We start from the raw sequence: 226,057 nt of genomic DNA, 5'->3' as shown, positions 1-226,057 counted from the left end.
TCCCGCCGCATATCCTGGCCATCCCACCAGCCGCTTTCGATGCGCTCGGGACCGGCAAGCAATTGAGCCGGATGGGGATGCATGGGGCAGGGCTGCTTCAACAGCCACAGAGGGCGGCGCTTGTGGTCGGGCAGGAACGGTGCTCCCGGGGTGCCGTAGCCCGATGCATATTCAGGACGGTGGTCGGCTACCTGCATGATCTGCTTCAGCGCGGCGTCGCCCAGGCGCGCACGCAGTCGCTCATCCAGCGTGGGCCAGTCGAGCCCCTCGCCGCGGATGGGTTCAAACAGGTCGCGTGCGGTTGGCCGGAACATGGGCAGGTGGGCCGCATGCAAACGGAGAGCACGGGCAGGCGCAGGCAGCGTGCTGTTTTCAAGCCGCGTGCGCGCCAGTTCAAACAGCCGGTCGGCATCGCGTTGCGGAGCGGCCATGGCGACAGGAATAGGGGTGACCTCGCCGCGTGCGTGCTCAAGCGTCAGCACGAAACGTTGCACACCGCCATCCCGCGCGGCCAGCAGATTGGCCAGCGAACGGGTGAGGCGGCGTAACGGAAAAAGCAGGGGCTCGCTGCCGTCCAGCTCGCTGTCGAACTCCATGCGCTGTTCAAAGTCAGCCGGCGGCTGCCAGGCGGGAAGGATGTGCGAGGTGTGACCGCGAAGACGGTCGAGCCATTCCACACCTTCGCGGCCGATGCGACGGGTGAGTTCGGGGCGCGGCAGATGGAAGATGTCGTTCAGATGGCGAAAGCCCATGGACTCCAGTGCCTGAATGCTGGAGCGTGGCAGGCCGCTGAGTGCCAGCGGAAGCGCGCCGAGCATGCGGATCACGCCCTCCGGCTGCGCAATGACCATGCCGTCTGCCGTGGCGGCGAATACCCAGGACGCGGCGGCAAAGGGTGTGGCTGCGATGGTGTAGGCATGCCCCTGCGCAGACAGGCCTTCCTTGAGGCGTTGAGCCAGCACGGGCCAGCCATCAAAAAGTCGCAGGCTGGCGCCGGCTTCCATCAGCAATGCGTAAGGGGGCACCAGACTGACGTGAGCGCTGAACTGATAGCACCACGCGGCCAGTTCGGCGAGCAGCCGCGTTTCGGCGGCGGCATCACGCGGGCGAACGCGCAGTGCCGGACACAGTGCGCGGGCAGCAGCAAGGCTCTGGCCTCGCCTGACCCCGGCCTCAGCGGCTTCGGGGTTGGCCATGGCAATGACGCGCTTACGCGCCTTGTTGTCCAGCAAGGCAGAGGGGCCTGCCTCCGGTGACGCGGCGAAGGCGGCGGAGAACGCCAGGCCGGGAAATCGGAGACAGGCCCAAAGCATGACTGCGGCAACCAGGTGTCGAGGAGACCTCCGTCATGACGGCTACAGCAGTAATCGTCATGACCGGACTCATCAGGCACGCATACGCAGAAGGGGGGCGGTGGTGGTCAGCAGGCCGCGCGACTTGAGCACATCCACATAGGTGGCCTCATCGCTGTTGCTGACTTTCAGGCGCAGTGCGGCCGGACTGTTGTGTGCAGCGTGCTCTGCGGAACGGAAGATCATGGCGCAGGCATCGCCGCTTTCTGCGGCCAGTTGCAGGCGGCGCAGGCTGCGGTAGTCGATGTCCCACAGCCAGCCAACCACAGCACCGCAGCAGCCCGAGCGCAGGCATTGCTCCATGCTCCAGGCGGCTTCGGTCGTGCCGGCATGAATTTCATGCAGGAAACGCAGATCGACACCGGCGGCCACGAGCGCGGGGGCATAGGGCAGGTGCGGCGGCGCCACGAAGATGACGCGGCGATGCTCCTGGGTGAGTGCCGCCAGGGCGGGCATCACCAGATCCAGTTCGCCCAGACCGTCGTTTTCGTAGAGGATTTCGCTTAAAGCCCCCTGCGGCCAGCCGCCGCCGGGCAACTTCGCATCCAGCGATTCCCAGCCGGTGGCCAGTGCGCGCACGCGCGGCTGGCGTTCGGCGGAACGGCGCCAGATGCCCGGATGGTCAAGAACCTGGGCGAGAGTCGGTGTGGCGATGGCGTTCATGGGTCAGGTCCTGCGAATGATGCCGACGTAACGCCCTTCAATGGCGAACGCATGGCGGCGGGGGTCGATTTCGATGGGATCGAAATCCGGATTGGCGGGCATCAGGAAGAGCTTGTCCCGCTCGTGCTTCAGGCGTTTCACGGTGACTTCGTCGTCGACGCGGGCCACCACGATCTGTCCATCGGTGGCGACCGGCGTGCGGTGCACGGCCAGCAGGTCGCCATCCAGAATGCCGACATCGCGCATGCTCAGGCCCACCACGCGCAGCAGGTAATCCGCACGCGGGCGGAACAGGGCCGGATCGACTTCCAGCTGCGATTCGATGTTTTCTTCCGCCAGGATCGGCGAGCCTGCAGCCACGCGACCAATCAGCGGCAATTCGTTCTGAGTGTGACTGGCCTGGGTAAGGCTGGCCGGCAGGCGCAGGCCCCGGTGCTGCGGCGAGCGTTCGATCACGCCCTTGCGTACCAGCGACTCCACGCAGGCCTGCGCGGAGCTGTGGCTGGGAAAGCCCAGGGCCTCGGCGATCTCGCGCAGGGTGGGAGGAAGGCCCTGTGCCTGCAGGTATTGCTGCAGGAACGCGAGGGTCTTTTGCTGACGGTCGGTGAGGGTGGGAGTGGCCATGTGTACAAATGTACGTACATGGCCGGGTGTGCGCAAGTGCATTTCTGTATTGCACGTTTGTGCACGATTGGGTACATTTCTGCCCATTCGTCCTCCACGGCTTTTCTCAATGATCGCTCCCGCCGCACGCGCCACGCGCCTCATATTTCTCTTGTCCGGCATCGGCATGGCCAGTTGGGCTCCCATGGTTCCTTTCGCCAAGGCCAATCTGGGCCTGGACGAAGCCAGCCTGGGCATGGTCCTGTTGTGCATGGGCTGCGGTGCCACGGCAGCCATGCCGCTCGCCGGATTTCTCACGCATCGCTATGGCAATCGCAACGTCATCGGCGTGAGTGCACTGCTGCTTTGCCTCGCGCTGCCGCTGCTGACCGTGGCGCCGAGTGCGTGGTGGCTGGGTGCCGCACTGCTGTTCTTTGGTGCCACGCTGGGCGTGGTGGATGTGGCGATGAACGCGCATGCGGTGGATGTGGAGAAGCATGCAGCGCGTCCGATGATGTCCGGCTTCCATGGCGTTTTCAGTATCGGCGGCCTGGTGGGCTCGGTGGTGATGAGTGCCCTGTTGCGCGCCGGTGCGCCATTGCTGAGCTGTGCCATCGCGGTATCGGTACTTTTGTTTGTGGTGGTGGCCACGCAGTGGAAGCATCTGCTTGCGCACGTGGACGATGAGTCGACCTCCACACACACCGGCTTCCGCATGCCGTCGCCCATGGCCTTCCTGCTGGGCTTCCTGTGCATGATCGTCTTCCTCGCCGAAGGCGCGATGCTGGACTGGAGTGCGGTGTTCCTGCGCTTCTCGCGCGGCTTCGACATCTCGATGGCGGGCCTCGGCTATGCCGTGTTCTCCGTGGCGATGGCCACGGGCCGTCTCCTCGGCGACCGGATCACCGCGAAGCTGGGTCCGGTCATGATCGTGCGTCTGGGCAGCTTCATTGCCGCCATCGGCTTCGTGGTGGCCACGACGCTGCCGTGGGGTTATGCCGGCTTGCTTGGCTTCCTGCTGGTGGGCATGGGCGCCTCCAATATCGTGCCGGTGCTGTTCAGTGCCGCCGGTCGTCTGCCGGGAACATCGGCCGGTATCGCCATCGCCACGGTGACCGCGCTCGGTTATGCGGGAATGCTCGCCGGTCCTGCGGTCATCGGTTTTGCGGCGCATGCTTTCAGCTTGCCGGTCGCGCTGTTCGGTATCGGCGTGCTGCTGATTCTGGTCACCCTGAGCGCGAACATCGCGCGTCGTTGAGGAGGTTGTCATGCATTCCAATCACAAGCGCGATGTGGTGATTTTCGATTTCGGCGGCGTGTTGATCGACTGGAATCCGCGTTATCTGTATCGCAAGCTTTTCGGTGATGACGAGGCGGGCATGGAGCGTTTTCTTGCTGAAGTGACTACCCCGGAGTGGAATCTTCAGCAGGATGCCGGGCGTCCCTGGAGCGAGGCGGTGACATTGCTTACGGCGCATCATCCGTCACAGGCGGAACTGATTGCGGCGTATCAGCATCGCTGGGAAGAAACGCTCAACGGTGCCATCGACGACAGCCTGCACATTCTTCGCGAGTTGAAGGATGCCGGGCATCCGCTTTACGGCCTGACCAACTGGTCGCAGGAAACGTTTCCCATCGCGCGCGAACGCTTCGATTTTCTGGAGTGGTTCGACGGTATTGTGGTGTCGGGCGAAGAAGGCACGATCAAGCCGGATGAGAAAATCTATCGCATTCTGCTGGAGCGCTACGACATTGATCCGGCCCGCGCCGTGTTCATCGACGACAGTCAGCGCAACGTGGAAGCCGCCGAAGCCTTCGGCATTCATGGCATTCATTTCCATGCCCCGGCGCAGTTGCGGGCGGAGCTGGTGAAGCTGGGGTTTCTGCCAGCATGAACGACGGCATGGATGTGGCGCTGCCGGGCGAACGCCAGCGCGTGATCGCCGAACGGTTGCATCGCGACGGCCGTGTGATCGCGGCGGATCTGGCGGTAGAGTTCCGTGTTTCGGAAGACTCGATTCGCCGCGACCTTCGTGACATGGCTGCGCAGGGCCTGTGCAAGCGGGTCTATGGCGGCGCATTGCTGATGCATGACGTGGCGCCGTTGAGCGTGCGCCATAAGGAGAATGCAGGCCTGAAGCGGTCGTTGGCGCAGGTGGCTGCGGGGCTGGTGGGCAAGGGACAGATCATCTTCCTGGACGCGGGGTCGACCAACTCGGCTATTGCGGCCGCGCTGCCTGAGCATCATGGGCTGACCGTGGTAACGAATGCGCCGGATGTGGCGCTGGCCGTGCTCGGGCGTCCCGGGTTCGATGTGCTGCTGCTGGGCGGCCGGGTGCATCCGAAGATCGGTGGCGCCATTGGCTCACTGACGTTGCGTCAGGCCCAGGGCATTCGCGCGGACCTTTGTTTCCCGGGCATTTGCGCGATTGATCCGGTGCATGGGCTGTGGACGTACGACAGTGAGGAAGTGGTACTGAAGCAGGCGATCATCGAAGCCAGCGGCGAAACGGTGGCGGTTGCCACGCCGGACAAGCTGATTGCAGCGGCCACGCATCACACGGCACCGATTGCCGCCATTGCGCATCTGGTGGTTGCGGCGGATACGGATGAGGCGGTGGTGGCGGCGTATCGCGCGGCGGGGGTGGCGGTTTATCGTGCTTAGGCTGGCTGGCGCCATCGCGAGCAGCACAAAAAAAGCCGGGGTGCCTGAACTGCACCCCGGCCTTTTGATTCAACAGGTCTGGATCAGCCTGCTTTTTTCTTTGCCAGGCGCAGCCACGTATCCACGACGGTGTCGGGGTTGAGGGACACCGATTCGATGCCCTGTTCCATCAGCCACTCGGCCAGGTCGGGGTGATCGGACGGGCCCTGGCCGCAGATGCCGATGTACTTGCCCTTGGCCTTCGCGGTCTTGATGGCCATGGACAGCAGCTTCTTGACGGCCGGGTCGCGTTCGTCGAACAGGCCAGCCACGATGCTGGAGTCGCGGTCCAGGCCCAGGGTGAGCTGGGTCAGGTCGTTGGAGCCGATGGAGAAGCCGTCGAAGATGTCGAGGAACTCGTCGGCCAGCAGGGCGTTGGACGGCACTTCGCACATCATGATGACCTTCAGGTCGTTCTCGCCCTGCGTGAGGCCGTTCTTCTTCAGCACCTCGATGACCTTGCGGCCTTCGTCAAGCGTGCGCACGAAGGGAATCATGATCCACACATTGGTGAGGCCCATTTCCTCGCGCACGTACTTGGCCGCGCGGCACTCCAGGGCGAACGCATCCGCAAAGCCCGGATCGACGTAACGGCTGGCGCCGCGATAGCCGATCATCGGGTTTTCTTCGTGCGGCTCGTAGCGCGAACCGCCCAGCAGGCCGGCGTATTCGTTGGACTTGAAGTCGGACAGGCGCACGATCACCGGCTTGGGATACACCGAGGCGGCGATGGTGGCGATGCCCTCGGCCAGGCGATCCACATAGAAGCTGACCGGGTCGGCATAGCCGGCGATGCGCGCGTCGATGCGTGCCTTGGTCTCGGCATCCTGTTTGGCGTATTCCAGCAGGGCCTTCGGATGCACGCCGATGTGGCTGGCGATGATCATTTCCAGACGAGCCAGGCCGATGCCCGCATTCGGCAGCATGCCGAAGTCGAAGGCGCGCTCGGGGTTGGCCACGTTCATCATGATCTTCAGCGGCGCCTCGGGCATGTGGCCCAGGTCGGCGGTGATGCGATCAAACTTCAGGATGCCGTCATAGATGGTGCCGGTGTCGCCTTCGGCGCAGGACACGGTGACTTCGGCGCCATCGGGGATGGAGTCCAGCGCGTTGCCGCAACCGACCACGGCGGGCACGCCCAGCTCACGGGCGATGATGGCCGCGTGGCAGGTGCGGCCGCCACGGTTGGTGACGATGGCGGCGGCGCGCTTCATCACCGGCTCCCAGTCCGGATCGGTCATGTCGGCCACAAGGACGTCGCCGGGCTGCACCTTGTTCATGTCGGCCAGCGAGCGGATCACGCGCGCCTTGCCGGCGCCGATCTTCTGGCCGATGGCGCGACCGGTGGTCAGCACGGTGCCGCGCTCGTTGAGCTGGAAGCGCTCAAGCGTGGTGGTCGTGGAGCGTGACTTCACGGTTTCCGGGCGGGCCTGCACGATGTACAGCTTGCCGGTGTTGCCGTCCTTCGCCCACTCGATGTCCATCGGGCGGCCGTAGTGCTTTTCGATGATGAGGGACTGGCGGGCCAGTTCTTCCACGTCCGCATCGTTGATGCAGAAACGGTGGCGGTCGTCGGCCGGGGTTTCCTCGATGCGCACGCGTTCGCCGGGGGCGTCCGAATAGACCATGCGCTGCTGCTTGGCACCCAGGCTGCGGCGCAGAACGGCCGGCTTGCCCTGATTGAGGGTGGGCTTGAAGACGTAGAACTCATCCGGATTGACGGCACCCTGCACGACCATTTCGCCCAGACCATAGGAGCCGGTGACGAACACGACGTCGCGGAAGCCCGATTCGGTGTCCAGCGTGAAAAGCACGCCGGAGGCGCCGACGTCCGAGCGCACCATCAGCTGCACGCCGGCGGACAGAAAGACGTCCTCGTGCTTGAAGCCCTGGTGCACGCGATAGGCGATGGCGCGGTCGTTATAGAGCGAGGCGAAAACTTCTTTCACCTTGTGCAGCACGTCGTCGATGCCGACCACGTTGAGGAAGGTTTCCTGCTGGCCCGCGAACGAGGCATCGGGAAGGTCTTCCGCCGTGGCGGACGAGCGCACGGCAACGGCGATGTCGTCGCTGCCGGCGTCCTTGCACAGCTTGATGTAAGCGTCGCGGATGGCCTGTTCCAGATCGGCGGGCAGGGCGGTGTCCACGATCCAGCCGCGGATTTCCTTGCCGCCCTTGACCAGTTCATCCACGTTGTCCACGTCCAGCGTGGCCAGCCGGTCCTGAATGCGTTTCGCCAGGCCGCTCTTTTCAAGGTAGGACTGGAAGGCATCCGCCGTGGTGGCAAAGCCACCCGGGACGGAAACACCGAGTTTCGCCAGATTGCCGATCATTTCGCCAAGGGAGGCATTCTTGCCACCTACCTTGCCCAGATCGGTCATGCGCAGCGCGTCGAGCCAAAGCACCAGGTCGCTCAAAGGAAGTTCCTCAAAATCGGTTCGTCAAAGGTGTCTGTCGGAATGCGGACGTGCAGGCCGCGCGAAGAAAGTCCTCTATTGTCGGGGCCCCAGAGGGCGTGAAACAAGGCGCGATGCACAAACGTTCAGCCGCTGTGCGGGCAAACGTTTACGCGCTAAGGTGCAAACCATACAGGCCAAACCGGATCGTTCCCGATGCGCAGAACCGTCTTCTTCATTTCCGACTCGACCGGCATCACGGCCGAAACCATCGGAAACAGCATGCTGGCCCAGTTCGAGGGCGTGCAGTTCGATACCCATCGGCTGCCCTTCATCGACAATGCCCAGAAGGCAGAGGCTGCCGCACTGCGGATCAAGACGAAGTATGCGCAGGACGGCCAGCGGCCCATCGTGGTCAACACCATGACCTCCCGGGCGCTGTGCGACATCGTCGGTGGAAGCGGGGCGCTGATGCTGGACGTGTTTGCCCCCTTCATTGATCCGCTGGAGGAAGAGCTTGGCGCCAAACGCTCCGGAGCCGTGAACCGCTCCCACGGCCTGGTGGATTTCGAGCGCTACGAGGCGCGCATCAACGCGACCAACTATGCCCTGGCGCACGATGATGGCCTGGACGTGGATTACAACGAATCGGATCTGGTGCTGGTGGGCGTGTCCCGTTCCGGCAAGACACCCACCTGTCTTTACATGGCATTGCATTACGGGGTCTGTGCCGCCAACTACCCGCTGACGGACGATGACCTGGACAAGCTTGAACTCCCCACGCGCCTGCGTCCGTATCGCAGCCGGCTTTTCGGCCTGACCATCGACCCCAACCGCCTCGCCCAGATTCGCGAGCAGCGCCGTCCCGGCAGCCGCTATGCAACGCTGAAGCAGTGCAAGTGGGAGCTGGAGCAGGCCGACAAGCTGATGCGCCGGGAAAACATCCCTGTTCTGAATACCACGCATACGTCCATCGAGGAGATCTCCAGCAAGATCTTTGAATACCTCGGTATCGAACGCCATATGTACTGACAGGACCCCACAGGAAATCCGAGTGACCTCAGTCATCGAACGCCCTTCGCCGTTTCTCCCCGGACGCTTCGGCTTCCTCATGGGGCTTTACGGCGAAAACTATCACCGGCTGGCGAGGCTGTTTGCACCGCAGCGTCTGGCGACGGGGATCTATGTGTCCGACGTGGACGATGGACTGAAAGTCAGGTTGCAGGTGCAGGAGAAGCACCCCTATACGCTTGAGCTTGAACTCACCTACGACTTCGTGGACGAGCAGACCGGCCAGCCGTCGCCTTCTGCGCAGTTGCGCATGTACACCGATGCGCACGTGGCCGAAGCATTGCATTGCCATCCGGGTCGCCGGTTGTGGCAGGTGCTTGGCCCGTTCCCTGCGGCACACACGGTGTTTCAGCACCGCCTGCGCATGAACGGATTCCTCAGTCGCTGGCTGGAATACCTGGCGGAGCAGGGGCATTCGATCGGCACGCTGGAGCGCGTGGGCGATGGGTCTGATTCGACCTGACTGATGCCTGGTGATGGACCGCCCGGATGCGGGCAGTCTGCTTTTGGCATAAACTCGGGACGAAAAAAAACCCGCTAGAGGGCGGGCGTTTTTTCCAGAAGTAAGTGGCGGAGCGGACGGGACTCGAACCCGCGACCTCCGGCGTGACAGGCCAGCATTCTAACCGACTGAACTACCGCTCCGCATTTACTTCCATCTCTCCAGATAACTAACCAACTCTCTACATCACACATCTTCGATGTTCCGAAGAAGTGGCGTCCCCACGGGGATTCGAACCCCGGTCGCCACCGTGAAAGGGTGATGTCCTAGGCCTCTAGACGATGGGGACGTATAGAGTTGGTGGAGCCAGCCGGGATCGAACCGGCGACCTCCTGCATGCCATGCAGGCGCTCTCCCAGCTGAGCTATGGCCCCGCTCTGGAGCCGCAAAGAATAGGGCGGAGGAGGGGGTCCGTCAAGCATTCGATGCAATTTTTTTTGAAATATTTTCACGGAAATTGAAATCATCAATCGTGACGGACATTTAGCTTCACACGCCCAATTCGTCATGGCGCGAAAGTTGCTCAAAGAATAAACAGCATCGCGTTAACGACACCTCGCACGCGCTAATCTCAATGCAGGAACGCATCAGGGATACGCATGCACGAACTCGTTTTCATCCAGGATCTGGCCACGGTGATGCTTGTGGCCGGGCTTACGACAGTTATTTTCCAGCGCCTCCGGCAACCGGTCGTGCTGGGCTACATCATTGCGGGACTTCTGATCGGGCCGCATACGCTGCCGGTCATCTTCATCCACGACGAACAAACCATCCGCACGCTCTCCGAACTGGGCATGATCCTGCTGCTGTTTGCACTGGGTCTGGAGTTCAGCCTCAAGAAGCTTCGTGCTGTCGGTGGCGCAGCGCTGGTGGCGGCCTTCGCAGAAATCGTCCTGATGGTGTGGATCGGCTACGAGATCGGCCGCTTCTTCTCGTGGTCGGCGATGGACTCGCTGTTCCTTGGGGCCATGCTCTCCATCTCCTCCACCACGATCATCATGAAGGCGCTGGAGGATCTGGGCCTCAAACGCGAGCGCTTCGCGCAGCTGATGTTCGGCATCCTCATCGTGGAGGACCTGCTGGCCATCGTGCTGATGGCACTGCTTACCGGTATTGCCAGCACGGGCGGGGTGGAGGCGGGCGATGCATTCGCTGCCATCGGTCGCCTCGGCCTGTTCATGGCGGTGTCGCTGGTGGTCGGTCTGCTGCTGGTGCCGCGCGTGGTGGACTACATCGCCCGGGTCAGCCGCAACGACGTACTGCTGGTGGCCGTGCTCGGCATCCTGTTCGGCTTCTGCCTGCTGGTGACCGAACTCGGCTACAGCGTGGCGCTGGGCGCCTTCATGATCGGTGCGATTGTGGCGGAGTCCGAAGCGGTGGCGCGCGTCGAGCGCATCATCATGCCGGTGCGCGACATGTTCAGTGCCATCTTCTTCGTGGCCATCGGCATGTTGATCGACCCCGCGCTGCTGGTGGAATACGCATGGCCCATCTTCATCGTCACGGTCGCCGTGGTGGTGGGCAAAGTAATGACGTGCAGTTTCGGCAGTTTTGTGGCGGGCAACGATGGCCGCACGTCGCTGCGCGTCGGCATGGGGCTGGCGCAGATCGGCGAGTTCTCGTTCGTCATCGCGTCGCTGGGCCTCACTCTCAACGTCACCAGCAAGTTCCTTTACCCCGTGGCAGTCGCCGTGTCGGCCATCACCACCTTCCTGACGCCCTATCTGATCCGCGGATCAGATCCGCTGGCCGGGTTTCTCGCCCGGCGCCTGCCGGCAAGGCTCACCGGTGTGGGGCGCGCCTATACAGACTGGATGGGTAACCTGGGTCTGTCGGGGCAGGGCGCCATCGTGATGAAGATGATCCGGCGACTGGTCTGGCACGTGGTCATCAACATGATGCTGGTGATTGCCGTCTTCATTGTGGTGGCATATGCCTATCGCCGCGGCTTCCTGCATCTGGAACTGCTGGCCGGACAGGTAACGATCCAGCGCAGCCTCGCCTGGTCGCTGGCCGCCCTGCTGTCGCTGCCCATGATTGTTGCTGCCTATCGCAAGGCAGGGGCCCTGGGCATGCTTCTGGCAGAACTCAGCATTCCCGAGCACGTGGGGGGCAGCCGCAATTACACCATTCGCAGCCTGCTCGCGCGGGTCATCCCGATGGCGGTGCTGCTGGTGCTGGGGCTGCTGGTGGCGGCACTGGCGTCCACCATTCTGCCGCCGCGCGAAGTGGCGTTCCTCATTATCCTTTTGGGAGCGGGACTTACGTGGCTTCTCTGGCGGGTCCTGGTCCAGGTGCACGCGCGTTTGCAGGCGGCGCTTAAGGACACGCTGGACAAGCCCGGGCACTCGCCAGAGGAATAAGCGGCCCGCCTTGAACTATTTCCCATGAACCTTGTCCCATCCACCGTCATTGCAAGCTGGGCGCGAACCACCGCACAATGGCGTTCTGCCTCCACACGGAGGTGTACCGGCGTCGCCGAATCTTTCAAGAATGAGGGAGTATCGAATGAAGCACTTTTTGCGTCCCACGATGACGGCCGCCGCGCTGGCTGTTGCGCTGGCCACGACCGCGGGCGCATCTGCCCAGGCTGCCAAGACCCCCAAGGCCGCTGCGACGTCCGCAGCTCCGGCTGGTGCGGTTGACAAGCAGAAGGCCAGCTACGTGGTGGGTTGGGATATCGCCAGCCAGCTGCCGCCGCTCGTCCGCGCCGAGCTTGATCCGGCAACCGTCGGCAAGGCGGTGCAGGCTGCCCTCTCGGGCCAGCAGCCGACCATGTCGAACGAAGAAGCCAAGGCTGTCCGTGACGCGTTCACGACCCAGCTGAAGGCCAAGGCAGAGCGTGAATACAACGCAGAGTCGACCAAGAATGCCGCGGAAGGCGCTGCCTTCCTTGCCAAGAACAAGTCCGCTCCTGGCGTAAAGACCACCGCTTCGGGTTTGCAGTACGAAGTCATCCAGGCCGGTACCGGTCAGCGTCCGGGCCCGTCCGACACGGTTTCGATCAACTACACCGGCACGTTTGTGAACGGCGAAGTGTTTGACGCCTCGGCTGCCCACAAGGATGCCGAGCACCCGAACGGCGCACCGGCCACGATCCCGCTTGCCTCGGTTATCCCGGGCTTCCGCGAAGGTCTGCAGCTGATGCAGGTCGGTGGCAAGTACAAGCTGTTCATCCCGGCAGCCATCGCTTACGGCGCCAAGCCGGAGAACGGCTTCCCGCCGAATGCGACGATCATCTTCGAGGTTGAACTCCTGAAGACGGCCGCCACGCCGGCAGGTGCAGGTCCGCAGGGCGGCGCCGGCAAGTAAGCTGGTTGCGTTAAAGCTCTGAAAGTAAAAGAAGGGGTGCGGAGCAATCCGCACCCCTTTTCGTTGTCTGGCGGACGGAACGCCGCGCCACCTCGCATGGCGCGTCACGGTCTTCTACAATGCCCCGTTCCATCGCGGCGCCTTGCTGGCGCCAGGGAATGTCATGAAAGTCACGATCTTCGGAACCGGTTACGTGGGCCTCGTCACGGGCGCATGTCTGGCGGAAATGGGCAACCACGTTGTGTGCGTGGACGTCGATGCAGACAAGGTGGAGTGCCTGAAAAACGGCGAAGTGCCGATTTACGAGCCGGGGCTTGAGCCCATGGTCCGGCGCAACCACGAGGAAGGCCGGCTGGATTTCACCACCGAAGCCGCTCCTGCTGTAGCTCATGGCGACATCATTTTCATCGCGGTGGGCACCCCGCCCGATGAAGATGGCAGCGCCGACCTGAAATACGTGCTGGCCGTCGCGCGCTCGGTGGGCGATCACCTGGGGCGTTATGCCGTGATCGTGAACAAGTCCACCGTGCCGGTGGGTACGGCCGATCGCGTGCGCGACATGGTGGCGTCGCGTCTTGCGGCGCGTGAGGCAAGCGTCGAATTCGACGTGGTCTCCAATCCCGAATTCCTGAAAGAGGGCGATGCGGTCGAGGACTGCCTGCGCCCGGATCGCATCATCGTGGGCGCTTCCAGCCCGCGCGCCGTGACCCAGCTGCGCAAGCTCTACGCGCCGTTCAATCGCAATCACGACCGCATGGTGGTGATGGATGAGCGTTCGGCTGAGCTGACCAAATACGCCGCCAACGCGATGCTGGCGACCAAGATCAGCTTCATGAACGAAATTGCCAATATCGCAGAGCGCGTGGGCGCCGACGTCGAGCTGGTTCGCCAGGGCATCGGCTCGGACCCGCGCATTGGCTACAGCTTCATCTATCCGGGCGCCGGTTACGGTGGTTCGTGCTTCCCGAAGGATGTGCAGGCCCTTGGTCGTACGGCGCATGCCTATGGTTACGAGGCCGTGCTGCTCAATGCCGTGGAGGCGGTCAACGACGCGCAGAAGTCGAAGCTGTTCGAACTCATTTCGCGTCACTTCAACGGCGAGCTGGCCGGCAAGACGGTGGCCATCTGGGGTCTCGCATTCAAGCCCAACACCGACGACATGCGTGAAGCCTCAAGCCGTCGCCTGATGGAGCAGCTGTGGGATGCAGGCGCCACGGTTCGCGCGTGCGATCCGGAAGCGGCAGACGAAACCCGCCGCATTTACGGCGAGCGTGATGACCTGGTGCTGTGCGACCGGCCTTATCAGGCGCTGGAAGGCGCCGATGTGCTTGCCATCGTTACCGAGTGGAAGGCATTCCGCAGCCCCGACTTCAGCCGCGTCCAGGGTCTTCTGAAAACGCCAGCCATCTTCGATGGCCGTAACCTGTATGACCCGGTGGCGGTGGAAGATGCGGGCCTGGCGTACTACGGCATTGGCCGTGGCCGCAGCCTGAGGCAATCCCCGTGAGCAACAACATGGACAACCGGGTTACCGAGCTTGAGGTCAAGCTGGCCTTCGTCGAGGATACGGTCAACGGGCTGTCGTCCGCTGATGCCGATATCTCCCAGCGTCTGGCGGCGCTTGAGCGCGCCATGCGCGCCCTGCACTCGGACCTGACTTCCCTGCGCGCGGGCATCGGTGGTGATCCGCATGCCGAACCACCGCCGCCGCACTACTGAGCCGCATCAAGAGCATTCCATGGCAGATTCACTTCGCGATCTCCTGCTGAAAGCAGGCTTCACTCCTCCCGCCCGGGAGGAAAAGCGCGCGCCTGCGCCGCGTCCTCAGGGCTCCGGTTCCCAGCAGGGCAAGCGCCCGCAGGGTGCGGCACCGGCCGGACGCAACAACCGGCCTGCTTCCGGTGGCGGCAACAACAACCAGCGCGGCGGCAAACCGCAGCGTCCGCAGGGCGCTCCTGCTCCGCGCAAGGACGGCGAGATCGACCTGGCCAAGGCGTATGCCATCCGCTCGCAGGCCGAGGCGGCTGAGCGCAAGCGCCTGGAACAGGAGGCGGCCGAAGTGGCGCGCCTGCGCAAGGAGCGCAAGCGCAAGCTGGAGCAGTTGCTGGCTGGCAATGCGCTGAACAAGCCGGATGCCGACAAAGTCCGGCATTTTCCTTATGGCGACAAGATCCGTCGCGTGTACGTGGACGACGCGCAGCTGGTCGCGCTCAATGCGGGCGAGTTGGGTGTCGTGCAGCACGGCGGGCGTTATCTGCTGCTGGATCGCAAGGTGATCGAGCAGATCCGCGACGTCGCGCCGGAGCATATTGCCCTGGTGGTCGATCCCAATGCGGTCGATGAAGGCGACGATGGCGTGCCTGATGATCTGATGTGGTGATCGTCAGTCGCTGCTGAGGCACAAAAAAGGGAGCACATGCTCCCTTTTTCTTTTCGTCCCAACCGGTGGCGATCAGGCCAGCGGCTGGGTGAGTACCGGGTTGTCCCAGCCTTCCTTCGGCTTGAAGCGCGCGCCGTGACGTTCCGCCAGCTTGTCGAGGCGGGCGCGCACGGCAGCGACGCCTTCCGCGCGCACGTACTGGATGGGGCCGCCCCGGAACGGCGCGAAGCCGGTGCCGAAGATGACGCCGGCATCCAGCAGGTCGGCATCGTCCACCACGCCTTCGGCGAGGCAGGCGACGGCTTCGTTGACCATCGGCAGAATCATGCGGTCCTGCACATCGGCGGGCGGCACGTAGTTCGGATCCACTTCCGGCTTTTCCGGCTTGCCTTCCTTCCACACGTAGAGGCCTTCGCCATCCTTCTTGCCGCGCTTGTTGGCAGCCAGTTTGGCTTCCAGGCCCTGCGGAATTTCCAGGCCGAGGAAGGGGGCCAGTTCCTTGCCTACCGAGGCGCAGACGTCCAGGCCCACCGTGTCGGCCAGCTCGATCGGGCCCATCGGCATGCCGAACTTCTTTGCTTCGCGATCCAGCACCGGACCCGGCACGCCTTCGTTGTAAAGGCGCATGGATTCCATGAGGTACGGCATGAGGATGCGGTTGACCAGGAATCCCGGCGTGCCCTTGACCGGCACCGGCAGTTTGCCGATGGCCTTGCAGAAGGCGAGGGCGCGTTTTTCGATGGCAGGGTCCAGGCCGTCGTGGCGGACCACTTCCACCAGCGGCATCTGCGCCACCGGATTGAAGAAGTGCAGGCCGAGGAAGCGCTGCGGCGCTTTCAGGCCCTGACGCAGTTCGTCCAGCGGAATGCTTGAGGTGTTGGTCGCGAGAATTTCATCGGCCTGGAACTGCGGCTCGATGGCGGCGTAGAGGTCGTGCTTGGCCTGCGCGTTTTCGAAAATGGCCTCGATGGCGAGATCGGCTTCGGCGACGCCTTTGCCTTCCACATCCGCACGCAGACGCTTGACCGCTTCCTCGACTTTTGCGGGCGCCTTGAGTTTTTTCTCGTACATCGCGCGGGCGCGTTTCAGCGCCGGCTCGATGAACTTGAGTTCGCGATCCTGCAGCGTGACGTTGAAGCCCTTCAGTGCTGCCCACGCCGCGATGTCGCCGCCCATGACGCCGGCGCCGACTACATGCACGTGTTCGATGCCATGCTCTGCGCCGCCGCCGAGACCCTTGAGGCGTTCCTGCAGGAAGAAGATGCGGATGAGGTTGCGGGCGGTCGCCGTTTCGGCAAGCTTCGCCACCGATTTCGCTTCCAGCTTCAGACGCTGCTGGATGTTGCTGCCACCGCGACGCCACACCTCGATCAGTGCAAACGGCGCCGGATAGTGTTCCTTGCGCACCTTCGCTGCCGTCTGCTTGAGCACCATCGGCGCGATGATCTGCCGGGCCGGCCAGGTGTTGGTGGCCCACGCTTTGGCGCGCAACGCAAATGCCTGCTTCGTCGGGCGCTTGAGCAGATGACGTGCCTCTGCCAGCAGCTCGTCCGGTCGGGCGATGCGGTCAACAAGGCCCACTGCTTTCGCGCGACGCGCGTTGAACGGCTTGCCGGTGAGCATGGCCGGCAGCGCATCGGGCGCACCGATCAGGCGCGGCAGGCGGGCGGTGCCGCCCCAGCCGGGGTGGATGCCGAGCATGACTTCGGGCAGGCCGATCTTCGTGCGCTCGTCGTCCGCTGCAATGCGCATGCGGCAGGCGAGGGCCAGTTCGGTGCCGCCGCCCATGCACGCGCCGTGGATGGCGGCGACTGTGGGGCAGGGAAGGCGGGCAAGATTCTCGAAGATGCGCTGGCCGTTCTGGATGCTTTCCAGAACACCGCCTTCTTTGGCAAATTCGATAAATTCCTTGATATCGGCACCGGCCGCAAAGCCCGAGGGCTTGGCCGAGTGGATGATCACCCCGGGCGGATTCTCAATGGCCAGGCGCTCGACGATGTCGTTGAGTTCGCCCAGAACCTCGCGCGACAGAGCGTTGACGCTGCTGCCTTCGCGGTCCAGGGTGAGGACGACGATGCCGCTTTCGTCTTCGCTGGTTTTCCAGTGTTTAAAACGCAGTCCTTCAAACATGGCTCATCTGGCGATAGCGAGTGATCGCGCCACCTTACCGTTGTGCCGCTCCGATTGCGAGATGGCGGCAGAAATGCGAACGGGCTATCTGGCGCGCCGGGCGGATTGGCACAATACTTGTGGCATCACAGCCGCCGTACGAACAATGCATACCGACGCGCATTCAGGGACCGAGGTCTTCGAGAGCATCCTGTCAGCCGCCGGTCCTCTGGTTGCGCTGGACACTGACGACTCCGCCCCCCTGCTGGACCAGTTCCGGCTGGTGGCCCGGCGCACCGGGCAGGCGGTGTATCTGTGGCGTCAGGGCGAGGGGCTGTGCAGTCTGAGGGATGCGCAGATGCGCGTTCCTGGCTGCGTCCGCCTGGGTGATGCGTTGCGTTACATCCTGCAAAGCCTGCATTTCGGCGTTTACCTGGTGGAGATGCCCGAGGGCGTGCCAAGCGCCACCGACAGTGCGCTTCTGCGGCAACTTGCGCGCGCGCAGACCGAACACGTGCGCCGGGTCGTTCTTCTGGGAGCCAGTTCGTCCTTGCTGGGGGCGCTGGACAACGTCGTGGCGCGGGTGGATGCCGACTGGCGCACCCGCACCGTCAAACCCCGTCTTCGTGACGGGCGCTGGGTCGTATGAGTACGTATCAATGAGCGAGGCCTGGGGGGTCATCCTTTTCACGGAACGTCGCGAACTGCGCCGCTCCATGTTCGATGCACTGGATGGGGGAGACGACATTGCGCTGTACAGCGCACGAGATCTTGCCCATCTGCGCAGTTTGCTGGATGAGCATCCGCCGCTGGCGCTGATGGTCGTGGAAATCGACGGTCATGCCGGTCATGGTCTGGCGGCGGTTGAAGCACTTCGTGCGTTGCCGCTGTATGCCCGCGTTCCGCTGATCTGCGTGCTGCCTGATGCGGCGGCGCTCCAGTTCATGCCTGCGGACACGGTCGACTGGGTTCGCGCGGAGATGCTGGAGGACGAGTTGCTGGCGCGTGCGCGTCGCGCCATGGCCAGCGTGGTGGCTCATCCGCCCGCGCCGTATCCGCCGCCACCTGATGTCCGGGTTGTTGCCGCTCCCGTGCCCGCACCCGTGCTGCCGGTGACGTCCGGCACCGCGGGCGACTATCGTTTTGCGTTCGACGCTGGCTGCGCCTGGATCGTGGCGGCTGCCGGCACCGGGCGGATTATCGAAGTGGGCGATGCGTTTGCCCGCCTTTTTACCGATGCCGCGTTTCTGCGCGACGGAGCCACGGTTGGCAGCGTGTTCCGGTTGAGCAACGGCACGCCCTGGCCTGCCGCGAACGCCGATGCATTGTTGTGCAGCCTGTGCCGTCCGGAGGGCGTGGACATCCCCGGCGAGATCGACATCCGTCGCATCGAGCAGGCCGGTGAGCATCGCATTGCGATTGCCTTCCGCGACTTCCGTTCCAGCGAAATGGCCGAGCGCGCACTGTCGCTTCTGTCGTTGCTTGATGCGTCCGCCAGTGACGATGAAGGCATGGGCGAGGCGGCAGCGATGCTTGCAGACGCACTGGAGCTTGATGTCGTCGCCATCTGGTCAACGATGATCGAGGGCGATTCGCCCGCGCCACCCCTGATTCGCCTGTGGAACGGCCCGGGAACGGTGGTGTGGCCGGAAGAGGGCAGTTTGCCGCTGCTGATGTCCTGCCTGGCGGGCAATGCGGTGGTCCGGCTTCAGCCGTCCGATGTGGGCACGGTTGCTGACCCGCTGGTGGATGCGCTGAGTCTGAATTCGTTTGCATTCCTGCCATTGATCGACGAGCGGCGTGCTGTGCTGGGCGCGATGTTTGTGGGTCGCAGGCGGGCGCTGGATGATGCGCGTGTGCTGGAGCCTGCGCTGCGCGCGGCGTCGTCGCGCTTTGCATCGGCACTGGAACTGCGCCGCACGCGCGAGCAGGGTCGGGCCAAGGGTTTGCTCGATGGCCTGACCGGGCTGCCGAACCGGCTGCTGTTCAATGACCGTCTGGACACCACCATCCGCGAGGCGCAGCGCACGGGCGAATGCTTTGCCGCGCTGTTCGTGGACCTTGACCGCTTCAAGAGCATCAACGACACACTGGGTCACAGCGTGGGCGACCAGGTGCTGTCTGCCGTAGCGCGGCGCCTGCGCGCCAGCGTGCGCGCATCCGACACCGTGGCCCGTTATGCGGGTGACGAGTTCACCTTGATCCTGCGGCACATCATCAAGCGTGATGACGTGCTGCGTATCGCGGAGAAGATCGTCCAGGTGATGGAAACGCCGTTGCCGCTGGACGATGGTTCCGAGCTGCAGATGACGGTATCCATCGGCGTGGCGTTCTTCCCCGACGATGCCTCCGACGGCGAGCATCTGCTGCGGCATGCGGATGAGGCGATGTATGGCGCGAAGAGTCTGGGGCGCAACAATTTCCAGATCTATGCCCCCAGCTCCGACCTCTCCCAGCAACAGCACGTCGCACTGAAAGCCAAGCTGCGCCATGCCGAACGCAACGGTGAGTTGCGCGTGTTCTACCAGCCGCAGGTCGACACCATGACCGAGGATATCGTTGGCATGGAAGCGCTGGTGCGCTGGGAGCATCCGGAGCTTGGCACCATCTCGCCCGCATTCTTCATTCCGCTGGCCGAAGCCAGTGGTCTCATCGTGTCCATTGGCGAATGGGTGATGCGTACGGCCTGCGCGCAGGCGCATGCCTGGGAGAAAATGTTTGGCCTGCGTCTGCGCCTGGGCGTAAACCTGTCGGCCGTGCAGCTGATGCAGCCCAACCTCGTGGCCACGGTGGCCGGCGCATTGATCGACACCGGGCTGGACCCATCCTGCCTCGAGCTGGAAGTGACCGAAAGCATCAGCGTGAAGACCGTGCCGCACCTGGTCGAAAGTCTTGATGCGCTGCATGCGATGGGTTGTCGCATTGCCATCGACGATTTCGGCACCGGTGCGGCATCACTGGACTACCTGCGGCGCCTTCCTGCCGACCGCATCAAGATCGACCAGAGCTTCGTACGCAACATTGGTGTGGACCCCGACGACGAGGCCATCGTGCGCGCCACCATCGACATGGCCCACCGGCTGAAGCGGGGCGTCGTGGCCGAAGGTGTGGAAATCGAGCAGCACCTGAATTTCCTGCGGGCCAACGGATGCGACGAATTGCAGGGCTATCTGTTCTGCCGGCCGCTGCCGGCCATCAGTTTTGAAAAACTGCTTGGCGAGCGGCAAAGGCTTCTGACCGAAGGTCTGGCGCCCGCTGGCAGTGCTTGATTCAGGCAGCGGACAGCTCCATTGAACAGGGGTAGTAGGATGGGCATCGGGTTCCCGACAGGGGCGGCCAGCCTTCGCCGATGAACTTGGCGAGTCAGCGCTTGTCTCAGCACCGCCCGTATCCATGGCCCATGGCACAGCGCAAGGAGAAATGCCCGGATGGGCGAAAACGAACTGGACCAGGCACTCGTCGAGCGCGTGCAAAACGGAGACAGGCGTGCGTTCGACCTGCTGGTGCGCAAGTACCAGCACAAGGTGGTGGCACTCATTTCCCGTTATGTGCACGACTGGACTGAATGCGAGGACATCGCCCAGGAAGCCTTCGTGCGCGCGTGGCGCGCCATCGGCTCTTTCCGGGGTGAAAGCGCTTTCTATACCTGGCTTTACAAGATCGCGGTAAATACTGCCAAGAATCATCTGGTTGCGATGGGGCGTCGCCCGCCCACGGGCGATATCGACGTGGAAGATGCCGTTTACGTGCCTGGCGCCACCCGCCTGCACGAGAGCGCCACCCCCGAGCGCGAAATGATGCGGGAACAAGTGGAACAAACCGTGTATTCCACGGTCCAAGCTCTGCCCGAGGAACTTCGGGCCGCGATCACGCTGCGTGAGGTGGACGGCAAGAGTTATGAAGAAATCGCCGTCCTCATGGACTGTCCCATCGGAACCGTCCGTTCACGCATTTTCCGGGCTCGCGAAGCCATCGACGAAAAACTGCGGCCGTTGTTGTCAGACCGCGAGGATCACAAGCCATGACTGAAGCCAATCGGGACATCCTCTCTGCCGGTATGGATGCCGAACTGTCGCGCGAGGAACTGCGTTTCCTGCTGCGGCGGATTGACAGCGACAGCGCCCTGGTCGAGGCGTGGTCCCGTTATCACGTGGCCCGCGACGGCTTGCGTGGCGAGCTGTGCCCGCAGGTGTCGGCAGGTTTTGCCAGCCGCGTCATGGCCGCCATTGATGCTGAGGCAGCCACCGCCAGCGTGGTTACGCCGGTTGTTGCTGCGCAGGCGCCCCGTCGCCGCTGGCTTCACTGGTCGGCCGGTGGCGCCATCGCCGCCAGCGTGGCTGTGGCCGCGCTGATGCTTACCCAGCCGGCAGGTCCGGGTTCCAGCGTTCCCATGGCGCAGACACCGTCTGCGGGCAACTCGCTGGACCTGGCTGACGCCAGCCCGGCCGAGCCTGCCGCGGCACCGGCTGTGCCCCAGTGGCTGAGTGGCGGCACCATGGCCTCCCAGTTCACCCAGAAGGCGGCATTTGGTGGCGATTCCGGTGGCGATGCCCCGTATCTGTCGCGCAGCATGCCTTATCAGATTCACGCTACCCGCGCCGACGCGGCCGGTGTAGACCCGAACAGCGGCAATGTGATGTTCATGGTTCGCCCCGACGGCAGCCGTTATGTGCAGCCGGTTGCGCATCCGCAGGTCCAGGCCCGCTGAGGGCCGGCCCTGGGGCCCGATGAGAGGCGCAGCTAGTTTGCTGTGCCGTTTTACCCCGATGTCTTCGGTCGTGTGGCTCGCCCCCGCACGAACTTCTATGGAAAAAGGAGGAAAGATGAGTCAGTGGAGTGCGCGTACGGTACTGGCCGCCGCGTTAGTGATCACTTCAGCGGGCGCCAGCGCCCAGTCTCTGCCTGATTTCACGGGCATCGTCGAGAAGAACGCGCCTGCCGTGGTCCACGTGGAGGCCAAATCCAACAGCAACCGCGTCCGTCAGGGCGCCGATCCGGGCAATGCGCCCGACGATCAGGCCGAGATGTTCCGGCGCTTTTTCGGCATGCCGATGATGCCTTCGCCGCAGGAGCGAACAGCGCTCGGTTCCGGCTTCATCATCTCCTCCGATGGCTACGTCCTTACCAACAATCATGTGGTGGACAACGCGGAAGAGGTGCAGGTGCGCCTGCAGGACCGCCGCACCCTCACAGCCAAGGTCGTCGGCACCGATCCCCAATACGACATCGCGCTGCTGAAAGTGGACGGCGGGGCGCTGCCGGCCGTGTCCATCGGCGATTCGCGTCAGCTCAAGGCCGGACAGTGGGTGCTGGCCATTGGCTCGCCCTTTGGCTTTGACTACACCGTGACCCAGGGCATCGTCAGCGCCGTGGGCCGCAATCTGGGCAGTGGCGACCAGCCCTATACCTCGTTCATCCAGACCGACGTGCCCATCAACCGGGGAAATTCCGGTGGCCCGCTGTTCAACCTGCAGGGCCAGGTCGTCGGCGTGAATTCGCAGATTTATTCCAGCACGGGTGGCTATCAGGGTGTGGCGTTCTCCATTCCCATTGATGTGGCCATGAACGTGGTGCAACAGATCAAGGAAAAGGGCTACGTCTCGCGCGGCATGCTTGGCGTGCGCGTGCAGCCGGTCGATCAGTTTGTGAAAAACCTCAATCTGCCCAACGCCAACGGCGCGCTGGTGGCGGAAGTCACGCCGGACAGCGCCGCGTCGCACGCGGGCGTGCGTCAGGGTGACGTCATCCTGGCGTTCAATGGCCAGTCCATTGGCCAGGCGGCCGATCTGCCGCCCATGGTCGGCATGGCGCGACCGGGGTCCACCGCACGACTGGACATCCTGCGTGACGGCAAAAAGCAGACGGTCGAGGTCAAGGTGGGCGAATTGCCCCGGGACAAGTCGTCGGTCGCCCGTGCCAGCGGTGTCGGCGACAGTGCCGGAGCCAAGGCGAATGCGCTGGGTCTGGCCGTTCAGGATATCGACGCGGCCACCCGCAGCCAGCTTGGCTTGCCGGCCGGGCAGGGCGTGGTCATCAGCCGGGCCGACAGCTGGGTGGCGTCAGCCTCGGGTCTCCAGGCGGGTGACATCGTATTGATGGTCAACCAGAAACGGATTGCCAGTGCAGCCGATTTCCACGAAGCCGCCAGGGCCGTCAAGCCCGGCGATACGGCGATGCTGCTCGTTCGTCGCGATGACGCAACCCGCTTCCTCGCGCTGACCGTTCCCTCGTCCCGCTGATCGTCCCACGCTGCCATCCGCGGGCGAATTGGCCCGCGGATGGCAAGGGCGGCGGGAAGGTGGCGTTCCATGCGATAATTGACGGATTCGCGCCTGTCACACGGCGGCGCGACGTCGTTCGCGCCGCGAACGATGGTGAACGTGATAACGGCGCTCCATGGAACTTATTCGCAACTTCTCCATCATTGCCCACATCGACCATGGCAAGTCGACGCTGGCCGATCGAATCATCCAGATTTGCGGCGGTCTGACCGAGCGCGAAATGGAAGCGCAGGTCCTGGATAACAATCCGATCGAGCGCGAGCGCGGCATTACGATCAAGGCCCAGTCGGTGTCGCTGCCCTATACGGCGCGCGACGGCAAAACCTATCAGCTCAATTTCATCGACACCCCCGGGCATGTCGACTTCTCCTATGAAGTCAGCCGCTCGCTGGCCGCGTGCGAAGGCGCGCTGCTGGTCGTGGACGCAGCCCAGGGCGTGGAAGCCCAGTCGGTCGCCAACTGCTACACGGCCATCGAGCAGGGCCTGGAAGTGGTGCCGGTCCTTAACAAGATCGACCTGCCCACGGCTGACCCGGAGAAGGCCAAGGCTGAAATCGAGGCTGTGATCGGCATCGACGCCAGCGAGGCCATTGCGGTCAGCGCGAAGACCGGCCAGAACGTGATCGAGGTGCTTGAGGCCATCATTCACCGCATCCCGCCGCCGAAACCGCGCGACACGGATCGCCTCCAGGCGCTGATTATCGACTCCTGGTTCGACAATTACCTGGGTGTCGTGTCGCTGGTGCGCGTGATGCAGGGTGAGATCAAGCCCGGCGACAAGATCCTGGTGATGTCCACCGGCCGCACGCATCTGGTCGACGACGTGGGTGTGTTCACCCCGAAGCGCAAGAAGCTTGACCGCCTGGGTGCTGGCGAGGTGGGTTGGATCAACGCGTCCATCAAGGACGTGCATGGCGCCCCCGTCGGCGACACGCTCACCCTGGCCAGCAAGCCGGCTGATCACCCGTTGCCCGGTTTTCAGACCATGCAGCCGCGCGTTTTCGCCGGCCTGTTTCCGGTATCCGCAGACGATTACCCGGCACTGCGCGAGGCGCTTGAGAAGCTGCGCCTGAACGATGCGGCCATGTTCTTCGAGCCGGAAAGCTCCGAAGCCATGGGCTTCGGCTTCCGTTGCGGCTTCCTTGGCATGCTGCATATGGAAATCGTGCAGGAGCGCCTGGAGCGCGAGTACGACCTCAACCTCATCACGACGGCACCCACGGTGGTGTACGAAGTGCTGAAGACCGACGGCAGCATCCTTGAGCTGGACAATCCGGCCAAGCTGCCGGCCATCCCGCAGATTCAGGAAATCCGCGAGCCGATCATCGTCGCCAACATCCTCACGCCCAGCGCGTATGTCGGCAATGTGATCACGCTGTGCGAAGAGAAGCGCGGCGTGCAGCGCTCCATCCAGTATCTGGCCACCCAGGTGCAGGTCAGCTACGAGCTGCCGCTTGCCGAAGTGGTGCTCGACTTCTTTGATCGCCTGAAGTCGGTGTCCCGTGGCTATGCCTCCATGGACTACGCGCTGGAGCGTTTCGACGCCGGCCCGTTTGTCCGCGTGGACATCCTCATCAATGGCGACCGCGTCGATGCCCTGAGCCTCATCGTCCACCGGTCCCACGCTGATCGTCGGGGCCGGGAACTTGTGGAGCGGATGAAGGATCTGATTCCCAGACAGCAGTTCGACGTGGCCATCCAGGCCGCCATCGGCGCCGCCGTCATTGCCCGCTCCACGGTCAAGGCCCTGCGCAAGAACGTCCTTGCCAAGTGCTATGGCGGTGACGTGTCGCGCAAAAAGAAGTTGCTCGAGAAGCAGAAAGAAGGCAAGAAGCGCATGAAGCAGGTGGGCAGTGTGGAAATTCCACAGGAAGCGTTCCTGGCAGTGCTGAAGGTCGACAAATAACAACGCGCCCCTAAAGGCGCGTGATGGCCAGGGATCGGCCGCAGTACACCGCGCCGGAGCAGGCGGGATCTACCCGTCAACGAAACTGATGGAGCAGGCATGAATTTTGATTTTTCGGCGTTTCTTCTTGGCGCGACGGCGCTGCTTGGTGTCGTCTGGCTGCTGGACCGCCTGTTCTTCTACAAAGCTCGCAAAGCGCGCAGCGATGCTTCGGGCACGGAACAACCTGAGCCGTGGCCGGTAGACTGGTCGCGCTCGCTGTTTCCGGTGCTTCTGGTGGTCCTGCTGCTGCGCTCGTTTGTGGCCGAACCGTTCCGCATCCCGTCCGGCTCGATGATGCCCACGCTGGACGTGGGTGACTTCATCCTGGTCAACAAGTTCTCCTATGGCCTCAGGATGCCCGCGTTCAACAACAAGCTGCTGGATATCGGTGAGCCGAAGCGTGGCGATGTCGTGGTGTTCCGTTTCCCGGGTTTCATGTGCCCTGACGAAAACGGCAAGGCCGTCCGCTCGGGCGACGCGTCCTGCCAGGACCCGCACGCTCCGGTAGCCAGCGAGAACTGGATCAAGCGCGTGATCGGCCTGCCCGGTGACCGCATCGAAACCCGCGGCAGCGAGCTGTACGTCAACGGCGAGCGTGTGGGTGCCGACGACGTGGGTCCGTACAAGGGCAACATGAATCGCCTGGAAGACCGTCAGATGATCGAACACGATGCCCGCGTGCTGACCGAGCACCTGGGTAGCGTCAATCACCTGATTGCGCAGATGCCCTCGTTTAACTCGCCGATGGATATCCCCAACGCCGCCGTCCCCTCCGAAGTGCCCAAGGGCTGCTACATCGTGATGGGCGACAACCGCAACAACAGCATCGACAGCCGCTGGTGGGGCTGCATGCCCGAGCAGAACCTGGTGGGCAAGGCGTTCTTCGTGTGGATGTCCTGGCGCGGCACATCAAACGGCTGGTTCGAGTGGTCCAAGATGGGCAAGGTCATCCATTAATGCGACGAGCCGCACGCGTCTGGCGTTTGCCAGCGCGTGCAGACAAGGTAATCTCCGCTCGGGGCCGCGCACGGCGCGGCCTCATTCTTTGATGTTTTCACAGGGGTGCCGCTCTTGATGCGGCAGGACGGGGATGATGAAGTCGAAGCAGTCGGGCATTACGCTCATCGGTTTTCTGGTCGTGGCCGCGGTGCTGGGCTTTTTTGCCTTCATGGCGATGAAGCTGGTGCCGGCTTATATCGAGTTCGCCGGTGTGGTGAAAGCCATGAACCAGGAAGCGGAGAGCGGTGGCGACATGTCGCTGGACACGCTGCGTCGCGACCTGGCCTACAAACTCAGTTTCCAGTACACGGACGATTCGACGATCAAGCCCTCCGACATCACTGTGCAGCGCGGCAACAATGGCGCCCAGATGACGGTGGCGTACGATAAGCACATTCCGTTCATGTACAACATCGCTTTTCTGGTGCACTTCGAGAAATCCGTGCAGCTGAAGAGCAACGTGCTCCAATGAGGTACCGTGCGATTCTCCTACCGATTTCGTGATCCGAACCTGGCCACCCTGGCGCTCACTCATCGCAGCGCCGGGCGGCCAAACAACGAGCGGCTGGAGTTCCTGGGTGACGCGCTCCTTGGCGTGCTCGTTGCCGAGCTTTTGTTCGACGCCCATCCCAACGCCAGCGAAGGCGAGCTGTCGCGCCTGCGCGCGCAGCTGGTCAACGGCCAGGCTCTTGCAGTGGTTGCCCGCGAGCTGGAACTGGGCGATGACCTCAAGCTGGGCTCCGGCGAACTGAAGAGTGGCGGCTATCGCCGCGATTCGATTCTGGCCGACGCCTTCGAGGCGCTTGTGGCTGCCGTCTACCTCGATGCGGGCTATGATGCCTGCCGCGAAGTGATTACCGAGCTCTTCTCGCCCCGCGTGGCTGCGTTGAAGCGCTCCAGCAAGGATGCAAAAACCAGGCTACAGGAGTGGCTGCAGGGCAAGGGGCTTCCCTTGCCTGTGTACGACCTGAAAGACAGTTACGGCGAAGACCACGCAAAGACTTTCGACGTCAGCTGCACCATCGGCGAACCCATTGCCCTATGCGTTGAAGGACGCGCAGGCAGTCGGCGCGCCGCCGAGCAGGACGCCGCCGAAGCGGTCCTCCGTCGACTACTGGAAACCAAAGCATGACCGATTCAACCGATCTCCCCGAAACCACCGGAAACGATGATTTCCGTTGTGGCTACGTCGCTCTTTCCGGACGTCCCAACGTCGGCAAGTCCACGCTGCTGAACTCGCTGATTGGCGTACGCCTGTCGATCGTGAGCCATCGCCCGCAGACCACCCGTCACCGCATTCTCGGCATTTCCACCAAGCCGGAAGGGCAGATTCTTTACGTGGACACGCCGGGCATGCACCGCGGCGCGAAGCGTGCGATGAATCGCAGCATCAACCGTGCCGCGCGCGCTGCGATGAGCGAAGTGGATCTGGCCGTGCAGGTGATCGAAGCCGGTCGCTGGACCGACGAAGACGCCGCCGTGTATGCCGCCCTGTGCGAGCAGGACGTACCGCGCCTGCTGGCAATCAACAAGGTCGACCTGCAGAAAGACAAGACGGTGATGCTGCCGTTCGTTGCCGACCTGATGACCAGGCACCCGTTCGACGAGGTGTATTACGTGTCCGCGCTGAAGTCCAAGGGTCTTCCGGGGCTTGAGAAGGGCATCATGCAGCGCCTGCCGCAGCAGCCGGCCATCTATGGCGAAGACGAAATCACCGACCGCAGCGAGCGCTTCATCGCGGCCGAAATGGTGCGTGAGCAGCTGATGCTGCGTCTGGACCAGGAACTGCCGTACGCCACCACTGTGGAAATCGAGCATTTCAGCGACCGTCCGGATGGCATTGCCGAAGTGCATGCCGTGATCTGGGTGGAGCGCGATGGTCAGAAGGCCATCGTCATTGGCGACGGCGGCGCACAGCTCAAGGCCATCGGTACCTCGGCACGCAAGAGCATGGAAAACCTCTTCGAGCGCAAGGTGTTCCTGAAGCTGTGGGTCAAGGTCCGCGAAGGCTGGGCCGACGACGAAAACCTGCTGAAGCGTTTCGGTTACGAGTGATGCCTTCGTGGCTGCCGCGCCCGTGAAGGGCGCCGTGGTCACGACAGTCAAAGAGAGGTCCCGTGCGCGTCGAACAACAGCCTGCCTATGTGCTGCACGCGCGTCCGTATCGCGAGACCTCGATGCTGGTCGAATGCCTGACCCGCGACCACGGCCGCATTGGCGTCGTCGCGCGTGGGGTTCGCCGTGAGCGGGCGCGCAACCAGCGCTCGCAACTGGAGCCCTTCCAGCAGCTTTCGCTGGACCTCCTGATGAAGGGGGAACTGGCCACCCTGCGTGCCGCCGAGTTCGCCGGCATGGCCACGCGCCTGACCGGCGATGCGGGACTGGCCGGTCTGTACCTCAACGAGCTGATCGTGCGCCTGACCGGGCGTCAGGACGCCAACCCCGAGCTATTTGACCTGTATGGCATCACGCTTCGGCGGATGGCGGCGGGCGAAGCGCTGGCCTGGTCGTTGCGCCGTTTCGAACGCGACATGCTCGACACCCTGGGTTACGGCCTGCAACTGGATATGGACGTCGAGCGCGACGAGCCGGTGGACCCGGATGCCTCCTATCGCTACACGCCAGGCACGGGCTCGCTGCTGGCGCGTCCGGGGGATCGTGAAGCCATCCGTGGCAGCGACCTGCTGGCGTTTGCCGCCGACACCTGCCCGGATACGGCGGGCCTCGTAGCCCTGCGCCGGCTGATGCGCCAGGTAATCGGTTTCCATCTGGGTGGCGGCGAGCTGCGTGCATGGCGGGTGCTGGGTGGCGCCATGACCCGCCGTTGAGTCAGGCGGGCACGGCAAGCGCGTCGATAGTCGTTCGCAGGTCGTCGCGGAAGGCGGCGAGGTCATCCTCGGCGGGCGCCGCAGCGCTGGCCAGCACCTTCAGATGAAGCGTGCGCGCCTGCGCACCGAGACGACTGGCTCCGCAAAAACCGCAGGCTGAGCGCAGCCGGTGCAGGCGTTCGACCAGTTCGCGCGGGCGGTGCGCCAGGTCGGGCAGGTCGTCGTCCAGCTGTGCCAGTTCGGCATGAAGCAGGGTGCGCAGCGCCTGCATGGTCTGGGCGTCGCCGGTAGCGGCCAGCGCCTCACGGTCATCCAGCGTGGCAAGCGCCGCCCGGGTGCCCAGTACGTTACCCAGCAGCTTGTGCAGGTCCGCCTGTTGGCAGGGCTTCTCCAGTACCGCCGCAAATCCGGCAGCATGAAGCTCGGCACGAAGCTCGGGCGGCACATCGGCGCTGGTGGCGATGGCCGGGCTGCGCACCGAGCGGGCCGCTGCATCGGCACGCAGTACGGTCAGCACGCTGATGGCCCCGGCGTGGGGCATGCGGCAATCCAGGATCAGGGCATCATAGAACTCGGTGGCTGCCAGCGCGGCGGCTGCACGGCCGTCTGCACAACAGGTAACCTCATACCCCATGCTGTTGAGAACTTCGCCGAGGAACTGGCGGGTGGTCTCGTCATCGTCTGCCACGAGGATCCGGGCGGCGGTCTGGGGCGCCTGTGCAGGCGAATGGGAGCACTTCGTGTGATCAGGTGTCATCAACGTTCCGTGTTGTTCATCTGGTTTTGGCAGAATGACCGCACATGCCTCCGGTATCAAGACGACAACTCGGCTTTCTGCTCGTATTCCTTGCCGCCCTGGCATGTTCGTTCGGGGTAAACGCGGGAGTGGCGGTGTCGGCTGACGTGCTGAATATGCCCGGCATCCAGATGAAGAACGTTGATGCCGGTCTCGATCCATCGTCCTCTGGCAATAGTCTCAACGTTCGCCTGAGCGCTGTGCGCGCCGATATCCCGGCCATGGGCTGGAAACGGGTGGGTCTGTCGCTGAACGGCTCGCTGACCCGCGACGAGCAGGGACGCTGGCTTTTCGACGGCGACGTGAAGCTCACCGGCGCGCCTGGCGCCGCGCTTTCCAAAGCCCATGTCACGCTGGTGGCCGACGATGCCGCCAATACGCTGCAGGTCGACATCGTCCAGGACAAGGCCTCTGCATCCGTGGCTATGCCCATCGACGAGCCCACCCACGCCCAGATCAGCCTCAAGAACCTCCCGGCTGGCTGGTTGCAAGGGCTGCTGTCCACCGTCTGGTCGGGCAGGGCGACCACCGGCAAGGTTGACGCCGAGCTGGCGCTGGACGTGCTGGACAAAGGCATTCAGACCACCGGCCAGTTTTCGCTGACCGGCGTGGGCTTCGATTCCCCGGGCGGCACACTGGCCGGTGCCCGGCTGACGGGTAGTGGCCGCCTCGGCCTCGACACCTCCGGTGGTGGGGCGGCGATTACCCTGGAAAGCACCCTGCGCGGCGGCGAACTACTGCTGGGGCCGATGTACGCGCGACTGCCGGCGCACCCGGTGCAACTCTCGTTCGATGCGCGTTCGCAGAAGGGCGCGCTTTCCATCCAGCGCCTGCGCGTGAATGATCCGGATGCATTGACGCTGGAGGGTGACCTGGGCTTCTCGCCGTCCGGCGACCTCGACCGCCTGGCATTGAATCGGGTGGACGCCCGCATGCCCGCCGCCTATGACCGCTACGGCAAGAGCTGGCTGGCCACCCTGGGCCTGCCCGGGCTTCAGTCCTCCGGGGCCTTCACCGCCAAGGTGGCCATGGGTTCGGGCGGATTGACCTCGTTTGCGTTTCACACCGATGGCCTGGATCTTCAGGACGCAGCAGGTCGCCTGGGTGTTCGCGGGCTGCGCGGCGGCCTGGACTGGGCGGTGGGCGCCACGCGTCCGGCCACCCAGCTTGGCTGGCGTTCGCTGCAGGTATTCAACATTCCCAATGGCGCGACCGAAGCGCACTGGCAGGGCGTCAACGGCAAGCTGACGTTGCAGAAGCCCGCGGCCATTCCTGTGCTGGATGGACAACTGCGCGTACAGGGCCTGACCTTCGACCCGGCCGCATCGCGCGGCGAACGATTGCAGACCTCGCTGGTGCTCACCCAGGTCAACATGTCCCAGCTTTCCAGGGCGTTTGGCTGGCCACAGTTCGGCGGCACCGTCGGCGGCGCCGTGCCCTCGTTGCGCTATGTGGACGACCGGATGGAACTGGGCGGAGGCCTCACGCTCAACGTTTTCGATGGCTTCGTGGACGTTACGGCGCTAACACTCGAAAAGCCCTTCAGTGATGTGCCGGTGCTTACGGCCAACGTGTCGATCAGCAAGCTGGATCTCGGGCTGCTGACCGGCGTGTTCGACTTCGGCAACATCACCGGACGCCTGAATGGCTCGGTGTCGAATCTGCGTCTGGTCGGCTGGACGCCCGTGGCGTTCAAGGCGCAACTGCTCGCACCCGAGGGCGGCCGGATCAGCCAGCAGGCCGTCAACAACCTCACGGCCGTGGGAGGGGGTGGTGTTGCTGCCGGTTTGCAGGGCGCCGTGCTGAAGCTGTTCAAGACGTTCGGCTATAAACGCATTGGCCTCACCTGCACGCTTCGTTCGGAAGTGTGCAGCATGGGCGGTCTGGGCGAGACCAACGGCGGCTACACTATCGTCGAAGGAAGCGGGCTGCCCCGACTGTCGGTGATCGGGCATCAGCATGAAGTGGACTGGCCCACGCTGGTCCGTCGTCTGAAATCGGCTACCGAAGGCAACGCACCCGTCATACAGTAGCGACACCTCAAGGAGAGCCGCATGCGTCAATTCACTCTGGGCCTGCTGGCCACCGCGTTCGTCGCGCTGGTCGGTTGCGTCACCATCAACGTGTACTTCCCGGAAGCGGCGGCACAGAAAGCGGCCGACCAGTTCATTGGCAACGTGCTGGACGACAGCGGTGTGGCACCGGCCGCCAAAGACCCCAAGCCGGTACTTCGGCCTGCGGCCAGGCCGGCTTCCGGCCAGCAACCTTCTGCCTCCCTGCTTGATCTGATCATTCCCACCGCAACGGCTGCCGACGTTCCCGACGTGCGCGTGCAGACCCCCGCCACCGAAGCCATTCGCGAGCGTATGAAAAACCGCTTCCGTGGCAACTTGAAGGGTTACTTCGATCAGGGCGCCGTGGGCTTCACGGCCGATGGCATGGTCGCGGTGCGTGATGCCTCTCAGCTGCCGCTGGCCGACCGGGCCCAGGTTGCTGCCGTGGTGGCCGACGAAAACCGCGATCGCGCCGCCCTGTACCGTGAAGTGGCCAGCGCCAACGGCCATCCGGAGTGGGAAAGCCGCATCCGTACCACCTTTGCGTCTGGATGGATCGAGCGTTCCCCGCCGGGCTGGTATTATCAGGACGCCTCGGGTGCCTGGAAGCGCAGGTAGGCACACGCCGTGCCGCCCTGGCGGCCCTCTCGACCGATTGACTGCCCGGACCCGCTCCGGGCTTCTTTTTTCAGAAGATGACTGAATTTCAAACCACTATTACCGGCCTCACTCATGACGGTCGGGGCGTTGCCCGCATCGACAACAAGGCTGTTTTTGTCAGTGGTGCGCTGATGGGCGAAAGCGTGCGCGTTGCGCTGCGCAAGCGTCACCGCAATTACGACGAAGCCGATATCGTCGAAATCATCACGCCCTCGGTGCATCGCGTCGAGCCGCGCTGCCGGCATTTCACGATGTGCAGCGGATGCTCGCTGCAACACATGGACCCGGCAGCGCAGATCGAAGCCAAGCAGAACGTGCTGGCCGAGAACTTCGAGCGCATTGGCAAGGTGCGCCCGGAAACGTGGCTGCCACCGCTGACCGATCAGCCATGGGGCTATCGTCGCAAGGGCCGCTTCTCGGTGCGTTACGTGGCCAAGAAGGAGAGGGTGCTGGTCGGCTTCCGCGAGGAATCCAATCCGGGCTTCGTCGCCGACATCACCCACTGCGAAGTGATTCATCCCGCGCTGGGCCCCAAGGTGGGCTTGCTGGCCGACATGATCGGCACGCTGGAAGCCCGCAGTGACATCCCGCAGGTGGAATTTGCCGCGGGTGATGACACGGTGGCACTGGTGTTCCGTCACATGACGCCATTGTCGGCAGGCGATCAGGCCAAGCTCGTTGCTTTCGGGCAGCAGCACGGTCTGGCCATCTATCTGCAACCGGGCGGCATCTCTACGGTACATCCGCTATGGCCGGAACAGCCGCGCCTGGCCTTCGCCATCACCGCCGACAACGTCGAGCTGGAATTCCGTCCTCTGGACTTCGTGCAGGTCAACGCCGGCATGAACCAGCGCATGATGGCGCGCACCATGGAACTGCTGGATCCGCAGCCGACCGATCGCGTGCTGGATCTCTTCTGCGGCCTCGGCAACTTCACCCTGCCCATTGCCCGTCACGTGGCTCATGTGATCGGCGTGGAAGGTGAACATGGGCTGGTCGAGCGCGCAGCAGAAAACGCCGCACGCAACGGCCTGCACAACGTGTCGTTCGCCGTGGCCAACCTGTTCGAGAATCAGAAGCACGCCCCCTGGGCCACCCAGGTGTGGGACAAGCTCGTACTTGACCCGCCGCGCGCAGGTGCAGACAAAGTGCTGGAATACCTGCCCGGGAAGGCGACGCGCCGCGTCGTGTACGTGTCGTGCCACCCGGGTTCGCTGGCGCGTGACGCTGGCATCCTTGTGCAGAAACATGGCTTCCGCCTCGTCAGTGCCGGTGTGATGGACATGTTCCCGCACACGGCTCATGTCGAATCCATCGCGCTTTTCGAGCGCTGACTCTTCCGGAATCCGAACACGATGGGCATTGAAATCGAACGCAAGTTTCTTCTCGCCGATGACAGCTGGCGACCGCACGTGTCGCGCAGCGAGGTCATTGCGCAGGGCTACCTGGTGGGCGCAACGGCCATCCGCGATGGCAGCGCGCGCTCGTCGGTACGCTTGCGTCGTTCGGGTGATGAGGCGTGGCTCAACATCAAGTCGGCCACATTGGGTATCGAGCGCCAGGAATACGATTATCCCATTCCGCTGGACGATGCCCTGCGCATGCTGGCCGATCTGTGCGATGGCGCCGTGGAGAAAACCCGTCACCACGTCGTCGTGGACGGCGTGCTGTTCGAGGTGGATGAATTCGCGGGCGCCAACGCGGGCCTCATCGTGGCGGAAGTCGAACTCCCGCATGTGGACGCAGACTTTCCGCGTCCATCATGGCTGGGACGCGAAGTGAGCGACGATCCGCGCTACTACAACGTGAACCTGATTGATCATCCCTTCAGTCAGTGGGAGAGCACGGCATGCTGATCATCGGGCTGGAAGGGCCGGAACTGCTGGCACACGAACACGCGCGAATTACCGCGCCGGGCGTCATTGGCGTGATCCTTTTTTCGCGCAATGTGGTGTCGCGCGAGCAGGTGCAGGCACTCGTGGACGCGGTGCGTGATGTGGCTGGCGACGACTTCCTGGTGTGCGTGGATCAGGAAGGCGGTCGCGTGCAGCGCCTGCGCGAAGGTTTCACGTTGCTTCCGCCGCTGGCCGCCATCGGTAAAGCATTTGACCGTGATCCGACCGAAGGCATCCGCCTCGCCGAAGAACATGCATGGGTCATGGCCAGCGAATTGCGCGCCACGGGCATCGACTTCAGCTTTGCGCCGGTCGCCGATCTGGATCGCGGCAGCGCCGCCATCGGCAACCGTGCGCTGCACGCCGATCCGCTGATCGCCGCCGAACTCATCCAGGCTTACGTGCGTGGCATGCATCTGGGCGGCATGGCGGCCGTGCTGAAGCATTTTCCCGGCCATGGCTCCGTTGCTGCCGACACCCACGTGGATGTGGCCGTGGATGCGCGCAGCCTCGCTGACATCATGGCCACCGACCTCATCCCGTTTGCGGCTGGCATCGAAGCACCCGTTGAAGCGGTGATGATGGCGCACGTACTTTATCCGTCTGTTGATGACCAGCCCGCGGGGTTCTCCACGGTGTGGATCGGGGATCATCTGCGAGGCGAGCTCGGCTTCCGCGGCGCCGTCATCAGCGACGACATCAGCATGGCGGCTGCGGCCAGTGCCGGCGGCATTGCAGCGCGTGTGCAGGCGCATCTGGAAGCCGGTTGCGACATCGTGCTGGCATGTTTTCCCGATATCGTCGACGAGGCCATTGCCGCCGTGCGCGGCCGTCGCCTGGCCGCACCGGAGCGTGTGGTGCCTCTGCGTGGCGCCATCGGCAGCACGTGGGCAGGCCTTCTGGACAACCCGCAGCGTGATCGCTTCATCGCGCGCGTTACCGCATTGAATTCTTGAGGATAGACCCGTGATCGTTCCCGATACGCTGAAAGAAGCGCTGACCCAGTCAGACCTCCTGTTCGACCGCGCCACGCTGGACGCACAGATCACCCGCATGGCCGCCGAAATTGACGCCGCCCTGGATGGCGAAGTGCCGGTATTCCTCACAGTGATGCATGGCGCACTGATCTTCGCCGGTCAGCTCGCCCTGTCCGTGCGCACGGATCTTGAGTTCGACTACGTGCATGCCACGCGCTACCGCGGCGATACCCAGGGCAGCGAGCTGCACTGGCTGCGCCGTCCGCAGGTGTCGCTGGCAGGTCGCACCGTGTTGCTGGTGGACGACATCCTCGATGAAGGCCACACCCTCAAGGCGGTGCGCGATGCGTGCCTCGCGCTGGGCGCGCGTCGTGTGCTCGTGACCACGCTGTGCACCAAGATCCATGATCGCCGTGCGGAAGGCATCGTGGCCGACTTCAACGGCGTGGATCTGCCCGACCGTTACGTATTCGGCTACGGCATGGATTTCCGCGAGCAGGCGCGCAACCTGCCTGGCATCTACGCACTCAAAGACTGAAAGCTCCGGAGTTACACCCATGTCCATTGATCTGGCCGTCATCGGCGGCAGCGGTCTGTACCAGTTTCCCGGCCTTGAAAACGCCGAACGCCACCGTGTCGACACGCCGTTTGGCCCTGCCTCGGGCGACGTCGTGGTGGGTGATTTCCACGGTCGCCGCATCGCATTCCTGGCCCGTCACGGTGAAAGCCACACGGTGCCCCCGCATCGGGTGAACTACCGCGCCAACCTCTGGGCGCTGCATCACCTGGGCGCTCGCCGCGTGGTCGGCGTAAACGCCGTAGGCGGCATTCGCGACGATATGGGCCCGCGGGTGCTGGTCGTTCCCGACCAGATCATCGACTACACGCACGGCCGCTACACCAGCTTCTGTGACGTGGAAGGTGCCGAAGTCCGCCACATCGACTTCAGCGAGCCTTACACCGCCAGCCTGCGTCACGCGCTGGTAGCCGCGGCGGCTGCGGCCGGTCACCCAGTGATCGACGGTGGTTGCTACGGCGCCACCCAGGGCCCGCGACTGGAGACCCGCGCCGAAATCGCCCGCATGCGTCGCGACGGGTGTGATCTGGTGGGCATGACGGGCATGCCCGAAGCCGTGCTCGCGCGTGAACTGGATATTCAATACGCGTGTCTCGCACTGGTCGCCAATTTCGCGGCGGGCTGTGGCGACGAAGAAGAAATCAGTATTGAAGAGATATTCGCGCACCTGGCTGCGGCCACTGCCTCCGTGCCTCCCATTCTTGCCCATCTGGTAACCGCGAACCCCGAATGAATCCTGTTGCGCTTTCCTATCAAACATGTTGATACTTCGCCTGCGCCGGGGGGCGGGCAGGGGGAAAGATTGGAGGCCTGCCCTGCGGACGCTTCCAGTCCATGTCCAGAGGTTTACGCAATGCGTTTCGGTACGGTCAAGTGGTTCAACGATGCCAAGGGTTTCGGTTTCATCGCACCCGAGGACGGTGGGGAGGACGTGTTCGTCCACTTTTCTGCAATCAATTCCAAGGGTTTCCGTAGCCTGCAGGAAGGCCAGCGCGTGAAGTTCGAGGTAACCACGGGGCCGAAGGGTGCCCAGGCCTCGGGCGTCGAAATCGCTACCTGATAGCTAAAGGCTTAGCTGTGACACAGAGCCCCGCACTACGGTGCGGGGCTTTTTTGTGCTCGCATTTCTCCAGGACATTTATTTTTCACATGTGTGAAAACGTTTACGGGCCGGATTATCTCCTGGATTACCCGGCGCTTCATTCGTTCGCATGTTTTCGCGAATGGAATTATCGCATTTGCCGTAATTGCGTACCGATAAATGTGTGCCCGATTCGGGTTAATGACCAAAGGCATAAAGCGGGCGCGCCCTGACATGCGTCCCGCCGGGCGCCTACCCCGATTTGCGGCGTGCGGATATCGCGCGCAAGGTGAGTTGCAGGACACCCTGTGACCCCCACGGTGTCTGGCCGCTTGGCATGTTCATCTCCCAGTCCGGCGTTTCCCTGATCGAGGTGATGGTTGCGTCCCTGACCCTCGGGCTGGGCACCGTGGGAACCCTCACTGCGTTGAATGCCGCCTCCCGTGTGGAGCGCGAAGCGCGGGCACTCACCTATGTGGAATTCGTGGCGGCTGACGTCGTCGCGCATCTGCGCATGGATCACGAGGCCGCCGCCCTGGGGCGGTACAACGGTCACTACGCGAGCGGCCATGACGCCCTCTGCGATCCGGATGCCACCTGTGTGGCGCCGCTTCCCGCGACCTCTCTGGCCTCGCGGTGGCTCGATGTGCTGGCGGAATCCGCAGGCCCGGATGGCTGGGTCGACATCGGCTGTGGGGCATCGTACGAATGTGCGCTGGTGATCGGCTGGCGTGATCCGGCCGGTGTGCGCCGTCAGCAATCCTGGCGGGTCATGCTTTGAGGCGGCCGAGAGGGTTTTCCCTGATGGAATTGCTGGTGGCCGTTGCGTTGGGCCTGCTCGTGTCCGCGGCCGCCGTGGCGTGGCTCACGTCCACGATGCGCGCCGCCTGGTTGCGCACGCGGCAGGCGCAGACGCACGAAGAAGGCCGTTTCGCCATGACAGCGCTGCTTCGCGGCATCACGCAGGTGGGCAGCGGGGATGCCGGAGGCGAAGTGGCCGTGCTCGGACACCGCTGTGAGGCCGGCTCCTGCGTGCCGCCGCTGTCGGGATTTCCGGCGCTGAACGCGCGCGTGGCACGGTCGGATGTTCTGACGCTTACCCGGCGAAACAAGGATGCCGCCGACCTCACGTGGCGCTGGTATCTGCATCGCGGGCTCGGCGAGGGCCAGCGGGAACTGCGCCGCTGCAATCCGGACGGCGAGTGCGCCACGATGGCAACCGGCGTCGCATCGCTGGCGTGGCGCTACGCGTTGCCAGACGTGGAACGTGGGGTCCGCTACGCCATGGCTCATGAAGTGCAGGCGCTGAGTGCATGGCATCGCGTTCGCGGCGTGGAAGTGCAACTGCGCGTGCGTGCGGCCCCCTCGCTCCGGCCTGCCGAGGAACAGGTCTTGTCGTTCAGGAGTGTTGCGGCACTTCCGGAGCCATTGCCATGACGCCGCGCGCCCGGGGCGTCGCGCTGCCCCTTGTGCTGCTGGTCGTGCTCCTGCTGGCGGGGTTTTCTGTCGGCATCATGCGGGCAGCAATGTTGCAACTGGCACTTTCCGTGCAGTTGCACGAGTCCATGCAGGCGTTGTGGGCGGTGCGGCACGCACCGTCGGAGCCATGAAGCGGGCGGCGCGCGGCGCGCGCGGATTCAGCGCGGTGGAACTCCTGTCCGTGCTGCTGGTGATGGCCACTCTGGCTATGGTGGCTGTCACTTCATACCGGCACTACGGCACGCGGGTCCGGCGCATGGAAGGGCGCCAGCTTCTGCTGGATGCGGTGCTGTCCCAGCAGCGCTACCAGGCACGTCACGGCAAACCTGCCAGCGACGTCGAGGCACTTCAGACCCCCCTGTTGAGTACCGGGGGCCACTACGAGTTGGCGATGTCTGCGCAGCTCGACGACGAAGGCTTCCTGCTAGTGGCTCGTCCGCGTGGCCCACAGGTGCGTGATGCCTGCGGGGAACTGGCGATTGACCATCTTGGCCGTACCTTTCCCGCGCCCGAGGACAAAGAGCGGCACCGACATGGCGCCTGTTGGTAGTCCCTGAAACGCCCGTGCACGGGCAACCCTGACCCTCAGCCTATGGAGACCCGGCTACGCGCCGTGACACCATGGCCTGTGGCGCGATGGGCGCCGGGCTCATCGACGTGGGGATCATCAATGGATCGCAGGCGTTTCTTGCAGGGTGCGAGTGTGGCTTCGGGTGTCTTGCTGGCGCAGCCGGTGCGGGTGAATGCCGGATCTGCCGTGAGCGGCGCGTCGACCGCCCCGGCGGACGGCGTGCTTCCCCGGGTCTGTTCCACCTGGGACTTCGGTGTGGCCGCCAACCAGGCCGCGTGGAAGGTACTTTCCACGGGTGGCAGGGCGCTGGACGCGGTGGAAGCCGGCGCGCGCATTCCCGAGGCCGACCTGCGCAATCACAGCGTGGGGCGCGCGGGGTACCCGGATCGCGATGGCAAGGTGACGCTGGATGCAAGCATCATGGATGAGAACGGCGACTGCGGTGCCGTGGCAGCGCTGGAACACATCGCACATCCCATCTCGGTGGCGCGTCGCGTCATGGAGCGCACACCGCATGTGTTGCTGGTGGGTGATGGCGCACTTCAGTTCGCCATGGAGCAGGGGTTCCCGAAAGAAGAACTGCTGACGCCCGAATCACGCGAGGCCTGGCAAGCATGGCTGAAGACGGCGAAATACAAGCCGTCAGCCAACAGCGAAATTCGCGACTACGGGGTTGGCCCCGCAGGCAGCAAGCCTGGGGATGCCCGCAACCACGACACCATCGGGATGCTGGCCATCGACGCCAGAGGCAACCTCTCCGGCGCCTGTACTACCAGCGGCATGGCATGGAAGCTTCACGGTCGTGTGGGCGACAGCCCCATCATCGGTGCGGGGCTGTATGTGGACAACGAGGTGGGTGCAGCGACGTCCACTGGCGTGGGCGAAGAAGTGATCCGCAACGTGGGCAGTTTTCTCGTGGTGGAACTCATGCGTCAGGGGCGCTCGCCCGAGGATGCCTGTCGGGAGGCGGTGGAACGCATCCTGAAGCGCAAAAGCGTACGTGGCGCCGATATCCAGGTGGGCTTTCTCGCCATGGACAAGCGCGGCCGCGTTGGCGCGTGGGCCATCCAGAAAGGCTTTTCCTACGCAGTGTGCGACGCGGGCAAACAGGACGCGCTCATTCCGGGTAAGAGCACGTACTGATGCGCATCCTGGAAATCGCGGCAGGCTCGGTGGCGTCCGCGCGCGCTGCGCAGTTCGCGGGAGCGGGGCGCGTCGAACTTTGCAGTGGGCTGGAACTCGGTGGCCTGACACCCTCCCATGCCGTCATCGCGCGGGCACGTGACGCGCTGCGCATTCCCCTCTATGTGCTTATTCGTGCACGCGCTGGCCACTTTCTGTTTGACGCCAGCGAGCAGGAAAGCATGCTCGCCGACGTGGAGCACTGCGTTCGGCTGGGATGTGATGGCGTGGTTGTGGGCGCACTGGATGCGGATGGAGACGTTGATGTCGTGTTCTGCGGCGAACTGATGCGCGCCGCACGCGGGCTGGGCGTCACCTTTCACCGCGCGTTCGACGTCGCCCGTGACCGCACGCGTGCACTGGAGGCGATCATCGCACTGGGCTGCGAACGCGTGCTCACGTCGGGTGGTCAGCGCAGTGCTTGGGAAGGACGCAGCGCTATTGCCTCGCTGGTGGAGCAGGGAGGACCGCGCATTCGCATCATGGCGGGTGCGGGTGTCAGTCCGGAAAACGCGGGGCCGCTGATTGCTGCCACGGGTGTCGCAGAGCTGCATGCCTCAGCACGTGCGCCGCGACCGTCCTCCGTGCGCTACCAGCCGGAGGACGATCTGGGCATGGGGGCGATGCCGCAAGACAGCGATGACGCCACGATCCGGCAACTCGTGTCCGCGATACAGGCGGCCCCGGCTCAGAACGTATAAGCGAGCCCCAGCGACGTATCGACGCCAGTCGGCTGCCCCGACCTCTGGTGGACTTCGGCTCCGATTCGCGCATGCCATGCGCCGTGCAACTCCATGTGCAGGGCAACGCCAGCCGATGCCTCCCTGCGCGCCAGACCCGGGCCATTGACGCGCCAGCCAGCGTCCGGAAACGCAGCGAATGAGGCGCGGAAGTCACGGCGACGGCCGCCGATGTTGTGCTGCACCTGTGCATGCGCCAGCGCGTGCACGCGTTGATGCCGCGCGGCATAGCGCAAACCCGCGCATGCCACGGGTCGGCTGGTCCATTGAGCCGATGCGGCGATGCCAAAACCAGAGGCTCCATGCTCGGTGAAGGCGCCGTGTCGCGAGCGCTCGATGCCTGCGCACAGATATGGCGATAGCCGCGATGACCCCATCTGTACGTGCCGGCCGGCTTCCAGTCGCCACGTCATGGACGTCACGCGATAGCGTGACCTCGCCGTCGCTGGATGTTCGCCGGGAAACAGCGTTCGCTGCACTTGATGCGTGGTGTTGCCGAGGGAGAACATCGAACCGATGTAGCCGTGCTTCGCCGTGGTGATGGCGTGCAGCGTGGCAGTCTGCGTGGCTGCGGTGAACGTGCCGTTGCCACCCGCGAAGGCTGCCGTCGCGCGCGCGACTTCAAAGGCGACGCCTGCGGCAAACGCATCGTCCTTGCGCATGTCGTATCCACCACGAATGCCCTGGCTGCCATGCACGCTGGAAGCCAGGCCGCGCTCGCGCCATTGCACATGATCCAGCCACGCGCCGTCGGCAACGTCGCCTCCTGCGACGCTGAACGAACGAAGCGCGACAGCGCGAAGATATGCGTCGTGGCGTTGCGCGGCGAGCACGCGGTTGGCGACATGAGCACTTGCCGACAGGCTGTCTACGGACGAACGCACGCTCGCCACATCCGGCGAACGGAGCAGCGCGGCAACTTCCGCCGGAACCTCTCCATGCGGCGCACGTGCGCTGGCCTGCGTCAGCGCCGCGTCCAGTGCCGCCATCTGCCCGTTCGTATCGGATGCTCCCAGTATCTGCGCCACGGATCGACGCTGGATATGTGCCTGGACCGCATCCGGAAGGTATTCCAGTTGTGCGTCGTAGAACACGCCACCTTCGTAACGGACCTGCGCGAATCGTCCCTGCACTCCGTGCGCGGCCATCAGCAGGGGTTCGCTGGACGAAAGCAGGTAGCCCGGCGCAGGCGGTCGCAGCGACAGCGAACTGCCTTCAATGAGGGCTTGCCCATCCACGCGCAGGGGCTGTCCCGGTGCGACGGACAGCACGGCGGTGTCGTTGGCCTGATAGTTGCCCTGGATACGCAGACGGGCCGACGTCACCAGCCAGCCGGCATTGATGACGTCGCTGAGGATGTGACCTTGTCCGGTCAGCGTGGCTGCCGGCCAGATGTGGATGGGCGTGCGTACCGTGCCATCCACGTGCAGTGATCCTTCGACCACGCGGGTGACGCCGCGATAGTGGTTGTCGCCCGTCAGCCGGAGTGTGCCCGGGCCGCGCTTGGCCACGCCGCCTTCTCCGCTGATGTCGTGGCTCCATGTGCTGTCACCCGGGATGCGCACGTCGAATTCGCCCCAATGAAACGCGGCCGGCCCCCGCACTGCGCGCACGATGTCCAGCAGGCCATGACCGTAGCGCGCCGTGTCACCGAGCGGCGCGGCCGTGCTCAACAGCGTCTGCCGAACCTGTTCACCGGTGAAATAAGGAAACGCTTCCTGCACCAGGGCGGCGGCGCCGGTCACGATGGCTGCCGCCGCCGATGTGCCATTCGTGACGCCCGACGCGTAGCGGACGCCCACCGCGGCAACGCGATGCGTGCCGGGCGCTGCGATACACCACGGTGCCGCGCTGCCGCATGCGTTGGATGCGGGATGCAGACCGGTCACGCGACCGGCCGCGTCGAGGTCTACGTTGACCACCGCGAGCCAGCCACGCTCCAGTTCGGGAAAGGAATGGGGGAGTCTCGCTTCCTCCGATGGCTGAGCAAGGCCATCGTTGCCGGCGGCGAAGACCAGCAGTGCGCGGTGCTGCGTCACCGCAGGGCCAAACGCGCGCCGGTACCATGCGTGGCGAACCGCCGGGCCTTGTGCCGATGTGGTGGCGTAGCTGTTGTTGAAGATGCGGACACCCTCGCCGAGCAGGTCTTGATAGGCGCTTACGATGGCAGACACATCCAGTTGCCCTTGAGCGTCGTCTGCCACCCGCGCGCTGTGAATGCGTGCCGCCTGAGCCACGCCACCGCGCACACCAGGTGAACCGCGTCCGGCGATCAGCTGTGCCATCAGCGTGCCGTGGCCGTAAGGGTCGTCTTTGTCGGGCGTGGCGAGATGGTCGGGGAGATAGCGGCGCTGTGAGGCGATACGTCCTGCCAGCGCGGGGTGGCTGCTGTCCGCTCCCGTGTCGATCAACCCCACGTTGACACCCGTGCCCGTAAACCCGGCCGGGATCATGGGATAACGCGATGCGGGCGCTTGCCCGCCGTTGTTTGCACCCGGTCGCGCGGAACTCCCGCCGCCACATGCGCCGAGGCTCAGGCATACCAGAAGCGCTGCGCCGGGGTACAGGGATGCCCGCATGGGAAGAGAGAAATCCATGATGTCGCTCCGTGACCGGGGGAGGCGACGATTGTTCCGCAGCGAGCCCCGTGGCCGCAGTCAGTCGGCGCGCGTGGCCGGCACGGGCACCAGTCCTGCTGGTGTGACAGCGATCAGCTCGCGACCCTGTGCGGGCGCCATCTCGTGCAGGCCGGTCCACGTACCGAACGCAGGCAGAAGACCTGTGGTGGCATCGAAGCAGAAAGCGGGCAGACGATGACGCCGCCATCCATCGCGCAGCACAACGCCCGGATGTACGTGGCCTGCCAGTACATAACCCTGCCCGTCAGTGTGCGGATGGTGCGCCAGCAGCAAGGGTCCGACGCGCAGGTTGTCGTCGTGCACCGTGATGCCCAGCGTGCGGCAATCGAAATGGCGGTCGTGGTTACCGGCTACGAGCTCTACCGATACAGCGGCATGCGCGTCGCGCCATCCACGCACGTGCGCCACCCACTCGCTGCGCGACGTGGCATGGCCATGAATCAGGTCGCCCAGCACGAGCAGGCGTTCCGGGGAGAAGTGGTCGATCAGCGTGTCCAGCCGGCGGAGATCTTCCAGCGTGTCGCCCGACGGCACGGGAATGCCCGCACGCCGGAAGACGGCACCCTTTCCGAAATGGACATCGGCCACCATCAGCATGCGTTGCGCGGGCCAATACAGGGCGCGCTCCGGATGCAGCAGCAGTTGTTCACCGGCGCGTTCGATGATGTGCGCTGTCATGACGCGTTGGCTTCCAGCGAGGCTGCCATGCGTTCGACGCGTTGCTTCCAGTCGTCGTTCGCGATGCCGCCGCGCACGCGCTCCACCCACAGTGGAAATGAAAGAGGTGTCAGCCGCTTTGGCTCGCGCCACACCAGCGTGGACCGTGCTGCGCGAACGAGGCAAGAGCGCAGGCGTGCATAGTCCAGTTGCTGATCCAGCACCTCACGCTCGGCCTGCCACAGCAACGGGTGATGAGGATCGTGCCGGCGCAGCACGTCGAACAGAAGGCCGCTGGATGCCTGAAGCTGGCGCAACGTTTTCCCCTGCGATGGGTAACCGGTAAAGACCAGTCCGGCCACGCGCGCCACATCCCGAAACTGACGGCGCGCCAGTTCCGAAAGATTCACGCTGGCGCGAATGTCGGTTGCCAGTGAGGCGGGGTGTAGCAGCTGGCGCATGAGCGCACCATCCAGCGGCGGCAGATGCGCGGCCGTGATGGCCAGCCCGTAATCGTTGACCGCGTAACCGTAGTCACCGGCTTTCAGCCGCGCCAGTCGCCATGCGAGCACGGCGGCAAGGCCCTCGTGTGCGAGTCGGCCGGCGAACAGGTACACGAACAGATAGTCGCCTTCGCGCGTACGCACTCGTTCGCAAAGCAACTCATCCATGCCCGGAAGGTGCGAATGCTTTCGCTGGATGGCGAGCAGAGGTCGAAGGGTTTTCATTTCCGATTCGGGCGCGTTTGCATCTGCAAGCGTGCGGCGCAGTTCATCGGATAATTCGCCTGACAACGGCAGTCGCCCACCCATCCAGCGCGGCACGCCACCGCGGCGGTTGGGTGCCGCGCGTACATAGGCCGTCATGTCGCGCACGCGAACCAGCTGGAGATTTCGACCGGCGAAGAGAAAGCGATCACCGGGACGCAGGCGCGACAGAAAGCTTTCCTCGACCGTGCCCAGCCGGGCACCCTTCAGATAGCGCACCTGCATGCTTCCATCGGAGGTGATGGTTCCGATGGACAGGCGATGCATCCTTGCGATGCGACTGCTTTCCACGCTGAACCGACCGTCGGTTTCCACCAGCTTGTGATACTCCGGATACGCGGCCAGCGCTGAGCCACCGGTTTGCAGATAGGTCAGCACGGCATCGAAGCGGTGGCGGGGCAGGCGCGCATAGGCCAGACATGTGGTGATTTCTGCATAGGCATCGTCAGCGCAAAAACCACCGCCGAGCGCCAGCGTCACCAGATGCTGGGCGAGTACGTCCAGACAACCGCGCAGGGGATGGCGCGGCTCCAGATGTCCTTCGTTCAGCGCGCGACGCGCGGCCGCTACTTCGGCCAGTTCCAGCAGATGGGTGGGCACACACAGGATGCGTGACGGCTGGCCTGGCTGGTGGCCGCTACGCCCGGCGCGTTGCAACAGTCGGGCGACGCTTTTCGGACTGCCAATCTGCACGACGCGTTCCACGCTGGAGAAGTCCACGCCCAGGTCGAGGCTGGATGTGGCCACCACGCAACGCAACGTGCCGGTGCGCAATCGCTCCTCCGTCGCGAAGCGAAGCTTTGGGTCGATGGAGCCATGATGCAGCGCCAGCGTGTCGGGTGACTCAGGCCACACGGACGCCAATGCTTCGTGCCACAACTCTGCCTGCGAACGGGTGTTGGCGAACACCAGGCTGGTTCGGGCCGACGTCACGGCGTCCAGCACGCGGGGGAGTTGGGAAAGGCCCAGATGCCCGGCCCAGGGAAAGCGCTCGCCGCCTTCGGGGAGCGCCGTGTCTATGTGCGTGCGCTTGCGCGACGCGCTTCCGATCAGCACCCCATCGTCGGCGAGTGCGTGCAGCGCTTCTTCAAGGTTGCCCAGGGTAGCGGACAACCCCCATGTCCTGAGATCGGGCAGATCGCGGCGCAGGCGCGTCAGCCCCAGTTGCAGCAGGGTGCCGCGTTTGCTGCCGATCAGTTCGTGCCATTCGTCAACGACCACGCCGCGAAGTCGCGCAAAGCGTTCGGAGGCATCCGGATAACTGAGCAACAGTGCGAGGCTTTCCGGTGTGGTGATCAGCAATTCGCAGGCACCGCGACGCAGCTTCGCGCGCTCGCTGCTGCCGCTGTCGCCGGTTCGCCGAAGCACGCGCCACGGCAGATCCATCGCTTCCACAGCAGCGGCGAGGTGTTGTGCGGTGTCGGTCGCCAGCGAGCGCAAGGGAGTGATCCAGAGCAATTGCAGGCCGGTCTGAGGTCGCAAGACGGCATCAATCAACGGACCACCGACGGCGGCGAGCGTCTTGCCGGTGCCCGTGGGGGCATGGATCAACCCGTTCTGGCCTTGCGCCCACGCACGCCACGCAGCGCGCTGGAACGGTGCCGGCCGGCGATCCGCCTGCGCGAACCAGTCGCGCAGACGCGCCTCAGCCCGACGCCAGGCGGCGGAGGTCGTCGAGTCGGTCGGCATCGTGAATCGCCAGATCGTGACGCCAGCGCAGGATGCGCGGAAAGCGCACCGCTATGCCGGACTTGTGACGGCCCGACGCCTGAATGGCCTCGAACGCGAGTTCAAACACGTGGTGTGCAGGGACCGACCGCACGGGTCCGAAACGTTCCAGAGTATTCGCGCGTATCCAGCGGTCAAGCTGGCCGATCTCCGCGTCATCCAGGCCGGAATACGCTTTGGCTACCGGCACCAGCGTGTCGCCATCCCACACGCCGAACGTATAGTCGGTAAACAGGCCGGAGCGGCGCCCGTGGCCGGGCTGCGCATACAGCAACACGGCATCCAGCGTGTACGGATCAATTTTCCATTTCCACCAGTCACCGCGTTTGCGGCCTGTTCGGTAGGGCGAGGTGCGCCGCTTGATCATCAGGCCTTCGGTAAGGCGTACACGCGATTCATCGCGGAGGATGGCCAGCGCCTGCCAGTCGGTGGCTTTCACCTCCGGCGAGAGCATGAGCGTGGGCCCGTGTGATTCCAGCAATCGCACCAGCCTTGCTCGGCGTTCTTCCAGAGGAAGTTCGCGCAGATCATCGCCGGCTTGCTCCACGAGGTCATAAGCCATGAAGCGCACCGGCACATCGGCCAGTAATTTCGGCCCGGGCTTCTGCTTGCCGATGCGCTTTTGCAGCGCGGTAAACAGGAGGGGGTGTTCCTCATTGGCGGCCCATCCCAGAATTTCGCCATCCAGCACCACGCCATCGGGAAGTTGCAGCGAGGCGAGTTCGATTTCGGGGAAGCGTCCGTCCAGGCGCTCTTCGCCGCGTGACCACAGCCGTGCGGTGCCTGCGCGACGCATCAGTTGTGCGCGGATGCCATCCCATTTCCACTCGGCGATCCATTCGCCGATGTCGCCCAGCGACGCGGGTTCGTGCTCCAGCGGCGATGCAAGAAAGAAAGGGTAGGGTCGGTCACCGGCATGTTCGTCAGCACGTGCAGGCCGCGCCAGCTCTCCCATGGCGTGTGCGTCCGGACGCCAGTCGCCACTGAGGCGATGCGCCAGAATGTCGGTGGGAAGCCCTGACCATTGCGCCAGCGCCTGCACGACCAATCGTTGCGATACACCCACGCGCAGCGACCCGGTCAGCAATTTGTTGAGCAGGAAAATCTGCGGACGGGGCAGTTGCCGCCACCATGTGCGCAGTGTTTCCACGCGCGTGGCGCTGTCCAGCCTGGCGAGTGACGGCAGGCGGTCTTCCAGCCACGCATGCAACGGCACATCGCCATCATCGCCGGCATGGTCGGGGAGCATCAGTGCGACGGTTTCGGCCAGGTCGCCCACCTGCTGGTAGCACTCGTCAATCAACCAGTCGGCGTAACCGGTTTCGGCAGCGAGCGCGGCACGCAGTTCCGTGGACGTCGCGGTACGCCGCCGTTTGCCACCGCCCAGCACGAACACCGCCCACGCGGCGTCGTCAGCCGGCGCCTCGGCAAAGTAATGCGCCATGGCGTCGCGCTTGGCGCTGGTGGACGCGGTGCGATCCAGCGCTTCGTAAAGGTCCGCGAAGCGGCGCATCAGTCGCCTTCCTCGCTGGACCGCTCGTCGGGCATGGCACCACCCAATTCGCGCAGTGGCCGTGCATCGTGGCCGTTGTCGCGCAGGTAACGGATCAGCGCTTCGCCATCGCCGTGGGTCACGTAGATCCGTTTGGCCTGCGAATCGCGCACACTCTGCACCAGACCCGGCCAGTCCGCATGATCGGACACCACGAATCCGCGGTCATAGCCGCGCCGGCGCCGCGCTCCCCGAATGCGCATCCATCCGGACGCGAAGCCGGTGGATGCCCTGGAGAAGCGCTTCATCCACGGTGAGCCCGCAGCGGAAGGAGGCGCCATGATCAGCTCTCCTGCGAAATCCCTGCCGCGCGCGGACTCGGACACTGGCGCTGTCGGCAGCATGCGGATGCCAGCTTCGCGGTAAACGTCCACAAGGCGAAGCATCGCGCCGTGCAGAAACACCGTGCGTGTCGTGTGCCGCGCCAGTTCGGCGAGGATGCGCTGCGCCTTGCCCAGCGCATAACAGAACAGCACGGCCGGCACATTCTGCGCCTTGCACTCGTCCAGCCAGGCGAGCATGTCGTCGATCACGCTGGACATGTGCGGCCAGCGATACACGGGAAGTCCGAACGTGGATTCGGTGACGAAGATATCGCAGGGCACCGGCTCGAACGGCGCGCAGGTCGGGTCCGGATCGCGCTTGTAGTCGCCCGATACCACGGCCACTTTGCCGGCACCTTCGATCCGTATCTGTGCCGCACCCAGCACGTGGCCCGACGGATGCAGCGATATGACGGTGTCGCCCATCGCGAATCGCTCGCCGTACGCGTGAGCGTCGATGGATGAGCCCGCGCCCAGACGCTCGCGCATCAGGCCGACGCCCGCCAGGGCCACATCGTAGTGACCGCTGCCAGAGCGTGCATGATCGCCATGGGCATGCGTCACCACGGCGCGATGCACCGGATACAGCGGATCAATGTAGAAGTCGCCGGCCGGACAGTAGAGACCTTCGGGCCTGGGCAGCAGCAGGTCGCTATCCATGGCTTTGCAGCCTAGGCAGCGAGGTGTCAATGCGGTGACAAGGCGATGCGAGCCCGGACGTGCCGGGCCCGCATCGCTTTCTCAGTGCAGGCCGAACTGCAGGCGCGCGAGCTCGGCGTACAGGCCGCCTTCGGCGAGCAGCTGCTCGTGTGTGCCCTGGGCCACGATGCGCCCGCCATCCATTACCACGATGCGATCAGCCCGCAGTACCGTCGCCAGTCGATGGGCGATGACCAGCGTGGTGCGACCGCGCTCCAGGCGTTCGAGTGCGTGCTGGATGGCTGCTTCGGACTGGGCATCCAGCGCGGAGGTGGCTTCGTCCAGAAGCAACAGCGGTGCGTCACGCAGGATGGCTCGTGCGATGGCAATGCGCTGGCGCTGTCCGCCGGACAGGCGCACGCCACGCTCGCCCAGTGCGGCGTCGTAGCCCTCCGTCAGCGCTGAAATGAACGAGTCTGCCTCGGCCATGCGGGCGGCTTCGCGCACTTCGTCATCGGACGCATCGGCGCGGCCGAAGCGGATGTTGTCGGCCGCGCTGCCGCCAAAGATCACCGTTTCCTGCGGCACCAGTGCGATGACGCCGCGCAGGTCGGGCAACGTGAGCGCCTTCAGGTCCACACCGTCCAGGCGGATGCTGCCGGACTGCGGATCGTAGAAACGCAGCAGCAGGCCGAACACGGTGCTCTTGCCCGCGCCGGAGGGGCCCACCAGCGCCACTGTCTCGCCGGGCGTGATGTCCAGCGTGAAGTCGTGCAGCGCACGAACGTCAGGGCGCGTGGGATAGTGGAAGGCTACATGGTCAAAGCGCAGGGCACCCTTGACCGGCCTGGGCAGCGCCAGCGGCTGCGCCGGGCTGGCGATGTCGGGTTTTTCGGCGAACAGTTCGCCGATGCGTTCCATGGCGCCCGCGGCACGCAGCACGTCACCCCATACCTCGGATAATCCGGCGACCGAGCCAGCTGCGAAGATCGCATACAGAACGAACTGACTGAGTACGCCTGGCTGCAATTTGCCGGAGATCACATCGCCCGCGCCCACCCACAGCACCAGCGTGATCGCACCAAAGATCAGCACGATCACCGTGGCCGTAAGCAGCGAGCGCACCCCGATACGCCGACGCGCCGTGGCAAGTGCCAGCGAGATGGCCCGGCTGTAGCGGCTGCTTTCGATGTCTTCGCGCGCGTAGGCCTTCACGGCCGGTGCGGCATTGAGGGTTTCGTTGGCCACGGCAGCGGCGTCGGCGAGGCGGTCCTGGCTGTTCCTCGACAGTTTCTGCACACGCCGGCCAAAAACCAGGATGGGCAGCATCACCGCGGGAATGACCAGCGCGGTCAGGCCCGCCAGCCGTGGGCTGGTCCATGCCATCGCGACCGAAGCGCCCACCAGCATCACGGCACTGCGCAGCGCCACGGAGATGCCGGAGCCCACCAGCGTCTGGACCACTTCGGTATCGGTGCCCAGCCGCGAGGTGAGTTCACCCACGCGGGTGCGCTCGAAGAAGCCGACGTCCAGCTTGATGATGTGCGTGTAGAGCGCCTGCCGCAGCGATGCCAGCGAGCGCTCGCCCAGCAGGGCGATGCAGAAATACCGGGCAGCCGTGGCCAGTGCCAGCACCACGGCCACGCCAAACAGCGCGAGAAACGTGCCGTTGATGGTAGCCATGCTCGACGCGGCGAAGCCCTTGTCGATCATGTGCCGCACAGCCACCGGCAGCACCAGGGACGCGCCGGAGGACACGCCGAGGAACACCAGCCACCCGATGGCCAGCGCCTTGTGCGGCTTCAGGTAGGGCCAGAGGCTGGCAAGCGCGCCAATGCGGCGCGAGGGCGCCGGGGCGTCCTTGCTGGGATCGCTCATGCGGTAAATCCGTGAATGAAAGAGGTCGGGCCAGTCATGGGGCCGCCCCAGTGGCTATTCAATCAACCCGGCGGGGTGCCACGCGGCCGCGGGTGAGGTCAGTCAGGCGCTGGCTGATGCCCTCAAGGCGATCCAGCGGCGCGCGCACGCGGAGCAGGGCGCCTGTGGCGTCGAATGATTCATCTTCGATGCCTGCGTCCATCTCGCGCAGCCGGGCTTTCACCAGCGCCAGTCCGGCGAATTCACAGTGAAGCTCCAGCAGCCCCGTGACAATCAACGGCACCTGCGGCGCAATGCGCAGGCATTCTGCCGCGCACCCGCCATAAGCCCGGGCCAGGCCGCCGGCACCCAGCTTGATGCCGCCGTACCAGCGGGTGACCACCACCACGACGCGGTCGCGCGCCTGTCCGTCAATCGCCTGAAGAATGGGCTTGCCAGCGGTGCCGCCCGGCTCGCCGTCGTCGTTGAACCGATAGGCGTCACCGATGCGGTAGGCCCAGCAATTATGCGTGGCAGCCGGGTCACTCACCCGCGCAAGAAACGCCAGCGCCTCGGCCGGATCATCCACAGGAGCCGCCTGCGCGAGGAAACGACTCTTGCGAATGTCTTCTTCGAACGAGCACGGGCCGGGCAAGGTGGTAAGGATTTCGCTCAAAGGACAGGGCTGGCGGTGGTCACGGGCGGGCAGGGTAAGCCAAAAAGGCAGGCGCGGAGCAGATCACGCGTCGCTGGTGCTGGTCTCGCGTACGCGTTCGTCGCGAATGCATCCCGTGCGATTGCGGCCTTCGTGCTTGGCCTGATACAGCGCGTGATCCGCCGCATTCAGCAGATCCAGTGGGCCACCTGTGGCGTGGGGTTGCAGCGTGGCAACACCGACACTCACTGTCATGTGCCCGTAGGGGCTGAGCGGATGGATGATGCGCTGCTCTTCCACCTGCCTGCGCAGATTGTCCGCCAGCGCCACCGCGTCGGCCAGGCGCGTGGCTGGGGCGATCACCGCGAATTCTTCGCCGCCGTAACGGGCCAGGAAATCGCCCGCGCGAAGGCAGCGCGCAAACAGGGCGCTGGCTACTGTTCGCAGGCAGTCATCTCCGGCGAGGTGGCCGTAGCGGTCGTTGTATTCCTTGAAGAAGTCCAGATCGATCATCAGCAGCGCAATGGGCTCGCGTTGCCCGGGACGATGCCACTCACGCAGCAGTCGTTCATCCAGCGCGCGACGGTTGGCCAGCCCGGTCAGGCTGTCGGTAAACACCAGGCCTTCCAGTGCGTCGCGCCGCTGTGCAAGTCGATGTTCTTCGGCAACCAGATCCACCTGGGCCAGTGAACTGCGCAGGCCGATGCCCAGCACCGCAGCCACGGCACCCACGATGCCGAGCACGGGCATGTCGCGGATCACCATCAGTCCGAGGCCCAGCACGCTCAGTGCAAGAAACGTGGGGCTGGCGCTTTGTACGAAGCGCACCAGATACACGGACGGATGCCAGTGCCGTTGCGATTGCCGCGCAGATGCAGTCAGCACCAGGGCAAGGAAGGGTATGACCAGCAGGACGTCCCATGCGGTACCAAACTCCGGGTGGTCGCCCAGGGCGACGTAGTGGTTGTAATAGAAAACGACCAGTGCATACGTGGAAAAGAATGCGGCCACGCTACGGAAAAAATAGTGATCGTCGGCGCGATCGGTCGCCAGATAACGCAGCAGCGCGGCAATGGCCAGTGCAAAGTTCTCGATGTCCAGCATGCGGACGATGTCGTTTTCCTGTGTCGAGCCCACGGCCCCCTGCATGCTGACGATGGAGAACGTGTGCACGTAGAACAGGATGCCCAGCAACGATGCCAGCACCAGGTCAATGGACAGCGCCCATCGCTTGCGCGCCGGGACCGGCGCCGAAGACACCGCGACCAGCACCGGCAGCACGTACAGCACATACAGGAACATGCTGTCGCCCGGGGCGGGGTTGTCGTTGGCCAGCCAGTAGTACTGGCGGGCGCTCAGCAGCATGCCCACTGCCCACAACACCAGGCTTGCCGTCAGCAGCAGCCAGCGGCCATCGCGCTGCGCGCCCGAGCGGCGCCATGCATGCAGCGAGGCGCCGATAGCCAGGCTGCCGGCCAGGAAAAAGAACGCATAGGAAATGGCCATGCCTTGCCCGGGCAGGGCCGTGACAGTGATGGCGTGAACCGCGACGAGGGCCGCTGCGGCGATGAATGCTTTCATGGCGCCCTCCAGCGACTCCCGTACAAGGCCCTTTCCTTAATCGGCCGCGAGGGCTCGACGTTGATGGCGATGTTACGTGCGGGTGCCCGAAGCGACCAGTGCCTTGCCATTGTGGACAGGCGGTGCATTGGGCGCGCACTCCAGACCGGCATGCGGGTTGTCGTTGGCAATAGCAACCGCTACAACATGATTCATACGCTTATTCGGCAATATTTTCACGTGAGATGCTTTGGCGCGCATGTGCACGATTTCAGCGCCGCAATGAAATGCGATGATGGATGAGCGTTGCGATTTCCGCACCGCCAAATCGAAACTCGGGGAACAGTATGAAAAGCGTGCTGCGGTTGATGTCGTTCGCCTTGCTGCCACTGGCGGCACATTCTGCGTTTGCTACGGAAAAGCTCCCGTCGTCAGGTCTGGGCCAGTCATGGCCGAACGCTCCTGATGTCAGTGCCAGCCCGGATTATCATGTGTATGTATTTGAGCGCGGAGGCCTGCGCTATGTGCAGGTCAACGACGTGAGCGGCACCGTGCGCGCAGCGGTCGTTTCCACCGGCTCCGATGTTATCGGCCTGCCGATTGGCGTGGACGCCTCGCGTCTGGCTACGCCCTCTGAAGCGGGCACGGTCGTGGCCGATGCGGCTGGCGTTACCGTCTATGCCGACCAGGCAGTGAAGCTCGTAGTGTCGCCGCAAGCTGACGGCACCGCGCGTCTGCAGGCAACGACCGGTGATTGCACGAACCCGCGTGAGTGCAGCTGGGGCCTTCAGTAATCAGCGACAGGACGAGGGGCCGATGATTCGGCCCCTCGTTTGCGTGGTGCGGTCAATCGCCCCGTGATTTGCGCGCAAAGGCAGGTCGCAAGGTCACCACATGCGGCATGCTGACACCGGCCAGCAGCGATCCGGAAATGGTGAGTGCGAGGACGGCCTGCGCGCGAATCATCGCCGGGTCCATCAGCACTGCCGATGTTGTAGCCAGCGCGATGCTGCTCAACATCCCCGCCAAGGCGGCGCCCCGCCAACCATGGCGCATCGTCAGCACGAGCACGGGAATCAGGACAGCCAGCCGGTACAGGTGAAGCTGCTGCACATCGGCTGGCGTTATTGATCCACTCGGTGCCATGACCACGATCGTCGTCAGGAACGGTATGACGCCCAACGCTACATCGTGGGTCAGCCTGCTGCGCCAGAACGATTTCCACGAACACGGACCACTGAATCGTTCGTGCAACGCGAGAAGCGTGGGGGTCAGCGTCAGGGCACCCAGGTACGAGCCAAGAATGTACGCCTGAAGATCCACCAGGCCTTCGGCATGCCATGTAGCCATGCCGCCCTTGCCGTGCATCAGTGCAGCAAACACGGCGGTATCGGTGCGCAGCGCGGTGATCAATGCGCATGCGAGCGTGGCAAGGAGAATCATCCCCATGTTGATTTGGCCGTCCGCGAGGTACAGCGGCATCCGGTTGCGAATCCACCGAACCACCGGTATGCACAGCAGCACGAATGGAATCGCGGATATGCCGGCCCAGGCCCACCCCAGCTGCCGTACGCACATCATGGCGTTTTCAAATACTGGCAGCGCCTCGCCAACCACGATGGCAGGCCACATCCGGTAGGGAAGCAACAACAGGCAGGCCAGTCGCAATCCTGCCGGAAGTATCCAGTGCGAGTACGACAAATAGTGCGTCAGTTCATAACATGCCGCGTACGCCGCGGCGATCGGGACTAACGTTCCCCAAGGCATCCGCTCCGCGCCTGCCTCCTGCATAGACTGTCTCCTCTCCCAAGCGACATTTCCTGCGTGTCATGGTCTACGGCCCGACCAATCCCAACAGTGTGCACGCAGGCAAGACCCGATGTCCGCGCGCGGAAAGGCAGCTTGGGAAGGTTTGCCGAATTTGCGCGGCGACTGTGCAGGGTGCGCAGGAGGTAAGGATGAAAACGTGATGCGCATCACGTATTTGTGGGGCGCGCTGTCGTTTGCGTTATCGACGGCAGGCAGGCACCTGTCGGTGTCATGCGGGTCTGCTTATTGTGGCGCGCCTGTGTGTCACGTGTACTTCTGTTTCGTTCCTTTCAGGATTTGGTTGCTGTACGAAACAACATCAAACACATCGCGGAAGCCGCAGACAAAAAGCGCATTACACCGTAAGGAGTAACGGACTTTTGAGTATGGATGGCTTGGTGGAGCGCGGGAGGATCGAGCTCCCGACCTTCGCATTACAAGTGCGTCATGTAGGCAATGACAAATGCTTGTATATTTGAATGGATTTGATGGGCTACCACGCGTCATTGAGTTCAGTGCTGTTGGATGGACGTGCCATGTCGCTGCCAACACATGAGCTCATGTCACTGAACCGCCAAAACGTGATGGCAACCCATTCACCAGGAACGACGGGGGCGACTTCCTCTCCAGAACACCATCGTACCTGCCGTGAGGCAGGCTTTGCCTGTGCGTCACAGGCAACCGTTGCCGCTACTTCGATCCAGGCCATTCGCTCAATGCAACGATTCGATACCACCCAGTCGCAAGCCATTCCCGGCAACTCGAAAAAAAAGAGCGCCCCTAAGGTCAGGTTGATCGCCATCACCTTTGCAAGTTTCCTGGCGGTGGCTTGCGCCACAACAAAGTCATCACTCAGCGACATCAGTCGGGAGGAGGCGGCCGCGAATCAGCAGGGTTGCACGCCGGTGAAGTACCAAAGGGATTTCATGGCACTTCAAGTCATGGCCCAGGGAAGTGGGCGCCAGTGCCTGGTGCAAGATCTGGTGCTGCGGCATGTCCGGTCCATACCGGAGGGTTTCCGCGAGATGGGAAGGTCCGAAAAAGTGGTGACGTTGTTCAGAACCGACCACCTGGATCTCGATTTGCAGGGGCATCTCATTTCAGGCGGCCCGTTCGACAACGTCACTGGCATTACGTTGGGCGGATTCGCCTTCGAGGCGTCTTCCAGTCAGCGGAAATATTTTCCAGAGCATCTGAGCGTGCGCAATGGCATCATCAAAACACCCGGCCCATCAGGCGTGGGTGTCTATCTTGGCTTCGGCAAGAGCTTTGAACTATCCACCCGGCTTGACGACAGTTCCCGCGAGCCGGTGCCGGAAGACGAGCCACCCATGGCCGAGATGCGTCCCTACGAGAAAGGCAAGAACATTGCCTATGCGACGCCATGGAATTATCAGCCAGCGACTTACTTCTCCCTCGACAATCTGAAGATATCGTCGGGTGGCCGCGGCGTCATTATGGTTGGCGCCAACAACACGCTTCGCAACAGTACTGTCGAAGTGGATGGTGATACGGCCGTCTATCTGTATGGGCCCAATGCGTTGGTCGAAGGCAATACGTTCATCATTCACATGAAGCCCGGTAGTACCTCACAAATACCGTCGGTATTGAAGTTGCGTGACGCGGATGGTGCCATCATCCGAAACAACAAGTTCATTGTAAAAGGCCGCGCTGACCGGCAGGAGGTGGCGGCTATCAATCTGCTGGCCTCCAGCAACGTGCGTATCGAGAACAACGTGACCTCCGACATACGCCAGCTTGTCCGCAAGGATGATGAAAGCGCCTTGGCTGAAGGAAGCGGTAATCGGTAGCGGGAGCTCGACCAGAGTGGCTGGATGGTTCTCTCGCTGGACGTCCGCGTCCCCTTAAAGAGCGGGCGCGTCAGCGCGGTGGGCTGCAAGGGGCTGGGGATGTAAGTGACGAATGCCCGTTGCTTCTTTCAAATTGCCTTGGCGGCCCTTCTCCGCGGCGGGCCAGGGGGCGACGTGTGCAGGGGGTGGGTGCCGGGATCGCTGTTTTTTTCTGAGACAATTCATGCGCAATAACATCGTCAAGTAGCGATGTTCCATTAGCCATGGACCGGCACGTCTTCTCCATGCAGGCAGGGGGCGCGCCAGTCATCATGGCCCGCCAGACACAGGCGTGTCTGGTTTATCGATGTTCGTACCTATGACGGGATGGAGAATAATGTTGTTACTTCGCAATACGTCGCCGATGTTTTTCGGCGCGATGCTTGGCCTGGTGCTTGGCATCCTCACCAGCGCAATGATGCCGGCCGTTGCTCATGCTGACGCTCCGCTGTCGTCAGCGACCAACCAGTACGTCGACATGTGCATGAAGGCTACCGATATCCCGGCGCCCTATGGTGAAGGTGATCTGAAAGAAAATCCCCGACTGGGTGACTACTGCAAGTGTTTCGGCGCCAGGTTCGCCGCGCGGGCCATCGCATCGGTGGCGTCTATGCAGGGTCTGGGCAAAGCCTCCTCCGCGCAGGAAGACCCCGAGAAGGAAGAGCAGGCCATGCGTAACGATTGCCGCAAACAGGTCGGCTTGCCGCTAATCCAGTTCAAACCCTGAGGACTGGAAAGAGATGCTTGCCCCAATTCATTCAACAGGAAGATGTTTCATGCGATTCAATGGGATGGCTGTATCGCGACTCATTCAGGGCCTGGCGATCCTGGCAGCCTGCTGTCTTCCCCTGGTGGGATGCGGTAGTTCGGGGTCACCAAGCGATGACCACGTCACCGCCCCCTCTGCAGCCACAAGCAGCAGTGCGGCCGTCAATAGTTATGAAGCGGTGGTGATTGATCGCCCGACGCCGGCCGATGGCATGCTCCATGGAATGGGTGATATGGCCTACAAGCTCTGCCTGGCCGGTGCCGAGGCACTGCATGTGCCGGTCAAGCCCTACCCACGCATGCCTGACGATTACGTCATGCAGCGCACGACTTATATTTCCGACGGCCATTCATGGCTGAAAAAGACAGAGCCGGTCTATAAGGTCGATCTTGACAATCTGCGGGCTGAAAAGGGCTGCGAGATCACGGTCGTGCCGGACAAGTCATTTGAGGTCGTCATCGAGAGCGGTGGCAAGCAGATTAACGTGAGCGGTCATGACGACGGCACGACATCCGTGGATACATCTGACGACAATGCATCGGCCTTTAATGCCAGGAACCCGATCGAGACCAATGATGGCTATACGGACAAGCGCACCGTAGCAGGTGTCAATCTGCGTTGCCTTCCCAAGTCCAGCCCGATTATCACCTCCAAAGCCGCCATCGACATGTGCGTCTACGAGAAAGACGGTGTGGTGACGACGTCGGACAAGAAGTCGATCGTGCTGTATCAAAACGTTGATCCCCTCAACGATAAGCAGATGGCTCCTTATACGGTGATTACCGAGGTACGATCACTGAAGCTCGGGACAACCATTGATCCCCGTGTCTTCAAGGTGGAAACGTATACCAGGTAACACGCCGGGTGGACCTTGGTTTGCTTGCCCTGAGTAGATATCAGGTGCCAGCACGACGAAGGGCAATCACACTCCATCGCCTTGTCGCTACCAAGGGTTGCCCGCTGAGCTGGATGCTGCACCTTTGGTCTGTGCGCTTTGGGAACGTCGCGGCATCGGCATTCATCATTTCAGGAATTGCGTCATATGGAAGCATGGTCAAAAGTCGGCTTTATCGCCGTAGTCGCCGCTGTATCAGCCCTCACTGGCTGCAACAAAAAACACGATGCGGATGGTGCCGCGTCAGTGGCCAGCCAGACGCCCGCAGCGGCGCCCGCACCAGCGGCCAACCCGGTGGCGAGCAGCCCCGTGGCCAGTCCGGCCAAGTTCGATGTTGGCAGCGTGCCCATGTCGACCGCGGAACTGCCGCCTTTCCCCTATCTCGACTGGCCTGCCGGGCTGGACGATGGCCACAAGTTCGTCAAGACGTCCGAATTCGACCGGATCTACGTCATTGCCGGCGATCAACTCCTGCCCGTTGAAGGCCGCTACGAAAACCGGCACTTCATGAACTCGGACGTGAAGCTGTCGGACCTTGCGGCGCAGCGAAACTACGAGATGGCGATCAAGGCGCTGGGCGGGGTGAAGGTCAGCACGATGTTGCCGACCAATCCTGCCATGCTGGCCCAGGACAACAACGACCTGGGCGACCTCGTCGTCAATAAGATGCGCGTGGCGATGAGCCCGGACAGCTACGACTACTACCTGATCCGAAAGCCAGAGGGCAACGTCTGGATCGGCCTGTTTGTCGGCGGCGGATACACCCAGATCATCACGGTGATGGAAGGTGACATGAAAACGGCGGTGGGCTTCGTCAAGGCTGACGAAATGCAGCGGGCGCTCGACGATAAAGGCCGTATCGCGCTTTACCTGAATTTCGATACTGACAAGGCTGTCATCAGGCAAGAGGACCAGCCTGTGATTGATGAGATCAGTAAGCTGCTGACTAAATCTCCCTCGCTGAAAATCTCGATCGACGGGCACACCGATAACGTCGGCAACGAAACGCACAATCAGCAATTGTCCAAGCAGCGTGCCGAAGCAGTAACCGCCGCGCTGGTTGCGAAGGGGATCGACCCGACTCGCCTTCAGGCCCAGGGCTTCGGCGCCAGCAAGCCGATTGCCGACAATGCTGGCGAGGATGGCCGCAGCAAGAACCGGAGAGTTGAACTGGTACGCACGGACGGCTAAGCGGTACGTTCCTGCCGAAAGAACGCCCGATGGACCTCATTGGGCGTTCTGTCATTTTTCGACAGGTGAGGACGCTCGTGGTTGTAGATAACCACCGACCCCCTGACCATCTGTCGGGCCTGTGCAGATCCGCCGGCCGTTGCAGCAGTAACCCTTCTTTCAGGATGCCGTTGATCCGTTCGGCCAGCGCGCTCTGGTAATCATCACGGGGGAGGCCCCTAAGCACGCAGACCTCTACAACGAGATCCTGCGCGCTGTCGCCAAGACACTGGCGCCTATCCAGCCGAAGGTCAGTTTGCCTGTCCGGGTCTGGTCGCGGAATTAGCGAACCTGCTGGATAGCCGGAAGCCCACATATGGCTCACTGGGTGAGGAGGTTGTGATGGCGACGATTAGGCGGAGAGGGCCACACTGGTGGCACATCTCCCCGAGACGAAGTTCGGCAACAGCCGCGACGTGCCGCTGTCGTCCGTGGCCGTCGATGTGCTTGCAGGTTTGTTGCCCGCTTCCGCGGGCAAGGGGCAGCGGCGCAAAAGCCAGCTCTGCCGACTGAACTGCGCGGTTCGGCCTTTGCCACGCATCCTGATGGCATCACGCAGGCGTTTGAGCGAGCGATGCAACGTGCTCGCACCCCCTACGAACGCGAATGTGCCGATCAAGGCCGGGCACCCGCTCCGACGTTCCTGGTCGATTTGAGATTCCACGACCTTCGCCATGAGGCAACGAGTCGGCTCGCCTCGTGCTTCCAGCTTCACGAGCTGGCCAAGATCACCGCGCGCATGCTGCTGCGCTACTACCACCCCACGCTGCTCACCGCGCCAAACGGCTGTGCTGATCTGTACTCGGCCATCAGGAAGAGATAGCGTCGTGGCCGTTCTGGGAAATCCTCTAATTCCCCAGAACCATCCATGGTTTTTGGAGGGGGTAGACGTCGCCAGAATCGACCTCGATGGTCTGGCTAGTCCCAGTGCAGTACTTTGGAGGCCCACATACCGTCTCGACGCTGCACTACAGCAGAAGCCGATATTTCGCCGTCTGTGATGTGCAGCTCCAGCACTTCTTTCAGTTCCACGCCAAGCGTTGCCAAATCACGCAACGAGCCGACAGTGGTAAGGCGGATTATGTCGGATTCGTCCGCATTTCCGAAGTCTAAGAAAATAAGTTGTGAAGCAGGCATGGGCGAATTCGTACTCACTTGTTCGGCAGCAGATTCCCGTAACGAAGCTTGAAGTCGCCCATGTCGATCAAAATTGCAGTCGGAAACGGGCACGCGCCTAAGTCGATCACGCGGGGGTTTCGATAGTCGTCCAGAAACTTGCCCTTAACTACTAGAGTTTTGCCGCGCAGCGTCGCCCGGTTGCGATACATCAAGTCCGGATTCGCGATGGTCAGGCAATACTTTGTGTAGTCGCGCACGTGGAAATCTTTGCTGCCGGCATCGAAGCCCTTACGAAACTGTTCGTTGAGCTCCTTGGATTCGTAAAGATTATGCCCTTCGAGTTCCAGCGTGACATAGCCACGCACCGTCACGTCCTTATTCTTGTAGGCGCTTGGATTGGCATTGAGTGTGCTGGGACTTAGTACTTGCTCCTGAGCGCATGCCGGTCCCGTTAGGCCAAAAAGCAGCGCACCGAATATAAAACGCATGTTGGATAGGTTTATGTTCATGGGCCAGCTTGGAACAGGCCTTGCTCTTGATTGAGATTGTTCTGCATCTTCGAAGTTTGACTGCCGTTCAACGCGCCTTGGGGGTAACTGAACTGTAATTGCCCGTTGTCGATTTCATGCCAGCCCACTTGACCTTGCGACACGGTAGCTTCAGGCATGCCAGCAGCCAACGTTTGGTGCGGGGGGATGATTTAAAGAGTTCCAGCCTTAGTAACGAAAGCAGGAGCTTATTCCAGGTTTCATACCAAGTTTGGCACTAGAAAGGTCGCGCTCTTCGAGCGGCTTATCAACAGGATAAGACCAGTACACGGGGACTTGGACTTTGCCATCTGCATCTGCCGGATAGCGGTCATTCAAGACTGAGGCGATGCTATCCACATAAATGGCATCGCTTGCAACGTCATTGATCGTCAAGATGAAGCAATCTAGATTTACGGTCTTTAGCTTCTTGTTTTCTCCATTTAAGGTTAACTCTCCATAGACGAAGCGTGCTTGATGGGTGCTGTTAGTTGAAATACTTCTTAACTTGGCGGAAATGACGACGCCATCTTTAATCATTGAAACAGCGGTGGAATGGGATGCGGAACAGCCACACAAAAAAATGAGTGCTGATGTCAACGCGAGTCCTGTGGCTTTCTTCACCAACATACTAATGCCCTCACCGGATGGTCACGTGTGCTAACGAAATAGAGCTACGCAAGGCAATTCTGCGAACTCTGCTGGGAACGGGCATTATCGGGTGTGGCTTCGGTTGGGGGAGGTCGCTTCGGCGGTGGAGCTGTGTTTCCGTAGGGCGTGTAATCAAACCTTTGACGGATGTTGCCATTGGCGTCTGCTTCAGCCAATGGCGTGCCCCCGGATCGGTGTAAACGTAGGTAACGGTTCCTTGCGATGGCGCGCGCAACGCGCTGGTGGTGTTGCTTGCGCAACCACGCCCGCCAACCAGCCTTCAACATCTGCTTTCGTCAAAGTAGGCGGCGGGGTGCTCAAGCACACTCCAGGGCATGCGTCAGAGGGATGTCACCTCCCCCTGTCTACGGCGCACAGGCCCCAAGGGTGAAGCAGGATGGATTTGTTTTCCATCTGATACATCGGCGACAAGCGATCGCCCGGTCGTTGGCACAAATCTGGCGCACTGCTAGTGCCTGTCCCCAGCCACGCAAAACATCGGCATACGATGCAATCGTATGCCGATGTTTTTAAGCGATGAAGTGGTGGAGCGGAGGAGGATCGAACTCCCGACCTTCGCATTGCGAACGCGACGCTCTCCCAGCTGAGCTACCGCCCCACACGAGGCAAAGATGTTAGCAGGGAGATTGAGGGTTCGCCAAGAGGGGCTCCGGGCCTCATTCCGCACCCGCCAACCGGCCTGCTGTAGCATTCGCACGCCGCCCTGGTACACGAAGAGAAAGGCATGTCCCTCGTTTTCATTCTGTCGATTGCCCTGCAGGTTGCCTGCGCCGTCCACGTGGTGCGCAGCGGGCGGCCGCTTTACTGGATCTGGCTGCTCATCATCGGCTCGTACCTGGCCGTGGGGGTGTACGTGCTGGTGGCGGTGATTCCCGATCTGCGCAAGGACCCGCGTGGTCGCAAGGCGGCCACGAATGCCATGAAGATGATCGACCCGCAGCGTCGTCGCCGGGAGCTCCAGCGTCAGCTGGAATTGAGCAACACGGTGGACAATCGTCGCCGTCTTGCCGAGGAAAGTCTGCAACTGGGCGATTATGCGAATGCGCAGGAGCTTTACCGCAGCCTGCTGACGGGCATGTATGCAAACGAACCACATTTCATGCTGGCGCTGGCCCAGGCTCAGGCGGGCGGCTCCGATTACGCAGGGGCGCGGCAGACGCTGGAAGATCTGATCAAGACCAATCCGACCTTCAAGTCTCACGAAGGGCATCTGTTGTATGCCCGTTGCCTGGAAGAACTGGGCGAGTCGGAAGCGGCGCTGGCCGAGTACGCCGTGCTGGCAGACAGTTATCCGGGCGAAGAAGGCCGCTATCGCTACGCGCGTTTGCTGGCACGCATGCAGCGCCAGGCAGAGGCGCGTGACGTGCTTGAAGGGCAGATTCGCCGTGCGGGGTTGATGCCCGCGTACTACCGGCGCAAGGAGCAATCATGGCTGAAGGCGGCGAAGGCGGAACTGTCCCAACTGGGCAATACGTGAACTTCGTCGGGTAAGAACGCCCGAATGCCTTGAGCGGACGCCTCCAGTGAAGCGCCCGTCCAATAATCGCATTCAGCCGGGCAGCAACGGCGACAGGCGATCAAACAGCACGCCGCGACGCCAGCCCTCCAGTGACTCCGGCCACTGCTTGCCCACCACATATTCTTCCATCGAACGACGGGCGCACAGCAGGCCAGGCGGAAGGTCCAGCTCGGTCGCCAGCTTGTCGATGACGTCTTTCATCGCGGAAATCGCGCGTTTTTCGTCACCCATCGGGTGGCCGGCAATGGGCGCGGTGGCTTCGATTTCCTCGGGCGTCACCGGATGGGCCAGCAGGTCGAACAGCTCCTGCCGCTGGGCGGAACGCAGAGCGCGCTGGCCGCGCGTGCGTGATTCAAGATCATTGAGGCTGCGGGGCTTTTCGTAGACGAGGCTGGCAGCCTGCGCGTCTTCGATCAGCCACGGGCGCGGGCGGTCCTGTGAGCGCGCCGTGGCATCGCGCCAGCGCAACACCCGACGCAAAAGCGCCTGCTGCTCAGGCGACCATTCGCTGGAACCCTTGAAGCTGCGCTGTGGCTGCGGATCGCCATCACGGTGGCTGGCACGGGCCTTCAGCCGTGCGCAATCTTCGGCGTGCCACGCGGTGCGGTCGCGCTGGGCGAGACGTTCGGCAAGGATCGCGTGCACGGGGTGCAGATGAACGACGTCCAGCGTGGCATAGAGTTTCTGCGAGTCGGTGAGCGGACGCTGCAACCAGTCCGAGCGTGTCTCGCCCTTGTCCAGCTCGTCGCCCACCAGCTCGGCGACCAGCGCGCGGTAGCTGATGCCAAGACCCATGCCCACGAAGGCGGCCGCGATCTGCGTGTCGAACAGGGTGTGCGGGCCATCCGGGAGCAGGGGGGACAGCGCTTCCAGATCTTCGCTGGCGCTGTGCATGACGGTGACCACGTCCTGGTCGGCCAGCGCTCTCTTCAGTGACGGGCCCATGTTGAAGGTGAGCGGGTCGATCAGCGCATAGCGCTCGTCGTACGCCAGCTGTAGCAGGGCCAGCTGCGGGTAAAAGGTGTTGCGACGCATGAATTCCGTATCGAGGCCGACCACGGTCGCCGGGGCGATCGGGGCAAGCCATGCATCCAGTGCTTCGCTTCCGTCGATCCAGGGGGCCGTGGGCACGATGTCGCTTGCTGCCATGAGTAGTGTCCTTGCGGTTTCTGGCGTGGCATCGCTGCGCGCGGGGTACGCACGTGTTGCCCTGTGCTGCGCGATTGCCTAAGGTGGGCATCGCACGATAGCAGGCCCGCACGGAACAGCCCACCATGCCAAGCACCGAAACTGTCCGACGACAGCGCGCCATCGGCGGTGCGGCCGGCGTTGCCGTGCTCGCTTTTGCCCTGTTCTATCACTTCTTTCCCGAGCTGATGCACGTGCAGCCGCACGCGCAGACGCCGGGGGCGCCATTGCGGGCCGCAGCCACCAACATGGGCTTTGACCAGCGCCCGCAGGGCAATGCGCAGATGGCCTCCGAAGTGGATGCAGGCCCCCCGCTGATGCTGGCTCCGGCGGCGGTGATCGCGGCCCGGCGCAAGGAGAAAACACCCGAAGCCCCGTTGCCGGATCAGAAGACGCCGGACTCCCCGGAGCTCACGGCTCTGCTCGACCGCGCCGACAAGGCGCTGGCTGCCGACCGTCTGGTGGGAGGCAAGGAAAGCGCGGCCACGCTCTACATGGAAGCGCTGAAAGAAAAGGCAGACAGCAAGCGCGCCACCTCGGGCCTGGCCGACGTGCGGGCTCGCCTCGTCGCGGAAATCGAACAGGACATCGCACTGGGCGACGCCGATGCGGCGAAGGATGCTCTGGCCACGCTGAAACCGCTGCCTTCCAGTGCGGACGACGTGCCGGCGTTGCAGCAAAAACTCGCCCTGCTTGAGCGCGTACGACCGTTGCTGGGCAAGGCCGCTGCACTCCTGCAGCAGGGCCATGCGGATCAGCCGCAGGGCAGCAGCGCGCTGGACGTGTATCGCGAAGTGCTCAGCCTGGATGCGGAAAATGCCGTCGCCGAGCTGGGCATTACCCAGGTGCAGCGTGCCGTGCTTGATCGCGCGCTGGCGGCCGTAGCGCAGAACGACTTCGCAGCAGCCGACACCGCGCTTGCGGAAGCGGCGGCCATTCAGCCCGATTCCCAGGCTTTGCAGGACACCCGCGGCCGCATCGAAGGCATGCGCCGCCAGAGTGGCGCCGCCATGCTGACGCAGGCGCGTTCGGCGCTGGATGCGGGCAATCTGGAACTGGCCCGAAACCTGGCCACGAAAGCGCAGCAGGTCAGCCCGGACCTGGGTGGCATCGACGACTTCAACGAGCGCATGACCAATGCGCAGCTGTACGCCAGTTATAAACCTGGCCAGGTCTTCGCCGACCGCTTCGTAGACAGCACCGGTCAGGCCCCGCCGATGGTGGTGGTGCCCACGGGCGCTTTCCAGATGGGCTCGCCGGACGGCGAGCGGGGCCACGATGCCAACGAGTCGCCGCAGCACGCCGTACAGATTTCCAAGGGCTTTGCGCTGGGTCAGAGTGCGATCACGATTGCGCAGTTCCGCGATTTCGTCCGCGCCACCGGTTACGTGCCGCAGTCCCAGTCGCTGGGTGGGGGCAGCATTTACGACGAATCCAGCGGCGGCCTGCGTGACGACGACTCGGCCACCTGGCAGGACGACTATTCCGGCCGCACGGGCCAGGACCGCCTGCCGGTCGTCAACGTGTCGTGGAACGATGCCAACGCGTACGCGAACTGGCTGTCCACGCGCACAGGCAAGAAATACCGGCTGGTCAGCGAGGCGGAGTTTGAATACGCCCTTCGTGCTGGAACGACGACGCGCTTCTGGTGGGGCGATGGCACCCCCGCGTCACGCGTGGAAAACCTCACGGGCTCCGGTGACCGCTCGCCGTCCGGGCGTCGCTGGAGCAATGCCTTTGCAGGCTATCGCGACGGCTTCTGGGGCCCCGCGCCCGTCATGAGCTTCTCGGCCAATCCGTTCGGCCTTTACGACATGGGCGGCAACGTGTCCGAATGGGTCGGCGACTGCTGGCACGACAACTACATCCGCGCACCGCGCACGTCGGAAGCCTGGGTCAATCCCGGCTGCGGGCGGCGGGTGGTACGGGGCGGCTCGTGGGGCAGCGCGCCGGACATGGTTCGCTCGGCCTATCGTCAGGGAGCCGACGCCACGCTGCGCAGCGCACGCGTTGGCTTCCGCGTGGCCCGCGAGCTCTGAGTTACCTGCCGAATTGAAATCACCGGATCGCTTGACCTTTGTCGCGGTCAGGCAACAATGGTGTGTCCGCGCGGGGCGGGATGCCGGGGAAGCACTTTGGCCACATCCATCATCGTGAGTTATCGCCCGTTTCCCGGCCGCACCGATCTGGTGGTGTCGCTGCTCCTGGAGAGCTACGCCGCCATGGCGCGCGCGGGCCTCATCACCGCTCGCCGCCCGTGGATCATGAACAGCGAAAGCGGCGACGTTGTGGCCGCGTTTGAAATGACTGACGAGTTCTCGTTCTCCGAGTCGGAGAAAATCCGCGAAATCAGCGTGCTTCGCGCCCGTTTGATGGGCGTATGCGAGCGCGTGCCACTATCGCAATTGAGCGAGACGGCGGCCCCATTCGCCCAGTTTCAGACGACGACGGGATATGCCGCTTCAGGCGCATAGCACCCGGCAGATTCAATGCAGCGTCACGTTTTCACAGGTACTGACGCGGTCGCCGGCCTGCACGGGCGTCTTCAATCCCAGCGCGAGATACCGTGAGTCGATGCCGTTGAGGCAAACCGAAATGCTCGGACGCAGCAACTCGCCATCGTAAAGCTCGTCCCGCAGCTGCGGCTCTTGTGCAAACAACGCCTCAAGCACATCGGCAATCGTCTCCCCCTTCAAGGGGATGCCACGTTCGGGCGATGCCGTTTCCTTTCCCTTTTTCATGACTGCCACCCTGTCCACTACCCGGGGCAAGGCTCGCGTGTGGGTGGCACCGTCCGCAATATGGCAAGTGATGTAGGCGCGCCCGGGGTGAAAGCCTGGAAACGGGCATTTTTGTTGATTCTGGTGGCCGACCACCGCCTTTCCTGTGCCCGTGCGCCAAAACGCTGGATACGTGCTTTATCTCAGCCCACGTGGCGGGCACAAAAAAACCCGCATCTGCGGGTTTAGTTGTTTGGTGCCGAAAGTCGGAATCGAACCGACACTCTGTCGCCAGAAACGGATTTTGAGTCCGTCGCGTCTACCAGTTCCGCCATTTCGGCACGGAGGCGAGATTATGAGGCAATCAGTGGACGCGGTCGAGACCCAACTGACGTTCATCGCGCAGATACCAGCCATTGCCTTCCGGCTGGAAGACGGCGCACTGGGTCATGCGGCCGGAATAGATGTGCAGGCTGACCGCGATGGCGGTGTCGCTGGGGTTGCGGATGGTGTGGTATTCGTGGGGCGGGATGAGGCTGCCGGCTGAGCCGGGACCTGCCTGGATCGAGCCCACCGGGCGGAAGTGGTAGCGCTGGTCGGTGTGGCCCAGAAGCTCGTACTGCACGATTTCCAGGGCACCGTTCCATACGCCTTCCACGCACCACATGCCGCTGTGATCGTGAATCTGGGTGCCCTGGCCGGGACCCCACGTCATGGCGACCACGCTGTAGCCGTGCTCGTCGCTGCGATACAGCTCGCGACGGGCGTAGTGGTCGCCGGCGGCTTCAAACACGCAGGCGGGGAGCTGCACTTCATTTTCGCGAATCAGGCGGCACAGCGCGTTGCGCAGGGTGTCGGTGATGTCGGGGGTGCTTTCCCTGGCGACCGAGGCGTCGATGGCGTCGATCAGTTTGCGGCTACCCGGAAAATCGAGGGTGATCATGGTGGGGGACCTGATGGAGGCGGAGCGTTGGGGCTTCGCCATCCATCATATCAGGGCCGCCCGTTGAGCGCTGCGAAGGCGCTCAGACGTCCAGTTCGCCCAGAAAACCGCCAATGGCGCGGCTGTAGTTCTCAATGTCCACGAGGAAGGCGTCGTGGCCCTGAGGCGAATCGAGGGCCACGAAGTTGACGTGGGCACCTGCCTGCTCAAGGCCGGTGGCGATGGTTTCCTGCTGTTCCAGCGGAAACAGGATATCGGTGCTGACGCCGATGACCAGCGCGCTTTGCAGATGGATGCGCGCGAGGCCTTTCAGCACGTCTCCGTCGCCGTATTCGCTGATGTCGAACCAGTCGCTGGCGCGCGACAGGTACAGGTAGCTGTTTGGATCGAACGTGCGGTTGAAGCGGCGCGCATGACCTTCCAGGTACGATTCCACCTGAAATTCAAAGCCGAACGGATCGTTCTCTTCGCGCTGGTCGGCATCCAGGCGGATGCGCGCGAAGCGTCCGTTCCACTCCATCGCGGAACGATACGTGATGACGCCCAGTTTGCGCGCGATGCTCATGCCGTGTTCGGGATAGCTTGCGTCGCTGTACTGCCCGTTGTTCCAGTGCGGATCGAGGCGGATGGCTTCGCGCTGAAGTGAGCGGATGGCAATCGCGAACGGCTGAGCCTGCGGCGCGGTATCCACGCTGATGTGCGTGCGTGCGCTGCCCGGATGCAGCAGCATGTATGCCAGCGCACTCATGCCGCCCATGGAGCAGCCGACGAGGCAGGCCAGCTGCGTAATGCCCATGCCGGTCACGGCTTCGTGCGCTGCATTTGCCACATCTTCCAGAGCAAGCTCCGGGAAGGTGAGGCGGTAAGGCTCGCCAGTGGCAGGGTCGATGGACGCCGGACACGTGGAGCCTTTGTCGCTGCCCAGCGAGTTGATGCAGATGACGTGGAAGCGGTCGGTGTCGAACGCCTTGCCCGGGCCGATCATGTCTTCCCACCAGCCACGTGACGGATCGTCGGCGTTGGAGGCCGCGTGCGCGCTGGGCGACAGGCCGGTCAGGATGAGGATGGCATTGGAACGTGCGGTGTTGAGCTCACCCCAGGTTTCGTAGGCCACGCGTGCGCCTGCGAGCGAGCCGCCACGCTTCATGGCAAAGGGGGAGGAGAGCTGGTGGTAGCGTCGAGCGTCGCTCATGGGCGTCTCATTCAATGCGTGCGGTCGATGACGAGCGTGACCGGCTCGGTGCGTGTGGTGTCGACAACGCCGGCGTCGCCTTCCAGATCCCCAGGCTGGGCGATGGCCTGACCGCTGTGGCTGATGCGCGCAGCGATGGTCACCCGGGGTGCGGACGATAGCGGACGGTCGGGCGTCATCGCCATCGCGTCGCTCAGTGTCACGCTGGTGGGAAGTGTGTCGGCGGAAAGTCGGGCGACGGCCAGCGGCATGGGCGGGCCGTTGGGTAAGCGCGCAAAGACGAATAGCGTGTCGCCGGGCGCCAGTTTTGCGCGCAGCGATTCGGCCAGCGAAACGTTGATCGTCAGCTGCGTGCCAGGGGGCGCGGATGCTTTAGGGGTGCCTGCGAGCTCGTCGGCCTGCGCAATCTGCTGGGCCACTGCTCGCGCCACGCCGGAATCCGGGTCGAGCATCGGTTGCAGACGCTTCCAGGTAGCGGATGCTTGCGCATATTGCCCGTGCTGGAACTGGCTGATGCCCAGCAGCCATAGACCGCGCTGGCTTTGCGGGTCCAGGGTGACGGCGCGCTGGAGCAGGTCGGCCGCGCGTCCTTCGATGCGGTGATCGGGGCGCACCAGCGAATCGGCTTCTGCCCAGCCGACCATGGCAATGGGGTTGTCTGGTCGCGCCTTCAGCGCACCATCGAAGGCCTGCCGCGCCTCGGCGGGCTGTTTCAGCATTCCGTAGGTCTGGCCAAGAAGAAGCCACCCTTCCACGTCGTCAGGGTGCTCAGCCAGGCGCTGGCGCAGGTCGGCGATGGCGTCGTCGATGGCCACGGGCGATGCCCTGGGAACACCGGCGAGTGTCGCCGTGTTGCCTGTCATGGCGTAGATGCCCACGGCGCTCAGGGGCACCACGAGCGCGATGACCAGCATGGTCACGAACACGCCTCGCGAGCGCCCGTGGCGACGTCCTTCGCGAACCATGGGTACAAGCAGCAGTGCCAGCGTGATGGCGAGCATCACGGCAGCGATGGTGTAGAAAGTGATCGTCACCAGTCGTCCTCACTGTCGGCGGGCGGCAGCGCCGTGTCGGCAGCCATGCGGCTGCGCCGGCGCACCTGAATCCAGACCACCGTTGCACCGGCGATCAGCAGCACGCCGGGACCGAACCACAGAAGCCACGTGCCCGGTTCCACGGGCGGCTGGTAAAGCACGAACTTGGAGTAGCGCTCGACCAGATACGCCTTGATCTCATCGTCGCTTTTGCCTGCCTGCATCAGCTCGAAGATCTTCATGCGCAGGTCGTGCGCAATAGGTGCATTGGAATCGGCCAGCGTTTCGTTCTGGCACATCGGGCAGCGAAGTTGCGCGCTCAGCTTCTGGAAGCGTACTTCTTCGGCATGATCCCGGAAGGGCAGCGGCTGGATGGCCTGGGCCAGGCATGCCCCGGCAAAGAACAGCGCGGCGAGCAGCAGGAGTGCGCGACGCATCAGCGGTTCTCCCGGCGCAACGCGTCAATGGCGGGTCTGATTTCCCGAGCCAGATCATCGGGCGTCAGCGGCCCCACGTGCTTGTACCGGATGAAGCCATGGGCATCGACCAGGAAGGTTTCCGGCGCGCCATACACGCCGAAATCCAGCGCGCCGCGACCGTCACGGTCGGCCACGATCACATCGAATGGGTTGCCATGCTTTGCGATCCATGCCGACGCATCAGCCGGATCGTCCTTGTAGTTGTAGCCGACCAGCGTCACGCCCAGCGCGCGTGCTTCGTTCATCAGCACAGGGTGTTCGTGCACGCACTCGATGCACCAGCTGCCGAACACGTTCAACAGATACGGCTTGCCCAGGAGCGAGGCTTTGGTCACGCGGCGGGAATTGTCGCCCAATACGGGAAGATCGAAGTCGGGTGCCGCGCGGTCGATCAGCGGCGACACGATTTCCTGCTGGTCGTGTTTCGTGTTGTACCAGATGCCAAAACCGAACAGCGCGGCCAGCAGCAGGAAGGCAAAAAGGGGTAGCAGACGCGTCATGCGGGTACCACCTGGTTGGCGGCAGCGGCGCGTTTGGCGCGGAAACGTCGCTCGCCCGCGGCCACAAATCCGCCCAGCGTCATGAACAGGCCGCCCAGCCAGATCCAGCGAATGAACGGCTTGTAGTAGAGGCGCAATGCCCACGGACCATCCACGTGCGCGGCATCCATCGGCTCACCCAGGGCAACGTAAAGGTCACGGAACACACCTGCGTCGATGGACGATTCGGTTTGCACCTGTCCGCGCGTGTAAACGCGCTTCTGCGGATGCATCACGTGGACGGTAGCGCCATCGCGCATCACGGTGACCACGCCCTGATCGCCCTGCCAGTTGGGGCCAGCAGACTCCTGCACGCCATCGAAGCGGAACGTGTATCCGCCGATGGTTTCGGTCTGGCCCGGTGCAAGGCGCGTGTCGCGTTCGATGCTCAGCGATTCGGAGAGCATCACGCCCATCAGAAACACCGCAACGCCGAAATGGGCGAGCAGCATGCCCGCCATTTCGGCAGGGAAGCGCCGGCCGCGCGGCATCTCGCGCCAGCGCTTTGCCACATACGACAGCGTGCCGACAGCGACCCAAGCGGCCCCTGCGATGCCCGCGATGGCGCGCAGCCTGCCGTCCGCGAAGAACCAGCCCGCCACGGCGCAGATCACCGCGGCGATGCCTGCACGCAGCGCGACGGTGGTCAGCGATTTGCCCTCGCCACGCCCCCAGCGAAGGTACGGGCCGAAGGGCAGCAGCAGCACCACGGGCGCCATCAGCAACACGAACAGGAAGCCGAAGTACGGCGGCCCCACGGAAATCTTGCCAAGATTCAGCGCATCGCCAATCAGCGGGAACAGCGTGCCCAGCAGCACCATGGCGGCGGCGGTGGCAAACAGCAGGTTGGCGACCATGATGGCGGTTTCGCGCGACAGCACGGCAAACGGTTTGCCACCTGCGACCTTCGGCGCACGCACGGCGTACAGCGCCAGCGAGCCGCCGATCACCACGATGAGAAACCCGAGGATGTACAGGCCGCGACGCGGGTCCGAAGCGAATGCGTGCACCGAGGTCAGCACGCCGGAGCGCACCAGGAAGGTGCCCAATAGCGACAGCGAGAAGGCAAACAGCGATAGCAGTACTGTCCAGGCGGGCAGGGAGCCGCGCTTCTCTGTCACAGCCTGTGCGTGGATCAATGCCACGCCCACCAGCCAGGGCATGAACGACGCATTCTCGACCGGGTCCCAGAACCACCAGCCGCCCCAGCCCAGTTCGGCATAGGCCCACCAACTGCCGGCGACGATGCCGCCGGTAAGGAATGCCCAGGCCACATTGGTCCACGGACGGGCCCAGCGCACCCATGCCTGTTCGAGTTCGCCGCCCAGCAGCGCCGCGATGGAAAACGCGAACGCGACCGAGAAGCCGACGTAACCCATGTAGAGCACGGGCGGATGGAAGGTCATGCCCGGGTCTTGCAGCACCGGATTGAGGTCACCGCCATCGGCGGGCATCGGCAGTTCGCGCAGGAACGGGTTGGAGGTGAAAAGGATGAAAGCGAGGAAGCCGACCGCGAGCCATCCCAGTACACCCAGCACGCGGGCCACGAACGGCTGCGGCAGGTGGCGGCTGAAGGCGGCCAGTGCGACGGTCCATACGTTCAGGATGAACACCCACAACAACATGGAGCCCTCGTGGGCGCCCCAGACGGCCGTGACGCGGTAGTACCACGGCAGCGCCAGGTTGGAATTGTCGGCGACAAACACCACCGAGAAATCGAACGACAGAAACGCGTAGATCAGGATCGCCATCGCGGCGCTGACGAAAATCGCCTGACCGATGGCGGCTGGGCGTGCCACAGCCATCAGCGCTGCATTGCCTCGCCATGCACCCACGATGGGCAGCACGCCCTGTGCAATGGCCAGCAGAAGCGCCAGGATGAGGGCGAACTGACCCAGCTCGGGGATCACGGTGACGGGTCCTTCGCGGCAGCCTCGTCGATCTTCCTGTTTTCGTGCGCCTTGGCCATCGCGTCCTTGAGCTCCTTCGGCATGTAGGTTTCATCGTGCTTGGCAAGCACTTCGGTGGCGATGAACCGCGCGCCATCCATGCGACCGCTGGCGATCACGGACTGGTTGTCGCGGAACAGGTCGGGAAGGATGCCGGTGTATTCCACGGGCATGGCGCCTGCGGCGTCCACGACGATGAAGCTTACTTTCAGGCTGTCGGACGCGCGCTGGATGGAGCCGGCCTTGACCATGCCGCCAAGGCGGAACGTCTTGTATTGCGTGGCCTGTCCACCCTGCACCTGGCTCGGGGTAAACAGGTAATTCATGTTCTGCTGCAACGCGAAGACGGTCAGGCCAATGGCGATGGCAGCGGCAACAACCACCGATGTGACGATGATCAGACGACGCTTGCGGGTGGGATTCATGCAGTGGTTCCGGGACGGCGGCGCGCTTCAGAGCGCGCCATGCGCGAACGCAGTTGGCGCAAATGACGACGGCGGCGGGCAATCGGCGCGAGTGCGTCGATCAGCAACACCACGAAAAAGACAGCGAAGGAAGTCCACACGTAGAACGCGTAGCCCCCCATGGCGAAGAAGTGGCTCATGAGCGGGCGTCCTCGCCAAGCGCGATGGCACGCACCCACTCCTTGCCGCCTTCCGAAGCAATGAGCTCGGCACGCACGCGCGCGAACAGGCTCGCTACGTAGTACAGCTTGGTGGCGGCCATCATGGTCAGCAGCGGCCACAGCATGCTGGCGTCGATGCGCGACGGCCCAACCAGGCGCACCGTGGAGCCCTGGTGCAGCGTGTACCACCAGTTGACCGAGAAGTGCACGATGGGCACGTTGACGATGCCGATCAGCACAAGGAACGACGCGGCGCGTGCGCCCTGGCGACGATCCTCAAAGGAGTGATACAGCCCGATCACGCCGATGTAGAGAAACAGCAGCACCAGTTCGGAGGTGAGTCGCGCATCCCACGTCCACCAGGTGCCCCACATCGGCTTGCCCCAGAGGGAGCCGGTGACCAGCGTGATGAAGGTGAATGCGGCGCCGATGGGCGCGGATTCCATCGCGACGATTTCGGCGATCTTGATACGCCAGACCAGCCCGACAAACGCCGCCACCGCCATCGCGCCATAGATGAACAGGCTCATCCATGCACTGGGCACGTGGATGAAGATGATGCGGTAGGCATCGCCCTGCTGATAGTCCGCCGGAGCAAGCACCAGGCCGCCATACAGGGCCACGGCAGCGGCCAGGATGGCGAGCGTCAGTGCCCATGGGCGCACGATGCCTGCGAACCGATAGAAGATCGGCGGCGAGCCAAGCTTGTGCAACCAGAGGGGAACCCAATTAGCCATGTGCTCTCGTCCTAGTGTGTGCGCGCGCCAGCATAGTCAGGCATCCATGGCGATGCGCAGCGCCGCGGCGCAGGCCAGGGGGCCAAGCACCAGGGCAAGGGCCAGTGCCGCGCCCAGCCACGCGATGGGAGCAGCAAAGGGCAGCCCGTCCTGCGCAGCGGCCACGGCGCCCGCGGCGAAGATCACCACAGGCACGCACAAAGGCAGCAACATCAGCGCAAGGAGCATACCAGAGCGCCTTGAGCCCGCCGTCAGGGCCACCAACACGCCTCCCAGTAGACTCAACAGGGGTGTGGCTAGCAATAGCGCGGCGACCAATACCGGCATCGCGGCGGTGGGAAAGCGCAACATGCTGGCCAGCACGGGCGCGATGACAATGAGTGGCACGGCCGAGGTGATCCAGTGGGCCAGCAGCTTGGCCCCCAGCAGCAGGGGCAGTGACTGTGGTGCGAGCATCCACTGCTCCAGCGATCCGTCTTCCACGTCGGAACGGAACAGGCTGTCCAGCGACAGAAGCATTGCCAGCAGCACCGTCACCAGCACCACGCCGCCAGCGATCCGCGACAGCAGCGCCGCATCCGGCCCCAGTGCGAACGGAAACAGCGTGGTAACGATCACCGCGTAGAGCACCGGCATGGCGATATCGCCGCGGCGACGCCAGGCTAGCAGGAGGTCGCGGCGGAACAGGGCCACGCAGGCTGCACAGGTGCTGCCGGGCGTCATGGGTGGATCCGGATGCGACGGGGTTCATCGCCGGCGAACGCGACAGCGCCGTGGCTGGTGACCAGCGCGGCGCCACCACGGGCTGCATGGGATGCGAGCAGCGTATTGACCAGTGCGATGCCTTCGCGGTCGAGATTGGCGTATGGCTCGTCCAGCAGCCAGACGCGCGCTGGCAGGATCAGCAGCCGGGCGAGCGCGGCGCGTTTCTTTTGTCCGGCAGAAAGTCGACGCACGGGTTCGTCTTCGTAGCCGGCAAGCCCCACGGCAGCCAGCGCCGTGACGATGTCGCTGCCGGGGCGTGCGCCATACAGGCCCTGGGCAAAACGGAGGTTTTCCCGTGCACTGAGGTCGCTCTTCAGACCCAGGTGATGACCCAGGAAAACGACATGGCCAGCGGTGGCATCGCGGGTATAGGGCTGTCCGTCGAAACGCAGCTCGCCCTCATCGGTGTGCAGCATGCCGGTGAGGATGCGCATCAGCGTGGTCTTGCCGCTGCCGTTGTCGCCTTCGATCAGGGCAATGTCGCCCGCGTGCAGCGCAAAATCCAGAGGGCCGAATACCTGCTCGTCCTGGCGCGTGAAGCTGAGCGCAAGGGCTTCAATGAGGGCGTTGGCGGAATCGGCTGCGCACATCCGCCCCATTGTCCGTGCCTGCCGCGGGCTTGTCCATGAGGCGGCAGCTCGCGTCAGCGCGCGGGCAGCGGCGGAAGGGTGGCCTTGAGGGTGGCAACCGCGTCGTCGAGGTTCACGCCCGACACATCGGTGTGGCCTTTGAGCAGCTGTTCAATCAGCGTGTCCTGCGCGCGGCCGCGTTCCAGCGCGTAGTGATATGGCAGATGGGTGAAGGTGACCATGCGATAGCGCGGCATGTAATGCGCTGGCGCGCGCTCGGCCAGCAGGCTGCCCAGTTCGCGCTTGCGCAGATAATGCGGATCGGCGACGGAATCGCGCATCTCGATGTAATTTTCCAGCGCCATCGCGGCGATGGCATCGGCATTGGGCTTGCGGCGACGCTGGAATTCGGCGAACACACCGGCAATGTCGTCGGGTTCGGCCTCAAGTAGCGGAGCCAGTTCAGCCGCATCCTCGAAACCACAGTTCATGCCCTGGCCATGGAACGGCACGATGGCGTGGGCCGCATCGCCGATCAGCAGCGCGTTGCCTCCGATGTGCCAGCGATCCAGATACAGCGTGGCCAGCGTGCCCACCGGGTGCGCCGACCAGTCCGCGTTGAAATCCGGCATGAGCTTTAGCGCGTCGGGAAATTCGTCGCGGAACAGCGCTTCGGCACCGTGCGCATCCGGCAACGTGGCGAAGCTGGGATGGGGGCCGGTGTTGGGTAGAAACAGCGTGACCGTGAAGCTGCCCTCGCGATTGGGCAGCGCAATGCACATATAGCCACCGCGCGGCCAGATGTGCAGCGCGTTCGGTTCGATGGCGAAGGGCTGGGACGCCGGGCCGGGCGGGATTTCCAGTTCCTTGTAGCCGTGTCCCAGTTCTTCGATGCGCTCGCCGAGCGGCGTGTGCGCATGCATCGCGGCGCGCAGCGCAGAGCCTGCGCCATCGGCGCCCACGAGCGTGGCGGCTTCCACCTGGCGCAGCACACCTGCGCTGTCGCAGAGCGTGGCGGTGCCGGCAGCGAAATCCGCCGAGGCAAGGCCCTGATCGAAGTGGATGGTGGCGCCAGCGGCTTCGGCCGCGTCGAGCATCAGCGTGTTGAGGCCGCCTCGCGACACGGACCAGATGACTTCGCTGTCGTCCACGCCGTAGCGGTGCAGGCTGCTGGTGCCCGCGTCACGGTCGTGCACCATGCGTCCGCGCATCATCACGGCCTGAGCCAGCACATCGTCGGCCAGACCCGTTGCGCGCAGTGCGTTGAGGCCGCGTTCGGCCAGGGCCAGATTGATCGAGCGACCGCCCAGGAAGCCGGCGCGCCTGGGATCGCTGCGCTTTTCAAAGACCGTGACGCGGAAGCCGCGCTGGGAAAGCAGGGTGGCGATCAGCGAGCCGACGAGGCCCGCGCCAATCACGGTGATGTCTTTGCGAGCCATGGGCCGGCGCCGATGTGAGGAAGACGGGGATTATTGCAGGGCAACGCGTCGTGCGTCGCAGCGCCGGGAGGGTAAAACCTGCCCGGCGTGCTCGGGGTCAGCCCGACTTCTTGCCGCCGCGCGGAGGCGTGCGCGGAGCGGTGGGCGGCTCCGGCTTCTGGGTCGCGGCATCGAGGAAGCCCCGCTGCATCGACTTCCACACATCGAGGTTGCGCTCAGTCATCTCGTTGAGCATCGACCACGGGGTCTGGCCCATCAGGCTGTTGAGCTGGTTGCGGAACTGCTGCTGCTGGTCGAGGAAGACCTGCAGGCTGCGCTCCAGATACGGTCCCATGAAGCCCTGCAGCGAGTCGCCGTAGAAGCGGATGATGTGGGACAGGAGCTGGGGCGACAGCATGGGCTGCCCGTGCTCCTCGTGCTCGGCGATGATCTGCAACAGCACGGATCGGGTGAGATCCTCGCCCGATTTGGCGTCGCGGACCTCAAACGTTTCTCCGTCGAGCACGAGCTGGCGGACCTCTTCCAGCGTGATATAGCTGGAGATCTCCGTGTCGTACAGACGACGGTTCGGATACTTCTTAATGATGCGAAGGGTTTGTGCCATGCGGCAGAAACTACCACGAGGTATTGCGCCGCACCAGTTGTCCTAAGGCACGGGATTTATTTCGGGAAAACTGTAACCACTCCTTCAACCGATCCAAATGGCGCCCCGTCCGGGGTGGCGGCGGCCTAGTGGGCCGCCGCGCCTCCGGCATTGCCAAACGGCGGCCGGGCAAACCAGAGGATGGGAATCAGCGCCAGGAACAGCACCGCGCACCCGAAGAAGACGTCGTTGACGGCGAGGGTGGCCGCTTCACGGGTCACCAGCTGATCCACCACCGCCAGACCCGGCTTGCCCGGGATGCCCATGCCCTGAAGCTGCTGGACGAACTGGGCGGTCGCCGGCACGGCGGGTGAGACGTGCTCCGTGAGCACCGCGTGGTGATATTCGGTGCGGTGTTGCCAGAGCGTGACGGTCAGGGCGGTGGATACGCTGGAGGCCAGCGTGCGGCAGAAGTTGGACAGGCCCGACGCCCCCGCGATCTGATCCGGCCGCAGGCCCGACAGAAAAATCTGGTTCAGCGGAATGAAGAAGCAGGCGATGGCGATACCCATCACGAAGCGCGGCAGCACCAGCGTGGCGAACGAGGCCTGGCTGTTGAACGTGGAAAACCAGTAAGCCGTGAGCGCAAACACCATGAAGGCGAAGGTCACCACGGCGCGCAGTTCCAGCCGCTGGATGTTCTTGCCGATGATGGGTGAGACCACGAAGGCCAGAATGCCGACCGGCGCGGTGGCAAGACCTGCCCACGTGGCGGTGTAGCCCAGTGTGGTCTGCAGCCATAGCGGGAACACGACGCTGATGCCGAAGAAGGCCAGCATGCCCAGCGACAGCGCGGTCACGCCCACCGTGAAATTGCGTCGGCTGAACAGCGACAGGTCCACGACCGGATGCCTGGCGGTGAGCTCCCAGATGACCAGGAACACCAGTGCCACCAGTGCGATCAGGCCCAGCGTGAGGATCATCGGCGAGGCGAACCAGTCGTGGTCGTTGCCGTTGTCCAGCATGAACTGCAGGCAGCCCACGCCGACGATCAGCAGGCCCAGGCCCACCACGTCGATGGGCGCGCGCACGGTCTTGGTTTCCCGATGGCGCAGGATGCTCCAGGTGATGATGCCCGCGAGCGCACCCACCGGCACGTTGATGTAGAAAATCCACGGCCAGGAGAAATTGTCCGTCAGCACGCCACCCAGGATGGGGCCGAAGATCGGCGCGACCACGACGGTCATGGCCCACATCGCCAGCGCAATGCCTTGCTTGGTCTTCGGATAACTGGACAGCAGCAGCGTCAGCGACAGCGCCACCATCGGCCCGGAACCGGCACCCTGCAACAGGCGGAAGATCACCAGCATCGGCATGCTGGTGGCCAGGCCGCACAGCATCGAGAAGGCCACGAACAGGCCCACGGAGAAGCAGAAGGTTTTGACTTCACCAAACCGCTTGGCCAGCCAGCCAGTCAGCGGCTGCATGATGGCGCTGGCCAGCGCATAGGAGCTGATGGCCCAGGTGCCTTCGCTGGAACTGACGCCCAGGCTGCCCGCAATGTGCGGGACCGCCACGTTCACGATGGTCATGTCGAGAATCTCCATGAACGTGGAGAACGCGACGGCGATGGTCAGCAGGACAAGGGGCAGGCCGCTGAGCGGTTTCAGCGGCGCCGGGCTGTCGGCAGCAAGAGTCGGTTCGGCGGCCATGGGGCGTCAGAGCTTCGCTGCACCGAGGTTGTTTTTCACGATCTCGTCGGCGGCAGCATCGGCGCGTGCGGCGATGTCGTCGTACACCGTGGTCTGCGCGACGGCCTGATCGCTGGCCGTGCGGGCCAGCACGTCGCCATTGCTGTCGGTGATGTTGACGGTGACCGTGGTCGACAGGCCGACACGCAATGGGTGTTTGTCCAGGTCGGCGTTGTCGATGGCAATGCGCACCGGAACACGCTGTACCACCTTGATCCAGTTGCCCGTCGCATTCTGCGCCGGCAGCAGGGAGAACGCGCTGCCGGTGCCGGCACCCAGGCCCACGACGTGGCCGTGGAATTCCACGCTGCCGCCGTAGATGTCGGCTTCCACGCGGGCGGGCTGGCCAATGCGCACGTGACGCAGCTGGCTTTCCTTGAAGTTGGCATCGACCCAGAGGTTATGCAGCGGCACCACGGTCATCAGCTGCTGGCCGGGCTGCACACTGTTGCCCACCTGCACGCTGCGCTGGGCAACGTAGCCGTCCACCGGCGCGACGATGCTGTTGCGCTGGGCGTTGACCCAGGCCTGGCGGAACGTGGCGCGGGCCTGTTCCACGGCGGGGTTGTTGGCTACTTCGCTGCCGTCAACCAAGGCACTGGCGGCGTCTGCCTGACGCTGGGCAGCGTCCAGCGCCGAACGGGCGCTGTCCACGGCGTCGCGTGCGTGCTGCACTTCTTCCGGTGCCACGGCCTTCTCGGCCAGCAGGGGAATGCGGCGCTTCAGGTCCTGCTCCGCGCGCTTGAGGTCGAGCTGGCGCGCCGCCACAGCGGCATCCGCGCTGGCAGCCGACTGGGTCTGCTGGCGCACCTGGCGCACGGCCTGGGCGAGACCGCTGCTGGCCTTGCGCAGGTTCACGTCGGCGTCGGTGGCGTCAAGCTTGACGAGAATCTGGCCGGCTTTCACCAACTGGGTGTCATCGGCGAACACGCCGGTGACAATGCCCGGTACCTGGGCAGAAATACCTACCTGGTTGCCGCCCACGTAGGCGTCATCGGTCTTTTCCCGCTTGGAAAACACCAGCAGCCACAGCAGAAACCACGCCAGGCCGGCCACGATGAACACCAGCAGCGCGATCAGCAGTGCGCGCCGGCGCTTGCCCGCGTCCTTCGGGGCATTGCCGCTGTCGTTGTCCAGCGGCTTGTCGGAAGCGATGGCGCTCATGGGGTGGGGGCTCCGTTCGTGCTGTGCGTGGAAGAGGAAAGGGGTTCGGCTTCGCGGCGGTAACCGCCGCCGAGTGCCTGAATCAGGCGCACGTCCGTGGACAGCGCCTGTGCGTGAAGGTCGATGTCGGCATCGCGCTGGCCGAGCAGCTGCGCCTGCGTGGCCAGCTGCTCGCGGTCGTCGCGCACGCCCTGGGCGGCGCGTGCCTTCGCCGTGGCGACCAGGGTCTGCATGGAAGCGACCTGCGTGGCCTGCTGCTGGCGGCGGCCGGCAAGCTGCTCGGCGCTCAGCGCCTGGGTGGCGACGTCACGGGCAGCCGTGGCCACCGTGGAGTTGTACTGAGCGATGGCGGCGTCCAGCTGGCTGCGACTCACGCCGTAGTTGGCCTCGAGCGCGCCCCCTTCAAAGATCGGCAGATGGATCGCGGGCGTCAGGCCGAACGTCCGGCTGCTGGCGCTGAAGACCTTGTCCATGTCGATGCTGGACAGGCCAGCCATCGCGGTGAGGCTCACGTCCGGGAAGAATTGCGCACGGGCCACATCGGTCTGCTTCACCGCAGCTTCGACCTGCCAGCGGCTGGCGGCGATGTCCGGGCGCCGGGCAAGCAGGTCCGCGCCCACGTTGGAGGGCAGGCCGGGGGCCACCTCGGGCAAGGGCCGGGGCTTGAGCTGCGCCAGATCGGCGGGCGTCACGCCCACCAGCGTGGCCAGGGCAGCGCGGCGGATATTCGCCGAGCCCTTCAGTGCTACCTGTTGCTGACGCGCACCGGCCAGTTCGGCCTCAGCCTGGGTCACGGTGTCGGGCACGTCCACGCCCTGGCGAACCCGCAACTGCGCAATCCGCAGGACACGGCCGCGCGCGGCGACCAGATCCTCAGCGAGGCTGGCGCGTGCTTCGTCGGCCAGCCAGCTGAAGTACATGTCGGCTACCGAGCTCTGAATGGACAACGCGGCAGCGCTGCGCTGGGCTTGTGCGGCACGGGCCTGATCAATGGCCGCGCCAATGGCGTTGCGCTTCTTGCCCCACCAGTCGAAGTCGTACTGAAGCTGGATGCCGAGATCAGCCTGGTTGTACCAGGTGAAACCGAGGAACTTGCTCGGAATGATGCCGTTCTCGCTCATGCGCTGGCGCGCGACCTGCGCGCTGCCATCCACGCGCAGACCGGTCTGTGCAGCAGCGACGCGGATGTTCTGCTGGGCGCTGTCCACGCGGGTCTTGGCCTGGGCCAGATCCGGGGAGTTCTGCATGGCCCGGTCCATCAGGCCATCCAGCTGATCGTCGTGATACGCGCGCCACCAGCTGGTTTCGGGCCAGCCCGGGCGGGTACTTGTTTCCAGACCGGCCAGCGGCGCCTCATCGCGCAGTGCGGGTGGGGTGACCCGGGTGGGAATACTGCAAGCCGCCAGTGCCACGGCAAGCGACGCAGTCAACACGGTGCGGGTAAGGAAGGATCGTGTCATGAACGCTCGTCCATATGCTTCTGCTCGATATGCAGGGCCAGCTTTTTCAGAAGCGCTTCGAGTGTCTTCCGCTCGTTGGCGGTGAAACACGAAAAAGCGTCGACTACCGGGGGGAGAAGGGGAGGAAGCAGTTTTTTGACGAACCGGCGCCCGTTTGGCGTGATGCGCAGCACCACCTGGCGGCGGTCTTCCACGGCATGCGCGCGAGTGATGAGTTCGCGCTTTACCAGCGCGTTGGCGATACGCGTCATGTTGGTCGCGCTCTGCTCGGCCAGCGCACACAGGGCACTGGGCGTGGCGCTGCCGTCTTCGCTGGCAAACAGCATCATCAGCGTACGGAAGTCACTGTCATTCATGCCATGCGGCTTCAGCCGTTCTTCCAGATCACGCAGCACGGCGCCACCGACCAGAAGGAGAAGGCGTGCGAGTGCTACCTCGCTGCGAGGCAGTTCGGGAATGAACTCGCTGACGCGATCCACCCCCTCATAGAGCGCATCAACACAGGAAGTGGCGTGTGGCATTTCAGTGGCTAATAGTTCGCTGGTGAACTATTAGCCTAGCAAGCGTCCTTCTGGAGGCGCAAGTAATTCGTGTGTTCAGATGCCGAAAAGCCGGCGGGCATTGGCGCTGGTGGCGGCCGCCACCTCGTCCGGCGATTCACCGCGGAGCGTCGCCACAGCCTCCAGTACGTCCAGCATGAAAGCAGGCTCGTTGCGCTGGCCGCGGCGATGAGCGCAGGGCTGATCGGGGGCATCGGTTTCCAGAAGCAGAAACTCAATCGGCATGCGTGCGACGATATCCCGCAGGCGGTGCGCGCGCTCGTAAGTCACCGGGCCACCGATGCCCAGATGGAAGCCCAGCTTCCACAGGTTGTTGGCCTGCTCCTGGCTGCCGGAGAAGCTATGCACCACGCCACGCAAGCCGGCGCGCTTCTTCACGGCCTGGGTGACTTCTTCCACGGCGCGACGCGCGTGGAGAATGACGGGAAGGCCGGTGTCCTCTGCCATATCCAGCTGCTCATGGAAAAAGCGGCGCTGCCGGTCTGCGTCGAGGCCTTCGATATAGAAATCCAGGCCGATCTCACCCACCGCGACGGCGTGCCGGTCGCCCAGCCAGCGAGGAAGATCATCCAGATGGGTGTCGCGATGGTTGTCGAGAAAAAGTGGATGAAGCCCATACGCCGCGTGAACGCCGGCATGATTTTCCCTCAAGCTGTCGATGCGACTCCATGAGGCGCGATCCACGCCCGGCACCACCTGGGCACTGATTCCGGCCTCGCGCGCCCGCTCGAACATGGCCTCGCGATCGGCATCAAAGCTGGCATCGTCCAGGTGTGCATGGGTGTCGATCAGGTCACGCATCGAGGTCTCAAAAGCGGGATGGTCACGCCAGTCTAAGGCGTTGTTCAGTTTATTGACTGTCAAATGCAGTCAATGCGACTTCCGGGAGATGGGGCCATCGCGCCATCGAAGTTGCCATCAGGAGTTTAAGGGTATGAGCAGGTTGATGATTTCCGTGCTGAACGTGAGCCTTGGCGCCGCCATGGTGCTTGGCCTGTCGGCCTGCAATCGCGATGCAAACGCTGATGCAGGCGTGGGTGGTTCGATGGGCGGCACCAGCGCCCAGGCGGCGGGCCCGAAGTACGGCCGTGTTGTATCCGTTGACCCGGTGCGCGAGGCAGCCAGTGCGCCGCGCCAGGAGTGCCACGATGAAGTCGTCACCACTCGCGCACCTGTAAAGGATCAGCATCAGATCGCAGGTACGGCGATTGGTGCTGTAGCGGGTGGCCTTCTGGGCAACCAGATCGGTGGCGGCAAGGGCCGCACGCTGGCGACCGTGGCAGGTGCCGTGGGCGGTGGTTATGCCGGCCATGAAATCCAGGAGCGTCGTCAGGAAACCAATACCGTATCCAGCACGCGTCGACGCTGCACCACTGTGCAGGGTAGCAGCGATCAGCGCGTGGTGGCTTATGACGTGAAGTACGAATACAACGGCGTTACACGCACGGTTCGCATGGATCACGACCCGGGCGATCGCGTTGAAATACAGGAAGGCGTCATCGCGGTTTCCGACGCTCGTCACTGATTCGCAGCATCCACTTTTTTAGCGAGGTAGTGTCATGCAAACGTTCCTGAGCAAGGCCATGCTTGTTGCGGTTACGGCTGCCACGCTGACGCTCGCCGGCTGCGAAACGCAGCCGTCGCGACCGGCGTATTACGGTAATGGTGGCAGCGGTTATTCGCACGCCACCCGCGGTTGCCAGCAATGCGGAGTGGTTGACGATATCCAGCAGATCTACGTGCAGAAGCAGTCCGGTTCTGCCGCCGGCACCATTCTTGGCGCCGTGATCGGCGGCGTGCTGGGTAATCAGATTGGACGCGGCGACGGTCGCACAGCTGCCACCGTGGTGGGTGCAGTGGGTGGTGGTGCCATCGGAAACCAGATCAGCAAGAACAATGGCGAGGATGTCGCGTTCCAGGTGCGCATTCGTCTGGACAATGGTCAGTGGGCTACGGTGACGCAGCGGGAAGATCCGCAGTTGCGTCGCGGCGATTATGTCGAGATTCGTGGCGATCACGTCTACCGGCGTTAATCTTATGGACGCATAGACGTCCATATGAAATCGTGAGAAATAAAAAAGGCCCTCTTTCGAGGGCCTTTTTTTGCCTTGACTTCCGTGATTTCAGTTCACGGCGTAGAAGGCATGATCGCCGATGGTGCGTACCGGGCGTCGCGCCGACCATGCAGGCGATACGGCAACGGTGGCGAAGTGATCTGCCTGCGGAACATAGACCAGGCGTTCACTCTTCGGGAGGCTCCAGTTGTTGATGGAGTCGCCGGCGATCTTCCACGCCTTCGTCCATGCAGCAAGATCGGTAACCTCAAAACTTTGCGGTGTGGTGGTGATCGCGAACTGTCGCGGAGAGGAAACCACTTCGCATACGTTGCTGCCCCATGCGCCACGATCACGTCGGCGAAGGGCGACTTCCGCCACCGCATACTGCCCGATGGTCGGCTCACTTCGTGCTTCAAGGTAAACCGTCGTTGCCAGGCACGTCTGGTCAGCGAGGTTGCTTGGGAGGACGGACGCCATCCAAAGCAGCATGGAAAGTTTCATCGTGTTTCTGCCTCCAACGAGCTTTTCCGCCACAGGCTGACTTTTTATTTAAGCCATGGTGCGTATGAGCGGTGGACGGGCGGGCAGGCCGTTACCACCTGGATTGACCGCGTGGCCCGGTACATGGGCCTGCGGGCGCCACAACTATGTGGCTTCAATGACCGGCTGTCCGAGGCCGGTCGAAGATGTGCTGCATGGGGAGCGGCAACGCTTTGCGGCGGCTCCGGCAGCTACTGGCGCATCAGGTGATGCGCTTCCTTTCCTCCGCCCTTTTGGGGCGGGCCGCGCCAGAACCGTCTTCAACGACGGATCGTCGCGTGATGGGGTTGTTCCAGAAACAACCACACAAAATGATCGGCGGAGCCTAGTGGCGTAACGACGATTGTGCAAGTGCACGTGCAGCACGATTCAGGTAAGGCTCATGCATCGCACGGAACAGCGCCTGGCAAATTGTTGACGCGAAGTTCACGCAGCGAACGTCTCAAGTATATGCAACTGGCCACCATCGAATTCAAGTCGGCCATTGGTTGTAAGCGCATCATCCAGTACCGCAAGAGCCTGCGTGACACCATCGATGTGCACGCATGAAAGCACAATGCCGACACCGCGATTTGAGATGTTTATCGTGCTGCCTGCATGTAGTGCCTGCGACGATTCGACGCGATGCAGATGACGCTTGTGACCGCCGCGGTAATGCAGTCGCGCAACGATCTCCTGCCCCGGATAGCAACCTTTATCGAATGCAACGGCGTGCAAACGCTCCATCGACAACGCGGGTGCAAGCAACGTATCGAGTGCTTCATCAGCAAGCCACGGATGTCCGTGCGCAATGTCGTGTGCATGCCATGCGTGCGTGTCTTTCGCATGCTCACTGCCAATGCGTATGGCGTAATCACCAAAGCCGAACACGATATTTTCGTCATCTGCGATCACCGTGTTCGCGGACAGCGCGGGCGCGTCAGCGATGACATGGCGGTCGTTTGCGCGGAGGGTGACCTTGGAGCGAAATAAGAATCGCTTCAGGCCATCGGCAAAATCGGCGGCCTTGCCACCCCGCAGGAGCAGGGTCAGGGTCTGCGGGCCGGTGCGCGCCACCATGGCCAGGACCTTGACACGGCCCTGCGCATCGAGCCAGCCACTCCATTGCCACTGGCCCTCGGCCAGGCTGCGCACGTCCGAGCTCAGCTGGGCATGGGCGAAGGCGAGGGCATCGGGGCCATCGAGGGTCAGGATCTGGGCTGCGCGATCAGGCATGTACAAGCCGCTTTGTGAGAAGAAGGCGTAAGATATGAGGACTGTTGGGCGATAATCCAACACATGTGAAGGTTGTACTCGCGTTAGTGAGGTATTACGCTTCTCAGGCTTTGTTATTAAAAACCATGTCCGATACCACCTCCCAACCTGATGGTCAGCACGGCCCCGCTTCGGCGGAGCAAGTTGTGGTGCCTGTTGTCCCGAAGGACGACAAGCAGCAGGTCGAGCGGGCACCTCTGGACCCAACGCGTTATGGCGATTGGGAAAAGAACGGGCGCTGCATCGATTTCTGATGACCGCTGCCCGTGGGCGGCGATCGTGCAGGAAGGGAAGAGGTTTAGGGCGTCAAGCGATTCCAATCAGGATAGCCGCCATGGCACAAACGGGACGACCACTCTCTCCGCATCTTCAGGTCTATAAGTGGCAAGTGCAGATGGTGACCTCCATCCTGCATCGCGCCACGGGTATCGCACTCGCCGCTGGCAGTTTGCTGATTCTCTGGGGTCTGATTGCCCTGGCTTCTGGCCAGGACGCATTCGACAGCTTCCGTGCATGCGCCGGCAGCGTGATTGGCCTGATCGTCCTGATCGGCTGGACCTGGGCTTTCTTCTTCCACCTTTGCAACGGCATCCGTCACCTCGTGCAGGACGGCGGTGCGGGTTATGCGATCCACCAGTTCGTGCGTTCGAGCTGGATGTCGATCGGCCTCAGCCTCGTGCTGACGGTGCTGGTGTGGGCTTATGTGCTTGTCGGAGGTGCAGCATGAGCAAGGATCTGCGCAATCCGCTCGCCCGGGCCCGCGGCCTCGGTTCGGCAAAGGAGGGCGTTGGCCACTGGTGGAACCAGCGTGTCACGGCCTTCGGGCTTGTGTTCCTGACGCTGTATTTCCTGGTGACCGTGCTCGGCCTCATCCATTCGGACTACGCCACGGCGCGCGCCGTTGTTGCGAAGCCGTGGAATGCGGTGCTGCTGGTTGCCCTGATCGTCACGATGTTCTGGCATGCCGTGCTCGGCCTGCAGGTCGTGATTGAAGACTATGTCCACACCCGCTGGCTTGAGGTTCTCTCGCTGGTGCTCATCAAGTTCATCGCCGTACTCGGCACGCTTGCGGGCGTGCTGGCTGTGCTGCGCGTTGCGCTGGGAAGCTGATTGATGGAAGCCTACAAGGTTCAACAACACAAGTACGACGTGATCGTGGTCGGCGCGGGCGGCGCGGGTCTTCGCGCGACGTTCGGCCTGGCCGAGAAGGGCCTGAAGGCCGCGTGCATCACCAAGGTGTTCCCGACCCGTTCGCATACGGTCGCGGCACAGGGCGGCATCTCTGCTGCGCTGGGCAACATGGGTGAAGACGACTGGCGCTTCCACTTCTACGACACGATCAAGGGCTCCGACTGGCTCGGTGACCAGGACGCCATCGAGTACATGTGCCGCGAAGCCATTCCGGCCATCGTGGAACTTGAGCACTACGGCGTGCCGTTCTCCCGTACGGAAGACGGCAAGATCTACCAGCGCCCGTTTGGCGGCATGACCACCCATTACGGCAAGGGCACCGCGCAGCGCACTTGCGCCGCCGCCGACCGTACCGGCCACGCCATTCTGCACACGCTGTATCAGCAGGCGCTGGCGCACGACGCCACGTTCTTCATCGAATACTTCGCCATCGACCTGATCTTTGACGAAGACGGTGTTTGCCGCGGCGTGCTCGCCCTGGACATGAACGAAGGCACGCTGCACGTGTTCCGCGGCCATGCTGTGGTGATGGCCACCGGCGGTTACGGCCGCGCGTACTTCAGCGCCACGTCCGCGCACACCTGCACGGGTGATGGCGGCGGCATGGTGCTGCGTGCGGGCCTCCCGCTGCAGGACATGGAGTTCGTGCAGTTCCACCCCACCGGCATCTACGGCGCAGGCTGCCTGATCACCGAGGGTGTGCGTGGCGAAGGCGGTTACCTGACCAACTCCGAAGGCGAGCGCTTCATGGAGCGCTATGCGCCCAACGCCAAGGATCTGGCATCGCGTGACGTGGTCAGCCGCGCCATGACGATCGAAATCCGCGAAGGTCGTGGCGTGGGTCCGAACAAGGACCACATCCACCTCAACCTGATGCACCTGGGCGCGGAAGTCATTCACGAGCGCCTGCCGGGTATTGCCGAGTCGGCCCGCATCTTCGCTGGCGTGGACGTCACGAAGGAGCCGATCCCGGTTCTGCCGACCGTTCACTACAACATGGGCGGCATCCCGACCAACTATCACGGCGAAGTGGTCACCAAGCGTGACGACAACCCCGATTCGATCGTGCCGGGCCTGTTCGCCATCGGTGAAGCGGCATGCGTGTCGGTCCATGGCGCCAACCGCCTGGGCTCGAACTCGCTGCTCGATCTGGTGGTGTTCGGTCGCGCCGTGTCGCATCGTTGCGCCGAGCTCATCAAGCCGGGCACGCCGCACAAGGATCTGGCCCCCACCGCGCTGGACAAGGCGCTGGCCCGTTTCGACGCCATCCGCTACGCCGACGGTGGCACGCCCACCGCCCAGATTCGCGCTTCCATGCAGAAGACCATGCAGTCCGATGCTGCCGTGTTCCGCACGGGCGAGACGCTGAAGGAAGGCGTGACCAAGATTTCCGAGGTCTACGACCAGTTCAAGGATGTGAAGGTCAGCGATCGCTCGCTGGTCTGGAATTCCGACCTGATCGAAACCCTGGAGCTTTCCAACCTGCTTGCCCAGGCCGTGGCTACCATGCACTCGGCAGAGCAGCGTCCCGAAAGCCGCGGTGCGCACGCCCGTGAAGATTTCCCCGATCGCGACGACCACGAGTGGCAGAAGCACACGCTCGTCTGGGTCGACGAAGCCGGCAAGTCCAGCTTCGATTTCCGTCCGGTGCACATGTATACCCTGACGGATGACGTCGAGGTTGTGCCGCCGAAGAAGCGCGTTTACTGATACCGGTACTGGAGAGGCAATCGTGGCAGAGTTCACGCTACCCAAAAATTCCCAGATCCAGCCCGGAAAGCATTTTCCGGCGAAGGACGCGAAAAAGTCGCGCACCTTCAAGGTCTATCGCTGGACCCCCGACGACGGCCAGAACCCGCGTACGGACACCTATGAAGTCGATCTGGCTTCGTGTGGTCCGATGGTTCTGGACGCCCTGCTGAAGATCAAGAACGAAATTGATCCGACGCTTTCGCTGCGTCGTTCGTGCCGTGAAGGCATCTGCGGTTCGTGCGCCATGAACATTGATGGCACGAACACGCTGGCATGCACCAAGGCGATTTCCGACTGCGGCGGCGGCACGGTCAACATCTATCCGCTGCCGCACATGCCGGTAGTCAAGGATCTGGTCCCCGACCTCACGCATTTCTATGCGCAGTTCGCGTCGATCAAGCCCTGGCTGCGCACGCAGAGCCCGGCACCGGCCGACAAGGAGCGCCTGCAGTCGCCCGAAGACCGCAAGAAGCTCGATGGTCTTTACGAGTGCATCCTGTGCGCCTGCTGCTCGACGTCGTGCCCCAGCTACTGGTGGAACGGCGACCGTTATCTCGGCCCGGCCATCCTGCTCCAGGCGTATCGCTGGATCGTGGACAGCCGTGACGAAGACACCGGCTCGCGCCTGGATGATCTGGAAGATCCGTTCAAGCTGTATCGCTGCCACACCATCATGAACTGCGCGCGCACGTGCCCGAAGGGTCTGAACCCTGCCAAGGCCATCGCCGAGATCAAGAAACTCATCGTTCAGCGCCGTTCGGCCTGACGATCCGCAGGGCTGGCGAGCCGTATCGGTTCGCCAGCTTTCTGCCACGCCACCTTAGAGTGAGTCCGATGGACGATGCCCGCCTGAAACGCCTGCGCTGGCGCGCCCGTCGCGGTACGCGTGAGCTCGACGCCCTCTTTGGAGGATGGCTGGACACGTGCTACGCCGACGCTGATGAAGCCACGCGGATGGCATTCGACCAGCTGCTGGAAGCCCAGGATCCCGATTTGTGGGATTGGGTGATGGCATATGCCCGCCCGCCGCGTGACGACTGGCAGGCCATCATTGACGACATCCGCGCGAGAAATCACCTCTGAGTACCGTGTTTCGGGCCATCTGACCCGATGCCTGGTGGGGGCGGTCGCTGGGGCCGGGTTTTCGGTTGGGGTCGCTTCCATTCCCATGTCTTTCAAAGCCGTGCTGCTTGCCGGGCTTTTTGTCGTGTGCGCCTTTCGGCTGCAACAGTTTCGCGCGCCCCGTATTTCGGCATTTGCCTGGTCGGCCGAGGGGGACTGGACGGTGCGGGTGTCCGGTCGCGAGTGGCCAGGCGAACTGGAGGCGGGCAGGGTGGTCGGGGCGTTGATTGTTCTGACGCTGCGCTGGGATGGCGGCCGGGAGCATCTGCTGTTGTACCGGGACAACGCGGGCGACGACGTCCGGCGCGTACTGCGGATTCGGCTCAGGACGTCGCGGGTGGCCTGAATCGCGGGCAGGCGTGGTCCCTGAGCAGGCGCCTTCTTGCGCGAGCGCACTGCACCACGCTGGGCGCTTGCTGAACAGCAGGCATGGGCCCGGGCACGGTCGCTTGCCGCGGCTGATCGCTTCGGGCACTCTGCCGCGGCGGTGCGCGCCTTTCGGCCGCGAACCCTCCCCAGGCTGCAATTGACAGGTATGTTCAGACCTTTAGAGCTTTTCATCGGACTGCGCTACACGCGCGCCAAGCGTCGCAATCAGTTCATCTCTTTCATCTCCACCGTATCCATCGTCTGCATCGCCATCAGCGTGACGGCGTTGATCACGGTCATGTCGGTGATGAACGGTTTCGATTCCGAACTGCGCACGCGCATCCTGGGCGCCATCGCGCACGTTACCGTGTCGGGCATCGGTGAAACCGTGCAGGACTGGCCGCGCGCCGTGAAGGTCGCCGAAGGCACCGGCCACGTGCTGGGTGCGGCACCGTACGTGGAAACCCAGGCATTCCTTCAGGCCCGTCGCCCCAGTGGCGCGGTCATCCGCGGCATCGTGCCGTCGCTGGAACCGAAGGTGTCGGACATCAACACCCACATGGTTCAGGGCAAGCTGACCGACCTCACGGATCGCAGCTGGAAGATCGTGCTGGGTCGTGAGCTGGCCCTGACCCTCGGTGTGGAAGTGGGTGACAAGGTCACCGTCATCGTGCCTGAGTTCACGGCCACCCCGATGGGGGCTGTGCCCAAGCTGCGCAGTTTCACCGTCAGCGGCATTTTTGAGCTGGGCATGCAGGAATACGATTCCGGCCTCGCGCTGGTTTCGATGCCCGATGCGCAGCGTCTGAGCGGCATCGACGGCCCCACCGGCATTCGCCTGAAACTTGACGACATGACCCGCGCCTTCCCGGTGGCGCGAGAACTGGTGAACGAACTGGGTCAGGCGTATCGCGTCGAAACCTGGATGGACACGCATTCCAACTTCTTCAGCGCCATCGAAATGGAAAAGCGGGTGATGTTCATCATCCTCTCGCTGATTATCCTGGTGGCGGTCATCAACCTCATTTCCATGTTGATGATGCTGGTGACCGACAAGCAGGCGGACATCGCCATCCTGCGCACACTCGGTTCCACGCCCCGCAGCATCATGGGCATGTTCATGGTGCAGGGCATTCTGGTGGGCGTCGTTGGTATCGCCTTTGGTGTGTTGGCCGGTTCGCTGCTTTCGATCAACCTGCCGGTGATCGTCAAGGGTATTGAACACATCACGGGCAAGAGCTTCCTCGCGCCGGACGTGTACTACATCAGCGAAATTCCGAGCCAGCTCATGTGGTCGGACGTGGGCTGGGTCACGCTGCTGACCTTCCTGTTCGCGCTGCTCGCCACGCTTTACCCCGCATGGCGCGCGTCCCGCACGCAGCCGGCCCAGGCACTTCGTTATGAATAATACTCAGCAAAGCCCCGCATCCGGGGACGTTGTGCTCCGCGCCACGGGCGTGGCCAAGGTCTATCAGGAAGGCGATCTGCGCACCGACGTGCTCACGAACGTCAACTTTGAACTTCGTCGCGGGCAGACCATGTCGATCGTGGGAGCGTCGGGCTCGGGCAAGAGCACGCTGCTGCATATCATTGGCGGCCTGGACACGCTAACCGCAGGCAGGGTGGAAGTGGACGGCCATGTGCTGTCCGATCTGTCCGATGCCGAACGCGGTCGCGTACGCAATCGCTCGCTCGGTTTCATCTACCAGTTCCATCATCTGCTGCCCGAATTCACTGCGCTTGAAAACGTGTGCATGCCGCTGCTGATCCGTGGCACGGCCATTGCGCAGGCCGAGCGCGAGGCGCGCGAGTTGCTGGAGCGAGTGGGTCTGGGTTCGCGTCTGCGTCATCGTCCGGCAGAAATGTCCGGCGGCGAGCGGCAGCGCTGCGCGGTTGCACGCGCACTCGTCACCAAGCCGGCCTGCGTGCTGGGCGATGAGCCCACCGGCAATCTGGACGAAACCAACGCGGCGCATGTCTACGAAATGATGCTGGAACTCAATCGGGAGATCGGCACGAGCTTCGTATTGGTCACTCACGACTCGCGCCTGGCGGCCCGCATGGATCGCACGCTGGAACTGCACGCGGGCGAGCTGATCGAGCGCTGAGCGCGCGGCTCGCGCGTGAGCCCTACGCGTCGAGGCGCCCATGCCTCGACGCGTCACCTCTAATCTCGGACGTCCCGCCCCGCGCAGGTTGCGTCCATGCCTTCTGTTTCGGCCGAACCGATCCTGCCTCGCGTGGCAATAGCCACGCTGGTGGGCGTGGTGGCCGCACAGGGGCTGTCTCAGTTGCCATCACCGCTCGCGTCCGCACTCGTCGCGCTGGCGGCGTTCGGGTGTGCGTGGTGCCTGCGGCGCAGCGCATGGCGCTGGGTAGCGCTGGTGGTGCTTGGTGCGGGCTGGGCCATGCTCCACGGCTCGCTCGGGCTGGAACGGCGGCTCGCCCCTGAGTGGGAAGGGCAGGACATGACCGTGATCGGTCGTATCGTCGATCTTCCGCGCAGCGAAGGTGCGGACGCCTCGTTCGTCTTCCGCCCGGAAAGCAGTACATCCACGTCACTGCGCGGTGACCTGCGGCTGTCGTGGTTTCGTGTGCCGGCGCCGCTGCATGCATGCGAGCGCTGGCAACTTCGTGTTCGCCTGAAGCGCCCGCGCGGCCTCGCCAATCCCGGCCCCGCGGATGCCGAACGCAGTGCATTGCAACGAGGCATCGCGGCCACCGGGTATGTGCGCGACAGCGTCGACAATCAGTCGCTCACGCCATCGAACCTGTGCGCCGACCGATGGCGGGAACGCATTGCCAGTGCCATCGACGCCGCGCTCGGTCCCGTCGACGGACGTCTGTTGAAAGCACTGGCCGTTGGCGATACCCGCGCATTGACGCCCGCAGACTGGTCGGTGGCGCGCGCCACAGGCGTGTCCCATCTCATTGCGATCTCGGGCTTTCATGTCGGGGTGGCTGCCGTTGGGGGAGGCGCCCTTGTAACGGTGCTCTACGCCTGCGTTCCGTGGCTGGCACTTCGCTTCGCGCGGCGGCGTGTGCAGGTTGTGGTGGGCATGATCGTGGCTATCGGTTACGGCGTGCTCGCCGGGCTGAGCCTGCCCACGGTGCGCACGCTGCTGATGATTGCGGTTGTCGTGCTTGCGGTGTGCTCGCGTCGGCAGGCCAGTGGACTTTCCACGCTGTCGCTCAGCCTGCTGATCGTGCTGGCCGCCGATCCGCTGGCCGTGTTGTCGGGCGGTTTCTGGCTTTCATTCGGCGGCGTCCTGCTGCTGATGGTCTGCCTGCCGCCCCCTGGTCGCGGCTGGCGGCACGTGCTCATCGGGCTGTGGCGTACACAATGCCTCATGACCGCCGGGCTGTTTCCGCTTTGCCTGTTCTTCTTTGGCGCGGCGTCGCTGGTGGGATTGCCAGCCAACCTCGTTGCCGCACCTTTCGTCAGCATGGTGGTGGTGCCACTCACCCTGCTGGCATGCGTGTGCATGCTGCTTGCCCCGGTTGCCGTTTCACCGCTGCTGGCTGCCGCGTCATGGGCGATGGGCGGACAATGGTGGGTGCTGGAACAGATGGCGGCGTGGCCGGGCTCGCACGTATCCGTGCCTCAGGGCGGACTGTGGCGCGTATTGCTCGCCATGCTCGGCGCGATGTGGCTGTTTGCTCCAAGGGGATGGCCGTTGCGCAGTGCCGGGACATTCGCGTTCCTGCCTCTGGCGTTTCCTGGCGCCAGCGTGCCCGCCCATGGCGCCTTTCGCGCCTGGGTGCTCGATGTGGGGCAGGGGCTGGCGGTGGTCGTGCGCACGCAGGCACACGTGCTCGTCTACGACACGGGTGCCGCCTATGGAGGCGGTTCGGACGCGGGCGCAGGCATCGTGTTGCCGGCCCTGGATGCGCTCGGCATCCGCGACATCCACACGCTGGTCATCAGCCATGGCGACAACGACCATGCAGGCGGCGCGGCATCGGTTGCGGCGCGATATCCGCAGGCGTCGGTGTATCTCGGTGAACCGGCGCGCTCCGCCATCGCAGGCAAGCCATGCGATACGCGCCAGTCGTGGCACTGGGAAGGCGTGACCTTCCGCTTTATCCATCCTGCGCCTGACGATCGCTACCGCGCCGGCAACGATCGATCCTGCGTACTGTCCATCGAGGGCGCCGCTTCCCGATTGCTGCTCACCGGTGATATCGGCCCGGTCGCGGAGCGCGTGCTGACCTCGCGTGAACAGGCTTCCCGTTTTCCAACCGTCATGACCGTGCCGCACCACGGAAGCCGCCATTCCTCCACGGCCGCGTTTGTAGACGCATACCGGCCTTCGCTGGCGGTTGCCTCAGCCGGATGGCGAAATCGCTTCCACCATCCGCATCCATCCGTCGTGACCCGATATCGGGCGGTGGGTGATTTTGAATCGACGGATGCAGCGGGGGCCGTTGAGCTTGCATTCCCGCCCACAGCGCTTCCGTTCGTCGTCCGGCGCTGGCGCGAACACCGCTCGCCGTACTGGCGCGAGCCATGAGTGGACGGCTGTCCATGTTGCGCCGCAGTTTGACACTTGCCATTTAGAACGATTTAAATCGGTGATTCCGATCAAAAGGGGGTGGCGCGTGGCGTTAGCAAGGGGCGGTTGGGCAGGGGCATTGTTGGGTTCGGCACTGGCGCTTTACGGTCTGCCGGTGGCGGCAACCAAGGTCATGGGCCGCACGTATCCGCCCGGCATGTTCGCCACCTCGTTCGAAGAGGGCGACGACACACCCGCGCTTGCGTCAGGCCCCGGTCTTCGCCTTGAAGTAACCGGCGGGCCACCCGCGGCCGCCGTGCTTACCGCGAAAGCCGACGTCGGATTCACCGGGCTGCATGCGCTGCGCTATGCAGGCACCGGTTCGGGCAGGCCTGAATCGGCGCAGATCTTCGATGTGAATGCGCCGGTAAATGACGACACCGTCCTGACCTACGTTTTCTTCCCGCGCTCGGTCGAAGGCGATCTGTCCAACCCGGCCAACTACGTTGCCGTGGACCTTGTGTTCGACGACGGCAGCACCGCGTCCGCACGCGGCGCCATCGACAGCTACCGGCAACCGTTGACACCCAAAGGGCAGGGCGAAGGGCGCATTGCTTATCCTGACCAGTGGAACAAGGTGACTGTGCCGCTCGGCCGGATCGCCAAAGGTCGTACCGTGCGCCATATAGTGGTGCGTACCGATGTGGCCGCAGGCAAGGCGTTCGAAGGCTGGATCGACGACATTCAGGTGAGCCCGTTGTACGCCGTGGCACGTACGCGTCCCTCGCAATGGGTGGACACGCGTCGCGGCTCCAACGCCAATGGCAACTTCTCGCGCGGCAACAACTTTCCGGCTGTCGCGCTGCCCCACGGCTTCAACTTCTGGACACCTGCCACCAACGCGGGGTCGAACTGGATCTACCAGTACCAGGAGCGCAACGGTGCCGATAATCGCCCGCGCATCGAAGCGTTCTCCCTGTCGCACGAGCCCAGTCCGTGGATGGGCGACCGGCAGACCTTCCAGGTCATGCCTGCGTCCGTTGCCACCGGCACGCCGCCCCTGAAGCGGGAAACGCGTGCGCTGTCGTTTGACCATGGCGCAGAAATCGCGCAGCCCGATTACTACCGCGTCAACTTCGATAACGGCATCGAAACTGAAATCACGCCGACCAACCATGCCGCGATGTTCCGTTTCACCTTTCGCGATGCCCGCGCGCAGCTCGTCTTCGACAATCGCGAAGACAAGGGCGGCCTCCAGCTCGATCCGCAACATGGCGCCATTCAGGGTTGGTCTGACGTCAGGAGTCGTCTCTCCACGGGCGCCACACGCCTGTTTTTCTACGCGACCTTTGATCGCCCCGTGGCACAAAGCGGCATGCTTTCCGGCGAGGGGCGCGATCACGTTGCGGGCTGGTTTGGCTTCGATACCGGCAGGCATAAACAGGTGACGATGCGCGTGGCGACATCGCTCATCAGTGTGGATCAGGCCAGGGCCAATCTGGCCCAGGAAATTGACGGGAACGACACCTTCGACACGGTGCGTGAGCGCGCCGCCAAAGCCTGGGATGCGAAGCTCGGCATCATCAAGGCAGAAGGCGCCAGCGACAACGAACTGGCCACGCTGTATTCCAACCTCTACCGCCTGTTCCTTTATCCCAACCAGGCCTACGAAAACACCGGCACCACGGAACATCCCGTGTACCGCTACGCCAGCCCGTTCTCCGCGCCTGCCGGACAAGACACGCCCACCACCACAGGCGCACGTGTCGTCGATGGCAAGGTATACGTCAACAACGGTTTCTGGGACACCTATCGCACGGCGTGGCCTGCGTACGTCCTGCTGACGCCCACGGAAGCCGGGCACATGATTGATGGCTTCGTGCAGCAGTATCGCGACGGCGGCTGGATTGCACGGTGGTCTTCGCCCGGTTACGCCGATCTGATGGTCGGCACCAGTTCCGATGTGGCGTTCGCGGATGCCTGGCTCAAAGGCGTGCGCAACTTCGATGTCGCCAGCTTCTACCAGTCCGCGCTGAAGAACGCATCCGTTGTCAGCGACGTCAAGGGGGCAGGGCGTAAAGGCATCGAGCGTTCGCTCTTCAATGGCTATACCGACACGGCCGTGAACGAAGGCTTGTCCTGGTCGATGGACGGCTATATCAACGACTTCGCCATCGGCAACCTCGCCCGGGCACTCGCCACCTCCGCGCCCGCCACCGACCCATACCGCTCCCATTACACCGACGATGCGGCGTACTACCACGCCCGCGCCACGGGTTACGTGCACCTGTTCAACCAGCCAGCCGGCTTCTTCATGGGGCGTGCCGCAGACGGCACCTGGCGTTACGACGCCACGTCCTTCGATCCCACCCGCTGGGGCGATGACTACACCGAAACCAATGGCTGGAACATGGCCTTCCATGCCCCGCAGGATGGCGCCGGTCTCGCGGCGCTCTATGGCGGCCGCGACGCCCTTGCCGCCAGACTCGACGCTTTCTTCGCGGCACCGGGAACCTTCGCCGTGGGCGGCTATGGAGAAGTCATCCACGAAATGATCGAAGCCCGTGACGTTCGCATGGGCCAGTATGGCCACAGCAACCAGCCGTCCCATCACATCATCTGGATGTACGACCAGGCCGGGCAGCCCTGGAAAACCCAGGACAAACTGCGCGACGCCATGTCCCGCCTCTACGCGGGCAGCGACATCGGCCAGGGCTATCCCGGCGACGAAGACAATGGCGAAATGTCCGCGTGGTGGCTGTTCGGTGCGGCAGGCTTTTATCCGCTGCGCATGGGCACGCCCGAATATGTGATCGGCGCCCCGTACTTCCCCCGCATGACCATCCGTCTTGAGAACGGCAAGACCATCGACATCCGCGCGTCCGGCGTCAGTGACCAGAATCGTTACGTCCAGAGTCTGAAAATCAACGGCCAGCCGTGGACGCGCGTGACCGTGCCCCACGCACTGCTGTCCGCAGGCGCCACCCTCGATTTCACCATGGGGCCGACCCCTTCCCGGTGGGGGGCAGGCGAAGACGCTCTGCCTGCGTCCCTCACCGCTGAAGGCAGCAAGCCGTCGCCGCTGCACGACTTCACCGACGATAAAACGGGCAAGTCCCTGGGCAGCGCCGATGAAGCCACCCGACGCCGCGTCTTCGACAACGACTCCACGACGGAATCCCGCTTCGGCGCCATCGCCGACCTCGGCTGGCACTTTGCCAGCCCCGTGACGGTGTCGATGTACGCCCTCACATCCGCCAAAGCCCCCGGCGACGCCGCCCGCTGGTACGTGGAAGCCTCCGACGACGGCACTCACTGGTACCCCATCGACACCCGCGACCATGAATCCTGGCCCTGGCGCCAGCAAACCCGCGCGTTTGCCATAGCCGACCCCAAGCCACACGCCTGGTATCGCATCCGCCTTGAAGCCGCCGACCCGGCAAAGGGCATCGGCCTGGCCGAACTGGAATTTCTCGGCGCCCAATGAGAACGAAAGAGAGGTGGCGTATGAAGTGGCCACCTCTCTCCCCAGTTGCCCGGTAGCGCTGCCCTTGCGGGCTCTGGCGCGCCAGGCTCTGAGCCCCACAGCCCAAGGGCGAAGCACGCCAATTGTTATCCGCACCTCAGATCGCCTGAACCGGCCTGCTATGATGCGCGCTTGTCATTCCGGCTTCAGGTTGGGGTAAACGTGCTCGATATCTTGATGGCAGGCGGCTGGGCCCTTCTGCCGATTCTTATCTGCTCCGCGATCGCCCTGGCGATCGTGCTCGAACGCTTCTGGGCGCTGCGCCGTTCCTCCGTGCTTCCGCCTGGCCTTGGTGCTGAAGTGCGCCAGTGGGCGCGTTCCAACACACTCGACGCCGCACACCTCAAGGCCCTTGAAAACGGCTCCCCCCTGGGCGAACTGCTCGCCGGCGCACTGGCCGTGCGCGACCGTCCGCGCGAACTCATCAAAGAGCGCATCGAAGACACCGGCCGCCACGTCGTCCACCGCATGGAGCGTTACCTCAGCACCCTGGGCACCATTGCGCTCATCGGCCCGCTGCTCGGACTGCTCGGCACCGTCATCGGTCTCATCCGCATGTTCCTCAACGTGATGATGGGCGGTATTGGCGACCCCATGAAAATGGCCGGTGGCATCGGCGAAGCACTGATCTGCACCGCGTTCGGCCTGATCGTTTCCATTCCCGCGTACGTCCTGCACCGCTACTTCCGTTCGCGCGTCAGCGGCTACGTTGTCGAAATGGAAAAGGAAGCCACCGCGCTGCTGGACGACCTGTCCGCACCGCGTCCGGTCGTGCGCCGCCGCGCACCGGCCGACAGCGTGTCGACCGCCGGCTGATCCCATGCGCATTGGTTCCCGCAGAGAAGACGACTTCGAGATCAACGTGATCTCGCTGATCGACGTGCTGCTCACACTGTTGATGTTCTTCGTGCTCAGCACCACGTTCATTGAGCACTCGCGCATGCAGGTCAACCTGCCCAAGGCGAGCGCCGAGGCCAGGGACGCCACCGCCCAGGCGCTCACCGTCGTGGTCGATCGCGATGGTCATTACTCCGTGGGCAGCGATGAAGTGCTGGGAGATGGCATTGATCCGCTCAAAACGGCGATCGAACGCGTGGCCGGCAACGATCGCGAACGGCTTGTCGTCATTCGTGCCGACGCCATGACGGCGCACCAGAATGTCGTGCGCGCCATGGACGCGCTGGGCCAGCTTGGCTTCAGCCATCTGTCCATTGCCACCACGCCCACCGAAGCGGCCTCCGACAAGTGAGTGCCAAATTGAAAGTCTGGGACGTCGAGAGCTGGCGCACCTACAAGCGCCTGCTTGGCTACACCAGCCGCTACTGGAGCATCGGCCTCATCGCCATCGTCGGCATGATCATTGATCCGGCCTGCCTGGCGCTGTTCACCAACCTGATCCGCCCGCTGATCGACGACCTGTTCACCAACAAGGACGCGCACACGATCTTCTGGATGCCCATCTGGATCATGAGCATCTTCCTTGTGCGCGGCGTGGCGTCCTATGCCACCGACTACGGCGTGGCGTACATCGGGCGCGGTGTCGTGCAGTCGATCCGCAAAGATGTGTTCGCCTCGTACATGCGCCTGCCGGCCACGTTCTTCAATCGTGAGCCCAGTGGTCAGCAGATTTCCCGCATCACCTATACCAGTGAGCAGGTGGCCCAGGCGTCCACCGACGCACTGAAAGTGGCGGTGACCGAAGGCCTGACCGTGGTCGGCATGCTCTCGGTGATGCTCTACCAAAGCGCGTACCTGACCCTGGCGCTTCTTGTGCTGGTGCCGTGCGTCGTATTGATCGTCACCGTGGTCAGCCGTCGCTATCGTCGCATCAGCAAGCGCTTGCAGGGCAACATGGGTTCGGTCACCAGTGTTGTCGAGGAAGCCGTGGGTGCGAATCGCGAAGTACGCATCTATGGCGGTCAGGTGCATGAGACGGCCCGGTTTGACGAGGTGGCCGATCACGCGCGTTCGCTGAACCTCAAGATTTCCTCCACCAGCGCGCTGTCCAGCGCGACCATCCAGACGACCGGCGCCTTTGCGCTGGCGCTTCTGGTGTATCTCGGCACCCGGCCTCAGGCATTGCAGCACATCACCCCGGGTGTGTTCTTCGCCGTGCTGACCGCGATGGGTGCCATGTTGCCGTCGCTCAAGCGCCTGACCAGCGTGCAGTCCAGCCTGCAACGCGGCCTGGCGGCGTGCCAGGACCTGTTCGGCATCATGGACGAGGCGCCCGAGCGCGACGTCGGCACACGTGAAGTCGCCAGCGTGGAAGGCGACATCCGTTTTGAAGACATCAAGCTGGTTTACCCGCGCAATCAGCATGTGGCGCTGCGTGGCGTGGACCTGCATTGCCGTCCCGGCACCGTCACCGCGCTGGTGGGACGTTCCGGCAGCGGCAAGAGCAGCCTGGTCAGCCTGCTGCCGCGCTTCTACGAACCGACCAGCGGCCGCATCCTGCTGGACGGCGCCAACTACGAGGAATACACCCTGGCGTCACTGCGCAGGCAGATCGCGTGGGTGGGGCAGAGCGTGGTGCTGTTCGACGATACGGTTGCCGCCAACATTGCCTATGGCGAATTGGCTGGCGCCTCGGAAGCCGACATCGTGGCGGCGGCGAAGGCCGCCAACGCCATGGAGTTCATTGAGCGGATGCCGGACGGGCTGCACACGCAGATCGGGCAGGCAGGCAATTCGCTTTCGGGCGGCCAGCGCCAGCGCATCGCCATTGCGCGCGCCATTCTGAAGAACTCGCCCATCCTCGTGCTGGACGAGGCGACCAGCGCGCTGGACACCGAATCCGAGCGGCTCATCCAGGATGCGCTGCATCGCCTGATGCGCGACCGCACCACGCTGGTCATTGCCCATCGCCTGTCCACCATCGAACACGCCGACCAGATTGCGGTGATGGATCAGGGTCGCATCGTGGAGCTGGGCACACATCGCGCGTTGCTGGAGCAGGGCGGTCACTACGCGGCACTGCATCGCATGCAGTTCCACGATCAGGCCCTGGCGAACTGACCCTCGTGAGCATGGCCGACGCCCTGCAGCGGCGCTGGTACGACGGGCGGCAGCCTCCCTTGTGGACGCTGCCGCTGGAAGCGCTTTACCGGCGCACCGTCACCCGCAAAGAAGAGCGCTTTCGCCGCGATCCTTCGCTGGCCGTGCGCCTGGCTGTGCCCGTGGTCGTCGTGGGCAACATCACCATCGGTGGCACCGGCAAGACACCGCTGATCATTGCGCTCGCGCGGGCACTGGTGGAGCGCGGATACCGGCCGGGTGTCGTCAGTCGTGGGTATGGCGGCTCCGAGCGTGGTCCTGCGCTGCTGGATGCCCAATCCTCCGCCGCGACGGTTGGCGATGAGCCGTGCCTGATTTTCCAGAGTGGCGTACCGGTTGCCATCGGCAGGCAGCGCCCGGAAGCGGCACGGCTGTTGATCAATGAAGGGTGCGACGTCGTGCTGGCTGACGACGGATTGCAGCACTACCGGCTGGCGCGTGACGTCGAAATCTGCGTGATCGACGGCGAGCGGCGTTTCGGTAATGCGCGGTTGCTGCCGGCCGGCCCGCTGCGTGAGCCGCTGTCGCGCCTGGATCGGGTCGACTTCATCGTGAACAACGGCGGCCGGCTCGTGGATGACGAAATACCGATGACGCTGCGCGGCGGCTTCGCTATCAACATGGCTGATCCAGAGCAGGTGCTGCCGCTATCGGACTTCACGGAGCGGCCGGTACACGCGGTGGCCGGCATCGGCAATCCGGGGCGATTTTTTCGCAGCCTGCGCGATCAGGGCGTGGACGTGCGCGATCACGCATTCGCCGATCACCATGCGTTTTCGGCGAGCGACCTCACGTTTGATGACGGATGTCCGGTGCTGATGACCGACAAGGACGCGGTGAAATGCCGTGCCTTCGCACGCCCCCATTGGTGGCGCGTGCCCGTGCAGGCGGTGCTGGACGAGGCGTTCTTTGATGCGGTGGCGTCCCGCGTGGCGGGCGCCCGGCGGGGCTGACCGCGCAGAGGGAGCGGGCAAGCCCGCTCCCTCATGTATTCAATTACTGCACGCGCGAGACGTTGCCCTGATCGTCCACGACGACGATGTCGCCCTGGCGGATCGCGGAAGCATCCTTGACCTGCACGTTGGAGTAGCCGCCCGTGCCCATCTTCAGGCGCAGGGTGTAGCTTTCACTGCCGCCGCCCTTGCCGATGGCGTTGCCGGCGAAGCCGCCGCCCACTGCGCCGCCCACCGTGGCCAGCTTGCGACCATTGCCCTTGCCGACCTGGTTGCCCAGCACGCCACCGGCAATGGCGCCGATGACCGCACCCGCTGTGCCGTGGTCACGGCCCTGGGTGATGTTGTGTTCGATGCTCTGCACCACGCCGCACTGGTCGCAGCGCACATAGATGCCGTCGCTGCGGGTGAGCGTGGCGGCGTTCGCCGACCCGCTGACAGCGAGAGCGAGAAGGACAGCCATCTCAATGCCGAGTACGTACTTCAGTTTCATATTCTTGTCTCCTGGTGGATGGCCCGACGATCTGTCAGATCGCATGGATATCAAGTCTAAGCATTCAGGCTGAACTGAATACGACGAAATTCAGACTTTTCGTACGATACTTATGCAATGACTATCGCGATTGTCTGGTTTCGCCGCGACCTGCGCCTGGAAGATCACGCTGCCCTCACGGCGGCAGCAGCGGCGCATGAGCACATCCTACCCCTGTATATCGACGCTCCAGAAGAGGACGGCGAGTGGGCCCCCGGTGCTGCCAGCCGGTGGTGGCTGCATCACTCCCTGGAGGCGCTGAATCGTTCGCTCGGTCCCCACCAGGGTGCACTGCATATCCGGCGCGGCGGCAGCCTTGAGGTTCTCAAGGATGTGATCGCGCAGACCGGGGCGGTGGCGGTGTACGCGTCCCGACTCTATGAGCCTTACGCGCTGCGTCACGATGCCCGGGTGGAGAAGGCGCTGGCCTCTGACGGTATCGAGGTTGCGATGTATCGGGGCAACCTCTGGGTTGAGCCGTGGGACATCCAGACCCAGCAGGGCCAGCCCTACAAGGTGTTCACGCCGTTCTGGCGGACCCTGCGCGCCGACCTGGACCTGGGCGAGCCGCTGCCCGTTCCTGCTTCGCTGCGCTGCATGAGTCTGGATGGCGGCTTGAGCATTGATGATCTAAAGCTCCTGCCCACGCTGGACTGGGCCACCGGATTTGCCGAATGGATGCCCGGCGAGGCCGGGGCGGCAGAACTGGTTGAACTCTTCGGCGACGATGCCGTTTCTGCCTATGCCGAGGCCCGCGACCTGCCTGCACGACACGGCACCTCGCGTCTCTCCCCGCACCTGCACTTCGGCGAAATCACGCCCAGGCAGGTGGCGGCAGGTCTGCGTGCGAACATCGCCTCGTCACGGCGGCATGCGGACATCGAGCCGTATCTGCGTCAGCTGGGGTGGCGCGAGTTTGCGCACCATCTTCTTTTCCACTTCCCGAAGACGCCGCGGGAGAACTTCAATCCGCGGTTCGATGGCTTCCGCTGGAAGCGGAAAGACGAGGCGCTGCTGCACCGATGGCAGCGTGGCCGTACGGGCATTCCCATCGTGGATGCGGGGATGCGTGAGCTGTGGGCCACCGGCTGGATGCACAACCGCGTGCGGATGCTGGTCGCCAGCCTGCTGACGAAGAATCTGCGCCAGCATTGGCTGTATGGCGCGAAGTGGTTCTGGGAAACGCTGGTGGACGCTGATCTGGCGAACAACAGCCTGGGCTGGCAGTGGGTGGCGGGGAGTGGCGCGGACGCCGCGCCGTACTTCCGCATCTTCAACCCCGTGACTCAGTCGGCGAAGTTCGATGCCGACGCGGCGTACATCCGGCGCTGGGTGCCGGAGCTGAAAGATGTGCCGTCCAGGGCGATTCATGCGCCCTGGGAGGACCCGGAGATCCTGCGGCGCACGGGATATCCGGCGCCCATCGTGGACCTGAAAGTGTCACGGGACGATGCCCTGGCGGCGTATCAGCTGACGCGCGAGGGTTGAGCTGGCGGGGCGAGCTTCCATCGCTGGCAAGCTCGCCCCCACCGCAAAGCAGGGATTATGGCTTGCGTAGCAGCAGCGCCAGAATCGGCGGTGTAACCATGGCGGTCAGCAGGGACATCGCCACGATGATGGCGTAGATCTGTTCATTGAACACGCCTGCGGCAAGGCCGAGTGACGCGATGACCACGCCCACCTCGCCGCGCGGCACCATGCCGAAGCCGACAATGGTGGCGCCACGCTTGCCGAGCGACAGCGCGCCCAGAAAACCACCTGCCAGTTTCGACACGATGGCGATCACGGTGACCACGGCGAGCGCGAGCAGGGCTTTTCCATCCGCCAGTTCCTGCAGATTGACCTTGGCACCCGTGACCACGAAGAAGAACGGCGTCAGAAACGCCAGCAGCGGTGCGGTCTGATGTTCCAGCTCTTCGCGCTGGCGGGACTCGGAGGCGATCATCCCCGCGAGAAACGCGCCAATGATGGCCGCAAGCCCAAAGCGCGTGGACAGAAACGCCAGTCCAAGACAGAGCGCCAGCACGATGGTCAGGGGTGAAAGCGGGTTGCTGGGCTTGTCCAGCCATCCGGATGTGCGCCGCATCACCCGCGTACCACCCCAGCCGATCACGGCAACAAAACCGATGGCACCCAGCAGCGTCAGCGCCAGCGAACCCACATCCAGCTTACCGCCGTCCTGCAACGACGAGACAATGCCCAGCAGCAGCATGGCCAGGATGTCGTCGATCACCGCGGCGCCGAGAATGATGCGGGCCTCCTGCCGTTGCAGCACGCCCAGTTCCTGAAGCACGCGCGCCGTGATGCCCGCCGAGGTCGCCACGAAAGCGGCCGCCACGAACATCGCGCGAATCCAGTCAAAGCCCGAGCCATGCGCCCAGAGCGCGCCGAGCGCAAAAGGAATGATGACGCCAAGGACGCCGACCATCACCGCGCTGCGCCCCACCTTCTTCAGATCGTCCAGCCGCGTTTCCAGGCCCACCGAAAACAGCAGCAGGATCACGCCGATTTCGGCCAGCACGTCGATGGGCATGCCGGGCGCGATTTGCTCCACGTGCAGCCAGCCCAGTGCCGAGGGGCCGATGGCGCAGCCTGCCGCAATCTCGCCGACCACGGCCGGAAGTTTGATGCGCTGGGCAATTTCGCCGCCGATCTGGGCGGCGACGAAAATGATGAAGAGGGTGAGCAGGATGTCGCTTGCGTCGTGCATGTAGATCAGCCTTGATCGGTTGCCGCGAAGAAAGGCGCGGTGTCCTTTATACCGTTAGTGCGTGGCCAGTTGCGCGCGCGTGTCGCGCAGGCGCGAAAAAACCCAGCTGGCGCACAGCGTGACCACGCCCAGAATGATGACCGAGTAGCGGAACGCCCAGACATAGCGTTCGGGGCTGCGGTCACCGATGAAGAACTCCATCAGCATGGACGCCAGCGCAATGCCGAAACTCATGGACAGGTATTGCGCCGTGGATGCCATCGAGGACGCCATCGAGGCGTGACTGATGTCCAGATCCACATAGGCCAGCGTGTTCATCGAGCTGTATTGCAGCGACATGAAGGCGCCATACACGAACACAAACGCGCCGATGACCCAGCCGGGCGTGGTCGGGGAGAGCAGGGCGAAGCAGCACAGCACGATCGAAATGGCGATGGTGTTGACCAGCAGCAGCTTGCGATAGCCGAAATGAGCCAGCAGGCGATGCACGTAAGGCTTGATGCATATCGACCCGACCGCCTGCGGCACCATGGTGAGGCCGGCCCACAGGGGCGACCAGCCGCAGCCAATCTGCAGGAACAGCACCAGCAGCAGGAACATGCCCGACACACCCAGGCGGGTAAACAGGTTGCCCGCCAGCGACACCCAGACGCTGCGCACGCGCAGCAGCTTAAGGTCGCTGACCGGGTATTCGGTACGCCGGCTGTGCCAGACGTACGCCAGCGCAAACACCGTAGCTGACAGCACGAAGCCGATGCAGCCATGCCAGTGACCGTCTGCCGCACGCTCGGCGGCAATCAGGTAAAGGGCTGACGCGCCGGCAAACAGCAGGAAGCCGCTCATGTCGAACGGGTGTGCCTGATCCAGTCTGTAGTCAGGCATTTCCCGCAGATTCAACCAGATACCCATCAGACTGAAAGGCACGTTGATGAGAAAGATCACTCGCCAGGAGGTGTATTCCACCAGTGCGCCGCCCAGCAGGGGGCCCAGTACCGAGCCCATCAGGCCGAAGGTGGCCACGGTGGTCATCGCGCGGACGAAGTCGCGCCGGTCGATGGTTCTTACCAGCACGTAGCGGCCGACGGGCATCAGCGCCGCGCCACCCAGTCCCTGAATGACGCGGGCGGCCACGAGCTGGGGCAGGGTCTGCGAGAGCCCGCAGAGCAGCGAGCCCAGGGCGAACACGATGATGGCGCCCCCGAATACCCGGCGTGTGCCGAATCGGTCGCATAGCCAGGGGCTGGCGGGAATGAAGATGGCCAGGGTCAGCACGTAGCTGGTTAACGCCGTGCGCATGCTGAGCGGAGTGACCTCCAGCGCGGCAGCGATGCCGGGCACGGCGGTGTTCACGATGGTTGAATCCAGCGCCTGCATGAAGAAGGCGGCAGACACCAGCCAGATCAACCCGCGAAACGCGGCCGGATTGGGAGGTGCTTCCGGGGCGGGTGAAGGCGGCGCGGCGGGGGCAGCCTGCTCTTCACGGCGCGTGGGATGGGCGAGGACGTCAACGGGCATGGCCTCGCATTATAGGGCAACGATCTCCTTGCAAATCATGGGCAATGGACCGAAAGTTATCGTGATTTCATCTGTCTCCACCGCGGCTCGTTGCCCGGAACACCTACGGACCCGACCATGTCGCAACCCATCGCTCCTGTCGAAGCCAGCTCCCGTGCTGCGCAATTGCGCGCCCGGATCGACGACGCCAACCACCGATATCACGTGCTGGACGATCCCTCGATCAGTGACGCCGAGTACGACCGGCTCATGCGCGAACTGGAATCGCTGGAACAGCAATACGCCGATCTGGCCGCGCCCGATTCGCCCACCCGCCGCGTCGGCGCTCGCGCCCACGGTGGCTTTGCCGAGGTAAATCACGTGGTGCCCATGCTCTCGCTGGGCAATGCGTTTGAAGGCGAAGGCGAGACGGATCGCGAGCGCTACCGCGAAGTGGCCGATTTCGAGCGGCGCATCGAACAGACCCTGCACCGGACGTCGCCAGTGTTTTCCGTCGAGCCGAAGCTCGACGGCCTGGCCATCAGCCTGCGCTACGAAAACGGCCAGTTCGTGCAGGGCGCCACGCGTGGCGACGGCGCCACGGGCGAGGACGTCACGGCCAACCTGCGCACGGTCAAGGCCATTCCCCTGAAGCTGCGCGGCAGCGGCTGGCCGCGCGTGCTGGAAGTGCGTGGTGAGGTCATCATGCCGCGCGCTGCATTTGAGGCTTTCAACGAACGCGCCAGGGCGGCGGGTGAAAAGCCCCTGGCCAATCCGCGCAACGGTGCGGCCGGATCACTGCGCCAGCTGGACCCGGCCATCACGGCTAGGCGACCGCTCGCTTTTTTCGCTTACGCCGTGGGGGTGGTGGAAGAGGGCGAGCTTCCGGACACGCATTCGGCCACGTTGCAGCAACTTCGCGAATGGGGTTTCCCCGTGTCACCGGAGGTGTCCACGGCGTCGGGCTTTGACGGCCTGATCCGCTATTACCGGCGCATCGGTGAGAAGCGCGACAGCCTGCCGTACGACATCGACGGCGTGGTCTACAAGCTGGACGACTATGCCGGCCAGCGCGAGATGGGCTTCGTATCCCGTGCGCCGCGCTGGGCCATTGCCCACAAGTATCCCGCTCAGGAACAGATGACGACGGTGGAGGCCATCGAAATTCAGATTGGCCGCACCGGCGCTGCCACGCCTGTGGCACGCCTGACGCCTGTGCAAGTGGGGGGCGTCACAGTGACCAACGCAACACTGCACAACGCCGATCAGGTAGCGCGTCTGGATGTGCGCGTGGGTGACACCGTCATCGTGCGCCGTGCGGGCGATGTCATTCCCGAGGTCGCCCGTGTCGTGGACGAGAACCGTCCTGCCGGCACGCACCCGTGGGCCATGCCGGCCACGTGCCCGGTCTGCGGCTCCGCGCTGGTGCGTGAGGAAGGCGCGGCTGCGTGGCGTTGCTCCGGCGGCCTGGTCTGTGCCGCGCAGCGCAAGGAAGCCCTCATCCACTTCGCATCACGTCGTGCGATGGACATCGACGGACTGGGCGACCGCTTCGTGGATGCGCTGGTCGAATTCGACATGGTGCACACGCCCGCCGATCTCTACGCGCTGACCGTCGAGGCGTTCGTGGACATGAAGCGCCGCGCCGACGAGCGCGATGGCACCACGCCGGAAACGGTGAAGCAGGGCAAGGTGGCCACGCGCTGGGCCGAGAATCTGGTTGAAGCAATCGACAAGAGCCGCGCCTCCACGCTGCCGCGCTTCCTGTTCGGCCTGGGTATCATGCACATCGGCGAAAGCACGGCGAAGACGCTCGCGTCGTGGCTGGGCTCGCTGCAATTCGTCCGTGAGACCCCCGCTGCGGTACTGCGGGTGTTGCCTGATATTGGCGACGAAGTCGCTACATCCATTGCGGCGTTCTTCGAGCAGGAAGGTAATCAGGCGGTTGTTGATGCGCTGCTTGCCGCAGGCATCACCTTCAGCGACGAAACCGCGCCTTCGCCCAGACTGCGCGAGAAGTTCGGGCTTGACGTATTGCTGGACATGGCGCGCATCTCCAAGCTCGGGCCGAAGAGCACGAAGCTGCTGGCCAGCCTGTACAGCGACCTCGATGCGCTGATGCGTGCCGGGCAGGCGCAGTGGATCGTTGCTGGCCTGCCGCAGGCGGCTGCCACGAACCTGGCCCTTGCGCTTGCCGACCCGCATCAGGTCGACGGGCTGCGCCGCGCTGAAACCGCGATGCGCAACTTGCTGGCAGCGCTTCCTGTCGCAGCGAAAGCGGCCCATCTTCCGCTGGACGGCCAGACGTTCGTACTGACCGGCAGCATGGAAACCCTGAGCCGCGACGAAGCCAGGGATCATCTGGAAGCCCTGGGCGCGAAAGTGTCCGGATCGGTGTCGAAGAAGACCAGTGTCGTCGTGGCAGGCGAAGCGGCCGGTTCGAAGCTGGACAAGGCGAAGGAGCTGGATGTTCCCGTGTGGGACGAGGCGCAGTTGCTCGCGTTGCTGAAAGAACACGGGGTTGCGCCATGAACCCGCTGGCATCCCTGCATCGCCGCGCTGCGGTCTACCACGGCATCCGCGCGTTCTTTGCCGAGCGTCATGTACTGGAAGTGGAAACCCCCATCCTGTCGGAAGCGGCCAATACCGATCCGAACATCGAAAGCTTCAGCACGCAGTTCTCAGGTCATGTGGATGCCGGGGCGCGTCAGCGCTGGTTGCGCACATCGCCGGAGTTCCCGCTGAAGCGCCTGCTCGCACAGGGCGTGGGTGACTGCTACGAGATGGGCCGGGTTTTCCGTAACGGCGAGGCAGGCGGACGGCACAACCCCGAGTTCACGATGCTGGAGTGGTACCGCGTGGGCTACGACCATCGCCGACTGGCGAAGGAAGTGGTGGACCTGATTGAACGACTGGGCGTGGAGGCAGGGCGCCAGCTCGATGTGCTGGAGACGACGTACCGCGACGTGTTCCAGTACGCACTCAACATCGACCCGATGATGGCCGATGAGGCAACGCTGCGTGCGCCGCTGGAGCGCTACGGCATCGACCCGGATGGCCTGACCCGCGACGACTGGCTGGATCTGCTGATGACTCATCGCATCCAGCCGGGGTTCCATCGCGACCAGATCACGGTGATCCACGATTACCCGGCCAGCCAGTGTGCGCTGGCACGCATCCGTCACGGGGAGCCGCCGGTCGCTGAGCGCTTCGAGGTATATCTGGGTCAGTACGAACTGGCCAATGGCTATCACGAACTGAACGACGCCCGCGAACAGCGCGAACGCTTCGTGCGCGACAACGAAAAGCGCGTGGCCCGCGGCGGCACGCCTTTGCCCATCGACGAGCGCCTGCTCGCCGTGCTGGATCGCATGCCGGCATGTGCGGGTGTGGCGATGGGCATCGAGCGTCTGCTGATGTGTCTGAGCGAAACGGATGCCATTGCCGACGTTCTCGCATTTTCTTTCGCTGACGCCTGAGTTCATCGACATGCCCTTGCTGCACGCCATTCACCACGTTGCGATCATTTGCTCCGATTACGCGCGCTCCAAGGCGTTCTATACGCAAACGCTTGGCCTGCGCGTCGTGCACGAGGTGTACCGCGAGGCGCGGCAGTCGTGGAAGCTGGATCTGGAAGTGTCGCCGGGCGTGCAGATTGAACTCTTCTCGTTTCCCGGCGCGCCGGCCAGGCCATCGCGGCCGGAGGCACAGGGCCTGCGGCATCTGTCGTTCGCCGTGCCCGATGTGGATGCGGCTGTTGCTGAACTGACGCGACGCGGGGTGGCATGCGAGCCGGTACGTGTGGACGAGTACACCGGCCGACGCTTCACTTTTTTTGCTGATCCGGACGATCTTCCACTTGAGATCTACGAAAGCTGATTCGGTTCCGGGCATACTCAAGGCTATCGTCCCGACGACTGGCCTCATGACCCACGACATCGAAGTTCGCGCCACCGGCCATGCCCGACTGGGTTCCCGGGATGTCCGCACGCTGCTCCTGTCCGCTCTTGGCGGCGCGCTTGAGTTCTACGACTTCGTGATCTTCGTGTTCTTCACGAAAGAACTTGGCCAGCTCTTTTTCCCCGCACACATGCCAGCATGGCTGGCGCAGTTGCAGGTGTTCGGCATCTTCGCGGCGGGTTATCTCGCCCGACCGCTGGGTGGCGTGGTGATGGCGCATTTCGGCGACCGCGTGGGGCGCAAGCGGATGTTCTCGCTGAGCGTGTTTCTCATGGCGTTGCCCACGCTGTGCATCGGCCTGCTGCCGGTGTATGCGCAGGTCGGCATACTCGCGCCACTGCTGTTGCTGCTGATGCGCGTGGTGCAGGGCGTTGCCATTGGTGGCGAAGTGCCTGGCGCCTGGGTATTCGTTGCGGAACATGTACCCGCCAGTCGTGTGGGCTTTGCCTGCGCAAGCCTGACCTCGGGCCTCACGGCCGGCATCCTCATCGGTTCGCTGGTGGCCACGGGCATCACTTCGCATTATCCGGAAGCCACCGTGCTCGATTTCGCATGGCGCATCCCCTTCCTGCTGGGGGGTATCTTCGGATTCCTGGCGGTGTATCTGCGTCGCTGGCTGCACGAAACGCCGGTATTTGCGCAGATGCGCGAGCGCCGTGAGCTGGCTGACGAACTGCCGGTCAAGCGCGTGATTCGCGATCATCTTCCGGGCGTGGTGCTTTCAATGCTGGTGACCTGGCTGCTGACGGCGGCCATCGTGGTCGTGATCCTGATGACGCCGACGCTCGTGCAGAGCGTGTTTCACATCGACCGTGAAACTGCCACGCGAGGCGGCAGTGCAGCGGCGCTGGCATTGACCATCGGTTGCCTCGTGGCGGGCCTGGCGGTGGATCGACTGGGCCGTGCGCGCACGCTGCTTCCGGGTGCCGTGCTGTTGCTGGCAAGCACGTACGCGCTGTACGTCGACCTGGTGGCAGGCGGCCAGCACTTCATGGCGCTGTATACGCTGGCGGGTTTCTTCGTCGGCGTGGTGGGGGCTGTGCCGGCCGTGATGGTGGCCGCGTTTCCACCCGCCGTACGTTTCTCGGGAATTTCGTTTTCGTACAACGTGGCCTATGCCGTGTTCGGCGCGGCCACGCCGCCGCTGGTGTCGTTCATGGCCTCGCGCCTCGGGCCCATGGCCCCGGCGCACTACGTGGCATGTGCCGCCGTGTTCGGCGGCATCGCCACGGGCATTTACCTGCTGCGTACAGGCCGCACGTTCTACGAACGTTGAGGCCTGCGGCGGATCAGAAGTCCAGTTCCTGCGCGGCACACAGATAGTCGATCATGGGCGCCACGCGTTTGAATGTGGCGACGATGTGGGGCATCAGTTCGCTTGAGCACGCCAGCGATTCGTCGAAGCCCTGGCCGGCCGCGAAGTTCTTGCGCTTCAGGTCGTCGATCAGTTCATGGGCCGGATCGAATCCACGCGGCGGCCGGGTGAGGCTTTCACCCCAGAAGTCGAAGTGTTCGGTGAATGCCTTGCTGCGCGTGGCGCGCTTCCACGATTCGGGATTGTCGGCCAGGAACGCGCGGATGTTCTTCAGTGATGCCGGTTCCGGATGCCACATGCCGCCGCCGGCGAAGCAGTCGCCCGGCTGGATGTGCATGTAGAACGCCGGCGCCTGAATTTCCAGATGACGTGCGTGAAAGAAGCGCGCGCCGGACCAGCCCTTGTAAGGCGTCTTGTCGTTGGCAAAGCGCGTATCGCGATGAATGCGGAATAGCGATCCGCCCACCTTGCGCGGGTCAGCACGGTAGTGTTCGCTGATCTTCGCCAGCGGATGTTGCAGGTCGGTGATGAAGCTCAGGAACGGGTCGCGGACGTGACGCTCGTAGTCGTCCTTGTGCGCATGGAACCATTCACGGCTGTTGTTCTTGGCCAGCGCTTTGAGGAAGCGAAACGTGGCGGGCGAGAAATAGGCTTCAGACATGGTGATCGCGGTCAGGGTCGGAGGAGTTCGTGTCCCCAGGCTTCCAGTTGATCGAGGAAAGCCTGGCGGGCGTCGGGAGCGGTGCGCAAGGTGGCCAGCTCGGCGAAATAATCTTCCAGTGTCAGCGTGGTCAGCACACTGCGGCGGGTGAGGCGATCAACGCGGAAGGCTTCCCAGCGCGCGGCTTCGTCAGTGTTGAGGGTTTCCGGCCAGTTTCGCGCACGATAGCGGAACAGCAGCTCCGGGTAGCGCGTGTCGCGGAACGGGAAGTTTCTCGTGCCCAGTTCCTCCGGAGGCGTAGCGCGAACGTCGGCAAGAAGGCGACGGTCGGCATCCGGAAGGAATGCGCCGTAGAGCCCGAGTTCCGCGTCGTCTGCCGGGGGCAGGGCGGAGGCCTGTCCATAAACACGGCGCATTTTTTCGGCAAGATCCGGCGCACCGAGCAATGCTTCCCGGTGCGCGTGCACGCGGGCGAGGTCGAGGCCGAGCCGCGCATGATCCACATCCTTCAACACCGACAGGGGGGCAAGCGCCGGCACATGGTTGGCGCGCACGGTGCGCAATGCGATGCGTTCGACGCCTTCGGGCAGGTCGGCCCGCGACGTGAACACCCGGTCGGCGATAGCGCTGTCCGGCAGGGCCAGCAGGTCCGTGGGATCGACGGTGAGGTCGTAAACGATGATCTCGCCCGCGCGGGACGGATGGGCGCAGATCGGCGCAATCACGGTAAGGCACTGCCGGCTTGCCGGATAGCGCGACGATACGTGAACGACCGGCGTCATGTTGGCCACGTCCAGCAACTCGAACACCCGCTGCTTGCGGCGCAGGGCGAAGTACCAGTCCCACAGCTTCGGCTGGCGCACGCGGATGAGGCGGGCGAGGGCGATCAGTGCCTCCACGTCGGACAGCGCATCGTGCGCGCGTTCCTGTTTCAGTCCGTTGGCTGTGGCCAGGTGCTCCAGCTTGAAACTGGGCGTGCCGTCATCGCGCAGCGGCCACTGGATGCCTTCCGGACGCAGCGCCTGGCACATGCGCACCAGGTCGATCAGGTCCCAGCGCGAATTGCCGTTTTCCCACTCCCGTCCGTACGGATCGTAGAAATTGCGATACAGGAGATGGCGGGTGAACTCGTCGTCGAAACGCAGCGAGTTGTAGCCCACGACGCAGGTGCCCGGGGTCGCCATCTGCTCATGCACGGCGGCGGCAAAGGCGGCTTCGTTGAGGCCTTCGCGCTCGGCCAGCTGCGGCTCGATGCCTGTAATGAGGCAGGCCACCGGCTGCGGGGGCATGTCCCGGGGCGGCTTGCAGTAAATCATGACCGGTTCGCCCACGATCTCCAGATCAGCCGTCGTGCGGATGGCGGCGAACTGGGAGGGGCGGTCGCGGCGCGGATCGGCGCCGAAGGTCTCGTAGTCGTGCCAGAGGAAAGTTGGTTGAGCCATGAACGAATGATCGCATGGTCGACCTCCCTTGCACGGGCCGACCCGTTAAACTGCGCGCACCCGGAGGACAGCATGACATCACCACACGAAGACAACCTGATCTGGATCGACCTGGAAATGACGGGGCTCGATACGGACAACGACTCGATTCTCGAGATCGCCACCATCGTTACCGACAAGCACCTGAACGTGCTGGCGGAAGGTCCGGTGTTTGCCATTGCCCACGACGAGGCCCGCCTCCAGGGCATGGACGCCTGGAACCGCAATCAGCACACCCGTTCCGGACTGTGGGGTCAGGTGGTGGACTCGACCGCCACGCATGCGGAAGCCGAAGAGGCCACCATCGCTTTCCTGCGCGAGTGGGTGCCGGCCGGCAAGTCGCCGATGAGCGGCAACTCCATCTGCCAGGACCGTCGCTTCCTCCACCGGCAGATGCCGCGGCTGGAGCGCTACTTCCACTATCGCAACCTCGATGTATCCACGCTCAAGGAGCTGTCGCGGCGCTGGTCGCCCGATATCGGGCGCGGTTTTGCGAAGGACTCGGCGCATACGGCGCTGTCAGACATCCGCGATTCCATCGACGAGCTGCGTTATTACCGTCGTTTCATGGGCGCCCTGGGCGGCCAGCAGCCGGTGGCATAAGGACAGCAACGCATGAGCATGGATCCCTTTGCCACCGTACTGGACTGCGCCGGGCGCGCACTGGTATTTGATCGCGCCCGTGTAGCGGGCATCGTGAACGTGACGCCGGATTCATTCTCCGATGGTGGCCGTCATCACACCACCGATGCTGCTTTTGAGCATGCGCTGCGGCTGGTGGAAGAGGGAGCCGACATGCTCGATATCGGCGGCGAATCCACGCGCCCGGGTTCCGCCGACGTGCCTGTCGAGGAAGAAATCCGTCGCGTCGTGCCGCTGATCCAGCGACTGGCGGCGGCAACCACGGTGCCGATTTCCATCGACACCTCCAAGCCGGAGGTCATGCGCGCGGCGGTGGCGGCCGGCGCGGGCATGATCAACGACGTGTACGCCCTGCGGCGCGAAGGCGCCCTGGATGCAGCGGCCGAGCTTGGCGTTGCGGTTTGCCTCATGCACATGCAGGGCGAGCCGCGCTCCATGCAGGACGACCCACAGTACGACGACGTGGTGGGCGAGGTTCATCGGTTTCTCACCGACCGGCTGTTTTCCTGCGAGCTGGCGGGCATTCCCCGCAAAAAAGTGCTGGTGGACCCGGGCTTCGGATTCGGCAAATCGCTGGAACACAATCTGGAGCTTCTGCGTGCCATGGAGCGCTTTGCCCAGCTGGGCGCGGGTGCGTACGTGGGGCTGTCGCGCAAGTCCATGATCGGTGCTATCACGGGCAAGACCCAGCCGCTGGATCGTGCGGCAGGCTCGGCAGCGGCGGCCGTGATTGCCGTGCAGCGCGGCGCGATGCTGGTGCGCGTGCACGACGTGGCCGCCACGGTGGATGCACTGGCCGTCTGGCAGGCTGTCAAAGCGGGTGATCGCGTCAAACGTGACGAACGTCCCGCCATGCCCCGCTGGCCGGACGACGAATAAACCGGCGTAGCCGCTATGCTTGTGGGTCGGCAGCAACGTGAGGGATCGACATGAGCCAACGTAAATATTTCGGCACGGACGGCATTCGCGGGCAGGTGGGGCAGTCACCCATCAGTGCGGACTTCATCCTGAGGCTCGGCCGGGCGCTGGGCGCCGTGCTGGCCCGCCAGCGTGGCCGCCGCGTCACCGTCGTGATCGGCAAGGACACCCGGGTGTCCGGCTACATGTTCGAGTCCGCCCTGGAAGCCGGCCTTGTGGCGGCGGGCGCCGACGTGCGCCTGTTGGGCCCCATGCCCACTCCCGCCGTGGCTTTCCTGACCCGCTCGCTGCGTGCGGATGCAGGCATTGTCATCAGCGCCTCGCACAACCCGCATTATGACAACGGCATCAAGTTCTTCTCGGCGCAGGGCGAAAAGCTCTCCGACGAACTTGAGGCCGCCATCGAAGCCGAGGTGGACGCGCCGTTTGAAACCGTGTCCTCCGAAACCCTCGGCAAGGCCACGCGCGTCAACGATGCCGTTGCCCGTTACGCTGAATTCTGCAAGGCCACGGTCCCGCAGGAATTCAGCCTGCGCGGCATGAAGCTGGTGCTCGATTGCGCGCATGGCGCAACCTATCAGGTAGCACCGAAGGTCTTTTCAGAGCTGGGTGCCGAGGTACATTCCATCGGTGCCGAGCCCGATGGCCTGAACATCAATCTGGGGGTGGGCTCCACCCATCCGGAGGCGCTGGCCAAAGCGGTGGTCGAGCGCGGAGCCGATCTGGGCATCGCGTTTGATGGTGATGGCGACCGCGTGCGGCTGGTGGATCGCGACGGCACGGTCACCGACGGTGACGACATGATCTACGTGCTGGCCCGCAACTGGTCTGCCCGTGGTCTGCTGCGTGGGCCGGTGGTCGGCACGCTGATGAGCAACTACGGCATACAGCGTGCGCTGCGCGAGATGGGCATCGCCCTGATCCGCGCCAACGTGGGCGACCGTTTCGTCCTTCAGCAGCTCAAGGAACATGGCGGCATCCTGGGTGGCGAGACCTCCGGGCATATCCTCTGCCTGGATCGCTTCACCACCGGCGACGGCATCGTGGCGGCGTTGGCGGTGCTGGAAGCCCTGGTCCATTCGGGCGAAACATTCGGTCAGGCCCGTGCCGGCCTGACGAAGCTGCCACAGACCATGCTCAACGTCCGTATCGAAGGCGCCGCCCGCCAGGTGCTGGAAACCGGCACGGTGCGCAACGCCCTGGCCGAGGTGGAAACCCAGCTCGAAGGCCGGGGCCGCGTGGTGCTGCGGGCGTCAGGCACAGAGCCGCTGGTCCGGGTCACCATCGAGGCCGCCGATGCCGATGAAGTGAATGAATTGGCCACACGGCTGGCAGAAGCCGTAAAATCGGCGGCCAGAGCCATCGCCTGATTTCCTATCCCGACACCGCTTCGGGAACCAGGCGTGTACTCGTTCCGCAGGTCGCCCATGAAAAAGGTCCCCACGCTCGACATCCGCCGTTACGACACCGACCGCGACGCCTTCGTCGCGGAACTGGGTGCCGCGTATCGTGAATTTGGCTTCTGCTGCATCAGCGGCCACGGCATTCCCAAGGAACACATCGACGGCGCCTATGACGCCTTCGTGCGTTTCTTCGCGCTGCCGACCGACACCAAGATGAAATACCACGTGCCCGGTGGCGGTGGTGCGCGCGGCTATACGCCGTTCAAGGTCGAAACGGCGAAAGACAGCGAGCATCCTGACCTGAAGGAGTTCTGGCACATCGGTCGGGAGATTCCGCGCGACTCGAAGTTCGCCGACGTGATGGCGCCCAACGTGTGGCCCGCCGAAGTGCCCGACTTCCGGGAATTCGGTTACGGCCTCTACGAGGCGCTGGACCAGCTGGGCACCCGCGTCCTGCGTGCGCTGGCGCTGCACATCGGTGAGCCGGAACACTTCTTCGACGACAAGACCGATGTCGGCAACTCCATTCTCCGTCCCATCCACTACCCGCCGCTGACCCAGGAGAACATCCCCAACGTCCGCGCTGGCGCGCATGAAGACATCAACTTCATCACGCTGCTGGTGGGTGCGAGTGCCGAAGGCCTTGAAGTGCTGACTCGCGAGGGCGACTGGCTGCCCATCACCACCGAAGGCGATGCCATCGTGGTGAACATTGGCGACATGCTGCAGCGCCTGACCAACCATGTGTACCCGTCGACCACCCATCGGGTAACCAACCCGCAGAACGACAATGCGCGCAAACCGCGCTACTCGGTGCCGTTCTTCCTGCATCCGAACCCGGATGTCGTGCTGGACGTGCTTCCGTCATGCGTGTCGGCGGAAAACCCCAGCCGTTACCCGGAAGCCATCACGGCGCACGAGTACCTGCTTCAGCGTCTGCGCGAGATCAAACTGATCTGACGACGCCCGCTTGCCACGATGACGCCTGTCATCGTGGCAAGCACATCCTGTTAGCAGCATTTTTACCCGCTGACGGACAGCATCGCTTGTCCCGGCCTTCCTTGGGACTTTCCCCATGAATACTGTCGCGCGTCGCCCTGCAAAATCCCGCACCGTATCCTCCCGCGCCGCCCAGCGGGCCCGTCGCATGCGCACTGTGCGTGCGCGCGGACGTCGCTGAGCACGTTTTTCAGTCGGGGTCCACGATGCCGTGGGCCTCGCTGGCTCCCAGTTGTTCCACGGCTGGTGGCGCCGGATTGCGGTGGAGCAGGGGGTGGATGAAGACCGCGCCCAGGATCACCGCCACGCCGGCATAGAACTTCCAGCCCAGATCGTGTTGTTCGCCCAGCAGCGGAATGGCCAGCACGATGGCGTAGATCGGTTCGAGGTTGGTGACCATCTGCGTGCCGAAGGCGGTCATGTGGCGAAGCGCTACCAGTGCCAGGGCGAACGGCAGGAGCGTGCAGCCGAAGGCCAGAATCAGGATCAGCCCCGTGTCGTGCCAGCCTGGCAGGACGAAGGCTGGCGCTCCGAAGCTCAGCAGCGGCGCCAGCAGCGTGAGAAACAAGGTGCCCGTGCCCAACTCCACGCAGGTGACCGTCAGTGGATCGGCATGGTCGACGAGGCGCTTGTTGAGCGCGCCGAACAACGCCACCAGAATGGCCGAGAGAACACCCACGGCCATGCCCAGGTACATCGTGGCTGGCACACCGCCCGCTACCAGCGCGACCCCCGGCACGACAGCCACCCCCAGCAGCAGTTCACGTGGCTCGAAGCGGCGTCCGGCGATCCACGGTTCTACCACCGACAGGAATACCGGTCCCAGCGCGATGCAGGTGGCAGCCACGGAGGCGTTCGCCAGCTTGATGGCCGCGTAGAAGGTCAGCCAATGCAACGACACCAGCACGCCGATGCCGGCGTAACCCAGCAGCAGGCGGCGCGGCAGCGCCCTGAGACCTCGCCACACGGACGGCACCAGCAGCAAGGCAACCACCACCATCAACATGCGCCACCACACCAGCGGCAGTGCGGGCAGCGTGATCAGCTTGCCGAGGATGGCGGTGAAGCCCCACAGAAGCACACAGAAGTGAATCTGCAAACGGGCTCGGGTGACGGGTTGCATGGGGAAGCGCGCGCGAGGAGATGGCGTGAAGTGTAGCGGCTATGGGTGTGGGGGAAGTTGCTGCGGGCGCCGCCTTGCAGGCTTTGGCAGGCACCCGTTGGCGGCAGGCTCCTGCGACGACTATTTAGTCGGGGGCTTGCGCGGGACGCCCGGCGCCACGGATGGGTTCCTGCGTAGTTCTTCCAGCAGCGGGCGACATGTGTTGTCGTCGTTCTTCCCGCTGGTCGGGACAACCAGGGCCGCAAGCGCCGCAGCAGGGGCTGCGAACACCGCGAGCGCCACGGCACCACCACCACGAAGAATCAGCGGTCCCGGCTGCACGCCCACAGACGGGTTCTTCAGCGTGCCTTTGACATACAGCGGCGAGCGCAGGGAGAACACGCGGAAGCCCTTCGTATGCGGTTTGACGTCGAGGTCCAGCTTCTCCGTCTTGAAGTCGACCGTGCCTTCAACATTGATGAGGGCGTCGGTTGTGTCGAACGCGAACAGGCGCGTCTGCACGAGGCCGTTGGTGGCATCCAGATCGGCGGCGGCGCAATTGATCTTCACCGTCTTGTCGCCAAACAGCTTGCCGATGACGATGTTGCCGACGTTGAGTCCGGCTGTTTCAAGCAGCGTCTTGCTGATGGCGCCATCGTTCACCAGCAGCTTGATTTCGCCATTGCTGCTGCCGAGCAGGGCGGAGACCGAGTTGCCGGTCGAGGACAGTGCTGCGTCACCATTCACCTCGCCGAAGCTCGTCTTCATCGGCTCGAATCCCGGGAAAAGCTGCTTGAGCTGAAGATGGCGCGCGCCCAGGTTGATGCGCCCCTTCATGGGCGTGGTCGAGCCATCCAGCTTGATGTTGCTGCCGACGGTGCCACCGGCAACGCCGAAATCGAGCGGGTCCAGCGTCAGCACGCCGTCCTTCATGATGAGATGGGTCGACAGCTTGTCGATAGGCAGTTTGTCGCCGTGACTGATGCGTGCGCCGGTGAACTGCACATCTGCATCCATCGCGCGCCAGCGCTCCGTGCGGAACGGCTCGACAGGCAGCGCCTTGTCGGTCGGCTGCGTAGTGCCGTCGCCACGCTGCTTCTTCTCGGCGTTGGAATCCGCGCCAATCAAGGGCGCCAGATCGCTGAACTGGAGCACGTTGGACTTCAGCACACCCACCAGACTCGGGCGCGGGCCGCCAGCGTTGTATGTGAGCGAGCCGCCGAGATCACTTCCGCCCACCCGTCCGGTGAAGTCCTCGTACTTGTAGACGCTGGCGTCTTTCTTCAGCGACGCGATCAAATGACCTTCGGTGGCGAACGGCGGCGTATCCGGCAGCGTTACACCCGTCAGTGCATACAGGTTGGCCATGCTCTGGCCAGAGAACCACAGGCGCACGTCCAGCGCGCCCAGATTCACCGGGTCGGTCAGCGTGCCCACCAGTGCGATATGGGTCTGCCCAACGCGAACGTCTGCCTGGACGGGGAAGGGGCGATTCGCATCGCGCAGCGCGAGCACGCCGCCGGTATGACCCTTCCCCGTGACCGCAGCGCCCTTGTAAGAGCCTTTCGCTGCCCACGCGAACGCATAGGTCTGCTTCTGTTTCGTGGAGTCGGCGCGGTCTTTTTCGTCCGCGCCGCTGCGGCTCATCGCCTTTGCCGAGGCGCCGGTGGTTTTGCCTGCCTGGTCGCGCGAATCTTTTTCCTGCGCCGCCATGATGTCGGCGAACGGAATGGCCTTGTCCAGTGGCGTGATATCGACACCAAGGTCTACTTTGCTTGCGGCATCGGCCAGATCAATGTGGCCCTTGTCAAAGCCGATGGCGTTGAGCTCCAGCGCCCATTCCGACGGGCCGGCACTCTCCGGCAGCTTGAATGTCCAGTTGTCGCGACCGTCGCTGACGCGTTCCAGATCAATGCGCGGTGCGCGCAATTGCACGTCGGGAATGACGATGCGCTTGCCGATCAGCGGTAACGGGGAAAGCCGGAATTCCAGCGCGTCCAGCGTGGCGAACTGCCGGCTTTTGGTCCAGTCCGGATTGGCGACGGAAATGTCCCGGGCGACGAAGTGCGGCCAGGGCATGAGGCTGCGGAAGCCGGTTTCCGTGGGTTCGCGCGACCAGTGCGCGCTCAGGTCACCGTTGATGGCGAAGGGGCGGCCAATGGCTTCGGACACCTTTTCATTGATGGTGGGCTTCAGCCGGTTCCAGTCGAAAAACGCGACGATGAGAATCACGATCACGATAAGGGCAAGCAGGACGCCAACCACCCATGCCAGTATCTTGCTGCCGCGCCTCATCATCATGCTGCCTCCGTCCCTAAACTCCGAGGGACAGAGGTAGCGTGATTGCCGACAAAATTATGTGTTCAGGCGACGATTCACCTGAAGACCCGTTCACTCATCGTTTGGGTCGGCTTTCCAGTAACCCGTCGCCTTGACCCAATCCTTGTCGATGCCTCGCTCTTCCACCAGGTACTGCCGCAGCGCGCGGGCACGCTTCGATTCGGTGGCCACCCACCAGAACGTGTCGCCCGGAGGCGACAGCTCGCGCAGCGCGTTTTCCACGGACTGCGAGGGTTGATCGCCGTGAATCCAGCGAACGTCGATGCGTGGCGAGGTGGTGAGCGCCTGTTTTTCACCCGTGGCCGTGATATCGGCGATGACGATGGCATGGGCCGTGGCAGGCAGTTCTTCCAGCCAGCGCCCAATGGCCGGCAGGGCGGTTTCGTCGCCCACCATCACATAGGTGTCGAAGTCCGCCGCGATCAGCAGGGAGCCGCGCGGCCCACCGACGCCCAGCAGATCGCCGGGTTGCGCTTTTTCGGCCCATGTGGACGCCGGGCCTTCGCCGTGCAGCACGAAGTCGATATCCAGCTCACCCGCAGCGGCGTCGAAACGGCGCGGCGTGTAATCCCGTGCAGGTGATGGATGCACGCCTTCCGGGTACACGGGACCCTCGGGGGTGAATGCCGGCGGATTCAGCGAGCCATCGGCCACCGGGAAAAACAGCTTCACGTGATCGTCCGGCGAGGCCGAAGTGAACCCTGCCAGATCGCGGCCTTCGAGGGTGATGCGACGCATGTGCGGGGTCAGGTCGACGACGCGTTTCACCGTGAGGCGGCGAAGTGTCAGGGTGTGGCGGACCCGCTGCGATGCGTGGCGTGTGATGGATGCCTCAGCCATGGTTGCGCTCCGCGATGGCGCGTGCCGTGGCATCCAGCAGCGCAATGACGCGGCGGGCTTCGGCTTCGTCCCAACTGCGATGGTGACTGATGAGCTGATGCTTCAGCGCGTGCATCGCTTCCTTGACGGATGCGGGCACTGAAAGGCGGTTCATCGAGCGTGCCATGACTTGCAGGCGCTCCGTCAGCGCATCGAGCGTGTCGCGGTTCTCGGCAAGGAAGGCCTTGCCTGATTCGGTAATGGCGTAAAGCTTCTTGCCGCCGGTTTCTGCTTCGACACGGGCGTAGCCCAGTTCTTCGAGCATGGTGAGGGTGGGGTAGATGGCGCCGGGGCTCGGGCTGTACTGACCGTCGAACATTTCCTCGATGGTGCGGATCAGCTCGTAACCGTGGCGGGGCTGCTCCTCGATCAACGCCAGAAGCAACAGGCGAAGATCGCCGTGGCCGAACATGCGGCCGCCGAAGCGTCCACCGCCCCGGCCACCGCGCATCCCGTCGCGTTCATCGAACCCGAACGGCGCGCCGCCGCCGAAGCGCCCACCCCGGCCGATGGCACGAAATGCCTCAAGGCGATCGCGGAAACCCTGGTGATCCCTGAAAAAACGATGCATGGCAGACTCCGATATATCGTACGTAGTGATCGCACGATATATCGTAAGAGCGTATCGCGCAACTGTATCGTCAGCGATTACCAGACACGGTAGACCTGCCCGGTCTGCGGGCCTTCGACGCTGCGTTGGTACGCGAGGGCGACCCGAGCCGCGGGCGCAGGCTCAAAACCGGGAAAGTAGGGGGCGTAAACGTCCATGGACTCGGTTACGACCGTGGGGCTGACCACGTTGATGCGCAGGCCACGGGGCAGTTCGATGGCCGCACCGCGGGCAAAGCCTTCCACGGCGGAGTTCACGGCCGTGGCATTGGCGCCATAGCGGATGGGCTCGTTGGCAACAATGCCGCTGGTCAGCGTGATGGAGCCCCCGTCTTCCAGGTAGTGCTGGCCTACCAGCGCCAGGCGGACCTGGCCGAGCAGTTTGTCCTGCAGGCCGATGTTGAACTGCTCGGCCGTCATCTCGGTGAGTGGGCCGAAGTGCATCGAGCCCGTGGCGCTGACGATGGCGTCCACACGGCCGATGGCCTTGAACAGCGCTTCAACGCTGGCCTGGCTCGTGATGTCGACCTGATGCTGGCCACGGCTGCGGCCGACAGGAATGATCTGGTGACTTGCCGAAAGCTGGGCGTCAATGGCCCGGCCGAGCGTGCCTGTGGCGCCAATAAGGACAATTTTCATTTGCAGACTCCGTGAGTGAGGAGCGAAGTGTTGATGTGCTTATGGGTTCATAAAAGAGCAAAATGCTTCCATCACTCCTAACTCAGGGTTAGTAATGGACAAGCTGCGCTGTATGGAGGCCTTCGTGGCGGCGGTCGACCGGGGCAGCTTCAGCGCGGCAGCGGAGGCGCTTGGCGTGTCCTCGGTGATGGTCGGCAAGCAGGTCCGTCAGCTGGAAGATCACTTGGGCACACGGCTGCTCCAGCGTAATACGCGTCGTCAGAGCCTGACCGAGAGCGGTACGCACTTCTACGACAGTTGCCGCAAAGTGCTGGAGCAACTGCAATGGGCCGAAGCGTCCGTGGAAGGTCTTCGGCAGGAGCCGCGTGGCAGCATTCGCATAAGTGCGTCGGTAACTTACGGCAGCTGCATCGTGGCGCCGCTGATCTGTGGCTATCTGGACCGGTATCCGGAAGTGCGCGTGGAGCTGATCCTCAGCAATAGCCGGGTCGGCCTCATCGAAGACAACTTCGACCTCGCCCTGCGCATGGGCCGCATTGATTCTCCCGATCTGGTTGCCCGGCCTGTGCAGCCGTATCGCATGAGCATCTGCGCGTCGCCAGCGTACCTTGCCCGCTACGGCGTGCCTCAGACACCCGCCGACCTGGCCCGGCACTCCTGCCTTGCGCACACTGCATGGCGCGGCGGCCATGGCTGGCGCCTGAAAGATCACGCAGAGGATGACTGGGCGGCCGATGCCCGCTTCACGTCCAACGACGGACACGCGCTGCGCGCGGCCGCCGTGGCCGGTGCTGGCCTGGTCATGCAGCCGGAAGTGCTGCTCGCCGAAGACGTGCACGCCGGGCGCCTGATTCCCGTGCTGGAATCTTTTCTTCCCGCACCGCGACCGTTGCACGTGGTTTATCTCGCAGATCGTCGTCCGCGTCCCAAGCTCATGAGCCTGGTCAATTACCTGCTGGAGCAGCTTGCATGACCGATGACGACATTCGCCATTACCTCGAAGGCCGCCTGATGGTCGAAGTTGAGCCGCACGAAGTGCGCATGAGTCACTGGGTGTACGCGCCCCGCGTGACCGACGTGCACCGCGGCGTGTTGCTGATCGACCTGATCGGCAGTCCCTGGGACCTCATGCACGTGGAAGAAAGTGACGGTGGCATTGAACTCACGATGCGGAAGTACCCCGGCGATTGCGACGATCTGAAACTGCGCATCACGGTGGAACCGCCCGGGCTTTACGTCAACGGGCGGGTGGTTGAGGCGGGAGCGCTTTCGTCGTTGCTTGAGTCGCTGTGAACGTTGACGTGCGCGAGCACGATCTGTGTGCGTTGCCTATGCGGCTGACGTGCGCCGGTCGTTCAAGCGCAGGGCTTCTGGTCAGGTGATCGAGCCGGTGGCGCCTTGGGAGTTGCTGCGACTTTCACTGCGGCGATGTCCACGGCGGGAAGCAGGCGCTTCCTGAAACGGCGCTGCTTGTAATAGCGGATCTTGCTGCACTTCACCGGATGCGGCAGACCTTCGTACATGAAGATTTCCTTGTTCGGACCCAGCGCCTTCAGCTCCTGCGGAAGTAGCAGGGCGCGCTTCTCATCCCCCACGCTGCGGGAGACATCGCGTCGCTTGTGGCCACGGGTGACCTGTTCGCGCTTCACGGTCTGGTAGCCGAGCATGTCCGAATATTCCACCGCGTCCTGTTGCTCGCGCGGCGCAAAGATGATCTGCAGCGCATGATTGGTGATGATGGTTCGCGCATTCTCGTGTCCGTAAACGGCGTTGAGCTGCGACATGCTCTGAATGACAGGAACAAGACGCAGGTTGTATCCGGCGATATAGGCAATGGCTGAACTGATGATTTCGACTTTTCCGATAGCGGTGAATTCGTCCATCAGAAGCATGCATTGGTACTTCAGATCCGAATCGTTTTGAGGAAGTGTCCTGGTGTTCTCCTGGATCAACTGACTGAAGAACAGGTTCACGATCAGGCGGCTCTCTGCCAGCTTGTTCGGTTGGATGCCGATGTAGATGGTCATCTTCTGTTTGCGCACGTCACGAAGATCAAAATCGTTGCAGCTGGTGGCAGCATCCAGGGTGGGGTTGATCCAGGCGTTCAGCGGTTCCTGGAACGAGCCCATGATCGAACTGAACGTTTCCTTCTCCTGAGACAGCAGGTTGGCAAATGCGCTCCGTGCGTTCGCGCTCAAACCAGGGGTGAGTGACATGCGCTGAAAGTGGTTCTTGAGATCGCTTCCATTACCTGATGACAGCCGGTAGACAGCGCCAAGGGTGGGTGCCACGCATGCGCCGGGGCTGACTCCGTCGTCGACACCCTTCGCCCGCGTTTCAAAGAGCCACAGAGTGAACGCCATGAAAGCGTTGCGCGCATGGCTGACCCAGAACTTCTGATCTGCCGAGGCATCCGGATACAGCGCAGCGGCGATGCTCATGAGTGCGGCGATACGTTCATCATGACCCTCGGGCACGAGACCAAGGGGATTCCACCGATGAGTCTTGCCGTCTTCCGCAAAGGGATTGAACAGATAGACCTTCTGCCCCTGACTCGCCCGCCATCCACTCGTCAGCTGGAAGTTTTCCTGCTTGATGTCGAGCACAACGATGGACTCGCCGTACTCAAGGAGGTTGGGCACGACCACACTCACGCCCTTGCCCGAGCGCGTGGGCGCCGCGAGGATGACGAACTGCTGGCCATCCAGCCGAACGAGGCGTCCTCCCTTTTTCCCCACGATGATTCCCCGCCTCGACGACCGGAACATGCCCGCGAGCCACAATTCAAGGTACGTGGCGAAACGTGCATCGCCGTGCGAGCTTTTGGGTGCGGAGCGGAGAAGGCGCTTGAGCAGTGGGACGACGATGAGGCCAGTCAGGATGAACGACACTGTGCCGGCAAAGATGATTTGCCAGAAATGCTCCTGGAGTGGTGCGTATCCATTGGGGATACTTGAGACGTATCCCATGTACCGGAAGACTAGGAACGGCTCGGCTCCCTTTCCCAACATGAGTACGAGCAGATAGCTGGCTATAGATTTCGCAGCGAAATATCCTGCGATGAGAAGAAGCACTGCAACCGCCCCTTTTTTTAAATTCATGATTCCATCCGTATTGCCTGAAAGTGTTGGAGTGGTGTGCTTAACGGCTGATCGACATGGCAGGCGCGTTTCTTTCGTGGGTCATGCGCTGGTCGATGGTCTGTTGCAGTTGTCGTTCATTGGTCTGCATCTGCTCCATGGCGTCGGGCCAGAGGCGGCTGCTTTCCTGGATCGACTGGTGCTGGGCCTGGATGGCATCCACCAGGGCAAACTCGCGCCATGCATCGGGAATGACGTCCTGTGCGGCGACGATCTTCGTGCCGTCTTCATTCAGGCTGACCGCATCAATGCGGTCCATGCCGTGCTGGCGGGCGGACACCGTCAATGCCGCGGCCACGTTGCGACTGCGCTGGTCAGGGGTGCGCCCGAGGCTGGCATCGAGTAGGTGCACTCCCGCCAGGGCCTGCTCGTAGAGGGCGTGATCCGGGTGGCGCTTGTCATCAAGCAGAACGGTGGCGGAAGCGGGCGGGGCGGTTATGGCGGCGCGTGGGGCGCCGTACCAGATGCCCTCGGTGCCGGGAGCCGCCAGGGCATCGCCGATGGCGTGCATGCCGACCGTGGCCGCTTCGCCGATGACGCGAGCCCCCCGTTCCATCCTCATGCTGATCGAAGCGGCCGCGTCGCCGACCGCGTCAAGGCCGCGATGCACCTTTGCACTGATCTCATCTGCTGCGCGTGAGGCCGCGTCCTGCAGGTGGCGTGCCTCCGTCCCGATACGATCGGTGACCTGATCCATGGTGCGCCGGGCGGCAGTTTCGGCGGTATGCAGTGTCTCGATGACCCGGGTAGCGCCTTCGTCGACGGCGCGCGTCGTGCGGTCTATCTGGTAGCCGGTCCACTGTTCGGCGCGTTCCATGGTCTGAAGACCGTAGGCAATGCCCAGCGAGGCGGTATGCGTGGCGGTGGACAGTCCCTTGCCGAGCGACGCGGCCGTGTGCTTCTCCATCGCATCCAGGGTCTGCCGGGCAGCGCTGAAGTCCCCGCGCAGGGCTTGACCGGCTGCGTCCTGAGCCATCTGCATGGCGGTTTCCGCCTTGTGAGCGAGCTGCCAGGGAAGCGACACGGTATTGCCGCGCAGGGAATGCACATCTCGCCGGAACATGCCGATGGCATGGGAATGCTCAATGGCCCGCCTGGCGTTGGCCTCGGTCATATCCGACGCCTGAACGGGCCCCGTCGGGATGGTCGCGTCTCTGTCCGGCGGCGCAAAGTTGTCGATACTGTGGGCCGCGATACTGATCGGCGTGAGCGCGTTGCGAATGGTGTGATCCGTGGTCTCGTCGTGGTAACCGCCGTTCGCAAGCTTGGCAATATCGGTCTCGGTAGCGTAGATGCGTACCTCACCAAAATGGTGGCTGGCGGCACTGACCACATCGGTCGCCCGCACATGGTTGATGACCTGACTGCCACCCACCGGTATGTCATGGTCCAGGTTGACAGCACCAAACGCGTTGAAGGTCTCACCGCGCAAGCCAAATTCATAGGCCGTGATCTGGGCAAGCGTGCCGCCGAGGGAGTGACCGGTGACGGTGACGCGGCTGCGATCCAGTGGTGTGGATCCATTTGCAGGCGAAGCACTTTCCGCGTCATGTCGAAGCACGTGGTTGGTGAAAGCGCGCGCTTCGTTCAGTTGGTCGTTCCAGCCGATCAGCACCATGCCAGCATCTGTCAGCGCATCTGGAAACACCGAGGGGAAGGATGTTTCCGTGCCACGATGAGCAATGACGATCTCCTTCGTGATGGTATTAACGTAGGCTCTTCCCTGGTAGCCGGTAAAGCGCGACGACGTCTCCAGCATTAACTTATATATTTCCCCTTTAAATTCGACGTCTTTTTCTTCCCGGGAAGGATCGGTATTTTTATATGCCGCACTGCTCAGTCGCGCGTAAGTTAACGAGTGTGTTGTCATTGACTAGCATCCCTGCCGTTGAGGTGGATTTGAAATAATTCGGACAAAGTGGAGGATTCAAAGGCCTTTGGGGTGTGATATCCATGAAACGGGATTGGGTGTGAAGTTGGGTTGTACCAATTTCGATGAAAGTACGACGTTTGCTGGGATTCCTTGTGATCCTTTCTCGTTCTAACGGACGCGGTGAATGAGACGCCTCGTGAACTTATTTTTGTCGACATGAACTGGAGTATCCATTTACATACCCCCAAACCAAAGTAGTCCTCATCCATGAACTCATCGACGAACGCATACCCTCGATACTTGCCATCCATTCCCTTAGAAAGCGGTATGTTGACGAATTTCGTAGCGGGCGGAATGCGCATTGGATTCAAGGGGCCGCCCCTGACGGGGATGCACGACAGATCAACAATCTCGAACTGCCCGGATGCGGTAACTCTGTCTTCGGGGTAGGGCATGTCGTGAAGGTCAATGGTGATTTCATACGGATGACTGGGGTGTGGGTTGTGTCGGACGTTTGCCTCGGGCTCATAGGTATAGGCGAGAAATGCGGCGATGAAGATGCACGAGCCTATGAATTGGCGTCGCCGGGTGGCGCGAATCTTGTCGCGCCAGGGTTCTGTTTGGGTTGGACGCATGAAGGCACGCTCTGTTGTTCACAGGATTTCAAACGCGGGCCCAGCAGTCGCGACGCTGATCGACGTGACTCGCGGTTTCGTCGTGCTAATCGCCCTGCGCAAGCGCCGTAATATCTTCTCCGCTTCGGAAGAGACAGCACGTTTGTAAGTCGCATTTCTCAGTCGTGCAAAAGTAAATGTACTCGTTGTCATTGACTAGCGTCCCTACCGTCTAGGTGTATCTGAAATAAATCGGACAAAGTGGCGTTTTCAAAAGCCTCTGGGGTGTGATATCCGAGAATCGTGTTTGGCGCGGAAGTTGGGTCGAACAATTTGCGATGAAAATACGTCGTTTGATGAGATTCCTTGTGGCTCGGTTTCGTCTTAACGGACGCGGAGAACGAGATGCCTCGTGAACTTATTCTTGTCGCCATGAACGGCATCGTCCACTTGCATACCCCCAGGCCAAAGTAGTCCTCATCCATGAACTCATCGAAGAACGCATAGCCTCGATACTTTCCGTCCGTCCCTTTCGTAAGCGGTATGTCCACAAATTTTGTGGCAGGAGGAATACGCATCGGATTCCATAGACGACCCCTGACAGGGATGCACGACAGATCAATAATGTCGAACTGCGCCTCCGCGATGACACTGTCTTCGGGGTAGGTCATGTCGTGAAGGTCAATGGTGATTTCATACGGCTGACTGGGATGTGGGTTGTGTCGGACGTTTGCCTCGGGCTCATAGGCATAGGCGAGCAATGCGGCAATGAAGATGCACGAGCCTATGAGTTGGCGTCGCCGGGTGGCGCGAATCTTGTCGCGCCAAGGTTCTGTTTGGGTTGGACGCATGAGGGAACGCTCTGTTGTTCAGAGGCTTTCAGAAGATGGTCCAGCAGCCGCGAAGGCGGAAGTACGCCGAGCCCGCGACGAGCTTTACATCTTCAACATCGCCGTCGTTCTTCAGGTCGACTTTCTTGATGGCTGTGTAGAGGTATTCGTCTAACCCCCTGTGTGACTGGTAGTGAGTTACCGAGCTGACTCCATCGGTGCTGTACGCAAAAGGCACCGAGGCGGTGAAGGCTTTCACGAAGGAGTGATTCATCAGGAGGTAGTAGGTTCCTGGCTTCAGTTCATCGAACTTGAAGTACCCGTCTTTGTCCGTTCTGGTTTCAATACGGAGGCGCTCCGCATCTGGAGAGAGTGACGGGATCGGATCACCTTCCTTTCTCTCTTTGAACATCTTCGCCCATGCTTCAAAGTGCGGCGATGTCGGGTAGAGGTAGATGGGTCCCTTTTTGTTGATCTGGGTCATGGACACGGTTCCAGTGCACGCGCGGCCTTTGATCGTGGATTTGCCCTTTTCGAGGGCACGCTCGGCGTCCGTCTCCGAAAACGTCTGCGTGGGGAAGCGATACTCACGCTCGCCCCGGAGCCTCGCTAGCGCTTTCGCTGTCCTTACCTTCGCTTCTGCTTCCTGCTCGATTACGGCAGGAGTCACGCGATAGGACGCGTCCCGCCTCGCCGGCGCAGGCGCAGCGTCCGGCTCGACAGCGGCAGTCGGCGGGGTGGTCTGCTGGATGGTCGGTTGAATGGAAGACAGGTAAGCAGACCACTTCTGAACGTCAGCATCGGTGGGCATGCCGCGAAACAGGATCTGTGCAATCAGGCTTCCTGACTCTTCTTTCCGGTACCTGACAAGGCGCGTCATGTATGTGCCTGGCATCTCCGCCCTTATGCAGAATTGCAACCAGAGTTCGGTGGTTTCGGTAGCTTCCGTCACATTCTTTCGTGAGTACGATTTGCAGTCCTTTACCCAGGTCTTCTCCATGAAGTTGGCCATGGAGTTGGCACGATCAATCGCATTGGGCGGAGGAAATGCGGCAATGAAGCCCGCAATCGCCTCTTTGTCGGCGGGTTCGCTTACTGGGTAGAAGATCGCGATGCCGCCGTAAGGAACCGTGTCGGTCGTGGTGCTGAAGCCTTCGGGTACGGGTATCGCCCCGTGAACGCCTTCCGCGGAAATGCTTTGGATCGCTGCACGAGCGATGGGAGGCATCAAGGCGAGGCCTAGAAGCGCGGCCGCAGCCACGTGCGAAATAATTGCCTTCATTTTCCTGTGTCCGTTCATGTGCGTGTCTTGATCGTGTCGGTGTGTGGATGGCTTTGTAGTGGTGTGGCAGCCCGTGCGGTTTGCTCGTTGGCGAATGGCGCCGGTGCGTACGTCTGGCTGGATGCAGCGTTTGCCGCGCCACCGGTCGGTTGCTGCTGGCTTTGGGGAGGGGTTCCGAACATGTTGTGTGTAGCGAAGTGGCCTGCCGTGCCCTGAAAGAACATGGCCGCCATGGGGGGTACGGACACGATGAGGACGGACATCAGCAGTCCGACGCCACCTTGCTGAAGAGACAGGCTCGACAAGCCTTCTGCGGCGCTTCCGATGAGCAGGTCGTTGACGAAGCTGGAAGCCCACATGGCCACGGCAACCTTGTACGACAGCTTCATGGCGATGGCGCAGACGACATTCAGTGCCGCCATGGAGAAGAGCGTTCCAATGCCGTAGAGGAGCCATCGTCGGAACAGGTCTTTTGACTGGTCGAAGATGAGGCAAAGGATGAAGAGGGGCCCCAGCCCAATAAAGAAGGCCAGGGTGAATTGATAGAGCATCTGCATGGCGGCGGCTGCCATCGGCGGGCTCGCCGTCCCCACGCCTGCGTAGAACATGGCGGCCGCCTTTCGATCGCGCGTGTCGTTATCACCATCCACGACTTCCACAGCGTCAATGGCAGTCAGGGCGACCTGTGTGTATGCAAGATTTCTGTCAATGGCATGCGCGGTGTCCTCGTATTCGCCTGTGAAAAGGTGGTTGATCTCCTTGCCCATGTCGACCGTAAAGAACGTATGAATCCTCCCGCCAAAGAGCGCCATGGAACTCGCGGCACTGACAATCAGCGTTATCCGCGCCATGCGGTTGATGACCAGGGTGATGGATTCGCGATACTGCCCCGTGATCAGGCGGTAGCCGGTAACAAACACCCAGATGGTCACCAGCGACAGAGCAACGCCGCTCGCCAGTTTCATGGACCGAGCCATCATGTGAAGGCCGGTGGTCGCGATCTCCTTGTTGAGGTACTTGTAGATCAGGCCGAAGAAGATGAAGTCGGGAATATTGGACGGATCGACAAGCGACAGAAGCCGCAGGGGCGCCGACGACACAGCGGAGGGAACTAGCGTTTCCATGGATTGCCCGGTATGCGAGGAAATGAGGGGTGGGGCTGATCAGAGGCGTAGCGCAGCCGCCAGCGTCGCAGCCTGGACAAGTTTTCCTCCAAGCTTCTCGACGTCTCCTTTGAAGGCACGCCGCGAAAGCACCGATTGGTGCGTTTTCAGGGACGCGATCACCGTGTCGTACGCTTTGATCTGCTGCTCGGCGTGTGTGATTTGCGCCTGAAGTCGTGCTGCGAAACGTTGCGCTTCGTTTGTGTTGGCGGCCAGCTTGCCTTCGCTGGTGCCAACCTTGGCGCGTTGAGCATCAATTTTCGCGCGGAAGGTGTTGTGGCTCTCCACGAGTTGGTCGAGCAGTTCCACCGTAATGTTGTACTGCTGATTTTCCGCGTGAACGATGGTGGCGCAGAGCTCTCGCTGCTCTTCCCGGAGATTGCCGGTCAGCTTTGGAAAATCGCGATTGAGTAAGCCTGAAAGCAGTCCCTTGTTCGCTCCCGGGCATCGCTCTTCGAGGCTGAAGTCGATGTCGCGCGGCTTGAATTCGCTCTTGGCCTCGATGTCCTTGAATTCAATGGGGCCGAAGCCAACAAGCTGTTGGGCGTAATGCGAGGCGGTGGCTTGCCAATTGATCGCCATGTCGAGATAGAACTTTTTGGTTTCTATCCAGCGCATGGCTTCTGTTGACCATATCTGTGCTTGCTTCCCCCATTGCACCGCTTCTTTTGCCCACTGGACCGTGCTGGCCGTAAGGCCCGGTACGTCAATGACCGCCAGCTGTGCGTGGGTGGGGTCGGGAACGAAAGCGATGGTCAGGCACAGAGCACACAGCGTTCGGCGCAGGGACAAACGAAAGTGGGAGGTCTTGATGGTCATGTCGAATTCCATATCGGGGGTGGACGCTGATCAGCGGGTCTTGCCGCTGCCTTTCCGGCGGTCGTAGAACATCTGGAGCCACTGCGCAGGCACGAGGTCGTCGGCAGGGATGCCATGCGTGGCAGCGGATTCGGCCATCACGGTGTGCATGATTTCGATGTTGTCCGTGGATGCGGAGATCACCGCCAGCTCATCGTCGAGGCCGCGCAGGTTGAGCTGGCACACCGACGATGCGTGGCCTTGCTTGACGAGGAAGCAACGGGATCGCTCGTCGAGGCTCTTGACCACGGCATACTCCGATTCGGTGAGTTTCAGACCGTCGACGTAGTCGCTCTTGCTTGCGTTGGGATTGGGCAGGAGGATCATCGTTGCCGTCTGTTCGATCAGCGACGAGGCGATGTCGCTCGCCAGCGCGTCTTCAGGGCTTTGGGTGGCGAAGATGCCGAGACCGTTCTGCTTTCGGATGGTTTTCTGTTTGTTGCGGGCGAAGTCCTTCAGGCCGCCGTCGCCGTCGAGGATTTTCCAGAATTCGTCCATCACGTAGATCAGGCGACGACCGTCAATAAGCGATTCCAGCCGGTGGAGCAGGTAGGTGATGACGGGCGTGCGGACTTCGGGGTTGTCGATGATGTGCGTGTAGTCGAAGCCGATGATCCGGGCACGGGTCAGGTCGATGGTGTCTTTCGGGTTGTCGAAGACCCAGCCGAGCGCACCGCCTTTGATCCACTTGCGCATGCGCACGTACAGACCGTCATCGCCCATGTTGGGCAGGCTCTTCTGGAAACTGCCCATGCTGCGAAGATGGGCGGGCGTGTCGAGCATGCTTTCCACCGCACGGAAGATGTCTTCGTCTTCGCGGGGCGTGTATTCGGCTTTGCCGGCGAGTTGCCTGATCAGGCCGCAGAGGAACTGGAGGTTTTCTTCCGTTCGCTCGCATTGAAATGGGTTGAAGCCGGTGGGGTGGCCGTTTTCAAGCGCCAGATAATTGCCCCCGCAGGCGCGAACGAAGATTTCGGCTCCGCGGTCCTTGTCGAAGAAAAAGATGGTCGGGCAGGGGTCCAGCTTCTGGACCTGGCTCAGCAGGAAGTTGATGAGTGCTGTTTTGCCGGTACCGGATTTGCCGATGACCAGGGTGTTGGCAATGGCCTTCTCGCCGAGTGAGTTCTCGCCCGGCGCGGTCGCGTGGAAGTTGAAGTGGTAAGGCTGGCCATTGGTCGTTTGCAGGGTGGTGACGCAGTTGTCCCATGGGTTGCCCTGACGCTTGCCCGTGGCGAAGTTGTGCAGGGGTGACAGGCCAAGAAAGTTCAGTGAACTGAGATTGGCCAGCCGCGTGCGGTATTTCCAGTTGCCCGGAAATTGCGAGTAGAACGCCGAGGTGACGGCGAGATCCTCTTTTACCGACACAAAGCCCGCATTGGAGAGCTCGGCCCGGGCGGCTGCCAGGTGGGTTTGCAGCAGCTCCCGGGTAGCCGCGTACACGGCCATGGTGAAGTGGTACTCGCCGAGAACGAAGTTGCCCGACGCCAGCTGATCCATGGCGTGATCGAGTTCGATGATCTGGCTGACGGCCTTGTCGCCGGACGAGATCATCATGCCTTTGGTGCGATCCAGCGCCTTCAGGGCATCCTGGCGCCCCATGGGTGTGAACGAATGGGTGATGACGTACTCGAAGTCCAGATACTTCAGGGTGTTGAGCACGCCGGGGAAGGTGCCGTCGGCGAATTCCTTGATGTTCAGGATGGCGCCGAAATGGTTTATGCCATCGGGTGTGCTGAGGACGAAGTCGCCCGCCCTGGCCGCGAAGCGATGGCGGCTGACCGGCAGATAGTCCCGCACGGAGGCGCGCAGAACGGGAACGGGTTCGTCGATCCGGTTGAGCAGGTAACCGAAGAGTTCAAGGGTTTCGGAGAAGATGAGGCCGTGGGTGGCCTCGTACATGCCCAGCCGCTCGGGTGCGTAGTCGGCCAGCACAGCTTCAAGGTTGCTGGCCAGATCATGGATGGTGGTGATGGCGTGCTTTTGCTCGGCAGCCAGCGTGTCGATGTCCGATGTCCGTGCCATGAAGCGCTTTCCGCTAACCACTGGCCGGTAAAGCATCGTCAGATACAGTTCGTTCTCCATCAGCTTATGGGTGCTGAGGGCGTCGTAATAGGCATCTGAAAGCTGCTGGTTGAAGGCGTCTGTGAATTTGCTGGCGTCCTTCATGTTGCGGACGCGCCGGATGTCGTGAGTCCAGAAGGCCACGTTGGTGAAGTCCGGCGCGCGCAAGGTTTGAAGCATGCGATTGAAGGTGTCGTGCCGGTGCTGAAGGTCCCACTCCTCCCTGCCCACAAAGGGCAGGCCGGCCAGGCGCCACACCATGAGGTAATCGCCACCTGTCGTTTTGACGACCGTGGGAGAAACATGCGTGGAGAACGGCAGAAACTCGTCGATGCCCTGATCGGGTGTGAACATGTGCGATGCCATGAAGTAGGAAAGGTGGCGAGGTGTAGCTATCAGCTCACGCGGCGCGAGGTGTCGCGATAAGCGTTGGGCGTGAACGCCCAGATACCCCCGTGCGCGGCGATGTTTCGCGTACGCAAGCGAAATTGCAGGCGCAGGCCGAGCAGCCGGAAGATCATTTCGTCGCGGCGCGCCATCTGCCGCATGACGAAAATCGTTGGCGGAATGCCGATGAGAAACAGCATGTTCAGATACATCGCGGCGATGAGCCAGAATCCCGCGCCGATGAAGAACGGCATCTGTGGGACACCAAGAAACATGGCCGGCCGCGTGCAGCCGCGGAAGAGAGTGTCCTTACGCATAGAGGCCTGCCGCTTGCATCACCAGCGCAGTGCAGGACGTTTGCCCGGTGTCGCCGACGATCATGCTGGCGACCTGCGTCGCTGCGCCGACCAGCACGCCCCCGATCAGAATGGGGGCGACATCACCCACGCGTTTGTGCGCGAAGGCGATCTGATAGCCCGAGAAGACGATGGCTACCGTGACCACGGCGATGGACGCCATGTTCAAAAGGCCGTTGATGCTCTTGAAGAAGCCGCACACTTTGGTATCCGCGCCCGCGAATTCCTGAGCCAGCAGCGGGTCGGAAAACGTTGTGACTGCAAGAAGCAGGAGAGCAGTGCAGAGGATTCGGCTGAGGTCGAGGCCGGGTTCAACGGGCGGGTGGGGCATGCGGTTGGCGTCCATGTCGGAGTCCTTGGTGAGAAATCAGGTTGCAGGAGGTCGGCGGCTGCCCTCGCGGGCTTCCGACGGGTATGGCTTGAATTGAGGAGTGACGTCAGAGGCGGGCGATGACGCCGCTGAAGTCGATGTCGCGTGCTACGTAAATGCTGACGATGGAGCCCTGGTTGATCGTGACGGTGGCCGGGCGATTGGCGCTTTTGCGAACGGCTTGTCCGGCAATGTCCTGCACGGTGTCGGCGGTGTTGCTCTGAAACGGGGTTTGGGTGACGACGCCGTTACTGACCGTGCTCTCCGGCGGGCCGTGCTCAGCTGCCGCATATTTGAAGGCATCGCTGAGCAGGCTGATGAGCATCGCCGCACCGATGCGACTTCCCCAATGCGCACGGTAAAGACCGGGATGACCCGCACCGCCCAGGTTGTCTACGCCGGGGCTGGCCATGTTCACGTCGATACCTGTGGGCGTAACCACGCGGTCCCAGATAACCGCGACCCGGGCCCCATTGGGCTCCGAACCGTACTTGCCCATGACACGGGAGCCTTTTGGAACGAGCAGGCGCTGTCCGTTGAACGAATAGACCGGTTCGTTGACCACGCACGAGGTGAAACCGGGGATGTCGGTGATGATGCGCGTTTGCAGTACGCAACGGATGAATGTGCCGCGTACCAGCAACGCATCGGCGCGTTCCAGAGGCATGGCAGAAGTCGGCTTGTTGTCCTCGGTGGGGCCGGCGAAGCCAGCCGGCGGCATGGGCACGCCTGTCATGTCGGGCAGGCCTGTTCCAGCGAGCTGTCCGGTTGGCGAGGCGAAGAAGCTGTCCTGGCCCATCATCCGGCGCTCCATCAGCGACGGGCCCTGCGGCGACGAGGCCGATGCGTCTGCATCGCCTGCGCCGTTCGGCGAGAGCGAGTTGGCCTCGGAGAGCATGATGGCCGCTGTCTTGGCATATACGCTTCCGGGCGACTCCGTCGAGCCTGGCGAAGGCGGCCGCTGCCTGGGGTAATCTGTCACCGGGGGCGCATCCACGGTGACCGTTTCTTCCCGAACTGGCTCCTTGTCGGCATTTGACTGGCTGCTGCTGAAGATCGTCATCCCCGCCACGGTCCCCAGCAGCGCCACCACGGCGAACAGGCAAAGCATCGCGCTGGCGTTGAGGCTTTTCTTGTTCTTGGCGGCGCTGTCTTCACCGACGAATTCGCTTTCGGGAAGAGAAGGGGCATGGCTTCCCTTCTTGCCAGTTCCGTAGGCGTTGTCAGGGGATGCCTTGTCGTTCGGGGAAGACATGTTCTCGGGAGCGGCTGCGGGCTCGCTCTTGCTGGCATCAGGCGTATCGGTATGGGTCATTTCTTTGCGTTCCTGCGCAGGCCGACTACGTCATTGCCGTGGCGGATGACGAGGAAGGGATAGGTGCCGTGCACCACGATGGTGGAGCCCTGCACGGTGGTGTTTACGGCAGCGTCGGTATCGCTGCGACGTGCACGCATGAAGACGGCCGGAAATCCTCCGGACGGCATGGCGCGCGTGTCCGGCATGCGGATGTAGGTGAAGTTGCCATCGTCGTAGACGTTGGTGGGCACCAGCCACTTGTCCCGCTTCCTGCGCGCTGCCACGTCGTAGTCGAAGTGGTAGCTGCGGTCTTTGGCAAGGTTGGTGTTCAGACCCGCCGTGGGGTCCTGCTTGTCCAAAGCCTTGGGCGGGGGCGTACGCGGCGTGGCCGATTCGTGGGGATAGGTGAAGGTGATCTTGTACTGCACGCCCTTGCGGCGAGCCGATTCCAGGTCTTTCCAGTCGGTGGCGACTACCTTGAGTTCGAAGATGTACGAGTGATTGGCCGTGCGGATCAGAAGGTTCGTATCCACATCCACGTTCCTCGGCTTCAGGTAAAACACGTTGTCGCGCCGGGTGATGTCCCAGCCAGTGCTGAAGCCCGTGCTGTAGTCCAGGACGGCCTCGGTGGTGCCAAGGTCGATCTGGGTGGTGATGCCCAGCCCGGTTTTTGCCTGATAAATCTGGCTTTCCTGGTATTCGTAGACTTCCACCGTCTGCGCCTGGGTCGTGCAGAAGGCGGGTTCGCACAGCATCGCCGTCCATGCCAGGATGCTGGTAGTAGTGATCGTTTTCATCGTGTGCTCTCGTCGATGGGGCGACTGTTTGCCGATTCCGGCGCCGCTCCGGGCGTCGGGTGTTCAATGGCGATCGGGGCAGGCTGTTCGTCCGCCGCTTCCTCGGTGACTTCTTCCGGCGGAGGCGTGGCGAAATCGTTGTCCACCCGGTAGCTGGTGACCTGAAAGCCGAGGGGATTCTCGATACGGCTTTTCTCGTCCATCCTGAGGTTGGGCTTGTACGTAAACGCCATCGTGGCGATCTTGCTATCCAGCGGCTGCGAGCTTCCCGTCCGCTTGTTGTAGATGCGGCGCTGAAAACGCACGGTGGCTCCGCCCGGTGGTTTTCCCGGCTCGCCATCAATCAGCACGATGCTGAGGATGTTCACGCGGATGGCCCGTTCCGCGCCGTATACGTTGTAAGGCGCCTGGTTGTTGGAGGGCGCATGTAGCGCACGGTAAGCGGCCACGACATTGGACGAGGACATGGTCAGTACGGTCACCCAGTCACGCAGGTTCATCATCGCCACGTCATACGACTCACGGGCCAGCACGAAGTGCGCCACATTGCTGCGGTTGATGGCATCGCTGGTGACTACCCGCTGATGTGTGGCATCGGCGGTGAGTTTCGCCACGTTGGCAGTGCCGGTGTAGGCATCGGCGATGACGAGATAGGGCACTTTCTCTTTCAGCGGGAGTACGTAGAGAAGCACCAGCGCCAGGATGAGTGCCATGCCCACGGCCCCGACCGCCACCCACCATGCGCGCCTCGCACTGCTCCGCATGAGGTCGGCGATGGTCAGTTCGAACTGGGTGGACGTGCGTACTTCGGCTTCTACGCCGTCGGTGCCGCGCAGTTTTTTCTTGCGTATCACGAGGCAGCGTCCCCATGGGCGGCAGCCTCGCGAGCTTCGGGCACGTTTTCCGGTGGCGCGTCGGAAACACGCGCATCACTGACTGTGATCGAATCGTGGTTGATGGACACGGCGACGTATTGCGCTGCGTATACGCCGCTGATCTGGACCGCGGCGTCGTTGCGATCGGTGGTTCTGAGGGTGGATGCTGCCGCCGGGATGGTGAAGTCCGAGGGCAATCCGTACGTCAGTGGGAGACCTGTGTCGTTTGCCCATCGGGTCAGCAGCGTTTTCAACGTGCTATCCGTGGGCGCGGCGTAGTACACGTAGGCAGAGGAGAGCGGGATTTCCTGAATGCTCTTGTCGAAGTGGTTGACCGGCCGCCATCGGCCGCCGATGTCCCGGGCAGAAGGGCCGCTGCATGCGGCAGTCAGTGCGATGAGTGCAAGCGTCGTGGCGCGAAGCCCGTGCGTTTGAAAGTCCGTTTTCACATGTAATCTCGCGATGGATCGTTAGCGGCTAATGGGCGGTGGCCCGGGGTCAGGGCCAACCAGAAGAGGTGGTGGCGTTTTTTTTAAGGACAGGTGTTCTGGCCGAAAGCGTCGTTGCACTCGGGGCCGGCAGGCAGCGGTAGCGGCAACAGAACACGGTGAAAACAGCAGATTCAGCGTGCTTTCGAGCATATCCCCCGTCGCTTTTGCACAAGCAGCGGCGGATAGAAGCCGCGCGTGGAGGGCGGCGGTCGACCGCCGCAGTAAGCACGTGCTTACCGCGCGCCAGGAAGCGTCCGTACGTGCGATGTATGTTGTACGTCCACCCGGGTTGTCTGGCTACGTGCCACGTTGCTTTTTGCTCCATGAGTTTCGGAGCAGGAGCATGCCGGGATTGGGCGACGGGTACATTCAGACGAGTCTGAAAAACGTTGCCGAATTATTTTTCTTGATGTCGCGATGCAGTGAGACTCAGCGGCTGCAATCATCGCTTGTGCGCAAAAAGAAAAAGCCACCCTGCGTCGCCGCAGGATGGCTCGTATCACTCGCAGAATGTGCGCCGAAACGACGCCTGCCATTTACCCAAACGTAAACGTGAACGCGTGGAAATTGGCCTTGGGAATCCGGATCGTGAGCACATGCTCTTTGTAGTCGTTGCTGTCGTACAGCGTGTACAGCATGCTCTTCTGTACGGTTACCGGCGGCTGCGGTTTGCCGTCTACCAGAATTTCCAGCGTGGTCGGTTCCATCGCACTTGCCACCATGTGCACCTTGGCTGCCTTGAAGTGCAACCGGATTTCGCCATTGGCATTCATCAGGTTGACGTTCTGGCGATCAACACCCCAGCGTCCCACGAGCGCGAAGCGGTTCATGTCCAGGCGTGCGGGTGCAGTGAAATCGCGGATGCCGTTCTTGCTTCCTTCGGGGCTGGCATTGAATTCGCTGCGGTCGCTGCCGAAGTACATTTCCTGTGAGCCGATGGCTGAGAAGTTGGGCGCGTCTTTATCCATCTCTACCGCCTTTTCAAGGCGCGGCAGACCCAGCAGAACGCGGATGGCATTTTCCATCTCGGCGTAGTTGCCTTCGCCGTAGTGATGTCCGATGACGTTGCCGCGCTGGTCTACCAGATACTCGGCAGGCCAGAAGCGGTTTTCCCACGCATCCCACGTGGCCAGGTCATTGTCCTGTGCCACGGGGTAATGAATGCCGAATCGCGCCACGGCGTCTTTCACGTTGGCGGTCTGCTGCTCGAACGGAAACTCCGGAGAATGCACGCCGATGACGACCAGACCCTTGTCCTTGTACGTGTCATACCAGCGCGTTACGTGGGGCAGGGTGCGCAGGCAGTTGATGCAGGAGTAGGTCCAGAAGTCGATCAGCACCACTTTGCCGCGCAGGCTTTGCATGGTGAGCGGCTTGGAGTTGATCCAGTTGCTGATGCCGGCGAATTCGGGCGCTTGTTGCACAGCATGGGCGGGCGGGCTGGCCATGGCGGCCGTCAGCAGTGTCGCGGCGGTAAGCAGAACGGTAAACAGGCGACGCATGAAAGATTCCTTGTACGGGTGGCTCCGATACACAGACCGGGGCTCGGGGCATTCGATTGCAGGCGCGCCGATGGTGGCAACCCGTGCGCCACGCTGGCGTAAACGCCCCGGAGCGACGCCAGGGCCATCTTACGCAAACGCCGTAAGTGGCTCAGCCTCCGGGAAATTCCCCCTGGGCGGCGCCCATGACCGCTCCGTCGCAAACCAGCGTGCCCGCCGGGTTTGGTAGAATCCCGTCTTTGCCAGCCGCCACGAGCCAGCCCAAGCGCCATGACCTCGATCAAGCAGGACGACCTTATCCAGAGCGTTGCCGACGCTCTGCAGTACATCTCCTATTACCACCCGGTCGATTACATCCGGAACCTCGCGGCAGCCTACGAACGCGAAGAGTCCGTGGCGGCGAAGGACGCCATCGCGCAGATTCTCATCAACTCGCGCATGTGTGCCGAAGGCCACCGTCCCATCTGCCAGGACACCGGCATCGTCACGGTCTTCCTGAAGATCGGCATGAACGTCCGCTGGGACGACGCCACCATGAGTGTGGAGGACATGGTGAACGAGGGCGTCCGTCGCGCCTATAACGATCCGGACAACAAGCTGCGCGCGTCCGTGCTGGCCGACCCGGCCGGCAAGCGCATGAACACGCGTGACAACACGCCTGCCGTGGTCAACATCACCGTGGTGCCGGGCGACACGCTGGACGTGATCGTCGCGGCGAAGGGTGGCGGTTCGGAAGCCAAGTCGAAGTTCGCCATGCTCAACCCGTCCGACTCCATCGTCGACTGGGTGCTCAAGACCGTGCCCACGATGGGCGCCGGCTGGTGCCCGCCGGGCATGCTGGGCATCGGCATTGGCGGCACCGCCGAAAAGGCCATGCTGCTGGCGAAGGAATCGCTGATGGAGCCCATCGACATCACCGACCTCATCGCTCGTGGCCCGTCCAATCGCGCCGAAGAGCTGCGTCTTGAGATCTACGAGAAGGTCAACGCGCTGGGTATTGGTGCGCAGGGCCTGGGTGGCCTGACCACGGTCCTGGACATCAAGGTCAAGGATTACCCGACCCACGCGGCCAATCTGCCGGTTGCCATGATTCCCAATTGCGCGGCCACCCGCCATGCGCATTTCGTCATGGATGGCAGCGGCCCGGTCGCGCTCGATCCGCCGTCGCTGGAAGACTGGCCGAAGCTGACTTACGACTCCTCCAAGGGGCGCCGTGTCGATCTGAACACGGTCACACCGGACGAAGTGGCCAGCTGGAAGCCCGGTGAAGTGCTGCTTCTGAACGGCAAGCTGCTCACCGGTCGCGACGCTGCGCACAAGCGCATGATCGACATGCTGAACCGTGGTGAGTCACTGCCGGTCGATTTCACCAATCGTTTCATCTACTACGTGGGTCCGGTCGATCCCGTGCGCGATGAAGTGGTTGGCCCCGCAGGCCCGACCACGGCCACGCGCATGGACAAGTTCACCCGGCAGATGCTGGAGACCACCGGTCTGCTTGGCATGGTGGGCAAGGCGGAGCGTGGCCCGCTGGCCATCGACGCCATCCGCGACAACAAGGCGGTGTATCTGATGGCCGTGGGTGGCGCCGCGTATCTGGTGTCCAAGGCCATCAAGTCCTCGCGCGTCGTTGCCTTTGAAGACCTGGGCATGGAAGCGATCTACGAGTTCGACGTGCAGGACATGCCGGTGACCGTGGCCGTCGACAGCCAGGGTACGTCGGTCCACCAGACTGGCCCGAAGGAATGGCAGTCGCGCATCGGCAAGATTCCGGTGGTGGTGGTCTGATCCATCGCGGCGCGCCTTTGCGCGCGCCGCAAGGATGTTTTGGGGCGTGCGGCCTGTTTCCCTGGCCGCCGTCCGCGCACACTGGCTCCATCGTTTCAGGCCGATGGAGGCCACATGAAAATCTTTCTTACCGGTGCCACAGGCTTCATTGGTGGCTCGATTGCCGCAGGTCTTCTCAAGGACGGCCACGAGGTCATTGCGCTGGTGCGCAAGCCCGAACAGAGCAGCGCGGTCGCCGCGCTTGGCATGACGCCCGTCCTCGGCGACCTCAACGACAGCGACATCATCATCCGCCAGTCGCGTGAGGCGGATGCCGTGATCAATGCAGCCAGCAGCGATCACCGTGGCGCGGTGGAGGCCATCATCGAGGGCCTGGCAGGCTCGGGCAAAACCTTCCTGCATACCAGCGGTTCCAGCATCGTGGGCGACGCCTCCGGCGGTCAGGCTTCTGACCGCATCTACGAAGAAGACGCGCTGCCCGAGCCCACGGCCGACAAGGCCAAGCGCGTGGATATCGACAACCTCGTGCTTGCCGCCGCATCCCGCGGCGTGCGCTCTGCGGTGCTGTGCAACACCTTGATCTATGGACACGGTCGCGGCCTGGCCCGCGACAGCGTGCAGCTTCCGCGCTTGCGCAGGCAGGCAGAAAAAAGTGGCATCGTGCGCCACGTGGGTCCGGGCCGGAACATCTGGTCCACCACGCATATCGACGATGTGGTCGAGTTCTACCGCTGCGCGCTGGCCGGTGTCACGGCAGGCACGTTCTACTTCGTGGAGTCGGGTGAAGCGTCGTTCGGCGACATGAGCCAGGCGATGGCCGAGGCCATGGGTCTGGGCAAGGCGCAGGACTGGCCGCTGGACGACGCCATTGCGGAATGGGGCTACGAAATGGCCTCCTATGGCCTGGGCTCCAACAGCCGCGTGCGCGGTCACCGGGGTCGCCAGGAGCTGGGCTGGGCGCCCTCGGCACCTTCGGTGTTTGACTGGATCGGCAAGGACATGCTGAAAGCTTGAACTCCCGCCTCACGGGCCCGATGTGCATAACATCGGGTACCGTGTCGGTACCCCCCACCATGGATTCTGTGATGACCCAGCGCTTGAAGATCGACTTTGTCTCCGACGTGGCCTGCCCCTGGTGCGCGGTGGGTTTGAGTTCGCTCCAGCAGGCCATGGCGCGGGTCCGCGACGATGTGGATGTGGAACTGCACTTTCATCCGTTTGAACTCAATCCGGACATGCCCCCCGAAGGCGAAGACGTCGTGGAGCATCTGGCCCACAAATACGGCAGCACGCCGGAGCAGATTGCGCACAACAGCGAGGCCATCAGCCAGCGCGGCGCAGACGTCGGCTTCGCATTCGATTTCGGCCGTCGCAACCGCATCTACAACACATTCGATGCGCATCGCCTGCTGCACTGGGCGGGGCTGGAAGACAAGCAGCTCGAGCTCAAGAAGGCTCTGCTGACCTCGTACTTCACGCTGGGTGAAGACACCAGCAACCACGAGGCACTGGTGCAGGTGGTGAAGCGCGTGGGCCTTGATCCGGAGCGCGCCCGCGCGATTCTGGCTTCCGACGAGTTCGCCGACGACGTGCGTCGCGAAGAGCAGTTCTTCATGTCGCAGGGCATCCGCAGCGTGCCTGCCGTCATCATCAACGAGCGCCACCTCATCTCCGGTGGACAGCCGGTGGAAGTGTTCGAGCAGGCCCTGCGTCAGCTGGCCAAAGAGAACGCCTAAGCCGTCGCGCTACGTGTCAGCTGCCACGTGTGGCGGGCGATCTGTTCGTCCTCCTCCGTGGTGATGACGCGTATGCCCAGTGGCGAAGCGGCCGAGCGCATCCATGCGATGCGCCGGCTGATATCGTCGCGGGTGGCGGCGTCGTGCTCGCCGATGCCTCCGGTGAACACCAGCAGGTCCACGCCGCCCAGCGCCGTCGCCATGGCCGCGACGTGGCGCGCTGCCACGTACGCAAATACCTCCAGGGCCAGACGAGCCTGCGGTGCAGCGGACGAACGCAATTCGCGCACGTCATGCGAACCGCCGGACAAGCCGGCAAGACCCGATTCGCGATCCACCAGACGTTCCAGCGCGTCTGCGTCGTAACCGCGTTCCCGCAGCAGGTAAAGCAGCACGCCCGGATCAAGATCACCCGGCCGCGTTCCCATCACAATGCCGCCGGTTGGGGTCAGTCCCATCGTGGTGTCGATGGATCGGCCGTCGCGAACCGCGGTGATGCTCGCGCCGTTGCCCAGATGCGCAATCAGCGTGCGCGACGGCAGCTGGTCGCCCAGCTGGCGCACGATGAACTCACACGACAGTCCGTGAAATCCGTACTTCTCGATTCCGTCTGCACGCAGGTCGGCGGGCAGGGGAAGGATGCGCGCCACGTCGGGCATGGATGCATGGAATGCCGTGTCGAAACAGGCCACCTGTGGCAGATCGGGAAAAGCCTCCCGCGCCCGTTTCACGATGGCCAGTGCCTGCGGTACATGCAGCGGAGCAAACGCACGCGCTTCATCCAGTTTGACGAGCAGCGCATCGTCGATAACGGCATGCGCGCGGACAGAGGGCCCGCCGTGGACAATGCGATGGCCGATCGCATCCGGCGCCGGCAGCGCTTTCTCCTTCAATGCGCCGATGATCGTGTTCAGCGGATCGTCGCCGCGGGCAGGAGCGTCGGTCTGGTCAGACAGAAGCGCTCGCGCACTCGCGCCATCCGTAGCGTAAAGGCCGTACTTCAGCGAAGAGGACCCCGAATTGAGGGCCAGCACATGGCGCACGCTCATGCTTCTGCCTTCCATTGCCAGTTACGGATTTCGGGCAAGTCCTGGCCGTGCTCGCTGACGTACAGCTTGTGCCGCTCGATGTCGCTCCAATAGCGCAGCCGGGCCCGTTCACGTTGATCGGCCAGCCGCTCGATGCGGTTGATGGCGTCCAGCGCGAGCTGGAAGCGATCCATGTTGTTCAACACCATCATGTCGAACGCCGTGGTGGTGGTGCCTTCCTCCTTGTAGCCGCGCACATGGATATTGTCGTGGTTGTGCCGCCGGTAGGTCAGCTTGTGCACGATGCCCGGATAGCCGTGGAAGGCGAAAATCACCGGTCTGTCGCGGGTGAAAAGCTCATCGAACTGGTCATCATCCATGCCGTGCGGGTGTTCGTCCGCCGTCTCCAGGCACATCAGGTCCACCACGTTGACCACGCGGATGCGGATGTCCGGCACGTATTCGCGCAGCAGCATCACGGCACCCAGCACCTCCAGGGTGGGGGCATCACCCGCGCAGGCCATGACCACATCCGGATCGTCTTCGCCACGGCCTGCCCACGACCAGATACCCGCGCCCGCCGTGCAATGGCGAATGGCCGATTCGATGTCCAGCCACTGCCAGTCTGGCTGTTTGCCCGCCACGATCACGTTCACATAGTGGCGGCTGCGCAGGCAGTGATCGGCGACTGACAGGAGGCAGTTCGCATCCGGTGGAAGGTAGATGCGGACAATCTCCGATTTCTTGTTGGCCACATGGTCAATGAAGCCCGGGTCCTGGTGCGAAAAGCCGTTGTGGTCCTGATGCCACACGTGCGAGGTCAGCAGGTAATTCAGCGACGCGATGGGCGGTCGCCACGACATCTTCCTTGTCACTTTCAGCCACTTGGCGTGCTGATTGAACATCGAGTCGATGATGTGGATGAAGGCTTCGTAGCAGGAAAACAGGCCGTGGCGGCCGGTCAGCAGATAACCCTCCAGCCAGCCCTGGCACTGGTGTTCGCTCAGTATCTCCATTACCCGCCCATCCGGCGCGAGGTTCATGTCCACCTCTTCCACGCGCGCCAGCCAGGTTTTCGAGGTGACCTCATACACGGCTTCCAGCCGGTTGGACGCCGTTTCGTCGGGCCCGAACAGGCGGAAGTTGGTCATGTTCTGGCGCATGACCTCACGGAGAAACCTGCCGAGCACGCGCGTCGCTTCGGCCTTGTGATCGCCGGGGGTCTTCACGTCTTCGGCAAACTGGCGGAAGTGCGGCATCGCCAGTGGTTTCAGCAATCCGCCGCCATTGGCATGCGGGTTTGCCCCCATCCGTCGCTGACCGGTGGGCGCCAGTGATGCAAATTCCTCGCGGAACCGGCCACCGTCGTCGAAGAGCTCCCTCGGCTCGTAGCTCTTCATCCACGCTTCGAGCTGCGCCACGTGTGTCGGGTCGTCGAACGAGGCAATGGGCACCTGATGCGCGCGCCATGTGCCTTCCACCGGAAGACCATCCACTTCCTTCGGACCGGTCCAGCCCTTCGGGCTGCGCATCACGATCATGGGCCAGCGCGGGCGCTTCACCTCGCCCGGGGTGGCGCGAGCTTCCTTCTGGATGCGCGCGATCTCGTCCATCGCTTTGTCCATGGTGGCCGCCATGGCCTGATGCATCGCCTCAGGCTCGTGGCCTTCCACGTAATACGGCTCGTAACCGTAGCCGTGCATGAGGGAAGTCAGCTCCTCCTTTTCGATGCGTGCCAGCACCGTCGGATTGGCGATCTTGAAGCCGTTCAGGTGCAGGATCGGAAGCACGGCGCCGTCGCGGACGGGGTTGAGGAATTTGTTTGAATGCCAGCTGGTGGCCAGTGGGCCGGTTTCCGCTTCGCCGTCGCCAATGATGCATGCCACCACGAGGTCGGGGTTGTCGAACGCCGCGCCATACGCGTGAGACAGCGAATAACCCAGCTCGCCTCCCTCGTGAATGGAACCGGGCGTCTCGGGCGCCACGTGACTGGGCACGCCATACGGCCAGGAGAACTGGCGAAACAGCAGGCGCATGCCGGCGGCACTGCGTTCCACTTGGGGATAGATCTCGGTGTAGGAGCCTTCCAGCCAGGTATGTGCCACCAGGCCCGGGCCGCCGTGGCCGGGGCCGATCACATAGATCATGTTGATGTCGCGCTCCACGATCACCCGGTTCAGGTGCACGTAGAGGAAGTTCAGGCCGGTGGTGGTGCCCCAATGCCCGAGCAGCCGGTGCTTGATGTGCTCGCGTCGCAGCGGCTCTTCCAGCAGCGCGTTGTCGCGCAGGTAGATCTGGCCAACGGACAGATAATTGGCGGCGCGCCAGTAGGCGTGCATACGCCGCAGCAGATCCGGAGATAGCGTATCGGGCATGGGACGATCCTTTCGAGGCAGGCTGGAGAAGGGGGAGGTCCAGCGTGTCAGCTTGGTGCGGGCCCGATGCTCGCCGCGTGAAGGATCAGGTTTTACGCAATCGTTACCCGATCCGGCCACATTCAGCGCAGCTTGTTTACAGGAGCCAGTCCTACATTGATGCCACGGGTTTCATGAGGTGTGCATTGATGTCGATCATGGTTATCAGCGAAAGCGCGAAGGCTGCGGCGAGTGCCTTCACCTGCGTCACGCGGGCACAGGCAGCGGGGCAGACGCTGCTATGGAAAGTCTGCGACGGCGTTGACGGTGCCACCGCCTGCCTGCGTTCCTCGCGCCAGGAAGGCGCTGATCTGGTGTTGCTGGACATGGACGTCCCCGCAGAGGGTGATCCGCTGAGCGACGCGCTGGCGAGGCTGGAAGTGCCCTTCATTGAAGTGCACGACCGTGACGACGCGATGACCCATCCCGCGCTCGTTACCGTGGTAGTGCCGGGTGATCGCGTGGCCGGGGTCAACATGGCGCTGTCCATCGCGCTGCGTTATCTCGCTGATCCGGCGAGGATGGCGGCATGAGCTGGGGTGCACCGAGCATCGACATGGTGGTGCTGGAACATCGGGGCGTCGTCACGCTGGGGCAGCGTCGCGCGTTCGCATTGCAGCCTGCGCCGGGCGTCTCCCTGCTTGAACTGGCCCACGCCGCCGCGCTGGCCAGCGTGGGCGACGCGTCGCCTGAGGGGCGCCTGCTTGCCGCGCTGGCGCGGCGGCAGGACATGCCGGGAGGCAGCACGCTGGCGCATACCGCGCACCGTCATTTGAGTGGTGCCGATGTAGACGGACATGCGTACCGCAAGGGTGACCGTCCGGCCGTGGAAGACTGGCTGGACGCCGCGCACAGTCACTTGCCCGGCTGGTTTGACGAGCGCGTGGACGAATACGCCGCCGAGGGGGACGAGAGCTGGATTGTGGTGGATGCGGATCGCGCGCTGGGTCTGGTGCGCTGGCGGGATGATCTGCGTCCGGGCGTGCGCGCCTGCTGCGCGGCATTGCGCGCGGAAGGCATTGCGACGGCGCTGATGTATGACGGCGACGTCACCACGGGTGCGTCACTGGCCGTGCATGCGGGTATAGATCATGTGGTGGTACCCGCCGACGAAAGGCTTGCGCAGCAGCACATCGCGCTGTGCGCGCGCACCCGGCCAGCGACCTGCGGATGGCTCTATCTGGGCGACGCGCTGGATAAAGCCACGGCATCGCTCGTGGGAGCGAGGCAGCGCTGGGGGCGTGGCGGATGGGGCCGCCTAACCATGCGATGACATGAGCGCGTGGGAGCGGGCTCTCTTGCGGTGCCCTCAGGGCTGCCCGACTTCCCGCGTATTGCGCTCCATCACTTTCATCGCATCGTCCGACTGACGCGCCGCAGGCGCGGCATGTACATGGTCAGTGGGCACGGGCGGAACATAAGGAATGACCGGTGGTGCCGTGGTGGTCGGCGGCGCCGGGCCCACGATGGCGCTCAACGGCACATCGGGGGCCGGGGGCGGAGGCAGCGGGGCCACGGGCGGGTGGGCCGGATGCATGTTGCGCCATACCAGCACGCTCAGCATCAGCACGATCACCGCCACCAGGGCAATCGGCAGGAAACGGGAGACGGAGGCATCCGAACCGCGCCGTGACGGCCTGGGCCTGTCGCGCGTCCGCGTCGTTGCCGGGAGCGCGGCAGGCTCCATCGGGTCGCCCAGCTTGAGCATCACCCGAAGCACGTCCGCATCCACCAGTCGCAGGCGCGGCTGTCGAAGTGCGGCGCGACGGGCATCGGCAGAAAACTGTCCGCGGGTAATCAGGATGGCGCTGTTGGCGGCTTCGTCCAGCATGGTGCCCAGCAGGGCCTGCACATCGCTGGCAGCGATTTCCGCCGCATTCCAGTGCTTGCACTGGGCGATCACAAACTCCGACCCGCGACGAAGCCGCAGATCCACGCCGCCTTCCAGTGCCTTCAGGCTGCCGGCTGCGGCAAAATGCTCCACGCGATAACCCTGGTCGCGGAAATGCTCGGCGAGCAGGTGCTCGAAGTCGTGCCAGGACAGGCGGGAGAGCGCGTCCGTACCGCGCCTGCTCTCGTTATTCGGGCCAGCCATCGAAAGATCCCACGTACGTCCGGCCGCCATGATAGCGAATGAGGACGTCGGGTCGCGAACCGTACGCCGGTTCAGAGGGATTCCTCCAGCATCCGGTCCACCGCACGCTCGATCTGCTCGTGGGTGGCGGCCGGGTGCACCAGCACGCAATGGGATGCCGGCACGCCGGTTCGCGTGGCGATGGCACAGCAGATTTTTCCGTCTTCAGCGCGCAGGGATGGTGGAGAAGGTCGCGCATCGTAAAACTCGCGAATCAACCGTTCGCCGTCCTGCGGGCCTCCGGCCATGATGCTGATCCAGCGAAACATCCGATGTGTCCCCTTATGCCCCCTTGGGCGTGCTTCCACGCAGCCCTCGACGCGGATTATTTGCAGGCAACCTGGTGCCCCAACACACAAATCCGGCGATTCAGTCACGTCCGGGAAGGTTTCTCACCGTTGCTATGCAGCATGGCAGGCGGTAAATTTCCCGATTCATCGGGGTTGGGGGATAACTTATGAATCGTGTTCTGGCCGTCGCGGCCATCGCCGTGCTGTCCGGCTGTGGAGCCGCAAACGACAAAGTGCCTGTCCGTCTGGACACCATCGTGGCGGCAGGCCCGGCATCGCCGTGGCTCACTGTGGAGCCCGCCGGCAACATCGTTCCGGTCACGGGGCTTTCGGGCACTGTGAAGGTCGAGCCGTCGCCGGCATTGACCGCGGGCGTGGAAGCGCAGTTGCGCAAGGCGCTTCAGCCGAAGTACTACACCGACCTCATCGTGGGTTGCCGCGGCGTGGAAGCGGCGGTGGTCGTTGATCGGGAAGCCGTGCCCGCTACCGCCACCATGGATCTGCAAGCCACTTGCCGGGTGACCTCGCGGGGTTCTGTCGTGTCGAAGGTCTACAAGGTGCGCCAGGCCGTGGCGGTCAAGGCATCGGGTAACGACATGGATTACCAGACGGCCATTCCGCACCTGATCGAGCTGACCTCGCAGGACGTGGCCGCGCAGATCTGGGCAACGGCTGGCAGCATCGACACCTCACGCAAGTAAGGCGCTGGCGCCGATGGCTCATCAGGGAGCTGTCGGCGCAGCCAGCAATGCGGCCACGGCGCTTTCCAGCGTGGCCCGGTCAAAGGGTTTGCGGACAATCGGGGCCGACGCATAGCGGCCCTTGAGGCCGGACGTGTCGCTGCCGGTCAGAAACAGGAACGGAATGCCGCGGGTACTCAGACCCTCCGCCACGGGGAGGCCGTCGTCGCCGCGCAGATGCAGGTCAAGAACGGCCGCGTCGAAGCTCCCGAAGTCCAGGTCGTGCAACGCGTCGTCGAGATTGCTGGTCACCAGCACATCGTAGCCGCGCTCGATCAGCATCTCTTCCACCACCATCGCGACCACGGCGTCGTCTTCCACAAGCAGAATGCGCGCGTTCGTCACGGTGAGGCTCCTTGGGTTCTGTCAACACGACAGAATGACGCGCGAGCTTAAGGCACGGGATGTGAGACGCGCCAGAAGAGATTCGTCAACGCCTCTTCACACAATGGCGTCAGGCTTCCACGCTGGAGAACGCGCGCCGCAGGTCTTCCTGTGCGCGCTTGAGCTGTTCGTCCGCAATGCGCTGCTCCGGCACGGCGAGCAAGGTGTTTTCCGGCTCGGCCGCACCGTGCTCTACCAGTACGTCAAGCATGGCAAGCCGGCTGGCCGCCAGAAGCGAACGTCCGAGCGGCGTTTTCGCGCCCGCATCGGTCGGGTCCGCACGCTCGGCCAGTGCCTGCACGACGCGGGCAGGGAAGGCCCAGTGCCGCGCAGCGTGCAATGACAGGCGCTCCACCTGTTGGCCAAACGCGGCAACGAACGCGCGTGACGCGGGAAGGGCGCCCATGTCCGAATGCGTATCCATCGCCACCATCGCCGCCTGCGCGCCAGTATTGCTGACCAGCCCGGCCAGATAAGCCTCGAACGGATCACACGTGCCCTTGCCAAGAAACATGGCCGCATGCGCGCATCGTTCGGCGTATTGCCACAGGCGCTCGCCCGCGGAACTGCCACCGCGACCCGTGTCGAAGTGCAGGATCGGGCGCATGACCAGTTGCATGACTACGCGACGCAGTCCGTCCTGACCAATCAGCACGATGGCCTGGGGCAGGCTGGACACCGGGCGCGTGGTACGGAAATACGCGGTGTTGGCCACGCGGATGATTTCGCCCACCAGCACGGTATCGCGCGCGATCTGTTCGGCCAGGCGCTTGCTGTCCGCATCGTCATTGCGCAGCGAGCGCAGCAGTTGAGGCACCACCGCAGGAAGGCGTGGCAACTGGGCCACGTCGAACCGGTCACCGCCGAACGACTCGCGCATGCGCCGCAGCGCAGCCTGCTCAGCAGGCGACAGGCCCACGTCGACGCTGTCTTCCACGCCCAGAATCAGCCGGTAAAAGCGATCCTCGATATCCTCCGGCGGCAGGGCATGCGGACTGCGTTCGGCGGCCGGGATAACGTCCGTGCGGGGCTCGCGCAGCGCATAGCCCGCTTCGGGCGCGCGTCGCTCCGTCCGTGTGCCAAACAGGCGCTTGAAAAACTTGCCGATCACGCTGTGCCGTATCCTGTGAAGGCCCCCCATCGGGCTCCGCGCCAGTGTAAGCCTACGGTATGCATCATGTCCCATCCGCCTGACCTTTCATCCGCCAGCCGTGTCCACCTTCCCGACGGTGAATGGACGCTGGTGCTCGATTTCCTCGACGAGCGCTTTCCGTCCGTCGGGCGTGACGGGTGGGTGCAACGAATGGATACGGGTCGGGTGCTGGAGGCAACGGGCGAGCCGGTACGCAGCGACCGCCCGTTCCGTCGCGGGCTCGCGCTACATTACTTTCGCGACGTGGGTACCGAGCCGGTGATCCCGTTCGCCGAACACATCGTGCACGTGGACAACGATCTGGTCGTGGTCGACAAGCCCCACTTTCTTCCGGTGATGCCGGCAGGACGCTTCGTGGAAGAAACGCTGTCGCGTCGCGTTGTGCGTGCGCTGGGCAATCCGGATCTGGTAGCGCTGCACCGGCTGGATCGGGGTACTGCGGGTCTGGTGATGTTCTCGGCCAGGCCCGCAACACGCGATGCGTATCTTCAACTGTTCCGCGAACGTCGCATCGAAAAAGTCTACGAGGCGCTGGCTGCGCCACTGCCGCATCGGGAATTTCCGCTGACCCGTGCCACACGGATGGAGCGGGGAGAACCTTTTTTCCGCATGACAGAAGTATCGGGCGAGCCCAACGCGTGGACCGAGGTGGACGTGCTCGACCGGGAAGGGCCACTATGGCGCTACCAGTTGCGCCCGGTCACCGGCCGCAAACATCAGTTGCGCGTGCATATGCACGGACTCGGGGCGCCCATCGCAGGCGATGCGTTTTATCCGGATTTGCGTGATGAAGATCCGGCTGATTTTTCCTCACCGCTGCAACTGCTTGCGCGTGAATTGCGCTTCAGCGACCCGGTGAGCGGGTTGCCGCGCGTGTTCACCAGCCAGCGCATTCTGAAAGCATAGGTCGACGGAACGGCCAAACGGGCGCAGACTATGCGCTTCCCCGCCGTGTTCCTTCCGGATGAGCGCCGCCCCAGGTTTCCGCACCGTTGCCCTGATCATCGCAAGCGCGATGTTCATGGAGCAGCTTGATGGCACCATCCTCGCAACCGCGTTGCCCAGCATGGCGAGCTCGTTCCACGTGTCGCCGTTGCATATGAGCGTGGCTCTCACGTCCTACATGCTGAGCCTGGCGGTGTTCATCCCTGCCAGTGGCGCGGTGGCGGATCGGTACGGCGCGCGCAACGTCTTCCGGACGGCCATCGTGCTTTTCACCATCGGCTCCATGCTGTGCGGCGCGTCGCCCAATCTGCCGATGCTGGTGCTGGCGCGCCTGCTTCAGGGTATCGGTGGCGCGATGATGGTGCCTGTCGGGCGGCTGGTGCTGCTGCGCTCCGTGCCCAAACACGAACTGGTGTCCGCCATGTCCTGGCTGCTGGTGCCCGCGCTGATTGGCCCGGTGGTGGGGCCGCCGCTTGGCGGCCTCATTGTCACGTGGCTGTCATGGCGCTGGATCTTCTACATCAATGTGCCCATCGGCATCGTCGGGGTGTGGCTGGCTACCCGTTATGTGCCGGACGTGCGCGCGGCCGAGCGCACGCGTTTTGACACGCTGGGTTTCGTCCTGTCGGGCGTTTCGCTGTCGTGCCTGGTGTTCGGCCTGGAGATGGCCAGTCGTGGCGTCACCGCGCCGTTCGGCTCCACCGGGCTGATTGGCGCCGGCATCCTGGTCGGGGCGCTGTATGTGTGGCACGCCCGGCGCACCAGTAACGCCATCCTGGATCTGTCGCTGATGCGCTTTCAGACCTTCCGTCTGTCGGTCGTGGGCGGCTCCCTCATGCGCATCACCGCAGGCTCCGTACCGTTCCTGCTGCCCCTGATGATGCAGCTGGGTTTCGGCATGTCCGCCGCGCACAGCGGTATTGTCACGTTCGTATCGGCGCTGGGCGCCATGTTGATGAAAGCCACCGCCGCGCCCGTGATCCGTCGCTTCGGCTTTCGACGCGTGCTGGTATGGAATGGCGTGATCTCGGTGGTCTTCATCGCGATGTGCGCGGCCTTCCGGCCGGACTGGCCCCTGTGGATCATCTACGTGATCCTGCTGACGGGCGGGTTCTTCCAGTCGTTGCAGTTCACCGCCTATAACACCGTCGCCTATGCGGACGTGCCCTCCGAGCGGTTCAGCAGTGCAACCAGTTTCTATACGACTTTCCAGCAATTGATGCTTTCGCTGGGCATCTGTGTGGCCGCCGCGGCGCTGCACGCCTCGGTCACCCTGCACGGTCACACCCAGCCGCAGCTGGACGATTTCAGCGTGGCCTTCCTTGTGGTAACCCTGGTTTCTGCCGTGGCGGCGCCGATCTGCGCCTTGCTGCCGCGCAACGCTGGAGCACAGATGAGTGGACATCGCCAGCGTTGACCGGCGCACACGGAAATATCACGTGCGCCGTCGCACCTTCATGCTTCCGGAATTCATCCTATGGGGCAGGTGAATGATCGACGATCTCGCCAGTTGGTCGACGATGCTGGAGCTGATGCCGACCCCGATGTTCATCCGCGATGCGCATCATCGGTGGGTGGCGGCCAATCAGATGGGATGCGACTTCTACGGTATCCGCCGGGACGAGGTGCTGGGCCGCACCGACAGCCAGCTGTTTCCGCCCGAGCAGGCGGCCCGCTTTACCACCGGTGACGATGCGGTGCTGCGTAGCGAGCAGGTCGTGGAGTCGGAAGAAACCATTGTCGACGCACAGGGCCGCTCCCGCACGCTCATCACGCGCAAGACCCGCGTTGATATCGACGGCCATCCGCATGTTCTTGCGTCGGTCACCGACATCACCGAGGTGCGCGAGTCGGAGGCGCAGGTCCGCTGGCTGGCCTGTCACGACGCGCTGACCGGCCTGGCCAATCGCACGCAGCTGTTCAACCGGCTGGACCGGGCCATTGTCCGGCGCGCGTCCGAAGGCACCACGGCCAGCCTCCTTTATCTGGACCTGGACGGCTTCAAGAAAATCAACGACACCTATGGCCATCTCACCGGTGACGAACTGCTGGTGAAGTTCAGCCAGCGCCTGCGCGAACAGGTTTCGCCCGATGATGTGGTGGCCCGTATCGGGGGAGACGAATTCGCCCTGCTGGTGGAAAGCCTGCCCGATGCGGCCATCCCGGCACTGTGCGAAAACATGCTGACCCTGGCCTCGTTGCCCTTCGACGTGCTGGCCACCACGGCATTCGTGGGGGCATCCATTGGCGTGGTCATCATCACGGCAGAGGACGTCGCGGCCGGTGAAGTGGCACGCAAGGCAGACAGCGCCCTTTACGAAGCCAAGCGTTCGCGCAATCGCTACGAGATCTACTCCGACGCGCTGGATGCGTCGCTGCATCATCGCCGCGAGGTGGAGCACGCGTTGTCCCGCGCACTGGAAACCGGGCAGGGCCTGTCGTGCCACTACCAGCCCGTGGTCCGTGCCGACGATAGCGTGATGGTGGGGCTGGAAGCGCTGGCGCGCTGGGTGCATCCCACCCTGGGTGTGGTGCCTCCCGTCCATTTCATTGCGGTGGCCGAGGAAACCGGCCTGATCGGGACGCTGGGCGACTGGGTGCTGCGTACCGCGTGCATGCGCGTGCAGCCGTATGCCCATCTGTTTGTTGCGGTCAACGTCAGCGCGGTGCAGCTGCGTGACAGCACCTTTCCGGACAAGGTGTTTGCCATCCTGGGCGAGACCGGGCTGGAGCCGTCCCGGCTGGAACTGGAAATCACCGAAACGGCCATCGTGCACGCGGATGGCGCCGCCGTGTCATTGCTGAAGCGGTTGCGTGCGGCGGGAGTACGCATTTCGCTGGACGACTTCGGAACCGGCTATTCCAGCCTCACTCTGCTGAAGGATCTGGACGTGGACAAGGTGAAGATCGACCGCTCGTTCGTGCAGCTTGCCACGCAGGCCGAGGACTCGGCCGCCATCGTGCGCGCCGTGTCGAACCTGGGTGCGGCGCTGGGGCTGTGCGTGGTGGCCGAGGGCGTGGAAACCGAAGAGCAGCGTCACTTCCTGCGCGAGGTCGGCTGCAACGAGCTTCAGGGTTACCTGTTCTCGCCGGCACTGCCGGCGGATCGGCTGGCCGAATTCGGTCTGTAGCGGCGGACGGTTACTGCTGACCGTTGTAGGGCTGGCCGTTGTACGGCATGTTTGACACCGGCCAGCTGCGTCGCAGATCCGGCATCCCGGGCACCGAGGTGGGCAGGGGCATGGGCAGTGGGCCGGGCATGCTCAGTCCGTTGGTGGCATCGCCCACAATGGCGATCACACAGTTGCCGCTGTCCTGGGAGGTGCCAAAGGAGAGCCTGCCCCACGGCATCTGCACGACGGTGTATTTGTTCGGCAGCATGGGCGGGGCGGACGGCAGGTTGGTTTCCGACGAAGCGCCGTGGAAGATCGTGCCCACGTCCGCCCGCGAAAAGCAGGGCTTCTGTTCCAGTTGAATGCTGGTGAAGCGCACGATGGGCACATCGCCGCCTTCGTCGTTGCCACGCGCCTCGAATGCCGAGACCCGGAACCCGTCCCGGGTGACAAACGCGCCACTGCGCACGATCTGCGGCGGGGCGTCCTCGGTGGGATTGAGCCCGCCGGGCACACGCCCGGACAACGCATCCATCGCGTTGGGCAGGGTGCCCATCGTGACGTTGATGAGTTCAACCAGGGTCTTTTCGCTGTGCGGCACGGTCGTCGGCGCCGCGCCGAGCAGGGTGGGGGTCAGCAGGGCGGCCAGAAGGGCGGCCGTTTGGCGTCTTGGTCGCATGGGGCCGTGATCGGGAGAGGCGCGGGCGCACAGTGTGCCTGAGGCGGCCCGGTTTGGGGTGCCTTGCAATGCGCAATTGCGCCCGGATATCGGTTGCCAGTTCCCCACCATATCCCCAAGCGCCTTTATGTCATTCCCCCGGTTCGACAATTCCTTTCTCCGCGAGTTGCCGGGCGAAGCCATGACTGATGGGCCACCCCGGCAGGTCGAGGGTGCCGCATGGTCGCGGGTGACACCGACGCCGGTGGCTGACCCACAGGTTGTTGCAGTATCGGCTGAGGTCATGAGTCTGCTGGGTCTTCCCGCGCGGATGGCCGACGATCCGGCGTTCGCCAGGGTCTTTGCCGGCAACGCGCTGTGGCCTGGCATGGAGCCGCACGCCGCCAATTACGGCGGCCATCAGTTTGGCCACTGGGCCGGGCAGTTGGGCGACGGCCGGGCGATTGGTCTTGGCGCCATGATTGCCCCGGACGGCCAGCGCTTCGAGTTGCAGCTGAAAGGTGCCGGGCGCACGCCGTATTCGCGAGGAGCCGACGGTCGGGCAGTGCTGCGTTCGTCGGTGCGCGAGTTCCTGTGCAGCGAAGCCATGCATCACCTGGGCGTGCCGACCACGCGGGCGTTGAGTCTGGTGCGCACGGGCGACCAGGTCGTCAGGGACATGTTCTATGACGGCCACCCGGCCGCGGAGCCGGGTGCCATCGTCTGCCGCGTCGCTCCCACGTTCCTGCGATTCGGTTCCTTTGAACTGCCGTCCTCGCGCAATGACGTGGATTTGCTGCGCGCGCTGGTCCATCACGCGATCCGCCAGGGCTTTGCGCACTACGGCGTGGAAGACACTTACCCGGAATCCACGCTGGCAAGCTGGTTCAGGGAAGTATGCGAGCGCACCGCCACGCTGATGGCGCACTGGATGCGCGTGGGCTTCGTGCACGGCGTGATGAACACCGACAACATGTCCATTCTTGGGCTGACCATCGACTACGGCCCCTATGGCTGGATCGACAACTTCGATCCGGACTGGACCCCCAATACCACCGACCGCCAGCACCGGCGCTATCGCTACGGGCAGCAGCCGCAGGTGGCTTACTGGAACCTTCAGCGGCTGGCGCAGGCACTGGCCCCCCTGTTCCACGGGGTGGAGGCCTTGCAGGAAGGACTTGCCGCGTACGTCACCCGCTTCCAGGCTGACCATGCAGCTTTCACCACCGCCAAGCTTGGCCTTGCCCGATGGCGCGAAGGTGACGAGGCACTGGTGGAGTCGCTGCATGAGGTATTGGTGGCCGGCGAGATGGACATGACGCTGTTCTACCGGGCACTGGGTGATATCTGCCTTCAGACGCCGCAGTCCGATGCCTTTGCCCACACGTTCTATGATGACGCACGCCGCCAGTCTGCGGAGCCTCTCCTGGTGGACTGGCTCGGCAGGTACGTCGCCCGGGTCGCTCAGGATGACGCCTCGGTGGCGGAGCGCACGGCGTTGATGCATGCCGCCAATCCGGCTTTCGTTCTGCGCAATTACCTGGCACAGCAGGCCATCGACAAGGCGACCGAGGGCGACGATTCGGGCATCCACGACCTGATGCGCGTGCTGCGCACGCCCTATGACGTGGCTCCGGAAGACGCGCATTACCTTGCCCGTCGCCCGGACTGGGCACGGGTCAAGGCCGGGTGCTCCATGCTTTCGTGCAGTTCCTGAAGAGCGCAGGCTTCCCGGGACGCCGGCCCGGGGTAGAATCGGCGGTCGTTTCCCGCTTCAAGGTATCCCGTGGCCTCAGGCCCTTTATCCGACGCGGCGTCTGACGCCCTGTTCGTGCCCTTCGATACCGGCGACCTGCGCTTCCCTGCGGATGGCCGCGTGCTGGTGCTGCGCGCCCGCGATGGCTTCCGTGCGCGTGAGTTGCGGCGTCCCGGCTGGGTCATGCAGCAGTCGTTCCGCCCGTTCGCCGATGCACTGGAGCGGTCGGGATGGCAGGTGGTGGCCGATGTGCCGGAGGAAACCTTTCCGCTGGTGCTGCTGCTGCCCACCCGTCAACGCGAAGAAACGCGCGCGCTGTACGCCCGCGCGCTTTCGCGCGTCGCCCCGGGCGGCGTGGTGCTGGCCAGCGTGCCCAATGCCGAAGGCGCCCGCACGGCCGAAGCTGATCTGGCGCTCCTTGCCGGTGGTGTTGCCTCGCTGTCCAAACACAAATGCCGGGTCTTCTGGACGCGGCCAGACGCCACGCCGGACCCAGCGTTGATGCGCGACTGGCTGGCGCTGGACGAGCCGGTGTGCATTGCCGGCGGTCGTTACGTGAGTCGGCGCGGTCTGTTCGCATGGGATCGCGTCGATGTGGCGTCCGCGTTGCTGGCCGAGGTGCTGCCTGGCGACTTGCATGGTGCCGTGGCCGATCTGGGCGCTGGCTTCGGTTACCTGTCCGCACAGGTGCTGGCGCGTTGCCCGGCGGTGACGCGCGTGGATCTGTACGAAGCGGAGGGCCGCGCACTGGAGCCGGCGCGGCGCAATCTTGCCGCAGCCGTCGAAGCACGCGCGCAGCCTGCATTGTTCGATGTGCTGTGGCGTGACGTGACCGCTGGCATCGACCGCCGTTATCAGGCCATCGTCTCCAATCCGCCGTTCCACCAGGGACGTGCCGACCTGCCCGAACTGGGTCGTGCCTTCATTGAGCGCGCGGCCGATGCGCTGGTCAAGGACGGTGTGCTGTGGATGGTGGCCAACCGGCACCTTCCGTATGAAGCGACCTTGCTGTCGCGATTTATCCAGGTACGTACCGTCGTGGAACGCGACGGCTTTAAAGTCTTTGAAGCACGGGGTGTGCGATGAAACTGGTGAAACTTCTCGCCAATCTGGGCTATGGCAGCCGCAAGCAGGTCACCGCGATGTTCCGCGAGGGTCTGGTTACGGATCTTGCCGGTGAAGTGCTGTACACGGACGACAAGGTCGGGCACGACCAGATTCTTGTCGAAGGCGAGCCGCTTGATCCCCCGCAGGGTCTGGTGGTGCTGCTCAACAAGCCGCTGGGTGTGACCTGCTCGCGCAAGGACGTGGGCCGGCTGGTTTACGACCTGCTGCCGCCGCGATTCGCGTTGCGCAATCCGGTGCTCTCGACCGTCGGCCGGCTGGATCGGGAGACATCCGGGTTGCTGCTGTTTACCGATGATGGCCCGCTGCTGCACCGGATCATCTCGCCCAAGTCGCGGCTGTCCAAAGTATATGAAGCGACACTCGCCTCGGACCTGCGTGGTGATGAGGGCGAGCTTTTTGCCGCTGGCACGCTGATGCTCGATGGCGAGACCGACCCGCTGGCTCCTGCCGTGCTGGAAGTGCTGTCGCCGCGCAAGGCGCGCGTATCGGTCACCGAAGGCCGCTATCACCAGGTGCGCCGCATGTTCGCCGCCGTGGGCAACCACGTGGAATCGCTGGAGCGCGTGTCGCTCGGTGGCCTCACTCTGGACGGTCTGCCCGCCGGGCAATGGCGTGCGCTGGGCGCCGACGATCTGGCCCGCATCTTCAACAAGGAAAACGCATGAGCCAGGAACTGTCTGCCGTCACCTATCTGGTCAACGATTACGACGAGGCCATTGCGTGGTTCACGGATGTGCTGGGCTTTGCGCTCCTTGAAGACACGCCGCTCTCGCCGACCAAACGCTGGGTTCGCGTGGCGCCGCCGGGTGCACGCGGCAGTTGTCTTCTGCTCGCTGTAGCGGACACGCCGCCGCAACGTGCCGCTGTGGGGCAACAGACCGGTGGGCGGGTAGGGTACTTTCTGCACACCACGGATTTTGCCGCTGACCACGCGCGCATGCAGGCCGCAGGCGTGCGCTTTCTGGAAGAGCCGCGTCACGAAAGCTATGCGACCGTGGCTGTGTTTGAAGACCTCTATGGCAATCGCTGGGATCTGCTCCAGCCGGCCTGATAGACGTGGCGTACACCCCTCCTGCAGTATCAATGCACTACTTAACGGAAAGGAATTGCCCGATGAGAAAGATCGCATTCGCACTCACCAGCCTGCTGGCGTGTTCCGCGGCCTTCGCCGCCGACCAATCCATCGAAGTGCCCATGAATGCCGTTACGCCAGATGGGGTGGGCGCCTCCGTTGGCACGATCACGGTCACCCAGAGCAAGTACGGCCTGGTGTTCACGCCGAAGCTGGAGGGTCTGGCACCGGGCGTGCACGGCTTCCATCTGCACGTGAATCCGAGCTGCGATCCGGGTGAGAAAGACGGCAAGAAGGGCGCCGCGCTCGCTGCGGGTGGCCACTTTGATCCGGCCAGGACCAATCGCCACGATGGCCCGTATGTCGATACCGGTCACCTGGGGGATCTGCCCGCCATTACAGTCACGGCTGATGGCAAGAGCACCACCGACGTGCTGGCGCCGCGCCTCAAGACGCTTGCCGAGCTGAAGGGTCATTCGCTGATGGTGCATGCCGGTGGCGACAATCACTCCGACCATCCCGAAGCGCTGGGCGGCGGCGGTGCGCGCATCGTGTGTGGCGTGATCCGCTGATGATCGTTGCGCGGTGCCACTGGCGGCACCGCGCAGTCTGACCCTACACTCCGGCGATCCATCACGAGGGGAGTGGGTTATGCCGAAGTTGTCGCGAACGTTGCTGTGCGCCGCCCTGAGTCTGGCCCTTCCAACGTTCGCCTTCGCGCAGACCGCCCCGTCTGCCACCGCTCCGGTACAGGGCAAAGGCGACGAGGCCTTGATGTCGCTGGCCGAGGGGTACTTCAATCAGTTCTATTTCCCGAGCAATCCCACCGCCGCCACCTCCGCAGGCGTGCATCGCTACGATGGCCAATTGGAGGATGTGTCGCGCAAGGGCATCGACGCGCAGGTAAGGCAGCTGCGTGCGTGGGAAGCGCGATTCGCCGCCGTGAAGCCGGGTGACCTCAGTCAGCAGGTGGCGGGTGACCGCGAGCTGCTGCTCAACAGCGTGCGGGGCACGTTGCTGACGCTGACCACGATCAAGCCGTGGGAGAAGAATCCGGACTTCTATTCCAGTGGTGTGGCAGGAAGCGCGTTCACGCTGATGGCGCGCAAGTTCGCCGCGCCTGAAGAGCGGATACGTGCGCTCATTTCCCGCGAGAGGCACATGCTCGATACGCTGGCGGCGGCGCGGGTGAATCTGGTCAATCCGCCCCGGATCTACACGGAGATCGCGCTGGAGCAATTGCCGGGGCTGGTGGATTTCTTCAGGAACGACGTGCCGGCCGCGTTTGCAGATGTGAAGGATGCCGATCTTCGTCGTGAGTTTGATGCGTCCAATGGGGCGGTCATCAAGGCGCTGGGTGATTACCAGAACTGGATGAAGACCGATCTGTTGCCGCGCTCGAAGGGCGACTTCCGGATCGGTGCGGATGCGTATCGCAAGAAGCTGGCGTACGACGAAATGGTCGATACGCCGCTGGATCGTCTGCTCGCCATCGACATGGAGAACATGCGCGCCAATCAGGCGGAATTCGCGAAGGTGGCCAAAGAGCTTGATCCGACCAAGACACCTGCGCAGGTGCTGGCTGAACTTGCTGCGGATCATCCGCCGGGCGACAAGTTGCTGGACACGTTCCGCGCAAGTTTCGACAAGCTGATCGGTTTTATTGAAGCGAAGGGCATCATCACCATTCCTTCAAAGGTGCGCCCCATCGTTGAGGAAACGCCGCCTTTCATGCGGGCAACGACGTTCGCGTCGATGGATACGCCGGGGCCGTTCGAGTCGGTGGCCAAGGAAGCGTATTTCAATGTGACGCTGCCGGAGGCGAGCTGGGACAAGCAGCGCACTGACGAATTCATGGCGCAGTTCAGCTATCCGGTCATCAGCAGCGTGGCGGTGCATGAGGCCTATCCGGGCCATTACGTGCAGTTTCTGTGGATGCACAATCTGAATGATCCGGTGCGCAAGCTGATCGGTTGCTCCAGCAATGCGGAAGGATGGGCGCATTACAGCGAGCAGATGATGCTGGACGAGGGTTTCGCGCAGGCGCTGTATCCGGATGACCCGCGTCAGCAGAAGTTGCTGAAGCTGGGGCAGTTGCAGGATGCGCTGCTGCGCAATGCGCGCTTTGTGGTGGGCATCAAGCTGCATACGGGTCAGATGACTTTCGATGAGGCGGTGGATTTCTTTGTCAGGGAGGGGTATCAGTCGCGCGGGGTGGGCACGATTGAAACGAAGCGTGGCACGTCGGACCCGACGTATCTGTATTACACGCTGGGCAAGCTGGAGATTTTGAAGTTGCGCGCGGATGTGCAGAAGAAGCAGGGGGCGTCTTTCGACTTGCATCGCTTCCATGATGATTTCATGCGGCAGGGGTTTGCGCCGATCAAGCTCGTGCGTAAGGCGATGTTGCAGGATGATTCTTCGCCACTGTAAAGGGCTGGTGCGTTTGGCAAGTTCGGCACAGCGTGGCGTTTCGCGGGAAAGCCCCCGCCACCCTCCCCATGAGCACGTCGCGCGGTCGCTGCGCGACCCGGACGTTCGGGCGGGTTTGTCGACGGGTTCCAGGCGGTTCGGCTAGCGCCATTTTGCTTGTTGGTTTGTCTCGCGAGGTCGGCACAGCGTGGCGTGTCGCGGGAAAGCCCCCGCCGCCCTCCCCATGAGCACGTCGCGCGGTCGCTACGCGACCCGGACGTTCGGGCGGGGTTTGTCGACTGGCCATCCATGGCCAGGCGCCAAATGGCCGGCATCCCTGCCGGCCACCCCTGCGGGGCCTTTTCCGCCCGAACGTCCTCGCGCTCCTACCGCTCATGGGGAGGGCGGCGGGGGCTTTCTGCCGATGGGTGCTTGTGTTTGGGGCGAGAGCAGGGCTTTGTTGGGGGTGGGGCGAGCACCCATCGCTCAGGATTCGGTTGATGCGGGTGTCGTTCCGAAGGGGCCGGCTTTGAGCATGTCGATGGCCTCGACGGGCATGAGTTTTATCCGGCTGCGCCAGAGTCCGGTGATCGGCGGCATGGCTTCGGCGAGCAGTCGGCGCAGCATGATGCTGAGTTGTGCGGAGGTTTCCGGATCGACGTCGGCTTCCACCGCGTGCGAAGAGATATCGACGATGGCCTGCGCATCGGCGAGGCGCATGACGGCGACGTCGCGGAGCTGGTCGATGGTGAGGGTGACGTCGCTCTGGCAGGTGGGGCAGGTGATGGTCTGGTCGGGCGTGTGCATGGCGGTTCCTTGGCCGGAGGTCCGCACCCTGCTGTGCAGGGTGGCGGACGTGTCGGGGTCGAAAACCGGTTACCAAAGCTAATCCGGCCAGGCGCGAGCCTGCCCGACACGTCCACCATAGAGGTGCATGTTCAAAACACAGGCAGCGAACTGCCTGTGTACTTTGGTAAGGCGGGTTTCGACACCCGGCCGCCGAGGAAGTCGGCGACGCGCAGAGCATCCCGATTCGCGCAAGGCAGAACTATCCGATTATTCCGAAAAAACTATCGGAATTATTTGAGAGTGGGGCGAGCAAGCCTGCTCCCACGCACGGCATGTCAGAACGGAACGATGCAGCGGCCTTGTGGGGTGAGTTTGCTCACGATTCGGTTGATGCGGGTGTGGTTCCGAAGGGGCCGCCTTTCAGTATGTCGATGGCTTCAACCGGCATGAGTTTTATCCGGCTGCGCCAGAGTCCGGTAATGGGCGGCATGGCTTCGGCGAGCAGTCGGCGCAGCATGATGCTGAGTTGTGCGGCGGTCGCGGGGTCTACGTCGGCCTCAAGGGCATGCGAAGAGATATCGACGATGGCCTGGGCATCGGCGAGGCGCATGACGGCGACGTCGCGGAGTTGGTCGATGGTGAGGGTGACGTCGCTCTGGCAGGTGGGGCAGGTCATGGTCTGGTCGGGCGTGTGCATGGCGGTTCCTTGGCCGGGGGGTCCGCACCCTGCCTTGCAGGGTGGCGGACGTGTCGGGGTCGAAAACCGGTCAAAAATCGCCAAAACCCGGCCAGGCGTGAGCCTGCCCGACACGCCCGCCATAAAAGCGTGCGCGTAAAACACAGGCGGCGAACCGCCTGTGCGACGTTTTTTGAATCGGGTTTCGACACCCGGTCACCGCAGAGTCGGCGACGCGCAGAGCATCCCGATTCACGCAAGGCAGAACTATCCGATTATTCCGAAAAAACTATCGGAATTATTTGAGAGTGGGTCAGCACGCGGTAGTTCAGAACAGATCAATGCTGCCTACGGGGACGGGTGTGACCAGTTCGCCGCGTTCGGTGAGGTCTTCGTAGCTGTGCACGGCGTTGCGGCCGTTTTGCTTGGCGAAGTACAGGGCCTTGTCGGCGCGATCCAGCACGATTTCCGGGTAGTCGTTTTCGCCGATGCTGGCATAGCCGATGCTGACGGTGACGTGGCCGACCTGGGGATATACGTGGTCGGCGATATGCCGGCGGAAGCGGTCGAGCATGGCCAGCGCGTCGTGTTCGTTATCGGCGGTGATGAGCATGACGAATTCTTCGCCGCCGAAGCGGAACAGCACGTCGGATTGCCGGAACGATGCGCGCATCTGCTGGGCGAGCAGCAGGATGACTTCGTCGCCGTATACGTGGCCGTAGGTGTCGTTGATGCGCTTGAAGTGGTCAATGTCCAGCAGCGCCAGCCACACGCGCGAGGGATGCTCTGGCGCGCGACGTTCTTCGCCGGCGTTTTCGCGATGGCGATACTGCGCCTTGAGCAAGCGCCGCAGGCGCTGTTCAAAGCTGCGCCGGTTGTACAGGCCGGTGAGCTTGTCCCGCTCGCTTTCATTCAGAAGCGCGATGTAGTTGCTGTAGATGCGCGCAAAGCCATCGGCCAGCGGGCGGACTTCGTCCAGCGGCTCATTGGATTGAAGCATCAGTGCGCCAATGCCGACGTGTTCGCGCTGTACGGGAACAATGACCCGGTAGGCTCCGCCGGACGTGGACTCGCTGATGGATTCCAGCGTGGTCATGCTGTGCACGAGGCTGTGGACGGCGACGCTGGTGTGCTCCGGATCGGCGGCATTGACGGCCAGCTGGCCCTCGGCGTTGCGCTCGCACACGACCAGTGACTCGATGGGGCGATGCGGGTCGTCGCCGCGCTTGCACAGCGCAACGGAGCCCACGTTGACCAGTTCGGCCAGCGACAGCACGAGGCTGTGGTCCAGCGCATCAATGTCGCGATGGTGGGTAAATTCGGCGACTGAGGCGAGCAGGCGCGATTCGGGCAGGGGGCGGGATGGGGTGGGCCACGGAGTCGTCATGACAGGTGGCTCCGCCGCATCACAGGCGCACGGTCTCTCGATCGGTCGTTCACAGATGTCACCGCCGGCTTCCTCCCCCGAGTGGATGCTCAGCGCATCCCGTGTCCGACCACGTTCCTGTTGTCGCCAGAGGGATGCACTCCTGCTCTGTAGCGGCAACTCAGTCCGTTACTTTAGTCGAATACGGGCAATTTGATGTGAATATGTGACACAGTTCCTTGTAATCGTTTGCATTGTCACCAGTGAGAGAGTTTTTCGGGGCTGACGCCCACCCGGTGACACGACCGCGACGCCACGCCATCACGCAGTGCCCGACGAAACAGCGGCGCCATTCCCGACAGCGTTGCTGCCGCCACGCGCGCACCCCGTCGTTGCCGCGGCGTGCGCTCCAGCATGTCGGCGGCCCAGGTGGGTAGCAACGCGGCACCAGCGCCGAGGAATAGTTCACGCGAGAGGCCCGCCATCGGTACGGGCAGGGTGATGTTCGACAGCACGTCCAGCACGATGCGCGAGCGCTCGGTATACGCCAGGCGCGGCACCATCGCCTCGAAGTAGTCGCGTACCTCGCGTTCGGAGCGCGGAACGTTGCGGGCACCCAGTGCTTCGGCGACGCGCCGGGTTTCGTCGAAATAGGCATCCGCTGCGCCGGGCGGCAGGTCGTCACGACAGTAGCGGCGATAGCCGGACAGGAAGCTACTCATCTCGGTGATGTGCACCCACGTGAGCAGGTCCGGATCATCCGCGGCGTAGGGCACGTTGTTTTCGGTGACGCCCTTTACCTGGGCGTGGATACGCAGCACGCGGTCGATCAGTGCCTGTGCATCCCCGGTAGCCGCATAGGTGGTGCCGCCCACGAAGGCGGTGGTACGACGCAACCGGCCTACGAGGTCGTCGCGAAAGTTGGAGTGATCCCACACACCGGCCAGCGCCTGCGGGTGCAGGGTTTGCAGCATCAGCGCGCACAGGCCGCCGGAGAGCATGCCGGGGAAGTCACCGTGTATTTTCCAGGTGACGCTTTGCGGCCCGAAGAGGCCCGCGTCGCCCAGGGGATGGTCGTAGTCGATGCCGCCGTCCGGGTCGCGCGGAAACGCGCTCAATACCCAGCGCCGGATCTGCCCGCTGGCGGGGCCGAGGATGAAGGAGAAGGGCGAACTCATGGGGTCAGTCGCCCGACAGCCAGCCGCGCCACTTAAAGAAGAGGACGGGAATGAGCATGCTGAGGAGGATGGTGCCCAGCGCAATGGGATAGGCGTAGGGCAGGGCGAGCTCCGGCATGTCCTTGAAGTTCATGCCCCATATGCCGGCCAGGATCACCGGCGGTACGGTGGCGACGGAGACCACGGTCAGCACCTTCATGACGTGGTTCTGGTCGGTGTTGATGAAGCCGAGCGAGGCGTCGAGCAGGAATTGCAGCTTGTTGGTCAGCTGGTCGTCGAATTCGTCCAGCGCGCGCAGGTCGTGATCGACCACGCGCAGGCGCACCTCCACGTCATCGGCCATCCACTCCGGCGCTTTGCTGCGCACGAAAGACACGATACGCTGAATGCCCAGAAGGGACGAGCGGTTGCGAGTCTGCTGGCCTTCGAGCTTGCCGACCTCAAGCATGCAATTGCGCAACGCGGGCGTACCCATCCGCTGCGGCGTGAACACGCGTTCGGACAGCGCGCGCAGGTTCACGCCAACCTGTTCCATGCGCTCGGCCGCGAGGTTGACGATGGATTCGAGCAACGTGGCCAGCACGTCGGCGCTGGAACGCCAGCGGTGTTTGTCGCTGTTTCTTGCGGCCAGGTCGAAGGCTTCGGACTGGCCGAAGCGCAGCGTCAGCAGAATCCGGGACGTGATAACGAGGCCGACCGGGCTGGGCGGTTGGTCGCCCTTGCAGTCGGCAAAGTTGGGGATGCTCAGGTACATCGCATCGTCGTCGGTACGGATGCGGCTGGACAGCGCCAGGCTGTCGATATCTTCGCGGCAGGGAATGCGCAGGCCGGTGGCCTTGCGTGCGCACTCGCGCTCGTCGTCGGTTGGGTTGATCAGGTCGAGCCAGAGCACGCCTTCGGGAAGGACCGTGTTGGCCTTCCAGGTGATCGCCTCGGAGCCCTTGCCCTGTTCATGAATAATCAGCACGTGCGCCCTGCGCCTCCGGCATAAGGAAAGGATTGTTCGTGGCGGGAGCACAGGCTTCCCGCCACGAGAACCCCAAGCTTACGACTCCAGCGAGGCGTCCATGGTGATTTTCGCGTTCAACACTTTCGAAACGGGGCAGCCTTCCTTCGCCTGGGTGGCGATTTTCTCAAATCCCGCTGCGTCAGTGCCCGGGACGATGGCTTTCACGGTCAGATGCACGGCCGTGATGGAGAAGCCCTGACCATCCTTGTCCAGGGTTACTTCGGCTTTGGTTTCGATGCGGTCGGGTACGAGACCGGCTTCGGTCAGCATCAGAGACAGCGCCATCGTGAAGCAGCCCGCGTGCGCGGCGCCCAGCAGTTCCTCCGGGTTGGTGCCCGGGCCGTCCTCGAAGCGTGACTTGAAGCCATACGGCGCTTCACGAAGCACGCCGGTCTGGGTTGAGATGACACCCTGGCCATCCTTGATGCCGCCTTTCCACACAGCAGATGCCGTTTTGCGCATGATCGTGTCTCCGTTGGGGGTGAAGTGAAGCCCGTTCTATTCCCCCTTCTTAGCGTCCCGACCATGCAGACCATGCGAAAACGCCTTGTCCGTTTTGTCATCATTGGAGTTCACTCATGACCGATCAGCCCCTGGACATCGTCCACGACACATCTCACCAGGCCTTCCGGACCACTGTGGACGGTCATGCCTGCATCCTGACCTACACCCTCGACAAGAGCGGCGTTATGGCCATTACCCACACTTCGGTACCGCAGGCCGTGGGCGGTCGCGGCGTGGCGTCCGCGCTGACGCTCGCCGCCGTGCAGGCGGCACAGGCGTCCGGCTGGAAAGTGGTTCCGCAATGCTCCTATGCCGCCGCCTGGTTCCGGCGCCATGGGGAATATTCATCGCTGCTGGCATGACCTTCGGCCTGCGGCTACCTGGTGGGGCGCGTGCTAGCGTCCGTTCACTTACGACACGGGATCGGGGGTTGAAGATGAAGTCACTGTCCACTGGCCGGACGCTTATGTCCGTCGCGCTTGCACTTGCCGGCATCACCGGTGTGCACGCCGCCGACGCACCGGCCGCGAAGGCTGCCGATCCACGTATCGAAGCCATTGTGTCGTCGCTGGAGAAAGTGCGTTCGATTGATTCGGTATCGCTGTCGCCGGATGGCCGGAAGCTGGCCTGGACGGTGAAGACGAAGGGCAAGAGCGCCATTGAGGTGGCCGATGTGGACGGCCGCAACGCGCACCGCATCACGACCTCGGCGCCGGGCACCTGCCGCGAAAGCTCGGCACTGTGGGCCCCGGACTCACGTCATCTGGCCTTCCTGTCCGATTGCGGCGGTGCGGCGCCCGGTGCCGATGAAGGTCATCAGAACGATATCTACGTGGCCGATACCTCCGGCCATGACGCGCCCGCGCGCCTGTCTCACCTGACCGGTTACGTGCAGGCACTGTCGTGGACCTCCGACGGCCACACGCTTGGTTTTCTTTATGTGCCCGGCGCCACGCGTCGCGCTGCCGCTACCGCCGCGGCCAAGCCGCAGCTGGGCGAGGTCGGTGTGGATGGCATGGAAGTGCAGCGCGTGGCAGCCATTGATGCCGCAGGCGGCGAGCCGCGCCTGCTCACCGACGAAGCGCAGCACGTCTATGAATTCAGCTTCTCTCCCGATGGCGCGCGCATCGCCTACGTGGCCGCGCCGCCGCCGGGGGACAACAACTGGTGGGTCGCCAAACTGTATGCGCAGGATGCCAGGCCCGGTGCCAGCGCGGCGGTGATTGTGGACCCCGCCACTGTTCAGGGTTCACTGCGCGGCCTGCAAATGGCCGTGCCGCGATTCTCACCGGATGGTCAGCGCATTGCCTTCATCGGCGGCCTGATGAGCGATCAGGGCGCAACCGGCGGCGACATCTACACGGTGGCCGCCAGTGGCGGCGAGCCGGTGAACGTCACGCCGGGCACGAAGGTCACGCCGTCGTGGCTGGCCTGGGCGGGTGCGGATCGCCTGATCGTTTCCGAAGTGGTGGGCGGCGAGAGCCGCGTGTCCGCGTATCAGGTGCCGGCCTCGGGAGCGGCGACCAGCAAGTCGCTTTTCCAGATGCCCGCATCCATCGGCGACGGACGTCTGGCCATGTCGCTGTCGCTGGATGGCACCGCGACCCACGCGGCGTTCGTGTCCAGTTCCTACGCGCATGCACCGGAAGTGACGGTGGCCAGTCTGGATGGTCGCTCCAAGCCGGCCAGCGTGACCGGTTTCAATGCGGCGCTGTCGCCCTCGTGGGGCAAGGCGGAGTCCATCACCTGGACGCATGAAGGCCACGATGTGCAGGGCTGGCTGCTCTATCCGGCCAACTACGATCCGAAGCAGCGCTACGGCATGATCGTGTCTGTGCACGGCGGCCCGGCCAGTGCCGTGATCCCACGCTGGCCCGGTTCGGGTTATGGCGCCGGCCCGCTGGCCGCGCTGGGCTACTTCGTGTTCATGCCCAACCCGCGTGGCAGCTACGGCCAGGGCGAGGCATTCGTGGGCGCCAACCGTCGCGACTTCGGCTATGGCGACCTGCGTGACGTGCTGGCAGGCGTGGATACCATCGAGAAGACGCACCCGGTGGACGACAAGCGCCTGGGCCTCACCGGCTGGAGCTACGGTGGCTTCATGACGATGTTCGGCGTGACCCAGACCCAGCGTTTCCGTGCGGCTGTTGCGGGCGCCGGCATTTCCAACTGGCAGAGCTACTACGGCCAGAACCTGATCGACCAGTGGATGACGCCGTACTTCGGTGCGTCGGTGTATGACGATCCGGCGGTGTATGCCAAAAGCTCCGCGATCAACTTCATCAAGCAGGTGAAGACGCCAACCCTCATTGTGGTGGGTGAGCGCGACGCCGAAACACCGGCGCCGCAGTCGTTCGAGTTCTGGCATGCGCTCAAGGCGCAGGGCGTGCCCACCTCGCTGGTGGTCTACCCGGGCGAAGGCCATGGTTTTGCCAAGGATGAAAATCGCCGCGACGTGCTCAGTCGCGCACTGGGCTGGTTTGACCGTTATCTCAAAGCCACGCCCTGAGTCTCACGATGCAGCTACACTGGGTGCCGGATCGTGCGGGTCCGGCACCGAAGTGGATGAGACGCAGCATGAGCGTGAGTGAACGCATTCTGGAAGGGCGCAGTGTCCTTCTCCTCGAAGATGAGGAGATGCTGGCCATGCTGCTTGAGGATCGCCTCGTGGATGCCGGTGCCACGGTCGTCCACGTATTCGGCAAAGTCAGGGACGCTCTGTCGTTCCTTGGCAGCAACGGTGTGGACCTGGCCATCGTGGATGTGAACGTGGCAGGTGAAGCTGGCGAGCTCGTCGGCGAAGTGCTCGCCGACAAGGGCATCCCCTTTGTGTTCAGCAGCGGCTACGACGAATCGGGCATGGACGAGCGCTGGCGCAACTGGCCCGCGCTGCGCAAGCCGTACGGCAGCAGCGAGCTCACCGTGGCACTTCGTCAATTGGTGGAAGGACGTCCTCCGGCGCCACTGACGTGAACGTGCCTGGCCGGATCAAAGGCTGGCGCCGCTATACACCGCATTTCCGGCTGCGCCCGCGCTGGACGCTCGCGCTGGGCGTGTTTGTGGTGCTGGCCGGCGTTCTCATGGCCTGCGACGTGCGTCCCAGCCTGAGTTTCCTCATGGGATTCGACGCGGCGGCGGTGGCGTTCCTGTCCACCACGCTCACGATGTTTGCCGGGGCGACGGTCGACGCCATGCGCACGCGCGCCCGCGAGCAGGATCCGGGCCGCTGGACGGCGCTGTGGATCAGCGTGGTGCTTTGCGGCGTGGTGCTGGTGGCGCTGGGCGTGGAACTGCGCAGCGATGCGTCGTCGGGCGTTGGCGGCATCGTGGTGGCGGGCCTGAGTCTGCTGCTGTCGTGGTTGTTCATGAACACCATGTTCGCCCTTCACTACGCGCATGCGTGCTACAGCGACACCACCGTTGAGGTCGAAGCGTTGCAGTTTCCCGGTACCAAAGTGCCCGATTACTGGGATTTTCTGTACTTCGCGATGGTTCTCGGTATGACATTTCAGGTTTCCGACGTGCAGATCGCCGACAAAAAGCTGCGGCGGGTGGCGCTGGGGCACAGCGTCATCGCGTTCTTCTTCAACGTGATCATCATCGCCATCACCGTGAATGTGGTGGCCGGCAAGGCGTGAAGACGGCCGCGACATCCGGGACGCTGCAATGTGGCGCCGGGCACGCTAAAGTCGCGCTTGGGGGTGGCCGATACTCCACCGGATATGCATTCGCGTGAGCCTGCTCGTTTTCAGCCGCAAGCTTCCGTGGTTCAGGTTCACTCAGGGTGATGCCCCAGGCCGGCGCCCCGCAAGCGTGCGGAAGGCTCGGCAGGTCGGAAATCGGAGCATGGCGTGCTGACAGATCGGCTGGTCCATAACGGCTTGAGCGGTGCCGTGCTCAACTGCGTGCATGCGAACCTCTTCTCGCCCGGCGAGATTCCGCGATGTGCCGGCGACACCGCTGTCCCGACGGGAATGCCATGGGGTGCGGCGTTTTTCTTTCTTGCGCTGGTGACCGCCGCTCTCATCGTGTTTTTCCTGAGTCAACGCCGCCGCCTCAGCCAGCGGCGCCGCGATCCGCGCGAGCAGGCGCGTCGCGCACTGGCCTTCCACGCCTACCACGACACGCTGACCGGCCTGCCCAATCGCGCCTTCCTGATGCACGAATTGCAGGAAGCGCTGGCTACCACCGATACCCCCGCGCTCGCGGTCATGTTCATCGACCTGGACGGGTTCAAGTCGATCAACGACACGCTGGGTCATGAAGCCGGCGACATTTTCCTGCGCGCCGTGGCCACGTCACTGCGCAGCAGCGTGCGTGAACGCGACACCGTGTCGCGCTTCGGTGGCGACGAGTTCGTGGTGGTGGTGCAGACCTACGGCGGCATGGAAAACCTGGTGCGCATCTGCCGCAAGGTGCTGGACCTGGTATCCCAGCCGGTGCATGTGGCCGGCCAGCTGGTGGCGGTCTCGCCGAGCATCGGCGTGGCCGTGGCGCCGCATGACGGCCGCGATGCAGAAACGCTTCTGCGTAACGCCGACGCGGCCATGTACGCGGTGAAGGAAACCGGCAAGGCTGATTTCCGCTTCTACGAAGAAGGCATGCTTGAGCAGGCCCGTGAGCGGCTGGCTCTCACGGTCGAGCTTCGCGAAGCCTTGCAGCGTGGCGAGCTCAGTGTGGAGTACCAGCCCAAGCGCAACCTCCGTTCCGGTGCGCTGGCCGGTGTGGAAGCGCTGGCCCGCTGGCATCACCCCACCCGCGGCGACGTGCCGCCCACCGTGTTCGTGGCGGTGGCCGAGCGCTCTGGCCTGATTCACGCATTGGGCGAGTACATGCTGCGCAGCGTGCTCAGGCAGCTGGGCGAGTGGGACGCCCTGGGTACGCGGGTTGATTACGTGGCCATCAATCTGTCGATGCACGAGCTCAGCCGGCCGGCATTCGTGGATACGCTGCACCGGGCCGTGCGCTCCCACGGCGTGGACCCGATGCGCATCCGTTTCGAGCTCACCGAATCGAGCGCCATGCGCCAGCCCGAAGAAACCATGCGGCAACTGCGCAAGCTGCGCTCGCACGGGTTCGCGCTGCTGATCGACGATTTCGGTGCGGGCTACTGGAATCTGGGCCACCTTCGCGAATTGCCCGTCGGTACGATTAAAATCGACCAGTCATTTGTGCGAGGAAGCTCCTTGAATCTGGCAGACAGGGAAATCACCGAGGCCATCGTCGGACTGGCCAAGAAGCTCAACATGGAAACCATTGCCGAAGGTGTGGAGACGGCGGCACAGGCCGAGTGGTTGCGCGAGCTGGGTTGCGACATCGGGCAGGGCTACTTCTTTGCCCGGCCCATGACCGCCGACGCGTTCCTGAAGTATCTCAATCCGCCAGTTGCCGCCTATGCCCCTTGAGCGGCGGCGAGCTCGCAACGTCGTAAACCCGCGGCGGCTATTTCGCGCCCTGATTCTGCTCACCGTCCTGCTGCTGACGGTTCTGGTCGCCCATGCCGCGCCGCCGGCCACGCCTGCGGCAACGGCTGATCCCTGGGCGATATTCGAGTCGTTCTGGTTCGACAGCGTTTCGGTGGCCGACGGCCTGCCGCATTCGACCACCACCGCCATCGTGCAGGACAAGCAGGGCCTCATCTGGATCGGCACGTTTGGCGGGCTGGTGCGCTACGACGGCTACCGCATGCAGGTGTTCGGCCAGGAACCGGACTCCTACGGCGGTGCCGTGCTGCCCGATGCATATGTGCGCTCGCTGTTGCCGCTGGACGACGGCGGCCTGCTGATCGGCACGAATGCCGGGGGACTGGTGCGCTTCGACGCGCGAAGCACGCGTTTCCATGTTTATCCGGTGGGACGCGGCGGCACGTCCAACGGCAAGATTTTCTCCATCGCGCCTGCACGGCAGAAGGGTGCGTACTGGCTGGCGACCGAAGGCGGCGTGAACCGCATCGAGCTTGCCAGCGGCCGTATCACTCACGAATCGGGACAACCCGGCGACGATCCGGACATGGTGCCGCGCACCTTCGTGGTGGCCGAAGACGGGCAGGGCAACGTGTGGGTGGGAACGGACAGCGGATTGTTCGTGCGTCGCCCGGGCCAGCACTTTGTGCGCTACACCCAGCCCGGTGCCGACATGGCCGAGATGCTGCGCGACCAGGTCTGGGCGTTGCGCGAAGATTCCGCCGGGCGCCTTTGGGTCGGCACCGGGCAAAGTGGTGCGTTCTACATCAGCCGCGATGGCCGGGCGCATCTGGTGCCGGGATTTTCGGGCAAGGGCAGTCTGGCGCATCGTCGTACCGTGCGCGCTTTCCTGGAGTCCGAGCAGGGCCAGATGTGGGCCGCCACCGATGGCGCCGGTGTGATGATCTACGACCTGCGCACCGGCCGCGCGCACACCGTGTCCCACGATGCGGCCATGCCGTCGTCGCTGCCCGGCGACATCACCCGCGACTTGCTGCGTGATGCCTCGGGCAACATCTGGGTCGCGACCGAACTGGGTGCAGCGCGCTACGACCCGCGCGGCCGCAGGGTGTTTTCCGTGCTGCCGTCGCCGCTGGGCAGCCACACGCTGTCCAATGCGAACGTCCATGGCGTGTTCGTGGACCCTCGCGGGCGGGTGTGGCTGGGCCTTGGCATGGGCCGCATTGACGTGCTCGACCTGGCCAACGGCACCATGCGCCACCTGCAACTGGGCGGCGAGCAGGCCGAGCGCGATGTGCAGGCCTTCGTTGTTGCGCCGGACGGCTCCATCTGGGCGGGCGCGCAGGGCATCTCGCGGATTGATCCGGACACCTTCGCGATGACCAGCTCGATGCTGCCCAGCCTGGATGGGCGCCTGATCCTGTCGATGCAGCGCGATGGCGACAGCATCTGGATCGGCGGCTACGACGGCCTGTTCCGCTATGACACCGTGACCGGCGCGCTGGAGCAGATGCGCCACAACGATCAGGACCCGCGCAGCCTCGTGGGCGACCAGGTGCGTTTCATCGTCCGCATGCCCCAGGCCTGGTGGTTCCAGACCATCAATGGCATCAGCATCGCGTTCGACGGCGAGCACGGCTTCACCAATCTGCGTCACGACCCGGCTGACCCGAAAAGTCTCCCGCAGGATTACACCGGCTCGGCAGCCTTCGATTCCCATCACCGCCTGTGGCTGGGTACGTTCGGCGGGCTGGCGTATATCAGCGACTTCCATCCGCATGGCCCGTTCCGCTTCGACCTGGTCGGCGCGCGGGAGGGGTTGCCCAACACCAAGATCAACGCCTTGCTGATCGACCGCAACGACCGCATCTGGGCGTCGATGGCCAACGGCGTGGTGATGGTGGACGCCAATACGCGCCGCATCTCCGACCTGGGCATCCGCGACGGCCTGCGCATCCCCAGCTACATCCATCGCGCGGCCGCCGAAGCGCCGGGTGGCGAGCTGATGTTTGGTGGCCTGGGTGGCCTGACCGTCGTGCGTCCGTACTGGACCCCGCCATCAACGGTGCCGCCAGCGCGGCTGGCCATCACTCACGTGGCCATCAACGACATTTCCGTGCCGTTCGAGCGGATTCCCGGTGATAACGGCACGCTTGAACTGGGCAACCACGCACGCAACCTGCGTGTGGACTTCGCGTTGCTGGACTTCCGCGCGCCGCTGGAAACGCGCTATGCGTACCGCATCGACGAAGCCGAATCGAGCTGGAATGAAATTGCGCGGGGCATCCCGCCCACCGCCATCTACACCAACCTTGCCAGTGGCAGCTACACGCTGAGGCTGCGTGCCACCACTCGCGGGCTGGATGCGACCACCGTGGAAACACGCATCCACGTGATCGTGCCGCCGCGCTGGTATGAAAGCTTCTGGGTGCTGCTTGCCATCGCGCTCTTGGGCGTGGTCGCCTTCTTCGGGCTGGTGTACCTGCGCACGCTGTATCTGCGCCGCCGCGCGGTGCTGTTGCAGGCAGAAGTGGACGCGCGCACCCGTGACCTGAAGGCAGCCAACGAGCGCCTGAATCATCTGGCCGGCACCGATGAGCTGACCGGCTCGCTCAATCGCCGCCGCTTCCTGGAGCAGGCCGAGCGCGTGCGTGTGGGTGCCGCCAATGACGGCATTCCTTTCAGCCTGGTGCTGGTGGATATCGACGACTTCAAGGCCGTGAATGACACCTTCGGCCATCTGGCCGGCGACACGGTCATTCGCGAGACGATGCGTGTGCTGTCCTCGATGTGCCGCGCGGATGATCTGGCTGGCCGCTTCGGCGGCGAGGAATTCATCCTGTGCCTGCCCGGCGCCCTGGCCGAGCATGCGCTGGAAGTGACCGAGCGCGTGCGTCACGCGCTGGCCGGGATGGTGATCGTGCACGGCGAATACCGCATCCGTATCACCGTGAGCGCGGGCATTGCCGTGTGGCGCGCGCCCGAATCGCTCAATTCGTTGCTGGGCCGCGCGGACGAGGCCCTTTACGGTGCCAAGAACGACGGCCGCAACCGCAGCCGTCTGGCCGCGATGTAATCAGTCGCGGAAGTTCTCGAACTGGAGCGGCAGCTCCACGTCGGCTTTGCGCAGCACCGCCATGGCCGTTTGCAGGTCATCGCGCTTCTTGCCGGTGACGCGCAGCTTGTCGCCGTTGATCTGCGCTTCGACCTTGAGCTTGGCTTCCTTCATCGAGGCGATCAGCTTCTTGGCGATCGGCTGTTCGATGCCCTGTTTCAGCGTGATTTTCTGGCGCGCGCCAGCGAGGTTGGTTTCCACGTCGCCTTCGTCCATCGCGCGGATGTCGATGCCACGGGTGACCAAGCGGTCGCGCAGGATGTCCAGCATCTGCTTGAGCTGGAAGTCGCTGTCGCCAATCTGGGTGACCACGAAGCCGTCCAGCTCGAATTTCGCGCTGGTGCCCTTGAAGTCGAAGCGGTTGGCCAGGGCCCGGTTCGCCTGGTCAATGGCGTTGGTCAGTTCGTGCTTGTCGACTTCAGAGACGACGTCGAAAGAAGGCATGAGGATGTCCTTGAAAGGGGGCGACTGGCAATTCTAATAGGAACCCCGCGATGGCGCGGTAACATAGCGGTTTGACGTGAGCGGGAAAGCCTCCTTGGAATACGATGCCCTGATTGTCGGCGCGGGCGCTGCCGGGCTCATGACGGCGCTGGTGGCTGGCCAGCATGGCAAGCGCGTGCTGGTGGTCGATCATGCCAACAAGGTCGGCAAGAAGATCCTGATGTCCGGTGGTGGCCGCTGCAATTTCACCAACACCGGCACCACGCCCCAGAACTACCTGTCGAACAACCCGCATTTCTGCAAATCCGCGCTGGCGCGCTACACGCCGTGGGATTTCATCGCGATGGTGGATCGCCACGGCATTGCCTGGCACGAGAAGGAACTGGGGCAGCTCTTCTGCGACGACTCCTCCAAGCAGATCGTGCGCATGCTGCTGGACGAATGCGCCGCCGTGGGCGCCCGCGTGGAAGCCAATTGTCCGGTGTCGCGCCTGCGGGCGGTTGAAAGCGGCTTTGCCGCCGAAACACCTCTGGGTCATGTGCGTGCCCGTTCGCTGGTGATCGCCACGGGTGGCCTGTCCATTCCCAGCCTCGGCGCTACCGGCTTCGGGTATGACATCGCAAGGCAATTCGGCCACACCGTACTGCCCACCCGCGCGGGCCTGGTGCCGCTGACCCTGAGCGGCAAACATCAGGAGCGCTTTGCGGAACTGGCTGGCGTGGCGCTGCCCGTGGAGGCACGGTGTGGCAAGGCGTCGTTCCGCAATGCCATGCTGATGACCCATCGCGGCATCAGCGGCCCGGCCATCCTGCAAATCTCCTCGTACTGGCAGCCCGGTGATGACCTGCGGCTGGACCTTTACCCGGCAGGCGACGCATACGAAGCACTGCTGGCGCAGCGGGCCGAGCGCCCGGGGGCCGAGTTGCGCACCGTGCTTTCCTCGATGCTGCCGCGCCGCCTGGCTGAACGCCTGTGCGAAGTGTGGTTCGCCAGCAAGCCCATGAAGCAGTACCGCGATGCGGAGCTGAAAGACATCGCGGGCCAGCTGGCAGACTGGCCGCTGGTGGCCAGCGGCACCGAGGGCTATCGCACCGCGGAAGTCACCCTGGGCGGCGTGGATACCGATGAAGTGTCCTCCGCCACGATGATGTCGCGTCGACACCCGGGGCTGTATTTCGTGGGTGAAGTACTCGATGTGACCGGCCATCTGGGCGGTTACAACTTCCAGTGGGCCTGGGCCTCCGGACACGCGGCGGGCTCGGCTCTTTAGCACCTGACGGAGAAAGCGCATGCGTATCGGATTCATCGGACTGGGCGCCATGGGCGCTGGCATGGCCGGCAGCCTCATCGCGGCGGGGCATGAGGTCACCGTGTGGAATCGCTCGCCCGAGGCGACGGCGCCGCTGAAGGAAAAGGGCGCCCGCGTCGCGGCCACCGCCGCGCAAGCGGCCGGTGGCGACGTCGTGCACAGCATGCTGGCCAATGATGCCGCCGTGCGCGAGGTCATCCTGGGTAGCGTGCTGGACGCCATGCCTGCGGGCAGCGTGCATGTAAACCACGCGACCATTTCCATCGCGCTGGCCAGGGAGCTGATCGCGGCACATGCCGCAAGGCAGGTGGGCTACGTAGCCGCGCCGGTATTCGGCCGTCCCGACGTAGCCGCCGCCGGTCAGCTCAACATTGCAGCGGCTGGCGCCCCGGCTGCCGTGGCCCGTGTGCAGCCTTTGCTGGACGTGCTGGGTCAGAAGGTATGGCCGATGGGCGATGATCCGGTTCGCGCGCACATCGTGAAGATTGCGGGCAACTTCATGATTGCCGCAGCCATCGAGAGCATGGCCGAAGCCTCCACGCTGACCCGTGCGTATGGCGTGTCGGCCGGTGACTTCCTCGGCCTGATGAGCGGCTCGCTGTTTGCCTCACCCATCTTCCGCACGTACGGCGGCCTGATCGCCGATGAGCGCTACTCGCCCGCAGGTTTCAAGATGACCCTGGGGTTCAAGGACGTGGGACTGGCGCGCAGCGCAGCAGAAGCCGAGCGCGTGCCCATGCCCTTTGCCAGTGTCATTCACGACAACTTCCTCGAAGCGATGGCGGCGGGCGACGGCGACCTGGACTGGTCGGCGCTGGCCAGGGTGGCCGAGGGCAGGGCGAATTTGAAGAATCGTTAAGGCGGTTCTTCACAATCGCCACCACGCCCGTCCCGCCACAATGTGCCCGCACACTGGGTGCGCAATGAGGGATTCACATCATGACGGCACGCTGGAAAGTGGTCTACGAGGGTGAGCTGGAAGGTCGCGCGGTGAAGGTCGAGGAATCCGGCGACGGCACGTACAAAGTGCAGACCCGGCAGAACGTGTTCGATGTGGGCATCGCGTACCAGGACGGCCCCAACTTCGTCCACGTGAGTCCCAGCAGCGTGGGCGAGCCGGTGGAAAGCGAGGTCAATTCCCGGGACAGCCTGAAAGAAGCCCTGAAAGAACTGCACTTCTCACCGGCATCGGTCAGCGCCATCGTGGGCGGTCTCCCGGGCTGAGCGAACGCCACTGAATGACGGCGTTCGTCAGCGCTTGCGTTGCGCCAGCCAGCGATCGAGCTGATTGGCGAACGCCTGGCGGTCGCGGGCATGAAATGCGGCGGGACCGCCTGTATCCACACCCGAGCCGCGCAGTTCGTCCATGAAGTTGCGCATGGAAAGGCGCTGCGCGATGGTCTCGGCCGTGTACAGCTCGCCGCGCGGATTGAGCGCAAGCGCGCCCTTTTCCAGCACCAGCGCGGCCAGCGGAATGTCCTGGGTGACGACCATGTCGCCCGCTTCCACGCGACGGACGATTTCGCCATCGGCCACATCGAAGCCGCTGGCCACCTGGATCGAGCGGATGAAGCGCGACGTGGGCACGCGTATCCACTGATTGGCTACCAGCGTCACCTCGATCTGCTCGCGATCTGCGGCGCGAAAAAGGATGTCCTTGATGACGACCGGGCAGGCGTCGGCGTCGACCCAGATTTTCATCGGCAGGTGCTCACGGATGGCCACCCGTCCAGAACACGTGGCCGTCGATCACCGTGTTGGTATGGCCGCCCACCCAGACGATGTCGCCGTCGATGCGCACCAGTAGGCGCGCATCGTGGCCCACTTCGCGACCCTGGCTCACTTCGTAACCGTTCGCCAGCGGGCCGTCGGGCTCGGCGTGCGCGATGTACGCGGCAATCAGGCCGTTGGCCGCGCCGGAGGCCGGATCTTCCACGATGCCGACGCCAGCCGGCAGCGCGCGCACCACCAGACCCGCGCCGCTGCGCGCAAACACGCAAAGCCCCAGGCTGTCGCTGGCCCGGGCCAGCGCGCCGATGGCGCCGTGATCGGGTTTCCAGGCGCGCAGCTGCGCTTCGCTGGCAAATTCCGCCACCCACCAGCGACGGCCGCCTTCCACGAAGGCCGGGGGCAGGGCGCCGGGCGTGATGCCCTGGAGGATGTGCCCGAGGTGTTCTTCACCATGGCCTGCGGATGGAAGCACGCGAGCTTTGGGAGCCTGTACGAAGATGTCGCGCGCAGCGCCGGTGCCTTCCACCAGGATGGGTAACGTGCCTGCACCACATTCCTGGCGCACGATGCCGTGCGCATCCGGCGTGATGAGTCCGGCATCCAGTGCGGCATGCGCACTGCCCACAGTGGGATGGCCAGCAAAGGCGATCTCGCGGGTGGGAGTGAAGATGCGGACGCGGTAGCTCGCCTGCGGATCGGTCGGCGGCAGGAGGAAGGTGGTTTCCACCAGGTTCGTCCAGTGCGCGAAGCGCTGCATCTGGTCATCCGTCCAGCCAGCGGCGTCGATCACGACGCCCAGAAGGTTGCCTCCGCCCATGCGGGCGGCAAATACATCAAGTTGCTTGTAACGGATCAGGGACATGTAGGGACAGGCGGTACGGCACAGGGGGCACTCATGATAGCCGCCGGCGCGCGCCAGCGGGCCTGAAGTGATCGACAAGCGACCCCAAGGCGGCGAAGATGCGCGCTCGCCACGTGCTACGGAACGCATCAAACCGCATGATTACCCTGATCATCATCGCCCTGACCTGTGTCGTGTCCTTTCTCGCGTTCCAGAACATCCGGCTGATGAACGACCTGATCCTCTGGCCGCCGGCCATCAATCGCAACCGCGAGTACTACCGGCTGGTGACCTACGGGCTCATCCATGCCGACACGATGCACCTGTTCGTGAACATGCTGACCCTGTATTTCTTCGGCAAGGTCATGGAAGGGCTGTACAGCTCGCACATGGGAATGCTGGGGTTTGCCACGTTCTATATCGGTGGCCTGGTGGTGTCGATCCTGCCCACGTACCTGCACAACAAGGACAACGCGTCCTATCGCAGCCTGGGCGCATCCGGCGCCGTATCGGCCGTGCTGTTCGCCTATGTGCTGGTGGCGCCGTGGACCACGATCCGCATCTTCTTCGTCCTGCCGATGCCCGCCATCGTGTATGCGGTGCTGTATGTGGCGTACTCGGTGATGATGGATCGCACCGGCAAAGACAACGTGAATCACAGCGCGCATTTGTGGGGCGCGGCATACGGCGTGGCCGTCACGCTGATGATTCAGCCCTCGCTGGTCAGTCATTTCATCAACGAGATTTCTCAGCCGAGATTCGGTTTTATGAATTGAAACCGTGCGACGGATGTGACTTCGCGCGTTGACTGAGTGATGATGAGCCACCGGTACGTGACTTTCGTTTCGATCAAGCATCGTCCGGACGAACGCGGAGGGCCCGATTCACGGGGTGGTTCGCGTCGCATATCACCGCAGGAGGAATGAGCGCATGGCTACTACCCGTAAGTCCGCCGCGAAGAAGTCCGCGGCAAAAAAGGCAACCGCGAAAAAGTCCACCGTAAAGAAAGCCGCCGCAAGGAAGGTCACCACCCAACGCGCTGCCACGCGCAAGACGGCCGCCACGAAGTCGCCCGCACGCAAGAGTGCTGCGAAAAAGACTCCGGCGCGCAAGACGGCAGTAAAGAAGGCATCGGCGAAGAAAGCCACTGCCAGGAAGAGCCCGGCACGCAAGGTGGCGAAGAAGACCACAGCCCGCAAGGCGACCACGAAGAAGGTGGCCACCCGCAAGTCGCCCGCACGCAAGGCCACGGCGAAGAAGTCGCCCGCACGCAAAGTCGCGGCGAAGAAGTCGACGGCACGCAAGGCTGCCACGAAGCGGCCCGTCGCTAAAAAGGCGACCGCGAAGAAAGCGACTGTTGCCCGCAAGGCGGTAAAGAAAGCTGTCACGCGTGCGCCAGCGAAGAAGTCGGCAGGCGGACGTGGCGCTGCGGCAAAGAAGGCATCTCCCGTTCGCGCCGCGTCTGCGAAGAAGGCGGCACCGGCCCGGGCAACCAGGGCGGTAAAGCCGACCGCACCGGTACGCGCGGCGAAGCCAGCAAAGAAGGCAGCTCCGACACGCACCGCCCCAGCCGCGAAGAAGGCCACGCCTGCGGCACGTCCGCTGGACCGCACCACGGGCGCTCATCTGGTCGAGCACAAGCCGGTATCGCGTCCGCCCGCCAAGGCAGCACCTCGCAAGCCGCGCAAGGTGGCCGCACCGGCAGCGGCAGCAGACGAGCCGGTACAGCACATCAGTCAGGAAGAAGCCGTCGCGCACATCCAGGCATTGCTGGAAGCCAAGCGTGAGCGTGTGGCTCAGGGCCCGAGCTGGCCCACGGGTGATTCGGCAACGCCCTCGTACTCGGCCGACGCCGACGTGCACGCGGCACCCCACTCGCCGTCGCCTGAGGCCACCTATGCCAACAGTGCGCATGAGCGTGGCGATCAGGACAAGCGCAAAGGCTGACCTGCTTTCGCACCCCCGGGCACTGGCCCGGGGGTGGTCTGGTTTGCCTTATGGCGTGGGATCGCAAGCACCCATCGTTCGCGGGAGCAGCAGGGCACATACGGGCTTTCCACATTTTCCTGCGGCCCATTCGCAGCTTTTAGCGGGCGTTCAACCACACGGCTCTAGTGTCATATCCGACACTCACCCACAGGCCCGCCATGCGCCGCGCTCTCACCTCCAGTCTTGTTGCCGGCGTCACGGCGCTGCTCTGCGGATGCTATGACCCGGGCTACCGCTATGTGCGCGGAGGCGGTGGCGGTGACGTGTACTACGGAACGGAAACCACCACGACGGTGGTATCGCCGGGGTATGGCTACGGTTACGACGACCCGTATTACTACAGACCGGGCGTCGGCGTTTCCACGATCTGGTATCGCGACGGTCGCTATGACAACCGCCGATATGACGATCGCCGCTACGACGACCGGCACCGCCCGCCGCCGGGCAATCGTCCGCCTCCGGGCGGCTGGCAAGGTGGCAATCGTCCACCGCCGGGTGGTTGGCAGGGCGGCAATCGTCCCCCGCCGGACGGTTCGCATGGCGGCGGCAACCGGCCACCTCCGCCCCAGGGCGGATCGCAGGGTGGCAACCGGCCGCCGCCGAACAACGGTTCGGGCCCGCGTCCGCAGCCACCGCAACGTCCGTCGCGCCCCATCGGTCGCGAACGTCCGGAACGCGTCGGCGAATAACGTTTCCATCGGGCACAATGCGGCATGCTTTCAGCGCGCCGCGTTGCGATACTCATCGCCATCATGATTTTCTGCCAGGCCTGCTCGCAGGTTCGTTACTACGGCCACGTCACGCACGGGCAGGCCTCGCTGATCCTGTCCCGTCGTTCCATCGACAAGGTCATTGCCGACCCGGCCACCGACGAGCGCACGGCACGACAACTGCGCATGGCGCGCGAGGCGCGCGAATTCGCCTCCGTGTCTCTCGGGCTTCCGCGCAATCGCAGCTATACCTACTACGTGGCTCTGGATCGTCCCGCCGTGGTCTGGAACGTGTTTGCCACGCCCGAGCTGTCGCTGGTGCCGGTATCGCACTGCTTTCCTTTCGCCGGATGTGTGGCCTATCGCGGCTATTTCCGCCAGGCGATGGCAACCCGCGAGGCCGCACGACTGGCGGCGTTGGGCAACGACACCTACGTGGGCGAGGTGCCCGCGTATTCAACACTGGGCTGGTTCGCCGACCCACTGCTGAGCAGCATGATGCGCTGGGATGACGACCAGCTTGTGGGCACGATCTTTCACGAACTGGCGCACCAGAAGCTCTACGTGAAAGACGACACGGCCTTCAACGAATCATTTGCCAGCTTCGTGGAAGACGAGGGCGTGCGACAGTGGCGCGCGGCGAAGGGCATGGCGCCACCGGATCACACGGGCGATGCGCTGGCCACGGCCTTCACCCGCCAGGTGATGGATTTGCGTGACCGTCTGGGCAAGCTGTATGCGCGGGAAATTTCCGACGACAGCAAGCGCGAAGGCAAGGCGGCGCAGATTGTCGATTTCCGCGAGCGTTACGCGGTGTGGCGCGACACCGAGGCGCATGGCGACCACCGGTATGACCGCTGGGTCGCGGCGCCCATCAACAATGCGCGGCTACTGCCGTTTGGTCTGTATGACCAGTGGACCGGGGCGTTCACGCGGGTATTTGCCAACACGCACGGGCGGTGGCCTGACTTCTTCGCCGAAGTGCAGCGCCTGTCCCGGTTGCCCAGGGGCGAGCGGGATGCGCGACTGAAGGCGCTGGCCGCTGCGGACCCGCCTCGGCAGTAGCCCGTTCCCTGGCAAAGAAATCTATTCTTAATCATGGATATACAGTCCATGATTAAGGTGGATTATACGAATTAATCCCATGGACCCGCGAGCCGTATCTTGCAACCCCCTGTCGTTCGCGAGAGGAAACGCTGTGTCCGGTTCGTCGCGGCCGCGAGGCGCTTTGGCAGTGTACTGTCCGGTTCTGTAAACCCGGAGTTGTTGCTCGTGGCACTTTTTTCGTGGTGGTTCCGCATCCGTTTCTGGAAGCGTGTGGCGGCGGGCTTCGTGCTCGGCGCGTTGGCCGGCTGGCTGATGGGGCCGGCCGCTGAGACCTGGTTTGCCCCGCTGGGCACGCTGTACGTCACGCTGATCAAGATGATCGCGGTTCCGCTGGTCTTCTTCGCCGTGCTGCACAGCGTGTCGAGTCTGCATGGGGTCAAGGACGTGGCGGCGCTCGGTGGCCGCACGTTTGTATGGTTTGCGGTGACCGCCGCACTGGCCGTCGTGGTTGGCCTTGGCATGGCGCATCTGACTCAGCCGGGACTGGGTGTCGGCGAGCTGACCATGGCCACCGACTTCAAGCCGCGCGTGGTGCCCACGCCGGTGCAGGTGCTGCTGGACGTGGTGCCGTCCAATCCCTTTCGCGCCCTGACCGAAGGCAAGATTCTCCAGGTCATCTTCTTCGCAGGCCTGCTTGGCCTGGCGCTGGTGCGCATTGGCGAGAAGTCGACGCGGTTGCGCGCACTGGCAGGAGAAGCCAACGACGCGATGATCCAGGTCACGCGGTTCGTGCTTGAAGTGACGCCCATCGGGACGTTTGGCCTGATTGCCGCCTTGGTGGGCAGCTACGGTTTCGAGAAACTGCTGCCGCTGGCGACGTTCGTGGTGACGCTGTATCTGGCCTGCATCGTGCAGATCGTGGTCGTTTACGGCGGCCTGCTGCTGGCGCATCGCCTGAATCCGATCCGCTTCTTCCGTGCCGCTTTCCCGGCGATGCAGGTGGCTTTCACCTCCTCATCCAGCTTCGCCGCCATGCCGATTGCGCTGCGCAGCGTGGTCAACAACATGGGTGTGAAAGAGGAGTACGCCGCCTTTGCGGTGCCGCTCGGTGCCAGCATCAAGATGGATGGCTGCGGCGCGATTTATCCGGCCATCTCGGCGGTATTCATCGCCCAGTATTTCCATCTGCAACTGGACGCCGCGCAGTACTTCATCATCCTGCTCGCCTCCGTGCTGGGCTCATTCGGCACGGCAGGTGTGCCGGGCACGGCCATCGTCATGGTCACGCTGGTGCTCAGCTCGGCAGGTCTGCCGCTGGAAGGCATCGGCTATCTCGTGGCGATTGACCGCATCCTGGACATGATGCGCACGATGACCAACGTGACCGGGCAAATGGTGGTGCCGGTGCTGGTGGCGCGTGAGCGCGGGATTCTGGATCTGGAAACCTACAACCGGGCGCAGACGGACCTTGGCGTGAATGCGGCCGACCGCGTCTGAGTCACGGCTTTCGCTGTGCGGCCATCTGGCGCAGATACGCCAGCAGAAGATCGAGATCGGCATCGCTCAGGGTGTCGGGCGAGAAGCCCGGCATCTTGCCTTCGGGCCAGTGGCGCAGTTGCGACGGTTGGCGGATCAGCGTGCGAAGCATGTCGTCGCGGAAGTATTCGGTGGGATTGTGCGGTTGATTAAGGTCCGGGCCGAGCCTGGCGTCTCCCTGGCCGTTCAATGTATGGCAGGCGATGCAGTGCCGCTGGAACACGGCAAAGCCGCGCACCGCCGCACTATCCGCTGGCAGCGCCGCGTCCGGGCGCATCGCGGGAAAGCGGGTGGCGGGATCGGGCAGGAGGCGAATGGCGGCGATCTGATACGGCCACTCTTCCGGGCCGATGCCGGCGGCTTTCGGATTCGTCCAGACCAGATAGAAGGGGCCCGCGCCCGGTTTTCCCGGCTTCAGGGGCGGCCACGGTTCGGACGGCTGTTCGATGGCCAGCCACGCCTGCGCGCCTTTCGTGTTGGTGATGTCTTTGAGAGGAATCTCTGCGGAAAAACCGTCCAACGCGGTGAACTGGATGTGCGCGTCGGCGGGGAGGTCACCCAGCAGGGCGCGCAGTGGTACGGCGCGCCAGGTCATGCTGCGGTGATAGGAGACATCCTCCGGAACGGTGATGTCGCGCGCATCGGCTCGCCTGAGCAGCGCGCCTGATTCCAGCGTCTGCACGCCGTGTCCCGTGTCGATCTTCAGGGAGGCCGCCAACGCCGGCCCGAGGACTAAACTGAAGCAGACACCCAGCCACCGGCGCTTTGTCATCGAGCCCATCGCCTGCTTTTCCTTTGCCTGTCGCGGTACCCTCGATTATCGCTGTTCGTGCCGTAACCGGCACGTGACCTGTCGCCCGGAACCAGACCACCCCATGCCCATGATTATCCGTTCGTTGCTCGATACCGATCTGTACAAGTTTTCCATGATGCAGGTGGTGCTGCATCAGCACCCGGCCGCGCAGGTGGAATACCGCTTCAAGTGCCGTACGCCAGAGGTGAACCTGGTGCCGTACATCGCGCGCATCGTTGAGGAAATCGAGGCGTTGTGCACGCTGCGCTTCAGCGGTGAAGAGCTGGCTTATATGCGCAGCCAGCGCTTCCTCAGCAGCGACTTCGTGGACTTCCTTGATCTGTTTCACCTGAACTCGAAATACGTGCGCGTGGAACCGTCCACGAAAGCGGCGGGCGAAATCGAGATCATCATCACCGGGCCATGGCTGCACACCATCCTGTTTGAAGTGCCGGTGCTGGCCATCGTCAATGAAATCTATTTCGAGGCCCGACATCCCGAACTGGACATGAGCGAAGGGCGTCAGCGCCTGCGCAGCAAGATCGCGTTGCTGCGCGACACCGATGGCTACGAGATGTGCCGCATTGCTGACTACGGCACGCGCCGTCGCTTCTCCCGTGCCTGGCACGAGGAAGTGGTCACCACGCTGAAAGACGAACTGGGCTCGCAACTGGCGGGCACCAGCAACGTGTGGCTGGCGATGCGTCACGGCCTGACGCCGCTGGGCAGCATGGCACACGAGTTTCTTCAGGCATTCCAGTCACTGGGCCCGCGTCTGCGCGATTCGCAGGTGGCAGCGTTTGAGGGCTGGGCGAAGGAGTATCGCGGCGACCTGGGCATTGCGCTGTCAGACGTCTACGGTCTTGATGCTTTTCTGCGCGACTTCGACATGTACTTCTGCAAGCTGTTTGATGGCGCGCGCCATGACTCCGGCGAGCCGTTCCAGTGGGGTGACCGCGTGCTGGCCCACTACGCGGCCAATCGCGTGGACCCGCGCACCAAGACACTGGTATTCAGTGATGGCCTGGACATCCCCAGGGTCATGAAGCTGTACTCACACTTCCGTGGCCGTTGTCAGCTGGCTTTCGGCGTCGGCACCAATCTCACCAACGACGTGGGGCCGGAAGCCTTGCAGGTCGTAATCAAGATGGTTCGCTGCAACGGACAACCGGTGGCGAAGCTGTCCGACACCCCCGGCAAGAGCATGTGTGACGATCTGGAATATGTGTCGTATCTGCGGCGCGTGTTCGATATTGCCTAGTGCCTGGCGTCGAGAAGGCCCGCGAGAGCGGGCCTTCGTACGATCAATGCATCAGAACGCCGGGAGAACGGCGCCCTTGTAGTTCTTCTCGATGAACGCCTTGACCTCGGGGCTGGTCAGCGCCCTGGCCAGCTTCTGCACGCGCGGGTCGTCCTTGTTGTCCGGGCGTGACACGAGGAAATTGACGTACGGGGAGTCCTTGTCCTCGATGAGGAGGGCATCCTTCACCGGGTTGAGACCTGCGGCCAGCGCGTAATTGGTGTTGATCAGTGCGAGGTCCACTTCGTCCAGCACGCGCGGGAGCATGGCGGCTTCCAGCTCGCGGAACTTCAGATTCTTCGGATTCGTGGCGATGTCTTTCAGAGTGGCCAACCGGTCATTCGGATTCTTCAGGGTGATGAGCCCGTGCCGGGCCAGCAGAAGCAGCGCGCGGCTGTTGTTGCTGGGATCGTTGGGGATCACCACGTCGGCGCCATCAGGCAGCTGGTCAATGGATTTGTACTTGCGCGAATACGCGCCAAACGGCTCGATATGCACGCCGATGACCTTCACCAGGTCTGTCTTGCGCTCGCGGTTGAACGCGTCGAGGTAAGGCTCGGTCTGGAAGAAATTGACGTCGATCTGCTTCTGCGCCACCTGCATGTTCGGCTGGACGTAGTCGGTGAACACCTTGATGTCCAGATCCACGCCCTCGGCTGCCAGCATCGGCTTGATCTGCTTGAGGATTTCCGCGTGCGGCACCGGGGTGGCCGCCACGGTGAGACGACGGTCATCGGCTGCTTTGTCGCCACCGGAACAGCCGGCCACGGCCAGCACGGCGGCGGCAAGGAGGGGGGCGAAAAGCTTCTTCATGATGCGTCCTGGCGAATGGTGCGGTGCGTCAGCATAGACGTCCATACCGCCAGATGCAAAAGGTGCGCGCCGGACCCGTTCAGCGACGCGAGTAGCGCTGTACCAGATGGTCGCCCAGCATTTGCAGCACCTGGACCAGCACGACCAGAAGGGCCACGGTTACCAGCATGTAATCGGGCTTGTAGCCGTTGTAACCATACTGATACGCCAGTGCGCCCAGGCCCCCGGCACCCACGATGCCGCCCATGGCGGTATAGCCCACCAGCGCGACCGCCGTGACGGTGGCGCTGGCCACCAGTCCGGCACGGGCTTCGGGCAGCAGTACGCGCTGCACGATCTGCCAGGTGGTGGCGCCCATGGCCTGGCTGGCCTCGATCACGCCACGGTCCACTTCACGCAGCGCGGTTTCAACCAGGCGGGCGAAGAACGGCGCTGCGCCGATCACCAGCGGCACGATGGCGCCGCGAATGCCGATGCTGACGCCCGTCAGGGCCTTGGTTACGGGGATGAGCAGGATCATCAGGATGATGAAGGGAATGGAACGCAGGACGTTGACCAGCAGCGACATCACGCCATACAGGCGCGGGCGCGCATGCAACTGGCCACGGGCAGTGAGGAACAGGCAGACGCCCAGTGGCAGGCCAATGGCCACCGTGAAAATCAGCGAGCCGCCCAGCATCACCAGCGTGTCGATGCATGCCTGGCCGATTTCGGCCCAGTCGATATTGGGGAAAAGGCTGTGCAGGAGCGGGTTCATCGTGCGATGTCCTCGATGTCGACGCCGGCATCGCGCAATTGCGCCAGTGCGGCTTCAAGGTTGTCGCCGCGCATGGCCAGCGTCAGCTGGCCATAAGGCATGCTCTTGATGCGCTCGATACGGCCGGCAAGAAGGTTGTATTCCACGCCGGTGTCGCGCACCACCTGGGACAACAGCGGTGCATACGTGGTGTCGCCACGGAAGGACAGGCGGAACAGGCGGCCGGTCACGCCGGAGTAATCCGGCCCGCGGCCTTCCTCGTGCTCCGCTTCGGCCACGAAGCGACGCGTGGTCGGATGCGAGGGATGCAGGAACACATCGGCCACCGCGCCGCTTTCCACCACGCGACCGGCATCCAGCACCGCAACGCGATCACACACGCGACGGATCACGTCCATCTCGTGGGTAATCAACACGATGGTCAGGCCAAGTTTTTCGTTGATGTCGGCCAGCAGTTCCAGCACGGAGGCGGTGGTCTGCGGGTCCAGTGCGCTGGTGGCCTCGTCGCACAGCAGGATTTCCGGCTTGCTGGCCAGTGCGCGCGCAATGCCCACGCGCTGCTTCTGCCCACCGGAAAGCTGCGCCGGATATTTGTCGGCGTGCTCGGTAAGCCCGACCAGCGACAGCAGTTCCTGCACGCGTCTTGCCGTATCGGCATGGCCGTGCAATTCGAGCGGGAAGGCTACGTTCTGGGCCACCGTGCGTGACGACAGCAGGTTGAAGTGCTGGAAGATCATGCCGATACGGCTGCGCAGCGCGCGAAGCTCGGCGCCCTGCGCATGGGTGACATCACGGTCGCCCACGAACACCTGGCCGCTGCTGGGACGCTCCAGCAGGTTGATCAGCCGAAGCAGGGTCGATTTGCCCGCACCCGAATGCCCGATGATGCCAAAAACCTCGCCTTTGGCAATGGTCAGATCAACCGGGGCCAGGGCGGGCACATCGGCTCCGTTGACCCGGTAGGACTTGGTGACGGCGGAAAATCGGATCACGGCAGGCGGTGGCTTTTGGTGGCAGGTGTGAGGGGGCAAGTGTACTGGACCCGGGCCTTTCACTGGCGGATGCGTACAATCACCAGCACACCTTCCCAAGGACAGCCCCATGACCAGCATCTACGATTTTTCGGCAGTGGATATCGACGGTAACGAGCGCTCGCTGGCGGAGTTCCGCGGCAAGCCGCTGCTGGTGGTGAATGTGGCGTCCAAGTGCGGTTTCACGCCGCAGTACAAGGGGCTGGAAGCGCTGTATGAAGAGTGGTCGCCGAAGGGATTCGAGGTGCTGGGTTTTCCCTGTGACCAGTTCGGTCATCAGGAGCCGGGCAATGAAGAAGAAATCAAGAACTTCTGCTCACTCACCTATGAAGTGACCTTCCCGATGTTCGCCAAGGTGGACGTCAACGGCGAGAAAGCCCATCCGCTGTATCGCTGGCTGAAAAGCGAAGGGAAGGGGATTCTGGGCAGCGAAGGCATCAAGTGGAACTTCACCAAGTTCCTGGTGGATCGCGACGGGCAGGTGGTGAAGCGCTATGCGCCCACCGATACGCCGGAGAAGATCGGGCGCGATTTGCCGAAGGTGGTTGGCTGATTCGCCGGGTATCCATCGCGGGCAGGCTCCCACGGGAGCAAGCCTGCCCGCGATAGTGGCTAGAGCGTCCGCACAGCTTCGGCCAGCATGACCGCCACGGCATCCACATCCGCCGCCGCTGAGGGCACGCCTTGCCCATCGGCGGGCTGGTATTGATTGAGCATGATCGCAAAGGCCAGCCGCTGGCCGCCCTTCGTCGTGACGTACCCGGCAAGTGAACTGACAAGCGCCATGCTGCCGGTCTTGGCGCGCAGGTTGCCCTCCGCCGCCGTGCCACGCATGCGGTTCTTCAGCGTGCCATCCACGCCGGCCACGGGAAGCGCATCCCGGAAGACCTCAGCGGACGGCTGGCCGTCCATATGCTGAAGCACGCGAATCAGCGCACTGGCGGTAGTAAGGTCGCGACGGGAAAGGCCCGTGCCTTCTTCCTGCCGGGCAGCGGTGGGTCCGACCCCGAGGTTGCCCAGCCAATCCGCAACCGTATTGGCTGCACGGGTCTCGGTGGATGTGAACGTGGTGAGGTCACCCACGGGTGCATGCAGGCCAGTCGTGAGCCAGATGCTCTGCATATACAGGTTCTGCGAACGCTTCAGCCCGGTACGCAGCAGCTCGGCCATCGTCGGCGAGGTCACGTTTGCCAGGGGGCGAAGTTGCGCGGTCAACGTTTCGGGCAATGTCTCTGGCCAGTGCACCACGCGAATCTGGCCAGTCAACGTCACGCCGCCCGCCAGCATGGCCGAGCGCAGCTTCATGGCCGCAACGCGCGCCGGGTCCGCCAGGCTCACATGCAGGCGGATGGCCGGAGAGCCGGCGGGCAGGGAGCCGAATGCCTGGAGTCGCGTGGAGCCGGGCGCCCGGTACACGTTCAGATCGCTGGCCGATCCCCGGGCCGAGGTCTCAATGGCGCCCTCAAGCGAGAGGCCGCTGTCGGCGGACATCATCGCCAGCGCGGCCGGCGTTCCCGCCTGTTCCGCAGGCTGAATGCTCACGTCCGCCACGTTTTCGTCCACGTTCAGCGAGGCGGCGGGCGCAGCGAAATAGGCCTGAAGATCGTTGGCCTCCCATCCACTGCCAAAGGCCGGCCCGGCGAAAGCAGTATCGTCGGCGATCAGATCACCTTCCACCCGCGTGATGCCCTGCTGCACGAGCGCCGCGGTCAGGCGTTGCGCCCAGTCACGGCTGCTTTCGGCCGCGCCAAGGCTGGGATCGCCCCCACCGCGAAGCACCAGCGATCCATTCAGTGCGTGGCCGTTCGCGGCACCGCTGGCCAGGAGCGAGGTTTGCAGCGTGGCAGCGGGCCCCAGTGTGTCCAGCGCATGCGCGGCGGTAAACAGCTTCGCCACCGAAGCCGGCAGCATCAGGCGGCCGGCATCATGCGAATAGATCATGCGCCCGTCGTCCAGCGACATGACGGCCACGCCCCACGACGCGGAAGCGAAGCGCGGCTGAGTGATCCGGGCGTCGATGCGTTCGGCCAGCGTGTCCTGCGCCCATGCCGGAGCGGCAACCAGCAGCGCAAGACAGGCCAGCGCGTGACGCATCCGCGTCACGCCGCCATCCACGGAGGCGTGGTCTTGCCGAGGAAGGCGCTGAGTCCTTCCTGGCCTTCACGCGATACGCGCAGGCGCGCGATCAGCGCGGCGTTCTGTTCGTCAACATGATGGGCCTGCATGTGTGTCATGCCGCCCATGCCCAGGGCCAGACGCTTGGCTTCCCGCTGCGCGATGGGGCCGCCCTTGCCGAGCAGCGCCACTACGTGATTGACCGCCGCGCTCATCTGGTCGGGAGCGGTCACCTCGTGCAGCAGGCCGATATCCAGCGCCCGCCGGGCATCAAACACTTCGCCGGTCAGGAACAGGCGGCGCGCAGCGCGCAGGCCGATGGCGGCGATCACATAAGGTGAAATCACGGCGGGTACGAGGCCGAGCTTCACCTCGGACAGGGCGAACTTCGCGTGCTCCGCGCCAATGGCGATATCGCAGCAGGCAATCAGGCCCACGCCGCCGCCGTACGCCGCACCGTTGACCTGCGCGATGGTGGGCTTCGCAAGAAATTGCAGGTCGCGCATCAGCTTGGCGAGCTTCAGCGAATCGGCGCGGTTTTCCTCTTCGCTTGCAGTGGCCATGCCACGCATCCAGTGGAGGTCGGCGCCTGCGGAAAAACTCAGGCCTTCGCCGGTCAGCACCACCACGCGCACCGTGTCATCGGCGCCCACGGCGGCAATGGCGCCAGTCAGATCCGCAATCAGGCCATCGTCGAAGGCGTTGTGCACTTCCGGGCGGTTCATGACGATACGGGCGAGGGACCCCTCGCGTTGGACGACGACGGCTGACATCAGTGAATTCCTTTGGTGGACCGCACAATCATACGTCGGACGGCATGCAGGACCACGGGGTGCGTGTAGCGCTACAAAAGCATACAATGCGAACAGTTCTTATTTGAGTACGCCCCGTGCGCCTGTCCGAAGTGCCGAAAGGTGCCCCCGCTGTGGTTCGACAAGTCGATGAAGCCCATCCCGCCGATCTGATCGCGCAGCGGTTGCGTGATCTCGGTTTTGTGGAAGGCGAGCCCGTGCGGATCGTGGCGCGCGGCCCGCTGGGCGGGGATCCCCTGCTGGTGCAGATCGGCTCCACGCGCTTCGCGCTGCGCCGGACGGAAGCGGCGCGCGTCACCGTCACTCTGGAGGATGTCGCATGAGCACCGCCGCGATGCGCGTCGCCCTGGTGGGCAACCCCAACTGTGGCAAGACGGCACTGTTCAATCAGCTGACCGGTGGCCGACAGAAAGTGGCCAACTACGCCGGTGTCACCGTTGAGCGCAAGGAGGGCCGCTTCCTCGCGCCGTCGGGCCGTTCGCTGCACATTCTTGACCTGCCGGGTGCGTACAGCTTCGAGGCAACCAGCCCCGATGAGGCCATCACCCGCGACGTGTGCTTCGGCCGCTATCCGGGCGAGAGCGCACCGGACCTGATCGTATGCGTTGCGGATGCCACCAACCTGCGGCTGCATCTGCGCTTCGTGCTGGAAGTGCGCCGCCTGGGTCGTCCGGTGGTGCTGGCTTTGAACATGATGGACGCGGCCCGTCGTCGCGGCATCGTGATCGACGTGGAAGAACTGTCGCGCCGCCTTGGCGTGCCGGTCATCGAGACCGTGGCGGTGCAGCGTGGTGGCGCCAGGGCGCTGATCGAATTCATCGACCGCGATCTGGCCACCACGCCCGTGGCGCAGGCAGAGGATGGCGTCACGCCCGAAGCGCTGCATGCACAGGTGCGCGAGATTCTGGCGGCCACCGTTGCCATGCCGCGACAGACCGTGGCCATCGACGATGCGCTGGATCGCTGGGCGCTGCATCCGGTGTTTGGCCTGGGCATCCTTGCGGTGCTGATGTTCCTGATCTTCCAGGCGGTGTTTTCCTGGGCACAGCCGATCATGGACGGCATCGAAACCGGCGTGACCGCGCTGGGAGCATGGGTCACCGGATTCCTGCCCGAAGACAGCGCGCTGCACAGTTTCCTGGGTGACGGTGTGTTTGCAGGTCTTGGCGCGGTGCTGGTGTTCCTGCCGCAGATTCTGATCCTGTTCTTCTTCATTCTTGTGCTGGAAGAATCCGGCTACCTGCCGCGCGCTGCGTTCCTGCTGGATCGCATGATGTTCCGGGTGGGCCTCACGGGCAGGGCATTCATTCCGCTGCTGTCGAGCTTTGCCTGTGCCATCCCGGGCATCATGGCCACGCGCAGCATCCAGGACCCGCGTGATCGTCTCACCACGATCATGGTCGCGCCGTTGATGACCTGCTCGGCGCGACTGCCGGTCTACACGCTGCTGATTGCCGCATTCATTCCGGCGCGTCCGGTGTGGGGCATCTTCAACCTCCAGGGCGTCGTACTTTTTGTGCTGTATTTCGCGGGCATCTTCAGTGCGTTGCTGGTGGCCTTCGTGATGAAGCGCCTGCGCAAGGACAAGAGCGAGCACGCGCTCATCATGGAACTGCCGTCCTATCGCCTGCCCAATGCGCGCGACATTGCACTGGGTCTGTGGGAGCGCGCGAAGATCTTCCTCAAGCGCGTCGGCGGCATCATCCTCACGCTGACCGTGTTGCTGTGGTTCCTTTCCAGCTTCCCGGGGCCGCCGGAAGGCGCCACGAGCCCTGCCATTGATTACAGCTTCGCCGGCCGCATCGGCCACCTGCTGGAATACGTGTTTGCACCCATCGGCTTCAACTGGCAGATCTGCATTGCGCTGGTGCCGGGCCTGGCCGCACGTGAAGTGGCGGTGGCGGCGCTGGGCACGGTGTATGCCATGTCCGGTACCGACGACACGGTAGCCGCGCAGCTGGGTCCGCTGATTTCGCACCAGTGGTCGCTGGCCACGGCGCTGTCGCTGCTGGCGTGGTACGTGTTTGCGCCGCAGTGCATGTCGACGCTGGCGGTGATCCGTCGCGAAACTAATTCATGGCGCAACGTGGCCATTTCGGCAGGCTATCTGTTTGGCTTGGCGTATCTGGCGTCGCTGGCCACCTATCAGATTGCGAGCGCACTCTCATGAGCACCTACGCCATCATTCAGGCCGTTATTCTCACTGTCGTCGGACTGGTGGCGGTGGTGGTGGCGTTCCGCAAGCTGTTGCCGGGTACGGCGAAGAAGGTTCAGGTGCGGCTTTCCGCATGCCTTAATCGCCCCGGCCGCGCCGCGTGGCTGCGGGCCTTCGGCGTGCGCATGCAGCCGGCCGGTTCCACGGGAAGCTGCGGCGATGGTTGCGATACGTGCGGCAGTTGCGGCTCGGCCCCGGCGCCGCGCAGCGACGTTCAGCCGCTGGAATTCCGTCCCCGCAAACCGACCTGAGGCAAGCGTCGGGTCAGTCGGACACTTCCGTTTCCGCCCGGCGACGCTCGCGCAGCGTCCACCAGCGAATGCCCAGATTCAGCGCAAACCACACGGCCAGCAGGCCCAGTGGCCAGGCAATGACGGCGGGCCAGACAAACGCGACCACCACCAGCACCGCCAGCGCGACGGCGCCCGCCAGCAGCGGGCCGGTTTCCGTGTCGCCCAGCACGCGGTGACCCGTAATGGCAGCACCCACGGTATTGGCCAGGCGCAGGGCGCTGGCGGCGGCACGGCTGGAACTGCCGCCCGCGCCGCGCGGACGCGGCGGGCGGGATTCGGAACTGCCCAGCGGTTCGTTGCCACTGCGACGACGACGCGGCTTCAGCACGATTTCGGTGGCGTTGGTGAGGTCATGTTCGTACTGCGCGGCCAGCTTCGCGGCGAACACCGGATCTTCAATCGCCACGTCGATTTCGCGATTGCTCAGCCAGCTGGCGACATTGAGGTTGGACGAGCCCACTCGCGCCCACTGACCATCGGCCACGGCGGTTTTCGCGTGCAGCATCGAGCCATTCCATTCGAACACGCGGATGCCCGCCTTCAGCAAGGGGCGGTAGCCGGAGCGCGACATGCTGGCCACCATGGGAATGTCGCTGCTGCCCGGCACCAGCAGCCGCACGTCCACGCCATCGCGCGCGGCGGCTGACAATGCCTGCACGTACGGCGCCACGCCCACGAAATAGGCATCGGTAAGCCAGAGCGTCTTGCGTGCCATCGCGGCAATCATCTGGTCGAGGCGATACATGCCGGCCGTGTTGGGTTGCGTGGCGATCACGCGCAGCGACACATCACCGGCAGCCAGCGGTTCCGCGATGCGCAGCAGGCGAGGGTCGTCCGGCAACGCGTCGCCGCAGGCCGCCCAGCTGTCGGCAAACGCGCTTTCCAGCTCCACCACGGCGGGGCCACGCAGCGAGACACCGGTATCGCGCCAGGGCGGCACATCCCGCGTCGGGTCGCCCAGCCACTTGGCGCTGATGCATACACCCGACAGAAACGCCGTTTCCCCATCCACGACCAGCAGCTTGCGGTGATCGCGGCTGATCCAGCCGAACGACGAGCCGAGACGCGGCGGGTTGTAGATGCGCACTTGCCCGCCTGCCTGGCGCAACGCGTTCCAGAACGAAGAGCGCGACTGCCCCAGTGCGCCGATCCAGTCCGAAATCACCGCAACGAATACACCCGCCTGCGCGCGCTCCACCAGCGCATCGCGGAAGGCCTGGCCGATGTCGTCATCGCGAATGATGTAGTTCTCAAGCAGCACGTGATGCGTGGCGCTGCGAATGGCCGCGAGCCACGCGTCGTAATGCGCGCGGGCGTCGATCAGCAATTCGACGGCATTGCCCCCGATCAGCGGTGCACCGGCGCTGCGGCTGAGGGCCTGTTCGGCGAAGAGTCGGCCGGTAAGGCTGGCGTGGCGGAGATGGGCGTTCATGGGGCGAAAGCGAGGCGGGTCATTCGGGAAGTGTAGCCTTAAGGGCAGGGCAATCTGGCATGATCGCGGGCATGCCATCACAACCGCGTGTATCTGATACCGACGCCTGTGTCGCGGCCATCCTCGCTCATTGCGACGGCCACCCGCGCATCGCGGCGCCCCTGGGTCTGGGCAAGCCGCATGGCCTCCTGAATGCGATCTATCGTGCCGTCGATGGCACGCCCGGCCGCTCGCTCACGCTGTTCACCGCGCTGTCGCTGACCCGGCCATCACCGGGGCACGGGTTGCAGAAGCGTTTTCTGAAACCCTTTCTCGACCGCCATTTCGGCGAGGGTTTTGAAGACCTGGATTACGCCGTGGCACAGGCGGCGAACCGCCTGCCGGCCAACATCAGCGTGCACGAGTTCTACATGCAGTCCGGCGCGCTGATGGGCGCGCATCGCGCGCAGCGTGATTACATCAGTCAGAATTACACGCACGTGGCGCGAGATCTTGTCGAGCGCAACATCAATGTCCTGGTGCAACTGGTCGCCGTGAAGCGGGAAGGCGGCCGACTGCGGATCAGCCTTTCGTCCAACCCCGACCTGACGCTGGACTTCATCGGCCGAATGGCGGATGCAGGCCGTCCGCGACCATTCTGCGTTGCCGTGGCCCATCCGGACATGCCCTTCGTCAGCGGCCATGCCGAGGTGGACGAAGGCTACTTCGATCTGCTGCTGGAACCGGCCGTCTCGCCGCCGCTGTTTGCATTGCCGCGCCCGCCCGTGGATCCGGCCGAATATGCGCTTGGCATGCACGCCAGCGCATTGGTGCGCGATGGCGGCACCTTGCAGATCGGCATCGGCGCACTGTCCGATGCCATCGTGCGCGCACTTCTTCTGCGTCACCAGCAGAACGGCCGCTGGCGGGTTGCGCTGGCTTCGCTGGATGGCGGGGGCGTCACGCATGCGCTGATGCGTAAGGTGGGCGGCGACGATCGCTTCACTACCGGCCTGTATGGCGCCAGCGAAATGGTGATGGACGGCTTCATGCATCTTCAGCAGGCAGGCGTGCTGCGTCGCCGAGCTTATGATGATCTGGCCACCGAGCGGCGTGCTGCCAGCGGCGAGGATGTGGGGCCGGCCGGCGGCCACTATCTGCGCGGCGCGTTCCTGCTTGGCTCACGCGAACTCTACGCGTGGATGCATCGCAGCGAGCAGGACGATCCGGACGCCATCGACATGTGCCGCGTTTCCAACGTCAATCACCTGTATGGCGATCATCAGGTACTGGCCGCCTTGCAGCGTCGCGGTGCACGTTTCTTCAATACCTGCATGATGGCCACGCTGACCGGCGCGGCGGTATCCGATGGGCTGGAGAACGGCCTGGTGGTGAGCGGTGTGGGCGGTCAGTTCAATTTCGTGGCCATGGCGCACGAACTGGCCGATGGCCGCTCCCTTCTTCTGCTGCGCGCCACGCGCTCCAAAGGCGGCGAGACGGTCTCCAACATCCGCTTCAGCTACGGGCACGAAACCATCCCGCGCCATCTGCGCGACGTGTTCATCACCGAATACGGCGTGGCGGACCTGCGTGGCCGTTCCGACGAGGAATGCGTGATCGCCATGCTGGGCATCGCCGATGCCCGTTTCGTGGATGAATTGGTGGAGGAGGCGAAGGCCGCCGGCAAGCTGGCACCGGAATTCCGGGTGCCGGACGTATGGCGCGCACATACGCCGCAGGGCCTGAAGGCAGCCTTGCGCCCTCTGGCAGACGACGGGTTGCTGGACCCGTTTCCGTTCGGCAGCGATTTCACGACGGTGGAGCGGCAATTGCTCCCGGCGCTGGGCTGGCTGGCGGCCCGGGCGGCCAGTCCCCGGGGCTGGCCGGCGTTGGCCGGCGCGCTGCTGGCGCCCGGACGCCCGGTGGCTGGCGAAGAGGCGGCAGTGGCCCGCATGGGGCTGGATCGCCCGGATTCGCTGGCAGATCGCCTCCAGGCGCGCCTGGTGAGGGCGGCGCTGCGCCGGGCGTGAAGGCTCCGGGTCATGTCGATGCGTTATCCTTGGCCGCATTGAACGAACTTGCACACACCCATGACCCAGCCTGAAGTTTTCCGCCCCCGGCCCGCTGAATCGGCCGGCCGTCGACCCAGCGTCGGCGTGCGCATCGACAATGTCCTGGTGGGCGGCGGTGCGCCGATTGTCGTGCAGTCGATGACCAACACCGACACGGAAGACCCGGCGTCCACGGCCAAACAGATTGCCGAGCTGGCCCGCGCCGGCTCGGAAATGGTGCGCATCACGGTGAACACGCCCGCTGCCGCTGCGGCCGTGCCGCGCATTCGCGAGCGCCTGGACATGATGGGCGTGTCCGTGCCGCTGATCGGCGATTTCCACTACAACGGCCACCAGCTGCTGGAAGGTGAGCCTGCGTGCGCCGAAGCACTGGCCAAGTACCGCATCAACCCCGGCAACGTGGGTTTCGGCAAGAAGAAAGACACCCAGTTCGCCTCGATCATCCAGATGGCCATCCGTTACGGCAAGCCCGTGCGCATCGGCGCCAACTGGGGTTCGCTGGACCAGAGCATGGTCGCCGCGCTGATGGATGAAAACGCCACGCGCGCCCAGCCGTGGGACGCGAGCCATGTGGCCCGCGAAGCGCTGATCCGCTCCGCGCTGGATTCCGCCGCGCGCGCCGAAGATCTGGGCTTGCCGCGCGACCGCATCATCCTGTCGTGCAAGGTGTCCGGTGTGCAGGAACTGATCGCGGTGTACCGCGATCTTTCCACCCGTGCCGATTACGCGCTGCATCTTGGCCTCACCGAAGCGGGCATGGGTTCGAAGGGCATCACGGCATCCAGCGCCGCGCTCGCCGTACTTCTTCAGGAAGGCATCGGCGACACCATCCGCATTTCGCTCACGCCAGAGCCGGGCCAGTCGCGCACCGGCGAAGTGATCGTGGCGCAGGAACTCCTGCAAACGATGGGGCTGCGCGCGTTCACGCCGCTGGTTACCGCGTGCCCGGGTTGCGGCCGCACCACCAGCGAGTTCTTCCAGGAACTGGCCAAAACCGTGCAGGAACACGTGCGCGAGCAGATGCCCGTGTGGCGCGTGAAATACGACGGCGTGGAAAACCTCACGCTGGCCGTGATGGGTTGCGTGGTCAATGGGCCGGGTGAATCCAAGCACGCCAACATCGGTATTTCACTGCCGGGCAATGGCGAAGCGCCGTCCGCTCCGGTGTTCATCGACGGGCAGAAGGCCATGACACTGCGTGGCGACAATATCGCCAGCGAGTTCGTCGGCATTCTGGACAACTACGTGTCCACGCATTACTCGGCACGCGGGGACTGATTCTCCGTCCCCGGGGTTGATTGCGCGTCATGCGTCTCCATCCTTTTCAGCTTCACCGAAGGAGATGACGCATGACGCAGCACGTACCCCTGCTTGACCTCAACGACGGCCGCCGCGCGCCACAGCTTGGCTTTGGCGTATGGCAGATCGACGACGCCCATGCCACGGCCGCCGTGGAAGCCGCGCTGAAAACGGGCTATCGCTCCATCGACACGGCGTCGATCTATGGCAACGAAAAAGGCGTGGGCGAAGGCATCGTGCGCTCCGGCGTGGCGCGTGGCGACATCTTCCTCACCACCAAGCTGTGGAATGCCGACCAGGGCTACGACAGCACGCTCAAGGCATTTGATGCCAGCCTGGCCCGCCTTGGTACGGATTACGTGGACATGTACCTGATCCACTGGCCCATGCCGGCAAAGGACACTTACGTCGACACGTGGAAGGCACTGGTCCACCTGCGCGAGCAGGGCCGCGTGCGTTCCATTGGCGTGTCCAATTTCCAGCCCGAGCATCTTGAGCGCATCATCGCCGAAACCGGCGTGACGCCCGTGGTCAACCAGATCGAACTGCATCCTGATTTCGCCCAGCGAGACAACGATGCATTCCACGCGAAGCATCACATCATCACCGAAGCGTGGAGCCCGCTGGGCCAGGGTGGTGATCTGCTGAAACACCCGCTGCTGGAAGGCATTGCGCGCCGCGTTGACCGCACCGTGGCACAGGTGGTGCTGCGCTGGCATGTGCAGCGCGGCCACATGGTGATTCCGAAGTCGCAGACGCCGTCGCGCATCGCCGAGAACTTTGCGATCTTCGACTTTGCGCTGTCGGCTGACGACATGCGCACCATCGACGGGCTGGATGCAGGCAACCGCATCGGCCCGGACCCGGCAGAGGTGAATTAACGCTGCGGCGTCAGCGTCACGTCAATTTCGATGGGATACGGCGCCGGCTGTTTCGGCGGCGCCGGCAGGATCCAGGTGCTGAACTGACCCTGGAAGCAACGGGCGACAGGCGTGGCCGGTTTGACCACCACGCCGTCCAGGTGGCCGTCGGCCTTCACGTCCGCCACCACGGTGAACGGCGAGGTGTCCGCCGGGGCGTTGCTGGTGATGCAGCCTTGCAGCGCCACCGTCATCTGGCTGGTCACGGCGTCCCAGAGTTGCTTCTGGTACGCCGTGCCATCGGCCGTCTGCTCCAGCTTCTTCGCGGTAAGCATCCGGTCGGCGAAATCCGGCGTGGCTGCGGTGGACAGTGCGATAAGCATGGACAGCATGACTTCACTCCGTGGGAGGTGGCTTCAAGTGGCGCACGGTAGCAGGAGTGAAGGGGTTTGGGATCAGACGAACATGCCGCCGGAGGCTTCGATGCGCTGGGCGTTGATCCAGCGACTCTCCGGCGACAGCAGCGCGACCACGGCACCGCCGATGTCGTCTGGCTGACCCACGCGGCCCAGCGCGGTCTGCGAGGCCACCATCTGGTTCAGTTCCTTGTTGTCGCGTACGGCACCGCCGCCAAAATCGGTCTCGATGGCGCCCGGCGCCAGGGTGTTCACCGAGATGCCGCGGGCGCCCAGTTCCTTCGCCTGATAACGGGTCAGCACTTCGATGGCGCCCTTCATGGCTGCATACGCGCCATATCCGGGCAGCGCAAAACGGGTGAGGCCGCTGGATACGTTGATGATGCGGCCACCGTCGTTCATCAGAGGCAGCAGCTTCTGGGTAAGGAAGAACGGGCCCTTGAGGTGCACGTCCACCAGGTCGTCGAACTGCGCTTCGGTCGTGTCGGTCACCAGCGCGTGGACGCCCATGCCCGCGTTGTTCAGCAGGTAGTCGAACCGGTCGCGCTGCCACACGTGTTTTAGCGCTTCGGTCACCGCCGTGGCAAAGGCAGCAAAGCTGGCGGCATCGCCAACGTCCAGTGGCAACGCCACGGCGCGGCGACCCAGCGCCTCGATGGCAGCGACGACGCTGGCGGCTTCGCTTTGTGCCGAACGGTAGGTCAGGATCACATCGGTGCCGTGCTCGGCCAGCTTCAGCGCGGCATGGCGGCCGAGGCCTCGGCTGCCGCCGGTGATCAGGGCGATGGGGGTCTGTGTGCTCATGGGGCGGCTCCGTGGGGGCAGGGAAACATTCGGTAAGAGCAGACTATTGACTCGCTGGCTGGCGATAAACCCGATCAGTCCGCGTACTATGTTCGGAAAATCCGAACAATGAGGGGCGGCAATGAATCTGGTCGATGCTATGCAGATTTTCGTCCGGGTGGCCGAACTGGCCAGCTTCACCCGGGCAGCGGAGACCATGAGCCTGCCCAAGGCCAGTATTTCCACGGCGGTACGCCAGCTGGAAACGAGCCTTGGCACGCGCCTTTTGCATCGTACGACCCGGCGTGTGGAGCTGACGCTGGACGGCCGCGCCTTCTACGACCGCAGCCGCGACCTGCTGGCGGACATCGACGAGGCCCAGGCCATGTTTCATGGCGGCGGCCAGGCGTTGCGCGGAAGGCTGCGCGTGGACATGCCGGAGCGGCTGGCCCACAACTACATCATGCCGCTGCTTCCCGGCTGGCTGGACGAGCACCCCGAGCTGGAAATCGAGGTCAGCTCCACGGATCGCCGCGTTGATCCGGTCAGCGAAGGTTTCGACTGCGTGCTGCGTGTGGGCACACTGGCCGATTCCAGCCTCGTGGCACGCCTGCTGGGCAATCTTCAGATCGGCAACTATGTGAGCCCGGGTTACATCGCACGCCATGGCATGCCCGAAACCGTCGCCGATCTTCCGGCGCATCGCATGGTTCACTACGTGTCCACGCTGGGCACGCGTCCGGACGGCTTTGAGTACTTCGATGGCACGGCGTATCAGATGGTGCCCATGCGCGGCGCTGTCACCGTGAACAACACCAATGCGTACGAGGCCGCGTGCATCGCGGGCCTGGGCCTGGTGCAGACGCCCACGCTGGTGGTGCAGCCCTTGATTGACGCGGGCAAGCTGGTGGAGGTGATGCGCGACTTTCGCGCCGCGCCCATGCCGGTGTCGTTTGTGTATCCGCACCGGCGCAATCTTCCGCATCGCGTACAGTCGTTCATGGACCTGGTGGCCGGTGCGTTGTCCGCTCACCTGAGCTGACGCTTGCGGTTGGTGACCTTCGTCACGTGCATGTTGATGGCGCCACTGATAGCGTGCGCAGGGCGGGCCACACCGCATTCCGGGGGGAGTTTTCATGCAGCGTCGCGAGTTCATTCTTTCATCCCTTGCCGCAGGTGTCGCGGCAGGTGTGCTTCCCCTCAGCGCGTTCGCCACGGCACCGAAAAGCCCGGACGATCCGGATCACATTCAGACCACGGTGTACTTCGGCGGTGACAGTGCGCCGTTGTACAACCGCGACCTGCTCGCGCGGGTGGATGCGTTGCTGGCGGCGAAGGAGGGTCGCGTGTCCGACGCCTATCTCACCGAGGGCGTGGTTGCCGAGATGGAGAAGCGCTTCGCCACCTTGCTGGGCAAGGAGGACGCCGCCTTCATGCCTACAGGCACGCTGGCCAATCAGATTGCCCTGCGCCTTCTGTGTGGGGACCATCGCCGCGCCATCGTGCAGCAGGAAAGCCATGTGTATCGCGATGAAAGCGATGCGGTGACCATTCTCAGCAACATCAACGTGCTGCCGGTGGGCGGCACAAAGGCCGCTCCCACGCTGGACGAAGTGAAGGCTGCCGTCGCGCTGACGGAAGAGGGTGCGTATCCGCTGTCCATCGGCGCCATTTCACTGGAAAGTCCGGTGCGTCGTGCGGACGGTGCGATGGTGCCGTTTGAAACGGTCAGGGAGATTGCCGCCTTCGCGCGGAGCAAGGGCATCGGCCTGCATCTGGACGGCGCGCGGCTGCTGTTGAACAGCGGCGCGCCCGGGTTTGATCCGGCCAGCTACAGCGCGCCGTTCGATACGGTGTATGTGTCGCTCTACAAGTATCTGGATGCGCCCTTTGGTGCCGTGCTCGCAGGCAGCAAGGCGCGTATGGACGAAGCCCGGGCCACGCGCCACGTGTTTGGCGGCGGCATCTATCATGGCTGGCTACCCGCGATTCTGGCGCTGGATTCGGTCAACACCTTTGGCGAGCGTTTTGCCAAAGTGCGCCAGGCAGGCGACCGGTTGCTCGATGGCTTGGGCCGCACGAAGGGCTATACCGTGCAGCGTGTTCCCAACGGCACGAACATCCATTACGTGGCTGTATCGGCGGCACGCGCGAAAGGCCTGTCTGAGCGCCTGGCCAGTGCGGGCATCCGCATCATGGATGTGGAAAACGGACGCCTCAACCTGACCTTTAACGAGACACTGCTGCGCCGTGATACCGATTACCTGGTGCGCGCGTTCGCCAGTTGATGGAAGCGTTACCGATGATCTTGCGCACGCCACGCCTTCTGCTTGATTCGCTGACCATGGATGATGCGCCAATGGTGCTGGCGTATCGCGGCGATCCGGATATTTCCCGTTATCAGGGATGGAAGCCGCAGACGATTGCCGAGGTCGAGGCCTTCATTGCCGACCAGCACGCACGTGCGTTTGCCCAGCCGGATGGATGGAACCAGCTGGCGATCCGTGATGCGGCGTCGGGTGAGTTGCTGGGCGACTTCGGTATTCATTTTCCCGCCAGCGGCGAGGATGCGATTGAGTTCGGATTGTCGTTGCAGCATGGCGCGCAGGGCAGGGGGTATGCCCTGGAAGCGATGCGGGCGGTAATGGGTGTGGCCTTTACCGAGTGGGGTTATCGCAGGCTGGTGGCGTCGGTTGATCCACGCAATACAGCCAGCGTGGCGCTATGCCGTTCGCTGGGTTTGCGCCAGGAAGCCCATCACGTGGAAAGCTATTTTTTCCGCGGCGAATGGGTCGACGACATGGTGTTCGCATTGCTGGCACGCGAGTGGGCCACCCCTTGAGTTTGCAGGTTGGGTCACGCCAGTGCCACGCGGTTGCGGCCCGCGTGCTTCGCGCGATAAAGCGCGGCGTCGGCGGCTTCGACCATCGTGGTGAGTTCCGGGCTGGGTGACGTCGCCACGCCCACACTGGTCGTAAAGGCAATCACGTGACAATCAAATGGCGCAGGTTCTGCCGCAACGCGTGAGCGCATGCTTTCAGCCACCATCAGCGCCTCATCTGCCTTTGTCGCGGGAAGCAGCAGCAGAAACTCTTCACCGCCGTAGCGCGAGAACAGGGCGCCGCCCTTGATGCCCGCCGCCCGGATGACCTCCACGAAGTGACGCAGCACCCTGTCACCGGCCGCATGCCCCCACTGATCGTTGATGGCCTTGAAGTTGTCCAGGTCAAACATCAGCACGGCAACCGACTCGCCCCGCGCATGACACTCGGCCACCACGCGTCCCGCCTCGGTGAACATGGCAGCGCGATTCAATAGCCCCGTCAGGCCATCGGTGTCGGCAGCGCAACGCAGGTCGTGAGTGATGCGTTGTGCCAGCATCAGCGAGAAGCCTGTGCCCAGCAGGAACGTGCACAGGATGCCGAACAGGTAGTTGGACGTTGTGAGCGCGGTGGCCAGCACCACGTGCGAGTCCATGCCCGGATACACCGATGCCCCGGCCCGGGCGAGATAAAACAGGATGTCGATGGATAGGATCAGCGCGGTAAACGCGCACGACACACGCAATTCCGGGGGCGAGAGGCGCAACAGCAGCCAGATCATCCACAGATCCCACAGCACACTCTTGACCCCGAAGACGGTGGCTTCCACGCCCTGCGATGGAGGCCACAGGTAAAAGACGAACTGAATGGCCAGATAGAACGTGATGAGGGCAAGCGGCCATCGCAGGGCAAGCCGGTGGCCCAGATGCACGGCGATGCCCATCAGCATGGCGCCGTTTCCCAGCGCTATCAGCAGGCTGCCAATAATGACGGAGAGAAACCCACCGTTCTCGTCATAGCCCTGCGCCAGTCCGGCAAGTGACAGCAGCCAGAACGACGCCGCCCAGAGCCGCAAGGCGGGCATGCCACGCAACACGATGCCAGACAGCGTGAAACTCAGCGAAATGACCACGCCCACCGCCATCCCGACGATGCCCAGCGTGTACACGTCCAGTTGATCGCTTGCGTGCATGAAGGCCCCGGATTCCCCGGGGCTTATGGTACGCGAGTGGTTTCGTAATGTTTTGTGGAATGCCCCTGGCCGGGCCGTGAGGCCGGCCCGGCCAGGGGCGCGAGGCTTCCTTTCGACGCGCCGTGCGGCTCAATAAGTGAGGGTGACGTTGTCAACCGTATAGACGTCTCCTAGTAGAGGGTACGCGGTACGACACAGGATTTTCGTAATCTTGTGTCCCCCACTGGCCTGGAACGTGAGGGTTCTCGCACCGCCGGGCCACCTGTAAGAGCCGGCTACGGTCCCGTATTGATCGCCTGCCCAGATTAACTCGTCGGAGGTGGAACGGTTGGAGTGGATGCCTATGCTCACTTTCGTGCATGGTGTGTTGGGATATATTCCAAGCTGGGTGTTGTTCGCAAAGCGTACTGCCCTTCCGGAAATGTGCGGCGCGTATGTCGACCCTGCGTTGACAATCTGGCCAAGGGGGTCACTGTGGGCTATCAACTCGAAGTGTGTCAGCTGCAGCCGGAAGAACTGTCCGGTGAGGGGCACGCCTTCGAAGGTTTCCGTGACGACAACAGGCGCGACTGACTGTACATTCAACACGTACGCAGGTGATGGGCCATCCAGACGTCCAGACGCGGCGCGCGTGATCGAATAGGTCACACTCACTGCCGTGCCGGCATTCGGCAAGATGGCCGCAGCGAGGATCTCGATGTCGATGTAAGAGCCCGCTTGCGTCGTCACCGTCTTGGCCACGTTCGCGGTGCCCGCACCGGCCGTGCCTTTCCAGTGCACGGTCACCACGTCATTCACGGCCAGCGCTGCACCCATCGGAACGCGCACGGTCGCCTTGGCCGCATTGCCGGGCAGCGTGTTGCCCGTACCCGCTTCCAGCACGCTGGGGGCCGGCAACAGGACCGTTTCCGTACCAATCACGAAGGTGGTGGTGCCGCCCTGGCGCGCGGGCTGGCCATCGTGGTTGATCGTGTAGCTGACGGTGACCTCACGCCCCTGGTTGGCGGTGATGTACTTGACCTCCACCGGGGAGACGACCTCCGGTTTGGCGGGGTCCACGGCGTGGATGTTGGTGTACGGTTCCAGCGCATCCCAGAACACGTGGGCGAAATCCCCCCGCACGGCACCGCTGTAGTCGGTAGGGACACGGATGTTGGTGCCATCGGGTGCAGCGACCGGGTCCAGGTAGCCGTTGACCACGTGATCCACGAGGGGCGGCGGCAGGGTGATCACCCCGGCGATGCGCAGCTCCAGCCGTTGCGATGTGGATGTGAGCCCGGTGGCAAAGTACTTGACGGTGTAATACACGCTCACCGCATAGCCCTTGATCTGCTCGATTTCCTGACGGGTCAGGGTGAATGCCAGCGGTTTGGGAGCGGGCGTTACATCGTTGCCAGATACGTCCCTGGAGTCCGTCTTGAACCACGTGGCGCCGCCGTGGCCCGTGGCCGTCCAGTAATAGGTGACCTGGTCACCGATGGCCATCAGGGGATACGGTCCCACGTCCAGATGGGCCAGGCCATCGGTCAGACTCTCCGGATCGAGCACGCCGCCAAGCGCCTCCCGAACACTCGGTGCTTCAAGGACCACGGCCTCACCGATGACGGTCAGGTTGCGCTGCGCGGAACGCAGCGTGCCTGTACTCGTGCGCACTTCGTAGTACAGGGACGCACTGCCGTCGGGACCCAGCGGCGCCACCCGCGCATGGGGGATGGTGAAAGTCATGAAGATGTCGCCGGTGAACTCCTGCGGGCTCGGTACATACGGCAGCTCCGTGCCCTGACCCGTCATGCCTTTCCAGGTCAGCGCGATGGTGTCGCCGATGGCGATTCCGGCCTGTTCGGTATCCACTTGCGCATGGACGTCGTCGCCATCCAGCTGGATCAGATCCAGCACGCCGCCGGGTGCTTCGATCACCTTGGGCGCCAGGAGCAGATTGCTGTCCGCCTGCACGTGCACCACGGTCACGGGCGAGCGCCGGGACCAGTTACTCACCTGATCCACGACCCGGTAGCTCACTTCCATCGCCGGGTTGCTGCCACCATCGGCGATGATCTTGGCGGGCACCGTAAAGGTCACCGGCTGATCCACCGGGAAGGGCCCGGGCACCTCATAGGACACCGCACCCCACAGCAGGATCAGCCGGTCTTTCTCGAAGGCGTTCTGCCAGGGATCAATGGTGACCGTCACCGGGGTACTGGCACCAATCACGGCCGGCATGACGACGGGTGCGGTCAGGGTGAGGTTGCCCGCGTCGTCTTCACCGGGGATGCGGAACTTCACCAGTACGGTGGCCACGCCTGAAGCCGTGGCCGTGCCACCCAAATTGCGCTGGATGTAGTGATAGGTTCGCCAGCCTTCCCCATGCTCCCTGATCAGCCGTCCATCCACCTGCACAAACACCAGGCCGGACGTCGTTTCCTGGATCGTGGTAACGCCGATCAGATCAGCGTTGAAATCCCAGTACACGCTGACCGTGTCGCGCGGTGCCAGGGGCGTGGTGAAGCGACCGGTCTGCACCAGGATCTTCGGAAACGGGGTACTCAGATGACTGGCATTGATGCCACCGAAGGGGTCAACCTCGGGCATCGAGGGCGCGGGCCATAAGAGCGGTGCCGGCGGTGCCAGCGGCGGGGTGTACTTCAGTTTGGCGATGCCGCGATTTTCGCTGGACGAGGTGACGCGGGACGGCAAGGACAGGTCAGACATGGGCTGGCTCCTGGCGGGGTGGCGACGCACCGTGCACACATGCAACAGGCACGTATCTAATACGAAGCATCGACATGATCAGCGGTGAAAAAGTCATCGCCACGGGTCGAACCCTGATCCTACTCAGCGCCTTGCACGCTGCCAGTCAGCCATCGGTTGTAGGCGCAGATGCGCTTCTCGCACTGCTGAACCACTGGCCGGCTGAATGTTTTGTGGAATGCTCCGGGCCGGGCCGGCCAGGGCGCGAGGCTTCCTTTCGACGCGCCGTGCGGCTCAATAAGTGAGGGTGACGTTGTCAATCATGTGGACCGCATCCGCTTGTTCAGGGGGCGCGCCATTAAACAAGATTTTCACAATCTTGCGTCCCGCACTGGCCTGGAGAGTGATGGTTCTCGCATCGCCGCGCCACCTGTAATATTCGAATGCGTCCCCGTTTTGATCGACTGCATAGATTAAGTAGGTGAGGGTGTAAACGTTGCACTGGATGCCTACGCTCACTTTCGTGCATGGTGTGTGGGGATATATTCCAAGGTTGGTGCTGCGACTAAAGCGTACTGCCCTTCCGGAAATGTGCGGCGCGTATTTCGATCCCGCGTTGACAATTTCGCCCAGGCCAAGGTCCTGGTGGGCTATCATATTGAAGTGTGTCAGCTGCAGCTCGAAGAACCGTCCGAGGGGCACCCCTTCGAAGGTTTCCGTGCCGTTGCCCGGCCCGACCGACTGTACATTCAACACGTACGCAGGTGACGGGCCATCCAGACGTCCAGATGCGGCGCGCGTGATCGAATAGGTCACACTCACTGCCGTGCCGGCATTCGGCAAGATGGCCGCAGCGAGGATCTCGATGTCGATGTAAGAGCCCGCTTGCGTCGTCACCGTCTTGGCCACGTTCGCGGTGCCCGCACCGGCCGTGCCTTTCCAGTGCACGGTGACCACGTCATTCACGGCCAGCGCCGCACCCATCGGAACGCGCACGGTCGCCTTGGCCGCATTGCCGGGCAGCGTGTTGCCCGCACCGGCTTCCAGCACGCTGGGTGCCGGTAGCAGGATGCCCGCTTCCGTGCCAATCACGAAGGTGGTGGTGCCGCCCTGGCGGGTGGGCTGGCCATCGTGGTTGATCGTGTAGCTGACCTTGACCTCACGCCCCTGGTTGGCGGTGATGTACTGGACCTCCACCGGGGAGACGACCTCCGGCTTGGCGGGGTCCACGACGTGGAAGTTGCTGTACGGTTCCAGCGCATCCCAGTACACGTAGGCGAAATCCCCCCGCACGGCACCGCTGTAGTCGGTAGGGACGCGGATGTTGGTGCCATCGGGTGCAGCGACCGGGTCCAGGTAGCCGTTGACCACGTGATCCACGATGGGCGGCGGCAGAGTGATCACCCCGGCGATGCGCAGCTCCAGCCGTTTCGACGTCGATGTCAGGTCGGTGGCAAAGGGCTTGACGGTGTAATACACGCTCACCGCATAGCCCTTGATCTGCTCGATTTCCGCCCGGGTCAGGGTGAATGCCAGCGGTTTGGGAGCGGGCGTTACATCGTTGCCAGACACGTCCCTGGAGTCCGTCTTGAACCAGGTCGCGCCGCCTTGGCTCGTGGCGGTCCAGTAATAAGTGACCTGGTCGCCGATGGCCATCAGGGGATACGGCCCCACGTCCAGATGGGCCAGGCCATCGGTCAGACTCTCCGGATCGAGCACGCCGCCAAGCGCCTCCCGAACACTCGGTGCTTCAAGGACCACGGCCTCACCGATAACGGTCAGGTTGCGCTGCGCGGAACGCAGCGTGCCTGTACTCGTGCGCACTTCGTAGTACAGGGACGCACTGCCGTCGGGACCCAGCGGCGCCACCCGTGCATGGGGGATGGTGAAAGTCATGAAGATGTCGCCGGTGAACTCCTGCGGGCTCGGTACATACGGCAGCTCCGTGCCCTGACCCGTCATGCCTTTCCAGGTCAGCGCGATGGTGTCGCCGATGGCGATTCCGGCCTGTTCGGTATCCACTTGCACATGGACGTCGCCGCCATCGAGCTTGGTCAGATCCAGCACGCCGCCGGGTGCTTCGATCACCTTGGGCGCCAGGAGCAGATTGCTGTCCGCCTGCACGTGCACCAGGGTCACCGGCGAGCGCTGGGACAAATTGCCCACCTGATCCACGACCCGGTAGCTCACTTCCATCGCCGGGTTGCTGCCACCATCGGCGATGATCTTTGCGGGCACCGTAAAGGTCACGGGCTGATCCACCGGGAAGGGCCCGGGCACCTCATAGGACACCGCACCCCACAGCAGGATCAGCCGGTCTTTCTCGAAGGCGTTTTGCCAGGGATCAATGGTGACCGTCACCGGGGTACTGGCACCAATCACGGCCGGCGTGACGAAGGGTGCGGTCAGGGTGAGGTTGCCCGCGTCGTCTTCACCGGGGATGCGGAACTTCACCAGTACGGTGGCCACGCCTGAAGCCGTGGCCGTGCCACCCAAATTGCGCTGGATGTAGTGATAGGTTCGCCAGCCCTCCCCATGCTCCCTGATCAGCCGTCCATCCACCTGCACAAACACCAGGCCGGACGTGGTTTCCTGGATCGTGGTAACGCCGATCAGATCAGCGTTGAAATCCCAGTACACGCTGACCGTGTCGCGCGGTGCCAGGGGTGTGGTGAAGCGACCGGTCTGCACGAGGATCTTGGGAAACGGGGTACTCAGATGACTGGCATTGATGCCGCCGAAGGGGTCAACCTCGGGCATCGAGGGCGCGGGCCATAAGAGCGGTGCCGGTGGTGCCAGCGGCGGGGTGTACTTCAGTTTGGCGATGCCGCCCTTTGAGCGGGGCGAGATGAGGTGGGGCGACGGAGACAGGTCAGACATGGGCAGGCTCCTGGCGGGGTTGCTACGCACCGGTCACTCATGCAACCGGGGCGTATCAATAGGCACGCATCCATTCAGTAAGTGATGGAAACGTTGTCAAACCTCTGCTCCGGAAACACCGGCCAGGGCTCGGGTATGTCGGGGGATACGCCCTGTACGGTGATGCGCACGAGCTTGCGTCCCTCGCTGGCTGAGAAGCTGACGGTTTTCGCAACGCCGTTGTGTGGCCAGCCTGATCCGCCGGCCACGCTGCCGGAGTCATCGTATGCAACGATTTTCAGTTCGTCGCTACCATAGTTGGACTGAAGGCCCATGCTCACTGTCTTGCATGGTGTATGGAAAGCCATTTCAACTATGTTTTGAGTTGAAACGTGCACCGCCCTTCCAGAAACGATCGGCGCGTAGTGCGACCCTGTCTCGACGATGTTTCCCACATTGTTGACAGCGCGAAGCCGGAAGTATGTCAGGTTCAGCGGCGTGCTCATGTTGAACTGATGGATGGGCACACCTTCGAAGGTTTCTGTGACGACAACAGGCGCGACCGACTGCACATTCAACACGTACTCAGGTGATGGGCCATCCAGACGTCCAGACGCGGCGCGCGTGATCGAATAGGTCACACTCACCGCCTTGCCGGCATTCGGCAGGATGGCCGCGGCGAGGATGTCCAGGTCGATGTAAGAGCCCGCTTGCGTCGTCACCGTTTTGGCCACGTTCGCAGTGCCTGCACCGGCCGTGCCTTTCCAGTGCACGGTGACCACATCGTTCACCGCCAGCGCAGCGCCTACGGGGATGCGCACGGTCGCCTTGGCCGCATTGCCGGGCAGCGTATTGCCCGCCCCGGCTTCCAGCACGCTGGGTGCCGGCAACAGGACCGTTTCGGTGCCAATCACGAAGGTGGTGGTGCCGCCCTGGCGGGTGGGCTGGCCATCGTGGTTGATCGTGTAGCTGACGGTGACCTCACGACCTGCGTTGTCGGTGATGTACCTGGCGGCCACCGGGGAGACGACCTCCGGCCTGGCGGGGTCCACGGCGTGGATGTTGGTGTACGATTCCAGCGCATTCCAGAACACGTGCGCGAAATCGCCATGCACCGCGCCGCTGTAGTCGGTGCGCACGCGGATGTTGGTGCCATCGGGTGCAGCGGACGGGTCCAGGTAGCCGTTGACCACGTGATCCACGAGGGGTGGGGGCAGGGTAATCACGCCGCCGATGCGCAGCTCCAGCCGTTGCGACGTGGATGTGAGGCCGGTGGCAAAGTGCTTGACGGTGTAATACACGCTCACCGCATAGCCCTTGATCTGCTCGATTTCCGCCCGGGTGAGGGTAAAGACGAGCGGGATGGGCGCAGGAATCACGTCGTTACCGGACACATCCCTGGAGTCCGTCTTGAACCACGTGGCGCCGCCGTGGCCCGTGGCCGTCCAGTAATAGGTGACCTGGTCACCGATGGCCATCAGGGGATACGGTCCCACGTCCAGATGGGCCAGCCCATCCACCAGGGATTCCGGATCCAGTGCGCCGTCGCGCGCTTCCCGAACACTCGGTGCTTCAAGGACCACGGCCTCACCGATGACGGTCAGGTTGCGTTGCGCGGAACGCAGCGCGCCTTCACTCGTGCGCGCTTCGTAGTACAGGGACACACTGCCGTCGGGACCCAGCGGCGCCACCCGCGCATGGGGGATGGTGAAAATGATGAAGACGTCGTCGGTGACCTCCTCCGCGTCCGGTGTATACGGCAGCTGCGTGCCCTGACCCGTCATGCCTTTCCAGGTCAGCACGATGGTGTCGCCGATGGCGAGTTCAGCCTGTTCGGTATCCACTTGCACATGGACGTCGTCGCCATCGAGCTTGGTCAGATCCAGCACGCCGCTCGGCGCTTCGATCACCTTGGGCGCCAGGAGCAGATCGTTGTCCGCCTGCACGTGCACCACGGTCACAGGCGAGCGCTGGGACCAGTTGCCCACCTGATCCACGACCACGTAGCTCACCTCCATCGCCGGATTGCTGCCGCCCTCGACGATGACGTGGGCGGACAGCGGAAAGGTCACCGGCTGATCCACCGGGAAGGGCCCGGGGACCTCATAGGACACCGCGCCCCACAGAAGGATCAGCCGGTCTTCCTCGAAGGCGTTCTGCCACGCGTCAATGGTGACGGTCACCGGGGTGCCTGCACCAATCACGGTCGGCGTGACGACAGGCGCGGTCAGGGTCGGGTTGCCGTCGTCGTCTTCGCCGGGGATGCGGAACTTCACCAGCACGGTGGACACGTTCGAAGGCGTGGCCGTGCCAGCCAAATTGCGCTGGATGTAGTGATAGGTTCGCCAGCCTTCCCCATGTTGCCGGATCACCCGTCCATCCACCTGCACATACACGGTGCCGGAAGTGGTTTCCTGAATCGTGGTGATGCCGATCAATTCGGCGTTGGAATCCCAGTACACGCTGACCGTGTCGCGCGGCGCCAGAGGCGTGGTGAAGTGCCCGGTCTGCACCAGGATCTTCGGAAACGGGGTACTCAGATGACTGGCATTGATGCCGCCAAACGGATCGACTTCGGGCATCGAGGGCGCGGGCCACGCAGCAAGCGGTGCCAGCGGAGCCGCCGGCCGGGCGAACTTCAGCTTGGCGATGCCGCCATGGGAGAGAGGCGAGGCAACGCGGGACGACGGGGACAGGTCAGACACGGCAGGCTCCTGGCAGGGTTGCTACGCACCGTGCACGCATGCAACAGGCACGCATCAAATAGGAAGCAGTGAAATGATCAGCGGTGATCGGATATCACCTGCGGGTCGAACCCTGATCCTACTCAGCCCCTTGCCCCCCGCCAGTCAGCCATCAGTTGTAGGCGCCATTTAGGACTTCGTCGATTTTGCCAACGAGTCCCCGGGGTTTTAATGAGAAATATCTTCAACCCACGGGCACTCACACGTGCTCAACCGGAAGCCTCCGGTTGACGCGTGAGCGGTCGGCTTGCCGCAACTCCCCCGGAGTGACCCCTTTTCGTCCCAGGAGAGTTTCAATATGTCCATCATCAACACCCAGGCGCGGTCGTTGCCGCGCGACAAGCGATATCGCAAAGCTGTGCTTTCAGCACACATTGCGCTGGCATGTGCCGTGGCCGGTCCCGCCATGGCGGCCATCGAGGTCATTGACGGCCAGTCCGTGTATGCCGGCAATGGCCGCAGTTACCTGGTCGTCAACAAGGGAACCCTGATCTACGAGCAGTTCACCACAACCGGCGAAGCCACGTTGCAGGACTCCCATCTGGACATGAGCGCGGGTGGCACCATCACTGGCGCGAATGGCGTCCTGATGTTTGCTGGCAGCACCGCCACGCTCAATGGTGCCAATGTCACTGCCTCGAACAATGCCGCCATGATCCTGGAAGACAGCAGTGCGTCCATCACCAACTCGACGCTGACCTCGACGGATCGTGCTGCCCTGGTCGTGCAGAGCATCGTTGCCGATGCCTCGCAGATCACAGCCTCGGCAACCGTGGCCGACAGCACTATCGTGGGCGCAGGAAGCGGCATCGAGACCACGAAGGGTGCCCAGGTCCATCTGTCGAACACCTACGTGGAAGGCACCACCGGCGGCACCAATAATCTGCCCGGCTACGGCGCATTCCTGCGCGGCGGCAGTACCACAATCACGACACAAAGCAACGTGGTCGGCGCCGCGGACGGTATTGCCATCGAGGCCGATCCCAATTCGACCGATCTCACGCACACCGACCTCATCATCGACAACTCGCGCGTGGAAGGCCGCGATGGCAGCGCCATCCTGGTAACCCGCTACAACGATAACGACTCGCCGGTATCGGCAACCATCTCGGTCGCCAACGGTGCCTCGCTGGTGGCCAGCAATGGCACGCTGCTTGATGTCAGTAACGGAAGCGTCGCGAATTTCACCGTGGACAACAGCTCGCTGTCCGGCAACATCGTGGCTGACGCCACCAGCACCGCGGACGTTACGTTGCAGAATTCGGCGACCCTGACCGGTCAGCTGAGTGGTGTCCGCAACCTTGGCGTGGGCAGCAATTCGGTACTCACCCTGACTGATTCGACCTCCATCAGCTCGCTCAGCCTGGACGGCGGCACGGTACAGTTCGCACCGGGCATGAATCGCGCGCTGAACGTTGCCGGTGACTTCGCCGGAAGCGGCGGCGTGGTTGGCCTGCATACCGAGCTTTCCAGCGGTGGTCTGCTGTCCAATCAGAATACCGACCGTCTGCTGATCGAAGGCAATGTCACCACGACCGGCACCACGCTGCTCGACGTGACGCCTACCGGCGCGGGTGCGCTTACCGATCTGAACGAGAACGGCATCATCGAAGCCCACGAAGGCATTTCGCTGGTGCAGGTTGCGGGAACGTCGCGCGCTGATGCGTTTGCGCTGCGTGGCGGCTATGTCGCGGCAGGTCCGTGGCAGTACGTGTTGCAGGCGTTCGGCCCGGGCGAAACCGATCCGGCACAGAACCTGCTGACCGGCGGTCTCAACTGGGACTACCGCATCGGCAACAAGTATGTGTGCGAGAACGGTTGCGAAGGCGAAGGCGAGGGCGAAGGTCCTGGCCCCGGCCCTGGCCCGGACCCCTGCGAGGAAGACGGTACGTGCGCGGGCCCGGGTCCGGGCCCCGAGCCCGGCGAGCGCCCGGCAGTGGTGCCGCAGGTGCCTTCGTACATCGTGGCGCCCACGGCCCTGCTGTCCTACGGCAACCTGATGGTCGACTCGCTGCATCAGCGTCTGGGCGACATCCGTGGCTCGAAGCCGGACGATGGCCTTGGCGGCGAAGTGTTTGCGCGTGTTCTGGGTGGCCAGCAGCGTTACACGTCGAACGTCGGCTTCACCCACTTCGGCTACGACTTCGACCAGCAGAGCAATGCGTTGCAGGTCGGTGGCAGCGTCCTCGCAGCCGTGGGCGACAGCGGCACGCTGCGCGCTGGCTGGGCGCTGGACAACGGCACCACGCGAGTCACGCCCAAAGCGGCCGATGGTGCGAGCCGTGCGCGTTACACCAGCAATGGCGTGAGCGCGTGGATCACCTGGCAGGCTGACAATGGCTGGTATGTGGACGGCGTGCTCAGTGGCTCGCGCTACAGCGGCAACATAAGCACCGACCTGCGCGGTTCGGACGTGGCGAAAGTCCGCGCGAGCGGACGGATTATCTCGGTGGAAGCCGGACGTCCGTTTGCCATCGGCACGAACTGGACACTGGAGCCGCAGGTGCAGGTGCAGCAGCAGACGCTGAGCTTCGACAACTTCCGTGATGTGGATGGTCTGGACGTGAAGCTGGGCGACACCTCGCAGACCTCTGTCCGCGCGGGTGCTCTCCTGACCTACAGCGAATCGCCGAAGTTCGCGCCTTACCTTCGTGTGGACCTCACCCGCACCTTCGGTGGCGACACGCAGGTGAACGTGGCGAGCACGCAGTGGGGTGTGCAGGATCAGTTCACCTCGGGCAAGGCGGGTAGTGGCTATCGCGTGGGTGCGGGCATCACCAGCAAGATCACGTCGCGCCTCTCGCTGTATGGCGAAGGCAACTACCAGGGACAGCTCGGCGGCTTCGGTGCACGCGGCTGGTCGGCCAACATGGGGCTGCGTTATTCGTTCTGACGACATGACGCATGATGAGAAAAAGGAAGGGGCGCCATGGCGCCCCTTCCTGCGTGCAACGTGCTGAATGCTTAGTCGCTAGCAATCAGTTTCCGCAGCATGCGGCCGAACTCTTCCAGAAGTCCCTGATACTTCCCTTTGGTATCGCCCTTCGATGCACCGCTTCTTGAGCCTGGGCCGCCCGGCCGATTGTCCACGAACAGATACATTTCGAGCGAGTTCGCGGTGCCATGCGCATTCCTGGCGCTCCACTTGATCGTGCCCGTGCACTTCAGGGTCACCAACGGCCTGAGGCAGTACTCGGGCAGTTGGAAGTACGATGACGTGTCGACTTCGTCGGGACCCACGGTAAACGTTGCTGGCTGCGTCAGTTCAAGACCCGGCAACGGGCCGCCGATGCCCGGCCAGTCGTCCTGGAACCCCACTTCGGTTGCAGTGTAGTAAACCGTGATCACGTCGCCGACCGCCTTGTTGGCGTAGTGCGGCAATTCAAGGCGAATGCCGCCCGGAATGTAGAACCAGTCCACGAAGCGGTAGTCCGGACCCAAGCCCAGGTCATAAGTCTCATCCAGAGACAACGCAAACGGAAGCGGATCGCCGCCGCCGGGCACGTCGCCCAGGCTCTGCACGTTCACCAGCTGCACCGGCGAATACGAGGTGTTGTAGCCGGTGGGCGGTTGCACCAGGCGCCTGACGGTATAGGTCACCGGCAGTGCCGGGTCGCTTCCGGCCGCCTGGATCTCGGCCGATGTAATAGTCAGGAGGAAGTCCGCGCCGGCAGCGACATCAGCCGCCGTAACAGTCTTGGTGTCGGCGATGACTGTCATGTTCCAGCGGACGACGATCTCGTCACCGGCCTTGAACACAGCCGTACTGTCCACACCGTCGAACGGGATAGTAATGATGGCCGGAAGCAACGAATCTTCCGGGGTGATGACATTGGCTGTGCCCGAGTTGCCATGCACGACGGCAGGATGGAGGTTGTCGTGCCACGGCGTGCCCGTGTCCGGATCTTCGCCGCCAGGCAGTTCCAGGTTGGTCCGGACCCGCGCGGGCGGCGACGTGCCGATGGTAATGTTGCTTGACAGCACTTCATAGATTACATCGAAGTTCGCGATGTCCTGCCCGCCGTTGCCCAACACGATCTCGGCATAGGGCACCACCACGTCAAACGCAGTGTTGTCGACCTGGACGCGCACAGCCGGCTGCCGGCGGCCATTCCAGATGACCACCACCGAATATCCCGCAAGCACCTTGACGTGTGCCGGTATGGTTACCAGTACGCCGGTGCGTGCTTCCTCCTCCAGAATCACCAGCCCGCTGGTGTACGCAGGGACGATGGGCGCCACCAGGTCCGTAATGGAGGCATTGAGGTATATGTCGATCATGTGGGGGAACGAGGGCTTGGAGATCCATCCTGCGCGATCCCGCACCGTGTAGTAGAAGTCCGCCGGACCATCGCCTGCGGCCTTGATCTGCGCCTCGGTAAATTCCATGAGGATGCTGGGACTGCTGCCTGCCTGCGCCGCGGTAATCACGAACGGCGTGCCGGGGATGGTGTTCACGTAAGGAGTCACCTCGTCGCCTGCCGCCATTTGCCCGGGGCCACCGCTTCCGTAGGCGGGAAGCGATGCGACGATCACGCCGCCAAGCTGAGTAAGCAGCTCCTGCGTGAGGCCATCGTTCAGGCGTCCGTCAAAGCCGCCGGGGGCGCCGGGACGCAGTTCGCCGGCGGGCGGCGTCTTGTCGACGATGAATGTTGTGGGCGGGCCAAACCTTGGCGTGCCAGCACGAGGCGGCAAGTACTGTATGTCCAAATCGTACGTGCCTTCGTCGGCGCGCAGCGAAGCGGGCAACGGCAGCGTGATCGTTCCCCGGGCGACATCTGCCGGGGTGAGGGCATATGTCGGATCAACCAGGACTTTGTTCACGCGCAGGTTGTATCTGTCGCCTGGCGTTGCACTGCCGTGAAGCTGCACGGCCACAGGAATGTCCATGGTGGCGGTATCGCTGTTCAGGAGATTGTCGCCAAGCGGCCCCTCCGGTGGATCGACAGCGAGGAACTCTGGCCCAAATACCGGCAGCAGCTCGACGAGGGGCTCGTTGCCGGCGCGCTTTGCTTTGCCGGCTTGCTTTGCGTTGGCACGTAGCAGTGCACCCGGACGGTAGATGGGCCTCGACCGGACTTTGGCGGGTGGTGGCGCGGTAGGGGCGGCGGTTGAATCGGTGGCAGCCTTACTGGTGGGATTCATGCGTTGCTCCAGTCATCGTCTGGCCGACAGGGCGAGCCAGTTAGGGAGAACCTCTCGATCAAGAGGGTTGGCAGAGTGAAGCGGCACGCTATGTAAGTTGCGCAACGCACGGGATGGTGAGGCGCGCGAAGCGACATCGCGTTGGATTCAACGTGACGGCTTGCGCGTCACTCTGCCGTCGTGATGCTACGCATGTGATGACGCCATACCAGTCGGCTGTTGGTTGTAGGCGCGCCACATGGTTGGACGCTCCGGCATGAAGTGTGTCCGTTCTCGGCTGGCATGGCGTTGCCGCAGCGAGGTGGGCTTGGCTGCCCTGTCCGCGCCTACAACCGATGGCCGACTGGCGCGATGTGATGGGCTGAGTAGGATCAGGGTTCGACCCGTGGTGATGGCATTGTTACCGCTGATCGTGCCGCTGTTTCCTTTTCCTCGGTACGTGCCTGTTGCGTGAGTGCGCGGTGCGTAGCGACCCTGCCAGGAGCCTGCCCGTGTCTGAGCCCGCGCTTGAGGATTTTGAAAAAGGTATTGACGACGCAACCATCATCAACGTGGAAAAGCCGCTTGAGACGCCCTTGTTGACGGTATCCGTGCTGACCCCCGCCAATGGCGCAGTGGCCATTTTTAAAGTGCCGGGGATGAACGAAGAATTTGTCCAGAACTTCTGCCTTTCGACGGGAGCCTTCAGTTTCCCGCGCGCCACAAGGCTGCGCTTTGCATTCAAGAGTACGTGCAGCCAGGTGGAGTTTGGCTTGTTCCACTTGCCGCCCACCCCCACCCCCGATCCAGCCATGGCAGCTGCGTTTGACAGCGACGGCAAGCAGCTCGCCGCCGTGTTGATCGAAGGTGATTTTGAAAGCGGAAAAATTACTTTGACGGCCCCTGAAGGAAAGAGGATTGCCTATCTGGAACTGGTCAGGCCCTTTGGGTTTCTGGACAACTTCCTTCTCTTTCCTTGACAGGGCGCAGTCAGCCGAATGGCCTGCGATCACGCCAGCACCACCGGAGATAGCAAGCTCCGGTGGTGTGCACGTCACGCATCGTGGCAGTGACATCTCCGTGCATTGCGCGGGTGCCATCTCTGCGCGCTTGCTGATGTTTCCTTCTTATTGATACGCGCCTTTTGCGTGAGTGCGCGGTGCGTAGCGACCCTGTCAGGAGCCTGCCCATGTCTGACCTGCCCAAGTCGTCTCACGTCACCTTGCCCGGCACAGAGCACGGCATGGCCAAACTGGTGTTCACCGCACCGGCCGCACCGCCGTCACCGCTGGAGTGGCCCGCGCCCACGATGCCGGAAGTCGCGCCGTTCGGTGGCATCAACGCCACCCACCTGAGCGGTGAGTATCCGAAGATCCTGGTGCAGACCGGTCGCTTCACCACGCCCCTGGCGCCGGCCGATTCGGTCAGCGTGTACTGGGATTCGACGGGGGAGCTGGTGGGGGTGGTGACGATTCAGGAGACCACCTCCGGCCTCGTGTATGTGCAGATCGACGGGCGGATCATTCTTCAGCACGGCAACGGCGTGAAGACGTACTACTACATCCAGCGCAACGCGGTGGGCACGGAGACGGCGTCTTTCCCAAGCACCATCCGGGTGAAGGTTGATATTCCCGGAGATCCCGATCCGGGCAGTGGCAGCGACAATCCCAAACTGCTTGCGCCCATCGTGGTGCCGACCTTCATCGACGCCAGCACGGT

212 protein-coding genes, 5 tRNA genes and 1 pseudogene (1 of these 218 cut by a window edge) are annotated in these 226,057 nt (G+C 63.5%); 115 read left to right on the top strand and 103 right to left on the bottom strand.

Annotated features, from left to right (window positions below; translation table 11 throughout):
• The 3 genes from FHW69_RS15330 to lexA all read right to left on the bottom strand — a co-directional run.
• Positions 1 to 1,313, bottom strand: partial view of a DNA polymerase Y family protein gene (locus FHW69_RS15330; protein WP_183423957.1) — the 5' portion only. Its footprint begins 97 nt before the window's first position; the window shows 1,313 of its 1,410 coding nt (coding positions 1-1,313); it begins with the start codon at positions 1,311 to 1,313; its stop codon lies beyond the left edge, outside the window.
• Positions 1,314 to 1,385: 72 nt separating this feature from the next.
• Positions 1,386 to 2,015 (bottom strand): translesion DNA synthesis-associated protein ImuA, encoded by a 630-nt coding sequence (gene imuA, locus FHW69_RS15325; RefSeq protein ID WP_183423956.1) that lies wholly within the window; start codon positions 2,013 to 2,015, stop codon positions 1,386 to 1,388.
• 3 nt (positions 2,016 to 2,018) lie between these two features.
• Complete coding sequence (lexA, locus tag FHW69_RS15320) at positions 2,019 to 2,639, bottom strand: transcriptional repressor LexA (RefSeq protein WP_183423955.1); 621 nt, start codon at positions 2,637 to 2,639, stop codon at positions 2,019 to 2,021.
• A 109-nt stretch (positions 2,640 to 2,748) separates the two neighbouring features.
• Between lexA and FHW69_RS15315 the strand changes: the two genes are divergently transcribed.
• The 3 genes from FHW69_RS15315 to FHW69_RS15305 are packed head-to-tail and all read left to right on the top strand — an operon-like array spanning position 2,749 to position 5,283.
• Positions 2,749 to 3,876, top strand: a complete 1,128-nt coding sequence (locus tag FHW69_RS15315) for an MFS transporter (protein WP_183423954.1) — start codon at positions 2,749 to 2,751, stop codon at positions 3,874 to 3,876.
• A gap of 10 nt (positions 3,877 to 3,886) precedes the next feature.
• A complete protein-coding gene (locus FHW69_RS15310) occupies positions 3,887 to 4,513 on the top strand; it encodes an HAD family phosphatase (protein WP_183423953.1) in 627 nt (208 codons plus the stop codon).
• A complete protein-coding gene (locus tag FHW69_RS15305; protein WP_183423952.1) occupies positions 4,510 to 5,283 on the top strand; it encodes a DeoR/GlpR family DNA-binding transcription regulator in 774 nt (257 codons plus the stop codon). The genes FHW69_RS15310 and FHW69_RS15305 overlap by 4 nt, the downstream gene beginning before the upstream one ends.
• Before the next feature lie 83 nt (positions 5,284 to 5,366).
• On the opposite strand, the gene ppsA is transcribed toward FHW69_RS15305, so the two are convergent.
• Entirely contained in the window at positions 5,367 to 7,739 is a 2,373-nt protein-coding gene (gene ppsA, locus FHW69_RS15300; RefSeq protein ID WP_183423951.1) for a phosphoenolpyruvate synthase, read from the bottom strand.
• A 195-nt stretch (positions 7,740 to 7,934) separates the two neighbouring features.
• Here ppsA and FHW69_RS15295 point away from each other — a divergent pair, with 195 nt between their 5' ends.
• Together FHW69_RS15295 and FHW69_RS15290 are read left to right on the top strand one after the other, a co-directional pair.
• Positions 7,935 to 8,750 carry a pyruvate, water dikinase regulatory protein gene (locus FHW69_RS15295; RefSeq protein ID WP_183423950.1) on the top strand — a complete coding sequence of 272 codons (816 nt, stop codon included), beginning with the start codon at positions 7,935 to 7,937 and terminating at the stop codon, positions 8,748 to 8,750.
• 22 nt (positions 8,751 to 8,772) lie between these two features.
• Positions 8,773 to 9,252 (top strand): DUF1249 domain-containing protein, encoded by a 480-nt coding sequence (locus FHW69_RS15290; protein ID WP_183423949.1) that lies wholly within the window; start codon positions 8,773 to 8,775, stop codon positions 9,250 to 9,252.
• Between the two features lie 105 nt (positions 9,253 to 9,357).
• Here FHW69_RS15290 and FHW69_RS15285 read toward each other — a convergent pair.
• From FHW69_RS15285 to FHW69_RS15275, 3 genes are all read right to left on the bottom strand, one after another.
• Positions 9,358 to 9,434: transfer RNA gene (locus FHW69_RS15285), tRNA-Asp, on the bottom strand.
• Positions 9,435 to 9,504: 70 nt separating this feature from the next.
• Positions 9,505 to 9,580: transfer RNA gene (locus FHW69_RS15280), tRNA-Glu, on the bottom strand.
• Between the two features lie 9 nt (positions 9,581 to 9,589).
• Positions 9,590 to 9,665 (bottom strand) — tRNA-Ala (locus FHW69_RS15275).
• A 225-nt stretch (positions 9,666 to 9,890) separates the two neighbouring features.
• Between FHW69_RS15275 and FHW69_RS15270 the strand changes: the two genes are divergently transcribed.
• The 5 genes from FHW69_RS15270 (at position 9,891) to FHW69_RS15250 (ending at position 14,983) form a co-directional block, all read left to right on the top strand.
• A complete protein-coding gene (locus tag FHW69_RS15270; protein ID WP_183423948.1) occupies positions 9,891 to 11,654 on the top strand; it encodes a cation:proton antiporter in 1,764 nt (587 codons plus the stop codon).
• Between the two features lie 145 nt (positions 11,655 to 11,799).
• The gene (locus FHW69_RS15265) at positions 11,800 to 12,603 is read left to right on the top strand and encodes an FKBP-type peptidyl-prolyl cis-trans isomerase (protein ID WP_183423947.1); all 804 of its coding nucleotides are present in this window, start codon (positions 11,800 to 11,802) and stop codon (positions 12,601 to 12,603) included.
• A 163-nt stretch (positions 12,604 to 12,766) separates the two neighbouring features.
• Positions 12,767 to 14,110 (top strand): UDP-glucose/GDP-mannose dehydrogenase family protein, encoded by a 1,344-nt coding sequence (locus FHW69_RS15260; RefSeq protein ID WP_183423946.1) that lies wholly within the window; start codon positions 12,767 to 12,769, stop codon positions 14,108 to 14,110.
• On the top strand, positions 14,107 to 14,322 hold the full coding sequence (locus FHW69_RS15255) for a SlyX family protein (protein ID WP_343204035.1): 216 nt from the start codon (positions 14,107 to 14,109) through the stop codon (positions 14,320 to 14,322). Before FHW69_RS15260 ends, FHW69_RS15255 begins: the two co-directional genes overlap by 4 nt.
• Before the next feature lie 19 nt (positions 14,323 to 14,341).
• A complete protein-coding gene (locus tag FHW69_RS15250; protein ID WP_183423945.1) occupies positions 14,342 to 14,983 on the top strand; it encodes a DUF2058 family protein in 642 nt (213 codons plus the stop codon).
• Between the two features lie 72 nt (positions 14,984 to 15,055).
• On the opposite strand, the gene FHW69_RS15245 is transcribed toward FHW69_RS15250, so the two are convergent.
• A complete protein-coding gene (locus FHW69_RS15245) occupies positions 15,056 to 17,113 on the bottom strand; it encodes a 3-hydroxyacyl-CoA dehydrogenase NAD-binding domain-containing protein (RefSeq protein ID WP_183423944.1) in 2,058 nt (685 codons plus the stop codon).
• 145 nt (positions 17,114 to 17,258) lie between these two features.
• On the opposite strand from FHW69_RS15245, the gene FHW69_RS15240 reads away from it, so the two are divergent.
• The 11 genes from FHW69_RS15240 (at position 17,259) to recO (ending at position 29,148) form a co-directional block, all read left to right on the top strand.
• Entirely contained in the window at positions 17,259 to 17,741 is a 483-nt protein-coding gene (locus tag FHW69_RS15240; protein WP_221195577.1) for a hypothetical protein, read from the top strand.
• A 10-nt stretch (positions 17,742 to 17,751) separates the two neighbouring features.
• Entirely contained in the window at positions 17,752 to 20,361 is a 2,610-nt protein-coding gene (locus FHW69_RS15235) for a bifunctional diguanylate cyclase/phosphodiesterase (protein WP_183423943.1), read from the top strand.
• 159 nt (positions 20,362 to 20,520) lie between these two features.
• Positions 20,521 to 21,117: an RNA polymerase sigma factor RpoE gene (gene rpoE / locus FHW69_RS15230; protein ID WP_183423942.1), complete on the top strand. Its 597-nt coding sequence runs from the start codon at positions 20,521 to 20,523 to the stop codon at positions 21,115 to 21,117.
• Positions 21,114 to 21,800, top strand: coding sequence for a sigma-E factor negative regulatory protein (locus tag FHW69_RS15225; protein WP_183423941.1), 687 nt, complete (start codon positions 21,114 to 21,116; stop codon positions 21,798 to 21,800). Before rpoE ends, FHW69_RS15225 begins: the two co-directional genes overlap by 4 nt.
• 115 nt (positions 21,801 to 21,915) lie before the next feature.
• Entirely contained in the window at positions 21,916 to 23,331 is a 1,416-nt protein-coding gene (locus FHW69_RS15220; protein ID WP_183423940.1) for a DegQ family serine endoprotease, read from the top strand.
• A gap of 157 nt (positions 23,332 to 23,488) precedes the next feature.
• Positions 23,489 to 25,279, top strand: coding sequence for a translation elongation factor 4 (gene lepA, locus FHW69_RS15215; protein WP_183423939.1), 1,791 nt, complete (start codon positions 23,489 to 23,491; stop codon positions 25,277 to 25,279).
• A 99-nt stretch (positions 25,280 to 25,378) separates the two neighbouring features.
• Positions 25,379 to 26,278, top strand: coding sequence for a signal peptidase I (gene lepB / locus FHW69_RS15210; protein ID WP_183423938.1), 900 nt, complete (start codon positions 25,379 to 25,381; stop codon positions 26,276 to 26,278).
• Between the two features lie 136 nt (positions 26,279 to 26,414).
• Entirely contained in the window at positions 26,415 to 26,792 is a 378-nt protein-coding gene (locus FHW69_RS15205; RefSeq protein ID WP_183423937.1) for a DUF4845 domain-containing protein, read from the top strand.
• Between the two features lie 6 nt (positions 26,793 to 26,798).
• Positions 26,799 to 27,452: a ribonuclease III gene (gene rnc, locus FHW69_RS15200; protein ID WP_183423936.1), complete on the top strand. Its 654-nt coding sequence runs from the start codon at positions 26,799 to 26,801 to the stop codon at positions 27,450 to 27,452.
• A complete protein-coding gene (gene era / locus FHW69_RS15195; protein WP_183423935.1) occupies positions 27,449 to 28,375 on the top strand; it encodes a GTPase Era in 927 nt (308 codons plus the stop codon). Before rnc ends, era begins: the two co-directional genes overlap by 4 nt.
• A 62-nt stretch (positions 28,376 to 28,437) precedes the next feature.
• The gene (gene recO / locus FHW69_RS15190; RefSeq protein WP_183423934.1) at positions 28,438 to 29,148 is read left to right on the top strand and encodes a DNA repair protein RecO; all 711 of its coding nucleotides are present in this window, start codon (positions 28,438 to 28,440) and stop codon (positions 29,146 to 29,148) included.
• A gap of 1 nt (position 29,149) precedes the next feature.
• Here recO and FHW69_RS15185 read toward each other — a convergent pair whose 3' ends face one another.
• A complete protein-coding gene (locus tag FHW69_RS15185; protein ID WP_183423933.1) occupies positions 29,150 to 29,905 on the bottom strand; it encodes a response regulator in 756 nt (251 codons plus the stop codon).
• 44 nt (positions 29,906 to 29,949) lie between these two features.
• On the opposite strand from FHW69_RS15185, the gene FHW69_RS15180 reads away from it, so the two are divergent.
• The 14 genes from FHW69_RS15180 to FHW69_RS15115 all read left to right on the top strand — a co-directional run bounded on the left by FHW69_RS15180 (position 29,950) and on the right by FHW69_RS15115 (position 41,121).
• Positions 29,950 to 31,977: a hypothetical protein gene (locus FHW69_RS15180; protein WP_183423932.1), complete on the top strand. Its 2,028-nt coding sequence runs from the start codon at positions 29,950 to 29,952 to the stop codon at positions 31,975 to 31,977.
• A gap of 21 nt (positions 31,978 to 31,998) precedes the next feature.
• Positions 31,999 to 32,616: a YdbL family protein gene (locus tag FHW69_RS15175; protein WP_183423931.1), complete on the top strand. Its 618-nt coding sequence runs from the start codon at positions 31,999 to 32,001 to the stop codon at positions 32,614 to 32,616.
• Positions 32,617 to 32,693: 77 nt separating this feature from the next.
• On the top strand, positions 32,694 to 33,992 hold the full coding sequence (rlmD, locus tag FHW69_RS15170) for a 23S rRNA (uracil(1939)-C(5))-methyltransferase RlmD (protein WP_183423930.1): 1,299 nt from the start codon (positions 32,694 to 32,696) through the stop codon (positions 33,990 to 33,992).
• Positions 33,993 to 34,013: 21 nt separating this feature from the next.
• Complete coding sequence (locus FHW69_RS15165; RefSeq protein WP_183423929.1) at positions 34,014 to 34,514, top strand: CYTH domain-containing protein; 501 nt, start codon at positions 34,014 to 34,016, stop codon at positions 34,512 to 34,514.
• Complete coding sequence (nagZ, locus tag FHW69_RS15160; RefSeq protein ID WP_183423928.1) at positions 34,508 to 35,509, top strand: beta-N-acetylhexosaminidase; 1,002 nt, start codon at positions 34,508 to 34,510, stop codon at positions 35,507 to 35,509. Before FHW69_RS15165 ends, nagZ begins: the two co-directional genes overlap by 7 nt.
• Positions 35,510 to 35,522: 13 nt before the next feature.
• On the top strand, positions 35,523 to 36,068 hold the full coding sequence (locus FHW69_RS15155; protein ID WP_183423991.1) for a hypoxanthine-guanine phosphoribosyltransferase: 546 nt from the start codon (positions 35,523 to 35,525) through the stop codon (positions 36,066 to 36,068).
• A gap of 19 nt (positions 36,069 to 36,087) precedes the next feature.
• Entirely contained in the window at positions 36,088 to 36,840 is a 753-nt protein-coding gene (locus tag FHW69_RS15150) for an S-methyl-5'-thioinosine phosphorylase (RefSeq protein WP_183423927.1), read from the top strand.
• 120 nt (positions 36,841 to 36,960) lie between these two features.
• Complete coding sequence (locus FHW69_RS15145) at positions 36,961 to 37,167, top strand: cold-shock protein (protein ID WP_183423926.1); 207 nt, start codon at positions 36,961 to 36,963, stop codon at positions 37,165 to 37,167.
• Between the two features lie 358 nt (positions 37,168 to 37,525).
• On the top strand, positions 37,526 to 37,969 hold the full coding sequence (locus tag FHW69_RS15140; protein ID WP_183423925.1) for a hypothetical protein: 444 nt from the start codon (positions 37,526 to 37,528) through the stop codon (positions 37,967 to 37,969).
• Positions 37,970 to 37,992: 23 nt separating this feature from the next.
• Positions 37,993 to 38,625, top strand: coding sequence for a hypothetical protein (locus FHW69_RS15135; RefSeq protein WP_221195576.1), 633 nt, complete (start codon positions 37,993 to 37,995; stop codon positions 38,623 to 38,625).
• On the top strand, positions 38,622 to 38,798 hold the full coding sequence (locus FHW69_RS15130) for a hypothetical protein (RefSeq protein ID WP_183423923.1): 177 nt from the start codon (positions 38,622 to 38,624) through the stop codon (positions 38,796 to 38,798). The genes FHW69_RS15135 and FHW69_RS15130 overlap by 4 nt, the downstream gene beginning before the upstream one ends.
• A 35-nt stretch (positions 38,799 to 38,833) precedes the next feature.
• Positions 38,834 to 39,217 carry a type IV pilin protein gene (locus tag FHW69_RS15125; RefSeq protein ID WP_183423922.1) on the top strand — a complete coding sequence of 128 codons (384 nt, stop codon included), beginning with the start codon at positions 38,834 to 38,836 and terminating at the stop codon, positions 39,215 to 39,217.
• Between the two features lie 120 nt (positions 39,218 to 39,337).
• Positions 39,338 to 40,381 carry a N(4)-(beta-N-acetylglucosaminyl)-L-asparaginase gene (locus FHW69_RS15120; RefSeq protein WP_183423921.1) on the top strand — a complete coding sequence of 348 codons (1,044 nt, stop codon included), beginning with the start codon at positions 39,338 to 39,340 and terminating at the stop codon, positions 40,379 to 40,381.
• Positions 40,381 to 41,121, top strand: a complete 741-nt coding sequence (locus tag FHW69_RS15115) for a copper homeostasis protein CutC (RefSeq protein ID WP_183423920.1) — start codon at positions 40,381 to 40,383, stop codon at positions 41,119 to 41,121. The genes FHW69_RS15120 and FHW69_RS15115 overlap by 1 nt, the downstream gene beginning before the upstream one ends.
• On the opposite strand, the gene FHW69_RS15110 is transcribed toward FHW69_RS15115, so the two are convergent.
• The 9 genes from FHW69_RS15110 to FHW69_RS19100 all read right to left on the bottom strand — a co-directional run bounded on the left by FHW69_RS15110 (position 41,109) and on the right by FHW69_RS19100 (position 53,753).
• The gene (locus tag FHW69_RS15110; RefSeq protein ID WP_183423919.1) at positions 41,109 to 43,757 is read right to left on the bottom strand and encodes a S8 family serine peptidase; all 2,649 of its coding nucleotides are present in this window, start codon (positions 43,755 to 43,757) and stop codon (positions 41,109 to 41,111) included. The two genes, FHW69_RS15115 and FHW69_RS15110, sit on opposite strands and share 13 nt — an antisense overlap.
• A gap of 60 nt (positions 43,758 to 43,817) precedes the next feature.
• Complete coding sequence (gene pdeM / locus FHW69_RS15105; protein WP_183423918.1) at positions 43,818 to 44,477, bottom strand: ligase-associated DNA damage response endonuclease PdeM; 660 nt, start codon at positions 44,475 to 44,477, stop codon at positions 43,818 to 43,820.
• On the bottom strand, positions 44,474 to 46,912 hold the full coding sequence (locus FHW69_RS15100) for a ligase-associated DNA damage response DEXH box helicase (RefSeq protein ID WP_183423917.1): 2,439 nt from the start codon (positions 46,910 to 46,912) through the stop codon (positions 44,474 to 44,476). The genes pdeM and FHW69_RS15100 overlap by 4 nt, the downstream gene beginning before the upstream one ends.
• Positions 46,869 to 48,464 carry an ATP-dependent DNA ligase gene (locus FHW69_RS15095; RefSeq protein WP_183423916.1) on the bottom strand — a complete coding sequence of 532 codons (1,596 nt, stop codon included), beginning with the start codon at positions 48,462 to 48,464 and terminating at the stop codon, positions 46,869 to 46,871. The genes FHW69_RS15100 and FHW69_RS15095 overlap by 44 nt, the downstream gene beginning before the upstream one ends.
• On the bottom strand, positions 48,464 to 49,486 hold the full coding sequence (locus FHW69_RS15090) for a ligase-associated DNA damage response exonuclease (protein WP_183423915.1): 1,023 nt from the start codon (positions 49,484 to 49,486) through the stop codon (positions 48,464 to 48,466). Before FHW69_RS15090 ends, FHW69_RS15095 begins: the two co-directional genes overlap by 1 nt.
• A gap of 81 nt (positions 49,487 to 49,567) precedes the next feature.
• Positions 49,568 to 51,343 carry an ABC transporter transmembrane domain-containing protein gene (locus FHW69_RS15085; protein ID WP_183423914.1) on the bottom strand — a complete coding sequence of 592 codons (1,776 nt, stop codon included), beginning with the start codon at positions 51,341 to 51,343 and terminating at the stop codon, positions 49,568 to 49,570.
• A gap of 58 nt (positions 51,344 to 51,401) precedes the next feature.
• A complete protein-coding gene (locus FHW69_RS15080; RefSeq protein ID WP_183423913.1) occupies positions 51,402 to 51,998 on the bottom strand; it encodes a YigZ family protein in 597 nt (198 codons plus the stop codon).
• 63 nt (positions 51,999 to 52,061) lie between these two features.
• Positions 52,062 to 53,558: a GGDEF domain-containing protein gene (locus FHW69_RS15075; RefSeq protein WP_183423912.1), complete on the bottom strand. Its 1,497-nt coding sequence runs from the start codon at positions 53,556 to 53,558 to the stop codon at positions 52,062 to 52,064.
• A 72-nt stretch (positions 53,559 to 53,630) separates the two neighbouring features.
• Positions 53,631 to 53,753 (bottom strand): hypothetical protein, encoded by a 123-nt coding sequence (locus FHW69_RS19100; RefSeq protein WP_255494829.1) that lies wholly within the window; start codon positions 53,751 to 53,753, stop codon positions 53,631 to 53,633.
• Between the two features lie 131 nt (positions 53,754 to 53,884).
• Here FHW69_RS19100 and FHW69_RS15070 point away from each other — a divergent pair, with 131 nt between their 5' ends.
• Entirely contained in the window at positions 53,885 to 54,331 is a 447-nt protein-coding gene (locus tag FHW69_RS15070) for a hypothetical protein (RefSeq protein ID WP_183423911.1), read from the top strand.
• 52 nt (positions 54,332 to 54,383) lie between these two features.
• Here the strand turns inward: FHW69_RS15070 and FHW69_RS15065 are convergent, their stop codons facing one another.
• Complete coding sequence (locus FHW69_RS15065; protein WP_183423910.1) at positions 54,384 to 55,304, bottom strand: MASE1 domain-containing protein; 921 nt, start codon at positions 55,302 to 55,304, stop codon at positions 54,384 to 54,386.
• A 578-nt stretch (positions 55,305 to 55,882) separates the two neighbouring features.
• Here FHW69_RS15065 and FHW69_RS15060 point away from each other — a divergent pair.
• The 4 genes from FHW69_RS15060 (at position 55,883) to FHW69_RS15045 (ending at position 60,051) form a co-directional block, all read left to right on the top strand.
• Positions 55,883 to 57,157, top strand: coding sequence for a right-handed parallel beta-helix repeat-containing protein (locus tag FHW69_RS15060; protein WP_183423909.1), 1,275 nt, complete (start codon positions 55,883 to 55,885; stop codon positions 57,155 to 57,157).
• A 376-nt stretch (positions 57,158 to 57,533) separates the two neighbouring features.
• Positions 57,534 to 57,923, top strand: a complete 390-nt coding sequence (locus FHW69_RS15055) for a hypothetical protein (protein WP_183423908.1) — start codon at positions 57,534 to 57,536, stop codon at positions 57,921 to 57,923.
• Between the two features lie 49 nt (positions 57,924 to 57,972).
• On the top strand, positions 57,973 to 58,821 hold the full coding sequence (locus FHW69_RS15050) for a hypothetical protein (protein WP_183423907.1): 849 nt from the start codon (positions 57,973 to 57,975) through the stop codon (positions 58,819 to 58,821).
• 186 nt (positions 58,822 to 59,007) lie between these two features.
• Positions 59,008 to 60,051 (top strand): OmpA family protein, encoded by a 1,044-nt coding sequence (locus FHW69_RS15045; RefSeq protein WP_183423906.1) that lies wholly within the window; start codon positions 59,008 to 59,010, stop codon positions 60,049 to 60,051.
• Here FHW69_RS15045 and FHW69_RS19095 read toward each other — a convergent pair.
• Positions 60,048 to 60,256, bottom strand: a pseudogene (locus FHW69_RS19095) (integrase core domain-containing protein); the annotation flags it as partial. The gene FHW69_RS15045 and the pseudogene FHW69_RS19095 overlap by 4 nt on opposite strands.
• Before the next feature lie 408 nt (positions 60,257 to 60,664).
• Between FHW69_RS19095 and FHW69_RS15040 the strand changes: the two are divergent.
• Positions 60,665 to 60,913: a hypothetical protein gene (locus FHW69_RS15040; protein ID WP_183423905.1), complete on the top strand. Its 249-nt coding sequence runs from the start codon at positions 60,665 to 60,667 to the stop codon at positions 60,911 to 60,913.
• Between the two features lie 95 nt (positions 60,914 to 61,008).
• Here FHW69_RS15040 and FHW69_RS15035 read toward each other — a convergent pair whose 3' ends face one another.
• The 5 genes from FHW69_RS15035 to FHW69_RS15015 all read right to left on the bottom strand — a co-directional run bounded on the left by FHW69_RS15035 (position 61,009) and on the right by FHW69_RS15015 (position 63,006).
• The gene (locus FHW69_RS15035; RefSeq protein ID WP_183423904.1) at positions 61,009 to 61,227 is read right to left on the bottom strand and encodes a hypothetical protein; all 219 of its coding nucleotides are present in this window, start codon (positions 61,225 to 61,227) and stop codon (positions 61,009 to 61,011) included.
• Between the two features lie 14 nt (positions 61,228 to 61,241).
• On the bottom strand, positions 61,242 to 61,718 hold the full coding sequence (locus FHW69_RS15030) for a hypothetical protein (protein ID WP_183423903.1): 477 nt from the start codon (positions 61,716 to 61,718) through the stop codon (positions 61,242 to 61,244).
• On the bottom strand, positions 61,715 to 61,876 hold the full coding sequence (locus tag FHW69_RS15025; protein WP_183423902.1) for a hypothetical protein: 162 nt from the start codon (positions 61,874 to 61,876) through the stop codon (positions 61,715 to 61,717). Before FHW69_RS15025 ends, FHW69_RS15030 begins: the two co-directional genes overlap by 4 nt.
• A 49-nt stretch (positions 61,877 to 61,925) precedes the next feature.
• Positions 61,926 to 62,366 (bottom strand): hypothetical protein, encoded by a 441-nt coding sequence (locus FHW69_RS15020; RefSeq protein ID WP_183423901.1) that lies wholly within the window; start codon positions 62,364 to 62,366, stop codon positions 61,926 to 61,928.
• Between the two features lie 564 nt (positions 62,367 to 62,930).
• Positions 62,931 to 63,006 (bottom strand) — tRNA-Ala (locus FHW69_RS15015).
• 126 nt (positions 63,007 to 63,132) lie between these two features.
• Between FHW69_RS15015 and FHW69_RS15010 the strand changes: the two genes are divergently transcribed.
• Entirely contained in the window at positions 63,133 to 63,885 is a 753-nt protein-coding gene (locus FHW69_RS15010; RefSeq protein ID WP_183423900.1) for a tetratricopeptide repeat protein, read from the top strand.
• Between the two features lie 72 nt (positions 63,886 to 63,957).
• Here FHW69_RS15010 and rnd read toward each other — a convergent pair whose 3' ends face one another.
• Positions 63,958 to 65,076 (bottom strand): ribonuclease D, encoded by a 1,119-nt coding sequence (gene rnd / locus FHW69_RS15005; RefSeq protein WP_183423899.1) that lies wholly within the window; start codon positions 65,074 to 65,076, stop codon positions 63,958 to 63,960.
• Between the two features lie 125 nt (positions 65,077 to 65,201).
• Here rnd and FHW69_RS15000 point away from each other — a divergent pair, with 125 nt between their 5' ends.
• A complete protein-coding gene (locus tag FHW69_RS15000) occupies positions 65,202 to 67,154 on the top strand; it encodes a formylglycine-generating enzyme family protein (protein ID WP_183423898.1) in 1,953 nt (650 codons plus the stop codon).
• Between the two features lie 96 nt (positions 67,155 to 67,250).
• On the top strand, positions 67,251 to 67,589 hold the full coding sequence (locus FHW69_RS14995; RefSeq protein ID WP_183423897.1) for a hypothetical protein: 339 nt from the start codon (positions 67,251 to 67,253) through the stop codon (positions 67,587 to 67,589).
• Positions 67,590 to 67,601: 12 nt separating this feature from the next.
• Here the strand turns inward: FHW69_RS14995 and FHW69_RS14990 are convergent, their stop codons facing one another.
• The 20 genes from FHW69_RS14990 to FHW69_RS14895 all read right to left on the bottom strand — a co-directional run bounded on the left by FHW69_RS14990 (position 67,602) and on the right by FHW69_RS14895 (position 84,425).
• A complete protein-coding gene (locus FHW69_RS14990; protein WP_183423896.1) occupies positions 67,602 to 67,856 on the bottom strand; it encodes a MoaD/ThiS family protein in 255 nt (84 codons plus the stop codon).
• Between the two features lie 233 nt (positions 67,857 to 68,089).
• Positions 68,090 to 68,176 (bottom strand) — tRNA-Leu (locus FHW69_RS14985).
• A gap of 23 nt (positions 68,177 to 68,199) precedes the next feature.
• Positions 68,200 to 68,778, bottom strand: a complete 579-nt coding sequence (locus FHW69_RS14980) for a cysteine dioxygenase family protein (RefSeq protein ID WP_183423895.1) — start codon at positions 68,776 to 68,778, stop codon at positions 68,200 to 68,202.
• A gap of 82 nt (positions 68,779 to 68,860) precedes the next feature.
• Positions 68,861 to 69,970 (bottom strand): homoserine O-acetyltransferase, encoded by a 1,110-nt coding sequence (locus FHW69_RS14975; protein WP_183423894.1) that lies wholly within the window; start codon positions 69,968 to 69,970, stop codon positions 68,861 to 68,863.
• Between the two features lie 11 nt (positions 69,971 to 69,981).
• On the bottom strand, positions 69,982 to 71,004 hold the full coding sequence (locus FHW69_RS14970; RefSeq protein WP_343204034.1) for a tetratricopeptide repeat protein: 1,023 nt from the start codon (positions 71,002 to 71,004) through the stop codon (positions 69,982 to 69,984).
• Positions 71,001 to 71,441: a cytochrome c-type biogenesis protein gene (locus tag FHW69_RS14965; protein ID WP_183423893.1), complete on the bottom strand. Its 441-nt coding sequence runs from the start codon at positions 71,439 to 71,441 to the stop codon at positions 71,001 to 71,003. Before FHW69_RS14965 ends, FHW69_RS14970 begins: the two co-directional genes overlap by 4 nt.
• Positions 71,441 to 71,983 carry a DsbE family thiol:disulfide interchange protein gene (locus FHW69_RS14960; RefSeq protein WP_183423892.1) on the bottom strand — a complete coding sequence of 181 codons (543 nt, stop codon included), beginning with the start codon at positions 71,981 to 71,983 and terminating at the stop codon, positions 71,441 to 71,443. Before FHW69_RS14960 ends, FHW69_RS14965 begins: the two co-directional genes overlap by 1 nt.
• Positions 71,980 to 73,932, bottom strand: a complete 1,953-nt coding sequence (locus FHW69_RS14955) for a heme lyase CcmF/NrfE family subunit (protein ID WP_183423891.1) — start codon at positions 73,930 to 73,932, stop codon at positions 71,980 to 71,982. The genes FHW69_RS14960 and FHW69_RS14955 overlap by 4 nt, the downstream gene beginning before the upstream one ends.
• A complete protein-coding gene (gene ccmE / locus FHW69_RS14950) occupies positions 73,929 to 74,396 on the bottom strand; it encodes a cytochrome c maturation protein CcmE (RefSeq protein ID WP_183423890.1) in 468 nt (155 codons plus the stop codon). The genes FHW69_RS14955 and ccmE overlap by 4 nt, the downstream gene beginning before the upstream one ends.
• Positions 74,393 to 74,575, bottom strand: coding sequence for a heme exporter protein CcmD (ccmD, locus tag FHW69_RS14945; protein ID WP_183423889.1), 183 nt, complete (start codon positions 74,573 to 74,575; stop codon positions 74,393 to 74,395). Before ccmD ends, ccmE begins: the two co-directional genes overlap by 4 nt.
• Positions 74,572 to 75,333, bottom strand: coding sequence for a heme ABC transporter permease (locus FHW69_RS14940; protein WP_183423888.1), 762 nt, complete (start codon positions 75,331 to 75,333; stop codon positions 74,572 to 74,574). Before FHW69_RS14940 ends, ccmD begins: the two co-directional genes overlap by 4 nt.
• 36 nt (positions 75,334 to 75,369) lie before the next feature.
• Positions 75,370 to 76,056 (bottom strand): heme exporter protein CcmB, encoded by a 687-nt coding sequence (gene ccmB, locus FHW69_RS14935; RefSeq protein ID WP_183423887.1) that lies wholly within the window; start codon positions 76,054 to 76,056, stop codon positions 75,370 to 75,372.
• Positions 76,053 to 76,688 carry a cytochrome c biogenesis heme-transporting ATPase CcmA gene (gene ccmA, locus FHW69_RS14930; RefSeq protein ID WP_183423886.1) on the bottom strand — a complete coding sequence of 212 codons (636 nt, stop codon included), beginning with the start codon at positions 76,686 to 76,688 and terminating at the stop codon, positions 76,053 to 76,055. Before ccmA ends, ccmB begins: the two co-directional genes overlap by 4 nt.
• Before the next feature lie 53 nt (positions 76,689 to 76,741).
• Complete coding sequence (locus FHW69_RS14925; protein WP_183423885.1) at positions 76,742 to 78,106, bottom strand: NAD(P)/FAD-dependent oxidoreductase; 1,365 nt, start codon at positions 78,104 to 78,106, stop codon at positions 76,742 to 76,744.
• A gap of 97 nt (positions 78,107 to 78,203) precedes the next feature.
• On the bottom strand, positions 78,204 to 78,710 hold the full coding sequence (gene phaR / locus FHW69_RS14920; RefSeq protein ID WP_183423884.1) for a polyhydroxyalkanoate synthesis repressor PhaR: 507 nt from the start codon (positions 78,708 to 78,710) through the stop codon (positions 78,204 to 78,206).
• Between the two features lie 125 nt (positions 78,711 to 78,835).
• Complete coding sequence (locus FHW69_RS14915; protein ID WP_183423883.1) at positions 78,836 to 80,401, bottom strand: DHA2 family efflux MFS transporter permease subunit; 1,566 nt, start codon at positions 80,399 to 80,401, stop codon at positions 78,836 to 78,838.
• Positions 80,402 to 80,407: 6 nt separating this feature from the next.
• A complete protein-coding gene (locus tag FHW69_RS14910) occupies positions 80,408 to 81,604 on the bottom strand; it encodes an efflux RND transporter periplasmic adaptor subunit (protein ID WP_183423882.1) in 1,197 nt (398 codons plus the stop codon).
• A complete protein-coding gene (locus FHW69_RS14905) occupies positions 81,601 to 83,064 on the bottom strand; it encodes an efflux transporter outer membrane subunit (RefSeq protein WP_183423881.1) in 1,464 nt (487 codons plus the stop codon). Before FHW69_RS14905 ends, FHW69_RS14910 begins: the two co-directional genes overlap by 4 nt.
• Positions 83,061 to 83,585 carry a MarR family transcriptional regulator gene (locus FHW69_RS14900; RefSeq protein ID WP_183423880.1) on the bottom strand — a complete coding sequence of 175 codons (525 nt, stop codon included), beginning with the start codon at positions 83,583 to 83,585 and terminating at the stop codon, positions 83,061 to 83,063. The genes FHW69_RS14905 and FHW69_RS14900 overlap by 4 nt, the downstream gene beginning before the upstream one ends.
• Positions 83,586 to 83,660: 75 nt before the next feature.
• Entirely contained in the window at positions 83,661 to 84,425 is a 765-nt protein-coding gene (locus FHW69_RS14895; protein ID WP_183423879.1) for a TatD family hydrolase, read from the bottom strand.
• Positions 84,426 to 84,558: 133 nt separating this feature from the next.
• On the opposite strand from FHW69_RS14895, the gene FHW69_RS14890 reads away from it, so the two are divergent.
• A complete protein-coding gene (locus FHW69_RS14890; RefSeq protein WP_183423878.1) occupies positions 84,559 to 85,149 on the top strand; it encodes a glycine zipper 2TM domain-containing protein in 591 nt (196 codons plus the stop codon).
• 34 nt (positions 85,150 to 85,183) lie between these two features.
• Complete coding sequence (locus FHW69_RS14885; RefSeq protein WP_183423877.1) at positions 85,184 to 85,657, top strand: glycine zipper 2TM domain-containing protein; 474 nt, start codon at positions 85,184 to 85,186, stop codon at positions 85,655 to 85,657.
• Positions 85,658 to 85,747: 90 nt separating this feature from the next.
• On the opposite strand, the gene FHW69_RS14880 is transcribed toward FHW69_RS14885, so the two are convergent.
• Both FHW69_RS14880 and FHW69_RS14875 read right to left on the bottom strand, forming a co-directional pair.
• Positions 85,748 to 86,182: a cell wall hydrolase gene (locus FHW69_RS14880; protein ID WP_255494828.1), complete on the bottom strand. Its 435-nt coding sequence runs from the start codon at positions 86,180 to 86,182 to the stop codon at positions 85,748 to 85,750.
• A gap of 465 nt (positions 86,183 to 86,647) precedes the next feature.
• Positions 86,648 to 87,436, bottom strand: a complete 789-nt coding sequence (locus tag FHW69_RS14875; protein ID WP_183423876.1) for a folate-binding protein YgfZ — start codon at positions 87,434 to 87,436, stop codon at positions 86,648 to 86,650.
• A 125-nt stretch (positions 87,437 to 87,561) separates the two neighbouring features.
• On the opposite strand from FHW69_RS14875, the gene FHW69_RS14870 reads away from it, so the two are divergent.
• From FHW69_RS14870 to lpxK, 15 genes are all read left to right on the top strand, one after another.
• Entirely contained in the window at positions 87,562 to 87,729 is a 168-nt protein-coding gene (locus FHW69_RS14870; protein WP_183423875.1) for a DUF1674 domain-containing protein, read from the top strand.
• 80 nt (positions 87,730 to 87,809) lie between these two features.
• Positions 87,810 to 88,202, top strand: a complete 393-nt coding sequence (gene sdhC / locus FHW69_RS14865) for a succinate dehydrogenase, cytochrome b556 subunit (protein ID WP_183423874.1) — start codon at positions 87,810 to 87,812, stop codon at positions 88,200 to 88,202.
• Positions 88,199 to 88,585, top strand: coding sequence for a succinate dehydrogenase, hydrophobic membrane anchor protein (gene sdhD / locus FHW69_RS14860; protein WP_183423873.1), 387 nt, complete (start codon positions 88,199 to 88,201; stop codon positions 88,583 to 88,585). Before sdhC ends, sdhD begins: the two co-directional genes overlap by 4 nt.
• 3 nt (positions 88,586 to 88,588) lie before the next feature.
• Entirely contained in the window at positions 88,589 to 90,376 is a 1,788-nt protein-coding gene (sdhA, locus tag FHW69_RS14855) for a succinate dehydrogenase flavoprotein subunit (RefSeq protein ID WP_183423872.1), read from the top strand.
• A 22-nt stretch (positions 90,377 to 90,398) separates the two neighbouring features.
• Positions 90,399 to 91,184 carry a succinate dehydrogenase iron-sulfur subunit gene (locus tag FHW69_RS14850; RefSeq protein WP_183423871.1) on the top strand — a complete coding sequence of 262 codons (786 nt, stop codon included), beginning with the start codon at positions 90,399 to 90,401 and terminating at the stop codon, positions 91,182 to 91,184.
• Positions 91,185 to 91,252: 68 nt separating this feature from the next.
• Positions 91,253 to 91,501, top strand: a complete 249-nt coding sequence (locus tag FHW69_RS14845) for a succinate dehydrogenase assembly factor 2 (protein ID WP_183423870.1) — start codon at positions 91,253 to 91,255, stop codon at positions 91,499 to 91,501.
• A gap of 85 nt (positions 91,502 to 91,586) precedes the next feature.
• Positions 91,587 to 91,886 carry a hypothetical protein gene (locus FHW69_RS14840; RefSeq protein ID WP_183423869.1) on the top strand — a complete coding sequence of 100 codons (300 nt, stop codon included), beginning with the start codon at positions 91,587 to 91,589 and terminating at the stop codon, positions 91,884 to 91,886.
• Between the two features lie 189 nt (positions 91,887 to 92,075).
• Positions 92,076 to 93,317 carry a lipoprotein-releasing ABC transporter permease subunit gene (locus FHW69_RS14835; protein ID WP_183423868.1) on the top strand — a complete coding sequence of 414 codons (1,242 nt, stop codon included), beginning with the start codon at positions 92,076 to 92,078 and terminating at the stop codon, positions 93,315 to 93,317.
• Positions 93,310 to 94,017 carry a lipoprotein-releasing ABC transporter ATP-binding protein LolD gene (gene lolD, locus FHW69_RS14830; RefSeq protein WP_183423867.1) on the top strand — a complete coding sequence of 236 codons (708 nt, stop codon included), beginning with the start codon at positions 93,310 to 93,312 and terminating at the stop codon, positions 94,015 to 94,017. Before FHW69_RS14835 ends, lolD begins: the two co-directional genes overlap by 8 nt.
• Before the next feature lie 96 nt (positions 94,018 to 94,113).
• On the top strand, positions 94,114 to 96,423 hold the full coding sequence (locus tag FHW69_RS14825; protein WP_183423866.1) for a DNA internalization-related competence protein ComEC/Rec2: 2,310 nt from the start codon (positions 94,114 to 94,116) through the stop codon (positions 96,421 to 96,423).
• A gap of 124 nt (positions 96,424 to 96,547) precedes the next feature.
• The gene (locus FHW69_RS14820) at positions 96,548 to 99,892 is read left to right on the top strand and encodes a GH92 family glycosyl hydrolase (protein ID WP_343204033.1); all 3,345 of its coding nucleotides are present in this window, start codon (positions 96,548 to 96,550) and stop codon (positions 99,890 to 99,892) included.
• 201 nt (positions 99,893 to 100,093) lie between these two features.
• On the top strand, positions 100,094 to 100,747 hold the full coding sequence (locus FHW69_RS14815) for a MotA/TolQ/ExbB proton channel family protein (protein WP_183423865.1): 654 nt from the start codon (positions 100,094 to 100,096) through the stop codon (positions 100,745 to 100,747).
• 4 nt (positions 100,748 to 100,751) lie between these two features.
• Positions 100,752 to 101,180: a biopolymer transporter ExbD gene (locus FHW69_RS14810; protein WP_183423864.1), complete on the top strand. Its 429-nt coding sequence runs from the start codon at positions 100,752 to 100,754 to the stop codon at positions 101,178 to 101,180.
• 8 nt (positions 101,181 to 101,188) lie between these two features.
• Positions 101,189 to 102,949 carry a lipid A export permease/ATP-binding protein MsbA gene (gene msbA / locus FHW69_RS14805; RefSeq protein WP_221195574.1) on the top strand — a complete coding sequence of 587 codons (1,761 nt, stop codon included), beginning with the start codon at positions 101,189 to 101,191 and terminating at the stop codon, positions 102,947 to 102,949.
• Positions 102,950 to 102,960: 11 nt separating this feature from the next.
• A complete protein-coding gene (gene lpxK / locus FHW69_RS14800) occupies positions 102,961 to 103,941 on the top strand; it encodes a tetraacyldisaccharide 4'-kinase (protein WP_221195573.1) in 981 nt (326 codons plus the stop codon).
• A 43-nt stretch (positions 103,942 to 103,984) separates the two neighbouring features.
• Here lpxK and FHW69_RS19160 read toward each other — a convergent pair whose 3' ends face one another.
• A complete protein-coding gene (locus FHW69_RS19160) occupies positions 103,985 to 104,434 on the bottom strand; it encodes a glycine zipper 2TM domain-containing protein (RefSeq protein WP_183423861.1) in 450 nt (149 codons plus the stop codon).
• Between the two features lie 117 nt (positions 104,435 to 104,551).
• On the opposite strand from FHW69_RS19160, the gene FHW69_RS14790 reads away from it, so the two are divergent.
• Entirely contained in the window at positions 104,552 to 105,961 is a 1,410-nt protein-coding gene (locus tag FHW69_RS14790; protein ID WP_183423860.1) for a deoxyribodipyrimidine photo-lyase, read from the top strand.
• A gap of 55 nt (positions 105,962 to 106,016) precedes the next feature.
• Here FHW69_RS14790 and FHW69_RS14785 read toward each other — a convergent pair whose 3' ends face one another.
• A complete protein-coding gene (locus FHW69_RS14785) occupies positions 106,017 to 107,183 on the bottom strand; it encodes a cation:proton antiporter (protein ID WP_183423859.1) in 1,167 nt (388 codons plus the stop codon).
• Positions 107,184 to 107,237: 54 nt separating this feature from the next.
• A complete protein-coding gene (locus FHW69_RS14780) occupies positions 107,238 to 108,698 on the bottom strand; it encodes an MFS transporter (RefSeq protein ID WP_183423858.1) in 1,461 nt (486 codons plus the stop codon).
• A gap of 117 nt (positions 108,699 to 108,815) precedes the next feature.
• On the opposite strand from FHW69_RS14780, the gene ligA reads away from it, so the two are divergent.
• From ligA to FHW69_RS14760, 4 genes are read left to right on the top strand one after another with little or no spacing between them, the layout of a single operon-like run.
• Positions 108,816 to 111,209, top strand: coding sequence for an NAD-dependent DNA ligase LigA (ligA, locus tag FHW69_RS14775; protein WP_183423857.1), 2,394 nt, complete (start codon positions 108,816 to 108,818; stop codon positions 111,207 to 111,209).
• The gene (gene epmA, locus FHW69_RS14770) at positions 111,206 to 112,156 is read left to right on the top strand and encodes an EF-P lysine aminoacylase EpmA (RefSeq protein WP_183423856.1); all 951 of its coding nucleotides are present in this window, start codon (positions 111,206 to 111,208) and stop codon (positions 112,154 to 112,156) included. Before ligA ends, epmA begins: the two co-directional genes overlap by 4 nt.
• A 10-nt stretch (positions 112,157 to 112,166) precedes the next feature.
• A complete protein-coding gene (locus FHW69_RS14765; protein WP_183423987.1) occupies positions 112,167 to 112,556 on the top strand; it encodes a VOC family protein in 390 nt (129 codons plus the stop codon).
• Between the two features lie 46 nt (positions 112,557 to 112,602).
• Complete coding sequence (locus FHW69_RS14760) at positions 112,603 to 113,913, top strand: MFS transporter (RefSeq protein WP_183423855.1); 1,311 nt, start codon at positions 112,603 to 112,605, stop codon at positions 113,911 to 113,913.
• Between the two features lie 13 nt (positions 113,914 to 113,926).
• Here FHW69_RS14760 and FHW69_RS14755 read toward each other — a convergent pair whose 3' ends face one another.
• Positions 113,927 to 114,613 (bottom strand): DUF2461 domain-containing protein, encoded by a 687-nt coding sequence (locus FHW69_RS14755; protein ID WP_183423854.1) that lies wholly within the window; start codon positions 114,611 to 114,613, stop codon positions 113,927 to 113,929.
• Between the two features lie 11 nt (positions 114,614 to 114,624).
• Positions 114,625 to 116,055, bottom strand: coding sequence for an exodeoxyribonuclease I (gene sbcB / locus FHW69_RS14750; protein ID WP_183423853.1), 1,431 nt, complete (start codon positions 116,053 to 116,055; stop codon positions 114,625 to 114,627).
• 72 nt (positions 116,056 to 116,127) lie between these two features.
• Here sbcB and orn point away from each other — a divergent pair, with 72 nt between their 5' ends.
• From orn to FHW69_RS14730, 4 genes are read left to right on the top strand one after another with little or no spacing between them, the layout of a single operon-like run.
• The gene (gene orn / locus FHW69_RS14745) at positions 116,128 to 116,697 is read left to right on the top strand and encodes an oligoribonuclease (protein ID WP_183423852.1); all 570 of its coding nucleotides are present in this window, start codon (positions 116,128 to 116,130) and stop codon (positions 116,695 to 116,697) included.
• Between the two features lie 12 nt (positions 116,698 to 116,709).
• A complete protein-coding gene (gene folP, locus FHW69_RS14740; protein ID WP_183423851.1) occupies positions 116,710 to 117,615 on the top strand; it encodes a dihydropteroate synthase in 906 nt (301 codons plus the stop codon).
• A 50-nt stretch (positions 117,616 to 117,665) separates the two neighbouring features.
• Positions 117,666 to 119,024: a phosphoglucosamine mutase gene (gene glmM, locus FHW69_RS14735; protein ID WP_183423850.1), complete on the top strand. Its 1,359-nt coding sequence runs from the start codon at positions 117,666 to 117,668 to the stop codon at positions 119,022 to 119,024.
• A gap of 57 nt (positions 119,025 to 119,081) precedes the next feature.
• Positions 119,082 to 120,017: an isopenicillin N synthase family oxygenase gene (locus tag FHW69_RS14730; RefSeq protein WP_183423849.1), complete on the top strand. Its 936-nt coding sequence runs from the start codon at positions 119,082 to 119,084 to the stop codon at positions 120,015 to 120,017.
• Positions 120,018 to 120,246: 229 nt separating this feature from the next.
• Here the strand turns inward: FHW69_RS14730 and FHW69_RS14725 are convergent, their stop codons facing one another.
• From FHW69_RS14725 to FHW69_RS14705, 5 genes are all read right to left on the bottom strand, one after another.
• On the bottom strand, positions 120,247 to 121,179 hold the full coding sequence (locus FHW69_RS14725) for a DMT family transporter (RefSeq protein ID WP_183423848.1): 933 nt from the start codon (positions 121,177 to 121,179) through the stop codon (positions 120,247 to 120,249).
• Positions 121,180 to 121,299: 120 nt separating this feature from the next.
• On the bottom strand, positions 121,300 to 123,459 hold the full coding sequence (locus tag FHW69_RS14720; protein WP_343204032.1) for an AsmA family protein: 2,160 nt from the start codon (positions 123,457 to 123,459) through the stop codon (positions 121,300 to 121,302).
• Between the two features lie 90 nt (positions 123,460 to 123,549).
• The gene (locus FHW69_RS14715; protein ID WP_183423847.1) at positions 123,550 to 124,338 is read right to left on the bottom strand and encodes a siderophore-interacting protein; all 789 of its coding nucleotides are present in this window, start codon (positions 124,336 to 124,338) and stop codon (positions 123,550 to 123,552) included.
• Complete coding sequence (locus tag FHW69_RS14710) at positions 124,331 to 124,948, bottom strand: PadR family transcriptional regulator (RefSeq protein ID WP_183423846.1); 618 nt, start codon at positions 124,946 to 124,948, stop codon at positions 124,331 to 124,333. Before FHW69_RS14710 ends, FHW69_RS14715 begins: the two co-directional genes overlap by 8 nt.
• 77 nt (positions 124,949 to 125,025) lie before the next feature.
• On the bottom strand, positions 125,026 to 125,625 hold the full coding sequence (locus FHW69_RS14705; protein WP_183423845.1) for a short chain dehydrogenase: 600 nt from the start codon (positions 125,623 to 125,625) through the stop codon (positions 125,026 to 125,028).
• Between the two features lie 94 nt (positions 125,626 to 125,719).
• Here FHW69_RS14705 and FHW69_RS14700 point away from each other — a divergent pair, with 94 nt between their 5' ends.
• Positions 125,720 to 126,598, top strand: coding sequence for a LysR family transcriptional regulator (locus FHW69_RS14700; protein WP_183423844.1), 879 nt, complete (start codon positions 125,720 to 125,722; stop codon positions 126,596 to 126,598).
• Positions 126,595 to 126,918: a hypothetical protein gene (locus FHW69_RS14695; RefSeq protein WP_183423843.1), complete on the top strand. Its 324-nt coding sequence runs from the start codon at positions 126,595 to 126,597 to the stop codon at positions 126,916 to 126,918. Before FHW69_RS14700 ends, FHW69_RS14695 begins: the two co-directional genes overlap by 4 nt.
• A 62-nt stretch (positions 126,919 to 126,980) precedes the next feature.
• Here FHW69_RS14695 and FHW69_RS14690 read toward each other — a convergent pair whose 3' ends face one another.
• The 15 genes from FHW69_RS14690 to FHW69_RS14620 form a co-directional block, all read right to left on the bottom strand.
• Entirely contained in the window at positions 126,981 to 128,729 is a 1,749-nt protein-coding gene (locus FHW69_RS14690) for a type IV secretory system conjugative DNA transfer family protein (RefSeq protein ID WP_343204036.1), read from the bottom strand.
• A 37-nt stretch (positions 128,730 to 128,766) separates the two neighbouring features.
• A complete protein-coding gene (locus tag FHW69_RS14685; RefSeq protein ID WP_183423841.1) occupies positions 128,767 to 130,524 on the bottom strand; it encodes an XVIPCD domain-containing protein in 1,758 nt (585 codons plus the stop codon).
• A gap of 107 nt (positions 130,525 to 130,631) precedes the next feature.
• Positions 130,632 to 131,273 carry a hypothetical protein gene (locus tag FHW69_RS14680; RefSeq protein WP_183423840.1) on the bottom strand — a complete coding sequence of 214 codons (642 nt, stop codon included), beginning with the start codon at positions 131,271 to 131,273 and terminating at the stop codon, positions 130,632 to 130,634.
• Positions 131,274 to 131,461: 188 nt separating this feature from the next.
• Complete coding sequence (locus tag FHW69_RS14675; protein WP_183423839.1) at positions 131,462 to 132,103, bottom strand: hypothetical protein; 642 nt, start codon at positions 132,101 to 132,103, stop codon at positions 131,462 to 131,464.
• A 28-nt stretch (positions 132,104 to 132,131) separates the two neighbouring features.
• Positions 132,132 to 133,364 carry a carboxypeptidase-like regulatory domain-containing protein gene (locus tag FHW69_RS14670; protein WP_183423838.1) on the bottom strand — a complete coding sequence of 411 codons (1,233 nt, stop codon included), beginning with the start codon at positions 133,362 to 133,364 and terminating at the stop codon, positions 132,132 to 132,134.
• A 14-nt stretch (positions 133,365 to 133,378) separates the two neighbouring features.
• A complete protein-coding gene (locus tag FHW69_RS14665; RefSeq protein ID WP_183423837.1) occupies positions 133,379 to 134,464 on the bottom strand; it encodes a type IV secretion system protein in 1,086 nt (361 codons plus the stop codon).
• A 63-nt stretch (positions 134,465 to 134,527) separates the two neighbouring features.
• Positions 134,528 to 135,346, bottom strand: coding sequence for a hypothetical protein (locus FHW69_RS14660; RefSeq protein ID WP_183423836.1), 819 nt, complete (start codon positions 135,344 to 135,346; stop codon positions 134,528 to 134,530).
• 30 nt (positions 135,347 to 135,376) lie between these two features.
• The gene (locus FHW69_RS14655; protein ID WP_183423835.1) at positions 135,377 to 137,800 is read right to left on the bottom strand and encodes a VirB4 family type IV secretion/conjugal transfer ATPase; all 2,424 of its coding nucleotides are present in this window, start codon (positions 137,798 to 137,800) and stop codon (positions 135,377 to 135,379) included.
• Between the two features lie 41 nt (positions 137,801 to 137,841).
• Positions 137,842 to 138,150 (bottom strand): VirB3 family type IV secretion system protein, encoded by a 309-nt coding sequence (locus FHW69_RS14650; protein ID WP_183423834.1) that lies wholly within the window; start codon positions 138,148 to 138,150, stop codon positions 137,842 to 137,844.
• On the bottom strand, positions 138,143 to 138,535 hold the full coding sequence (locus tag FHW69_RS14645) for a TrbC/VirB2 family protein (RefSeq protein WP_255494827.1): 393 nt from the start codon (positions 138,533 to 138,535) through the stop codon (positions 138,143 to 138,145). The genes FHW69_RS14650 and FHW69_RS14645 overlap by 8 nt, the downstream gene beginning before the upstream one ends.
• 91 nt (positions 138,536 to 138,626) lie before the next feature.
• Positions 138,627 to 139,874, bottom strand: coding sequence for a TrbI/VirB10 family protein (locus tag FHW69_RS14640; RefSeq protein WP_183423833.1), 1,248 nt, complete (start codon positions 139,872 to 139,874; stop codon positions 138,627 to 138,629).
• Positions 139,871 to 140,611 (bottom strand): TrbG/VirB9 family P-type conjugative transfer protein, encoded by a 741-nt coding sequence (locus FHW69_RS14635; protein WP_255494838.1) that lies wholly within the window; start codon positions 140,609 to 140,611, stop codon positions 139,871 to 139,873. The genes FHW69_RS14640 and FHW69_RS14635 overlap by 4 nt, the downstream gene beginning before the upstream one ends.
• Before the next feature lie 38 nt (positions 140,612 to 140,649).
• The gene (locus tag FHW69_RS14630; RefSeq protein WP_343204031.1) at positions 140,650 to 141,507 is read right to left on the bottom strand and encodes a type IV secretion system protein; all 858 of its coding nucleotides are present in this window, start codon (positions 141,505 to 141,507) and stop codon (positions 140,650 to 140,652) included.
• Entirely contained in the window at positions 141,504 to 141,977 is a 474-nt protein-coding gene (locus tag FHW69_RS14625; RefSeq protein WP_183423831.1) for a hypothetical protein, read from the bottom strand. The genes FHW69_RS14630 and FHW69_RS14625 overlap by 4 nt, the downstream gene beginning before the upstream one ends.
• A gap of 578 nt (positions 141,978 to 142,555) precedes the next feature.
• Complete coding sequence (locus FHW69_RS14620) at positions 142,556 to 143,521, bottom strand: thioredoxin family protein (protein WP_183423830.1); 966 nt, start codon at positions 143,519 to 143,521, stop codon at positions 142,556 to 142,558.
• A gap of 270 nt (positions 143,522 to 143,791) precedes the next feature.
• Here FHW69_RS14620 and FHW69_RS14615 point away from each other — a divergent pair, with 270 nt between their 5' ends.
• From FHW69_RS14615 to FHW69_RS14605, 3 genes are all read left to right on the top strand, one after another.
• Positions 143,792 to 145,309, top strand: coding sequence for a fumarate hydratase (locus FHW69_RS14615; protein WP_183423829.1), 1,518 nt, complete (start codon positions 143,792 to 143,794; stop codon positions 145,307 to 145,309).
• 114 nt (positions 145,310 to 145,423) lie between these two features.
• The gene (locus tag FHW69_RS14610) at positions 145,424 to 146,323 is read left to right on the top strand and encodes an NAD-dependent epimerase/dehydratase family protein (RefSeq protein ID WP_183423828.1); all 900 of its coding nucleotides are present in this window, start codon (positions 145,424 to 145,426) and stop codon (positions 146,321 to 146,323) included.
• Positions 146,324 to 146,394: 71 nt separating this feature from the next.
• Positions 146,395 to 147,045 carry a DsbA family oxidoreductase gene (locus FHW69_RS14605; protein ID WP_183423827.1) on the top strand — a complete coding sequence of 217 codons (651 nt, stop codon included), beginning with the start codon at positions 146,395 to 146,397 and terminating at the stop codon, positions 147,043 to 147,045.
• Here the strand turns inward: FHW69_RS14605 and FHW69_RS14600 are convergent.
• Together FHW69_RS14600 and FHW69_RS14595 are read right to left on the bottom strand one after the other, a co-directional pair.
• Positions 147,042 to 148,094: an acetate kinase gene (locus FHW69_RS14600; RefSeq protein ID WP_183423826.1), complete on the bottom strand. Its 1,053-nt coding sequence runs from the start codon at positions 148,092 to 148,094 to the stop codon at positions 147,042 to 147,044. The genes FHW69_RS14605 and FHW69_RS14600 overlap by 4 nt on opposite strands.
• Positions 148,091 to 150,448 carry a phosphoketolase family protein gene (locus tag FHW69_RS14595; RefSeq protein WP_183423825.1) on the bottom strand — a complete coding sequence of 786 codons (2,358 nt, stop codon included), beginning with the start codon at positions 150,446 to 150,448 and terminating at the stop codon, positions 148,091 to 148,093. Before FHW69_RS14595 ends, FHW69_RS14600 begins: the two co-directional genes overlap by 4 nt.
• A 188-nt stretch (positions 150,449 to 150,636) precedes the next feature.
• Here FHW69_RS14595 and FHW69_RS14590 point away from each other — a divergent pair, with 188 nt between their 5' ends.
• Together FHW69_RS14590 and FHW69_RS14585 are read left to right on the top strand one after the other, a co-directional pair.
• The gene (locus FHW69_RS14590) at positions 150,637 to 151,020 is read left to right on the top strand and encodes a hypothetical protein (protein WP_183423824.1); all 384 of its coding nucleotides are present in this window, start codon (positions 150,637 to 150,639) and stop codon (positions 151,018 to 151,020) included.
• Positions 151,017 to 151,760: an HAD family hydrolase gene (locus tag FHW69_RS14585; protein WP_183423823.1), complete on the top strand. Its 744-nt coding sequence runs from the start codon at positions 151,017 to 151,019 to the stop codon at positions 151,758 to 151,760. The genes FHW69_RS14590 and FHW69_RS14585 overlap by 4 nt, the downstream gene beginning before the upstream one ends.
• 36 nt (positions 151,761 to 151,796) lie before the next feature.
• Here the strand turns inward: FHW69_RS14585 and FHW69_RS14580 are convergent, their stop codons facing one another.
• Together FHW69_RS14580 and FHW69_RS14575 are read right to left on the bottom strand one after the other, a co-directional pair.
• Complete coding sequence (locus tag FHW69_RS14580) at positions 151,797 to 152,582, bottom strand: restriction endonuclease (protein ID WP_183423822.1); 786 nt, start codon at positions 152,580 to 152,582, stop codon at positions 151,797 to 151,799.
• A gap of 71 nt (positions 152,583 to 152,653) precedes the next feature.
• The gene (locus tag FHW69_RS14575; protein ID WP_183423821.1) at positions 152,654 to 152,890 is read right to left on the bottom strand and encodes a hypothetical protein; all 237 of its coding nucleotides are present in this window, start codon (positions 152,888 to 152,890) and stop codon (positions 152,654 to 152,656) included.
• Between the two features lie 188 nt (positions 152,891 to 153,078).
• Here FHW69_RS14575 and FHW69_RS14570 point away from each other — a divergent pair, with 188 nt between their 5' ends.
• The gene (locus FHW69_RS14570) at positions 153,079 to 153,612 is read left to right on the top strand and encodes a hypothetical protein (protein WP_183423820.1); all 534 of its coding nucleotides are present in this window, start codon (positions 153,079 to 153,081) and stop codon (positions 153,610 to 153,612) included.
• A 21-nt stretch (positions 153,613 to 153,633) separates the two neighbouring features.
• Here FHW69_RS14570 and FHW69_RS14565 read toward each other — a convergent pair whose 3' ends face one another.
• Both FHW69_RS14565 and FHW69_RS14560 read right to left on the bottom strand, forming a co-directional pair.
• The gene (locus FHW69_RS14565; protein WP_183423819.1) at positions 153,634 to 153,996 is read right to left on the bottom strand and encodes a response regulator; all 363 of its coding nucleotides are present in this window, start codon (positions 153,994 to 153,996) and stop codon (positions 153,634 to 153,636) included.
• Positions 153,997 to 154,105: 109 nt separating this feature from the next.
• Positions 154,106 to 155,146, bottom strand: coding sequence for an HDOD domain-containing protein (locus FHW69_RS14560; RefSeq protein WP_183423818.1), 1,041 nt, complete (start codon positions 155,144 to 155,146; stop codon positions 154,106 to 154,108).
• Between the two features lie 66 nt (positions 155,147 to 155,212).
• Here FHW69_RS14560 and FHW69_RS14555 point away from each other — a divergent pair, with 66 nt between their 5' ends.
• The 3 genes from FHW69_RS14555 (at position 155,213) to FHW69_RS14545 (ending at position 159,264) form a co-directional block, all read left to right on the top strand.
• The gene (locus FHW69_RS14555; RefSeq protein WP_183423817.1) at positions 155,213 to 156,094 is read left to right on the top strand and encodes a pseudouridine synthase; all 882 of its coding nucleotides are present in this window, start codon (positions 155,213 to 155,215) and stop codon (positions 156,092 to 156,094) included.
• A 58-nt stretch (positions 156,095 to 156,152) separates the two neighbouring features.
• A complete protein-coding gene (locus tag FHW69_RS14550; protein ID WP_183423816.1) occupies positions 156,153 to 157,550 on the top strand; it encodes an MFS transporter in 1,398 nt (465 codons plus the stop codon).
• A 73-nt stretch (positions 157,551 to 157,623) separates the two neighbouring features.
• Positions 157,624 to 159,264 carry an EAL domain-containing protein gene (locus FHW69_RS14545; RefSeq protein ID WP_183423815.1) on the top strand — a complete coding sequence of 547 codons (1,641 nt, stop codon included), beginning with the start codon at positions 157,624 to 157,626 and terminating at the stop codon, positions 159,262 to 159,264.
• A gap of 10 nt (positions 159,265 to 159,274) precedes the next feature.
• Here the strand turns inward: FHW69_RS14545 and FHW69_RS14540 are convergent, their stop codons facing one another.
• Positions 159,275 to 159,925 carry a hypothetical protein gene (locus tag FHW69_RS14540; RefSeq protein ID WP_183423814.1) on the bottom strand — a complete coding sequence of 217 codons (651 nt, stop codon included), beginning with the start codon at positions 159,923 to 159,925 and terminating at the stop codon, positions 159,275 to 159,277.
• 127 nt (positions 159,926 to 160,052) lie between these two features.
• On the opposite strand from FHW69_RS14540, the gene FHW69_RS14535 reads away from it, so the two are divergent.
• The 6 genes from FHW69_RS14535 to FHW69_RS14510 all read left to right on the top strand — a co-directional run bounded on the left by FHW69_RS14535 (position 160,053) and on the right by FHW69_RS14510 (position 166,293).
• The gene (locus tag FHW69_RS14535; protein WP_183423813.1) at positions 160,053 to 161,621 is read left to right on the top strand and encodes a YdiU family protein; all 1,569 of its coding nucleotides are present in this window, start codon (positions 160,053 to 160,055) and stop codon (positions 161,619 to 161,621) included.
• 69 nt (positions 161,622 to 161,690) lie between these two features.
• A complete protein-coding gene (locus FHW69_RS14530) occupies positions 161,691 to 162,746 on the top strand; it encodes a methyltransferase (protein ID WP_183423812.1) in 1,056 nt (351 codons plus the stop codon).
• Entirely contained in the window at positions 162,743 to 163,453 is a 711-nt protein-coding gene (locus tag FHW69_RS14525) for a pseudouridine synthase (RefSeq protein WP_183423811.1), read from the top strand. The genes FHW69_RS14530 and FHW69_RS14525 overlap by 4 nt, the downstream gene beginning before the upstream one ends.
• A complete protein-coding gene (locus FHW69_RS14520; RefSeq protein WP_183423810.1) occupies positions 163,450 to 163,839 on the top strand; it encodes a VOC family protein in 390 nt (129 codons plus the stop codon). The genes FHW69_RS14525 and FHW69_RS14520 overlap by 4 nt, the downstream gene beginning before the upstream one ends.
• Positions 163,840 to 163,901: 62 nt before the next feature.
• Positions 163,902 to 164,432, top strand: a complete 531-nt coding sequence (gene sodC, locus FHW69_RS14515) for a superoxide dismutase family protein (RefSeq protein WP_183423809.1) — start codon at positions 163,902 to 163,904, stop codon at positions 164,430 to 164,432.
• A 79-nt stretch (positions 164,433 to 164,511) separates the two neighbouring features.
• Complete coding sequence (locus FHW69_RS14510) at positions 164,512 to 166,293, top strand: DUF885 domain-containing protein (RefSeq protein WP_221195569.1); 1,782 nt, start codon at positions 164,512 to 164,514, stop codon at positions 166,291 to 166,293.
• Between the two features lie 465 nt (positions 166,294 to 166,758).
• Here FHW69_RS14510 and FHW69_RS14505 read toward each other — a convergent pair whose 3' ends face one another.
• The 6 genes from FHW69_RS14505 to FHW69_RS14480 all read right to left on the bottom strand — a co-directional run bounded on the left by FHW69_RS14505 (position 166,759) and on the right by FHW69_RS14480 (position 171,752).
• On the bottom strand, positions 166,759 to 167,079 hold the full coding sequence (locus FHW69_RS14505) for a hypothetical protein (protein WP_183423808.1): 321 nt from the start codon (positions 167,077 to 167,079) through the stop codon (positions 166,759 to 166,761).
• A 358-nt stretch (positions 167,080 to 167,437) separates the two neighbouring features.
• Positions 167,438 to 167,758: a hypothetical protein gene (locus FHW69_RS14500; protein WP_183423807.1), complete on the bottom strand. Its 321-nt coding sequence runs from the start codon at positions 167,756 to 167,758 to the stop codon at positions 167,438 to 167,440.
• Positions 167,759 to 168,065: 307 nt separating this feature from the next.
• Positions 168,066 to 169,124, bottom strand: a complete 1,059-nt coding sequence (locus FHW69_RS14495; protein ID WP_183423806.1) for a GGDEF domain-containing protein — start codon at positions 169,122 to 169,124, stop codon at positions 168,066 to 168,068.
• A 236-nt stretch (positions 169,125 to 169,360) separates the two neighbouring features.
• The gene (locus FHW69_RS14490) at positions 169,361 to 170,281 is read right to left on the bottom strand and encodes an oxygenase MpaB family protein (RefSeq protein WP_183423805.1); all 921 of its coding nucleotides are present in this window, start codon (positions 170,279 to 170,281) and stop codon (positions 169,361 to 169,363) included.
• A gap of 4 nt (positions 170,282 to 170,285) precedes the next feature.
• Positions 170,286 to 171,248, bottom strand: a complete 963-nt coding sequence (locus tag FHW69_RS14485) for a CorA family divalent cation transporter (protein ID WP_183423804.1) — start codon at positions 171,246 to 171,248, stop codon at positions 170,286 to 170,288.
• A 78-nt stretch (positions 171,249 to 171,326) separates the two neighbouring features.
• Positions 171,327 to 171,752 carry an OsmC family protein gene (locus tag FHW69_RS14480; RefSeq protein WP_183423803.1) on the bottom strand — a complete coding sequence of 142 codons (426 nt, stop codon included), beginning with the start codon at positions 171,750 to 171,752 and terminating at the stop codon, positions 171,327 to 171,329.
• Between the two features lie 116 nt (positions 171,753 to 171,868).
• On the opposite strand from FHW69_RS14480, the gene FHW69_RS14475 reads away from it, so the two are divergent.
• The 6 genes from FHW69_RS14475 to FHW69_RS14450 all read left to right on the top strand — a co-directional run bounded on the left by FHW69_RS14475 (position 171,869) and on the right by FHW69_RS14450 (position 180,293).
• On the top strand, positions 171,869 to 172,156 hold the full coding sequence (locus tag FHW69_RS14475; RefSeq protein WP_183423802.1) for a GNAT family N-acetyltransferase: 288 nt from the start codon (positions 171,869 to 171,871) through the stop codon (positions 172,154 to 172,156).
• 74 nt (positions 172,157 to 172,230) lie between these two features.
• Positions 172,231 to 174,303: a S9 family peptidase gene (locus FHW69_RS14470; RefSeq protein ID WP_255494826.1), complete on the top strand. Its 2,073-nt coding sequence runs from the start codon at positions 172,231 to 172,233 to the stop codon at positions 174,301 to 174,303.
• 68 nt (positions 174,304 to 174,371) lie between these two features.
• Positions 174,372 to 174,767 (top strand): response regulator, encoded by a 396-nt coding sequence (locus tag FHW69_RS14465; RefSeq protein ID WP_183423801.1) that lies wholly within the window; start codon positions 174,372 to 174,374, stop codon positions 174,765 to 174,767.
• 2 nt (positions 174,768 to 174,769) lie between these two features.
• On the top strand, positions 174,770 to 175,432 hold the full coding sequence (locus FHW69_RS14460) for a DUF1345 domain-containing protein (RefSeq protein ID WP_343204030.1): 663 nt from the start codon (positions 174,770 to 174,772) through the stop codon (positions 175,430 to 175,432).
• 213 nt (positions 175,433 to 175,645) lie between these two features.
• The gene (locus tag FHW69_RS14455) at positions 175,646 to 177,199 is read left to right on the top strand and encodes an EAL domain-containing protein (RefSeq protein ID WP_183423800.1); all 1,554 of its coding nucleotides are present in this window, start codon (positions 175,646 to 175,648) and stop codon (positions 177,197 to 177,199) included.
• The gene (locus FHW69_RS14450; protein ID WP_183423799.1) at positions 177,189 to 180,293 is read left to right on the top strand and encodes a ligand-binding sensor domain-containing diguanylate cyclase; all 3,105 of its coding nucleotides are present in this window, start codon (positions 177,189 to 177,191) and stop codon (positions 180,291 to 180,293) included. The genes FHW69_RS14455 and FHW69_RS14450 overlap by 11 nt, the downstream gene beginning before the upstream one ends.
• On the opposite strand, the gene FHW69_RS14445 is transcribed toward FHW69_RS14450, so the two are convergent.
• Positions 180,294 to 180,776, bottom strand: coding sequence for a YajQ family cyclic di-GMP-binding protein (locus FHW69_RS14445; RefSeq protein WP_183423798.1), 483 nt, complete (start codon positions 180,774 to 180,776; stop codon positions 180,294 to 180,296).
• Between the two features lie 94 nt (positions 180,777 to 180,870).
• On the opposite strand from FHW69_RS14445, the gene FHW69_RS14440 reads away from it, so the two are divergent.
• The 3 genes from FHW69_RS14440 (at position 180,871) to FHW69_RS14430 (ending at position 183,309) form a co-directional block, all read left to right on the top strand.
• Complete coding sequence (locus tag FHW69_RS14440) at positions 180,871 to 182,046, top strand: NAD(P)/FAD-dependent oxidoreductase (RefSeq protein ID WP_183423797.1); 1,176 nt, start codon at positions 180,871 to 180,873, stop codon at positions 182,044 to 182,046.
• Positions 182,047 to 182,065: 19 nt separating this feature from the next.
• Positions 182,066 to 182,944 carry an NAD(P)-dependent oxidoreductase gene (locus FHW69_RS14435; protein WP_183423796.1) on the top strand — a complete coding sequence of 293 codons (879 nt, stop codon included), beginning with the start codon at positions 182,066 to 182,068 and terminating at the stop codon, positions 182,942 to 182,944.
• 80 nt (positions 182,945 to 183,024) lie between these two features.
• On the top strand, positions 183,025 to 183,309 hold the full coding sequence (locus FHW69_RS14430; RefSeq protein WP_183423795.1) for a hypothetical protein: 285 nt from the start codon (positions 183,025 to 183,027) through the stop codon (positions 183,307 to 183,309).
• A 27-nt stretch (positions 183,310 to 183,336) separates the two neighbouring features.
• Here the strand turns inward: FHW69_RS14430 and FHW69_RS14425 are convergent, their stop codons facing one another.
• Together FHW69_RS14425 and FHW69_RS14420 are read right to left on the bottom strand one after the other, a co-directional pair.
• Positions 183,337 to 183,786 carry a YaiI/YqxD family protein gene (locus tag FHW69_RS14425; RefSeq protein ID WP_183423794.1) on the bottom strand — a complete coding sequence of 150 codons (450 nt, stop codon included), beginning with the start codon at positions 183,784 to 183,786 and terminating at the stop codon, positions 183,337 to 183,339.
• A 10-nt stretch (positions 183,787 to 183,796) separates the two neighbouring features.
• Entirely contained in the window at positions 183,797 to 184,678 is an 882-nt protein-coding gene (locus FHW69_RS14420; RefSeq protein ID WP_183423793.1) for a PhzF family phenazine biosynthesis protein, read from the bottom strand.
• A gap of 137 nt (positions 184,679 to 184,815) precedes the next feature.
• Between FHW69_RS14420 and FHW69_RS14415 the strand changes: the two genes are divergently transcribed.
• From FHW69_RS14415 to FHW69_RS14395, 5 genes are all read left to right on the top strand, one after another.
• Entirely contained in the window at positions 184,816 to 185,433 is a 618-nt protein-coding gene (locus FHW69_RS14415; RefSeq protein ID WP_183423792.1) for a rhomboid family intramembrane serine protease, read from the top strand.
• 154 nt (positions 185,434 to 185,587) lie between these two features.
• A complete protein-coding gene (locus tag FHW69_RS14410; RefSeq protein ID WP_183423791.1) occupies positions 185,588 to 186,604 on the top strand; it encodes a histone H1-like repetitive region-containing protein in 1,017 nt (338 codons plus the stop codon).
• 200 nt (positions 186,605 to 186,804) lie between these two features.
• Entirely contained in the window at positions 186,805 to 187,335 is a 531-nt protein-coding gene (locus FHW69_RS14405; protein WP_183423790.1) for a hypothetical protein, read from the top strand.
• Between the two features lie 24 nt (positions 187,336 to 187,359).
• Positions 187,360 to 188,421, top strand: coding sequence for an aminopeptidase (locus FHW69_RS14400; RefSeq protein WP_255494825.1), 1,062 nt, complete (start codon positions 187,360 to 187,362; stop codon positions 188,419 to 188,421).
• A 207-nt stretch (positions 188,422 to 188,628) separates the two neighbouring features.
• Positions 188,629 to 189,900 (top strand): dicarboxylate/amino acid:cation symporter, encoded by a 1,272-nt coding sequence (locus FHW69_RS14395; protein WP_183423789.1) that lies wholly within the window; start codon positions 188,629 to 188,631, stop codon positions 189,898 to 189,900.
• A gap of 1 nt (position 189,901) precedes the next feature.
• Here the strand turns inward: FHW69_RS14395 and FHW69_RS14390 are convergent, their stop codons facing one another.
• On the bottom strand, positions 189,902 to 190,720 hold the full coding sequence (locus tag FHW69_RS14390) for a c-type cytochrome (RefSeq protein ID WP_343204029.1): 819 nt from the start codon (positions 190,718 to 190,720) through the stop codon (positions 189,902 to 189,904).
• A gap of 94 nt (positions 190,721 to 190,814) precedes the next feature.
• Between FHW69_RS14390 and pncB the strand changes: the two genes are divergently transcribed.
• Entirely contained in the window at positions 190,815 to 191,993 is a 1,179-nt protein-coding gene (gene pncB / locus FHW69_RS14385) for a nicotinate phosphoribosyltransferase (protein WP_221195567.1), read from the top strand.
• A gap of 51 nt (positions 191,994 to 192,044) precedes the next feature.
• Here the strand turns inward: pncB and FHW69_RS14380 are convergent, their stop codons facing one another.
• The 3 genes from FHW69_RS14380 to FHW69_RS14370 all read right to left on the bottom strand — a co-directional run bounded on the left by FHW69_RS14380 (position 192,045) and on the right by FHW69_RS14370 (position 194,594).
• Positions 192,045 to 192,845 carry a MetQ/NlpA family ABC transporter substrate-binding protein gene (locus FHW69_RS14380; protein WP_183423788.1) on the bottom strand — a complete coding sequence of 267 codons (801 nt, stop codon included), beginning with the start codon at positions 192,843 to 192,845 and terminating at the stop codon, positions 192,045 to 192,047.
• 79 nt (positions 192,846 to 192,924) lie between these two features.
• Positions 192,925 to 193,602, bottom strand: a complete 678-nt coding sequence (locus FHW69_RS14375) for a methionine ABC transporter permease (RefSeq protein WP_183423787.1) — start codon at positions 193,600 to 193,602, stop codon at positions 192,925 to 192,927.
• Positions 193,599 to 194,594, bottom strand: coding sequence for a methionine ABC transporter ATP-binding protein (locus FHW69_RS14370; protein ID WP_183423786.1), 996 nt, complete (start codon positions 194,592 to 194,594; stop codon positions 193,599 to 193,601). The genes FHW69_RS14375 and FHW69_RS14370 overlap by 4 nt, the downstream gene beginning before the upstream one ends.
• Positions 194,595 to 194,703: 109 nt before the next feature.
• Here FHW69_RS14370 and FHW69_RS14365 point away from each other — a divergent pair, with 109 nt between their 5' ends.
• Positions 194,704 to 195,186, top strand: coding sequence for a glutathione peroxidase (locus FHW69_RS14365; protein ID WP_183423785.1), 483 nt, complete (start codon positions 194,704 to 194,706; stop codon positions 195,184 to 195,186).
• 59 nt (positions 195,187 to 195,245) lie between these two features.
• Here the strand turns inward: FHW69_RS14365 and dacB are convergent, their stop codons facing one another.
• Both dacB and FHW69_RS14355 read right to left on the bottom strand, forming a co-directional pair.
• Positions 195,246 to 196,727 carry a D-alanyl-D-alanine carboxypeptidase/D-alanyl-D-alanine-endopeptidase gene (gene dacB / locus FHW69_RS14360; RefSeq protein WP_183423977.1) on the bottom strand — a complete coding sequence of 494 codons (1,482 nt, stop codon included), beginning with the start codon at positions 196,725 to 196,727 and terminating at the stop codon, positions 195,246 to 195,248.
• A gap of 5 nt (positions 196,728 to 196,732) precedes the next feature.
• Entirely contained in the window at positions 196,733 to 197,524 is a 792-nt protein-coding gene (locus FHW69_RS14355) for an enoyl-CoA hydratase-related protein (protein ID WP_183423976.1), read from the bottom strand.
• Positions 197,525 to 197,637: 113 nt separating this feature from the next.
• On the opposite strand from FHW69_RS14355, the gene FHW69_RS14350 reads away from it, so the two are divergent.
• From FHW69_RS14350 to FHW69_RS14340, 3 genes are read left to right on the top strand one after another with little or no spacing between them, the layout of a single operon-like run.
• On the top strand, positions 197,638 to 197,883 hold the full coding sequence (locus FHW69_RS14350; protein ID WP_183423784.1) for a FeoA family protein: 246 nt from the start codon (positions 197,638 to 197,640) through the stop codon (positions 197,881 to 197,883).
• A complete protein-coding gene (gene feoB / locus FHW69_RS14345; RefSeq protein WP_183423783.1) occupies positions 197,880 to 199,730 on the top strand; it encodes a ferrous iron transport protein B in 1,851 nt (616 codons plus the stop codon). Before FHW69_RS14350 ends, feoB begins: the two co-directional genes overlap by 4 nt.
• Positions 199,727 to 200,026, top strand: a complete 300-nt coding sequence (locus tag FHW69_RS14340) for a DUF6587 family protein (protein WP_183423782.1) — start codon at positions 199,727 to 199,729, stop codon at positions 200,024 to 200,026. Before feoB ends, FHW69_RS14340 begins: the two co-directional genes overlap by 4 nt.
• 13 nt (positions 200,027 to 200,039) lie before the next feature.
• Here the strand turns inward: FHW69_RS14340 and FHW69_RS14335 are convergent, their stop codons facing one another.
• Positions 200,040 to 201,500, bottom strand: coding sequence for a phospholipase D-like domain-containing protein (locus tag FHW69_RS14335; protein ID WP_183423781.1), 1,461 nt, complete (start codon positions 201,498 to 201,500; stop codon positions 200,040 to 200,042).
• A 71-nt stretch (positions 201,501 to 201,571) separates the two neighbouring features.
• On the opposite strand from FHW69_RS14335, the gene FHW69_RS14330 reads away from it, so the two are divergent.
• The 3 genes from FHW69_RS14330 to FHW69_RS14320 all read left to right on the top strand — a co-directional run bounded on the left by FHW69_RS14330 (position 201,572) and on the right by FHW69_RS14320 (position 205,731).
• A complete protein-coding gene (locus FHW69_RS14330) occupies positions 201,572 to 203,509 on the top strand; it encodes an acetyl-CoA hydrolase/transferase C-terminal domain-containing protein (RefSeq protein ID WP_255494823.1) in 1,938 nt (645 codons plus the stop codon).
• A 60-nt stretch (positions 203,510 to 203,569) separates the two neighbouring features.
• Positions 203,570 to 204,829 (top strand): flavodoxin-dependent (E)-4-hydroxy-3-methylbut-2-enyl-diphosphate synthase, encoded by a 1,260-nt coding sequence (gene ispG, locus FHW69_RS14325; protein ID WP_183423779.1) that lies wholly within the window; start codon positions 203,570 to 203,572, stop codon positions 204,827 to 204,829.
• Positions 204,830 to 204,900: 71 nt separating this feature from the next.
• Positions 204,901 to 205,731 (top strand): aldo/keto reductase, encoded by an 831-nt coding sequence (locus tag FHW69_RS14320; protein ID WP_183423778.1) that lies wholly within the window; start codon positions 204,901 to 204,903, stop codon positions 205,729 to 205,731.
• On the opposite strand, the gene FHW69_RS14315 is transcribed toward FHW69_RS14320, so the two are convergent.
• Both FHW69_RS14315 and FHW69_RS14310 read right to left on the bottom strand, forming a co-directional pair.
• Positions 205,728 to 206,102, bottom strand: a complete 375-nt coding sequence (locus tag FHW69_RS14315) for a peptidase C13 (RefSeq protein WP_183423777.1) — start codon at positions 206,100 to 206,102, stop codon at positions 205,728 to 205,730. The two genes, FHW69_RS14320 and FHW69_RS14315, sit on opposite strands and share 4 nt — an antisense overlap.
• Before the next feature lie 63 nt (positions 206,103 to 206,165).
• Positions 206,166 to 206,930 carry an SDR family oxidoreductase gene (locus FHW69_RS14310; RefSeq protein WP_183423776.1) on the bottom strand — a complete coding sequence of 255 codons (765 nt, stop codon included), beginning with the start codon at positions 206,928 to 206,930 and terminating at the stop codon, positions 206,166 to 206,168.
• A gap of 121 nt (positions 206,931 to 207,051) precedes the next feature.
• On the opposite strand from FHW69_RS14310, the gene FHW69_RS14305 reads away from it, so the two are divergent.
• The 3 genes from FHW69_RS14305 (at position 207,052) to FHW69_RS14295 (ending at position 209,751) form a co-directional block, all read left to right on the top strand.
• On the top strand, positions 207,052 to 207,951 hold the full coding sequence (locus FHW69_RS14305; protein ID WP_183423775.1) for a LysR family transcriptional regulator: 900 nt from the start codon (positions 207,052 to 207,054) through the stop codon (positions 207,949 to 207,951).
• Positions 207,952 to 208,045: 94 nt separating this feature from the next.
• Positions 208,046 to 209,197, top strand: a complete 1,152-nt coding sequence (locus FHW69_RS14300; RefSeq protein WP_183423774.1) for a beta-eliminating lyase-related protein — start codon at positions 208,046 to 208,048, stop codon at positions 209,195 to 209,197.
• 14 nt (positions 209,198 to 209,211) lie between these two features.
• Positions 209,212 to 209,751 carry a GNAT family N-acetyltransferase gene (locus FHW69_RS14295; protein WP_183423773.1) on the top strand — a complete coding sequence of 180 codons (540 nt, stop codon included), beginning with the start codon at positions 209,212 to 209,214 and terminating at the stop codon, positions 209,749 to 209,751.
• Between the two features lie 14 nt (positions 209,752 to 209,765).
• Here the strand turns inward: FHW69_RS14295 and FHW69_RS14290 are convergent, their stop codons facing one another.
• The 4 genes from FHW69_RS14290 to FHW69_RS14275 all read right to left on the bottom strand — a co-directional run bounded on the left by FHW69_RS14290 (position 209,766) and on the right by FHW69_RS14275 (position 219,175).
• A complete protein-coding gene (locus tag FHW69_RS14290; RefSeq protein ID WP_183423772.1) occupies positions 209,766 to 210,923 on the bottom strand; it encodes a GGDEF domain-containing protein in 1,158 nt (385 codons plus the stop codon).
• 129 nt (positions 210,924 to 211,052) lie between these two features.
• Positions 211,053 to 213,632, bottom strand: a complete 2,580-nt coding sequence (locus FHW69_RS14285) for a hypothetical protein (protein WP_183423771.1) — start codon at positions 213,630 to 213,632, stop codon at positions 211,053 to 211,055.
• 273 nt (positions 213,633 to 213,905) lie between these two features.
• Positions 213,906 to 216,491, bottom strand: a complete 2,586-nt coding sequence (locus tag FHW69_RS14280; protein ID WP_183423770.1) for a hypothetical protein — start codon at positions 216,489 to 216,491, stop codon at positions 213,906 to 213,908.
• A gap of 74 nt (positions 216,492 to 216,565) precedes the next feature.
• Complete coding sequence (locus FHW69_RS14275) at positions 216,566 to 219,175, bottom strand: hypothetical protein (protein ID WP_183423769.1); 2,610 nt, start codon at positions 219,173 to 219,175, stop codon at positions 216,566 to 216,568.
• 337 nt (positions 219,176 to 219,512) lie between these two features.
• Here FHW69_RS14275 and FHW69_RS14270 point away from each other — a divergent pair, with 337 nt between their 5' ends.
• The gene (locus FHW69_RS14270) at positions 219,513 to 222,107 is read left to right on the top strand and encodes an autotransporter outer membrane beta-barrel domain-containing protein (RefSeq protein WP_183423768.1); all 2,595 of its coding nucleotides are present in this window, start codon (positions 219,513 to 219,515) and stop codon (positions 222,105 to 222,107) included.
• Between the two features lie 71 nt (positions 222,108 to 222,178).
• Here FHW69_RS14270 and FHW69_RS14265 read toward each other — a convergent pair whose 3' ends face one another.
• Positions 222,179 to 224,359 carry a hypothetical protein gene (locus FHW69_RS14265; protein WP_183423767.1) on the bottom strand — a complete coding sequence of 727 codons (2,181 nt, stop codon included), beginning with the start codon at positions 224,357 to 224,359 and terminating at the stop codon, positions 222,179 to 222,181.
• A 491-nt stretch (positions 224,360 to 224,850) separates the two neighbouring features.
• On the opposite strand from FHW69_RS14265, the gene FHW69_RS14260 reads away from it, so the two are divergent.
• A complete protein-coding gene (locus FHW69_RS14260; RefSeq protein WP_183423766.1) occupies positions 224,851 to 225,318 on the top strand; it encodes a hypothetical protein in 468 nt (155 codons plus the stop codon).
• Between the two features lie 209 nt (positions 225,319 to 225,527).
• The coding region (locus FHW69_RS14255) for a hypothetical protein (RefSeq protein WP_183423765.1) at positions 225,528 to 226,057 on the top strand (530 nt) is incomplete at its 3' end.

Origin of the sequence: Luteibacter sp. Sphag1AF (assembly GCF_014192715.1) — a bacterium.
Classification (GTDB): domain Bacteria; phylum Pseudomonadota; class Gammaproteobacteria; order Xanthomonadales; family Rhodanobacteraceae; genus Luteibacter.
This window is presented reverse-complemented; position numbering and strand designations above follow the sequence as displayed.

What these genes read in the sequence shown, in the direction of transcription:
- FHW69_RS14280 (WP_183423770.1), bottom strand. Translation starts at nt 216,491, where the DNA reads ATGTCTGACCTGTCTCCGTCGCCCCACCTCATCTCGCCCCGCTCAAAG.
- FHW69_RS14660 (WP_183423836.1), bottom strand. Translation starts at nt 135,346, where the DNA reads ATGACCATCAAGACCTCCCACTTTCGTTTGTCCCTGCGCCGAACGCTG.
- FHW69_RS14810 (WP_183423864.1), top strand. Translation starts at nt 100,752, where the DNA reads ATGCGCATTGGTTCCCGCAGAGAAGACGACTTCGAGATCAACGTGATC.
- FHW69_RS14575 (WP_183423821.1), bottom strand. Translation starts at nt 152,890, where the DNA reads ATGTTTCGCTGGATCAGCATCATGGCCGGAGGCCCGCAGGACGGCGAA.
- FHW69_RS14340 (WP_183423782.1), top strand. Translation starts at nt 199,727, where the DNA reads ATGAGCACCTACGCCATCATTCAGGCCGTTATTCTCACTGTCGTCGGA.
- phaR (WP_183423884.1), bottom strand. Translation starts at nt 78,710, where the DNA reads ATGGCACAAACCCTTCGCATCATTAAGAAGTATCCGAACCGTCGTCTG.
- FHW69_RS15265 (WP_183423947.1), top strand. Translation starts at nt 11,800, where the DNA reads ATGAAGCACTTTTTGCGTCCCACGATGACGGCCGCCGCGCTGGCTGTT.
- FHW69_RS14525 (WP_183423811.1), top strand. Translation starts at nt 162,743, where the DNA reads ATGAAACTGGTGAAACTTCTCGCCAATCTGGGCTATGGCAGCCGCAAG.
- FHW69_RS14490 (WP_183423805.1), bottom strand. Translation starts at nt 170,281, where the DNA reads ATGAGTTCGCCCTTCTCCTTCATCCTCGGCCCCGCCAGCGGGCAGATC.
- FHW69_RS14720 (WP_343204032.1), bottom strand. Translation starts at nt 123,459, where the DNA reads ATGATGATGAGGCGCGGCAGCAAGATACTGGCATGGGTGGTTGGCGTC.
- rnd (WP_183423899.1), bottom strand. Translation starts at nt 65,076, where the DNA reads ATGGCAGCAAGCGACATCGTGCCCACGGCCCCCTGGATCGACGGAAGC.
- FHW69_RS14755 (WP_183423854.1), bottom strand. Translation starts at nt 114,613, where the DNA reads ATGTCTGAAGCCTATTTCTCGCCCGCCACGTTTCGCTTCCTCAAAGCG.
- FHW69_RS14375 (WP_183423787.1), bottom strand. Translation starts at nt 193,602, where the DNA reads ATGAACCCGCTCCTGCACAGCCTTTTCCCCAATATCGACTGGGCCGAA.
- FHW69_RS14315 (WP_183423777.1), bottom strand. Translation starts at nt 206,102, where the DNA reads ATGCTGTCCATGCTTATCGCACTGTCCACCGCAGCCACGCCGGATTTC.
- ccmD (WP_183423889.1), bottom strand. Translation starts at nt 74,575, where the DNA reads ATGAGCCACTTCTTCGCCATGGGGGGCTACGCGTTCTACGTGTGGACT.
- FHW69_RS14895 (WP_183423879.1), bottom strand. Translation starts at nt 84,425, where the DNA reads ATGCGTGACCTGATCGACACCCATGCACACCTGGACGATGCCAGCTTT.
- FHW69_RS14335 (WP_183423781.1), bottom strand. Translation starts at nt 201,500, where the DNA reads ATGAACGCCCATCTCCGCCACGCCAGCCTTACCGGCCGACTCTTCGCC.
- FHW69_RS15000 (WP_183423898.1), top strand. Translation starts at nt 65,202, where the DNA reads ATGCCAAGCACCGAAACTGTCCGACGACAGCGCGCCATCGGCGGTGCG.
- FHW69_RS15065 (WP_183423910.1), bottom strand. Translation starts at nt 55,304, where the DNA reads ATGCCTTGGGGAACGTTAGTCCCGATCGCCGCGGCGTACGCGGCATGT.
- dacB (WP_183423977.1), bottom strand. Translation starts at nt 196,727, where the DNA reads ATGCGTCACGCGCTGGCCTGTCTTGCGCTGCTGGTTGCCGCTCCGGCA.
- FHW69_RS14480 (WP_183423803.1), bottom strand. Translation starts at nt 171,752, where the DNA reads ATGCGCAAAACGGCATCTGCTGTGTGGAAAGGCGGCATCAAGGATGGC.
- FHW69_RS15135 (WP_221195576.1), top strand. Translation starts at nt 37,993, where the DNA reads ATGGAATTGCTGGTGGCCGTTGCGTTGGGCCTGCTCGTGTCCGCGGCC.
- FHW69_RS14270 (WP_183423768.1), top strand. Translation starts at nt 219,513, where the DNA reads ATGTCCATCATCAACACCCAGGCGCGGTCGTTGCCGCGCGACAAGCGA.
- FHW69_RS14390 (WP_343204029.1), bottom strand. Translation starts at nt 190,720, where the DNA reads ATGGGCTCGATGACAAAGCGCCGGTGGCTGGGTGTCTGCTTCAGTTTA.
- ispG (WP_183423779.1), top strand. Translation starts at nt 203,570, where the DNA reads ATGACCCAGCCTGAAGTTTTCCGCCCCCGGCCCGCTGAATCGGCCGGC.
- FHW69_RS14320 (WP_183423778.1), top strand. Translation starts at nt 204,901, where the DNA reads ATGACGCAGCACGTACCCCTGCTTGACCTCAACGACGGCCGCCGCGCG.
- FHW69_RS14545 (WP_183423815.1), top strand. Translation starts at nt 157,624, where the DNA reads ATGATCGACGATCTCGCCAGTTGGTCGACGATGCTGGAGCTGATGCCG.
- sbcB (WP_183423853.1), bottom strand. Translation starts at nt 116,055, where the DNA reads ATGGCTCAACCAACTTTCCTCTGGCACGACTACGAGACCTTCGGCGCC.
- ccmE (WP_183423890.1), bottom strand. Translation starts at nt 74,396, where the DNA reads ATGAATCCCACCCGCAAGCGTCGTCTGATCATCGTCACATCGGTGGTT.
- FHW69_RS14600 (WP_183423826.1), bottom strand. Translation starts at nt 148,094, where the DNA reads ATGAGCGTGCGCCATGTGCTGGCCCTCAATTCGGGGTCCTCTTCGCTG.
- FHW69_RS14905 (WP_183423881.1), bottom strand. Translation starts at nt 83,064, where the DNA reads ATGACACGATCCTTCCTTACCCGCACCGTGTTGACTGCGTCGCTTGCC.
- FHW69_RS15060 (WP_183423909.1), top strand. Translation starts at nt 55,883, where the DNA reads ATGTCGCTGCCAACACATGAGCTCATGTCACTGAACCGCCAAAACGTG.
- FHW69_RS15240 (WP_221195577.1), top strand. Translation starts at nt 17,259, where the DNA reads ATGCATACCGACGCGCATTCAGGGACCGAGGTCTTCGAGAGCATCCTG.
- FHW69_RS14510 (WP_221195569.1), top strand. Translation starts at nt 164,512, where the DNA reads ATGCCGAAGTTGTCGCGAACGTTGCTGTGCGCCGCCCTGAGTCTGGCC.
- FHW69_RS14890 (WP_183423878.1), top strand. Translation starts at nt 84,559, where the DNA reads ATGAGCAGGTTGATGATTTCCGTGCTGAACGTGAGCCTTGGCGCCGCC.
- FHW69_RS14670 (WP_183423838.1), bottom strand. Translation starts at nt 133,364, where the DNA reads ATGAAGGCAATTATTTCGCACGTGGCTGCGGCCGCGCTTCTAGGCCTC.
- FHW69_RS14710 (WP_183423846.1), bottom strand. Translation starts at nt 124,948, where the DNA reads ATGCATCGTTTTTTCAGGGATCACCAGGGTTTCCGCGATCGCCTTGAG.
- FHW69_RS14475 (WP_183423802.1), top strand. Translation starts at nt 171,869, where the DNA reads ATGACCGATCAGCCCCTGGACATCGTCCACGACACATCTCACCAGGCC.
- FHW69_RS14635 (WP_255494838.1), bottom strand. Translation starts at nt 140,611, where the DNA reads ATGCTGTGCGAACCCGCCTTCTGCACGACCCAGGCGCAGACGGTGGAA.
- orn (WP_183423852.1), top strand. Translation starts at nt 116,128, where the DNA reads ATGACATCACCACACGAAGACAACCTGATCTGGATCGACCTGGAAATG.
- FHW69_RS14555 (WP_183423817.1), top strand. Translation starts at nt 155,213, where the DNA reads ATGTCCCATCCGCCTGACCTTTCATCCGCCAGCCGTGTCCACCTTCCC.
- FHW69_RS14715 (WP_183423847.1), bottom strand. Translation starts at nt 124,338, where the DNA reads ATGGCTGAGGCATCCATCACACGCCACGCATCGCAGCGGGTCCGCCAC.
- glmM (WP_183423850.1), top strand. Translation starts at nt 117,666, where the DNA reads ATGAGCCAACGTAAATATTTCGGCACGGACGGCATTCGCGGGCAGGTG.
- FHW69_RS15305 (WP_183423952.1), top strand. Translation starts at nt 4,510, where the DNA reads ATGAACGACGGCATGGATGTGGCGCTGCCGGGCGAACGCCAGCGCGTG.
- pncB (WP_221195567.1), top strand. Translation starts at nt 190,815, where the DNA reads ATGCCCATGATTATCCGTTCGTTGCTCGATACCGATCTGTACAAGTTT.
- FHW69_RS15095 (WP_183423916.1), bottom strand. Translation starts at nt 48,464, where the DNA reads ATGCGCCGCTTCGCGGACCTTTACGAAGCGCTGGATCGCACCGCGTCC.
- folP (WP_183423851.1), top strand. Translation starts at nt 116,710, where the DNA reads ATGAGCATGGATCCCTTTGCCACCGTACTGGACTGCGCCGGGCGCGCA.
- FHW69_RS14585 (WP_183423823.1), top strand. Translation starts at nt 151,017, where the DNA reads ATGAGCTGGGGTGCACCGAGCATCGACATGGTGGTGCTGGAACATCGG.
- FHW69_RS14640 (WP_183423833.1), bottom strand. Translation starts at nt 139,874, where the DNA reads ATGACCCATACCGATACGCCTGATGCCAGCAAGAGCGAGCCCGCAGCC.
- FHW69_RS14605 (WP_183423827.1), top strand. Translation starts at nt 146,395, where the DNA reads ATGACCCAGCGCTTGAAGATCGACTTTGTCTCCGACGTGGCCTGCCCC.
- FHW69_RS14780 (WP_183423858.1), bottom strand. Translation starts at nt 108,698, where the DNA reads ATGCCCGTTGACGTCCTCGCCCATCCCACGCGCCGTGAAGAGCAGGCT.
- FHW69_RS14880 (WP_255494828.1), bottom strand. Translation starts at nt 86,182, where the DNA reads ATGAAACTTTCCATGCTGCTTTGGATGGCGTCCGTCCTCCCAAGCAAC.
- FHW69_RS14610 (WP_183423828.1), top strand. Translation starts at nt 145,424, where the DNA reads ATGAAAATCTTTCTTACCGGTGCCACAGGCTTCATTGGTGGCTCGATT.
- nagZ (WP_183423928.1), top strand. Translation starts at nt 34,508, where the DNA reads ATGCTGATCATCGGGCTGGAAGGGCCGGAACTGCTGGCACACGAACAC.
- FHW69_RS14535 (WP_183423813.1), top strand. Translation starts at nt 160,053, where the DNA reads ATGTCATTCCCCCGGTTCGACAATTCCTTTCTCCGCGAGTTGCCGGGC.
- FHW69_RS15260 (WP_183423946.1), top strand. Translation starts at nt 12,767, where the DNA reads ATGAAAGTCACGATCTTCGGAACCGGTTACGTGGGCCTCGTCACGGGC.
- FHW69_RS14910 (WP_183423882.1), bottom strand. Translation starts at nt 81,604, where the DNA reads ATGAGCGCCATCGCTTCCGACAAGCCGCTGGACAACGACAGCGGCAAT.
- FHW69_RS15110 (WP_183423919.1), bottom strand. Translation starts at nt 43,757, where the DNA reads ATGGATTTCTCTCTTCCCATGCGGGCATCCCTGTACCCCGGCGCAGCG.
- era (WP_183423935.1), top strand. Translation starts at nt 27,449, where the DNA reads ATGACCGATTCAACCGATCTCCCCGAAACCACCGGAAACGATGATTTC.
- FHW69_RS14330 (WP_255494823.1), top strand. Translation starts at nt 201,572, where the DNA reads ATGCCATCACAACCGCGTGTATCTGATACCGACGCCTGTGTCGCGGCC.
- FHW69_RS15295 (WP_183423950.1), top strand. Translation starts at nt 7,935, where the DNA reads ATGCGCAGAACCGTCTTCTTCATTTCCGACTCGACCGGCATCACGGCC.
- FHW69_RS14495 (WP_183423806.1), bottom strand. Translation starts at nt 169,124, where the DNA reads ATGACGACTCCGTGGCCCACCCCATCCCGCCCCCTGCCCGAATCGCGC.
- FHW69_RS14430 (WP_183423795.1), top strand. Translation starts at nt 183,025, where the DNA reads ATGACGGCACGCTGGAAAGTGGTCTACGAGGGTGAGCTGGAAGGTCGC.
- FHW69_RS15315 (WP_183423954.1), top strand. Translation starts at nt 2,749, where the DNA reads ATGATCGCTCCCGCCGCACGCGCCACGCGCCTCATATTTCTCTTGTCC.
- FHW69_RS15310 (WP_183423953.1), top strand. Translation starts at nt 3,887, where the DNA reads ATGCATTCCAATCACAAGCGCGATGTGGTGATTTTCGATTTCGGCGGC.
- FHW69_RS14620 (WP_183423830.1), bottom strand. Translation starts at nt 143,521, where the DNA reads ATGCGTCGCCTGTTTACCGTTCTGCTTACCGCCGCGACACTGCTGACG.
- sdhC (WP_183423874.1), top strand. Translation starts at nt 87,810, where the DNA reads ATGGCACAAACGGGACGACCACTCTCTCCGCATCTTCAGGTCTATAAG.
- lepB (WP_183423938.1), top strand. Translation starts at nt 25,379, where the DNA reads ATGAATTTTGATTTTTCGGCGTTTCTTCTTGGCGCGACGGCGCTGCTT.
- FHW69_RS14725 (WP_183423848.1), bottom strand. Translation starts at nt 121,179, where the DNA reads ATGCAACCCGTCACCCGAGCCCGTTTGCAGATTCACTTCTGTGTGCTT.
- FHW69_RS14975 (WP_183423894.1), bottom strand. Translation starts at nt 69,970, where the DNA reads ATGAGCGACGCTCGACGCTACCACCAGCTCTCCTCCCCCTTTGCCATG.
- FHW69_RS14305 (WP_183423775.1), top strand. Translation starts at nt 207,052, where the DNA reads ATGAATCTGGTCGATGCTATGCAGATTTTCGTCCGGGTGGCCGAACTG.
- lepA (WP_183423939.1), top strand. Translation starts at nt 23,489, where the DNA reads ATGGAACTTATTCGCAACTTCTCCATCATTGCCCACATCGACCATGGC.
- ligA (WP_183423857.1), top strand. Translation starts at nt 108,816, where the DNA reads ATGTCGCAACCCATCGCTCCTGTCGAAGCCAGCTCCCGTGCTGCGCAA.
- FHW69_RS15030 (WP_183423903.1), bottom strand. Translation starts at nt 61,718, where the DNA reads ATGAACATAAACCTATCCAACATGCGTTTTATATTCGGTGCGCTGCTT.
- FHW69_RS14760 (WP_183423855.1), top strand. Translation starts at nt 112,603, where the DNA reads ATGACCCACGACATCGAAGTTCGCGCCACCGGCCATGCCCGACTGGGT.
- FHW69_RS14765 (WP_183423987.1), top strand. Translation starts at nt 112,167, where the DNA reads ATGCCCTTGCTGCACGCCATTCACCACGTTGCGATCATTTGCTCCGAT.
- FHW69_RS14445 (WP_183423798.1), bottom strand. Translation starts at nt 180,776, where the DNA reads ATGCCTTCTTTCGACGTCGTCTCTGAAGTCGACAAGCACGAACTGACC.
- FHW69_RS14285 (WP_183423771.1), bottom strand. Translation starts at nt 213,632, where the DNA reads ATGTCTGACCTGTCCTTGCCGTCCCGCGTCACCTCGTCCAGCGAAAAT.
- FHW69_RS15175 (WP_183423931.1), top strand. Translation starts at nt 31,999, where the DNA reads ATGCGTCAATTCACTCTGGGCCTGCTGGCCACCGCGTTCGTCGCGCTG.
- lexA (WP_183423955.1), bottom strand. Translation starts at nt 2,639, where the DNA reads ATGGCCACTCCCACCCTCACCGACCGTCAGCAAAAGACCCTCGCGTTC.
- FHW69_RS14705 (WP_183423845.1), bottom strand. Translation starts at nt 125,625, where the DNA reads ATGAAAATTGTCCTTATTGGCGCCACAGGCACGCTCGGCCGGGCCATT.
- FHW69_RS15165 (WP_183423929.1), top strand. Translation starts at nt 34,014, where the DNA reads ATGGGCATTGAAATCGAACGCAAGTTTCTTCTCGCCGATGACAGCTGG.
- FHW69_RS15245 (WP_183423944.1), bottom strand. Translation starts at nt 17,113, where the DNA reads ATGTTTGAAGGACTGCGTTTTAAACACTGGAAAACCAGCGAAGACGAA.
- FHW69_RS14415 (WP_183423792.1), top strand. Translation starts at nt 184,816, where the DNA reads ATGATTACCCTGATCATCATCGCCCTGACCTGTGTCGTGTCCTTTCTC.
- FHW69_RS15180 (WP_183423932.1), top strand. Translation starts at nt 29,950, where the DNA reads ATGCCTCCGGTATCAAGACGACAACTCGGCTTTCTGCTCGTATTCCTT.
- FHW69_RS15090 (WP_183423915.1), bottom strand. Translation starts at nt 49,486, where the DNA reads ATGGATAGCGACCTGCTGCTGCCCAGGCCCGAAGGTCTCTACTGTCCG.
- FHW69_RS15070 (WP_183423911.1), top strand. Translation starts at nt 53,885, where the DNA reads ATGAAAAGCGTGCTGCGGTTGATGTCGTTCGCCTTGCTGCCACTGGCG.
- ccmA (WP_183423886.1), bottom strand. Translation starts at nt 76,688, where the DNA reads ATGTGCGCAGCCGATTCCGCCAACGCCCTCATTGAAGCCCTTGCGCTC.
- FHW69_RS15035 (WP_183423904.1), bottom strand. Translation starts at nt 61,227, where the DNA reads ATGCCTGCTTCACAACTTATTTTCTTAGACTTCGGAAATGCGGACGAA.
- FHW69_RS15115 (WP_183423920.1), top strand. Translation starts at nt 40,381, where the DNA reads ATGCGCATCCTGGAAATCGCGGCAGGCTCGGTGGCGTCCGCGCGCGCT.
- FHW69_RS14505 (WP_183423808.1), bottom strand. Translation starts at nt 167,079, where the DNA reads ATGCACACGCCCGACCAGACCATCACCTGCCCCACCTGCCAGAGCGAC.
- FHW69_RS14450 (WP_183423799.1), top strand. Translation starts at nt 177,189, where the DNA reads ATGCCCCTTGAGCGGCGGCGAGCTCGCAACGTCGTAAACCCGCGGCGG.
- FHW69_RS15040 (WP_183423905.1), top strand. Translation starts at nt 60,665, where the DNA reads ATGCAACGTGCTCGCACCCCCTACGAACGCGAATGTGCCGATCAAGGC.
- rpoE (WP_183423942.1), top strand. Translation starts at nt 20,521, where the DNA reads ATGGGCGAAAACGAACTGGACCAGGCACTCGTCGAGCGCGTGCAAAAC.
- FHW69_RS14465 (WP_183423801.1), top strand. Translation starts at nt 174,372, where the DNA reads ATGAGCGTGAGTGAACGCATTCTGGAAGGGCGCAGTGTCCTTCTCCTC.
- FHW69_RS15250 (WP_183423945.1), top strand. Translation starts at nt 14,342, where the DNA reads ATGGCAGATTCACTTCGCGATCTCCTGCTGAAAGCAGGCTTCACTCCT.
- rlmD (WP_183423930.1), top strand. Translation starts at nt 32,694, where the DNA reads ATGACTGAATTTCAAACCACTATTACCGGCCTCACTCATGACGGTCGG.
- FHW69_RS15085 (WP_183423914.1), bottom strand. Translation starts at nt 51,343, where the DNA reads ATGAGCGATCCCAGCAAGGACGCCCCGGCGCCCTCGCGCCGCATTGGC.
- FHW69_RS15100 (WP_183423917.1), bottom strand. Translation starts at nt 46,912, where the DNA reads ATGCCGACCGACTCGACGACCTCCGCCGCCTGGCGTCGGGCTGAGGCG.
- FHW69_RS15050 (WP_183423907.1), top strand. Translation starts at nt 57,973, where the DNA reads ATGCGATTCAATGGGATGGCTGTATCGCGACTCATTCAGGGCCTGGCG.
- epmA (WP_183423856.1), top strand. Translation starts at nt 111,206, where the DNA reads ATGAACCCGCTGGCATCCCTGCATCGCCGCGCTGCGGTCTACCACGGC.
- feoB (WP_183423783.1), top strand. Translation starts at nt 197,880, where the DNA reads ATGAGCACCGCCGCGATGCGCGTCGCCCTGGTGGGCAACCCCAACTGT.
- FHW69_RS14680 (WP_183423840.1), bottom strand. Translation starts at nt 131,273, where the DNA reads ATGCGTCCAACCCAAACAGAACCCTGGCGCGACAAGATTCGCGCCACC.
- FHW69_RS15075 (WP_183423912.1), bottom strand. Translation starts at nt 53,558, where the DNA reads ATGAAAGCATTCATCGCCGCAGCGGCCCTCGTCGCGGTTCACGCCATC.
- FHW69_RS15140 (WP_183423925.1), top strand. Translation starts at nt 37,526, where the DNA reads ATGTTCATCTCCCAGTCCGGCGTTTCCCTGATCGAGGTGATGGTTGCG.
- FHW69_RS14470 (WP_255494826.1), top strand. Translation starts at nt 172,231, where the DNA reads ATGAAGTCACTGTCCACTGGCCGGACGCTTATGTCCGTCGCGCTTGCA.
- FHW69_RS14990 (WP_183423896.1), bottom strand. Translation starts at nt 67,856, where the DNA reads ATGAAAAAGGGAAAGGAAACGGCATCGCCCGAACGTGGCATCCCCTTG.
- FHW69_RS14845 (WP_183423870.1), top strand. Translation starts at nt 91,253, where the DNA reads ATGGACGATGCCCGCCTGAAACGCCTGCGCTGGCGCGCCCGTCGCGGT.
- FHW69_RS15145 (WP_183423926.1), top strand. Translation starts at nt 36,961, where the DNA reads ATGCGTTTCGGTACGGTCAAGTGGTTCAACGATGCCAAGGGTTTCGGT.
- FHW69_RS14380 (WP_183423788.1), bottom strand. Translation starts at nt 192,845, where the DNA reads ATGAAGAAGCTTTTCGCCCCCCTCCTTGCCGCCGCCGTGCTGGCCGTG.
- FHW69_RS15225 (WP_183423941.1), top strand. Translation starts at nt 21,114, where the DNA reads ATGACTGAAGCCAATCGGGACATCCTCTCTGCCGGTATGGATGCCGAA.
- FHW69_RS14420 (WP_183423793.1), bottom strand. Translation starts at nt 184,678, where the DNA reads ATGTCCCTGATCCGTTACAAGCAACTTGATGTATTTGCCGCCCGCATG.
- FHW69_RS14580 (WP_183423822.1), bottom strand. Translation starts at nt 152,582, where the DNA reads ATGGCTGGCCCGAATAACGAGAGCAGGCGCGGTACGGACGCGCTCTCC.
- FHW69_RS14290 (WP_183423772.1), bottom strand. Translation starts at nt 210,923, where the DNA reads ATGCACGCAAGCGATCAACTGGACGTGTACACGCTGGGCATCGTCGGG.
- FHW69_RS14840 (WP_183423869.1), top strand. Translation starts at nt 91,587, where the DNA reads ATGTCTTTCAAAGCCGTGCTGCTTGCCGGGCTTTTTGTCGTGTGCGCC.
- FHW69_RS14675 (WP_183423839.1), bottom strand. Translation starts at nt 132,103, where the DNA reads ATGCGTCCAACCCAAACAGAACCTTGGCGCGACAAGATTCGCGCCACC.
- FHW69_RS15020 (WP_183423901.1), bottom strand. Translation starts at nt 62,366, where the DNA reads ATGTTGGTGAAGAAAGCCACAGGACTCGCGTTGACATCAGCACTCATT.
- FHW69_RS14685 (WP_183423841.1), bottom strand. Translation starts at nt 130,524, where the DNA reads ATGCTGGAGACGTCGTCGCGCTTTACCGGCTACCAGGGAAGAGCCTAC.
- FHW69_RS14875 (WP_183423876.1), bottom strand. Translation starts at nt 87,436, where the DNA reads ATGCCTGATCGCGCAGCCCAGATCCTGACCCTCGATGGCCCCGATGCC.
- FHW69_RS15205 (WP_183423937.1), top strand. Translation starts at nt 26,415, where the DNA reads ATGAAGTCGAAGCAGTCGGGCATTACGCTCATCGGTTTTCTGGTCGTG.
- FHW69_RS14960 (WP_183423892.1), bottom strand. Translation starts at nt 71,983, where the DNA reads ATGACGCGTCTGCTACCCCTTTTTGCCTTCCTGCTGCTGGCCGCGCTG.
- FHW69_RS14885 (WP_183423877.1), top strand. Translation starts at nt 85,184, where the DNA reads ATGCAAACGTTCCTGAGCAAGGCCATGCTTGTTGCGGTTACGGCTGCC.
- lpxK (WP_221195573.1), top strand. Translation starts at nt 102,961, where the DNA reads ATGGCCGACGCCCTGCAGCGGCGCTGGTACGACGGGCGGCAGCCTCCC.
- FHW69_RS14300 (WP_183423774.1), top strand. Translation starts at nt 208,046, where the DNA reads ATGCAGCGTCGCGAGTTCATTCTTTCATCCCTTGCCGCAGGTGTCGCG.
- FHW69_RS14295 (WP_183423773.1), top strand. Translation starts at nt 209,212, where the DNA reads ATGATCTTGCGCACGCCACGCCTTCTGCTTGATTCGCTGACCATGGAT.
- FHW69_RS14405 (WP_183423790.1), top strand. Translation starts at nt 186,805, where the DNA reads ATGCGCCGCGCTCTCACCTCCAGTCTTGTTGCCGGCGTCACGGCGCTG.
- FHW69_RS14965 (WP_183423893.1), bottom strand. Translation starts at nt 71,441, where the DNA reads ATGCGTCGCGCACTCCTGCTGCTCGCCGCGCTGTTCTTTGCCGGGGCA.
- sdhA (WP_183423872.1), top strand. Translation starts at nt 88,589, where the DNA reads ATGGAAGCCTACAAGGTTCAACAACACAAGTACGACGTGATCGTGGTC.
- FHW69_RS19100 (WP_255494829.1), bottom strand. Translation starts at nt 53,753, where the DNA reads ATGAATCATGTTGTAGCGGTTGCTATTGCCAACGACAACCCGCATGCC.
- FHW69_RS14570 (WP_183423820.1), top strand. Translation starts at nt 153,079, where the DNA reads ATGAATCGTGTTCTGGCCGTCGCGGCCATCGCCGTGCTGTCCGGCTGT.
- FHW69_RS14655 (WP_183423835.1), bottom strand. Translation starts at nt 137,800, where the DNA reads ATGTTCACACCCGATCAGGGCATCGACGAGTTTCTGCCGTTCTCCACG.
- FHW69_RS15185 (WP_183423933.1), bottom strand. Translation starts at nt 29,905, where the DNA reads ATGACACCTGATCACACGAAGTGCTCCCATTCGCCTGCACAGGCGCCC.
- FHW69_RS14615 (WP_183423829.1), top strand. Translation starts at nt 143,792, where the DNA reads ATGACCTCGATCAAGCAGGACGACCTTATCCAGAGCGTTGCCGACGCT.
- FHW69_RS14265 (WP_183423767.1), bottom strand. Translation starts at nt 224,359, where the DNA reads ATGAATCCCACCAGTAAGGCTGCCACCGATTCAACCGCCGCCCCTACC.
- FHW69_RS14790 (WP_183423860.1), top strand. Translation starts at nt 104,552, where the DNA reads ATGACTATCGCGATTGTCTGGTTTCGCCGCGACCTGCGCCTGGAAGAT.
- FHW69_RS15120 (WP_183423921.1), top strand. Translation starts at nt 39,338, where the DNA reads ATGGATCGCAGGCGTTTCTTGCAGGGTGCGAGTGTGGCTTCGGGTGTC.
- pdeM (WP_183423918.1), bottom strand. Translation starts at nt 44,477, where the DNA reads ATGACAGCGCACATCATCGAACGCGCCGGTGAACAACTGCTGCTGCAT.
- lolD (WP_183423867.1), top strand. Translation starts at nt 93,310, where the DNA reads ATGAATAATACTCAGCAAAGCCCCGCATCCGGGGACGTTGTGCTCCGC.
- FHW69_RS14825 (WP_183423866.1), top strand. Translation starts at nt 94,114, where the DNA reads ATGCCTTCTGTTTCGGCCGAACCGATCCTGCCTCGCGTGGCAATAGCC.
- FHW69_RS14410 (WP_183423791.1), top strand. Translation starts at nt 185,588, where the DNA reads ATGGCTACTACCCGTAAGTCCGCCGCGAAGAAGTCCGCGGCAAAAAAG.
- ccmB (WP_183423887.1), bottom strand. Translation starts at nt 76,056, where the DNA reads ATGACGCCCGGCAGCACCTGTGCAGCCTGCGTGGCCCTGTTCCGCCGC.
- FHW69_RS14785 (WP_183423859.1), bottom strand. Translation starts at nt 107,183, where the DNA reads ATGCACGACGCAAGCGACATCCTGCTCACCCTCTTCATCATTTTCGTC.
- FHW69_RS14400 (WP_255494825.1), top strand. Translation starts at nt 187,360, where the DNA reads ATGCTTTCAGCGCGCCGCGTTGCGATACTCATCGCCATCATGATTTTC.
- FHW69_RS15150 (WP_183423927.1), top strand. Translation starts at nt 36,088, where the DNA reads ATGTCCATTGATCTGGCCGTCATCGGCGGCAGCGGTCTGTACCAGTTT.
- FHW69_RS14520 (WP_183423810.1), top strand. Translation starts at nt 163,450, where the DNA reads ATGAGCCAGGAACTGTCTGCCGTCACCTATCTGGTCAACGATTACGAC.
- FHW69_RS14700 (WP_183423844.1), top strand. Translation starts at nt 125,720, where the DNA reads ATGGACAAGCTGCGCTGTATGGAGGCCTTCGTGGCGGCGGTCGACCGG.
- FHW69_RS14835 (WP_183423868.1), top strand. Translation starts at nt 92,076, where the DNA reads ATGTTCAGACCTTTAGAGCTTTTCATCGGACTGCGCTACACGCGCGCC.
- FHW69_RS14550 (WP_183423816.1), top strand. Translation starts at nt 156,153, where the DNA reads ATGAGCGCCGCCCCAGGTTTCCGCACCGTTGCCCTGATCATCGCAAGC.
- FHW69_RS19160 (WP_183423861.1), bottom strand. Translation starts at nt 104,434, where the DNA reads ATGAAACTGAAGTACGTACTCGGCATTGAGATGGCTGTCCTTCTCGCT.
- FHW69_RS15045 (WP_183423906.1), top strand. Translation starts at nt 59,008, where the DNA reads ATGGAAGCATGGTCAAAAGTCGGCTTTATCGCCGTAGTCGCCGCTGTA.
- FHW69_RS14940 (WP_183423888.1), bottom strand. Translation starts at nt 75,333, where the DNA reads ATGGCTAATTGGGTTCCCCTCTGGTTGCACAAGCTTGGCTCGCCGCCG.
- FHW69_RS14500 (WP_183423807.1), bottom strand. Translation starts at nt 167,758, where the DNA reads ATGCACACGCCCGACCAGACCATGACCTGCCCCACCTGCCAGAGCGAC.
- FHW69_RS14645 (WP_255494827.1), bottom strand. Translation starts at nt 138,535, where the DNA reads ATGGACGCCAACCGCATGCCCCACCCGCCCGTTGAACCCGGCCTCGAC.
- FHW69_RS14900 (WP_183423880.1), bottom strand. Translation starts at nt 83,585, where the DNA reads ATGCCACACGCCACTTCCTGTGTTGATGCGCTCTATGAGGGGGTGGAT.
- imuA (WP_183423956.1), bottom strand. Translation starts at nt 2,015, where the DNA reads ATGAACGCCATCGCCACACCGACTCTCGCCCAGGTTCTTGACCATCCG.
- sdhD (WP_183423873.1), top strand. Translation starts at nt 88,199, where the DNA reads ATGAGCAAGGATCTGCGCAATCCGCTCGCCCGGGCCCGCGGCCTCGGT.
- FHW69_RS14365 (WP_183423785.1), top strand. Translation starts at nt 194,704, where the DNA reads ATGACCAGCATCTACGATTTTTCGGCAGTGGATATCGACGGTAACGAG.
- FHW69_RS14650 (WP_183423834.1), bottom strand. Translation starts at nt 138,150, where the DNA reads ATGCGTAAGGACACTCTCTTCCGCGGCTGCACGCGGCCGGCCATGTTT.
- FHW69_RS15055 (WP_183423908.1), top strand. Translation starts at nt 57,534, where the DNA reads ATGTTGTTACTTCGCAATACGTCGCCGATGTTTTTCGGCGCGATGCTT.
- FHW69_RS15010 (WP_183423900.1), top strand. Translation starts at nt 63,133, where the DNA reads ATGTCCCTCGTTTTCATTCTGTCGATTGCCCTGCAGGTTGCCTGCGCC.
- FHW69_RS14925 (WP_183423885.1), bottom strand. Translation starts at nt 78,106, where the DNA reads ATGGCTCGCAAAGACATCACCGTGATTGGCGCGGGCCTCGTCGGCTCG.
- FHW69_RS15025 (WP_183423902.1), bottom strand. Translation starts at nt 61,876, where the DNA reads ATGCCTGAAGCTACCGTGTCGCAAGGTCAAGTGGGCTGGCATGAAATC.
- FHW69_RS14540 (WP_183423814.1), bottom strand. Translation starts at nt 159,925, where the DNA reads ATGCGACCAAGACGCCAAACGGCCGCCCTTCTGGCCGCCCTGCTGACC.
- FHW69_RS14870 (WP_183423875.1), top strand. Translation starts at nt 87,562, where the DNA reads ATGTCCGATACCACCTCCCAACCTGATGGTCAGCACGGCCCCGCTTCG.
- FHW69_RS15130 (WP_183423923.1), top strand. Translation starts at nt 38,622, where the DNA reads ATGACGCCGCGCGCCCGGGGCGTCGCGCTGCCCCTTGTGCTGCTGGTC.
- FHW69_RS14915 (WP_183423883.1), bottom strand. Translation starts at nt 80,401, where the DNA reads ATGGCCGCCGAACCGACTCTTGCTGCCGACAGCCCGGCGCCGCTGAAA.
- FHW69_RS14695 (WP_183423843.1), top strand. Translation starts at nt 126,595, where the DNA reads ATGACCGATGACGACATTCGCCATTACCTCGAAGGCCGCCTGATGGTC.
- FHW69_RS14730 (WP_183423849.1), top strand. Translation starts at nt 119,082, where the DNA reads ATGAAAAAGGTCCCCACGCTCGACATCCGCCGTTACGACACCGACCGC.
- FHW69_RS14590 (WP_183423824.1), top strand. Translation starts at nt 150,637, where the DNA reads ATGTCGATCATGGTTATCAGCGAAAGCGCGAAGGCTGCGGCGAGTGCC.
- FHW69_RS14310 (WP_183423776.1), bottom strand. Translation starts at nt 206,930, where the DNA reads ATGAGCACACAGACCCCCATCGCCCTGATCACCGGCGGCAGCCGAGGC.
- FHW69_RS14980 (WP_183423895.1), bottom strand. Translation starts at nt 68,778, where the DNA reads ATGATCACCCTCGATTTTCCGGGTAGCCGCAAACTGATCGACGCCATC.
- FHW69_RS15270 (WP_183423948.1), top strand. Translation starts at nt 9,891, where the DNA reads ATGCACGAACTCGTTTTCATCCAGGATCTGGCCACGGTGATGCTTGTG.
- FHW69_RS15235 (WP_183423943.1), top strand. Translation starts at nt 17,752, where the DNA reads ATGAGCGAGGCCTGGGGGGTCATCCTTTTCACGGAACGTCGCGAACTG.
- sodC (WP_183423809.1), top strand. Translation starts at nt 163,902, where the DNA reads ATGAGAAAGATCGCATTCGCACTCACCAGCCTGCTGGCGTGTTCCGCG.
- FHW69_RS14425 (WP_183423794.1), bottom strand. Translation starts at nt 183,786, where the DNA reads ATGAAAATCTGGGTCGACGCCGACGCCTGCCCGGTCGTCATCAAGGAC.
- FHW69_RS14595 (WP_183423825.1), bottom strand. Translation starts at nt 150,448, where the DNA reads ATGCCCGATACGCTATCTCCGGATCTGCTGCGGCGTATGCACGCCTAC.
- FHW69_RS15220 (WP_183423940.1), top strand. Translation starts at nt 21,916, where the DNA reads ATGAGTCAGTGGAGTGCGCGTACGGTACTGGCCGCCGCGTTAGTGATC.
- FHW69_RS14435 (WP_183423796.1), top strand. Translation starts at nt 182,066, where the DNA reads ATGCGTATCGGATTCATCGGACTGGGCGCCATGGGCGCTGGCATGGCC.